The following is a 187,344-nucleotide window of genomic DNA, read 5'->3' on the forward strand; positions in this document are numbered from 1 at the left end:
CCCGCTGCTTGCCGGCACGCTCTATATCGCAGCGGTCGCGCTCGTTGTCGCGGTGCCGATCGGGCTGATGTCGGCGGTCTACATGGCCGAATATGCAACGCCCCGGCTGCGCTCTGTGGTCAAGCCGGCGCTGGAACTGCTCGCCGGCATACCGACCATCGTCTACGGCATCTTCGCGGTGGTCACGCTGGGGCCGTTCCTGCGCGATCTCTCCGCGGCGCTGACGGGCGGCTCGCCCTTCATCCAGGGCCAGAGCATTTTCACCGCCGGCCTGGTCATGGGCGTCATGCTGATCCCGGTCGTGTCTTCGCTGTCCGATGACATCATCACGGCGGTGCCGCGCGCCATGCGCGACGGCTCGCTCGGCCTCGGCGCGACCCGCTCCGAGACAATCAAGCGCGTCATCCTGCCGGCGGCACTTCCCGGCATTGTCGGCGCCATCCTGTTGACGGCTTCGCGCGCCATCGGCGAGACGATGATCGTCGTGCTGGCGGCAGGTGTCGCCGCCAATCTCACCATCAACCCGTTCGAGGCGATGACGACCATCACCGTCAAGATCGTCAACCAGCTGACGGGCGACCTCGAGTTCAATTCGCCGCAGACGCTGGTCGCCTTCGCGCTCGGCCTGACGCTGTTCGCGTTGACGCTGGTGATGAATATCGTCGCGCTCTACATCGTGCGCAAATACCGGGAGCAGTACGAATGACCGACATTCCCATGGACACGATGGTCCGGGCCGCCGCTCATCCGCGCCGCGACATCGGGCTGAAGGCCCGCTATGCCGCGGAGCGCCGCTTCCGCATCTATGGCATGCTGGCGATTTCCGTCGGCCTTGCCTTCCTGGCCATCATCCTCGTCACCATTGTCTCGAAGGGTTACACCGCCTTCTGGCAGACGACGGTGTCGCTGCCTGTCAACTTCGACGCGAAGGTGATCGATCCTTCCAACAAGCGGGCCACCGATCCCAGTGTGCTGATCAAGGCGAACTATCCCAAGCTTGCCGAAAACGCGCTGATCGCCAAGCTCGGCATTTCTCCCGACGACAAGCCGGCTATCAAACAGCTCAAGGGCTTCCTGTCCGAAGGCGCCCGCGTCCAGCTGCGCGACATCGTCGCCGCCGATCCGTCGGTCATCGGCACGACGCGTGACGTCAACATCCTGGCCGCCGCCAATCTCGACTCGGCCTTCAAGGGCCAGATCGACCTCGGCGTCGAGGAAGCGCGCCGCAAGGTTTCCGACCAGCAGATCGCCTGGATGAACAAGCTGAAGGCGGACGGCGTGATGGCCGAGCACTTCAACACCGGCCTGTTCACCTACGGAGCTTCCAGCCGTCCGGAAACATCCGGCATGGGCGTGGCGATCATCGGCTCGCTCTACATGATGGTGATCGTGCTTTTGCTGGCGCTGCCGATCGGCGTCGCCGCCTCCATCTATCTGGAGGAATTCGCCAAGAAGAACCGGTTCACCGACCTGATCGAGGTCAACATCAACAATCTGGCCGCGGTGCCGTCGATCGTCTTCGGCCTTCTCGGCCTTGCCGTCTTCATCAACTTCCTCGGCATGCCGCGCTCGGCCGCTTTCGTCGGCGGCCTGGTGCTGACGCTGATGACGCTGCCGACGATCATCATCGCGACGCGTGCGGCACTGGCCGCCGTGCCGCCGTCGATCCGCGCGGCAGCGCTTGGTCTTGGCGCTTCCAAGATGCAGATGGTGTTCCAGCATATCCTGCCGCTAGCCGCCCCCGGCATTCTCACCGGCACCATCATCGGCCTGGCGCGCGCGCTCGGCGAAACCGCGCCGCTGCTCTTGATCGGTATGGTCGCCTTCGTTGCCGACTATCCGAAGACACCTTTCGATCCGGCGACGGCGCTGCCGGTGCAGATCTACCTGTGGGCGAACGAGGCCGAACGCGCCTTCGTCGAACGCATGTCCGGCGCCATCATCATCCTGCTGGTCTTCCTCATGGCCATGAACATCACCGCGATCGTGCTTCGGCGCCGGTTCGAGCGGCGCTGGTAGAAAAAAGGCATTTTGGTATGAACATCATGACCGAACAGTCCCTTGAAAACGCTGTGGGCGATAAAATGAACGCCAAGTCGAACGAAGTGATCAAAATGCGCGGCGACAAGGTCGGCGTGTTCTACGGCGAGAAGCAGGCGTTGTTCGACGTCAATCTCGACGTGCGCCTCAACCAGGTGACGGCGCTGATCGGCCCGTCGGGCTGCGGCAAGTCGACCTTCCTGCGCTGCCTCAACCGCATGAACGACACCATCGATTCGGCGCGGGTGACCGGCAAGATCACGCTGGACGAAGAGGATATCTACGACAAGAGCATCGACGTCGTCGAACTGAGGGCGCGCGTCGGCATGGTGTTCCAGAAGCCCAATCCGTTCCCGAAGTCGATCTACGAGAACGTCGCCTACGGCCCGCGCATCCATGGACTGGCCAAGCGCAAGGCCGACATGGATCAGATCGTCGAGTCGAGCCTGAAGAAGGCGGCGATCTGGAACGAGGTCAAGGACCGCTTGCAGGAACCCGGCACCGGCCTTTCCGGCGGCCAGCAGCAGCGTCTGTGCATCGCGCGCGCCATTGCCGTGTCGCCCGAGGTGATCCTGATGGACGAGCCCTGCTCGGCGCTCGATCCGATCGCCACCGCCCGTGTCGAGGAACTGATCGACGAACTGCGCCAGAACTACACGATCGTCATCGTCACCCACTCGATGCAGCAGGCGGCGCGCGTGTCGCAGCGCACGGCGATGTTCCATCTCGGCTACCTCGTCGAGGAGGGCGCCACCGACAAGATGTTCACCAACCCCGACGACAAGCGCACCCAGGACTACATTACCGGCCGGTTCGGCTGAGCGGTTCCGGCAGCGAAGTTTCAGGCACGAGGACTAGGATCATGGGTGAACATACCGTCGCATCTTTCGATGAAGAGCTGGGGCAGATCAGCAAGCTGATCCGCGACATGGGCGATCTCGCCGGCTCGATGGTCAGCGGCTCGACCAAGGCGCTGCTCAATTCGGACAACGCCCTGGCGCAGCGCGTCGTCTCCGACGACGCCATCATGGATGCGCGCCAGCGCGAGCTGGACGACCGCGCCATCACGCTGATCGCCAAGCGCCAGCCGATGGCCAACGATTTGCGCGCAGTGGTCGGGTCGATCCGCATGGCCGGCGACCTCGAGCGTATCGGCGATCTCGCCAAGAACATCGCCAAGCGCGTCGGCACCGTCGGCCTCAGCGTCACGCCGCGCGACCTGTCGCATTCCATCGATGCGATGGCTCAACTTGTGCTCATCCAGGTGCAAGGGGTGGTCGAGGAATATGCCGCCGCCGATGCGGCAGCGCTCGCCAAGCTCAGAAACGACGACGAGCGCATCGACGTCAAATACACATCGGTGTTCCGCGAGCTTTTGACCTACATGATGGAAGATCCGCGCAACATCACCGCGTGCACGCACCTCCTGTTCTGCGCCAAGAACCTCGAGCGCATCGGCGACCATGTCACCAACATCGCCGAAAATGCGTATTATGTTTTGACCGGCACGCAGCTGCCCGCCAATCGTCCGAAGCAGGACGAGACGGCGATGTCCGCGCCGGCGGCATGACGACAAGGGTGACCAGCCGATGATCGCGCCACGCATCATGGTGGTGGAGGACGAGGAGCCGCTAGGCCTGCTCCTCCGCTACAATCTCGAATCCGAAGGCTACCAGGTCGAGGTGGTGACGCGCGGCGACGAAGCTGAGATCCGCCTGCAGGAAAACGTGCCCGACCTGCTGGTGCTGGACTGGATGGTTCCGGCGGTTTCCGGCATCGAGCTGTGCCGGCGTCTCAGGATGCGGCCCGAAACCGAGCGGCTGCCGATCATCATGCTGACCGCGCGTGGCGAAGAGAGCGACCGCGTGCGCGGCCTCTCGACCGGCGCCGACGACTATCTGGTCAAGCCGTTCTCGACGCCGGAGTTCATGGCCAGGGTCAAGGCGCTGCTGCGCCGCGCCAAGCCGGAAGTGCTGTCCAGCGTGCTGAAGGTCGGCGACATCGTGCTCGACCGCGAATCGCACAGGGTCTATCGCAAGAAAAGCGAGATCCGGCTCGGGCCGACCGAATTCCGCCTGCTCGAGTTCATGATGCGTCATCCTGGCCGGGTGTTCTCGCGCAGCCAGTTGCTCGACAATGTCTGGGGCGAGACGATCTATATCGACGAACGCACGGTGGACGTGCATGTCGGCCGGTTGCGCAAGGCGGTCAACAATGGCCGCATGCCAGATGTCATCCGAACCATTCGGGGCGCCGGTTATGCGATCCGCGAAGACTAGGTCCCTCGGCGCGGAAGCGTTTATTGGTTGAATGCGTCCACTCCCGGACCTCACGCGTCGATGATTGGCTCAGCCCGCTCATGGCTTCGTCATCCTTGGGCGAAGCAAGGAGCGTAGCGACGCGGCGCAGACCCAAGGATCCATGCCGCGACCTCAAGGCGTTGCTACTGTGCAGAATTCTGCCCCGTTGAATTCTTTGACCGATTTCACGGCATGGATCCCAGGGTCTCCGCGACGGAGCTTCGCTCCTGCTTCGCCCTGGGATGACGACGTTGGGACGGCTTCGGCCAATCTCTAAAGTCGGCGACAATCTGCGGCATCAATGATTGACGTCGTCCTCAGGCCACGTCTTTCCCGATAGCGCCAGCCCGTGCCTGCCCGCCCGGCGCGAAGATCTCCTGGTCGACGAAGCTCAGTGCCCGCATGGCGCAGCCTTCGCGGATCAGTGGCAATTCGTTCGGTTCGGTGTCGAAGGAGATCGATTTCGAGTGCTGGCCGCCGGCGGTCTGGGCGATGGCCTCGCGCAGCGCCGGTTCGATCAGGTCGAAGGCGGCGGCGCTGACGCCGACCATGGCGACCGGCGCCGGATCGATCAGCGCAAACAGGCTGCCGAGGCCGAAGCCAAGCGCTTCGCCGGCCTTGCGGTAGGCCTCGCGCTCCGGTCCGTCTTTCTCACGTGCCGCGACGGCGAGCGCCCGCATGTCGGCGTCGCTGACATCGGCGACCGGCTCGGCGTCCTCGCCCAATTGCCTGGCGTTGCGCCAGATGGCGTAGTTGCCGGCATAGGCCTCGACGCAGCCGCGCCGCCCGCAACGACACAGCGCCCCGCCCGGGCGATGGATCATGTGGCCGAACTCGCCGCCCGAGGAATGGGTGCCGGTGAACAGCTCGCCCTTCAGCACCAGTCCCATGCCGATGCCGTGCGACAAAAGGATGGCGATGAAATCGTCGTGGTAGCGGACCGGATCGCGCCACTGCAGCGCCACCGCCATCATGTTGCAGTCGTTTTCCATGGTGGCCGGAATGCCGAATTCGCCTTCCAGTATGTCGGCGAAGGCGATGTCGGTCTGCGGCGTGATCGGCGACCACAGCATGGCGCGGGCGTGCGAATCGGTGATGCCCTGGATGCCCATGGCGATGCGGGCGACGCTGTGGGTGTCGAGGTCGGGATCCTCGAGCCGACGCCTGACTATGGCGACACATTCGCCGATCAGTTCGTCGCGCGGCATGGTCAGCGTGTCCAGCCGGCGCTGCTCTTCGGCCACCACCTGGCCGGCGTAGTCGATGACAGCGACGGAAAGGAAATTCAGCGACAGCACCACTGTCATCACAGCGGCTGCTTCCGGATTGAGCCCGAGACCGACTTGCGGCCGGCCGCGTTTCAGCGAAACAGCTTCGCTGGCCTTGCTCTCGGCCAGGATGCCTTCCCCGATCAGGTCGGCGGAGATCGCCGATATGGTCGAGTGGCTGAGGCCGGTGGTCGCCGCGATCTCGGTCCGCGACGGCTGGCCGGCGCGGCGCACGGCCGAAAGCACCATCGCCCGGTTGCGGCGGCGCAAATCGTCGTGGCGGATTCCAACCGACATCTTTTTTGTTTTCCTCCCGGTCGTCCTCGCGGCCTCTGATGATATTGAAGGCAGTCGGTGACACCGGCCAAATATTGGCAGAAGCCGGCGGCACTGTCATTATTTATTGCGAGCCTCGAAAAAAAGTCAGCGACACATCAAAATCCATCAGAATCGATGTTGACAGCGCTCCGACGTTGGACCACTATTTTTTCGAGGCTCGAAAAAATAGAGCCTTTGTGCCGGCCTTCGGGCCAGTTTGTCGCGCTGCGCGCGATTTAGGGAGGATATCATGAAGAAATTTGCAGTCGCCATGCTGGCGGGTGTCGCCATGTCGTTGACGTTGGCGTCGGTCGCACAGGCGAAGGACAAGGTCATTGGCGTTTCGTGGTCGAATTTCCAGGAAGAGCGTTGGAAGACCGACGAAGCGGCGATGAAGACGGCGATCGAGGCCGCCGGCGACAAGTACATCTCCGCCGACGCGCAGTCCAATCCCGGCAAGCAGCTGACCGATGTCGAGAGCCTGATTTCGCAGGGCGCCAACGCGCTGATCATCCTTGCGCAGGATGCATCGGCCATCGGCCCGGCGGTGCAGAAGGCACTGGACGAAGGCATTCCGGTCGTCGGCTATGACCGCCTGATCGAGAACAAGGATGTCTTCTACCTGACCTTCGACAACAAGGAAGTCGGCCGCATGCAGGCCCGCGAAGTGTTCAAGGCCAAGCCGGAAGGCAACTACGTCTTCATCAAGGGCTCGGGTGCCGATCCGAATGCCGATTTCCTGTTCGCCGGTTCCATGGAAGTGCTGAAGGAAGCCATCGACGGCGGCAAGATCAAGAATGTCGGTGAGGCCTATACGGACGGCTGGCTGCCCGCCAATGCCCAGAAGAACATGGAACAGTTCCTGACCGCCAATGACAACAAGGTCGATGCGGTGGTTGCAGCCAATGACGGCACCGCCGGCGGCGTCGTCGCCGCGCTGACGGCTCAAGGGTTGGCCGGAACCGTGCCGGTGTCGGGCCAGGACGGCGACCACGCCGCGCTGAACCGCATCGCACTCGGCACGCAGACCGTGTCGGTGTGGAAGGACGCGCGCGAACTCGGCAAGAACGCCGCCGAGATCGCCTCGCAGCTGGCCGACGGCAAGAAGACCGGCGACATTGCCGGCGCCAAGGACTTCACGACGCCTGGCGGCAACACCGTCAAGTCGCTGTTCCTGACCCCGGTTGCCATCACCAAGGACAACCTCAACGTCGTCATCGATGCCGGCTGGATCAAGAAGGACGAAGTCTGCGCTGGCGTCACTGCTGGCAGCGTTGCGGCCTGCAACTAAAACCGGACCGCTATCGGTTCCAAATTTCGGCGCCGCGGCCCAAAAGCCGCGGCGTTTCTCAAGGGGCTTTCCGCTTCAAATGATCGCGGAAAGCAAATAGCATCCATGTTCCGGCATCCGCGCCAGACGGCAAACCGGTGGGAGGATAGCATGACCGATACGACCTCTAATCAGCCGGTCGCCAGCACTGCCGCAGACCGGGCGCGTGCATCCGAACTCAGCGCCGTCGGGCGGTTCCTCAGGGCTACCGAGCTCGATACGCGCATGCTCGGCATGGTTGGCGCGCTGCTGGTCATCTGGATCGGCATACACATCCTGTCGGGCGGGCTTTTCCTGACGCCGCGCAATCTGTGGAACCTGTCGGTGCAGACCTCCTCGGTCGCGATCATGGCGACCGGCATGGTGCTGGTCATCGTCATGCGCAACATCGACCTTTCGGTCGGTTCCGTCGAAGGCGTGATCGGCATGATCATGGGCGTGGCGCAGGCCGAATTCCTCATTCGCGTCATCGGCTTCCAACTTGGAAATCCCTGGCTCTGGATCATCGCGCTGGCCGTCGGCGTGGTGCTTGGTCTGCTGATCGGCGCGTTCCAGGGCTTCATCATCGCCTATATGGAGGTTCCGGCCTTCATCGTGACGCTGGGCGGCCTGCTGGTCTGGCGCGGCATGGCATGGCTGATCACCAGCGGCCGCACGGTCGCGCCGCTCGACGCCACCTTCCAGCTGATGGGTGGCGGACCACGCGGCTCGATCGGCGCCACGGCCAGCTGGATCGTCGGTGTCGTCGCCTGTGCGGCGGTTGCCTTCGCGCTGCTCAACGGCCGCTCGCAACGCAAGCGGTTCAGCTTTCCATTGCGCCCCGTCTGGGCTGAGACCTTGCTTGGCGTGGTCGCTTGCGTGGCCATCCTCGGCGCCGTCTGGATCGCCAATTCCTATCCATGGCCGATCGGCATCGTGCGCCAATACGCGCAGCAGAACGGCATCACCCTTCCCGAAGGCGGGCTGTTCATCGCGCATGGCATCGCCATACCGGTGCTGATGGCGGTGACTGTCGGCATCATCATGACCTTCATCACCAAGCGTACCCGTTTCGGCCGCTATGTTTTCGCCATCGGCGGCAATCCGGAGGCGGCGGAACTTGCCGGCATCAACACGCGCTGGGTGACCATGAAGGTGTTCATGATCATGGGCGTGCTGGCGACGATCAGCGCGGCGATCTCGTCGGCCCGCCTCAACGCGTCGACCAATGCACTGGGCACGCTGGACGAGCTGCTGGTCATCGCCGCCGCCGTCATCGGCGGCACGTCGCTGGCCGGCGGCGCCGGAACGGTGTTGGGCGCCATGCTCGGCGCGCTGCTGATGCAGTCGCTGCAATCCGGCATGGTGCTGCTCGGCATCGACTCGCCGCTGCAGAGCATCGTCGTCGGTGCCGTTCTGGTCATCGCCGTCTGGCTCGACACCGTTTATCGCAAGCGCGTCTAGGGGAGGAACGATCATGGAAAAAACTGCTCCCACGGGCACCGCGCTGATCGACATGCGCAACATCTCGATCGCCTTTGGCGGCATTCGCGCCGTCGACGATGCGTCCATCGATCTTTTCCCGGGCGAGGTCGTGGCGCTGCTCGGCCATAACGGCGCCGGCAAGTCGACCTTGATCAAGATCCTGTCCGGCGCCTACAAGCGCGACGCGGGCCAGATCTTCGTCAACGGTCAGGAGGCTGCGATCTCCAACCCGCGCGATGCCAAGAAATACGGCATCGAAACCATCTACCAGACGCTGGCGCTGGCCGACAATGTCGACGCTGCCGCCAATCTGTTCCTCGGCCGTGAGCTGATGACCGGCTGGGGCACGCTCGACGATGTCGCCATGGAAGCCGAGGCACGCAAGGTTATGGGCCGGCTCAATCCCCGCTTCCAGCGCTTCAAGGAGCCGGTGATCAAGCTGTCGGGCGGCCAGCGCCAGTCGGTGGCGATCGCGCGCGCCATCCTGTTCAACGCCCGCATCCTGATCATGGACGAACCGACGGCGGCACTTGGACCGCAGGAAACGGCGCAGGTCGGCGAACTGGTCAAGCAGCTCAAGGCCGACGGCATCGGCATCTTCCTGATCAGCCATGACATTCATGACGTATTCGAACTCGCCGACCGGGTCTGCGTGATGAAGAATGGCCAGGTCGTCGGCACGGCGCGCACCACCGATGTGACCCAGGACGAGGTGCTCGGCATGATCATCCTGGGCAAATGCCCACCCGGGGCCATTCCCGGGCCTGGCGCGCTGAAGATCGCCGCTTGAGTTCGTAAGGTAAGCCGGCTAATCGCATGCATATGATAGGCCAGCTGTCGCGATGGTTTGGCCCCGCCATTGTGTTGGCGGGATGACTTGCTCATAAAGGTCCCGAACCGTTCATGGGCCGCAGCATCCGTTGAAGAAGTTTTTCCCAATCGTTGCCTTTATCGCCGTCGCGCTGATCAGCCTGACGATGGCGGGATTTGCCTATTTCGCCACGCAGGAGGCGGCGCGGATCAAATTCGAGGCGGCCGCGGACGACGCGCTGAACCGGATCGAGAGCCGCATTGATCTGCATCTGTCGCTGCTGCGCTCAACCCAGGCGCTGTTTGACGCCCGGAATGGCGACATTTCGCAAGCAGAGTTCAAGGCGTTCTTCAGCGCGCTCGATGTCGACAACAATTTCGCCGGCCTGCGTGGCATCGGTTTTCTCAGGTTGGCGAAAACCGGCGACGAGGCGGCGATCGAGCGTGATATTCTGCACGATCATGGCGTCGCCCACCCGGTCTATCCTGAAACGACGCAGCCGTGGCGCACGCCCATCTTCATGTTCGAGCCGCTGGACCCGTCCAACCAGTCGAGCATCGGCTATGACATGTTCACCGAACCGGTGCGCCGGGCGGCGATCGAAAAGGCGATGGCCGACGACCAGCAGCATGCGAGCGGGCTTGTCCAGCTCGGCCAGGGCACGGGCGCTACGCAGACTTTTCCCGGCTTCCTGGTCTTCGTCCGGCTGAATGTCGAGACCGCGCCTGACGTCATCAATGCGTCGAGATCTTCGACGGCGGGTTTACTCTATGCCGCCTTTCGCGCCGGCGATCTGTTCCAGATCGCGCTCAGCCGGACGCCGCTGCTGCCGGTCAATACCGAAATCTACGATGGCAAGGTGGACGCGGGCGATCTGTTGTTCCGGTCCGAAACACCGCCGGCGGCAAGCTTCGGCGACAGGCTGCTGGTGACGCGCCAGATCACCGTGGCCGGCCGGCCATGGACCGTCCTGTTCAGGCCGACAAGCGCCTTCTCGCAGCCCTCCTCGCGCGCCATTCCGGTGATGCTGGGCCTGTTCGGCCTGCTGCTGGCAGGCGCCATTGCGCTGGTGGCGCGCTATCAGGAGCGAGCCTATGACGCCAAGTCGCTGCTGCACGAAACGACCGAGAAGAGCTTGCTCGAAAAGGATCTGATGCTGCAGGAGATGAAGCATCGTATCAAGAACTCGATCACGCGGGTGCTGGCGATCGCACGCCAGACGGCGTCGCGGGCCACCGACGTCAACGAATTCTCGGCGTCCTTTTCGGCCCGGCTTCAGGCGATGGCGGCATCGCAGGACATGCTGACGCGCTCGCGTTGGCAGAAAGCCGATCTCGGCGATCTCTTACGCATCGAACTTGGCCAGGTGTTCGGCAAGGAGCTTCCGGAAGGCGTCTTGTCGGGGCCACAGGTTCTGCTCGATGAGACGACGACGCAGGCGCTCGGCCTGACTTTTCACGAGCTGGCGACGAACGCGCTGAAATATGGCGAGGCTGGCAATTCGGTTGGCGCGCTCAAGGTCGACTGGTCGGTTAAAGGGCGCGGACGCGACCGGATGCTGGCGCTCAACTGGCGCGAGGCCGGGCAAAAGAAGCTGGAAGCACCCGTCGAGACCGGCTTCGGCACAAAACTGATCGACCTCAATGTCACGCGCGAATTGCGTGGCACGATCAGGCGCGATTTCCGTGCCGACGGATTGAAAGTGGAAATCAGGATTCCGCTGTCGGACTGAAACGCCGCCATGGGCGGTTCGAATACGCAAACAAACGGAGACCGGACCAGCCGGTCTCCGCCTTGATTGCTTGACGCGCTTTGAAGCGGATCAGCAGCGAGCCGTGTAGAGATGGCCGCGGTTGTCGCGATACTGGCAATAACCATTGCGCAGGTTGCGCACCAGCAGGCCGGAACCGGCACCGACGGCTGCGCCGATGAGCGCACCCTTGCCGCCGCCAATCAGGCCACCAGCCAAAGCGCCGACACCGGCGCCGACGCCGACGTCCTGCTCGGTCGTGCTGCAACCGCTGACCGCAACCACGGCAACCATGGCAATAATCAATTTCCGCATAGAGTCTCTCCTCACTTGTGTCCTCACTTTAGTAAGCTCCAGCCGCCATTTAGCACGAAATGACGGCCTTTGCCCGCTCGAATTTATTGTTGGCGAACAGAGTCTTTTTCGGGGCGCACGCCGCTCGATGCAACCATAAGGCTGGAAATCTCCAACGAAGCATCGAGCGTCCCGTCCGGATGCATGCTCCAGACGACCTGGTCATAATCGTCTTCCAGCGCCGGATCGACAGCAAGACATTTGGCGACGACGTGCTGGGCCTGACCCTGGACATCGCCCAAAGCGAAGGGCCGCTCGGCGGTGCATTCGTCAGCGGTCTCGAAGACGCTGACCGGCACGGGCAGTTCGCGGCACTCGGTCATGGTGTTCGAACAGCCGATAACCAGCAGCAAGGCGGCAATATGTTCCATGGCGACAATCCTCTCGCCATAGCAACGGGCCACATCGTTCAAAGTTCCTGCGCTTGCGGCCAAGTGCATGAATAATTGGAAGGATGCGGGCTTGGGGTCAGGTCAACTGGGGGGATCAGCTCAACTGGAGTGCCGCGATCAGCACGATGACCGCGACCAGCGCGACAATAGCGAGGCGAAGCGCCGTATCGGAAACATGGAGCGAGGGGGCGGCCGATGGGTCAAGATCCTGAAATCCGCTCATCGAGATGCGGGCGGCCTGCTCCAGTCTGTTCATATCGGCAACCGTCAACTTCATTCCTCCCATACTGCGCTGCAAGCCGTGGTCAAAACGTTCGAGGCATCGGCAAGTTCCAGCGGTACCTGGGAAGCACAGCATCGGACTTTATGGTGAACAGTCGGTTAAGGATCGGCGCTGCCGTCGGCCGCGGCCTTTCTGGCAAGCTGGCTGTTATGCGCTCACTCGGTCTCGAAATTGCCGTGCGGAACGACAAGCCGGTATTCCAGACGGCCGCCGCTGATTTCAAGGGTCGCGGTGCCGTTCAATGATGTCGGCACGACGCGCTCGAGCGCAACGCTGCCAAAGCGCTTTTCGTTGCGTTGATTGTCGTTAGCGCCGATGGCTTCGGTCCAGGTCAGCGACAAAGCCGGCCTGGCGGCGGAACCGGGCGTCAGGCTGGCCGTCACCTCGACGAAACCGTCCGGTCGCGACAGGGCGCCGTAACTCACCGAATTGACGGCGAGTTCATGCATCGCCAGGCCGATATGCAAAGCGGCATTGGGGTTGAGATAGGGGTTTTCACCCTGGAAACGCAGGCTGCGCGCCGGATCGGCGCCGTAGCGGCCAACCTGGCCGGAGACGAGTTCGCGAAGGGCGGCACCGCGCCAGTTGGACGACGTCACCAGATCCTGGGAAGAGGCCAACGACTGCAGCCGGCCGCGAAAACGCGTCAGGAAATCGCCAAGCGTCTCGGAATAACGGCCGGTCTGGGTGGCAATGCTCTGGATGATGGCCAACAGGTTTTTCGAGCGGTGGCTGACCTCGCGCAACAGCGTCTTCAGCGTCTGCTCGCGGCGTTTCTGCTCGGTTGTCTCAACCATGGTGGTGACGAGGCCTTGCACGTCACCGCCATCGCCATGGTCGGCATCGATCCACACTTGGAACCAGCGGACGCCGTCGTCGGCGGGAACACTGAGCTCAAGCCGTTCGGCATTGCCGGATGCGATGACATTGCGTTTGGCGGCGCCGATGCGCTCAGCCTGTGCCGGCGGCAATATGCCGTTGCTGTCGGTGGTATCGGCGGCCCATGGCGCGCGCATGTTGCGCGCCCATACCGTCTTCATTTCGCGGTCCTGGTAGAGAACCGAAATGCCGGCATTGTGCAGTGCATGGAGAAGAGCGCGACCAAGCTGCATGCCGCTTTCGGCGGGATGCAAAGCGATGACCTCGTCACTCTCGCCGCTGTTGGTCATGTCTCCGGCTCGGGAACGCATCAATCACCTGTCCACCCAACTCAGGGCTGAACGGTTCATTGCGCAATGGGTTCCCTCATACTGTTCTCCGGCCCCCTTAAAACGGTCCGCCGGGCGGTGTCCGTTGAAGGACCCCGCCCGGCGGTGGCTGGAAACCGTTTGAGGGGTGCGGCTTCCAGTGTCCGGTCGCGCCTTACGAGGCCCGTCTGAACAGGCCGGCGAGAAGCGAAATGACCAGGAAGGCGAGAAAGATGAAGAACAATATCTGCGCGATACCGGCCGAGGTGCCGGCGATGCCGCCGAAACCAAGCGCGCCGGCTATGATCGCGACGACGAGGAATACGAGCGCCCAGTAAAGCATGATCCATCTCCATCAAATGGTATGAGAAAAACGTGGTTGGTTGCCGTTTGTTCCACCATTTGCCGAAAAAGCCGACCGCTGGAAAGGGGCGTCTGCAGCGCGATGCGTTGGGTACGCCTGACGGCTCGCCCGGCGWTTGGGCCGGGCGAGCGTCTCTTGGCAGCCATCATTTCATTTTTGGAAGCGCAGCGCAGGCCGGAGTCTAGGCAGCGGCTTTCGCTTGCCGGTCGAAGAACAGGGCCTGGCTGATCAGCGCCTTGACCATATCCGGGTTGAACGGCTTGGTGACCAGGAAGGCCGGTTCCGGCCGCTCGCCGGTCAACAGGCGCTCGGGAAAAGCGGTGATGAAGATCACCGGCACCGATGTCGACGACAGGATCTCGTTGACGGCATCGATGCCCGAACTGCCGTCGGCAAGCTGGATGTCGGCCAGCACCATCCTTGGCCGCGTCTTGCCGAACATCATCACCGCCTCGGCGTGGGTGCGCGCCGTTCCAACGACGCGGTGGCCAAGACTCTCGACCATCTCCTCGATGTCCATGGCGATCAGCGGTTCATCCTCGATGATCAGCACGTCGGTTGCCACCTGGCGGGAAATCTCGTTGCTCGCCTGGGCGAGGAGTTCGGAGAATTCCTTGTCGCCGACATCGAGGATTTCCGCCGCCTCGTCTTCGCTGAAGCCTTCGACGGCGACGAGCAGGAAGGCCTGGCGGGGAAGCGGTGCGATCGCGTTCAGATTGGCCGCGGCGCGCTGTTCCCACGCCGACTGCGCCTGCTCCTGCGGAACGCGGATGGCGACCGAGGTGAAAAGCTTGGCGAAAATCTTGTAGAGAGCGATGCGGTCGTTCGATGCGTCGGGAAAGATATCGACATCGGCGATGATGGCCTCGAGCATCGCGGCGACCAGCGCATCGCCGCTCTCCTGCGATCCGGAAACGGCGCGCGAGAAGCGGCGCAGGAACGGCAGGTGCGGAGCGATGGTTGCAGATAGGCTCATGGTAGACGTCTCCCTCAGATGACGTGATTGCACAGGTCGCAGGTCAAGCTGATTGCAAGCCCCGAAGACACAAACGCCGGTTTTCGCAAAAAGTTCCGATCACTATGGAACTAATATACCGGGGCGGCGTTTCAGGGTCGGGATGGGCAACCAGACGAGGGTGCCGCTTGCCTTGCGTATGTAACTAGTAGAGCGGCTCGGGTGCTGGAAATAAAGGGCGACATGAAGGACATGACGAAAGATACAATGGCTGGCGCCGCAGACAGGCGCCGGGCTGCTTCCGGTGACCCGCTCGGGCCGAATTCGGAAATCGGCCGCAAACTCAAACAATATTATGACGAGCTCGTCTCCGACAATGTGCCGGATCGCTTCGCCCAGTTGCTCAGTCAGCTGGAACAGGCTGAACCCGCACAGAAGAAGGACTGAGACATGGCGGCTGTCTCTCAGGGCTTCAAGACCGATCTGCTCGGCTCGATCCCGAGCCTGCGCGCCTTTGCCGTGTCGCTGACACAAAATGCCGACAAGGCCGACGACCTGGTGCAGGAAACGCTGGTCAAGGCCTGGGACAAGCATGAAAGCTTCCAGCCGGGCACCAACCTCAAGGCATGGCTGTTCACCATCCTGCGCAATGAATTCTATTCGCAGATGCGCAAGCGTGGCCGCGAGGTGCAGGACAGCGACGGCATCATGACGGCCAGGCTTGCCGTTCATCCGGCCCAGCATGGCCAGCTTGACCTCAAGGATTTTCGGGGCGCGCTCGAGCAATTGCCCGAGGACCAGCGCGAAGCCATCATCCTCATCGGCGCGTCGGGCTTCTCCTATGAGGAAGCCGCCGAAATCTGCGGCTGCGCGGTCGGAACGATCAAGAGCCGCGTCAGCCGTGCCCGCACGCGGCTGCAGGAAATCCTGAAGATTTCAGGCGAAGACGAGTATGGGCCGGATGCAATTTCGGCGCAGGTGACGGGGTCAAACGCCGCTTAGGGCGTGACGGCTTGAACGGTCTGCGAGCAGTGTCACGCCGCAGACCGTCGTCCGCAGGCCGCCGCCACCGCCTCGACGAGATCGTCTCCCGAATAGGGTTTGGTGACCAGTCTGATGCCCGGAAAGGACGCCTTGATCTCGTCGGCGTCCGAATAGCCGGAGGCGAAGATGAAGGGCACGCCCGACTGGCGCAGCCGCGAGGCGAAATCGACCGTTGACGCCCCGGCCAGCATGAGGTCGACGATGGCCGCGTCGAATTGCGTTGCAACCTTCTGCTGATCGATTTCGGTCAGATCGCGGGCAATGACCACCTCGCCGGCGCCATAGTCGCGGCAAAGCTGCTCGACATCCATGGCGATCAGGAATTCGTCCTCCAGGACCAGTATCCGCAGTCCGTTGAGCAATGGGGGCACTTCGCAAAGTCTCCTTGGAACAGAGCGAGTCATGATCGTTATTTGGCAGCCTGTCATTTAAAAAAGACATGCCCGATGCTGGAACTCCGATCGCTGCGAGACGTTTGCCTTCAGCCTGTCTCAAGCAGGCTTTCGAAGAGGGGTCGAAATGTCTGGCCAGAACGGTCGTTCTTTCTCCAGCCGCCAGTATCCATGCGAGAAATGCCCGCTGCGACCGCTACCGGTGTTCCGGGAGTTCGAAAAGCCGGAACTCGCCTTCATCAGTACGTTCAAGAAAGGAGAACTCGCGGTCGACAAGGGCGCCACGGTGCTGGTCGAGGGCAGCCACAGCGCCCATCTCTACACGGTGCTGTCGGGCTGGGCTTTCCGCTACAAATTGCTGTCGGACGGCCGGCGCCAGATCCTCAATTATCTGATGCCCGGCGATCTCATCGGCCTGCAAGGCAGCGTGATGGGAGAGATGCAGCATTCGGTCGAGGCATTGTCGCCCATGCTGCTGTGCGTCTTCGAGCGCGAGTATCTGCACGAACTCTACCGCAACCATCCGGGCCTGGCCTACGACATCACCTGGATCGCCTCGCGGGAAGAGCGGATGCTGGACGAGAACCTGCTCAGCGTTGGCCGCCGCAGTGCGATCGAGCGCCTGGCCTATCTGATCGCCTTTATCGGCAGCCGGGCCAAGGTGGTCGGGCTCAACGGCAAGGCACCGGTTCAAATCCCGATCACCCAGCAGCATGTCGCCGATACGCTCGGCCTGTCGCTGGTTCACACCAACAAGACGATCCGCAAGCTGATGGACCGCAAGTTGATCCTCTGGCGCGACGGCGGCTGCGAGGTGGTCGACAATGAGGGGCTTCAGAACCTCGCGCGTTGGGAAGGACTGGGCGAAGGGCGCCGGCCGCTGATTTGAGCGAGCGGGGTTGGATGACGTTCGGCCGGGCTGGACTCATCCGTGGAAACATCTTTTGATGGAGCTTGTTCCGATTTCGGAACCTTGGCCTGTATCGAGCGTTTGAAACCAAGCAAACGCAAGGAGTTAAGCAATGGCAACTGCCACAGGAAAAACCGCTGGCGACAGCCGGACGAATACGGACCTTGAAGCCGACATCAAGCAATTGAAGGCCGATATCGAAAAACTCACCAAGCAGTTGGCCAAGACCGGCGAGCATGGCTACGGGACGGCGCGGCGCGCCGCCACCGAGGGTGTCGAACAATTGCGCGCCCAGGGCGAGGCAGCCTTCGACAATCTGCGCAGCAACGCCAAGGACATCGAAGCACAGATGATGGCCAGCGTGCGCGAGAAACCGGTGACGTCGCTGGCGATCGCTGCCGGCGTCGGCTTTCTCTTCGCGCTGCTGGCGCGGCGCTAGTTTCTGTCCAGATGGGAATGCTGGCATCGTTGATCTCGGCCTTCGCCTCGGGCGAAACAATTGCCGCCGTGCGCCGCGCGCGCACGGCGGCAATTGTCTATGGGTTCGCGGCGCTTATGGCGCTCTGCGGTCTCGGCTTCCTACATGGGGCCGCCTATATCTGGGCGGCCGACCGCTACGGCTCGCTGGCAGCCTGCCTCGGCTTCGGCGCCGGCTTCCTGGTGATTGCCGGGCTCATCCTGCTCATTCACCAGATATCGGCGGGTTCGCGCGCGCGGCGCCGTGCCAGACGGCGTAGTGCCGATATGAAGGCGATCGGCATCACAGCGGCTCTCGCCGTGCTGCCGGCGCTGCTCAAGGGTAAAGGTGGGTTGGGTGTCATACTCGGCCCGGCGGTGGCGCTCGCCGCCTACGCCATCTATCGCGAAAACGTGAAGCCCGGTCCTGACGATCCGGATGGCGGAGAAGATAGCTAGCGCGTCACTTCGACAGGTCTTCGAGCGGCATCGATATTTCGGCGAACACGCCCTCCGGGCGAAATTCGTGGATCACCTCGCTGGAGATGACCTTGGCCAGGCTGCGGCGGATCAGGATCGAGCCGAAGCCATGGCGCTCCGGAACGGAGACTGGCGGCCCGCCGCTTTCGCGCCAGGTCAATATCAGGCGCTGTGCGCCCTTCTTGCCCTGCGTCTTCCAGTCGAGCTGAACTTTTCCCGAAGCCACCGACAGCGACCCGTATTGCAGCGCGTTGCTGGCCAGCTCGTGCAGGATCAGGCCGAGCCCAACTGCCTGATCGGGCGAAAGCAGCAGGTCGGCGCCGGAGATCGCCATGCGCGGCTGCGAGGCGCTGTCGAACGGCTTCACTTCGATCTGTACCAGTTCGGCAATGCCGATGCCGCGCCATTCGCGATCCGACAACAGATTGTGGGCGGCACCCAGGGCCTGCAGCCTTGCGCCGAAAGCCGCGAGGAATTCGCTTGGCTGGCGGGCATGGCGCACGGTCTGCGTCGCCAGCGCCTGGACGGTCGCCAGCGTGTTCTTGACGCGGTGGTTCAGCTCACGCAGCAACAGCCTTTGCCGCTCGTCGCCGAGCTTGCGTTCGGTGATGTCGTAGTTGACGCCGAAGATCAGCGTCGGCTTGCCGTCCCCGTCGCGCTCGATGACACGGCCGCGTGTGGCGATCCAGCGCGGCGGATTGAAACCCTTGACACGGTACTCGCCGAAATAATCGTCGCTGCCGGTCAGGGCGTCGCGAAAGCGCGTCTCGGTCTGGTAGACGTCGCGGGGATCGATGGCGCCCAGAATGTCGCGTGCCTTCAGCCGGTTCGAACGCGGCAGGTTGAACAGCTCGGACAACAGCACATCGCAGTCGATCATGTCGGTGCGGATGTCCCATGCCCAGCTGGCAAGCGAGGCGGCATCGAGCGCGATGGCGCGGCGCTTTTCCTCGCGCACGAGTGCTGCCTCGGCCAGCGCTCCGTTGCGGGTGGCGTCCTTCAAGCTAAACAGGCTGGCGGCGAGTGCGGCCAGAGTCTTGAGCTGATCGAGCTTGGCGGCAGACGGATGTGCATGCGGCTTTCGGTCGAGCACGCAGAGCGTACCGATCCGCGCGCCGGCCACCACCATCGGCGCGCCGGCATAAAAGCGGACATGGTGCTCGCCAGTGACCAGCGGATTGTTTGAAAAACGCGAGTCGATTGTGGCATCGGTCACCACCATCGGCTCGTCGCCGGCGGCGATCGCATGGGCGCAGAACGAAATGTTGGTTGCCGTCTCCGTCTCGTCCAGGCCGTAGCAGGCCTTGAACCATTGTCGCTCGACATCGAGCAGCGTGACCAGTGCGATCGGCGTTTGCATCATCGCGGCGGCAAGCCGGCTGATGCGATCGAAGTCGGGATCGGCAGCGGTGTCGAGCGCGTCGAGGCTGTGCAGCACGGCAAGCCGGTCCTCTGCGTTTACCGCGCGGCTGACATTGGCCGGCAGACCCGGCGCCATCTGTACCTTGCTATCCACCAAGCCCCCAATGACTTGCCTGCGGTCTGTCTCTGCCGCGCCGACGGTTGGCCGCTGGCCTCAGTATCCGGAACTTTTGTAGTGGAGAATCGTTACCCGACCATGCTTTGCCAGACACGGCTGTCGGCGCCACGCGATAGGGAGGCCGGCCTTGGTCAAGATCATTCCTGAAAACAAAGCCCGTCAGGGAGGCTGGGGGCGACATGGCCTGCGCATCCTGATTGCCGCGATGCTGCTGGTGTTCATCGCCTGGGGCGTCGCCGAAATCTATGGCGAGATGATCGACACGCCCTCCGGCCAGGGGCAGACGCCCAACAGCCAGGGTTTGCGGCTTGATGGCTTTGGACATCAGGCGGCCTTGGCCTGAGTGGCGCGCCGCGGCACTAGCACGTTCAGCACGCCGGGATGAATTTCGATCGTCGTCTCGCGGTCGAGTCTGACCAGTTCGCCATCGATGACGGCGCGGAATTTCTTAGCTGGCGAATGGATTTTGAGGGTCGCCCGCTCGGCCTGGTGTATCTCGACGTGCTCGTTGTCGCGCCATTTGCCGCGCGCCACGTCGAACAAGAACTTGGCCAGTTCGCGGCGCTGCCTAGCCACCGTGACGTAGATACCGAGCACGCCGCCCGCCGGGTTGTCGGCATAGGGCAGGTGGCCCTCGCCAAACAGATTGTTGGTGACGCCGATGCCGGTGATGCGCGTCACGATCTCGGCTTTGCCGACGGTCAGGGTCACCTTCATCGCCGGTGGGTTGTTGATCGTCGACCAGGCGGCCTTTGCCGAGGCGCGGATCTTTCCCAGCCGGGAGCCGAATTCCATGTTCTGGCGCAGCTGCACCATCCTGGCATGCATGCCGATCGAGAATTGATGCACGAAAGGCCGTCCATTGGCGCTGGCGACGTCGACAGCGATCACCTCGCCGTCGGCGAATGATTTCAGCGCTGCGTCGAGGGTCTGTGGGATGCCAAGCCCGCGGGCAAACAGGTTCATGGTGCCGGCCGGCAATATTGCCAAGGCCTTCTTGCCGTTCATCAACCGGGCCGCCGCAGCCGAAATGGTGCCGTCACCGCCGCCGGCCAGCACGACATCGATGCCGCGCCGTGCGGCGATCTTTGCGAGCACTGCCTCAACGTCCGTGCCGGCAACGATGTCGATATCGATGGAGTGGCCAGCCGCTTCCAGCGCCTGACGCATCCGGTCGGAAAAGGCTGGAAGATCGGTCGTGCGCAAGGTGCCGCCGTCCCGGTTCAGCACCGCCGCAAATCGCATGCCCCACTCCGTATGCTCTGCAATCATTGAGCTGGGAAAGCCCAGCCAAAGGCTGAAACGGAGCGGCGGAAGAAAGGTTCCGCCTGACGAGGCGAAATCTGTGCGAGCTCTATCTCGCTCCTGAAAGCGGCAGGCCGGCGACATGGCCGGCAACGCCGGCTTCGGTCAGTTCGGCAAGGGCCAGCGACTGGTCGAGATGCTCGGCCCGCCAGGCGAGGAGCCGTTCGGCAAACTCCAGCCGCACAGCGAGATAGGCCGGATCCGTGGCGACATTGTTCAGTTCTCCCGGATCGTTCTTCAGGTCGAACAGCAGCGGCGGCAGGCCGCCACCGAAATGCACATATTTGAACTCCTTCGCGCGGATGACGGCGAGGTTGCACTGGCGCGGGCCGATGCCGAAATGCCGCTCCGCCTCACCCTCGGCAATCGAGCGAAAATCGAACTCCCAATGTGCGGCGTCGCGCCAGTCCTGGGGCGCTTCATTCTCCAGGAATGGTTTTAGCGAGCGGCCGTCGAGATGCGGCGGCGGCGCCTCGCCGAGCAGGTCGAGCAGCGTCGGCGCTATGTCCACCGCCTCGGTGAAGCGGTCGACGCTCGTCCCGGCCGCCTTGCCATGACGCGGGTCGCGAATGATCAGCGGAATATGGAAACTGCCGTCGAAGAAGCCGCCCTTGCCGAGCATATGATGGTCGCCCATCATCTCGGCGTGATCGGAGGTCAGTACGATGATGGTGTCGTCCCAGGCGCCCGCCGCCTTGAGCGTTTGCCAGATGCGGCCGAGCTGCGCGTCGACCTCCGAGATCATGCCGTAGTAGAGCGCGCGGATGCGGCGGAAATTATCGTCGCCCCAGTCGCGCACCAGGCCCTCGGCGCCGGGACGGAAATTCGCCCGCTGCTGCCGGCCCATACCGTAAGCGAGATAGGGGTGGCTCCCGGCTTCGGTCTGCCAGCTCCCGGCACGACGGAAGGCTGGACCGGCGGCCGGATCATATAGGGTGTTGTAGGGCTCCGGCACGATGAAGGGCGGATGCGGGCTGAGGAAAGAGACATGCGCGAACCAGGCAGTGTCGCGCTGCTGTTCGCCAAGCCAGCGGACGAATTCGCCGGTCAGGAAAGCCGATGGTGTCTCGTCATTCGAATAGATCGGCGCTGCATTGGTGACCGGCTCGTCGGTCTTGTTGCCCGAGGCCTCGCCGGCGGGGCGATGGATGTCGGGAAAGCCGGCGCCGGCATCGACACCGCGCAGTGCCAGCCAGGACAGCCAGGGCTTCTGGTGCTCGGGCAGAAGCTGGCGCACACTAAATCCCGGCAGCACGCCTTCATAGGTTGTCAGCCTCGGGTCGCCGGGCGCCAAGGTGCGCGGATCGAGCGAGACGTCGGTGTAGCCGAACAGCGTCGGATCGTAACCGAGGCTGCGCGCAGAAAGCGCGATGTTGCCGTGGCGGGCATCGAGCGGCGTGCCGTTGCGGCAGACGCGGTTGTTCATCTGGTAGAGGCCGGTGTAGAGGCAGGCACGCGCCGGCGAACAGGGGGCGGCCCCGCCAAAATGCTGCCGGAACAGCACGCCCTCGGCGGCCAGCGCGTCGGCGTTCGGCGTTTTCACCACCTCGTGGCCAGCAGCCGACAGACAGTCGCCGCGCCACTGGTCGCAAGAGATCAGGAGAACATTCGGGCGTCTGTTTTTGTCGGCCAATCGCGGTATCCTCATCCTCACCAGGCGCCCGGAAGAGCGCCGCTCATGGAACCGAAATTTCGCGACTGCGCAAGCCTGACCGATTTGCAAAATAGTGAACAAGGACCGCGCCACTGTTCACCATTAGCGCACAGTCCATTCTGTGTTTGCTGCCTTTGATCCGGACGGCCGGGCCCTCATATTGGCGTGGACAGCGGCATGGGTCGCACAGATACAAAGGGAAGGAGCAGGAAAATGCTCGACCAGATCAAAGGGCTGCATCACGTCACCTCAATGGCCAGGGATGCGCGCCAGAACAATGAATTCTTCACCAAAAAGCTCGGCCTGCGCCGGGTCAAGAAGACCGTCAATTTCGACGCGCCCGACGTCTACCACCTCTACTATGCCGACGAGGTCGGCACGCCAGGTTCGGTGATGACCTATTTTCCGTTCCCCAACATCGGCAAGGGCCGTCACGGCGTCGGTGAGGTCGGCGCCACGGTCTATTCGGTGCCTGAGGGCACGCTCGGCTATTGGGAAAAGCGGTTTGCCGACGAGGGCGTCAGCGGCCTCTCGCGCGAAGAAACGTTCGGCGAGAAGCGGCTTGCCTTCGCCGGTCCCGATGGCGACGGTTTCGCGCTGGTCGAGGACAAGGCCGACGCCAGAACACCGTGGGCGAAGGGCAGCGTTCCCGCCGACGAAGCCATCCGTGGCTTTCACTCTGTGTCGCTGAGGCTCAAGGATGGCGGCGCCACCGAAGAGCTGCTGAAATTCATGGGCTATGAGGAGATCGAGAAGTCCGGCGCCATCAGCCGGTTGGCGGTGAAGAACGGCAACGGCGCCGATATCGTCGACATCGAATCGTTGCCGGGCGCGGGCTTTGCCAATCTCGGTGCCGGCTCGGTCCACCATGTCGCTTTCGCCGTCGAGGACCGCGCCAAGCAGCTCGAAGTGCGCAAGGCGCTGATGGACACCGGCTACCAGGTGACGCCGGTGATCGACCGTGACTACTTCTGGGCAATCTATTTCCGCACGCCGGGCGGCGTGCTGTTCGAAGTCGCCACCAACGAGCCGGGCTTCGACCGCGACGAGGATACCGCTCATTTGGGCGAGGCGCTGAAGCTGCCGTCACAGCACCAGCATCTGCGGCCCTATCTCGAAGAACATCTGCAGAAGCTGGGAGGCTGAGATCATGAGCAAGGACGCTTACATCCACAAGGTGCTGCCCGGTTCGCCTGACGGCCCGTTGCTGTTCGTCTTCCACGGCACCGGGGCGGACGAGAACCAGCTGCTGTCGCTGGGGCGCGATCTCGTACCGCAAGCCACCATCATCTCGGCGCGCGGCGATGTGTCGGAGCAAGGTGCGGCGCGCTTCTTTCGCCGTACCGGCGAGGGCGTCTACGACATGGACGACCTGGCGCGGGCGACTGAGAAGATGGCGGGCTTCGTCAAGGCGCATATCGAAGCGGCAAAACCGTCCTCGGTGCTCGGCCTCGGCTATTCCAACGGCGCCAACATCCTGGCCTCGGTGGTGTTCGCGGCACCTTCGCTGTTCAATGCTGCGGTGCTGATGCATCCGCTGATCCCGTTTGAACCCGAGGTGAAGGGCAGTCTCGCCGGCCGCCGCATGCTGGTCACCGCCGGCAAGCGCGATCCGATCTGTCCACCGAACCTGACGTCGCGGCTCGAAGCCTATTTGCGCGCCGATGGCGCCGATGTCACAGTGGAGTGGCATGAAGGCGGCCACGAGGTGCGGCCGAACGAGATCGAAGCGGCGCGGCGGTTCTTCGCTGCCGTACCGGTTGAAGGAGCAAGCAATGCCTGACCAACTGCCTGAAATCGAACTGGAGGATCGCGGCTCCAAGGGCCGCTATTTCCTGCGCGGACCTGATGGCGCCGAGGCGGAGACGACCTTCACCAAGATCGGCGAGCACCAGATCATTATCGATCACACCGAGGTGCCGGATGCGTTCCGCGGCCAGGGTGCGGGGCTTCGCCTCGTCACCCGCGCCGTCGAGGATGCGCGGGCAGCGGGCAAGAAGATCATCCCGCTCTGCCCATTCGCCAACGCCCAGTTTCGGCGCCATCCGGAATGGGCTGACGTGCTCAAACAGTAAGGTCCATTCGCCTGCGTGGCGGGCGGCAAGATGGTGGAGAGCGGACAGCCACAAGGAGTTATTGTCTCTGGCATTTGCGCAGCCCGGCCATCTTGCCTAAGTAGACGGTTCGCCTGCAGACTGGCGCTCCGTCTCCCTTGAACCGAATGGCTCCTTGATGTCCGAACTCGATCTCGTCCCCGTCTTCGACGGCCACAACGACACGCTGCTCAGACTCTACCAGTCGAAAGACACCGATGTCGAAAAGCTGTTCATCGAGGGGACTCAGGGCGGCCATATCGACCTGCCGCGCGCCAAAAAAGGCGGCTTTGCCGGCGGCATGTTCGCGATCTTTCCGCCACCGGTCGAGAAATCCAAGCGTGCCGCGGTGCCGCCGGCACCCACCGACGATGAGCCGTTGCCGCCCGAGCTGCCGCGCACTGACGCGCTGACGTCCACCATCGCCATGGCCTCGATCCTGTTTCGGCTGGAGCGGGCCGGGGCGCTCTCCGTTTGCCGCAGCGCCGGCGACGTGCGCAATGCGATGGCCAAAGGCTCGATCGCCGCGGTGTTCCACATAGAAGGCGTCGAGGCGATCGATCCCGAACTCACCCTGCTCGACGTGCTGTATGAAGCCGGCCTGCGCTCGCTCGGCATCGTCTGGAGCCGTCCGAACGCTTTCGGCAATGGCGTGCCGTTCCGCTTTCCCTCGTCGCCCGACACCGGGCCAGGCCTGACCGACGCGGGCAAGGCGCTGGTCAAGGCCTGCAACCAGCTCAAGATCATGATCGACCTCTCGCATCTCAACGAGAAGGGCTTTCGCGATGTCGCCGCGCTCAGCGATGCGCCGCTGGTCGCCACCCACTCCAACGTGCATGCGCTCTGCACCCATTCGCGCAATCTCACCGACTGGCAGCTTGGCGCGATCCGTGAGTCCGGCGGCATGGTCGGGCTGAATTTCGCCACCGGCTTCCTGCGCGAGGATGGCAGGATGAATGCCGACACCAGCCTCGACATTATGGTGCGCCACGTCGATTCGCTGCTGCAGGCGCTGGGCGAAGACGGCGTCGGCCTCGGTTCGGATTTCGACGGCGCCATGATCCCGGCGCCGATCGGCGATGTCGCCGGCCTGCCGAAGCTGATCGATGCACTGGCCGCGCGTGGCTTCGGTCGTGCGCTGATCGAGAAGATCGCCTATCGCAACTGGATCAATATGCTGGAAAAAACCATAGGGTAGGCCTGTTGATATTCAGGTGAGGCCAGCCTGCAAACGGCGGCTTCCTGCGCTTCCGGTGCTCACGTACTTTAAGTACGCTCCGCTCCGGTTCTCGGAAGCCACCGTTTTCGACTCGGCCTGACCTGAATCTCAACAGACCTTCGGCGAAATACTAGGCACCCATGCGCTGCAGCCAGTCCTGGCCGACGCCACGATCGCGGACGATGGGCAGCGGATCGGTGGAATCCAGCCGGGCACAGATGCGGTAGACTTCGAGTGTCTCGGCGCTCAACTCGCCGCGTTTGTAGAAGAACATGGCGGCGGCATAGCGGGTGCGGCCCGACCATTTTTCGCCGAGCGGCGTGTTGACCAGCTCCCACTGCTCGGCGGCATCACCGTCATCATCCGGTGTGTCGGCCTCGTCGGTCATGCTCAGAAATCCGCCGGTGGATTGGCGGTGCGGCGGTCGAGCTTGATGAACGGCCGCGCCACCACCTTGGCCCGCTTCATCAGCTTCTGGTACTGCAGCTCGCGCATGGCATAGATCTCGACCCAGAGGTCTTCGGCCATCGTATCACCATAGGGACGCGCCAGCGAGGCGATGGCGATGTTGCGCTTGGCCATCGGCGACCACATGGCTGCGCTGACTAGCCCGACCTCCTGTGACTTCTTGTAGTAGACGATGGCGTGTTCGGCCGGGATGTTGCCTTCGATCTCCAGTCCGACCAGCACATGGCGCAGTCTGCGTTTGGCGCGGGCTTCGAGGATGGCGCGGCGGCCGTTGAAATGACCTTTTTCGAGGTCGATCATGAAGCCGAGACCGATCTCGTCCGGCATGCGCAAGCGGTCGGCGCGGATGGCATGCTCGGAGGTGGTGAAGTCCGCATTGGCGACGATCAGCCCGGCTTCCAGACGGGCGCGGTTCAAGGCCATGTAGCCAATGGCGCGAATGCCGCGTAACTCGCCCGCCATCATCAGCCGGTCCCAGAGGCTCAGCGCCTTGTCTGAGGGTACGAACAGCTCGTAGCCGAGATCGCCGGTGAAACCGGTGCGCGAGATGGTGACAGTGCCACCATCATGTGAGAAATCGGCGAGGTCGAACACCTTGAGTTTTTCGACGCCGGCAAAGCCGGCATCGCGCAGCACGGCGAAGGAGGTCGGTCCTTGCAAGGCCAGACCGGCGACGGCTTCGGTCTCTTCCTCGACCGTCACGTCGAAGCCTATGGCGCTGTCCAGCAGCCAAGGCAGATGCCGCTCCTGCGAACACAGCCGGAAGCGCGTCGGCGACAGGCGGAACAGCGTGCCGTCGTCGAGGACAAAACCCTCGTCGTCGCACCAGGCTGTGTAGTGGACGCGACCAGGCTTGAGCTTTGCCACATCGCGCAGCGTGACGCGATTGAGCAAGGCTTCGGCGTCTGGCCCCTCGATGCGGTATTTGGTCATCGGTGAGATGTCGAACAGCGCCGCCTGACTGCGGATGGCGAAATATTCGAGCTCCTCGTCCCACAGCGAATGCGGGGCGCGGTAGCCGGCCCAATTGTACCAGTCCTGGGTTCTGGCCAGCGCATCGATGCGCGGCTGGAACGGCGTGCCGAGACGAAGCGTGCGGAAATGCGATTGCGCCGCGATGCGGGCCGGGATGAGCGGGCTCGTCTTTGCCGCGTCTGGCTTCTTTTTGGTTGCTTGCGCCATGGCTTAGCCCTTCATCGCGATAATGCGCTTCGCCGCATTCAAGCCCGGTGCGCCGGAGACACCGCCACCCGGATGCGAGCCGGCGCCGGCAAGGAACAGCCCTTCGATCGGCGTGTCATAGCCTGACCAGCCGGACACCGGTCGCGACATCAGCATCTGGTCGGCCTGCAGTTCGCCATGGTGCCAGTGGCCGCCCGGCATCCGGTAGCGCGTCTCGATGTCGGCCGGCGTCAAAAGTTCGGTGTGGAGCACGGACTTGCCGATTCCCGGCGCGTAGGTCTCGAGCTGAGCCATGATCGCCTTCAGGAATTTCGGCTTGCCGGCGCTCCAGCCCTCTTTCAGCGCATAGGGCGCATACTGCACCACCGCCGACAGCACACAGGCGCCAGCCGGCGCGAGCGACGGATCGGCAAGGCTGAGCAGCGTGATCTCCATCACCGGTTCGGGCGAGAACTCGCCATATTTCGATGGATTGAAGGCGCGTTCGACATGGTCGGGCGAGGGCGCAATGACCAGCCGGCCCTTGTGGCCAGCGGCGTCGACACCGGTGAATTGCGGCGGCCGGTCGAGGGCCAGATGGAGCTTGGCCGCATCGCCCTTCATGCGGATGTTTTTCACCTTGCGCGCGAAGCCGGTATCGACTTCGCGCGGCCCAACCAGATCGAGGACAGTGGTCGCCGGATTGATGGCGGAAACGATTGTTTTCGCCCGAAGCACTTCGCCGTTCTCGAGGGCGACGCCGACGGCTCGGCCCTTCTCAACCACGATTTTCGCCACCGGCGACGCGGTGCGGATGGTGACGCCAGCCTGTTCCGCGGCTGCGCGAATGGCGGTGACGACCGCGCCCATCCCGCCCTTCGGTACGATCTGCGCGCCGGCCTTGCCGCCGGTCTCGCCCGCCAGCCGGTAGTAGAGGCCGAGCAACGAGGTCGGCGAGCGTGGGCCGAGATGGCTGCCGAGCGTCGCGTCGAAGGCGAGCAGGCCCTTCAACCTGGTATCGGCAAGCTGCTCGTCGAGCAGGTCGGCAACGTTCATCAACAGCACACGCAGGAAATCGCGCATGTCTTCCTTGCCGAGTTTCTTCAGCGCCAGCGCGGTCTGGCCAAGCGCTGCCGTCTCAAGCAGCGACATGGCGCCGAGGTCGGGTGGCCGGCGCGACAGGAACGGCTTCAGGATGGCGGCATAGCGCAGCAGCTGGGCGCGCAGTTCCTTCCATGCTGTCTGCTCGGAGGCACTGGAGCCGGTCAGCACCTCGCCATAGGCGCCATGCAGGACAAGCGGCGGGCCGTCCTTCGACAGTGCCAGCGACGGCACGAAGTCGCTGCGTTCGATCTGCAGTCCGTGCTTTTCCAGCTCCAGGGTCTTCACCACATCGGGATGCAAGCGGTTCAGCAGATGGGCGATGGAGGAGACGCGAAAGCCGGGCGCGAATTCTTCGGTGCGCGCGGCGCCGCCGACATCGGCGGCGGCCTCCAGCACCAGCACCTTGCGGCCGGCCTTGGCCAGCGTGGCGGCGGCGACAAGGCCGTTGTGGCCGCCGCCGATGATGATGGCATCAAATGACGTCATGGGCCGGGCTCATATGCGAGGTGGATTTGGCGAGGTCGCGCAGGATCTCTGCGGCGGCATTGCGGCCCGGCGCGCCCATGACACCACCACCGGGATGGGTCGAGGAGCCGCACATATAGAGGCCGCCGACCGGCGAACGGTATTGCGCGTAGCCCGGCACCGGGCGGTTGAACAAAAGCTGGTCGAAGGTCAGCTCGCCCTGGAAGATGTTGCCTTCGGTGAGGCCGACCTCGGCCTCGATCTCGCGCGGCGTGCGCACCTCCATATGGACGATGCGGTCGCGGAATCCAGGCGAATAATCGGCGATCTGCGCAACCACGCTTTCGGCAAAACCGTCGCGATCGGCATCGGTCCAGTCGCGACCGCCGATCTTCGGCGGCGCGTATTGCACGAAGCAGCTCATGAAATGCTTGCCGGGTGGCGCCATGGTCGGGTCGAGCGTTGTCGGAATGACCATGTCGAGGAAGGGATCGGCCGACCAGCGCCCGGCCTTCCAGTCGTCATAGGCGCGCTCCATGCGCTCCACCGAATCGGTGAAATGCATGTCGCCGCGACAGACCGGCGAATCCTTCGGCAGCGCCGGGAATTCGGGCAGCGAATCGAGCGCAATGTTGACCTTGCCCGACGAGCCGCGAATCTTGAAGTTCTTCACCCGGCGCAGGAAAATGTCGGGCAGTTCCTTCTCCTCGACCAGTTTCAGGAAGGTGCGTTTCACGTCGGCATTGGAGACGACGAGCTTGCCGTAGATCTCCTCGCCGCCGGCGAGCACGACACCCTTGGCCTTGCCGTGCCGGATCAGGACGTGATCGACCTCAGCGCCGGTGCGGATGGTGCCGCCCGAGGCCTGGAAGGACGCGGCGAGCGCCTTGGTGACCGCACCCATGCCGCCGCGCGCATAGCCCCAGGCGCCGACCGAGCCGTCGACCTCGCCCATATAGTGGTGCAACAGCACGTAAGCGGTGCCCGGTGACATCGGGCCGAGCGCGGTGCCGATGATGCCGGATAGCGCGAAGTTGGCCTTGATGACATCGGTCTCGAAATATTCGTCGAGGAACTCCGAGATCGACATGGTCCAGAAGCGCAACGTCAGCGCCATTTCCTCGGCTGAGAGGCCGGCAAACTTCTTGCCGAGATAGAGCAATTCGCCGATGTCGCGCGGCCGAAAACTGGTCGGGTCGGGCGCGGTGCGCATCAGCAGCGGCTGGATGAAGCGGCACTGCCGTGTCACGTCGCGGGCGTAGCGGTCATAGGCTTCGGCATCGCGCTTGGAGAAGCGGGCGAACTCGCGCCGATGGGCATCGTGGTCACGGTAGTTGGCGAGGTAGTCGCCATCCTTGGTGAATACCGCGCCGCCCTCATAGGAGATCACCTGCAGGCCGAAGCGCGGCAGTTCGAGGTCGCGCATGATCTCGGGGCGAAACAGCGAGCAGACATAGGAGCAGTTGGAATAGAGGAAGCCCGGTGTCAGCTCGCGGCTGGTGGCGGCGCCGCCGACCCAGCCGTTCTTCTCGACCACCAGCACATCGAGCCCGGCGCGCTGCAGATAGCAGGCATTGACCAACCCGTTGTGACCGCCGCCGACAATGATCGCATCCCAAGCCTTCATTCGCGCCAAGCCTTCATCGTGCTCGACCCTTCATTCTTGCGTGATCAATCCCCGAATGCGCGGAATTTGGCACGGCAGCAGCCGTTCTGTCCAGCCATTCTGAATGAATGTTCAACAAATGATATTGCGTTTTCCTTGATATACGCTACGCTTTGCCGGCATTCGAACCTGCGCAATTCGGCCGATGGGACTGAGGTCTGATGATCGAAACGGCAGAAGCCGAGCCGGAGTATAACGACACCGCGATCCGCTTCCTCGAGGCGCTGTGGGGCGACGGCTATCTGTCGCCGGGCGGGCCGGACGAGGTCGACCGCGTCGTCGACGGGCTTGCGCTCAAGGGCAAGACGATCCTCGACATAGGCTGCGGCTCCGGCGGCATCACACTGCATCTGATCGAGCGCCATGGCGCGGCGGACGCCACCGGCTTCGATGTCGAGCGGCCGGTGATCGACACCGCCAGGCGGCGGGCAGCGGCGCGCGGGCTCGGCAGCCGCGCCAGCTTTGTCCAGGCGCCGCCCGGGCCGCTGCCTTTTGCCGACGGCGCCTTCGACGTCGTGTTCTCCAAGGATGCGCTTTTGCATGTGCCGGACAAGGATGCGCTGTTTGCCGAGATCTTCCGCGTGCTGAGACCGGGCGGCGTCTTTGCGGCGTCGAACTGGATGATCTCGCATGACGGCGAACCGTCGCCTCAGATGAAAGCCTATGTCGCAGCGGAAGGCCTGTCCTTCGCCATGGCCTCGCCGGCGCGCTATGCGCAGGCGATGCGCCGTGCCGGCTTCACCGATGTCACCGTGCGCGACCGCAATCCCTGGTACCGCGATGTCGCGCGCGGCGAGCTCGAAAGGCTCAAAGGTCCGCTCTATCCGACGGTCGCGGCGGTGGTCGGGGCAGCCTATGTCGACAAGAACATACGAACCTGGGAGGCCATGCAGAAGGTGCTTGACAGCGGTGAGCACCGTCCCACTCATCTTCGCGGGTGGAAGCCGGCTATGGTGGGATAGCCGGCAATGTGGAGCATGACGGCACCGATGAAAACTGCAGCGCGCGAAGAGCGATCCTCAGACATTTCCGGAAAAAGCGAACCGGAAAAACGCGGCCGCAAGGCATCGAAGGAAGTCAGGCAGCAGCAGCTGATCGAGGCGACCATCGATTCGCTGGCCAAGCGCGGCTATGCCGAGACGACGATGGCCGATGTTGCCGACGGCGCCGGCCTGTCACGCGGCATCGTCAACTTCCATTTCGAGAGCAAGGAGAAGCTGCTCGTCGCCACGCTGCAGCATATGTATGACGAGTATTCGGCGCATTGGCGCGCTGCCCTGCAGAAAGCAGGTGAGGATCCAGCCCGCCAACTGCAGGTCCTGGTGTGGGCCGACTTCGACCGCTCGATCTGCAACAAGCGCAAGCTCGCCGCCTGGTGCGCGTTCTGGGGCGAGGCCAAGTCGCGGCCGACCTATCAGGCGCTGAGCAGTTCCCGGGACGCGTACTACCAGCAGGTCTTCATCGATCTCTGCGCGACGCTCAAGCAGAGCGGCGGCTATGCCTATGAGCCGCAGGTGATGGCGCTGGCGCTGTCGGCGATGCTGGAAGGGTTGTGGCTGCGGCTGATGATGGGAACCGAAGACACCACGCGCGAAACCGCCCTGCAAGCGGCGAACGCATTCCTCGCCGCGGCCTTTCCCAAGCACTACCGATAACCAGAAGCCAGCCAGTCGAGCCGGCAACGCAACGACAAAAGAGGATGGAACTGCAATGAGAAAATTGAGCCGACGCCTGACACTGACTCTAGCACTCGCCGGAACCCTCGCCGCTTCGGTGGCGGCGATTGCCGTCGCCGCCGACAAGGACCTGATCGTGTTCGACTGGTCCGGCTATGAGGACCCGAGCTTCCATCCGAAATATGTCGAGAAGAACGGCGATTCGCCGACCTTCGCCTTCTTCGGCGACGAGGATGAGGCTTTTGAAAAGGTCCGCTCCGGCTTCAAGGCCGATCTCGGTCATCCCTGTTCGCAGAGCGTGACGAAGTGGCGCGAGGCCGGATTGCTGCAGCCGCTCGATACCTCGAAAATATCAGGCTGGAAAGACCTCAATCCCGGCATCATGGCGATGAAGAACCTCGCCACCACCGACGACGGCAAGGCTTGGTTCATGCCGTGGGACTGGGGTAACACGCAGGTCACCTTCAACACCTCCAAGATCGACGAGAAGGACGTGCAGTCGCTGAAGGCCTTCGCCGATCCCAAGTTCAAGGGCCGGGTCTCGATCGGCGACAACGTCGACGATGCCTATGCGCTGGCCAGCCTCGCCATCGGCCTCAAGGACTGGACCAAGATGACGGACGACCAGTTCAAGCAGGCGTCGGACTTCCTGCGCCAGGTGCACAAGAATGTCCGATCCTACTGGACCGACACCACCGACGTCGTCCAGCTGCTGAGCGGCGGCGAGGTCGATCTGGCCTGGGCGTGGAACGACGCCACGGTGCAGTCGGTCGCCGCCGGCGTGCCGATCAAGTCCAAGAAGGACACCGACGAAGGCATTTCGACCTGGGTCTGCGGCTATGTGCTGTTCAAGGATGCGCCGGGCAATATCGACAAGGCCTATGACTTTCTGAACGCGGTCAACTATCCGGAAACCGCCAAGGTGCTGGTCAAGGACTGGGGTTATGGCCAGGCCAACGCCAAAGGCATGGCCGGCGTCGACCAGGCCGTGCTGAAGGAAAAAGGCTATGACGACGTCGGGAAATTCGTCGACAAGACGCTGTTCCAGTCGCCGGTGCCGTCGGAACTCAAGCTCAAGATGATCGCGGAGTTTGAGAAGATCAAAGCCGGCTATTGATCTCCGTTCTGCACCTCCGGTCTGCCTGCCAATATGGCGGGCAGACAGGCTCGCCAAAGCCGCGGAATTTTCCTAACCTCGCTTCGGTTCCCGCGATGAGGAGTTTCGCGCCATGGATTCCATGCTTCGCCGCCTTGTCCTTGCCGCCGTCTTCACCATCGGCGCTAGCGCGGCCTATGCGCTTGCCGAAGGCGGCGGCGACCTCGTCGTGTTCGACTGGTCGGGCTATGAGGATCCGCTGCTGCATCCCGCCTATGCTGCCAAATACGGTGCCGAGCCGACCTTCGCCTTCTTCGGCGACGAGGACGAAGCGTTCCAGAAGATGCGGGCCGGCTTCAAGGCCGATATCGCGCACCCCTGCTCGCAAAGCGTGGTGAAGTGGCGCGAGGCCGGCATGCTGCAGCCCCTAGACACCTCGAAGATATCTGGCTGGAAAGACCTCAATCCCGGCATCATGGCGATGAAGGATCTTGCCACCACCGCCGACGGCAAGGCCTGGTTCATGCCCTTCGACTGGGGCAACACCTCATTGCTCTATCGCACCGACAAGGTGACGGCGGACGAGGCGCAGTCGCTCAGGATCTTCGCCGATCCGAAGTTCAAAGGGCGCGTCACCATCGGCGACAATGTCGACGACGCCTATGCGCTGGCCAGCTTGGTCATCGGTCTGAAAGATTGGACCAAGATGACCGACGCGCAGTTCAAGGAGGCGTCGGCTTTCCTGCGCGACGTGCACAAGAACGTCCGCTTCTACTGGACCGACGACACCGACCTCAACCAGGCGTTCATCGGCAATGAGGTCGATCTCGTCTGGGGCTGGAATGAAACCTTCGTGACGCTGAAAGGACAAGGACTGCCGATCGCCATGAACCGCGGCACCAGGGAAGGCATATCCACCTGGGTGTGCGGCTATGTGCTGATGAAGGACGCGCCTGATAATCTCGACCAGGCCTATGAATTCCTGAACGCGGTCAACGCGCCTGGTGTCTCCGACTACTTGGTCAAGACCTTTGGTTATGGCCACGGTAACGGCGCCGGCATGGCGGCGATCGATGCCAAGGTCCTAAGCGAGCGCGGTTTCGACAATCTCGACAAGTTCCTCGACAAGACATTGTTCCAGCAACCGGTGCCGCCCGAGCTGAAGCAGGGGATGATCGACGAGTTCGAGAAGATCAAGGCCGGCTATTGAAGACCGGGATTGAAAGAACCGATGTCGTCATCGTTGGCGCAGGCTTCACCGGCCTGTCGGCGGCGCTTGAGCTGAAGAAGGCTGGCATCGATTTCATCCTGCTCGAAGCACGCGATCGCGTCGGCGGACGGGTGGAGTCCAGAGACAATGGGCTTGGCGAGCGCATCGACAGCGGCGGCCAGTTCTTCTGCGAGGACATGCCGGAATTGATGGCGCTGGTCAGGGCCTGCGCCAAGACATTGGTCGAGACCCATGTCGATGGCGACTTCATCGCCCAGCCGTCGATGTCGGCGCGGGAAGCGGAACGCGCCTATGCCGGGTCGATGGCGATTCGTGACCGCATGAATGCGATCGCGCCTGATGCCCCTGAGATCGCCGGGCTGACCGTCGCCGCCTGGCTCGAACGGCAGAATGATCCCGACCAAGCCAAGGCCGCCTTCCGGTCGATGATCGAGGGCCTATGGTGCCTGGCGCTGGAGAAGGTGCCGCTGTGGCACCTCATCGACAACGACCGCCGCATCACCAACGAGGTGCCGGAGCTACAATATTTTCTGCACGAAACCATGCAGTCGGTGGCCGAGGATCTGGCCAGCGATCTCGGCGGCCGGCTGCGCTTGAACACGCCCGTCACACTCATCGAACACGGACCGGAGGGGGTTCGTCTGGCTTCAGTGACCGGCCCCATCGAGGCACGAACGGCACTTATCGCCGTGCCACCGGTGATGGCCTCGAAACTGGCGTTCGCGCCACCGCTTCCGGCTGCGCTCGGACGAGCCCTCGGCGTCTGGGAAAGCGGAGCTGTGATCAAGGTGCTGGTGCGCTATGACAACGCCTTCTGGCGCGACAAGGGCTTGAGCGGCATGGTGATGTGGCGCGACCTGCCGGGCCTGTTTGCCTGTGACGTCAGCAAGGACGACGACCATGCGGCGCTGGTCGTCTTCATTGGTGGTCCGCTGGCCCTGCGCTGGCGCGAGTTCGGCGATGCGGCGTTGCGCGCCGAGGTGACGGCAAGATTGCAGGACGCGCTGGGCGACCATGCGAGCAAGATGCTCGATCTCAGCTATCGCGACTGGACGGACGACCGCTGGAGCGGCGGCGCCTACAGCGACCTGATCACGGATGTGACGGCAACCGACGCAGAGCGGACAATCCTGGCCGGCTCGCCGCCGCTGTATTTTGCGTCGTCGGAGCTGTCGCCGTCATTTCCCGGTTATGTCGAGGGCGCTATCATCGCTGGACGCATCGCCGCGCGAAAGATCATTTCCGAAATTCAGTCCGCCATCGCCACCAGCGCTTCCGGGTCGTAGGCGAGGCGGATCGAGGTGCCGACCGGGATGTCATCGGCGCCGAAATCATTGGTCTCGGTCACCGACAACGGCTTTTCCAGCCCCGGGATTTCGACGATCAGATGGGTGATCTCGCCGAAGTAATGGCGCTCGACCACCTTGCCTGCGACCTCGAATTTCGCCGTGGCATTGTCCCACAGCACACGCAGGCGTTCCGGCCGGATGCCCAGCGTGGCAGCGCCGCCATTGCGGACAAAGGCCTTCGGCTTGTTGGTCTTGACCCGGCCGAAGCCGAGCGTGTCGACAACCAGCGAGGCGCCGTTTTCCTCGACGATCTCAGCCTTGACGAAATTCATGCCGCCGAGGAAGTCGGCCACCTGGCGGTTGACCGGCCGCTGGTAGATTTCCTTGGGCGAGGCGACCTGGGCGATCTTGCCGCCGAACATCACGGCGATGCGGTCGGACATAGCGAGCGCCTCATACTGGTCGTGGGTGACCAGCACGAAGGTGATGCCAACGGCCTGCTGCAGGCGGCGCAGTTCGACTTGCATCTGTTCGCGCAGTTTCTTGTCCAGCGCCGACAGCGGCTCGTCGAGCAGCAGCACTTTGGGGCGCATCACCAGTGCACGCGCCAAGGCGACGCGCTGCCGCTGGCCGCCGGAGAGCTCGGTGGCGAGACGCTTGCCGAGGCCGGTCAACGAGACCTGCGCCAGCGCTTCCTCGACGCGGCGCTTTTCCTCCGAGCCTTCCAGCTTCAACCGCTTTAGCCCATAGGCGACATTCTGCTCGACATTGAGATGCGGGAAGATGGCATAGCTCTGGAACACCATGTTGGTGGGGCGGCGATTGGCCGGGATGCCTTCCATCGACTGGCCGTCGACCGAGATCGTACCGCTGGTCGGGTTGTCGAAGCCGGCGATCATGCGCAGCAGCGTGGTCTTGCCGCAGCCGGAGGGGCCGAGCAGCGAGAAGAATTCGCCCTCCTTGATGGTCAGCGAAGAGTCGTCGAGTGCCTTGAACGATCCATAGCTGCGGGTGACGTTCTTGATCTCGATCATCGGCCGTTCGGCTTGCGATCGTTCGGCTTGCGGCCGCTCAGGCATAGAGGCCTCCCTCGTTCTGGGTGCGTTTTGCCGCGCGGCGGCGCAGGATTTCGGCGACGGTCATCAAGAGGAAAGAGGCCATCAGCAACAGCGTGCCCAGCGCCAGCACGCCCGGCAGTTTGGCGGCAAAGCGCAGCTGGCCCCAGATGTAGATCGGCAGCGTCGCCTCGGTGCCGGTCAGGAAGAAGGCGATGATGAATTCATCGAGCGAAATGGTGAAGCAGACCAGGAGGCTGGAGATGATGGCCGGCGCCACCATCGGCAATGTCACCCGGCGAAACGTGCCGAAGGCGCTCTCGCCGAGATCGGCGGAGGCTTCCTCCAAGCTGCGGTCGAAACCCTCGAAGCCGGAGGTCAGCACCGTCATCGAATAGGGAATGCAGACCAGGACATGGCCGAGCACGACGGTGAACAGCGACAGGCTCAAACCCAGCTGCAGCATCACCAGCAGCATGGAGATGGCGACAATGACTTCCGGCAGCACCAGCGGCGCCATGATCAGGCCGTTGATGGTGCGGCGGCCGGGGTAGCGGTAGCGGGTGATCGAGCGTGCCGCGAGGATGCCGAGAACGGTCGAAAGGATGGAGGCTGAGACGCCGACGACCAGGCTGTTCCAGGCGGCGTCGAGCAGTGCCGGCGTGCGCGGCAGGTCCTCGTACCAATGCAAGGTAAAGCCGGTGAGCGGGAATTTCGGCGTCGCCGCGGTGTTCACCGAGAAGATCGGCAGGAAGATAACCGGCAGATAGAGGAAGACGACATAGAGAAACGCATAGGTCGACAGCCAGCCATTGGCCAGGAAGCGCCGCACGGCCGTCATCGCGCCAGCCTCTGGATGGCGCGGATGATCAGCACCGTGGCGCCCGCCATCAAGGTCACAATCAGCATTGTGGTTACCGAAAGGGCTGCACCCAGCGGCCAGTTGGACGCCTTGCCGAATTGCGCCTGGATGGCGTTGGCGATCATGACGCCATCCTTGCCACCGACAAGTTTTGGCGTGACGTAGTCGCCGACTGTCGGGATCATGACGATGAGCGCCGCCGAAATGACGCCGGGCGCCGACAGCGGCAGCGTCACGCGCAGGAACGAGCGCAACGGGCCGTCGCCAAGGTCCTTGGCCGCCTCGACCAAAGTGCGGTCGACCTTTTCCAGCGAGACGAAGATCGGCAGGATGGCAAAGGCCGCCCAGGCGTGGGTCAGCGTGATGATGACGGCGGTCGAATTGTAAAGCAGCGCGGTCGACGGCTCGTCGATGATGCCGAGGCCCATCAGCCCGGAATTCAAGACGCCGTTGTAGCCGAGGATGACCTTCCAGGACATCACGCGCAGCAGGTAGCTGGTCCAGAACGGGATGGTGATCAGGAACAGCCACAGGCTCTTGTGGCGGCCGCCATGGAACGAGATGAAATAGGCGATCGGATAGGCGAGCACGACCGTGAAGAAGCTCACCGTCAGCGAAATGTAGAGCGAGCGCCAGAGCAGATCGCGATAGATCGGCTCGGTCAGTGCGATGCGGTAGTTTTCCAGCGTGAAAGTGTGGTCGATGGTGAGGTAGTTCTGTGTCCAGAAAGAATGGGCGATGACCACCAGGATCGGCCCCACCAAAAGGATCAGCGCATAGAGAAGGGTCGGGCTGATCAGGGCAAAGCCCTGGACGGGTTCGGATTGCAGAAGGGCGTTTCGCCTGGCCCGCGTCATGCCGAATGGAGGCGACCCTTCAGCAGCCGCCGTCATTGCAGGGCTCCTGGCGCGATCGCGGTTTCTGGCTCGGACTGTCCCGCCATGCGGCTCCCATTGTCTAACAGATCCTGGCGCCGGCTGCCTGTTCCCCATGCTCGCCGGCTTTCTTCATCATGCGCGCATCCGTGGATTGAAATCAAGCGCTAATTCTGCAATATTGATTGAACGGACATTCAAAATGAAGTGAAGAAAGCCGACATTTCCAATGCTTGGTGCTTCGTTTCGTGTTCGACCATATCTGCGATCAAACAAGGCGAGGCGACAATGGCGGCTGCAAGAGATCTGAGGGCGACTGAAACGGCAGGGCCCGCCGACGATGCCGTCGAACTGGCCAAGCGCCATCTCGTCCAGCCCTGGCCGTTCGCCGGCTCGGTCGGGGCCGAGGCGCGTGCGCTGATCGGCGAGGGCGACGGCATCTACATCACCGACGCTGCCGGCAAAAGGCTGATCGACGGGCCGGCCGGCATGTGGTGCATCAATGTCGGCCATCGCCGCGAGGAACTGGCGAGGGTGATGTACGACCAGGCGATGAAGCTGTCCTACAACACGCCGTGGTACACGATGAACGCGCCGTCGGCGGAGCTTGCCATGCGCATCGCCGGCCATGCGCCGGGCGATCTCAGCCATGTCTTCTTCACCACCGGCGGTTCCTCCGCGGTCGAGACGGCGCTGCGCTTCATGCAATTCTACAACAATGTGCGCGGCCGGCCGGAAAAGAAGCTGATCCTCAGCCGCGGCGGCGCCTATCACGGCTCGACCTATCTGTCTGCCTCGCTCAATGGCCGCCCGCGCGACCGCGACTGGATGGACGGCGCCGACGAACTGGTCGTCAAACTGTCGTCGCCCGATCCGTTCCGGCGCCCGAAAGGCATGAGCCTTGCTGCCTTCACCGATTTCCTGGTCGATCAGTTCCGCGATACAGTCGCCCGTGTCGGCGCCGAGAAGATCGGGGCTTTCGTCGGCGAGCCGGTGCAGGCATCGGGCGGTGTCATCGTGCCGCCGGATGGCTATCTCAAGCGCATCCGCGAGATCTGCCGCGACAACGATATCCTCTATATCTCCGACGAGGTGGTGACCGCCTTCGGCCGGCTCGGCCATGTCTTTGCCTCGGGCGACGTGTTCGGCATCGATCCTGATATGATCACCTTTGCCAAGGGCGTCACCTCGGGCTATTTCCCGCTTGGTGGCGTCATCATCTCGGAGCGGCTGCTGCAGGAATTGCGCCGTTCGAATCATCCGGACGCCATGTTCGGCCATGGCCTGACCTACACCAGCCATCCCGTCGCCTGCGCCGTGGCGCTGAAGAACCTCGATATCCTGGAAGACAATGTGCTCGCCCATACACGCGAGGTTGCGCCCTATTTCCAGGCGCAACTGAAGACGCTGGAGGAACTGCCGCTGGTCGGCGAGGTCCGCGGCATGGGGCTGATGGGTTGCGTCGAATGCGTCGCCGACCGCGAAAGCAAGGACCCGCTGCAGCTCGACAAGGATGTCGGCAAGCGCATCGACGCGCATTGCCACGAGCTCGGCCTGCTGGTGCGGCCGCTGATCAATATGTGCGTGATGTCGCCGCCGCTGATCATTTCGCGCGAGCAGATCGACGACATGGTGGCGATCCTGCGCGAAGGCATTTCGCGCACGATGGATGATCTCAGGAAAGAGGGTGTCTGGCAGGGGTGAAGTTTCTCCCTTCTCCCCGTTCACGGGGAGAAGGTGCCCGGAGGGCGGATGAGGGGCGGCGCTGACGTCGGCGATTGGTCGTCGTCGACCCGAGTCACAGGCACGGCGCTGCCCCTCACCTGCCTGCCGGCATCCTCTCCCGTATAGAGACGGGGAGAGGGGCGCTCTCCTTGCTCCTACACCTGCGATCGCATGGCCTCGTTGAGGTTCCACATTTCCTTCTCGTCCGGCGCCGTCTCCAGCCCCAGAACGGGAATCTGCTTGCGCAGATGGTCGTGGTGGGTGCGCACACCATATTCGAGGTCGGAGAGGTAAAAGCCCTCGAAGGCTTCGGACAGCATCGATTCGTTCGACCACACCGAGAGCTGCACGTCCTCGTTCATGGTGTCGCGATCGATGCGGTAGGCGAGGTAGCGTGCCGCCGCCTGCTCCCGGGTTTCGTCGGGATAGCGGTAGATGGCGCCGCGCAGCAGCGTCTCACCGGTCGTCAACGGGAACTCCTGATAGAACTGCACCGATTCCGGCATGATCGACAGCGCGTTGTTGGGGAACATGCCGTAGTAGATCCACGCCTTGCGCAGGTGCTCCGGCAGGTGCTCCGCCGCCGGCGCGTGCCTGATGTATTCACGCACGCTCCAGCGCCGTCCGGCATGCGGATTGTAGGTGGCGAAGGAACGCGACACGCCGTTGATGAACGGCTCGTCGAAATAGGTCGCGCCGTAGAGGTCTTGCAGCGCCGGATGCGCCATGGCGACGTGATAGCCCTCATTGTCGACGTCGCGCACCGACTTCCAGTTGACCGGGGACTTCTGGGTCCAGATGCCCCAGGACGGCACCATGTCGGCGACGCCATAGTGAGCCATCTCGGCTTCGATAGGCTTCAGCAGCTCGGCCACCGAAAGCTGCGGGCCGCCCTTGCGGAAACGGATGAAGATAAAGCCCATCCAGATTTCGAGGTCGAGCGGCATCAGGCCGAATTCGGTCTTGTCGAGATCGGGGAAGGAGCGCGGGCGGGCCGCGCCGCGCAACGTGCCGTCGAGATTGTAGACCCAGCCATGGAACGGACAGACCAGGGCGTTCTTGCAGTTGCCCTGGCTGTCGGCGACGACGCGGCTGCCGCGATGACGGCACATATTGTTGAAGGCGCGCACGACGCCGTCCTTGCCACGCACGATCAGCGCCCGCTCGCCGACTACGTCCATGGTCATGTAGTCGCCGGCATTGGGCACGTCCGAGACATGGCCGGCGATCTGCCAATGGTTGCGGAAGACGTATTCTTTCTCGAGTTCGAGAAGGGCGTCGGAGTGATAACTCCAGCCCGGCAAGCCCCGCCGGTCCCAATCGTTGGGGATCGCCACGTCACGGAGGTGCGGGTTCATGGACAGCTCTTCTTTTTGTTGAATACTCATTCAATATAATCATATTTTTCATTGAAATGCAATGGCTTGTGGAAATCGCAAGATTTTCACCCGGCCAATTCGAGCAGGTTCGACGCCCGTGCTGCCGCGGAAAATCCGGGAATTTCCTAGCGTTAACCAGGGTTTGAGAAGCGGGCGCGTTGCATCGGGATTGGCACTCGCCGTGTCGGCAAAATCGCGCCGGGAAAGAGCTGCCGTTCGCAATTTATTTCGGGAGTGTGAGATTGGTCATAGTTCGATCGAGCCGATGCGAGCTTTGCTGCCTGACCGAATATGCCCGGTAATGCCCGAATTATCTGTTTCGTCGCTGTTACACGGGCAGACGAGATGCATCATTCGTCGGTTACACAGCGCGATTAGGTTCGCTTCATAGCAAAAGAAATAAGAAACGAAGGGGAATGACGATGTACACGAAGGTTGAGACTGCCGACAGCGACATCCGCCTCCAGGCTCCGGAGCGCAACGACCGGCGCCCAAAACTGGCGCTGCGCCAGCGCGCAAGTGACCATCCGATGGCGATGTTCATGATGCTGAGCGCTGTCGCCTTTGTCGGGATGATGTTCACGCCGACGATTGGTCCGGCCTTCGCGTCACTCAATCCGCCGGCCAACGTCGTCGACGGTGCGCCGACCACCATCAAGACCGCGCGCCTGCCGATGCCGGAGATCGATTTTGCCTGCAAGGGCCAGGCCTGGGGCGCCGAGAGCGCGGACTGCCTGCGCGTCATTGCCGCGCAGTCCGGCAAGCACAGGGACCGCGCGGTTCGCATGATCGCCAATGCCGCGCCGCTGACCAATACGCCCAACGTCTTTTGATCTTTGTTGAACGTGACCGCGAAACATTCCCTGCTTCGCGATCATGCTTTGACCTCCCCGAGCGCTCCTCTTGCGCTCAGTCAGGCTCCCGCCGCATTGTCGGTCGGGAGCCTCTTTTTTGGAATCTATTGAGATTCAGATGAGGCCGGCCTGACCTGAATCTCAACAGATCCCGGGAAGGCGCTGAATTTCAGCTCGCAACAGCCGCCTGCTCGGCAATGGCCGACAGCACGCCGCGGACGTCCAGCGTGCTGAAAGGCTTTTCCAGGATCTGCGGCCGCTGCGCTGCCGGCAGCGCCTCGATCTCGGCCTTCGCGCCGATCAGGTCGCCGGTGACCAGCACGAAGCGCCGTGCCAGATCGGGTTTTTCGGCGAGCAGTTCGCGATAGATTGATATGCCGCTAATGCCGGGCATGCGCAGGTCGGAAAAGACGATGTCGGGCGGCATGTGGCCGGTCAGGGTCGCAACGGCCGATGTCCAGGCCGGCACGATCCGCGACTTGATGCCCATCAGCTCCAGAATGTCGGAGAGCGAGCCGGCGACATCCGGCTCGTCGTCGATGATCAGGGCGTGGCGCAAGCCGCTCGAGCGGGCCGGGCTGTCGCCGGCGGCAGCGACGCCGGCGGTGATCGCTGGCAGTTGGACGACGAACCGCGCGCCCCTCGGCAACACCTCCTCGAACCAGACATTGCCATTGTGCCGCTCGATGATCGATTTCGAAATCGACAGGCCGATGCCGGTGCCGACGCCGACCGGCTTGGTGGTGAAATAGGATTCGAAGATGCGCGCGCGGATCGCCTCCGGCACGCCCGGTCCGTTGTCCTCGACCGAAAATCCGGGATTGCCGCGGTCGCTGCGAAATGTGCGCACCTTGATCAGCCGGTCGCCGGCGACGCCGGCCAGCGCATGCTGGCTGTTGATGAGGAAGTTGGCCGCGACCTGCGTCACATGGTCGGCATCGGCCATGGCCAGCAACGGGCCGCTGGCGAAATCGGTGTCGATGATGATGCCGCTCGATCTGGCGCCATAGGCGGTCACTTCGAGAGCGGCACGGATCACCTGGTTGAGATCGGTCTCGGCCCGCGCTGTCGGATGCAGGCGGACCATCGACAGGAAGCTCTTGACGATACGGCCGCAGCGTTCGGCGGCGGCGCGCACTTTTTCGGCGCGCACCTTGGTCTGCGGGTCGGAGGCGAATTCGTGCAGCAGCGTCGATTGCGCGACGACCACGGCCAGCGGATTGTTCAACTCGTGCGAAACGCCGGCGAGCAGCGAGCCCATCGCCGCCATCTTCTCGTTCTGGTGCAGCTTTTCGCGCTGGCGGCCGATCTCTTCCTCGGCGCGCAATTTGTCGCGCAGGTCGCGGATCGAGCCGAAGATGAGGCAGCGATCGGCAACCCGCATCTCAGTCGCCGTCAGCTCGATCGGAAATACTTCGCCGGCTGCATTCTGGGTCACGGTTTCGAGCCGCTGGCCGACCATCGGGGCGCCGCGGCCGGTCATGTATTCGGCCCCCGACGCATAGCCCTTGCGGTAATAGATCGGTACGATGGTGTCGAGCAGGTCCTTGCCGAGGATGTCGGAGCGCTGGAAGCCGAACATCTTCTCGGCAGCCGGGTTGAACTCGATGATCGAACCGGTCTCGTCGATGACAACGATGGCGTCGAGCGAAGCCTGCAGCATGGTGCGGCGGATAACTTCGCTGGCATGAGCCTCGGACGGCGAACGTTCGATGGCGTCGCCGATGGCGAGCGCAACGATGTGCAGTGTCGCCTCCTCCTCGTCGCTCCATTCGCGCTCGTTGACGCAGTCGTTGACGGCGAGCGTGCCCCACAGATGGCCGTGCGCAAACACCGAAACCGACAGGAACGACTTTATATTCTGCTTCTCGAAGTCGGTTCTGAGGAAGCCGTCGAGGTCGCGTGTGTGGCCGGCGAAGACCTTGCCTTGCCGCTCATCCTCCGCCAAGCGCTCCAGCAACGGGTCCGAGTTGACGATCGACTGCATGATGACGGTTGGCGACGCCAATTCGGTACCGAAGCGGGGGGCGATCCAGTAGGCTGCAACCGACTGGGCGAAACCCTGCCCGGGCAGTTCGCGCAACCTGAACAGGATGCCGCGCTGGCAATCCATGGCAACGCAGAGCGTCTCGAGGATGCCCACCATCTCGCGTTGCCAGTCGCCGGCCTCGCGAAGCCGGCGCACGACGCGGACAGCCGCCATCGCAGCACCCTGACGGGTGCCTTGCGTATCCGTGCGTGCCGGTTCAGCTGTCATGGTCAGTCGTTACCCAGGTCGCGCCGGTGTGGTTACTCTCCACGGCAGCCTATCGCGCCGCTCAGTGTCCGTCGGTCGGCAGCGAGAAGATATAGCCTTCGCCGCGCACCGTGCGCAGGAATTTCGGATTGGCCGGATCCGCCTCGATCTTCTTGCGCAGCCGCATGATGCGGATGTCGACCGCGCGGGACGATTCGGGATCCTCCACGAACCCGATCGCCTCGGAGATCGCCGCGCGCGTCAACAGCCGGTTGGCGCGGGTCAGGAAAACCTCGAGCACATCGAACTCGCTCTTGGCCATGTCGATGACCGCGCCATTGGCGCCGGTGACCAGCCTGCCGTCAAGATCGGCCTGGAAAGAGCCGAAGCTCATGAAGCGGCGGCCGGCGCCTGTCTCGACCTTGGCGGCTTGCGGCGCGGTCGGCTGCGGCACGCGACGCAGAACGCTGCGCACCCGCGCCAGCACTTCGCGCAGTTCGTAAGGCTTGACGATATAGTCGTCGGCGCCGAGTTCCAGCCCGACGATGCGGTCGAGCGCAGTGCCGGCGGCGGTGGCGTAGATGATGCCGATCGGCATTTTCGAGCGCAGCCAGCGGCCGAACGACAGGCCGTCCTCGCCTGGCATGGCGATGTCGAGGATGGCCAGATGAAACGACTGTGTTTCCAGCAAGGTGCGGGCTTCGGCGGCACTTTCGGCCGTGGTCATTTCATAGCCGTTGGCGCCGAGATACTCGGCGACCGCGTCCCTCAGATCGGGCTCGTCCTCGACGATGATAATTCGTGCCCGCACTATGATCTCGCTCCCGCTTTCAGCGGAAAGTAGATTGGGTATAAACATCATGTCCAGCACTCATCTCGGGTTGCGAAGGGAACGGTAAGAAAACATGGCCGCACGATCCGTCATCGCGCTTGTTTCCGTCGCCGAAGTGGTGGCGACCGATCTCGCCGACCATCTCGAGCGGCGTGGCCATGATGTGCGCGAGGCGCGCCAGCCCTGGGAGGCCGAATCGCTGCTTTCGGCAAAGGGCATCGACATCGTCATTGTCGGTGACAGCCTCAGCCAGGCGGAGGGGCGCGACCTGCTCAGGCGCCATGGCGGCGAGGGTGGGCCCGATTTCATCCTGATCTGCCGGCCGGCGGATCTGGTCGACAAGGTGCTGGCGCTCGAACTCGGCGCCGCCGACGTCATCGAAAGTCCGCTTAATGTCAGGGAGCTTGCCGCCCGCATTGGCGGCCTCTTGGCGCGGCGCGGCCGCAACACCGGGGAATTGCTCGTGCTGGAGAACGCGACCGTCGACCTCAGGTCTGCGATGGTCATGCATCGTTCTGGTACCGAGGAACAGCTGTCGGCCGGTCAGGTGGCGTTGCTGAAACTGTTTCTGGCCAGCCCGCGCAAGGTGCTGACGCGCGACGACATCATTGCCGCCGCACCAGCCGAAAATGCCGATGCGTTCGATCGCTCGATCGATTCGCGGATCGTGCGGCTGCGCCGCAAGCTCGACACCGAAACCATCACCACGATACGGGGCGCCGGCTACCGGTTCGATCCGCCGACACAGCGCGCCGATTGAGGGCAACGCGTCTTTTTGTTTAGCATCGGATTTTCCCAAAACCGGTTTCCCCTTTTGGGTCCGATGCGCCTGCACTCAGCGCACCACCAGCAGCGATGGTCCAGATGGCATTTCGCTGGCCACGACGACTTCACTGGCGTGAGCGCGGTCCTTCAGCAGCACGGTGGCGAGACCGGCAAAGCCGAGCAGGCCTTGTGTGTAGAGCAGTGCGGAAAGCACTGAAGCGGCAAATTTCGTGTTCATCTGTCTCTTCCCCAATTTCAGAATTGTCGGTGCTTCAGGAGACCCCCGAAGTGCCCGCGCCGCCCACGGAGCCCCCCGTCGCGGCGCGGGCCTTCGGTCCTCTCGGCAGCAAGTTGCCGGAGGGGCCGCGCATCCCCGTCAGTCCAAAGCCGACCCGCCAGAGGGCTTTGAAGCGGTTGATGCGCAGACTGGAAACAATCCAGACCAAGGCAATGAACAGCGCGGCATGCAGCGTCGAAACCTCGCCCGAGTTCATGGCCGCAAGCGTCGTCATCGGGCTGCCGGCGACTGTGCCGACGCCGCCGACGATGACCGCGGCAATGCTTATCCTGAGAAACCAGGACAGGGTGTTCGATTTGATGCTCATCTTCGTTTGCGCCGGCTGTTTTCGTTACGTCAACTGTGCCGTCGGCCCGTATCCAGATCATGCCGCCCGGGCCGCGCTTTGTTGCAGATTGGTTTCGAGCCAGACGGAATGTCTTTCACATAAGGGAAATTCGCACGTTCGTTTGACGGCAACCCTGGCATCTTGATCCTGCGAGGCAGAGTACGAGGCCGACGATAGCAGCCCTTGTTCCGCTGCTTTGCCCGTCATTCTGTTAACCCGAGGAAACAGATTCGAAACACAAACGAGCAGCAAGCGAAATCAGCTTGAAACATGACGTTGGGATAAGCCGGTCATCGAATTGGAACCGGCCCGACCGGCAAAACAGGGGAACATCATGTACGCTGCCATTTCCGCCAAGCTCATCAACATCACCGCCGCCGCCCTGACCGGTGCGGCTCTTCTCTTCAGTGCCGGCAATGGCGCTGCCCACGCCGCCGCAAGTCAGATCGTGGCGCGTGTCTCGCTGTCGCAGCAGACCATGGAAGTCCTGGTCGACGGCCGCCCGACCTTCGCCTGGAAGGTCTCGACCGGCGACCGGGCGCATATCACCCCGACCGGCTCGTTCAAGCCGACCCGCATGCATGAGATGTGGTATTCGAAGAAATACGACAACGCGCCGATGCCGCATTCGGTGTTCTTCAGCGGCGGCTACGCGGTGCATGCGACCTACGCCATCAAGCGTCTTGGCCAGCCGGCTTCGCATGGCTGCGTGCGGCTGCACCCGGACAATGCCGCCGACTTCTATCAGCTGGTCGAGACCTTCGGCCCGGCCAATACCAGCATCGTCATCGTCAAGTAGTCGGCTGTGGTTGGAGCGGTTGCGCAGCGCAGCTGCACAGCAAGCTCCCGCCTGAAGCTCCACTGAGCTTCGCGGTAATCAATCCAGTCAAAGAAAGAGGCCGGAATTGTCCGGCCTCTTTTTGTTTGTTCGTTGGTGTCTTCGCAGTTCAGTCGACGGGCACCGGCATCAGCTTCGGGTCCGGCTTTTCGGCATGATGCGGCAGGTCCTTGCTTGCGATGAAGGTGTAGAACATCGGCACCACGAACAGCGTGAACATGGTCCCGACCAGGATGCCAGTGAAGATCACCAGGCCCATCGAATAGCGCGCCGCGGCACCAGCACCACTGGAGATGATTAGCGGCACCACGCCGAGCGCCATCGCCGCCGTCGTCATCAGGATCGGCCGCAGCCGCACCTTGGCCGAGGCGATGATCGCTTCCCTGCGTGACATCCCATGCTTCTCGCGCTGCTGGTTGGCGAACTCGACCAGCAGGATGCCGTGCTTTGTGATCAGGCCGATCAGCGTGATCAGGCCGACCTGCGTGTAGATGTTGAGTGTTCCCAGCCCCAGATTGAGCGGCACGATGGCGCCGAAGATCGACAGCGGCACCGCCATCATGATGATCAGCGGATCGCGGAAGCTTTCGAACTGCGCCGCCAGCACCAGATAGATGACGAGGATTGCGGCTGCGAAGGCGATCAGGATGGTGCTGCCTTGCTCCTTCTCCTGCCGCGACTGGCCGGAATAATCAATGAAGAAGGTGTCGGGCAGGCTCTCCTTGGCGATGTCCTCGATGGCCTTGAGCCCGTCGCCGGTGGTGACGCCGGGCAGCGGCAGCGCGGAAATCGTTGCCGAGTTCAGCTGGTTGAATTGCTCGATCGCGGCCGGCGAGGCGTTGGTCGAGATCTTGACCACGGCCGAGAGCGGCACCATCTGGCCCGAAACGCTGCGCACGAAGTATTCTGCCAGCTTTTCAGGATTGTCGCGGAAATCTTGTGGCACCTGCGGGATGATATCGTAGCTGTTTGAATCGCGGTCGAACTGCGCCACTTCGGCGCCGCCGACCAGCAAGGTCAGCGTGCGGCCGATATCGGCGATGGGCAGGTTGAGGGCCGCGGCGCGGTCACGGTCTATCGTTACCGTCACCTGTGGCGCGTCGTAGGCCATCGAGTTCTGCACAACAATGAAGCGACCGGAAGCCTGCGCCTTGTTCTTGATCTGCTCGGCTGCCTCGAAAACATCGGAAGCATTGCCGGTCGAACGCACCACCATGGTGATCGGCAGACCGCCACCGGAGCCAGGCAGCGTTGGCGGCGCGAAGACGAAAGCCTCGACACCGGCGACCTTGGCGAGGCGTCCCTGGATGTCGGCCTGGATCTCCTTCGAGCTGCGCGTGCGTTCGGCCCAGTCCTTGAAGGCAAAGCCAACGAAGGCACCGCTGGTCTGGCCGCCAAACGCGACTGCCGAGAACTGCGCCCGCGTCTCCGGTATGTCCTTGACCAGGCCAAGCATCTGGTTGACGTAGAGTTCGGTATAGTCCGACGTCGCATAACGCGGCGCGTTGACGATCGACAACAGGAAGCCCTGATCTTCTTCCGGCGCCAGTTCGCTAGAGGTTTTGGTGAACGCAAACCCGGTGACGGCGACCAGCGCAATGACGATTATCAGCGTCAGTGGGCGATAGTTCAGAGATCCGGTGACCGCCTTTTCATAGACGCGTTCGACGCGTCCGAAAGTGCCGTCGACAATGCGCTGGAAGCGGCCGGGTGACCCGGCTTTCAGCAGGCGCGCCGACATCATCGGCGTGATGGTGACGGCGATGACACCCGAAAGCACCACCGAGCCGGCAAGCGTCACCGCAAATTCGCGGAACAGGGCGCCGGTCAGGCCGCCAGTGAAGGCCAGTGGTGCGAACACGGCGGCCAATGTCACCGTCATGGCGACGATGGCGGAAAAGATTTCCCGCATGCCGTTGAAGGCCGCCTGCATCGGCGACATGTGGTCTTCTTCCATGTGGCGATGGATGTTTTCCACCACCACGATGGCGTCGTCGACGACGAGACCGATCGCCAGCACCATGGCCAGCAACGACAACAGGTTGATCGAATAGCCCACCGAATACAGCAGGAAGCAAACGCCGATCAACGACAGCGGAATGGTGACGATCGGCATCATCACCGAGCGGAACGAACCAAGGAAGAGCAGGATGACGACGATGACGATGGCGACGGCCTCGGCAATGGTCTTGAACACCTCGTAGATCGAGGCGCTGATCTGCTCGGTTGAATCGTAGACGATCTCGATCGTCATGCCTTGCGGCAGCGTGTCCTGGATCAGCGGCACGATCTTGTGGATCGCCGCCGCCGTCGTCAGCGGGTTTGCCGCCGGTGTCGGGAAGATCGCAAGGAAGGTGCCGGGCTTGCCGTTGAAACTGACCCTGGTGTCGGTGCTTGCCGCGGCTAGTTCGACACGCGCCACGTCGCGCAACCGCACCACATTGCCATCCGTCGAGCGCAGCGGCAGTTCGGCGAAGGCCTCAGGCGTCTGCAGTGTCGAGCGCACCGTTATCGAGGAGACGACATATTCGTTCTGGGTGTTGCCGGGAGCCGAAAGGAAATTGGAATTGTTGATCGCGGCCAGCACTTCGGATGCGGTCACGCCGCGCGCGGCAAGCTTGACCGGGTCGATCCAGACACGCATCGAATATTCCTGGGCGCCGAAGATTTGCACGTCGGCGACGCCTTCCACAGTTGACATGCGCGGCCGGATGACGCGCTCGATATACTCGGTCAACTGCTCCTTCGTCATGTTCGGATTCTGCATCGAGATGTACATCATCGCGAACTGATCGCCGGTGCCCTTGACGATGACCGGGTCCTTCGATGCGTCGGGCAAGGTACCGCGCACGCCCTGCACCTTCGACAGCACTTCGGTCAGCGCTACATCAGGATTGGAGCCGAGCTTCATCTGCACGGTCACGGTGCTGGAAGAGGGCCGGCTCGACGAGGTGACGTAGTCGATGTTCTCGGTCGAGGCGACGGCACGGGCGATCGGCGCCGAAATAAAGCCCTGGATCAGGTCGGCGCTGGCACCCGGATAGGCCGTGGTGATCGTGATGGCCGTTTCGTCGACCTTCGGATATTGCCGGATCGACAGGTTGAAAATGCCCTGGAAGCCCAGGAGCAGGATCATGCAGGCCAGGACCGTCGACAGAACCGGGCGGCGGATGAAGATGTCGGAGACGTTCATTACTGGGCGGCCTGCTTGTTTGCCGATTGGGTCGGGTCGATGGTGTTGTCGACAGCAACGGACATGCCATTGAAGAGCCGGTTCTGACCGGCGGTGACAACCTCGTCGCCAGCCGTCAGACCTTCAAGGATCTCGACCATGCCGGCGTTGCGACGGCCAGGCTTGACGAACACCTGTGACAGGACGAGCTCGGGCTTTTGTTCTTCCGCCGCCGGTTTAGCCGGGTCGGCAGCCGCCTTGTCAGCGGGTTTTGCCGCGGCAGTGTCGGCAGGCTTGGCGGCATCAGCGGGCTTGGCCGCATCGGCAGGCTTGGCTGCATCAGCGGGCTTGGCCGCATCGGCAGGCTTGGCTGCATCGGCAGGTTGGCCTTCAGGTGCCTTGGCCGGACGCACCACGTAGATGAAGTCGCCATAGAGGCTGGATGTCAGCGCCGTTTGCGGCAGAGCCAGCACATTGTTTTCCTCGGGCAGTTCGACGCGTACCTGCACAAACTGGCCGGGGGTGAGCTTGCCTTCGGTGTTGGCGACCTCCGCCCGGATGGTGACCAGCCGGCTGGTGGGGTCGATCTTGGGATCGATACCGCGGATCTTGCCGGCGTAGGGCAAGTCGCCGCCACCGATGCCCAGCCGCACCTTTTGCTCGATCTTCAGCAGCGGGAGCTGCTGTTCGGGAACGGAGAAGTCGACCCGCATCGTGTCCAGGTCCTGCAAGGTCACCACTGCGGTGCCCGGCGTCAGATACTGGCCAAGGTCGATTTTCGGAATGCCCACCGTGCCGCTGAAGGGCGCGGTCAATTGTTTCTGGTCGAGCACTGCCTGCAGCTTGTTCACCTGCGAGGCGGAGACCGATGCAGCTGCCCGCGCCGCGTCGAGCGTGGCGTCGGTGCCGACGCCGCGCCGCTGCAGTTCAAGGGCGCGCTGCAGCGTCGTCTGGTCGGATGCGGCCTGCGCCTTGGTCGCCTCGAGATCAGCGCGCTCGACAGCGTCGTCGAGCTGCAGCAGGGTTGCGCCGTCGGCAATCTTCTGGTTGGCGTGAAACAGGATTTCCTTGACGATGCCGGCGGTTTCGACGGTGAGGTCGACGCCGCGCACCGCGCTGACCGTGCCGATTGCCTCGACGCCCGGGGTCCAATCCGACGGCTTGACGATGACCGTCGATACAGTTGCTGCAGGCGGCTTCATCGTCGCGAAATACTGTTTGATGCCGTTGTCGCGAAGAAAATTGAAGCCGACGATCCCGCCAACCACGACCGTGAGCACGAGCAAAACCAAGGCGATGACGATTATCTGGATTATGCGCTTGAACACAAACAGTCCCCTCGAACGGCGACCCACATAGCGGTCGGTCGCGGGACACTAGCAATGGCAGGTCCCGGTTTCAAATGACGGCGATCTTACTGTACCGTCTGGACGGTCTTGTCAATTCCGCATAAGCTAATGTATGGGGGACGGATCGATGAAAACACGCAGAGCAAATTCGCGCGACAGGATACTCGCCGCCGCCGCCGAAGTGGCGCGCGTTACCGGTCCCGGCAGCCTGTCGCTGGATGCGGTCGCCAGCCGAGCCGGCGTGTCGAAAGGCGGTCTGCTGTACAATTTCCCGACCAAGGCGAAGTTGCTGCAGGCGCTGGTGCAAGGCTATCTGGATGAGTTCGACGCTGCGCTGGAAACCACCGCCAAGGCGGGCGCCAGCGGCGAAAGCTTGCTTGCCGTCTATATCAGGCTGTCGGCCAACGAGTGGGAGAAACCCCAGCCATCGGCCTCGTGGATTTTTTCGGCGATTGCCGAGGATCCCGATTTCCTGACGCCGATCAAAACCTTCAAGCGACAGCTGTTCGAGCGGCTGAAGGGGGAGACGCCTGACATCAAGGCGCTGCTGATCTGCTATCTCGCCATCGAGGGGCTGCGCAGCATGAACCTGTTCGATTCGGATGTTCTCTCGGTCGATGAACGCCGGCTGCTGGTATCGTCCCTGCTGCAGATTGCGGGATAAACCCGCGAACCTGCTGCACCGGGTTCAGGAGAGAGGGGCCGGCGAGGGCAGCTCGAAACGGACCCAACCGTTAGACGTGGTTTGCCCGGCCGTCACATCAGCTTCATCGTCGAGTACCTGCACCGGCGTCAGCTTCGCGCATGGCTCCGATGACGGACAAAAAGGCATGGGCCTGATCATGCTGATCCTGATCGGCGTGGTGCCGACCGCCTTTGCGCTCAACCGCACTCCCGACATCAAAGCGGCATTGCATAGGCGCGCTTCACGACATCGGCGATATCCAAGCTTCTCCCACGGGTTCAGGAACGATCCATACGAGACGTGCGGGAAGATTATGTTGCACGGCAGCATGACAGTGCCATGTCACGCCGCGCCAATGCCAGCTTCAAGGCGCTCGCAAAGGATCACAACATTGTAATCGCAATGACATATGGTCATGCCATTGTTATGTTGCGATGCACAAACTATGTGCGCCAACAGCACCTCACCTGTCGCGAGATCTCCCATGGGTTCCCTGTCTTCGAAGAATGCGCTTGTCACCGGCTCGACCAGCGGTATTGGCCTGGCAATCGCCCGCGCCTTCGCCGCCGAGGGCGCCAACATCACCATCAATGGGCTCGGCGATGCCGCTGCTATCGAACAGGAGCGCGCCGGCATCGAGAAGGATTTCGGCGTCAAGTGCCGCTACTCGGACGCCAACATGATGGACGGCGCCGCGGTGACCACCATGGTGCGCGAGGCCGAGGAAGCCTTCGGCAGTCTTGACATCCTGGTCAACAATGCCGGCATCCAGCATGTCGCGCCGATCGAGGAGTTTCCCGACGATAAGTGGGAAGCCATCATCCGCATCAACCTGCTGGCGGCCTTCTATGCGATCAAGGCGGCGCTGCCCGGCATGAAGACGCGCAAATGGGGCCGCATCATCAACACCGCTTCCGCGCATGCGCTGGTCGCCTCGCCGTTCAAGTCCGCCTATGTGTCGGCCAAGCACGGCATTTCAGGCCTGACCAAGACGGTGGCGCTGGAGGCGGCGCAGGATGGCGTCACCGTCAATGCGATCGCGCCCGGCTATGTCTGGACGCCGCTGGTCGAAAAGCAGATCCCCGACACGATGAAAGCGCGCGGCATGACCGAAGAGCAGGTCAAGCACGATGTGCTGCTCGCGGCACAGCCGACCAAGGAGTTCGTCACCGTCGAGGAGCTGGCGGCGCTGGCGCTGTTCCTGTGCTCGGATGCGGCCAGGCAGATCACCGGCACGACCTTGCCGATGGATGGTGGCTGGACGGCGCAGTAAGCGGTCCCAGGGACGGGCTCGATGGCATTGCCCGGTGCAGCTCTTTCCTTGACAAGCGCGAAGGATCAATCCAGCATCATGGCAAGGGGTTCCTTCGCGACGACCCCGTGAGGCGTCAGCCCAACGATCGCGTCCAAACTCTCACTTTCAGGAGGTGGACGCCATGCCGTCAACAACCGCAATCACCGTATCGCAACTCTCTCGCCTCGTCGGCCTGCAGGATGCGCCGACACTTGTCGATGTGCGCATCGACGATGATTATAATGCCGACCCGCGCCTGCTGCCGGCTTCATGCCGGCGCGATTTCAAGACCGTGTCCAACTGGGCGGCCGAATTCACCGGTTCCCAAATCGTCGTCATCTGTCAAAAAGGGCAAAAGCTGTCGCAAGGCGTCGCCGCATGGCTGCGCCACGAAGGCATCGCGGCGGAATCGCTGGATGGCGGCTTCGAGGCCTGGCTGGCGGCCAAAGGGCTTCTGGTCAAGGCCGACAAGATACCGCGCTGCGACAACAAGGGCCGCACGGTCTGGGTGACGCGTGCCCGCCCCAAGGTCGACCGCATTGCCTGCCCCTGGCTGATCCGCCGTTTCATCGATCCTTCCGCGGTGTTCCTGTTCGTCGAGCCGGCCGAAGTGCTGGCCGCTGCCGATCGTTTCGCAGCCATCCCCTTCGACATCGACGATGTGTTCTGGAGCCATCGCGGCGAACGCTGCACCTTCGACACGATGATCGAGGAGTTCGGGCTTCGCTCAGAAGCGCTCGACCGTCTCGCGCTGATCGTGCGCGCGGCCGACACCGCGCGCCTCGACCTCGTGCCGCAGGCAGCGGGCTTCCTCGCCGCTTCACTCGGCCTGTCGCGCATGTTCCGCGACGACCTCGAACAGCTCGAGGCCGGCATGCTGCTCTACGATGCGTTTTTCCGCTGGTGCCGCGATGCCACTGACGAAACGCATAACTGGCCAAGCGGGGGCAAAGCACCATGAACGCCCTTGCCGCTGGCAACGACGCGCATGCCGTCGATATTCCTGAAGCGCCGACCTTCAGGCAAGCAGCAAGATTGTGGGCCAAGATCGGCCTGCTCTCCTTTGGCGGGCCGGCCGGACAGATCGCGCTGATGCATAAGGAACTGGTCGAGGAGCGCCGCTGGATCGGCGAGCAGCGCTTCCTGCATGCGCTCAACTATTGCATGCTGCTGCCCGGTCCGGAGGCGCAACAGCTCGCCATCTATATCGGTTGGCTGCTGCACCGGACCGCCGGCGGTCTCGTCGCCGGCATTCTGTTCGTGCTGCCGGGTGCCTTGGTCATGCTGGCCTTGAGCACATTCTACATGCTCTACAACGACGCGCCGGTCATCGAGGCGCTGTTCTTCGGCGTCAAGGCGGCGGTGCTCGCGGTCGTCGTCGAAGCGGTCATCCGCATCGGCCGGCGGGCACTCAAGAACCGGGTGATGATGGCGATCGCGGTGGTCGCCTTCCTCGCCATCTATGTCGTCAAGCTGCCGTTTCCGCTTATCATCCTGGCGGCAGGGCTGACCGGCTGGATCGGCAACCGTTTTGCGCCGGGGCCGTTTTCCGGCGCCGCGCACGGCAAGGGCAACGCGCCCGATGTTCGCGGCGCCGTCGACCTGATGTTCGAACGCGGCGAACTCGCCCACACCAGGCCGACGAAATGGCATGCGCCGCGCACCATTGCGACCTGGCTGCCGATCTGGCTCGGGCCGGTCGCGCTGATCTGGGCGCTGACCGGCTCTGCCAGCGTGTGGACGCAGCTTGGCGGCTTCTTCAGCCTCATGGCGGTGGTCACGTTCGGCGGCGCTTACGCCGCGCTCTCCTATGTCGCGCAGGCCGCCGTGACGTCGTTCGGTTGGCTGGCGCCTGGCGAAATGGCCGATGGCCTTGGCCTAGCCGAGACGACGCCAGGGCCGCTCATCCTGGTGCTGCAGTTCGTCGGCTTTGTCGCCGCCTACCGGCACGCCGGCACGATGAGCCCGTTCGCTGCCGGATCGCTCGGCGCGCTGCTGACGATCTGGGTGACATTTGTGCCGTGCTTCTTCTGGATTTTTCTCGGGGCGCCCTACATCGAAGCGCTGCGCGAGAACAAGGCGCTCTCGGCCGCCTTGAGCGCGATCACGGCGGCTGTCGTCGGCGTGGTGATGAACCTCGCTCTGTGGTTCGCACTGCATGTCATCTTCGGCAAGGTGCAGAGCATTGGCCTTGGCACCGAGGTCCCGGTGCTGTCCTCTATAGACTGGCGTGCCGCGCTGCTGTCGGCCGCTGCGATGATTGCCATGTTGAAACTGAAGATCGGCATGCTACCGACGCTGGCCGGCTCGGCATTGGCGGGAATGGTGTTGCTGGCCGTATTTTGACGTCAATCAAATCGGATTTGATAAGAGTATAGCCAGCGGACCAGACCGTCTTCAGCAGCACTATCGCGCTCGGCTATCCCAGGAGGCTGGACAATGATCGACAATCCACGGCGCAGGCTATTGCGGCTGGTGATTGTGTTGGCGATCTGCGGCCATGAGCGGTTCGCCTATGCTGCCGATACAGGCGACGGGGTGGACCAGCCTGCCGCCAAGGCGGCCTTGCTCAAGGCCTATCCGGGACTTTTCACCATATTGGGCAATACACTGACCTGGACCGACGGCACCACGATGGTGTGGGATGACGGCAAGACGCGCGACGCCGATGCGCTGTTGGACGCCCCCGACATCGAAGACATGTTTCACTACGCCTATCCGCCGGCCAGTGCGGGAGCCCTGATTCCGGCGGATGATTTCGATCCCGGCCGTATCCGCAACCAGGCCTTCTTCGAAAAACTCTACGGTGGCAGCGCCGCCGCGGTCGGCAAGCACATCGCCGATGTCAAATGGCTGCCGAAGCTCGGCAAGAAGGTCGTGCAGGTCAGCAGCCTTTTTGGCATCGATGACCGGCTCGGCAAGGCCTCCGACGCGCTTGAGGCCATGCCCGCAGAGCTAAGCCGCTACGGGCTCATGCCAGGCGGCGGTTTTGTATGGCGGCCGATCGCCGGCACCAATCGACTGAGCGTCCACTCTTTCGGGGCAGCTTTCGACATCAATGTCGGCTTCTCCGACTATTGGTACAACAACAGAAACAGGAAGGATCCGAAGGCGCACATTCCGTTCAAGAATCGTATCCCGCTGCCGATCGTAGAGCTGTTTGAGAAAAACGGCTTCATCTGGGGAGGCCGCTGGTATCACTACGATACGATGCACTTTGAGTACCGCCCGGAATTGCTGTTGTACAAGAAATCCGGTTGACCGGGATTGGGGCCGGCGGTTTCCGGGCGCGGATTTCTGCCTGCGTGAGGAAAGCCCGCCTCCCGGTTGAATTCGATCTTCCGAGCTGCTTCAAAGTCGATCCTGGATCGCGGAAGGGGATGTGACGTGGTGGATTCTGATCGGATCGACAAGCTGATCGCAGCGGTGCCCCCCGCCCTGGCGCTTCGCGCCGGGCTGGACCTTGGCATCTTCACCCGGCTCGGTGGCGATGCTGCGACTGCTGACAGCCTTGGGGCCGCACTCGAAGTCGAGCCCGCTCGTCTGTCGCGGCTCCTCTACGCGCTCGCCAGCATCGGTCTCCTCGAAGTCGAGGATGGTCAATTTCGCAACGGAGCCGAAGCGTCGGAGTTTCTCGACGCGTCCAGGCCGACCTATCGCGGTGGCGATCATGCGCTCCTGCGCGAGCTCTGGGGAGCCGACCTTTTGACCGCAGAGTCGCTGCGGCAGAACCGGCCGGCCGCGCTGCACGACTTTTCCGAAGCGGGGCCTGAGTCCGCGGCGGCCTTCAGCCGCATGCTGGCACCGGGCGGGGTGATTTTCGGCCGACATCTGGCCCAGGAGATGGACCTCTCGGCGATCGGTTCAGTGATCGACATTGGCGGGGGCGCCGGGACCATTCTCGTTGGACTTCGCGAGCGTTGGCCGCATATTGCGGCGACGCTGATGGAACTGCCGACGGTCGCAGCCGTCGCGCCGGCGATCCTGTCCGAATACGGTGCCGACGACGTGGTTGTCGAAGAGGGCGACATAACTGTCGCGCCATCGGTCGGTCGGCACGATCTGGCGATCCTCAAGGCCGTCGTCCAGGTCCTGCCGCCGGACCAGGCACGCAGTTCGATCCTGAACGCGGCGCGTTGCCTCACACAAGGAGGCGAGATCGCAATTGCCGGGTGGGGTGTCGTCGATGACGACCGCCTCGGCCCGCCTGAGGGTGTGTTTCTCAATCTCACCTTCTTGAACCTCTATCGCGCAGGTGAATCGTACACTGAAGGTCAGTATCGCGCGTGGATGACCGAGGCCGGATTCCGCGATATCTCCAGGTCGCGCCTGACGGACGGCTGCACGTTGTTTCGTGCGCGCCTCACGGGCTGATGACGGGAACGCGATAGGAACGGCACCCGTATCGCCCTTCACCAAGTCTTTGAATTGAATGGTGATCCCGACAGGAATCGAACCTGTGACCTACAGATTAGGAATCTGCCGCTCTATCCTACTGAGCTACGGGACCACGCGGCCCGACACATAGACGCTTCGGGCCGTTTCGCCAAGAGGCAGGTTGATGCTGGCTGCGCGGCTCTTTCACACCATGGCGCGGTCTTGAATTCCAGGCCTGTGCCGTTGCGGCTGGGCCTCGATCCGATCGCACTAAGGGCCAAACGCCGGTGCCGATATCCGGTCCGGCGTCAAAACTGTCAGGCGGCCAGCGCGGTTTCCGCCAGCTTCACCCAATAGCTCATGCCGTGCGGGATGACCTCGTCGTTGAAGTCGTAGGACGGGTGGTGGAGGCCGGCACTGTCGCCATTGCCGATGAAGATGAAAGCGCCGGGCCGTGCTTCCAGCATGTAGGAGAAATCCTCGCCGCCCATCACCGGCTGGATGGCGCGGTGGACCTGGGCGTCGCCGGCGACGTTGGCGGCGATATCGCCGGCAAAGACCGTCTCTTCCGCGTGGTTGAAGGTTACGGGGTAGTTGGCGTCGTAATCGACCTTGATCGTCACTCCAAAGGCCGTCGCCAGCCCGTCGCAGATGGCGCGGATGCGCTCCTCTGCCTTCCTGGCGATGTCCTTCTTCAGCGTGCGCACCGTGCCGGCGATCTCGGCGGTCTCGGGAATGACATTGTAGGCGTCGCCGGCGTGGAATTTGGTCACCGACACCACCACGGCCTCGACCGGATCGATGCTGCGCGAGGCAATGGTCTGCAAGGCGCCAACAAGCTGGCTGGTGATGACGATCGGATCGATCGTGCCGTGCGGCATCGCCGCATGGCCGCCGCGGCCTTTGACGGTGATGGTGAACTCGGCGGTCGCCGCCATGATCGGACCTGGTCGGATGGCGAACTCGCCGACCGCCAGGCCCGGCATGTTGTGCATGCCGAACACCCTGGAGATGCCGAAGCGCTCCATCATGCCGTCCTTGACCATTTCGTTGCCGCCGCCGCCACCTTCCTCGGCCGGCTGGAAGATCACCGCCACCGAGCCGGCGAAATTGCGCGTCTCCGCCAGATATTTGGCGGCCCCCAGCAGCATGGCCGTGTGACCGTCATGACCGCAGGCGTGCATCTTGCCGGGAACCGTAGAGGCGTAAGGCTTGCCGGTAATCTCGTTGATCGGCAGCGCGTCCATGTCGGCGCGCAGGCCGACGGTCGTGCCTTGCCCCTTGCGGCCGTGGATGATGCCGACGACACCGGTCTTGCCGAGCCCGGTCACCACGTCGTCGCAGCCGAAAGCCTGCAGTTTCTCGGTGACGAAGGCGGCGGTTTTGAAGACGTCGAAATTCAGTTCTGGCGTCTGGTGCAAATGGCGTCGCCAGCCGGCGACCTCATCCTGCATCTCGGCGGCGCGGTTCAGGATCGGCATACGGGTTCCATCTCGCTGTTGGAGCAGACGGCTTCGGCCTGCTGCATTGCAATTGTGATTGTCGGGCGCTTTGCCATGTTGACGTCACATAGGGTAAATAGCACCGCAAGCAATGTGGTTCGAGGATGAGGGTCGGACCGCATTGTGCTGGCCATCGCGTAATGAAACCTTACGGAGCCAGAGGCGACTACGGCAAGAGGCGATTTCGGATTCGATCATGCGGCAAAGGCATTTCCTCACATTATTGCTGGCGGGCGCCGTGGCGCTGCCCGCGCTCGCTGGATCGGCTCTGGCCAATCCGGCGATCCTGTTCGACCTGCAAAGCGGCAAGATCCTGCAGCATCAGGATGCTTTCAGGCGCTGGTATCCGGCTTCCCTGACCAAGCTGATGACCGCCTATGTAGCCTTCCGCGCCATCGCGGCCGGCGAGGTCCAGCTCGATTCGCCGATCAAGGTCACAAAACATTCCGCCGGCGAGCCACCGAGCAAGATGGGCTTCAAGCCGGGCTCGGTGATGCGGCTCGACAATGCGCTGAAGATGATGCTGGTCAAATCGGCCAATGACATCGCCATGGCTGTCGGCGAGAATATCGGCGGTTCGCAGGACGCGTTCGCCATACGCATGAATGCCGAGGCGCAGCGGCTCGGCATGACCGGGACGCATTTCGTCAATCCGAACGGGCTCTATTCGCCGGACCAGTATACGACGGCGCGCGACCTTGCCTTGCTGGTGATGGCGATCCGCAGCGAATTCCCGCAATACGCCCCCTGGTTCTCGATCGAGGGTCTTGCCGTCGGCAAGAAGACGCTGCCGAACTACAATCTCTTGATCGGCCGCTATCCGGGCGCCGATGGCATGAAGACGGGTTTCGTCTGCTCTTCGGGCTTCAACATGATCGGCTCGGCAACGCGCAACGGGCGCACGCTGGTTGCCGTGGTGCTTGGCGAAAAATCGGCGGTCAGCCGTGCGGAGACCGCCGCCAAACTGCTCGATCAGGGCTTTGCAACGCCGGCGCCGAATTGGGTCACGGTCGCAGCCCTGCCTTCCTATGGCGATGCCGTGTCGGCCAACGATCTGCATGACGAGATCTGCAAGAAGAAGGCTCCCCAAGAACAGTCCGAGGCCGCACCGCCGGTGGCCGAAAAAGACAAGGACGTGCCCAAATCGCCCTATCAGGAAAAGCTCGACCATGTGCCGACACTGGTTGCCGTCGGCCTTGGCGGCGCCACCGGGCCGGCTCCGAAGGCGATGCTCGACCAGGGCGGCCAGGACTTCGCCGATGTGCCGCTGCCGAGCTGGCGGCCTGATTTGCCGGCGCCGGTCGGCGCCGAGCCGACCGTGACAGGGTCCGCCCCCGCGGCGCAGGGCGATCTGCCGGTCAAGGTCGCGAACTAGGCCGATGGCTGGCTTTCCCATTCCCGTCTCGGTGCTCACCGGTTTCCTCGGCGCCGGCAAGACGACGCTGCTCAACCGGCTGCTCAAGGACCCCGCACTCGCCGACACCGCGGTCATCATCAACGAGTTCGGTGAGGTGGCGATCGACCATCTGCTGGTCGAGCAGGCCTCCGACGGCATCATCCAACTGTCAGATGGCTGCCTGTGTTGCACGGTGCGCGGCGAGCTGGTCGACACGCTGGCCGATCTTGTCGACCGACTGCAAACCGGCCGCATCGCCAGGCTTGCCCGCGTCGTCGTCGAAACCACCGGGCTTGCCGATCCGGCGCCGGTGCTGCAGTCGATCATGGCCCATCCAGCCCTTGTCCAGGCTTTCCGGCTCGACGGCGTCATCACGCTGGTCGACGCCGTCAACGGCAATGCGACGCTCGATGCCCATGTCGAGGCGATGAAGCAGGTGGCCGTTGCCGACCGCATCGTCTTGACCAAAGCCGATCTGGCCACGGACCCCGGCGATGTCGAGGCGTTGCGGACCCGGCTGCGGCAGATCAATCCGGGGGCAGCGGTGCTCGAGGTCGGCGACAGAACGACCGGCGTGGCGGCGCTGTTTGACTGCGGCCTCTACAATCCGGCCACCAAATCCGCCGATGTGCGGCGATGGCTGGGCGAGGAAGCCGGCCATGACCATGGCGACCACCATCACGGCGATCATGACCACGACCACCACCACCACCACCGGCATGATTCGCGGGTGCGCTCCTATTCGCTGGTCCATGATCGGCCGGTGCCGTTTTCGGCGATCGAGATGTTCCTCGACCTGTTGCGCTCGGCGCATGGCGAACGCCTGCTGCGCATGAAAGGCGTCATCGAGCTCGCAGAAGATCCGTTGCGGCCGCTGGTCATCCATGGCGTGCAGAAGATCCTGCATCCGCCGGTGCAGCTGGCATCCTGGCCCGACGGTCAGCGTGGCACGAGGCTGGTGCTGATCACGCTCGACATGCCGGAAGACTATGTCCGCCGGCTGTTTGCCGCCTTCACCAACCGGCCGTCGATCGACACGCCGGACCGTGCGGCGCTGGAAAACAACCCGCTGGCCATCGCTGGGCGTTGATCCTTAAATTCGCGGTTCGCCGCGCTCGACAAGAAAGCGATGCCCGCCGGACATCGCCGCCGTTTCAATCAGCTGGTGGCCGTCATCCGAGCAGAAAGCCGGGATGTCGATGACGGCGAGCGGGTCGGTGGTCTCCAGCCAGAGTCGGCTGCCCGGTTTCATGGCAGCCAACCGCTTCTTGGCCTTGAGTACGGGCAGGGGACAGTTCAGACCCTTGAGATCGTAAACGGCAGCGCGCTTGGGCAAGGCCGAAACCTCAGCCGCCGAACATGCCGAGCAGCTTCTTCTTCAATTTGCTCACCGTGCCTTCGTCGGCGCTCGCGGCCTGCGTTTCCGCCGGCTCGACGCCCGCGGTGGTGACCGGCTGCTGGGCAGCCTGCTTGGCGGCTTCCGCCTCGGCGAGCGCCTGGGCCTTGGCTGCGGCTTTTGCAGCCTTCGCTTCTTCTATGGCCGCAAGCCGTTGTTCCTCGGCCTTCTGCTTGGCGGCCTTTGCCGCGTCGAGCGCGGCCATCTTGCGGCCGGCCGGCGAATCGATGCGGCCCATGCGCGCCGTTTCCGTCACCGAACCGTCCGAGTTGAGCGACGGCGGGTCGATCGGCACGCGTTCGCCGCGCGCCCGGCGCTTCGACCAGTCGGAAACGATGCTGGCTTCCTTGACGCCGGCGATGGTCGGCTTGGGTGCCGGCACCGAGGCCTTGACCGCGCCGCTGAAGGCTGCGTCGTAGGTGCTCTGGTAGGCATTGTAGGCGCTCTTCAGCGAATCCGGCTGCGTGGTGGCAGGACAGGCGCCGGTCGGATCGAAGGTGGTGCCTTCGGGCGCAACCTGGTTGAAGACATAGCGTTTGTCGCAGACGTCGACCTTCGGCGGCACCTTGGTGATCTCGAAATTGTCGTAGCCGACCTTCAGCATCTTCCAGAAGTCGTAGTTCGGGTCGTTGCGATAGCGCGCCATGTTGGCGGCGGTCATGCGGAACGGAAAGGCCTGGATCTGGAACTCGGTCTGGCCGCCCTGGAAGGCGTCACGGCCGAAGGCGTAAATCTGCTCGATCTGCGGATCTGTCATCGAATAACAGCCGGACGACGAGCAGGCGCCGTGCACCATAAGATTGGCGCCGGTGCGGCCATTGGCACGGTCATAGGCATTGGGATAGCCGATGTTGAAGGACAGATGATAGTTCGAGCGCGGATTCATCTGCGACGGGCGAACCGTATAGAAGCCTTCCGGCGCCTGGCGATCGCCCTCAGTGTATTTCGGCCCGAGCTTGCCTGACCATTTGCAGATATCGTAGCTGGCGACCATCTCGTAACGGCCGTTGGTCTTGGCCTTCCAGATTTCGAGCTTGCCCTCTTCCTTGAAGATGCGGGCCATCACCGACGAGGTGCGGACCATACCCTTGGCCTTCATGTCGGCCAGGATCTTGTCCGGCAGCGGCTTGTTGGCCTCCGGAGCGAAATCCTTCATCGACGAATCGTTGCAGCCGGCGACGCCGAGGGCGGCGATCAGAAGTCCGGTGCGGGCAAGCTTGGCGAACATGGGTACGGCTATGTCTTTTTCTCTCGGGCCACGGGCTTCGGCACTGCCAGCCCGTACGCTGAACATTGACGGACACTAAGCCCGTTAACCTTGAAAATTCCTTACCGCAAGCTTTCGGCAGCTTCCCTCACGGCAATTTCATTGAGCCGAATGCAGCGGCATTTTTGTGGCGAAATTGCTCCCGGCCGCCACATTGCGGTGGGGGAACAGCCTGAAACTAGAGGCTGCGGCCCATCGATAGGTATTTTTCGCGCCGATGTTCGCGGAAATCCGTGTTGGCGCCTGCAAAGTCCTTCATCGTCCTGGCGATGAGGTCGCCGGTGGCGGCGATCACCGTTTCAGCACCTCGATGGGCACCGCCGAGCGGTTCGGGAATGATGGCGTCGATGATCTTCAGCTCCAGAAGATCCTGGGCGGTGATCTTCATGTTGGTCGCCGCATCTTTCGAGCGGGTGGTGTCGCGCCACAGGATCGAGGCCGCACCTTCTGGCGAGATCACCGAATAGATGGCGTGTTCGAGCATGTAGACGCGGTTGGCGGTGGCAATGGCGATGGCGCCGCCGGAGCCGCCTTCGCCGATGACCACCGAGATCGACGGCACTTTCAGGCCGAGACAGGCCGAGGTCGAGCGGGCGATGGCTTCGGCCTGGCCGCGTTCCTCGGCGCCGACGCCGGGATAGGCGCCGGCGGTGTCGACCAGCGTCAGCAGCGGAATCTTGAAGCGGTCGGCGAGTTCCATCAGCCGCACCGCCTTGCGGTAGCCCTCCGGCCGCACCGAACCGAAATTATGCTTCAGCCGGCTGGTGGTGTCGGAACCCTTTTCCTGACCGATGATAGCCACCGGCTCGCCGCGGAAACGGGCAAAGCCGCCGACGATCGCCTGGTCCTCGCCGAAATTGCGGTCGCCGGCGAGCGGCGTGAAATCGTTGAACAGGCCCTTGATGTAGTCGACGCAATGCGGCCTGTCGGGATGGCGGGCGACTTGTACCTTCTGCCAGGGCGTCAGCGCCTTGTAGGCCTCGCGCAGCGCGTCGCGCGAGCGCTTCTCGAGACGGCTGATCTCATCACCGACATCGACGGCCTCGCCGTTCTCGGCAAGCTTCTTCAGTTCGAGGATCTTGCCTTCGAGATCCTGCACCGGCTTTTCGAAATCGAGGTAATTGTACATTCTTGAGCGGACCGATACGTCGGAAGGCAATGACTGATGGAACCCTGAAATCCTAGGCTCCGCGCGGGGGAACGTTGTCCTCACATAGCGATATGAGGCCTAGTCGGCAAGCGGATGATGATCGTTGACTAGTCGCACCAGCCGCTCTTCCAGCACATGGGTGTAAATCTGCGTGGTCGAGATGTCGGCATGGCCGAGCAGTTGCTGCACGGCCCGAAGATCGGCGCCGTTTTGCAACAGATGGCTGGCAAAAGCGTGGCGCAGCACGTGCGGCGATATTTTCGCCGCTGATATGCCGGCCCGGGCGGCGAGGCCTTTGAGGTCGCGGGCAAAGACCTGCCTGGAGAGATAGCCGCTGTCGGACGCGGCCGGAAACAGAAACGGGCTGTCCGCAAAGGCCGGCACCTTTGCCCGCGCCGCCAGCCAAGCCCGCATCGCAGTGCGCGCCTTGGCCGAGAGCGGCACCATGCGTTCCTTGTCGCCCTTGCCGCGCACCATGAAGAAGCGATCGTCACGCTGGGCCACTGTCACCGGCAGGCCGACCAGTTCGGAAACGCGCAGGCCGGTGGCGTAGAGCACCTCGACCAGCGCGTGCAGGCGCAGCGCCGCCAGGCTGTCACCATTGCCCAGGGAGGCATCAAGCGCTTCCTGCGCCGCCCGGTCGATCAGCCGGCCGGTATCGGCCTCGCTCATCGTCTTGGGCAGCGGCCGGCCTTTTCTAGGGCTGTCCAGCGTTCCGGTCGGGTCGTCGCCGCGCAGGCCTTCGGCATAGAGGAATTTGAAGAACTGGCGGATCGCCGAGAGTTTGCGCGCCTGCGACGTGGCGGCAAAGCCGCGCGCGGCGACGTCGTCGAGATAGCCACGGATATCGGCGGCGGCGGCACCGGCAAGTCCGCCGCTGATTTCAGCCGAGGCGTCTTCAAGGTCGCGGCGATAGGAGGACAGCGTGTTTTCGGCCGCGCCCCGCTCGGCGCTCATCATTTCAAGAAAGGCTTCGATGCGGGCGGCGCTGTTCATTGGTTTAGTTTTTCTTGGGGTTCAGCTTTTCCAAGGGGATGCGCACGCTCATTTCCGCTTTCTTTGGCTCGACGAACATCACCAACGCGAACATCGTGCCATAGGCAATGCCAGCCAGAATCGTGAGCGTCACGACAAAGCGGAACAGTGTCGGCATCAATTTTCGCCCGTCTTCTTGTTCTGCGTTTCCAAACCCAGTGCCCTTATGGGACGCCAATCCGGCCAATTCAAGGACGAAGCTCGCTCGCTGCCTGCTTGACGCAAACAGGCTTTTGATGTCGATACGCCGGCAAAGAGGGCCTAGAAACATCATGGTCTCATGAACGCGCTACCCGCAAATCCTCCCGGCGAGAGCCATGCCGCGCTGCTCGGCCAGTTGGGCAACCGTTCGATTGTCTTTGTCGGCCTGATGGGCGCCGGCAAGACGGCGATCGGCCGCAAGGTGGCAGCGATGCTGGCGCTGCCCTTTGTCGACAGCGACCAGGAGATCGAAAGCGTCTCGCGCATGACGGTTCCGGAACTGTTCGAGCGCTATGGCGAAACCGAGTTCCGGGCGCTGGAGCAGCGCGTCATCCTGCGCGTGCTGGAGAATGGGCCGCAGGTGCTGTCGACCGGCGGCGGCGCCTTCATGAATGCACAGACGCGGGAAGCGATCGCCAGCCATGGCGTTTCGGTGTGGCTGAAGGCCGAGATCGAGCTGTTGATGGACCGGGTGTCCAAGAAGCAGAACCGCCCGCTTTTGAAAAGTGCCGATCCCCGCGCGGTGCTCGAGCGGCTGATGGCCGAGCGCTATCCGGTCTATGCCGAGGCGAACGTCACCGTACCGACCCGCGACGACCGCAAGGAGGTCATTGCGGCCGAGGTGGCGGACGCGCTTTGCCGGCATTTCGGCGTTGCCGAGATTGCCGCAACAGGCGAGGTGCGCTCGTGAGCGATGGCGAAACCGTCACCGTCGAGGTCGGGCTTGGCGACCGCGCCTACGACATATTGATCGGTCCCGGCCTGCTGTCGCGCGCTGGCGCCGAGATTGTGCGCCGCCTGCCCGGCACAAGGGCGGCCGTGGTTACCGACGACAATGTCGCTGCCGCGCATCTCGAGACACTGAAGGCCGGCCTCGAAAAAGGCGGCATCCAGCCTGCCGTGATCACGTTGCCGCCGGGTGAGAAGACCAAGAGCTTTGCCCATCTGGAAGAGGTGGTCGACGGTGTGCTCGCCGCACGGCTGGAGCGTGGCGATGTCGTCATCGCGCTCGGTGGCGGTGTCATCGGCGATCTCACCGGTTTTGCCGCCGGCGTCGCGCGCCGCGGCATGAATTTCGTGCAGATACCGACCTCGCTTTTGGCGCAGGTCGATTCCTCGGTCGGTGGCAAGACCGGCATCAACAGTTCGCGCGGCAAGAACCTGGTCGGCGTCTTCCATCAGCCGAAACTGGTGCTGGCTGACACCGAGGTGCTCGACACGCTGCCGATCCGCGAGTTTCGCGCCGGTTATGCCGAGTTGGCCAAATACGGGCTCATCGACCGACCGGACTTTTTCGCCTGGCTGGAACAGAACTGGAAACAGGTGTTTGCCGGCGGTCCGGAGCGGGCTGAAGCCATCGCCGAGGCCTGCCGCGCCAAGGCCGATGTCGTCGCGCGCGACGAGTTCGAGACCGGGGACCGTGCCTTGCTCAATCTCGGCCACACGTTCGGCCATGCGCTGGAGGCCGCGACCCGTTATGACGGCGCCCGGCTTGTCCATGGCGAAGGCGTGGCCATCGGCATGGCGCTGGCGCACCGCTTTTCCGCACGGCTCAACCTGGCAAGCCCCGACGACGCTGCGCGCGTCGAGACGCATCTGCGTGCCGTCGGCCTGCCCTGGCGGATGGCCGACATCCCGGGTGAACTGCCGGACGCCGAGGCGCTGCTTGACTTCATCACCCAGGACAAGAAAGTGTCGCGCGGCGCGCTGACCTTCATCCTGACGCGCGGCGTCGGCCAGGCCTTTATCGCCAAAGATGTGCCGGCGTCGGAAGTACTGTCCTTCCTCAGGGAAAATCATCCGGACAACAGGAAAGCCGGCTGAGATGGACATTGGCTGGATCGTTGTGGCCGTCCTCGCCATCCTCATCCTGTTTTTCATTTCCGTGCGCACGCGCCTGCTTGCCATGTTCGGCTACGAACTCTCGCGCATCGAGCCGCAGCGTTCGACCCAGGACGAATTGCGCGGCGCGGTCGACGATTTCCGCCGCGACGGCCAGATGGTGCGCGAGGACCGCGACCGTGTCGGCGGCCTGTTCGACCTTGACGAGCTCGAAGTCTCCGACATCATGGTCCACCGCACCAATATGCGCTCGGTCAATGCCGACAATGCGCCGGAAGCCGTGGTGCGCGAGATCCTGCAGAGCCCGCACACCCGCATGCCGCTGTGGAAGGGCTCGCTCGACAACATTGTCGGCGTGCTGCACGCCAAGGATCTGCTGCGGGCACTGAACGATGTCGGCAACGACTTTTCCCGGATCGACGTGATGAAGATCGCGTCAAAACCGTGGTTCGTGCCCGACACCACGACGCTGCAGGAACAGCTCAACGCCTTTCTGCGCCGCAAGGCGCATTTTGCCATCGTCGTCGACGAGTATGGCGAGGTCGAAGGACTGGTGACGCTGGAGGACATCATCGAGGAGATCGTCGGCGAGATCGCCGACGAGCACGATGTCGAAATCCAGGGCGTCAAGCAGGAGGCCGACGGCTCCATCGTCGTCGACGGCAATGTGCCGATCCGCGACCTCAACCGGGCGCTCGACTGGAACCTGCCGGACGAGGAAGCCACCACCATTGCCGGCCTCGTCATCCACGAGACGCAGTCGATCCCGGAGGAGAAGCAGGCCTTCACCTTTCACGGCAAGCGCTTCACCGTGATGAAGCGCGACAAGAACCGCATCGCAAGGCTGAGGATCAGGCCAGCCGGCGACGCCTAGGGCGTGTCGATACAGCCGCCATCATAGGCGCACTTGGGGTTGGCGCGGCCTCAACTTCGTCATCCACGGGCGGAGCAGCCGCGAAGCGGCGTCGCGAAGACCCGAGGATCCATGCCGTGACTTTTGTCGTAAAGTGCAGCGGAGCAGAATTCTGCACCGCTGCATCGCTTTGAAGTAGCGGCATGGATCCCGGGGTCTGCGCTGCGTCGCTTCGCTCCTTGCTACGCCCCAGGATGACGAAGCGATGGGCTTCAGCGCCAATCGCCTAGGCCTGCGCCCCCGTCAGACTTCTGTGCCGAGGACCTAAGTTACCAATCCTTCATTGGAACTTCGCGGCGCCAGGGTGCATTTTGCGCTCGGGTGGCCAGGAGGGAATGATGATCGATCGGAGAACCTTGCTTGTGGCCTCGTTCGCGGCGCTGTTGCCGGCTGGTGGCGCAGCGGCCTGGGATCGGCAAGCGCCATCCCAGACCTTCGACTACGGGCCGGCCAAGCTCGACATCTATGCGCCCGATGGCGCGCGCGGTCTGCCGGTCGTCCTTTTCGTGCATGGCGGCGCTTGGGCGTTTGGCAAACGCAGCCAGGTGGGCGCCAAGCCGGCCTTCCTGCTGGCCAATGGCTTCTGCTTCGTGTCCATCGATTATCGTATGTTGCCCGAGGCCGATGTCGCCACACAGGCCAACGATGTCGAAAAGGCCTATGCCTATGTGCGCGCGAATATCGCCCAACATGGCGGCGACCCCGATCGCATTGTCGGCATGGGCCATTCGGCCGGCTGCCATCTGGTTGCATTGACCGGCATGCGCGGTGGGCTGCCGGGTATTGCTGCCCTGCTTCTCGACGATACCAGAGGCTATGATCTTGCGGCGCTTGCCAAAAACGGCGGCATGGTCCGGGCCTACGCCCGCGCTTTTTCCGATCCCGCGCAGTGGCATGCGCTGTCGCCGGCCAGCTATGTCGACGGCCGCAAGCATCCGCCGACCTTCATAGCCTATTCGCGCGCCTCGGACCGCGGCGAGCTTTCGAAGGCCTTTGCCGAGCGCCTGCGCGCCACCGGCACGAAGGTCACGCTGTTCGATGGCAGTGCCTATACGCATCTGTCGATCAATCGCGATTTCGGCGAGGATGGCGACGCTTTGACCGCCGCTGCGCTGGCGTTCTTGAAATCGACCGTGGGCTGATCCAATGCTTTCCAACGAGGCACAGGCGTCAGCGACGCTGGATCAGACCAAAACTGCCGGCGGGATATTGTCGGGCGGGTGCTCGTAGGTGCATTGCTCTCTCTGTTTGTTTTGACGCAATTCCTAGGGAAAACCGCTTCACACTTTTCCTGGAATTTCTCCTAACCGTCAGACGGGAGAGAATTGCATGAATGGCGCCGATGTCCTGTGTGACGTGCTTCTGGCCAATGATGTGACGGTCTGCTTCGCCAATCCCGGCACATCCGAAATGCATTTCGTTGCGGCGCTTGACCGCAAACCCGAGATGCGGTGCGTGCTGGGTCTTTTTGAAGGCGTGGTGACCGGCGCTGCCGATGGCTATGCGCGCATGACCGATCGGCCGGCCGCAACGCTGCTGCATACCGGGCCGGGCTTGGCCAACGGCCTGGCCAACATGCACAATGCCCGGCGAGCGCTCAGCCCGATGATCAACATCGTCGGCGACCATGCCTCCTATCACCTCGCACTCGACGCGCCGCTGACCAGCGATATCGAGAGCCTTGCGGCGCCGATGTCGAACTGGGTCCGCCGTGTCGATGGCCCCGGCGATGTCGCGCCGGCCGCGGAGGCCGCCTTCCGTGCCTCGCTGACGCCGCCAGGCATCGCGACCCTGATCCTGCCAGCGGATGCGGCCTGGGGCGAAGTCGGCGCGGTTTCGCCGGCCAAGGTGAAGCTGGCGCCGTCGCCCGCCGTCGACATGGACGCGGTGCGCAAGGTCGCCGCAGCCATCCGCGCCGCACAGGGTCGTGCCGGCATCATCGTTCGTGGGCGGGCGGCGAGAGCCGATGCGCTTGCGATTGCCGGCCAGATCTCGGCAGCCAGGGACGTCCGTCTGTTCAGTGACGTCCTCGTGGCGCGAATGCAACGCGGCCGTGGGCGCGTCGCACCGACTCGCATCCCCTATCCGATCGACGCGGCAACGGCGCTGCTTGGCGACATCGACGTTCTGGTGCTGGTCGGAGGCAGGGAGCCGGTTGCCTTCTTCGCCTATCCGGGAAAACCGGGACGGTTGGTTCGGGAAGGCTGTCAGGTGCTTACGCTGGCCGCCCATGGCGACGATCTGCATGCGGCGCTGGAAGCGTTGCGCGACGAACTGGGCGTAAAGCCGTCGCAGCAACCGGCCCACACCGCCGCCTTCCTCGACGAGCCAACGCCGCGCGGCAGGCTGACCGACGATGCCATCGGGCTCTCGGTGGCACGAAAGCTGCCGGCCGATGCCATCGTCTGCGACGAGGCGGTCACCTCGGCACGGCGCTTCTTCGCTTTGTCCGCCTTTGCCGCGCCGCACGACTATATGATGGGCACAGGCGGATCGATCGGCGGCGGTATTCCGATGGCAACCGGGGCGGCGATCGCCTGTCCCGACCGCAAGGTGATCAATCTCGAGGCGGATGGCAGCGGCATGTACACGGTGCAGGGGCTGTGGACCCAGGCCCGGGAAAATCTCGACGTGGTGACGATCGTCTTTGCCAACAGGACCTATGCGATCCTGCATGGCGAGATGAAGAATGTCGGGGTCGAGGCGATCGGCGAGAATGCCAGGCGAATGCTGGATCTCGACCAGCCCGCGCTGGACTGGGTTTCGCTGGCGAAAGGTATGGGCGTCGAGGCGGGGCGCGCCGACACATGCGAGCGGTTCGATGCGCTGCTGGACAGCGCCTTGTCGCGGCGCGGGCCGTTCCTCATCGAAGCGGTGATCTGAGGTCGCCGCGAAAGGCGAGGGCTGATTTGACCTACCAGCGGGTCTTTTCGCCCGGTGCCGAAGGTTCGATCGCCAGCGCATGCACGCCGGCCTTCAGTTCGTCGGCAAGCAGTTCGTTGACGGCGCGGTGGCGGTCGATGCGGCTCATACCGGCAAAATTCGGCGAGACGATGCGGACGCGGAAATGTGTCTCGCCAGTGCCGTCATAGGTGCCGTGATGGTCGGAGCCGTGGTGATGATGGCCGGCATGGAGATGGCTTTCATTGACGATCACCAGCCGCTCCGGCGAAAACGCCTTGTTCAGCTTGTCTTCCATCGTTGTCTGTATGGACATCGCCGCTTCTCCTCACCACATCTATGGTCGCCGCCATAAAATTCGCCATTCGCCGGTTTTATGCCGCGATTCAGCGGTTAGGGCGATCATCGCGAAAATGTCAATTCTTGTTTCGCAGTAGCGAACAGCCCATAAATGGGTGAGATGAAACCGTATCCCAAATATTTCGAGAAGATTCGTGTCCGCCCCGACAAGGATGCGGAACTCAAGTCGCGCTCGCCGATCTGCCAGTGGGATGGCTGCAAGGAGGCTGGCACCCATCGCGCGCCTGTGGGACGCATGAAGGAAGGCGAGTATTTTCAGTTCTGCTTCGATCATGTGCGCGAGTACAATAAGGGCTTCAACTACTTTTCTGGCGTGCCGGACACCGAGATCGCGCGCTTCCAGAAGGAAGCGATGACCGGTCATCGGCCGACCTGGAAGATGGGCGTCAACGGCGCCTCGACGCGTTCGTCGCCTGACATGGCCCAGATGCGTTCAGGCCGCGCCGGCTACTACAACCGCATGCGCGACCCGTTCGACCTGTTCAAGGGGCCGAAGGATCCGCGCGAGGCGCGCGCGCGCAAAGCCAAGCCGCTTGAGGCCAAGGCGCTGGAAACGCTTGGCCTTGATACAAAGGCGACTGGCAAGGAAATTAAGGCGCGCTATAAGGAACTGGTGAAGCTCCACCATCCGGATGCGAATGGTGGCGATAGAGGTTCGGAAGACCGGTTCCGCGATGTGCTGCAGGCCTATCGCGTGCTCAAGCAGGCAGGTTTGTGCTGAGCGACCTTACGGTTCGTGTCGTTTTCCAACTTTCATAAGGTTGGAAAAGGCTCTAAGACCGCCCCCGAACAAAATAGATTGCCGGCGAAATCAGGCTTTTCGCCCGTGGAGACGTTGATAGAGATGAACAAGGTCGATCGCGACATCGCCAACCTACCCGACACAACGGTGTCGGTGAAGGAGAAATTCGGCTTCGAATCCAAGATGGTGGTGCCGGCCTATTCGGTGACATCAGAGCATGTGCCCGACATCGATCCGGACTATCTGTTCGACAAGAACACGACGATGGCGATCCTGGCCGGCTTTGCCTATAACCGCCGCGTCATGGTGTCGGGCTATCACGGCACCGGCAAGTCGACCCATATCGAACAGGTTGCCGCCCGCCTCAACTGGCCCTGCGTGCGCGTCAACCTCGACAGCCATGTCAGCCGTATCGACCTCGTCGGCAAGGACGCGATCGTGGTCAAGGACGGCTTGCAGATCACCGAATTCCGCGACGGCATCCTGCCCTGGGCCTACCAGCACAATGTCGCGCTGTGCTTCGACGAGTATGACGCCGGCCGTCCGGACGTGATGTTCGTCATCCAGCGCGTGCTGGAATCCTCGGGCCGGCTGACGTTGCTCGACCAGAGCCGGGTCATTCGTCCGCATCCAGCGTTCCGGCTGTTTTCGACCGCCAACACGGTTGGTCTCGGCGATACAACCGGCCTCTATCACGGCACCCAGCAGATCAACCAGGCGCAGATGGATCGCTGGTCAATCGTCACCACGCTGAACTACCTGCCGCATGACAATGAGGTCGCCATCGTGCTGGCCAAGGCCAAGCACTATCGCGACACCAAGGGCAAGGACATCGTCAACAAGATGGTGCGTGTCGCCGACATGACGCGCTCGGCCTTCATCAATGGCGATCTGTCGACCGTGATGAGCCCGCGTACCGTCATCACCTGGGCCGAGAATGCCGAGATCTTCGGCAATATCGGCATGGCATTCCGGCTGACCTTCCTCAACAAATGCGACGAGCTTGAACGCTCGGTGGTGGCCGAGTTCTACCAGCGCGCCTTCGGCGAGGATCTGCCTGAAAGCGCCGCCAATGTGGTGCTGGGCTAAGCAGAGTCTCGATGGCGGGTCCGGGCGACAACACGCGCAACAAGTCGAAGACGGGGTCTGAAGCCGACAGCTTCAAGCGCGCCGTCACCGTCTGCATGCGCGCCATCGCCGGCGACAAGGAACTCGAGGTCGGCTTCGCCAAGGACCGGCCGGCGCTGGCCGGCAATCGCGCCCGGCTGCCCGAATTGCCCAAGAAAGCGTCGAAGGCCGACATTGCGATTACCCGCGGCCTCGGCGATTCCATGGCGCTGAAGCGCGCTTGCCACGACACCCGCATCCACAACAAGCTGGCGCCGGAAGGCAAGGCCGCCCGCGCCATCTACGACGCGGTCGAGCAGGCTCGTGTCGAGGCGATCGGTAGCCGCGCCATGCAAGGCGTCGCCGACAATATCGGCTCGATGCTCGAGGACAAATACGCCAGGGCCAACCTCATCGACGTCAAGGACAAGGCCGACGCGCCGATCGAGGAAGCGCTGGCCCTGATGGTGCGCGAAAAGCTGACCGGCCGCGCCGTGCCGAAGAGCGGCGAGCGGCTGGTCGATCTCTGGCGTCCTTGGGTCGAGGAAAAGGCCAGCGCCGATCTCGACGGGCTCTCGGCCAAGCTCGACGACCAGCAGGCCTTCGCCCGCGTCGTGCGCGACATGCTGGCCTCCATGGAAATGGCCGAGGAACTCGGCGACGACCAGGAGACCGAAGACTCCGAAGACAATGACGACAACCAGCCGCAAGGCGAGGAGCAGAGCGAGGAGGGCGGTGAAGACGATTCCGGCTCCGAGCAGTCGCAGTCCGACGATACCGAGGCGTCCGCCGACGATGAGCAGTCGGCCGAGACCGAGGCGTCCGACGCCACCGCGGACGATTTGTCCGACGATGACGATGCCGATGCCGAGACCCCCGGCGAGGCGCGCCGCAACGACAATCCCTTCACCAATCTGCCGAAAGAGATCGACTACAGGGTTTTTACAAACGCCTTCGACGAGACGGTTGGTGCGGAGGAACTGTGCGAAGAGGAAGAGCTGGACCGGCTGCGCACCTTCCTCGACAAGCAGCTTGCCAATCTGTCCGGCGTCGTCGGCCGGCTGGCCAACCGGCTGCAGCGCCGGCTGATGGCGCAGCAGAACCGCTCCTGGGACTTTGACCTCGAAGAAGGCTATCTCGATCCGGCGCGGCTGGTGCGCATCGTCATTGATCCGATGCAGCCGCTGTCGTTCAAGCAGGAACGCGACACAAAATTCCGCGACACGGTGGTGACGCTGGTACTCGACAATTCAGGTTCGATGCGTGGCCGGCCGATCACGGTCGCCGCCACCTGCGCCGACATCCTGGCGCGCACGCTTGAGCGTTGCGGCGTCTCGGTCGAAATCCTCGGCTTCACCACCCGTGCCTGGAAGGGCGGGCAGGCGCGCGAGAAATGGCTGAAGGACGGCAAGCCGCCGAACCCCGGCCGGCTCAACGACCTGCGCCACATCATCTACAAATCCGCCGATCATCCGTGGCGCCGCGCACGGCGCAATCTCGGGCTGATGATGCGCGAGGGCCTGCTCAAGGAAAACATCGACGGCGAGGCGCTCTTATGGGCGCACAACCGGCTGATCGCCCGGCCGGAGCAGCGCAAGATTCTGATGATGATCTCGGACGGCGCGCCGGTCGACGATTCGACGCTGTCGGTCAATCCGGGCAATTATCTCGAGCGGCATCTGCGCGCCGTCATCGAGTTGATCGAGACGCGCTCGCCGGTCGAACTGCTCGCCATCGGCATCGGCCATGACGTCACCCGCTACTATCGCCGCGCCGTCACCATCGTCGACGCCGAGGAACTGGCCGGTGCCATGACCGAGCAATTGGCCTCGCTGTTTGGCGAGGAAAGCGCGCGCGACACGCGGCGCGGCGGCCTGCGGCGCGCCGGATGATCTTTTCGCGCGGCGGCTTTCGGCAAGTGTTTTTCGCCGCCACTGCCTTGTTCGGCATGGCTCTGTCACCGACCATCGCCGCCGGCCCGACATCGGTCGAGCCGATCGAGATTTCGGCGCGGCCGATCAGCGAATTCCAGATCGGCCACGCCGAGAAACAGTTCGGACCGCTCGAATTCGTCGGCGGGCTGGAAATGACCTCGCCATCGCGCGATTTCGGCGCGCTGTCAGCCTTCCGCTTCCTCAAACCGGGCAGCGACTTCGTCGGTGTCGCCGATACCGGTTTCTGGTTCTTCGGCACCGTGGCTCACGATGCCGACAAGCGCCCCTCGGGCATCCAGAATTTCAAGATGCAGCAGATGGTCGATGCATCAGGCCGGCCGATCGACAGGAAATGGGAGGTCGACGCCGAAGGCCTCGCGGTCAAGGACGGCATCGCGACCGTCGGTTTCGAGCGCAATCAGCGCATCGCCCAGTTCAGAATAGACCCTGACAATATGAAGGCGCCGTTCAAGCAACTGGATTTTCTGGTTCCGGCCCGGGAGATCCGGCAGAACCGCGGCTTCGAGACGGTCACCTACGCCAATCCTTATGGCCAGCATGAGGGGGGACTGGTGGTGGTGTCGGAAAAGAGCCTGGACAAGGCCGGCAACATCTTTGCGGCAATCATCGAAGGGCCGCACAAGGGCGTCTTCACCGTCAAGCGCAATGGCGAGTTCGACATCACCGACGGCGCCTTCCTGCCGGATGGCGATCTTTTGCTGCTGGAGCGCAGTTTTTCGATGGCGAGAGGCGTCAAGATGCGGCTGCGCCGCATCTATGGCGAAAGCGTCGAGAAAGGCGCCGTCGCCGACGGCCCCGTGCTGATGGAAGCCGACATGGGCTACCAGATCGACAATATGGAAGGGCTCGACGTCTGGACCCGTGACGACGGCGCGCTGATGGTGTCGCTGGTCTCCGACGACAACCATTCGATCCTGCAGCGCAATCTCTATCTGGAATTTATTCTCCACCAGGATTGAGCGGCGCTCCAAGTGCACACCTGAAGTTGAGGTTTTCAACGGCGGGTTCGATTTGGTCGGGCGCCTTCCCCGATTTTCGCTCGCCAGAATACTTTAGTCTGGACTTGACAATTGGTGCGCCTCGCTCAATACTCAAGCCCATGCTTAACTATTCCGAGATCGACAGCATCTTGCGGGCCCTTGTCGAGCCCACGCGCCGCCAGATCCTGGAAAGGCTGAGCCGCGGACCGGCGACCGTCAGCCAGCTGGCGGAGCCGTTCGGCATGACATTCGCTGCCGTGCTGCAGCATCTACAGGCGCTGGAAGCCTGCGGGCTGATCCGCAGTGAAAAGATCGGGCGGGTGCGCACCTGCCGGATCGAACCGGGCGGACTCGCTCCGCTCGCCGACTGGATCGCGGAACGCCGCTTACCGGCGGAACGCCACCTCGATCGTCTTGGCCAGATCCTGGCCGAGACGGACCCCAAATACCAATCCCCCAAGAAAAATCAGGACAAGGACCAAGAGACATGAACCAGATTGCATCCGTGAAAGACGAGCACTCCGTCATCCACTCCACCTTCACCATCGAGCGGACCTATCCGCAATCGCCCGAACGCGTATTCCACGCCTTTGCCGACAAGGCGACGGTGCAACGTTGGCGGATCCAGGGTGATGGCTTTGCGATCGCCGAATTCACGTTCGATTTCCGTGTCGGTGGCGGCGAGGTGTCGCGCTTCAGTTACCAGGGCGGCCCGGAGGTCCGGCTCGACGCGCAATTTCAGGACATCGTTGCCGACCAGCGCATCGTGTTTTCGTACCGCATGGCGATCGGGCCGCAGCCGCTGTCGGCGTCGCTGACCACCATCGAACTGACGCCCTCAGGCGATGGCACCCGCCTGACCTATCCCGAACAAGGGGTCTTCTTCGACGGCGTCGACTCGGCGCAGGGACGCGAAGAAGGCACACGCGGATTGCTGGAGGCTCTCGCAGCAGAGCTTCAGAAAGCGAAGTAGGGCTTCTTGGTCATCGCTGGCACCTGACCAACCTCGGAACTGTTGGCCATCCTGCACCAGCGATGCAGGGTGGCTATCGCACTGCACCAGCCGCTGCGATCCAGATGACATGGCGCGCGCCACGCTTGCCGTTGGCCCGCACCTTGACCTCCTCGACCGCGAAACCCGCCTGCTTCAGCCGTCGCGTGAAGCCTGCATCTGGTCCTTGCGACCAGACTGCCAGCACGCCTTGCGGTTTGAGCGCGGCGCGTGCGGCGCTCAGACCGGCCACGCCGTAGAGAGCATCGTTGGCCTTGAAAACAATGCCCTCCGGGCCATTGTCGACATCAAGCAGGATGGCGTCATAGGTCAACGCCTTCGAGCGGATGATTTGTCCGACATCGGTCTCGCGGGTGCTGACGCGGGGGTCGTCGAGGCAGCCGGCAAAGACCTCGGCCATCGAACCGCGCGCCCAGGCGACGACCGCTGGTACCAGTTCCGCAACAACGATGCTGGCATCGTCGCCAAGCGCGGCGAGGGCGGCACGTAGCGTAAAGCCCATGCCGAGGCCACCGATCAGGATTTTTGGTTGTCTGCGGCCGGCAATCCTGTCGCAGGACAGTTTTGCCAGTGCTTCCTCGGAGCCGCTGAGGCGGCTGTTCATCAGCTCGTTGGTGCCAAGCATGATCGAGAATTCGTTGCCGCGCCGCTTCAGGCGCAGTTCCTGGCTGCCATCCGGGGTTTTCGCGCTATCGAGCTGGACCCAGGGGATCACGGGCGGTTTCTTTGTGTGGCCATGATCTTTTCCGAAAACCGGAAACCACTTTTCGGGATCATGGCCTAGACCGCGACCGCCGGCTGGCTCCAGCGGGCGGCGAGCAGCCGGTAGGGGATCAGCGCCACCACGGCGATGATCAGCTTCACCGAGAGGTCGCCGAGCGCCCAGGATACCCATCGCATGGTCTCTACCGGCAGCACGCCCATCAGCGGCGCCGTCTCCAGCGCAAAACTGTCGTTCGGCCCGGCGAAGGCGAAGGCCGCGGAAAAGGCGATGGTGAAGAACACGACGGTGTCGAACACCGAACCGACCAGCGTGCCGACGATCGGCGCGCGCCACCAGCTCTGCCGGCGCAGCCGGTTGAACACTGTGACGTCGAGCAATTGCGCGGTCAGGAACGCTGCACCGGACGCCGCCGCGATGCGCACCAGCCGGTCGGCTGCGGTCTCGAACTCGATCAGGCCGTGGCGAAACAGGAAGGGCGGGACGAGGATCGAGCAGACCACCGCGGTCATGAAGCCGACAAAGACGATCCGGCGAGCCACGGCGGGGCCATAGCGGCGGTTGGCAAGGTCGGTGACTAGGAAGGAGAAGGGATAGGTGAACGCACCCCAGGTGAGAAGGTCGGCCAGCGACAGGCCGCCGATCTGACCCTGCATGGGGAACTGCACAAGGATGTTCGACGCCACGACGACAAGCGCCATGGCGGCCACGAAGGGCAGATATCGCGAGAAGAAGTTCATTTTTTTATCCTGGGTAATGGAACCAGCGAAGCGCATCCGAACTCCGGACTGCGCTCCTTGGAAGGCGGTTGTCCCCCGCCTGAAAGATATTAAGCGGCGGGCTGCTCGGCCAGCTTCTTGGCGATCTGCTTCTTCAGCAGGCGGGCGCGCTGCGACAGCTCCTTGGCGTCTGCCTTGACCAGGAACGCGTCGAGGCCGCCGCGATGCTCGACCGAACGCAGAGCGTTGGCGGAAATGCGCAGGCGCACATTCTGGTTCAGCGTCTCCGAGATCAGCGTCACATTGACGAGATTCGGCAGGAAGCGACGCTTGGTCTTGTTGTTGGCGTGGCTCACATTGTTGCCGGACATGACTGCCTTGGCAGTGAGTTCGCAGGTGCGGGACATGATTCTAACCTTCAGTTCTCGGTCTGGCCAAACCTTTGTACCCGCGCCGGGTGGCGCGCGGTTTCGGTCAGGCGGCCTTTTGGAAAAGTTGGCGTTCCATAGTTGCATTTCGCCCATGCGTCAAGCTCCGGCTTGCCGGCGAGGCGATGGCTTAGTCCATATAAAGGCCGAAATTCAGCCTATAAGCGGTCGCACAGGGACATGCCAGGCCTGAGCTGCCCATCTCCGGCCGAAAAATCGAGGATCGATCCCCGCCATGCTTCGTTCGTCACGTGCTCTTGTTGCCTTGCTTGCCGTTGCCTTGCCGACAGCAACGTCCGCCGCCACGGCCAATTCCGCCGCCTCGCCGCAGTCCTTCAAGGGCGAATACACCGTATCTTTCCTTGGCCTTTCGATCGCCAGGTCGACGTTTTCCAGCCGCTATCAGGACGGCACCTATTCGATCGACGGCACCGTTTCCGCCGCAGGCCTCGCCAAGCTGTTCGATGATACGCGCGGCACGATCTCGTCCAAAGGCACGATTTCGGGCAAGAAGATGGTGCCGCAGGTGTTTCGCGCCGACTATACGTCCGGCAAGAAAGCATCGGTGGTCGATATCCGCTTTGCCAACGGCAGCGTCACCTCGACGCAAGTCGTCCCCGCTCCGGGCAAGCGCGACCCCAAGAGCTGGGTGCCGCTTGGCGCCAGCGACCTGGCATCGGTGCTCGATCCAATGGCGGCCACTGTCATCCACGCCGACAGCCTCGATCAGGTCTGCGGGCGCACGGTGAAGTTCTACGATGGCGAAATGCGCGCCAACCTGACGCTGACCTATGATTCGAAAGGGTCGATCTCGGTGCCCGGCTACAAGGGCGATACGGTCACCTGCAGGATGGGTTTTGAGCCGGTGGCCGGCTACCGCAAAGGCCGCAAGGCGTTGAACTATCTGAAGAACCGCAGCCGCATGATGGTGACGTTTGCACCGCTCGGCCAAACCGGCGTATATGCGCCGATCCACGCCACGGTCGGCACGCAGATCGGCACCCTGACCGTCAGCGCTGGGCGTTTCGAAGCAATCAACTAGGCGCCGTAGCGCGCCGCCGGAGACGGGCATGGGGCGCGCAACACTGATCGGCTTCTCGGCGGTCGCCATGTGGGCGCTGCTGGCCCTGCTGACGGACGCGTCCGGCGCGGTGCCGCCGTTCCTGCTGTCGGCGATCACCTTCACCATCGGCACCGCGGTCGGGCTGGTCGCCCGGCTGTTCATGCCAGCGGCCGACAAAGGCCAGAAGATCCCTCGTCAGGTCTGGGTGATCGGCATTGCCGGCCTGTTCGGCTACCACTTTTTCTATTTCACCGCTTTGCGGAACGCGCCGGCGGTGGAAGCGAGCCTGATCGCCTATTTGTGGCCGCTGCTGATCGTGCTCGGCTCGGCGCTGATGCCGGGCGAAAAGCTGGCCTGGAACCATGTCGTGGGTGCGCTGCTCGGCCTCGCCGGAACGGTGCTGATCGTCACCAAGGGCGGCGGGCTCGCCTTCGACGCGCGCTATACCTTTGGCTATGCGATGGCCGGCGTCTGCGCGGTGCTGTGGTCGTCCTATTCGCTATTGTCGCGGCGCTTCCCCTCGGTGCCGACCAGCATCGTTACCTGGTTCTGCGCGGCGACGGCGGCACTTTCGTTCGTCTGCCACCTCCTGCTGGAACAGACGGTGCTGCCTGACGGCGCCGGCCAGTGGCTGGCCGTGCTCGGCCTTGGGCTGATGCCGGTGGGCGCGGCCTTCTACGCCTGGGATATCGGCGTCAAGCGTGGCAACATCCAGGTTCTGGGGGCGGCGAGCTATGCGGCGCCGCTTTTGTCGACACTGGTACTGATCGCCGCCGGCGTCGCCGAGCCGTCCTTGCGTATCCTTGCTGCTTGCGTGCTGATCACCGGTGGGGCGGCACTGGCGGCGAAGTCGCTGTTCCTGCGCAAGCCGGCAACGAGCGGGGCACAGGCATGATGCCGTTTCCCGGCGGCATCGACGCCAACGCCAATGCGACGCTGGTGTTTTCGCTGGTGGCAGCGGTGATCTACGCCTTCACGCTTGGCATGCAGCCAACGCTTGCCCGCTCCGCAGTCAAGACGCTGGCCGTGGCAATGCTTGCCGTGCTGGTGTTGCTGCAGGGCGGCCCGTGGCTGCTGGTTGCAGCACTGGCGCTCAGCGCCATCGGTGACGCCTTCCTGTCGCGTGACGGCGAAAAAGCGTTTCTTGGCGGGTTGGCCAGCTTTCTCGCCGCCCATGTCGCCTATGTCGCGCTGTTCCTGCGCTCTGGCGGCGGGACAGGATTGCTTGGTGAACCGTGGCGGGGAACGATTGTGCTGGCGATGGCGGTGTTCGCGCTTGCCATGCTGGCCGCACTTTGGCGTCGCGTCGGCCCCGGCCTGCGCCTTCCGGTCAGCGTCTATGTCGTCGCCATTCTTGCCATGGGCATGTCGGCACTGACCACGAGCAGTATCTGGGTCATCGCCGGCGCCGTGCTGTTCATGGCGTCCGACGGGCTGTTGGCGGCGGAAAAGTTCCTCGTATCCGCCATCTCGCCGCAGCGCTTGTGGATGCGCTATGCGGTCTGGGCGCTGTACTACGCCGCCCAATTGGGGATCACCCTGGGTTTCCTGTTGGGCTAAGATCCTTTTGGATGCCAGCCAGGCTTAGCCATCTCAAATGCGGCGAAGTCAAAGCCAGGCGCCACGGTGCAGCCGACCAGCGTCCATTCGCCCAGGCTGCGCGCCGATTGCCACCAGCCGGCCGGCACGACGATCTGCGGCCGTTCGCCCGCGGCAAGTGCCGGGCCTAGCACCTGTTCAATGACCTGCTCGACGACGGCGCCGTCGTCCAGATGCATCGACAGCGCCAATGGCGCGCCGGCATAGAAGTGCCAGACCTCTGCCGCGTCCTTGACCCGGTGCCAGGCCGAAATCTGGTCCTGTTCCAGGAGAAAATAAATCGCCGTCGAATGGCCGCGCGCGCCGCCTGCGCCGTCGCGAAAGGTCTCGGCATACCAGCCGCCTTCCGGATGCGGTTTCAGGCCGAGGATGGCGACGATTTCGGCGGAACTGGTCATGGTTTGGAGACTAGCACCGGGGTCAGAAATTGTCCTTGCGCTTGCGGATCTCGGCGAAGACGTCGGCGTCGGAGGCGGTCTCCATGCCGAGATGCTTGCGGATTGCCGGATCGTGCCAGCGCAGGAATGGATTGGTCGACAGCTCCTCGCCGATCGTGGTCGGCAGCGTCGGCTTGTTGTCGGCGCGCAAGGTTTCGATTTTCGCAGCGCGTTCCTTCAGCGCCGAATTGGTCGGGTCGACGGTCAGCGCGAAGCGGGCGTTGGACAGCGTGTATTCATGGCCGCAATAGATGACCGTCTCGGCCGGAAGGGCGGCGAGCTTTTGCAACGAATCATACATCACCGGCGGCTTGCACTCGAACAGCCGGCCGCAGCCGAGCGCGAACAGCGTGTCGGCGGTGAACGCCACTTTCGACGCCGGCAGATGGTAGGAAACATGGCCTGCCGTGTGACCGGGCGTGGCAATGACGTCGATCCTTTCCTCGCCGAGGTAGACGACCGAGCCTTGCTCGACGGTCTCGTCGATGCCGGGGATCTTTGCCTGTTCCGCCTCCGGTCCGACGATGCGCAGCTTGAAGCGCTCTTTCAGCGCCAGATTGGCCTCGACATGGTCGATATGGTGGTGGGTGGTCAGGATCATCGTCGGCGTCCAGCCGGTGCGCTTGATCGCAGCCAGGATCGGCGCCTCCTCGGGTGCGTCGATGATCGCGGTCTGACCGCTTTTGGGGTCATGCACCAGCACGCCGAAATTGTCGCTGCGGCACATGAACTGTTCGATTTCGACCGGCATCGTCTCTCTCCATTGTCGCCGCAGACATAGGGCGCTTGCCCGCCGATGTCATCCGGCTTTGTCGAACTTGGCGCCTTTGTTGAACTTCGGCGGCATCGAAGCTACCGTCCCGCGCATGCATTCCGATATTGTCGATCTCCGCTCCTTCTATTCCACCACGCTCGGCCGCCTGGCCGAACGCTCGATCGCCATGGCGCTGTCCTCTATTTGGGCTGCCGTGCCCAACGAGCGGCTGGTCGGCCTCGGCTACACCTTGCCGTGGCTGGAGCGCTTCGGCACCGACGCCGAGCGGGTCTTTGCCTTCATGCCGGCGACGCAAGGCGCGGTGGTCTGGCCGGCGACGGGGCCGACCGCCACCGCCCTGGTTTTCGACGAGGAACTGCCGCTGGTCGATTCCTGCATCGACCGCATGCTGCTCGTCCATTCGCTCGAGCACGTCGAGAACCCGCGCGAGACGCTGAACGAGATCTGGCGGGTGCTGTCGCCCGCGGGGCGCGTCGTGATCGTCGTGCCCAACCGGCGCGGCGTCTGGGCCCGTTTCGAGCATACGCCGTTCGGCAATGGCCGGCCGTTCTCGCGCGGCCAGCTCACCGAGTTGCTGCGCGAAGCGAATTTCACGCCGGCAGCCTGGTCCGAAGCCCTGTTGTTCCCGCCATCGCGGCGGCGCTTCATGATGCGCTTCCACAATGTGCTGGAACGCGTCGGCCGGCGTTTCTGGCCGATCTTTTCCGGCGTCATCGTGGTCGAGGCGCAGAAGCGGCTCTATCAGGGCGTGCCGGTTGCCCAGCGCGCTTCCCGCCGCGTCTTCGTGCCGGTTCTGTCGCCGCAAGGCGCCACCAGGCTCGGCCGGCTGTCGCAGGCCGGAGATGGACCGTCTTTGGCTGGGCGAGTGACGCGTTCGTGATCGGCGTTGCACTGTCTCGGACCCTATCTGTCGGGGGCGAATTCGCCGCCCGATCTAAGGGCATACGCCAGCAACGTCGTGATCGGTTTCAGCACCGCCTTTGAACGCAAGGACTTCACCCATGGCTGATCACCCGGACGACAAGGCCAGCGCCGTGCCTGTTGCCGCGCCGGTCGAGACCAGCCTTGGCGAGCAGATCGCGACAATCAGGCTGGCGCTGACGGCCTCGCCGGTGCGCAAACAACTGCTGTGGGCCTGCCTCGGCATCGTTGCCGTCATTGTCGCAACCGCGGTCGGGCAAGTTCTGCTCAACCGCTGGAACCAGCCCTTCTATGACGCGCTGGCGCGGCGCGATATGCAGGACTTCCTGCATCAGCTCATGGTGTTTGCGGCAATAGCCGGCGGGCTTCTGGTGCTCAATGTCGGCCAGACCTGGCTCAACCAGATGATCCGGCTGAAACTGCGCGAGGCGCTGACGCTCGACCTGATCGATGAATGGCTGCGGCCGGCGCGTGCCTTCCGGCTGGCGCATGCCGGCGCCATCGGCGTCAATCCCGACCAGCGCATGCAGCAGGACGCCGGTCACCTTGCCGACCTTTCGACCGATCTGGGCGTCGGCCTGCTGCAGTCGTTCATCCTGCTAGCCTCGTTCATCGGCGTGCTGTGGTCGCTGTCTTCGGGCTTCGTCTTCCACTTCGGCGCTCATGCGGTAGCGATACCCGGCTACATGGTGTGGGCAGCGATCCTTTATGCCGGCATCGCCTCCTGGCTGAGCTGGCTGGTCGGCCGGCCGCTCATCCGACTGAACAGCGATCGCTATACGCGTGAGGCGGAGCTGCGCTCGTCGATGGTCCGCGTCAACGAGAATGTCGACGCCATTGCGCTTGCCCATGGCGAAACCGATGCCAAACGCCAGCTGCAGCTCGACCTTGGCACGGTGCTGGGCGCCATGCGGCGCATCTACGGCGCCCAGATCAACCTTGCCTGGGTGACCGATACCTATGGCTGGATCACCGTCGTGGCGCCGATCCTCGTCGCTTCGCCGGTCTATTTCGCTGGCGATATCAGCTTCGGCGGGCTGATGATGGCGGTCGGTGCCTTCAACCAGGTGCATTCGTCGCTGCGCTGGTTCGTCAACAATATCGGCGGCATCGCCGACTGGCGCGCGACGCTGATGCGCGTTGCCGACTTCCGCATCGCCCTGGCTGAAACGGATGTGCTGCACGACACGGAAAAGCGGATCGCCTTCGGCGAAAACCCGGACGGCACTTTGACATTCGAGGCGCTGCAGGTGTCGTCACCCGAGGGATGCTCGAAACTCGCTGAGCCGCATGTCGAAATCCGCGTCGGCGAGCGCGTCATGATCACCGGAGAACAGGGCGCCGGCAAGACGCTGTTCTTTCGCGCCATTGCCGGTCTGTGGCCCTGGGGAAGCGGGCGCATCGGCATGCCGGCTGCAGAAGTGCCGGCGTTCGTTCCGCGCACGCCCTATTTCCCGCTTGGCACGCCGCGCGAAGTGCTCAACCATGCCGGTGGCGTCATCACGGCGGATGCCGACATCTCAGCGGTGCTGGCCGAGGTCGGTCTTGCGCGGCTGTCGTCCTCGCTCGACCGCTCGGCGCGTTGGGAACATGAGCTCAGCGATGACGAGCAGCGCCTGCTGGCCTTTGCCAGGCTCGCGCTGCTGCGGCCGAAATGGGTGATCATCGACGAAGCGCTGGACACGTTTGACGGGGCGACGCTGCGGCAGGTGCTGGCGATGCTGGAGAAGCGTCTCACTGGTGCTGCGATCCTCAACATCGGCCGTGGCCAGCACAACAGCCAGTTTTTCCCGCGTTCGCTGATGATCGTGAAGGATACCGCCGGATCGGCTCTCAAACCTGCGCGTGTCCGGGCCGGCGCGATCGAGCCACCACCGCAGACCGCTGCACGCGGCAAGAGGAAATAGGTTCGCGACGGAAGAGGCTGGGCAAGCTTTATTTCGCCGTGATCGCAGGAAAAACTGCCGGCATCGTTCGGAAAGCCTGTGGCCATGCTTGACGCACTCAGCCTGCTTGCTTGCCTTGCCTGCGCTCCTGCCTCAGCGCAGGCCGCGCCTACCAGTGCCGTGGATGTCGAGCTGGTGCTGGCGGTCGACATCTCGCAGTCGATGGACGAAAGGGAGTTCGCCCTGCAGCGCGCCGGCTATGTCGAGGCGCTGCGCCACCCCGATTTCATCAAGGCTGTGCGTTCGGGCAGCACGGGCCGTGTCGCGCTGGCCTATTTCGAATGGGCAAGCGTCGTCCGCGACGATGGTGTCATCGCCTGGCAGGTCATCGACAGCGCCGAGAGCGCCAACGCTTTCGCCGACAAGATCGCAGCCCGTCCCTTCCGAAGCTTTCGCGGCACCTCGATTTCCGGCGCGCTGGCCTTCGGCGCCGGGCTGTTCGAGGGAACCGCATTCGACGCGACGCGCAGCGTTATCGACATTTCCGGCGATGGCCCCAACAATACCGGGGTGCCCGTAACGTCGACACGCGACGCGGCGGTGGCAAAGGGCATTGTCATCAACGGCCTGCCGATCCTGATCAGCCCGTCGCCGACCTTCAGCCATCTCGACCAGTATTATGCCGAGTGCGTCACCGGCGGCCCCGGCTCCTTCGTGCTGCCGATCTACGCGGCGTCCGAGTTCGCGACCGCCATACGCCGCAAGCTGATTCTCGAGGTGAGCGGCGTTTCCGATCCCAAGACGATCCGGATCGACGCGGCAGCTCCGATCGATTGTCTGCAGGGCGAGCGCGACCGGCGGTTCTATTCCGACCCGTTTTTTCCGGAACTTGATCGCTGAAGCTGCAATGCTATTCGGGTGACAATTCAGGCCGGCCGCGCGCCATACTTGTCGCGGAATTCATCGTAGACATCGCGGCGCCAGCGCCGGCCGCCGACGTAGCCGCGCACCAGCTGCGGTAGCGAATAACCAAGCGTTTTGGCCGACCGGTTGGCCAGATAACCGGCAAATGCCTGCGAAACCCTGCCCTTTATGGCGTCAGCGATGATCTGCCGCGCGATCATGTAGGGGGGAATGTCGGGATAGCGGTCGACGATACAAGGGTGCTTGCCCATCAGGTTTGCGTAGGCTTCGACATAGCCGTCACGCCGGCCGGAAATCGAATTCTCCGAATTGTACTTTTTCCAGTCGATATCCTCGGACAGCAGCGCGCCGCCGCGCCGGGCAAAGCGCAGCAGCAACTCGCGATCCTGCATGCGCACAATGTCGCTGTCGTAGCCGCCGATTGCCAGCAGCGATTCGCGCGTGGCCGTTATCGCGGTGCCGGCGATGAATATGGTCTGCGCGACCAAAGCTCTTTCGAACGCGTTTCGGGCCAGGAAGGCTTCGCGGTTGACGCATCTGGTGCTGCGGCCACCCTTCACCGACACGAAGGAACTGATCAGCACTTCGAGCGATGGGTTTTCCTCGAAACGCTCCAGCGTTCGCTGCAGCCGGTCCGGCAAGTAGACATCATCGGAATCGAGGAAGGTGACGATGGGCGCTTGCGCGCGCTCGATGCCGGCATTTCGGGCGGCATTGGCGCCCCGCCATTTGGCGCCGATATAGATCAGGCGCGGATCGTGAATCCGGGCCAGTGCCGCTCCCGTTCCATCGGTCGAGCCGTCGTCGACGACGATGTGCTCGAACCGGGTCTCGTTCTGCGCCAGCACGCTTTCCACGGCGCGTACAACCTGATCGCGCCGATTGTGGGTCGGCGTGATCACCGTGATGAGAGGCGCTCGATCGGTCTTTCTGGGCATGTCGCTTCCGCTATGCCCCGGGTCCTGCGAGGATCGAATTGCTCGGATGGTCGCCTTCTAATGCCCGCCCCGGAATCGCATTCGCTTCGAACGCTACAAAGAAGAAGCGATGGTGTCATCACAAAGTGTTGATGCGGGGCCTGTCCGGGACGGCGAATTCCACGAGCCAGCGTCTCAATTGCAACACCGCGTTCAGACCGGGGAAGCTTCAGACCCCCACGATCGAGGTCGATCGCGCCTGCTATTTCTACTTCTTCAGCAAACTACGGATGCGATTTCTGCGGTGCCGGAAGCTTGAAGGGTCGGCGTATTCGGACAGAAAACGCTCTCTCCATTCGTCATTGATTGTGTCGCGCTGGATTTCGAGGCCTGACTCGAGGTTCGTTTCCCAGAGAGGCTCCACATCCACCAAGCGTGCAATTTGCTCGAGGCTTGCCCGCGGATCTTGCTGAATTTGCTCGTAGGTCAGCGAAAGGAAGGGCAATCCGTTTTTCGCAAGCCAGACATCCCATGACAGATTTTCCATCGAGATATTGTCAAGCGATTCGGCAATCGCGGCGCCATCGTAGCGTGGTGTCCTCTGAGCGACTTCGGTGGAGCGGAATCGACCGGTTTGACGGGCGCGTGTCCAGGAGATTGCTTGGCCAATGAGATCTCGGCGCGTCAAGCGGACGTATCGCAAGTTTGGGAGGCTGGCCGGCAGGTCCAGTCTCTTGGCGACTTGGGAGAATTGGCTTGCGAACAGTTTGACTGCGTAAATTCCCGAAGAAGACCGCCCGTCCGTCAATACACGCAAAAGCTGGGCGCGGGGGTCCCGAGGATAGCCCGGCAATTCCAGCACTCTGCGGCCACCAAACCATTCCAGAGGATGGCCAAGCCCGGCCGATGCCATCAATCCAGCAAGATGATTGCTGCCGCTGCGCGGTGAAGTACAGACCAGAATTCCCGCCTTTATGCCGGACAGGATGTCCTGCGGGATTTCAACGGGCGTTGGATGTCGAAAGAAGTCCATTGCGATCATGCTATCGCTTCAACAAAAACACCGCTTGCTGGCCGAAGAAATTCCAGAACCACCATGGCATCGACAGGCCGATCTTCTGGCCGTTGCCGTCGAGCGCCGTCGCTTTTTCGACCGTCGCGCCGAGTTCGTCGCACAGATTGACGAAGTCGCGGATGGTGCAGAAATGGATGTTGGGCGTGTCGTACCAGGAGTAGGGCAGGTCCTTGGTCACCGGCATGCGGCCATTGAGGAACAGCGACAGCCGCACCCGCCAATGGCCGAAATTGGGGAAGGAGACGATGGCGCGGTTGCCGATCCTGAGCAGCTCGTCGAGAACCAGCTTCGGGTTGCGGGTCGCCTGCAAGGTCTGCGACAGGACGACGAAATCAAAGCCCTTGTCGGGATAGAATTCGAGGTCCTTATCGGCGTCGCCCTGGATGACCGAGAGGCCGCGCGCCACGCATTCGTTGACGCCACGCTGCGACAGCTCCAGCCCGCGACCGTCGACCTGCTTGCTGTCCTGCAGCAATTCCAGCAGCAGCCCGTCGCCGGAGCCGACATCGAGCACCCGCGAGAGCGGCGGGATGAGATCGGCGACGACTTCGAGGTCGACGCGCTGGGCGCGGTTGACGCTCATGGCTTCGCCTTTTGCCTGGCGCATGATCCTGATCCGGAAAGTCTGCAACTTTCCGGGGTCATGCGCTGAGCCCCCTGGCGCGGGCGGCAGAACCGATGAAGCCGTTGATGGCAGCGAACAGTTCCGGTTCGTCGAGCAGGAAAGCGTCGTGGCCGCGGTCGGTGTCGATCTCGACGAAGGATACGGACGCGCCGGCGGCGTTCAGGGCGTGCACGATCGATCGGCTCTCCTCGGTCGGGAACAGCCAGTCGCTGGTGAAGGACACCAGGCAGAAGCGGGTTTTGGTGCCGGCAAAGGCATCGGCCAGCCGTCCGCCATGGTCGGCGGCGAGATCGAAATAGTCCATCGAACGGGTCATGTAGAGATAGGAATTGGCGTCGAAGCGGTCGACGAAGGTCATGCCCTGGTGGCGCAGATAGCTCTCGATCTGGAAGTCGGCATCGAAACCGAAGGTCAGTGCTTCACGGTCCTGCAGATTGCGGCCGAACTTCCGGTGAAGTGCTGCCTCCGACAGATAGGTGATGTGGGCGGCCATGCGCGCCACCGCCAGCCCCTTTTCCGGGCGCGCGCCAAAGTCGAAATATTTGCCGCCATGCCAGTCCGGATCGGCCATCACCGCTTGCCGGCCGACCTCGTGGAAGGCGATGTTCTGCGAGGAATGGCGGGCGCCGGTGGCGATCGGAAGCGCCGAGAAAACGCGTTCCGGATAGCTCGATGCCCATTCCAGCACCTGCATGCCGCCCATCGAGCCGCCGAGCACCGAAAACAGCTTTTCGATGCCGAAATGGTCGACCAGCATCAATTGCGCGCGCACCATGTCGCGAATGGTGATGATCGGCAGGTCGAGCCCATAGGGCTTGCCGGTGGCGGGATTGGTCGAGGCGGGGCCGGTGGAACCGAGGCAGCCGCCGATGACGTTGGAGCAGATGACGAAGAAGCGGTTGGTGTCGATGATCTTGCCCGGGCCGATCAGCACTTCCCACCAGCCGGGCTTGCCGGTCACCGGATTGGTGTTGGCGACATGCTGGTCGCCTGTCAGCGCGTGGCAGACAAGGATGGCGTTGGAGCGCGCGTCGTTGAGCGTGCCGTAGGTCTGGTAGGCGATCTGGAACGGCGACAGCAGCGTGCCAGCGTCGAGCTTGAGCGGCTTGTCGGCGCCGAAACGCAACACCGGGCTCGACGGTGCGTCGGCCTCGTTGTTGGTTTTTCCAGCGCGCAGAGCGGCCATCACATCTCTCTTACATCGGTCGTCCGGCCGGTCGCGGACAACAAAAAACCGGCATTGCCGTCGCAAAGCCGGTTACAGGATGCAAACGGCCCTTTAGCAAGTTGTTTAACGTGGCTGCAAGCCGACCGGCCAAATCACCACGGAACTGTTGCGCCCTTCTAGAACTCGCGCGGCCCGCCGTCAACGGCCAGCCGTCCGCGCCACTGCCACCTCTCGACATTCCGGGCCACGGCTTGTATTTCCGCTGCGGCTTGCCGGCGGAAGTGTTCTCGCCAGCCGAAATATTCTCGACGGATATTGCGAAGATGAACCAGAGACCGGATCAGGCACGTCCAACCCCGCGCGCGGGCATCATGGACATCGAAGCCTATGTACCGGGCAAAAGCACGGCGCCCGCCGGTGTCGCCAAGGTCCACAAGCTGTCGTCGAACGAGAACCCGCTCGGGCCGTCGCCAAAGGCGATAGAGGCGGCGCGGGAGATTGCCGGAAAGCTCGATATCTATCCCGACGGCACCGCCAGGCGCCTGCGCGAGGCGATCGCCGAAGTGCATGGCCTCAACCCGGCCAACATCATCTGTTCCAACGGTTCCGACGAGATCCTCGGCCTGCTGGCGCAGACCTATCTGGCGCCCGGCGATGAAGCCGTGATCACCGAACACGCCTTCATGGTCTACAAGATCTACATCCAGTCAGCCGGCGCCGTCCCGGTTGTGGTCAAGGAAACCGATGACCGCGCTGACATCGACGCGATTCTTGCCGCGGTGACGGCGCGCACAAAGATCGTTTTCCTCGCCAATCCCAACAACCCGACCGGCACCTATGTGCCGTTCCAGGAAGTGCGCCGCCTGCATGCCGGCCTGCCCAAGCATGTGCTGCTGGTGCTGGACGCGGCTTATGCGGAGTATGTCCGCCGCAACGATTATGAAGCCGGCATCGAATTGGTGGGCAGCGCCGAGAACGTGGTGATGACCCGAACCTTCTCCAAGATCGGCCTTGGCGGTGCCAGGATCGGCTGGATGTACGCGCCGATGCACATTGTCGACGCGATCAACCGCATACGCGGTCCCTTCAACGTCAACGCCACGGCGATCGAGGCCGGCATTGCCGCGATCCGCGACCGCGACCACGTCCAACGCAGCGTGGTGCACAACGAGACCTGGTTGGCCTGGCTGACCGGGGAATTGACCCGGCTTGGGCTGCGGGTGACGCCGAGCGTCGGCAATTTCGTCCTCATCCATTTTCCCGAGGACAAGGCCCATTCGGCGGCGGCCGCGGACGACTATCTGACCGCGAGCGGCTATATTCTGCGGCGCGTTTCCGGCTATGGCTTTCCCAACGCGCTGCGCATGTCCGTCGGCACCGAAGAGGCCAATCGCGGCGTCATTGCCGCCCTTTCGACGTTTCTGAAAAGTTAGAAAAAATGACCTCACCGATGTTCGAAAAGATCGCGCTGGTCGGCATCGGGCTGATCGGCTCGTCGCTGGCCCGTGTCATTCGCCGCGAAGGCCTGGCCCGTCACGTTTCCATCTCGACCCGCAGCGCCGCGACGCTGGCGCGGGCGCAGGAGCTTGGTCTTGGCGATTCCTACAGCACGGAGACGGCCGAAACGGTCCGCGATGCCGACCTGGTCATCGTCTCCGTGCCTGTCGGCTCTTCCGGCGCGGTGGCGGAAGAAATTGCGCCGGCGCTGAAGCCCGGCGCCATCCTCACCGATGTCGGTTCGACCAAGGCATCCGTCATCGCGCAGATGCAGCCGCATGTGCCTGCCGGCGTGCATTTCATTCCCGGCCATCCGCTGGCCGGTACCGAAAAGTCGGGACCGGATGCCGGCTTCGCCGATCTGTTCGAGAACCGCTGGTGCATTTTCACGCCGCTGCCCGACACCGATCCGGTGGCTCTGGAAAAGCTATCGGAATTCTGGCGGCGCTGCGGCTCCAACATCGACACGATGGACCCGCAGCATCACGACATGACGCTGGCCATCGTCTCGCACCTGCCGCACATCATCGCCTATAATATCGTTGGCACCGCGGATGATCTGCAGTCGGTGACCAAGTCCGAAGTCATCAAATATTCAGCCTCGGGCTTTCGCGATTTCACCCGTCTCGCCGCCTCCGACCCGACCATGTGGCGCGACGTCTGCCTGCACAACAAGGACGCCATCCTTGAAATGCTGGCGCGGTTCTCGGAGGATCTCGCTTCGCTGCAGCGGGCGATCCGCTGGGGCGACGGCGACAAACTGTTCGACCTGTTTACCCGCACCCGCGCCGTGCGCCGCTCGATCATCGAGGCCGGCCAGGACATCGATGTGCCGGACTTTGGTCGCCAGGCGGTCGAGCACCCCAAAGGGAGCTGATATTCAGGTGAGGCCGGCCTGCAAATGGCTGATACCTGCGCTTCCGGTGCTCACGTACCCAAAAGTACGCTCCGCTCCGCTTCTCGGCATCAACCATTTTCGACTCGGCCTGACCTGAATCTCAGCTCCCTTTGCCTTGTCCGGATGTCGGTCACGTCGCCGCCATCATCGCCAGCGTCTCGGCCCTGTCGGGCGCGCCGAGCCTGCCGCCGAAGCGCAGGCATTTGAGCGCGGCGGCGGCGCTGGCAAAGCGTAGGGCCTGTTCGATCGGCATGGCTTCCGCCAGCCCGACGGCAAAGGCGCCGTGAAACACGTCACCCGCGGCCAGCGTATCCACCGCTTTGATGCTCGGCGCCGCGATATGGCACACAGTGCCGGCCGCGCGGTCGAACCACCAGGTTCCCGTAGCGCCGCCGGTCACCGCGACAAAGGCATCGCTGCGCCGCGCCAGCTCGGCGCAGGCGGTTTCCGGGTCCAGCGCCTTGCCGCACAGAGTGCGCGCCGCCGGCTCCGAGGCAACGATGTGCGATGCCAGCGGCAACAGGAGTTCCAGCACGTCGAGCGGCGCTGTGTCGGCGTCCAGTATGGCCGGACGGTCGATGGCGCGCGCTGCCGCCAGCGCAAGGGCTGCCGCCCCCGGCCAGCGCACATCGACCAGCACGGCGTCGAATGCGGCGAGGTCGGCGACGGGCAGCGCCTCAGGATCGGCCTGCGCTTTTCGGTCGTAGAAAGGCACGATGATGCGTTCGCCCTGCGCGTCGACCAGGATGGCCGACAACGCCGACCGCGCGCCGGCAACGCGCCGGACAAAACGGCAATCGACGCTCTCGGCTTCGATCCCGGCGATCAGCTGATCACCGACGCTATCGTCGCCGGCGCTGGCCCACAGCGATACCTCGGCACCGAGGCGGCGTGCGGCGCAGGCCGCGCTCGACGCCATGCCTGCGGCGATCTGGACACCGTCGGAGGCGATGAACTTGCCCTGATGCACGGGCAGCGTATCGACGCGAAGGATGGTGTCGAGCGTCAGCGCGCCAACGCTCAGGAGCTTCACAGGTCTTTTCATAGGACTTTGCTATTCGACCGGCTTGATCTTGCCCAGCGGGATAAAGCCGAACGAAGCCTTGCCCTTGACCACCTTGAGCGGCATCGACGGTTCGTTGCCGAGCAAAGCGAGTGCGGCAAAACCCTGTTCGATCTGGCTCTTCTGCTCGGGAATGGCGGTGGCGAGGATTGCCGCCACGGCTTTCGGGTCCTTCAGCCTGATCGTCAGGTCGGCGTTGACAAGGCCTTCGGCATCGACCGACACCGGTCCGGAAACCGTGATGCGCGCCGTGCCCGACGACAGATCGAGCTTGCGGATGTCGACCGCCTGGCCGCGCAGGCTTTTTGCCTCGGTCTTCATCAGCGCCACGCCGTTCTTCAGCGTCGCGTCGCCGCTGCCGTCGAGCGCCGGCAGCACACGCCCGCCGATCGCGCCGGCATCGATCTCAAGGTCGGTGAAGCTTCCGACATAACCAATGTCCTGGCCATCGGACTGCAGCTCTCCCGCCGCGGTCCCCGCGCTGAACAACGAAACCGGGTCGGTATCGTCGGCCGGGTCGGTCTGGCCGGACAGGCCCTCGGCCTGCAGCGATACGCGCTGCGGCAGCGGATACCATAGTTTGACGTTGGCCTGCAGGTTGTCCCAGTCGATCCACAGCGGCATCATGCCCGGTACGGAGGTTCTGAGCGGACCGCGCAGATTGGCAAACGGTGACAAGGGTTGGACGATCTGGGCAATGGCATTGAAACTGCCGGCCGACGCCGCGATGTTCTTGGCATCATCCTCGTAGGCAAGGTTGTCGCAGGAAATGACAAAGCTCAACGGGTAGCCACTGACCTGGAGATTGGCGCAATCAGCTTCGACGCCATTCTTGTTGAGTGTGGCAACGGCCTTGTCGGCCTCGGTTCTTACCTGGTCAGCCAGATAGAACCAGCCGCCGCTATAGATGGCAAACAACACAACGATGAACGCCACAAGCCAGAACAGGCCGCGGCGGGACTTTGGTTGGCGTTCGTCACTTGACGTCATGCTTTGGCTCTCATTAACGCATGGGTATTGTGGACGGACTTTCGATTCCGACACCAACAGGTAGACAGAGACGAATAGGTAGACGGGGACGGGCGGAAAAACACCGATTCCCTGCGGTGTTGGCATTCTTTTGCAATCAGGCGCGGCGATATGGGCGATTTTTGGGTGTTTGGCTACGGTTCGCTGATCTGGCGGCCGGGGTTCGCGCATGTCGAGACACGGCGCGCGCGCCTGCACGGCTACCGCCGCTCGCTCTGCGTCTATTCCTTCGTGCATCGTGGAACGCGCGAGCGGCCGGGGCTGGTGCTCGGCCTCGACCATGGCGGCTCCTGCATCGGCCTGGCGTTTCGCGTGCCCGGCAATCTGCGTGACGAGGTCATCACCTATCTGCGCGAGCGCGAGCTGGTCACCGATGTCTATCTCGAGCGCACGCTCAAGATTCGCCTCGACGGTGGCGGCACTGTCGAGGCGGTCGCCTACATCGTCGACCGCCAGCATGAGCAATATGCCGGCGCGCTCGACGCGGCGCATGCGGCGGCCGTGGTGCGCGGCGCCGTCGGCCAGTCCGGCAACAATGAGGATTATGTGCTGAGCACGCTCGAACACCTCGAGGCGCTGGGCATTCGCGACCATTGGCTGGAAGAGGTGGCGCGGCGGGTCGCGCCTTTGTGAAGCGCTGGCCCGTTGGAAAAGGCGAGCAGGCCTTTGACCTCGGCGCGGCAAGACCTAGGTAAGGTCTCCGGGCTTTCCCCCGATCCTTCCCAGCGCCATGGAGATCAGTCTTGCAGAAACGCCGTCTTGGTCAAACCGACCTTTCCATCGCGCCTCTGGTTCTGGGCGGCAACGTCTTCGGCTGGACCGCCGACGAGAAAACCTCGTTCGACCTGCTCGACCGGTTTTTCGACAACGGCCTCAACGCCATCGACACGGCAGACGCCTATTCACGCTGGGTTTCAGGCAACAAGGGCGGCGAGTCCGAAACCATCATCGGCAAGTGGATGAAGAGCCGCGGCAACCGTGATCAGGTCATCGTCATCACCAAGGTCGGCTCGGATATGGGCCAAGGCAAGAAGGACCTCTCCGCGGCCTATATCGAAAAGGCCATCGATGCGTCGTTGCAGCGGCTGCAGACCGATGTCGTCGATCTCTATCTGTCGCACTGGCCGGACCCGACCACGCCCTACGAGGAAACGCTCGGCGCCTATGAGAAGCTGCTGGCCAAGGGCAAGGTCCGCCACATCGGCGCCTCCAACCTCGACGCCGGCCAGTTGCGCGCAGCACTCGATGTCGCAAGCCTGCGCAGCCTGCCACGCTACGAAGTGCTGCAGCCTGCCTACAATCTTTACGACCGCTCATCCTTCGATGGTTCGCTGCGCGACATCTGCCTCGCGGAGGACATTGGCGTCATCAGCTATTACGGTCTCGCCAAGGGGTTTTTGAGCGGCAAATACCGCAGCGATGCCGATCTCGGCAAAAGCCCGCGCGGCGGTGGTGTAAAGGACTATCTCAATGCGCGCGGCATGCGCATCCTCGCCGCGCTCGACACCGTGTCGGCGCGGCATTCGGCGAGCCAGGCGGAAGTGGCGCTCGCCTGGGTGATGGCGCGGCCCGGCGTCACCGCGCCGATCGCCAGCGCCACGACGCTCGACCAGATCGACAGCCTCGTCCGTGCCGCGTCGCTGAAGCTGAGTGCGGAAGACATGACCGAGCTGGACAGAGCCAGCGCGTAGCCGGACTGCACAATCGTTCAAGACGTCCGGCGCTGCCTGGTCCTATCGTCGCCCGCATCCAGACAGGATGCGGGCAAATCAGATGGCCGGACAGGTTCTTTCCCACACGTGGCAGCAATTGCTTGCCCTGATGCTTGCCGCTGCTGTCGTCATGGGCAGTCCCGGGCCGGCGACGATCAGCGTCACCGCCATCGGCGCTGCTTTCGGCCTGCGCCAATCGCTCCGCTATACCTCGGGGGTCATTGTCGGCACGATCGGAGTGCTGCTGATCGTGGCGGCGGGCGTCATGGCCGTTCTCGCCTCAATACCGAAGCTGGCGCCGCTGCTGGCCATCGCTTCGGCAGCCTACATCCTCTATCTCGCGTTCAAGATAGCGACGGCGCCGCGGCTGGCGGAACGCACGGGCGGGGCCAAGCTCCCGACTTTCCTCGGCGGGTTTCTTCTCGCCGTCGCCAACCCGAAAGCCTATGTGGCGATCGCCGCCGTGTTAGGCACGTCTTCGGGGGCCAACGGCGGGGATCTCGGTATTCCCGCCAGGCTGGCGGTGCTCGCCTTGATGATCGTCGCCATCCATGTGCTGTGGCTTCTCGCCGGGGCAGCGTTTGCGCGCTTCCTGCGCCAGCCGCTGGCCTCACGGATCATCAATCTGGTGTTTGCGGCGACACTGGTTTTGACTACCGCGCTGGCGGTGTGGCGATGAGCGCGCGGTTCAGGCTTTCGCCTTTGCGGCCGCGCCAAGTTCCGCCAGCCGCTTCACCGCCGTTGGCGGCATTGGCGGCGCGTTCGGTGCCTGAGATGCCTCGATGAGCAGTTGGTCGCAGGCGGCTTCGGTGTCGCCGATCAGCCGTTCCATGAACTCGTCTTTGGCCAAGCCAGGCGGGATCGGCGGCAGGAAGCGCGCCTTGATGGTGCCGGGGAAGCGCAGGAATTTCCGGCGTGGCCAATAGAGGCCAGCGACATGGGCGACCGGCACCACCGGAATGCCAAGCTGCGCATAGATTTCGACGATGCCGTATTTGTAGGACGGTTCGTCGCCCGGCGCCCGGCGCGTGCCTTCGGGATAGATGATCAACTGGCGGGGATTGCGCGCCAACTCCTCCTTGGTCGCGGCGACCACGGCCTTCAACGCCTTGGAACGGCTGCCGCGATGCACCGGGATCATCCGCATCTTCAAGATGTACCAGCCGAAGAACGGGATCCAGGTCAATTCCCGCTTCAAGATGTAGAGCGGGTCCTGCAGGAAGGGGAAGAAGGCGATCGCGTCCCAGAAGGACTGGTGCTTGGGCGCCAGGATGAACGAGCCTTCGGGCAGGTTTTCCTGGCCGGTGATCTCGCTCCTGGTGCCGGCGATCTTGGCGTAGAGCCACAGGCTAGTGCGCGACCAGAATTTCGGCACAAACCAGGCGCGCTGGCGCGGCGAGAGGAAATAGTAGGGCGTCCACAGGATCATCTGGACGATCAGACTGACATAGAAGACGAAGTTGAACGCCAGCGAGCGGATATAGAGCATGCAGGAAGGCCCGGTGAGGAGGTGTGCGTTGGTTACACCAAGCGCGGGCAAAAAGGAAACGTCGCAATGGCCGGGATCAATCCGTCCTGCAATGAACCGCTGTCAGCCCTGCCATGCCGCCCGGGCCAGCCGTTGCTTCAGGCGCGGGGCGGCGAAATCGAGGAAGGCACGCAGCTTCACCGGCAACAGGCCCTGGCCGGCATGGACCAGGCTCGCCGGCCACGGCTCGGGCTCGAACGCCTCCAGCACGGGATGGAGCGCGCCCGACCGCACCGCGGCTGATATCTGGTAGGAAAGCACACGCGTCATGCCGACGCCGGCAATCGCGGCATCGATCGCCGCTTCGGCGGTGTTGACCTGAAGCCGGGAACGGATCGGAACCGTGAGTTCCGTCTTGTCGGCGAGGAAGGTCCAGGTGGCGAGAGAGGCAAGCCCCTCGAAGGTGATGCAGCTGTGTGCCGCAAGCTCGTTCGGCGTCTTCGGCGTGCCGTGCTCGGCCAGATAGGCCGGGCTTGCGCAAACAACATGCCGGATCGAACCGACACGGATGGCGACCATGCTCGAATCGGCAAGCGGGCCGATGCGGATGGCGAGATCGATATGCTCTTCGATCAACTGGGTTATCCGGTCGCCAAGCGTCAGTCGCACATTCACATCGGGATAGGCCGCGAGGAATTCGGTGACCACCGGCAGCACATGCAAGCGGCCGAAGACAATCGGTGCGGTGATGATCAGCTCGCCCGTCGGGGCACTATATTCGCCGGCGGCAATGCGCTCGGCCTCGCCGACCTCGCCCAGAATGCGACGGCAGGCGACAAGATAGGCGTGACCGGCGTCGGTCAGTGTCAGCTGCCGCGTCGAGCGGTTGAGCAGACGTGTTTTCAGATGCCGCTCCAAATCGGAGACCTTGCGGCTGACCGTCGCCAGCGGAACGCCGAAACGGCGTCCGGCGGCGGAAAGGCTGCCAGCCTCCATCGCGGCGACGAAAAGCGACATGGCCTCGAGACGATCCATAACTCTCCCGAAAAATGGAAGGACAGATTGCAGATATGCCATCTACATCCGAAAGATGGAAGGCACTATTTGCGGTGAGTACTGGCCGGCAGTTCGGCCTTGAAGGAGGCTTCCATGAACGCTCATGCTTTCACCAGCGACGTCGCCTTTACGCCGACCATCAAGGCGATCCAGACCCGCAAGGGCTCGCGCCAGGCCTATGCCCGCGTCGAGGAACGCGGCGGCTGGCAGGCTGATATCACACCGGACCTCGCAGCCTTCATCGAGGCGCAGACCAGTATTTTCCTGTCGACCGCCAATGCCGACGGCCAGCCCTACATCCAGCATCGCGGCGGACCGATCGGCTTCCTCAAAGTGCTCGACGCGCACACGATCGGCTTTGCGGATTTTTCCGGCAACAAGCAATTCATCACCCAGGGCAATCTGAACGACAATCCGCAGGCCTTCCTGTTCCTGATCGACTACGCCCATCGGCAGCGCATCAAGATCTGGGGCACGGCGCGTGTCGTCGAGGATGACGCCGATCTCCTGGCGAAGCTGATGCCGCAGGATTACAAGGCCCGTCCCGAGCAGGTCATCCTGTTTACGGTTGCGGCCTGGGATTCCAATTGCCCGCAGCATATTCCGCAGCGTTTTGAGGCCGCCGACGTCGCGGCAGCACTTGCCGAACGCGACAAGCGGATTGAACGTCTCGAGCAGGAAATCGCGCGCCTGCGTGGCGCATCGGGCGCGATGGGGTGATGCTCAGTCCTTGGCCGTTGAAACCTCGGCCAGCGCGATGCCGTCGGCGGTCTGGCGAAGCGGTACGATGCCGCGCGCCAGCGCCAGCAAATATTTGCTGTATTCGGTCAAAAGCACGCGCAGCGCCTCGGGCTTGGTCAGCCAGCCGCCATTGTCGAGGTTGCTGTTGACCACCGGATAGGGTTCGAGCTTGGCGCCGTGCAGCAGCCGGCCCATTTCCAGCAGGCTGCGCGGCATGTGGTAGTTGTTGGTGACCAGGATGACGGTGCCATAGGCGTGGCTCTCCACCCACTTGGCGCTTTCCTCGGCGTTGCCGATGGTGTCGAGGGCGGCGCGGTCGATGTCGACACAGCAGGAAAACAGCGCCTTGTCGCCACCGGTCGCGGCCTGCAGCTGACGGCGGCTGGCGGAGGGATGAACGCCGCTGATCAGCAGCCGCGCGCCCTTGCCTGAAGCGAGCAACTCCATTGCCGCGTCGAGGCGCGACTGGCCGCCGGTGAGCACGATGATGGCGTCGGCCTTTGCCGGATTGGCCGGGGTCGTCAGATGGCTGACCGTGTTGGCAAACCAGCCGAAGCCGCCGGCAAACAGGGCTACCAGCAGAAGCAGACAGAGAAGTGAGATACGCAACGCGGCCATCAAACGGCTCAGCCTGCCGCGTTCATGCGAACGGGCAACCACCACTGGCATCTGTCCAACCGTTCCGGTCGAATCCGCGTCCATCATCCTATGGTTAATCCTGAAATGCGGCCTTTGGTAGGTAAAAAAAGCGCACATTGCGTTACGGCAGTCTTCATCCGTGATCTTTTCCTGGATGCATGTCGTTGCGCCAAGCCCGGTTCCCACCGTCGGGCGACACGCACTAGCCTCCATCCGGTTGGCGAACATCGATGTCGCTGAGATAAGCGACGACGGTGGCGTGGGACGTTGCCGCGGTTAGCGCGCCGATCACCAGCACCATGAGGCCGACGCCGAGATAGCCCGCCGAGCCGATGGCGAAATTGCCGAACAAAGCGGTCGCCTGGTCGGCCTGCGGCGTTGCCATGTTGCGAGACGACCACCAGGAAAAGACGATGAAGACGAGGATCGCCGCGGCGCCGCCGGCGGCTGCGCCCTTCATGCCGGTGACGAGAAAGTGCCGGCGAAACTCGCGCGCGATGAAGCGCGCCTCGGCGCCGACGAAATGCAGCACTTCGATGATGTGGCCGTTGCCGGCCATGGCGCCGCGCGTCGCGAACACCACCGTCAGCACGGTTGCCGACAGCATCAGCGCCAGCACGGCGATGCCGATGGTCACCGTGGTGCGGGCCATGGCGACCAACCGGTCGACCCAGGTGCGGTGATCGTCGAGCGAGGCGCTCGGCAGTTTGGGGGTGATCGCCGCGCGCATGGCAGCGAAATCGGGCGGGCTGTTCTCATCGATGGTGACGATGATCAGACGCGGCACCGGCAGTTCGTCGATGTTCAGGCCCGAGCCCAGCCATGGCTCCAGCAGGCGGGCCGTTGCCTCGCGGTCGATGATCTGGGTGGCCTTCACGCCGGGGAATTCGCCGGCGATCTGCGAGGCCTGGGCAAGGGCTGCCTCCATGTCGAGGCCGTCGACCGGTTTGATCTGGATCGTCGCCTCGCGCGAGATCTGGTTCTCCCAGACGGAAGCCGTGTCGCGCACCAGCGTCACCGCGCCGAAGGTCAGGCACGACAGGAAGGTCATGATGGCGATGACCAGCACCAGCGCCCGGCCGGCAATGTTCTGCGCCGGCACGATCGGCGCCATCTTGCGTTGGGCACGCTGCGGTGCCTCGGCCTGCTCGATGTCCTGGTCGTGGAGATGGTCGGCGGACAGGTCAGTCATAGATATCCAGCCTTCCGCCGGCCAGGATCATGCGCCGCGCGTCGACCTGTTCCATCAGGCCGAGGTCGTGGGTTGCGATCACCACAGCGGTGCCCAGCCGGTTCAGCTCGATGAACAGCCGCAAAAGCCTGCGCGCCAGCGGCGGGTCGACATTGCCTGTGGGTTCGTCGGCAAGCAGGATCTCGGGCTGTTCGATGAGCGCGCGGGCAATGGCGGCGCGCTGTTTTTCGCCGCCGGACAGCACCGGCGGCAGCACATGCATGCGTTCGCCAAGGCCGACCCATTTCAACAGCTCGGTGACGTCGGTGCGGTAGCTTGCCTCTTCGCGCCCGCGCACGCGCAGCGGCAGCGCCACATTCTCATAGGTGGTCATGTGGTCGAGCAGGCGAAAATCCTGGAACACCACGCCGATGCGGCGCCTCAGATGCGGCAGTTCGTTGCGCGAAATGCGCGAACGGTCCTTGCCGAAGATGGTGATCAGCCCGCGTGTCGGCTTCAGCGACATGAACAACAGGCGCAGCAGCGTCGTCTTGCCGGCGCCCGAAGGGCCGCTCAGGAACTGAAAGGAGCGCTCCGGAATGTGCAGGGAGATGTCACGGAGGATTTCCGGACCCATGCCATAGCGGAGGCCGACATTTTCGAAGCGGATCACGTTCGACGACCTGAAACTCTCGGCGGCAACGAGCCAGCCATTGCTGTGAAAAGACCATCGGCCGGCATGGTTAACCCTTGGTTAATTTTGGGGCTTTTTCGGGTCGGCACTGAGGTTCCGGTGGGGAAGCGTTAACCATTTCCGTTTACGCAAAAGAAACGAAGAGCGAACGTGTTGCAATACTGGGGCCGTGATGGCTGACGATCGAACGGCGCGCCCGGTTTCCGGCGAAATCATGACCGGGTCAGCGCCCGCACCGGAACACATCATGCGTGGACCGGCGGCCGACATCATCGATGCCGACTATGAGGTGCTGCCGCGCTTTGCCGCGACGGCGGAAGCCGTGCCGTCGCCGCTGCCGCGCAGCATTGCCGCGCCATCGATCGAAGGCATGGATATGCTGCGCAAGCCGGAAGCCACACCAGGCCGGCTGCCGGCCGCACGCGGCGGGCCGATCTTCTGGATCGCCGGCGTCAGTGCCGCTTTGGCTGCCTTCTGGGTCTCGGGCGGCCACGCTCTGGTACGCCAGACGCCGTTCTGGGCTGCCGCACAGCCGGCCGGTGCCGCACTCCGCCTTTCAGGCGTCACCTCGCACGTCGACGCGTCCGGGCCGACGCCGATCCTGTTCGTCGATGGCGAAGCCGCCAATGACGGGGCCAAGCCCGCGCAATTGCCAGCGCTGGAAATCCGCGTCACAGGCAATGACAGCCACATCACCCGCTATAGGTTGGGGACATCCGACCGTTCGCTGGGGCCGGGCGAAAGATTTGGCTTTGCCAGCCGCCTCGACCTGCCTAGAAGCGGGGTAAGGACCGTGTCGGTCGCCTTCGCCGACTAGGGTGTATTGATATTCAGATGATGCCGGCCTGACCTGAATTTCAACACACCCTGGCGCGAGGGGCGTAGTAGACAAGCATCTTGGAGAGGCGAAAAATGCCAGTCGTGCGCGGCAAGGACATCGAAGTGCTGTTCTCGGCGTCCGCCATTGCGCGGCGCAATCTCGAGCTCGCCAAGGAGATCGCCGAACACGATTACCATGACCTGCTGGTGATCTCGGTGCTGAAAGGCTCGTTCATCTTCGCCGCCGATCTCATTCGCGCCATGCACGATGTCGGCCTGTCGCCCGAGGTCGAGTTCATCTTCATTTCCAGCTACGGCGCCGGCACCACCAGCGGCGAGGTGAGGGTGCTGCGCGATATCGACAACGAGGTCGCCGGCCGCGATGTGCTTTTGATCGACGATATCCTCGAATCCGGTAAGACGCTGAGCTTCACCCGTGAGCTGATGCTGTCGCGCGGCGCCAAAAGCTGTGCCATTGCCGTGCTGCTCGACAAGCGCATGCGCCGCCAAACGGCGCTCAACGCCGACTATGTCGGCTTCGACTGCCCCGATTACTTCGTCGTCGGCTACGGCATGGACGTGGCGCATGCCTTTCGCGAATTGCCGTTCGTCGGCATCGTCAAAGGCGACGCCTGACTTTTGTTTTTTGATGCTTTTGCGGTTCAGGAAAAGTCAACTTTTCCCCGTCAAGTATCCTGCCCATGGCAAAGCTTCTGATCGTCGAGGACGATGAGTCCGTCCGCACCCTCGCCGCCCGCGCGCTCGAACGTGACGGGCATTCGGTCACCGTTGCCGCCGATGGCGCGCAAGGGCTTGCCCTGATTCGCGCGGCACTTGGCGGCTACGACCTCGTTGTCTCCGACATCCGCATGCCGGAGATGGACGGCATCGAGATGGCCATGGCGGCCGCCGCACTTTTCCCGACGATGAAGATCCTGCTGATGACCGGCTATGCCGACCAGCGCGAACGCGCCGAGGAACTGAACGGCATCATCCTCGACGTCGTGCAGAAGCCGTTCACGCTGGCCGAAATCCGCGCCCGCGTCGAAAAGGCGCTCGCCTGCTTCGCTTGATGGTCATGCCGCGTCGCCGGTTGCAACAAGCGCAGATGTTGTGCCCTTGCGTCGCTCGGTGTTGAGGGCGAGCAGGCCGGCGCCGACGATAACCGCCGCGCCGATCGCGGTCGTCGATCGCGGCACTTCGGCAAAGAACAGGAAACCCCACAGCGGCGACCAGATGATGCCGGTGTATTCGAAGGTGGCGACGCGGTTGGCAGGCGCCAGCCGATAGGCCTGCGAGAGCAGGATCATCCCGGCTGAGGCGACGAAACCGCAGGCTGCCATCTTCAGGAAATCCGGCGTCGCCGGCCAAATCCATGGCCGCACCAGGAATTCGAGGCTGGGATGGACGGCGTGGGTGATGCCGGCCAGCCGGAACATGCCGGCGACCACCGCGGCCCCGACCAGATAGGCGCCGTTTTGATAGAACGCCATGACGGTGGAGGATTCAGTATCGCCGATCTTGCGCGCCATCAGCTGCGAAAGGCCGTAGAGCAGCGCCGAACCGAGCGACAGCAGCGCCGCCCAGTCGAACAGGCCGGCGCCGGGCCGCAACATCACCAGAACGCCGAGCATGCCGATCACGACCGTGGTGAGCGTCTTCCAGGAGACGCGTTCGCCAAGATAGGGGCCGGCCAGCGCCATGATGAACAACGGCGCCATGAAATACAGCGCCACCGCATCGGCCAGCGGCAAAGCGGCGATGGCCAGATAGTAGATCGTGTAGGATGAGAATTGGGTGAAGGCGCGCGTCGTCAGCATGCCAAACCGCTGCGACAGGATCGCCGGCAAGCCGACATCGAAATGGACGAGAAGGATCAGGATCGGCAGAGCAACGATCGAGCGGATCGCCATCACTTCAGTCACCGGATAGGTGCTCGATACGGCCTTGACCAGCGGATCCTGGAACGAGAACACCAGCACGCCAAGGCAGAGGCTTATGATGCCAAGGACGATCCGGTTCTGCATGTCGTTCCAACCGTTCACGTGCCGCCGAAAGCCTAGTCTGCTTTAAGGTAAAAAGAACCCGCCACCGTTTCGGGCAGCGGGTATGAGTGAGGACTCTACAAATTGGTCCGCGGCCGATTTCGCAGTCGCATATCCAATGGGAAGCTGACTATCCTCCGCCGTTTGACATGTTGCAAACGAATTGGAATGATGCCAGCAATCAGATTTTCTTATGGCGGATACCATGAAGCCGACGCTCGACAGCGATCTCCTGCGCACCTTCGTCGCGGTGGCGGAAACCGGCAATTTTACCAAGGCGGCGGAGCAGGCCGGCCGTACCCAGTCGGCGGTTTCGATGCAGATGAAGAAGCTCGAAGGCATGGTCGGCGACAGCCTGTTCGAACGCGGATCGCGCGGCGTGGCGCTGACGCGGCGTGGCGGTGAGCTCATCGCCAACGCCCGGCGTATCGTCTCGCTGCTCGACGAGACTGCGGCGTCGATGGCGGCAGCGCCGCTTGGCGGTCCTGTGCGCATAGGCATTCCCGAGGAATATGGCCACGCCATTCTTTCGCGCGCGCTCGGCGCATTTTCGAAACGTCACACCAAGGTCGAGGTGACGGTGCGCTACGCCCATTCGGGGGCGCAGACGGCGGCGCTCGCCGCCGGCGAACTCGATCTCTGCGTGGTGTTCGAATGGCAGGACCCCTCCGGCGGCGAAGTGCTGATGCACGACCCGACCGTGTGGGTGACGTCGAACCTGCATCACATGCATGAGGAACAGCCGGTGCCGATCGCCCTCTACAACCGGGCAGGTTGGTGCAAGGACTTCGCCATCAAGTCACTTGAGCAACGGGGGCTTGCCTATCGTGTCGCTTACACCAGCGACACCACCGGCGGTCTGAAACTCGCTGTCACCTCAGGGCTGGCAATCGCGCCGATTTCGCGCAGCAACATTCCCGATGGTTGTCGCGAACTCACATTGGCCGATGGCTTTGGTGCCATCGATGCCTCCAATGTCGTGATGCACCGCAATCCGAATGCGTCGGGCGAGGCGATCGACGGCATGGAGGAGGCAATCCGCGAGGCGTTCGTCAACAGGCAGGGTCAGCCAGCCGCTTCCTCGTAGAAATGCAGCCGGTTGCCGAACGGATCGGTGACCGATATCTCGCGGCTCTTCCACGGCGTGTCTTCGAGACCCGGCCGCGCGAAGCGGTATTTCTTGCCGATCAATTCGCGATGCAGTGCCGCGATGTCCTCGACCTGAATGCGCAAGGCCGCGCCCGGCGCACCGTCACCGTGATGTTCACTGAGATGCAGGATGCAGCCGTCGCGGCGGACCGCCATGTAGAGCGGCGCGTTGTCGTCGAAGCGGTGCTCCCATTGAATTTCGAAGCCGAGAAAACCGACATAGAATTCCTGCGCCTTGGCGATGTCGAAGATGCGCAGGATGGGGGTGATCGCGCCGAGTTTCGGCATGGCGTTGCAACCGTTCGATAGGTTCAGGGGCAGGGTGGTTATTTGAGCTCCAACAGCCGCTCGAGATAGCTGCGCTCGATATCGGGGCTCAGCGCATTGCCGAGCCGCTTGCGGATCGCTTCGAGGATCTGGCGGGCGCGCTGCACGTCGATCTCGTCCGGTACCTTCACCGAGTTGCCGTCGTCAGGGCCGTTGGTAGCGCGCGGCCGGCCGAGCGGATCACGGTCGGCGTCCTGCTGGCGGCCGCCTTGCTCGCTGCCGCCCTGGTCGCCCTGCATGGCCTGCAACTGTTTCATCATGTCCTTGGCGCCCTTGCGCAGCGCCTCCAGCGCTCGGCCCTGGTGGCCAACGGCCTGGTCGCCTTCGCCCTCGCCGAGCGCCTGTTCGGCATTGCCCATGGATTTGCCGGCCTCGCCAAATCCTTCATTGGGCTCCATGCCCAGGCCTTCGAGACCCTTCTTCAGCTGCTCAAGGTCGCTTTGCAGCTTGCCCTGGCCTTCCTGCAACTGCTTCAGCGCTTCAGCGAACTCCTGCGGCGTCATCGGCTTCTGCCGGGCGAGCGGGTCGCGGTCGTCACCCGGGCCGGGCTTGTCCTGATCCTGTCCGCCGCCATTTTCGCCAAGCTGCTCGTCGCGGTTCTGGCCGCGCTGACGCTGGCCGCGCTGCATCTGGTCCATGCGGAAGGTGTCGTTCATCATCTCCTGCTGGCGCCGCATGATCTCGCCGAGCTTGTCCATCTGCTGGCGCATCTCGCTGTCCTGCTGGTCGCCCTGTTGCTGGCGTCCGGCCTGCAGATTGTTCATCATGTCCTGCAGTTGCGACAGCAGCTCCTGCGCCTTGTCGCGATCGCCTGATTTCGCCAGATTCTCGATCTGGTCCATCATGCGGTCGATGTCGCTCTGGCGCAATTCCTGGCCGTTCTGCTGCATCTGCGGCGCGTTCGGATTCTGCTGCGCGCGCTGGGCGAATTCCTGCAGGAACTCGTTCATCGCCTCGCGCAGTTCCTTCATCGCCTTTTCGATTTCAGCATCGCTGGCGCCGTTCTTGATCGCGTCCTGCAGCGCCTGCTGCGCCTGGCGCAGCCGCTTCTCGGCGGCCGACAGATTGCCTTCCTCGATGCCGAGCGCGATTTCCCAGAGATAGGACACCTCGTTGCGCAGCTGATCGTCGCTGTCGGCCATCTTCAGCCGGCTGCGGGCGCTCATGATGGCGAGGTAGTGCGCCATGTTGTCGAACGTGTCTTCGGGGCGGATGGTGATCGCGTCCATCAAGTCGAGCACGTGGTTCTTGGCGTTGGCGTCGAGCGCCAGCAGGCGGCGCTGCTCGATCACCGCCCTTGCCAGCGGATTGGAGAATGGCCGCTCCGGCATCACCAGCGTCTTGGTCTCGCTGGTTGCGGTATGTCCGGCATCGTCGGTGGCGACCAGCGTCAGCTTGATGCTGTCGCCCGCCCAGACGTGCTCGGTCAGGTCCTTGGTGGTCTTGGCGACGTTGGTCTTGCCGCCGCGGCGCGGCAGCGCCAGCGGCAGTTCGGGCGGGCCGTAGAGCGGGTGGGCGGTGGGCGCCTGCGGGTCGGCCAGCGCGAAAACCGCCTTGCCGGTGGCCGCGCCATAATCGTCGTCTATCTGGTAGCTGAGTTCGAAGGCGCCGTTGGCGGCACGCTTTGGTTCGCCGACGAAATGGATCTGCGGCGGCTTGTCCGGGATCACTGTGAAAGCCCAGTGGCCAAGGTCGGCTTCGCCCGATTTCAGCGTCAGCGTGCCGTCAGCAGTCAGCTTGCCGGTGAACTGGCGCAGCTTGGGCGTGGCGGCCGCCGGCTTGGCCGTGGTGGCTTTCGGTCCGGCCGGGTCGATAATGCGGGCGTTGCCGCTGGCGTCGGCGTAGCTCAGCGTTTCCTCGCCCGAACCGCCGGTGACGCGCAGCGAGACGTCGCTGCCTTGCGGAACGTTAAAGGTCAAGGCGGCCTGATTGGCGTCAGCGGTGAGGAAGACCGGCGGCTTGCCGGTATAGGCAGGCGGCGTCACCCAGGCATCGATGCGCGGCGGAACCGTGTCGCGTGCCGCATGGGCATTGAAGCCGTCGCCTATCCGGCCGCCCGACGGTCCGAAGGAAAAGGCAAAGGCGGTGACCAACAAAAGGGCAGCCACGGCGCGCAGCCCCCATGGGTCGCGCTCCGGCACGCGCGTGCGCGGCAGGTCGGCGCCGAGGTTGCCGAGCTGGTCGGCCATGCGCTTCTGGTGCTCGCGCCACAGCGCCTGCGAAAAGCCGCTTTCCTTGCCGCTCGGCCGATCGGTCTGCACCAGCACGGGGCTGTGCAGCAAATTGTTGGCCGCTTCGATGCGGCGGTCGATCTCGGCAGCGGACGGCAGTTTGAAGAAACGCAGCGGATAGAGTGCCGCAAGGCCGGCGATGGCGAATGCGGCGACGAGGCCGATGCGCACCATGTCGGGCAAGCGGGGGAAGAGGCCAAGCCAGGAGATGCTGAGGAACAGGCTGGCGACGATGACCAGCGGCAGCAGCAACGGCCAGCCGCGCTCGACCGTCATCGAGACCCGCGTCGCCAGCCGGCTCAAGGCAAGGCGCCCGGCCAGGCCGCGATCGCTGCTGGAAGTGGGTCGTTGCGTCATCGGCCCTTCCTGTCCGGGCGGGATAGCCCGGACTCACGAACGGAAGTTTACCAGCAAACACGGCAAAGGCGAGGCGGCAGTTAAAACGTGAACAGGTCTTGTCGCGGTTGCGGCTAGAAATTCGCCGGATTTGCGTTGGCTCCGCAGACCAGCACGGCGACACGCTCGCCTGGCGATGGTTCGTAGCGGCCGGACAGGATCGCCGCGAAGGCGGCCGCACCACCCGGCTCGGAGATGATCCGCACCCGGTCCCACAGCGCTTTCTGCGCGGCGATGATGTCGTCGTCGCTGACCAGGAGGGAGCGTTCGACGAAGGCCTCGGCGATCGGGAACATCATTTCGCCGACGCGCTTGGGGGCCAGCGAATCGGCGGCGATGCCTTCCGCCGGTGCGTCGACCGGCTGGCCCGCCTCCAAAGCGCGGAAGAGTGTCGGAGCCCCTTCGGGCTCGACGGCGATGATGCGGATCCGGCCGGCAAACCAGGCGGCGATGCCGCCGATCAGGCCGCCGCCACCGACAGCGACCAGCAGCGTGTCGAGTTCGGGCAGGTCTGCCTCGATCTCGAGCCCGAGCGTGCCTTGGCCGACCAGCGTTTCCGCCTGGTTGAAGGCGTGGATCTGCAGCGCACCGGTCTTTTCCGCGAAGCTTTCACTGGCAGCCAGGGCCTCGGCATAGCGGGCGCCGCCGACAACCAGATCGGCGCCGTAGCCGCGGATGCGGTCCAGCTTTGCCTGCGGGCTGACTTCGGGAACGAAGATCGTTGCCTTGTGACCGAGCCGCATGGCGGCATAGGCGACCGCGGCGCCATGGTTGCCGCCCGAGGCGGCGACGACGCCGGCCTTGGGCACCGGACGTTCAAGCAGGTTGGTGAAGGCGCCGCGCGCCTTGAACGAGCCGGAATGCTGCAGGCTTTCGAGCTTCAGGTCGACGGCATGGGCGGGGCGGCCGAAATCGGCCATGTCGACCCGCAGTGTCGGCGTGTGGCGCACGAAGGGCCGGATGCGCGGCTCCATCGCGGCGATGCGCTCGCGGGTGATTGTGTTGCCGTCCGGCATGGTGCGCTCCTGACAAGATTGACATTGCTTAGTAACTTAGCAAAATGGCTAAATGCAAGAGGTTGATGTCTTCAAGGCGATCGCCAACGAGCGCAGGCTGCAGATCCTCGATTGGCTGAAGGATCCGCGCGCCCATTTCCCACGCCAGGTGGATGGCGATCTGGTCGAGGATGGCGTTTGCGCGCTGCTGATCGCCGAAAAGCTCGGCATCACCCAGGCGACGCTCAGCGAACATATGCGCGTACTCACCCAGGCCGGTCTTCTGCGCGCCAAGCGCATCAAGCAGTGGACATTCTACCGCCGTGACGAGGACAGGATTTCCGAAACCCGGTTGCTCGTTCAGCGCAGGCTGTAGCGCCGTAGGCTCTCTATTCCAGCCAGTCGGGAACTGAATCCAGTCCGATCAGCTCTTCATAGGTCTGGCGCGGGCGCACGACGTGGAAGCGGTCGCCGTCGACCAGCACTTCCGGTACCAGCAGGCGGGTGTTGTAGGTGCCGGCCTGCACGGCGCCATAGGCGCCGGCAGTAGAAATGGCGATGAGGTCGCCCGACTTCAGCCGGGGCAGGTCACGGTCGAGGCCGATATAATCGCCGGTCTCGCAGACCGGGCCGACCACGTCGACCATCATGCGCGGCGCCGCGGCCGGCTGCTGCTCCACCGGCCTGATCTCATGGAAGGCGTCATAGAGCGTCGGTCGGATCAGATCGTTCATTGCGGCGTCGACGACGAGGAAATTCTTGGCGTCGCCCTCCTTCACGAAGATCACTTCGGAGACGAGGATGCCGGCATTGCCAACGATCAGCCGGCCGGGTTCGAACATCACCTTGAGCCCGAGCCTGGTGACATGCTTCCTGACGATCTGCGCGTAGGCATCGGGCAAGGGCGGCGGGCTGTTGTCGACGCGGTAGGGAATGCCGAGGCCGCCGCCGAGATCGACATGCTCGATGGCATGGCCATCGGCGCGCAGCGCGCCGACCAATTCGACCAGCAGGGCGAAGGCATCGTCGAAAGGCTGCAGCTCGGTGATCTGGCTGCCAATATGGGTGTCGATGCCGGTGATCCTGATGCCGGGCAGCTGCGCTGCGCGGGCATAGATCTGCCGCGCCTTCTGCCAGGGAACACCGAACTTGTTCTCGGCCTTGCCGGTGGAGATCTTCTTGTGGGTCTTGGCGTCGACATCGGGATTGATGCGCAGCGAGATCGGCGCCACCTTGCCAAGGGCTGCGGCGCGGGCCGACAGCAAATCGAGCTCGGGTTCGGATTCGACGTTGAAGCAGAGGATGCCGGCCTCAAGCGCAAAGTCCATTTCGCGCGCGGTCTTTCCGACGCCCGAAAACAGGATCTTGTTTGCCGGAATGCCGGCGGCCAATGCGCGGCGCAATTCGCCTTCCGAGACGACGTCGGCGCCGGCGCCGAGTTTTGCCAGCGTGCGCAGCACCGCCTGGTTGGAATTAGCCTTCATGGCGTAGCAGACCAGCGTGTCCAGCCCGGCGAAGGCTTGCGCGAAGACGCGGAAATGCCTGGTCAGCGTTGCTGTCGAATAGCAGTAGAACGGCGTGCCGACGTTGGCCGCGATGTCTGGTATCGCCACGTCCTCGGCATGCAGCACGCCGTCGCGGTAGTCGAAATGGTTCACGAGAGTGGTTCCGGAAAGATCAGAGAAGCGGGTCGAGAATGAACTTCTTGTCCTCGATCGGTTTTTCCGGCTCGGGCGGCACGGGCTGCTTGGCCCGCTCGGCATCCTTGCGTGCCTGCACGGCCGCTTCGTAAGGCGTGTCGAGACCGGCCTTCCTGCCGCAGGCCGTAACGGCGGTAAGCGCCGCAAGCAGCGTCAGCGTCACCAAAATCCTGCTTCCGGTCATCGATCCATCCGTCCGAAACTCTTTGTCCGCCGCTGCTTTTAGCCGAGTTTTCGGCGCATTGCACCCCGGCCTATGCTTTCGCCAGCCGCTTTTTCCAGGCGCGGATCTGCTTCCTCACTTCCGAGGGCGCGGTGCCGCCGAAGCTGACGCGGCTTTTCACCGAATTCTGCACGGCAAGCACCGAGAAGATGTCGGCGGTGATGCCGGGGTTTATCTCCTGCAAGTCCTCCAGCGACAGCCTGTCCAGGCCGATTTTTTTCTCTTCGGCCAGCGCCACGGCGCGGCCGGTGATGTGATGCGCCTCGCGGAACGGCAGGCCGAGCGTGCGCACCAGCCAGTCGGCAAGGTCGGTGGCGGTGGAATAGCCGGCGCCGGCGGCCTTTTTCATGGCGGCGGCGTTTACCGTCATGTCGCGCACCATGCCGGTCATCGCCGCCAGCATCAGGTCGAGCGTCTCGGCGGCGTCGAAGACGGATTCCTTGTCTTCCTGCATGTCCTTGCCATAGGTCAACGGCATGCCCTTCATCACCGTCAAAAGGCCGACCAGATGGCCGGTGACGCGGCCGGTCTTGCCGCGCACCAGCTCGGCGGCGTCGGGGTTCTTCTTCTGCGGCATGATCGAGGAGCCGGTGGAAAAGCTATCCGACAGCCTGACGAAGCCGAATTGCGGCGTCGACCAGATGATGATCTCTTCGGCCAGCCGCGACAGATGCGTCGCGCAGATCGCCGCCATGGCGAGGAACTCCAGCGCGAAATCGCGGTCCGAAACACTGTCCAGCGAATTGCGCATAGGCTCGCGGAAACCGAGGTTTTTTGCCGTCTGGTGGCGGTCGATCGGAAAGCTGGTGCCGGCAAGGGCGGCCGCACCGAGCGGGCTTTCGTCCATCCGCTCGATGGCGTCGCGGACGCGTGACAGGTCGCGCGCAAACATCTCGACATAGGCCATGCAATGATGGCCGAAGGTCACCGGCTGCGCCGCCTGCATGTGGGTGAAGCCCGGCATCACCGTTGCCGCATGCTCCTCGGCCCGTTCCAGGAAGGCCGCGATCAGGCCCTTCAACGCCTCGGCGACGCGAAAGCATTCGTCCTTGACCCACAGCCTGAGGTCGACCGCCACCTGGTCGTTGCGCGAGCGGGCGGTGTGCAGGCGGCCGGCGGCCGGGCCGATCAGATCGGCAAGCCGGGCCTCGACATTCATGTGGATGTCTTCCAGCCGGGTCGAGAATTCGAATGTGCCGGCCTCGATCTCTTTCAGAATCGTGTTTAGCCCGTGAGCGATTTTTTCTTGATCGGCCGCCGAAATAATGCCCGTTTGCGCCAGCATCTGGCTGTGGGCGATCGAGCCGCGAATGTCTTGAGCATAGAGTTTGCGGTCGAACGAGATCGACGCGTTGATCGCTTCCATGATCGCGGCCGGACCCGAGGCAAAACGTCCGCCCCACATCTGGTTGCTGGCCTTCTTGTCGCTCATCGCTATAACCCGTGCTCCGGAGCAGTTTTTAGAAAATGGCAGACGGCAATAGATTCTTCCCGGCCCCGCGCCTGATCCTTGCAGCCTTGGTGGCGGGCGTGTTGGCTGGCGCGGTCGCGGTATATGTCAGCGAGAGCGGTTCTGGCAACAACGCTCCGGCACAGATCGCTGCCGGCGACAGCAAGGACGACGTCGCGTGCGCCGCCAAGAGCGAGCGCGCGAAGAAGGTCGCGGCCGCGGCCACCGGCCAGGTTGCCGCGCTTTTGCCGGCCGATCCGCCGCAATCGCTGAAAAGCCTCGCCTTCAATGGTCCTGACGGCAAGCCGATGACGATCGCCGATCATGCCGGCAAGACGGTGCTGCTCAATCTGTGGGCGACGTGGTGCGCGCCTTGCCGCGCCGAGATGCCGGCGCTGGATGCACTGCAGAAGGAAAAGGGCAGTGACGCCTTCCAGGTCATCGCGGTCAATGTCGATGCCGGCGACGACGTCAAGCCGAAGAAGTTCCTCAAGGAGACTGGCGTCGAAGCGCTCGGCTACTATCGCGATGCGACGATGGGACTGTTCAACGAGGTCAAGACGCGCGGCCTGGCACTCGGCCTGCCGGTCACCATGCTGATCGACGGGCAAGGCTGCCTGATCGCCCATATGAACGGCCCGGCCGAATGGTCGGGGCCGGATGCGAGGAGACTGGTCGAAGCGGCACTTGGCAGCTAAGGCCGGAGACGCCGCCGGCCATTCGGCTGACATGCGACCGCTGCGATACCCTGCATTTCATTCATCCAATAGAGCTCGATTTGAGCAGCGCCTCTCCCCGGCCTTTACGCCGCTGCGCAGTGCCCTAGCTAGTCAATGGCGCCGATATAACGGGCTCATTTTCGTCGCGGCGCAAGTCGTCCCGGGAGGAGAAAAATGCCTGTCCGCAGGTCGAAAAGGGCACAACAGAACTGTCACATACATTCTCTAAGAGACGGTCAGGGACCCGCGCGACGATCCTTGAAACGAACCACTCAACAGGGAATGAGATTCATGTCGATGATCAAAAAGAGCCTGGCGGCTGTGGCCGCCGGCGCAATCAGCGTTTCCATGGCGCTGCCCGCTGCCGCGGAGCCGACCAAGTTCGATTTCTGGTTCGGCCTGTCGGGCGATCTGGCGCGCGTCGTCGATACGATGTGCAAGAACTTCAATGCATCGCAATCCGACTATGAAGTCGTTTGCACCAGCCAGGGCAACTACGATGCCACGCTGCAGAACACCATCGCCGCCTTCCGCGCCGGCAAGCAGCCTGCCATCGTCCAGGTCTATGATGTCGGCACCGCCACCATGATGCTTTCGGGCGCCTACAAGCCGGCCGACAAGCTGATGGAAGAGAACGGCTACAAGATCGACTATGCCGACTATTTCCCCGGCATCGCGCGCTACTACGCCACGTCGAAGGGCGAGATGCTGTCGTTCCCGTTCAATTCCTCGACCCCGCTGATGTACTGGAACAAGGACGCCTTCGCCAAGATCGGCAAGACCGAAGCGCCGAAGACCTGGGAAGATGTCGGCGCCGACCTGCAGGCGCTCAAGGACGCCGGCTATGAGTGCCCGATGGCGATCAACATCTCAGCCAACGAAAGCTGGCAGCTGATGGAGCAGTTCTCTGCCATCCACAACCAGCCGATCGCCACCAAGAACAACGGCTATGACGGTCTCGACGCCCGCCTCGAAGTCAACAAGACCAAGTTCGTGCAGTACGTCACCGATCTGAAGAAGTGGTATGATGCCGGCCTCATCAAGATCAAGTCCAAGGACCTTGGCCAGGATATGGTCCAGGCCTTCGCGTCCGGCACCTGCCAGGTGATCATGACCTCGGTCGGCGACCACGGCACGGTCGGCAAGACGCAGAAGGCAGGCATGAACTGGGATGTCGCCGAACTGCCGGTCTATGCCGGCACCGAGCGCAAGAACTCGCTGGTCGGCGGCGCCTCGCTGTGGGTTCTCTCCGGCAAGTCGGATGCGGAATACAAGGGCGCGGCTGCGTTCCTCAACTTCATCCATGATCCCAAGACCGCTTTGTTCTGGTCGACCAACACCGGCTATATCCCGGTGACCAAGTCGGGCTTCGAGTATCTGAAGTCCCAAGGTTTCTACGACAAGGCGCCCTACAAGGGCCGTGAAACCGCGATCGCCAGTCTGACCGCCTCGGAGCCGACCGAAATCACCCGCGGCATCCGGCTTGGCAATTTCACCCAGATCCGCGCCGAGTTCGGCACGCAGATGCAGGCAATCTTCGCCAACAAGGTCAGCGTCCAGGAGGGCCTCGACACGCTGGTCAAGAATGGCGACGCCATCCTCGAGCGCTTCCAGCAGACCTATCCGGGCAAGATGCTGCCCTGATTTCACGCGCTGCCAAGGCCGCCCGCCGAAAAATCGACGGGCGGCCGTTTCACATCTAGTCTCTTCACTTGAAGGCGGGCTGGCGGTTCAACGTCGGCGGATCGATGGAAAAACGCGTTACGTTCAGCAGATGGACCATAGGCATCCTGTTTGCGGTGCCGCAGCTGCTTTTGATCTTTACCTTCTTCTACTGGCCGGCCGGCCAGGCGGTCTATTGGTCGCTGACGCTGCAGCAGCCATGGGGCGGCGGCAACATCTGGGTCGGGCTGGACAATTTCCGCGCGATCCTGTCCAGCGCCGATTACTGGAATTCGATCAGCGCCAGCCTGGTCTTTGCCGGCATCAGCACCGGGCTTGCCATGTTCATCGCGCTGGTTCTGGCCGCGCTGACCGACCGGCAGCTTGCCGGCTCACGGTTTTATCGCGTCGTGCTGATCTGGCCCTACGGCATCGCAGCGCCGGCGCTGGCGCTCGCCTTCCGCTTCATCCTGGCGCCGGAAGCCGGCTTCATGGCCGTCGTCAACAAGATGTGGCCCGGATTCTGGGATCCCGGCCTCGACGGCACCGACGCGATGGCCTCGATCATCGCCGCCTTCTCGTGGAAATATGTCGGCTACAACTTCATCTTCTTCCTGGCCGCGTTCCAGGCCATTCCGCGCTCCTTGATCGAGGCGTCGGCCATGGACGGCGCCGGTGTCGTCAGGCGGTTCTGGGATATCCAGTTTCCGCTGATCACGCCGACGATCTTCTTCCTGCTGGTCATCAACATCACCGAGAGCTTTCAGGATTCCTTCGGCATCGTCGACATCATGACATCGGGCGGGCCGGCGAACGCCACCAACCTGATGGTCTACAAGATCTATTCCGACGGCTTCAAAGGCCTCGATTATTCAGGCGCCGCCGCACAAAGCATCATCCTTATGCTGCTCATCGTCGTGCTCACCATCTTCCAGTTCCGCTTCATCGAGCGGCGCGTGCACTACAGGTGATGTCGAGATGGTAGAGCGCACACCGTTCCTGAATTTCTTCACGCATGTGATCCTGTTCGTCGGCTTCGTGTTTTGCGTGGCGCCGTTCGCGATCGTGGCCATTGCGGCGTCGCACAACCTCAAGGACGTCAATGATGTGCCGATGTCGCTGCTGCCGGGCAGCGATTTCTGGGTCAACATCAAGACGGCATGGATAACGGCCGATCTCGGGCCGAAGCTGCTCAACAGCTTCATCATGGCGGCCGGCGTCGCCGCCGGCAAAGTGATCATCTCGGCGCTTACCGCCTTCTCGATCGTCTATTTCCGGTTTCCCGGCCGCACCCTCATTTTCTGGCTGATTTTCGTAACGCTGATGCTGCCGCTGGAGGTGCGCATCGTGCCGACCTACGCGGTCGTCGCCAACGTGCTCGAGCCCTACCAGACGATCATGGATCTGACCGGTCTATCGTGGCTGATCGAGAAGGTCTCGGGCGTGCATGTCGCGCTCAACCTGGGGATGCTCAATTCCTATCCCGGCCTGATCCTGCCGCTGATCGCCACCGCCACCGGTACCTTCCTCTATCGGCAGTTCTTTCTGACCGTGCCGGACGAATTGACCGAGGCCGCGCGCATGGATGGCGCCGGCCCGTTGCGCTTCTTCATCGACATCCTGCTGCCGCTGTCGCGCAACAACATGGCGGCGCTCGGGACGATCATGTTCCTGTGGGCGTGGAACCAGTATCTGTGGCCGCTGCTCATCACCACCGACCAGTCGCACGCGACGGCGGTCACCGAGCTCAAGCAGCTCATTCCGAACGTCGGCGGCATTCCGGAATGGAACATCGCCATGGCCGGCACGCTGATCGTCATGCTGCCGCCGCTGATCGTCGTCGTCGCCATGCAGCGCTGGTTCGTGCGTGGCCTGATCGCCACCGAAAAGTGACTTCAAAAGGAGATAGCTGATGGCCTCCATCACCATTCGCGGCGTCACGAAAAGCTATGCCAAGTCGCAGGTCGTGCATGGCGTCGATCTCGACATCGCGTCGGGCGAATTCGTCGTCATCCTCGGACCTTCCGGCTGCGGCAAGTCCACGCTGCTCAGGATGATCGCCGGCCTGGAAGAGATTTCCGGCGGCGAGATCGCCATCGACGGTACCGTCGTCAACAAGCTCGAGCCGCGCGAGCGCGGCTGCGCCATGGTGTTCCAGAACTACGCGCTCTATCCGCATATGAGCGTGGCGCAGAACATCGGCTATTCGCTCAAGGTGGCCGGTGTTCCCGCCGCCGAAAGGACACAGCGCATCCAGGCGGTGGCGCGCACGCTCGAGCTCGAACAGTTGCTCGATCGCAAGCCGATGGCGCTTTCCGGCGGTCAAAGGCAGCGTGTCGCGATGGGGCGCGCCATGATCCGCGAACCGAAGGTGTTCCTGTTCGACGAACCGCTGTCCAACCTCGACGCCAAGCTGCGCGTCCAGATGCGCTCGGAGATCCGCAAGCTGCACCGCCGGCTGAACGCGACCTCGGTGTTCGTCACCCATGACCAGGTCGAAGCGATGACGCTCGCCGACCGGCTGGTGGTGATGAACGGCGGCCGCGTCGAACAGGTCGGCACGCCGGGCGAAATCTACAAACGTCCGGCGAGCCGTTTCGTGGCCACCTTTGTCGGCGCGCCGGCGATGAACATCCTCGAGGGCGTGGTCACGCTGGACGGGCTGTCGCTGCTTGGCGGCAGCCGCAAGCTCAACGTTTCCCGCGCGGGCCTGCAGGTCGGCACCGAGATCGCGGTCGGCATCCGTCCGGAAGCCGTTCGGCTGGTCGCGCCCGGCTCGCCGGGCGCGCTCGATGCAACCGTCGACCTCGTCGAGGAACTGGGCGCCGGCCGGGTCATTTATGTCGATCTCGACGGTGCGCCGTTTTCCGTGGTCACCTCCGAGGCCGTCCATCCGCAGCCAGGCACCGCCGTCGGCGTGCTGTTTTCACAGGCCGACATGCATCTCTTCTCGTCGCAGACGGGCAAACGTCTCGATGACATCAGAGCGCCGACACCGGTCCCGGCACTTTGAACGGACAGCGCAATCATCTTCTGAAGCCATGAACGGGTTGTCGAATGAAAATCATCCAGGTCTCGGATCTTCATCTTGGCCGACGCGGCGAGCTCCACTTTGGCGTCGATCTGCACCAGCGGCTTGAGCGGTGCATTGCGCACATCAATGCGCGTCATGCCGATGCCGCGCTTTGCGTCTTCACCGGCGATCTGACCGACGCCGGAGAGCCCGGCGCCTACGCCGATCTCAAGGCGGCCCTGCAGGCGCTTTCAGTGCCGTACCGGCTGCTGCCGGGCAACCATGACAAGCGGGCCAACCTCGTCGCCGCCTTTCCCGAACATCCGCTCGACGATAACGGTTTCGTGCAGTCAGTCTACGATAGCGCGGAAGCACCATTGCTGTTCCTCGACAGCCTCGCTGAAGGACGCGTCACCGGCGAACTCTGCGACATCAGGCTTGCCTGGCTCGACGCCCGGCTCGGCGAGGCGGCGGGGCGGCAGGCCTATATCTTCCTGCATCATCCGCCGGTCGAGCTCGGCATGCCGCTGCTCGACCCACTCGGACTTGAACAGAAGCAGCGCTTCCTCGACCTTTTGACGCGCCACGGCAATGTCGGCCATATCTTCTTCGGCCACGTCCATCGCGACATTGCCGGCACGGTCGCCGGCATCCCGTTCACCGCGCAGCGCGGCCTGCATGCCCGCTTCATGCTCGACCTGGTCGGCGAGGAGGTCGTCGAGCAGGCGCCGCCGACCTACGGGATCATTCTCATCGATGCTGCCGCCCGACGGCTCGTCGTGCACAACAACGACTTCCTCGAAAATTGGCCGCTCTGGTCACCGGCGACTGGCGAAAGGGTTTCCTAAGCGCCAAACACGTGCGCCTTGCCGGTCACGGTCAGGCGGACGATCTCGCCGACTGTCGGCGCGTCCATGCCGGGCTTGCGCAGGATCAATGGCGTGTTGCCGATCGCGGCCGCGTCCGGCGGATCGGGACTGTTCAGCAGCCGAACGGCGATGGTGCACATCGAGCCGGCAAATTCCGAGTCCGTCACCTCGCCGAACAGCATGTCCGGCGTGCCCGACATGCCTTCGCGTGATGTCCTTTTCACCGATATCTGCTCCGGCCGCAGCATGATGCGGGCGAGATCGCGCCGCTCGGTGGTGTCGACGGCGACGCGGCCAAGCGGCGAGTTGGCGAAGCCATCGGCAATCTTGGCCGGCAGAATGATGGCCTCGCCGAGGAACTCGGCGATCATCCGGTCTTTCGGCTTGAGATAGAGTTCGCGCGGCGTGCCGACCTGCGAAAACTTGCCGTCGCGCATCACCGCCACCTGGCTGGCAAAGGACAGCGCCTCGGCCTGGTCGTGCGTCACCAGGATGGTGGTGATGCCGGCGGCTTCCAGCAGCTCGGCCACCGCCTTGCGCATCGAGGCGCGCAACGCGGTATCCAATGCCGAGAACGGCTCGTCGAGCAGCATCAGACGCGGCTTCATGGCCATGGCGCGTGCCAGGGCGACACGCTGCTGCTGGCCGCCGGAGAGCTCGTGCGGCCGGCGCTTCAGGATCGCCTTGTCGAGCCCGACGATGTAGGCGAGCTCGACGATGCGCTCGCTGCGCCTGTCCGCATGGCGGTCCATGCCGAAGCCGATATTGTCGGCGATGGTCAGATGCGGGAACAGGGCGCCGTCCTGCGCCACCACACCGATGCCGCGGCGATGCGCCGGCACGGCCGTGCCGCCATTGGCCAACAGCTGGCCATCGAGCACGATGCGGCCCCGGTCCGGCGCTTCAAAGCCGGCGATCAGTCGCAACAGGGTGGTCTTGCCGCAGCCCGAGGGGCCGACGATCGCCGTGCGGCTGCCACTGACCACGCTGAGGTCGACGCCGGCGAGAGCGGCCACCGGGCCATAGTGCTTGTGCACGCCTTCGAGTTCGAGAAAGCTCATCGCCCGGCCATCCGTTTCGACTGGACGTAGAGCAGCCAGGTCAGCGGCAGCGACATCGCCACCATGATGAAGGCATAGGGCGCAGCCGAGGCATAGTCGATCTCGCCGCTGTAGGACCAGAACGCCATTGCCAGCGTGCGGGTGCCGTTGGGCGCCAACATCTGGGTTGCGGTCAACTCGTTCATGATGCCGAGCGCGACCAGCGCCATGCCGGCCGCCGCCCCCGGCGCCGACAGCCGGATCGTCGTCGACCACAGCGCCTTGAGTGGCGAGCGGCCGAGGCTGGAGGCGGCGCGTTCGAGCTCGATCGGCGCCTGCGCGATCGACGCCCGCAGGCTGACCAGGGCACGCGGCAGGAACATCAGGGCATAGGCGACAAGGATGGTGAACAGGGACTGATAGAGCGGCATGGCGATGCGCACGGTGATGGTGACCAGCGCCAGCGCCACGACGACGCCAGGCAGCGAGCCGACGATGTAGTTACAGCCTTCCAGAAGGCGCTGCAGCCGTCCCGGCGCGCGGATCGAGATCCACGCCATCGGCATGGCGGCTATCGTTGCGAGCAGCGCCCCGGCGAGCGCCAGGAACAGCGTCTGGCCGAGCGCCAGGCCGATCTCGTCGAATCGCCAGACCTCGGCGCCACCCGCCGCAAGCCAGCGGCCGATGGTGACGAACGGCACGCCGATCGCCAGCAGCGAGGTGATGGCCGGCAGCGCCAGGCAAGGGACGGTGTAGCTGCCCAGGTTGGTGCGTTGCTGGTGGCGCGCGGCGCCCGAGCCGACGCGGGCGTAGCGTTCCTCGCCGCGCACCAGTACCTCCAGGCCGAGCAGCACGAAGCAGCATGTCACCAGAACGCCGGCCAGCATGTTGGCGGCCGGGCCGTTGAAGGTCGACTGGAACTGGTCGACGATCGCCGTGGTGAAGGTGTCGAAGCGGATGAAGACGTAGAGGCCGTATTCGGCCAGCAGATGCAGGCCGACCAGGAGCGAACCGCCACAGAGCGCAAGCCTGAGCTGCGGCAGCACGACCCGGGCGAACACGCGCCACGGGCCGAGACCGAGCGCTGCCGCGGCGTCCTCGAGAGCGGGATCGAGACGGCGCAGCGCCGCCGCCACCGGCAGATAGAGGAACGGGAAATAAGCGATGACGGAAACCAGAACGCCGGCCCACAGGCCGTGCAATCCCGGCACCAGGGTGATCCAGGCATAGGAGTGGACGAAAGCAGGGATGGCGAGCGGCGCCACCGCCAGCCAGGCCCACAGGCGAGCACCCGGCAGATCGCTGCGCTCGGTCAGCCAGGCCAGCGCCACCGACAGCACGATGGCGATCGGCACGGCCAATGCCACCAGCAGCACGGTGTTGACCAGAAGTTCGCCGACGCGCGGCCGGAAGACCAGCGCGGCTACCGTTTCCCAGCCGGTCTGCACCGCGATCCAGATGATGAAGGCAAGTGGCAGCAGGGAGAACAGCGAGATAAGAATGGCCACGAGCACTATCCAGGACATCGGCTGTCGCCGCCCCGCGACCCTGTGGGCCGGCAAGCCTGAACGTGCAAGATCGACCGCAGGCATCAGCTCAGACGCCGCGCTGCCGCTGCCCGCTGGCGGGAGCGACTGAGGGACCGCAGGCGCGGCCGGATACGCAGCGTGTCGTCATGGACCAATGCCATCTCGAAAACAGAGCGCTCCTGCGGATTGCCGCAGGAGCGCAGTCGTTGCCCTTTTAGGACGAAAGCGGACTAAAGCAAGCCGGCTGCCGTCATCAGATCGGTCACCTTCTTCGAGTTCAGCGTCGTCGGATCGACCTTCGGCGCCTGCAGGTCGGCCAGCGGCACCAGCTTAGGATTGGACTCCGCACCCTTGCCGACGGCGTATTCGAAGGAATTGCCGGTCTTCAGCACCTCCTGGCCACCCTTGCCGGTCACCCATTTCAGGAAGGCCTGGGCTTCCTTCTGATGCTTGCTCGAGGCCAGCACGCCGCCGCCGGAAATCGAGACGAAAGCGCCCGGATCCTGGTTCTTGAAATAGTGCAGCGCGACGTTCTTGCTGTTCTCGCCAGTCTTGGCCTGATCGCCGAAATAGTAATAGTGATAGATCACGCCGCCTTCGATCTCGCCGGCATTGACCGCCTTCATCACAGTGCTGTTGCCCTTGTAGGCGGTGAAGTTCTCCTTCATCGCCTTCAGCCAGTCGGCCGTGGCGGCCTCGCCCTTAAGCTGAAGCAAAGCGCTGACGATCGCCTGGAAATCGGCGCCAGAGGGCGAAGCGGCCCAGCGGCCCTTCCAGGTGGGATCGGCGAGATCGAGCATCGATTTGGGCAATTGGTCGGTGGTCAGTTTGGTCTTGTTGTAGGCAAAGACGGTGCTGCGCGCGGCGACACCGACCCATTTGCCGCTGGCCGGCTGGAAATCCTGGGGAACCTGCGCCAGCGTGTCGGCGTCGACCGGCGCGAACAGGCCTGACGTTTCGACCAGCACCATGGCTGGCGAGTTTTCGGTCAGGAACACGTCTGCCGGCGAAGAGGCGCCTTCGGCGACGATCTGGTTGGAGAAATCGCTGTCGCCGCCATTGCGGACGGTGACCTTGATGCCGGTTTCCTTGGTGAAGCCTTCCGCCCAGGCCTTGGTCAGATTCTCGTGCTGGGCGTTGTAGACGACAATGCCGTCTTCCTGCGCCACCGCCGGACCGGCGATCAGGCTGATTGCCAGCGCGGTGGCGCCGGCAAGGGTGGAAAGAGCATATTTCATGGGCATCGTCCTCGATCTCGATGGTCTTTGGCTTGGCACGGCTGCACCTATCAATACATGATTATCATAGTCAACATTGATGGGCTGCTTCAATCGGTCGCCAGGGCGCAAACTTTCGTGATTTCCCAGCACTTTGGCTTGGACATTATTTCGCCGGCCACGTAACAAATCTGCGCCGAGGCGCGAACATCGGGGAGTGAACTCTTGTGACCGGCAAGGACGAAGCCGAACTCTCCCGGCTGCTGCGGGCCGCGATTGCGGGAGACGAAAGGGCTTACGCCGACTTTCTGCACCGCATCGCTGCTGTCGTTCGCGGCTTTGCCCGGCGCAAGATCGTACAGGGCGGAGTGGACCCCGAGGATGTCGTGCAGGAAACCTTGCTAGCCATTCATGTGAAACGGCATACTTGGCGTGATGATGCGCCGGTCCTGCCGTGGGTCTATGCCATAGCGCGTTTCAAGCTGATCGATGCTTTTCGGCGGCGCGGGCGGCGCATCGAGATCGAGATCGACGACATCGCCGAGACCTTTGCCGAGCCGGAAGCCGAGACCGTCAGCGAGCGCGATATCAACCGGGCGCTCGACGGCCTGCCGCCGGCGCAACGCTCGGTGGTCTCGGCTGTATCGGTCGAAGGCCGTTCCATCGGCGAGACGGCGGCGAAATTCGGCATCACCGAGACGGCGGTGCGTGTGTCGCTGCATCGCGGGCTTGCCGCGATAGCGAGACGGTTCGGGCGGGAATGACATGAGGACGGACGATCTCATCAAGGCGCTCGACGCCGATGCAAGCAGCAAGGCAATGCCGTTGCGCTCGGCCTGGTGGGTGGCTGCCGGTGCGGCGGTGGTGATCGCGGCAGTGGTTTTCTGGCTGACCATCGGCCCGCGTCACGATATCGCGACGGCCATGCATTCGATGCGCTTCCTCGCCAAATTCGTCTTCACCATCACGCTTGCCATCAGCGCCTTTGTCTTCATCCGCAGACTCTCGATGCCCGGTGCCTCGACTGGTCGGGCGGCTGCCTGGATGATCGCCGCGCCGCTGCTTGTGGTCGTGGCCGTCGTTCTCGAGCTTTTCGCGGTGCCGCAGGCCGAATGGGGCACGCGGCTGGTCGGCTCCAACATGATGATCTGCATGGCGCTCATCCCGCTGATCGGCATCGGCCCGCTTGCCATTTTCCTCTGGATGCTGCGCTACGGCGCGCCAACGCAACCGGTGCTCGCCGGCACGGTGGCCGGCCTGCTTGCCGGCGGGCTGTCGGCGACCTTCTATGCCGCGCATTGTTTCGACGATTCGCCGCTTTTCGTCGCCACCTGGTACACGATCGCGATCGTCATCCTTGCCGCGCTCGGCGGGCTCGGCGGGCGGCTCTTCGTGCGCTGGTAAGAGGCCGCGAGCGGAGCCGATAGACACCGATCCTTAATCATGCCGGCAATTGTTTGCGGGCAAACCATATCGGCGGTACCGCCGGCGCAACCTTTCCTTAAAATCGATCATTCAGGGTTTTTGCGGGGACATGCGATTATGCATGGGGATCGCACACATCGTGACTTGGCAGGAATCGAAGGGTTTGAGACCTGATAGACGCGCAGTTTTGGCGCTGCTGGCGGTCGGCATTTTCTGTTTCGCGGCGACCGTGTCGATCCTGTTGTCGCGGCTGGATGTCAGCGCCGAGGCGCTAAAGCTCTATCTCAGGATATCGATCGCCATTGCCGGGGGCGCGGTTTTCCTGCTGGTCCTGTTCATCCGTCGGGTCATGGACGATCGCCGGCAGATCGGTGAGAGCGAGCAGCGCTTCCGTCGCGCCATGGAAGATTCAGCGATCGGCGTTGCCATCGTCAGCCTCGACGGGCGCATTGTGCAGACCAATCCCGCCTTTGCCGCCATGCTCGGCTATACGCGCGAGGAGATCGAGGCGCTGACCTTCTTCCAGATCACACATCCTGACGATCTGCAGATAGGCAAGGAAACGATGGAGAAAATGAGAGAGGGCAAGGTCGATTCCTATCACTTCGAAAAGCGCTACCTCAGGAAGGACGGAACGCCGGTGTGGGCCCACCTCGCCGGCTCCGTCATCCGCGACGAGCGCACTGGCCGGCCGCTCTATCTCGTCTCCCAGATCGAGGACATCGACGCCCGCAAGCAGTCGGAGGCGCGCATAGCCGAGGCCGAGACGCGCTGGAATTTCGCATTGGCCAGCGCCGGCCAAGGCGTCTGGGACCTCGACATGCGCAAAGGTGGCACGACCTATTCCTCCACCTGGGTGAACATGCTGGGTTACGCGGACGGTGAGCTGGATGGCGACCCCGATCTCTGGCTGACAATGATCCATCCGGACGACCGCGAAACCGTCGCCGAGGCCGATCGCGCTCATCTGGACGGCAAGACGCAGTATTTCGAAGCCGAATTCAGGATGCGCCACAAGGATGGCCACTGGATCTGGATCCTCGATCGCGGCAAGGCGCTGGAGCGCGACAGCGAAGGGCGCCTGATCCGGGCCATCGGCAGCCTGACCGACATCACCCAGCGCAAGCAGGCCGAAGAGCGCCTCATCGTCTCGGCGGCGATGCTGGCCGATGAAAAGGAGCGGCTTCGGGTAACGCTGCAATCGATCGGCGACGCCGTTATCTGCACCGATGCCGCAAACCGCGTCACCTTCATGAATCCGGTTGCCGAGAAGCTGACCGGCGTTGCCGGCGCAGAGGCGCTCGGCAAGACGCTTGGCCATGTCTACTGGGCGGTCGACGAGGAAACCGGGCAAAGGATCGGCGTGGCGCGGCCCGCGATCAACAGCCCCGGCCCTGCGGACCAGAACAGCCGCGCCGTGCTCATCCGTCGCGACGACACGCGCTGCAGCATCCGTCAGGTCGTGTCGCCGATCATGAATGAGCGCAACGAGTTCTGCGGGCTGGTGATTGTCTTTCAGGACTTTACCGATGCGCGCGCCCTGCAGCGGCAGCTCGCCTACGCCGCCGCCCATGATGCGCTCACCGGTCTTGCCAACCGTTCGAGTTTCATCCGCACCATGGAGGAGCTGGTCGATCAAAGCCGCAAAGCCGACACGGCCGACACGACAGGGTCGGTCGGAGGGGGCAGCGAGCACCAGTTCATGTTCATCGACCTCGACCATTTCAAGCTGGTCAACGACACCGGCGGTCACGCCGCGGGCGATGCCTTGCTGAAGCGGGTTGCCGACGCCATCCGCGGTGCTCTTGGTCCCGAAGACATTGTTGCCCGCCTGGGTGGCGATGAATTCGCGGTGATCCTGAAATCGGGTTCGGCGATCAGCGCCAAGATTGCCGCGCGATCCATCATCGATGCGATCCGCGGCCTGAGTTTCGCCTGGGACGGCCGGCACCATTCGATCGGCGCCAGCATCGGGCTGGCCCCGATCCGCGCCGGCTATGGCGAAGTCGACGAGATCATCGCCCGGGCCGATGCCGCCTGCTATGCAGCCAAGGCTGCCGGCCGTGGATGTGTTTCGATGGCGCCGGAGGAGAACGGCACGAGTGACAAGTCAGAGACACCGACGCCGCTCGCCGTGGCGTCGTAGGCGACGCGCAGCCAATCTTCCTGTTTTTGGTGTTTCAGCGCGTCGGGACGGGATGCTCGCCGCGATAGTCGTAGAAGCCGCGCCCGGTCTTGCGGCCGAGCCAGCCGGCCTCGACATATTTCACCAGCAGCGGGCAGGGGCGGTATTTCGAATCCGACAGGCCGTCATGCAGCACCTGCATGATCGACAGGCAGGTATCGAGGCCGATGAAATCGGCAAGCTGCAGCGGTCCCATCGGATGGTTGGCGCCGAGCCGCATGGCGGTGTCGATGGCGTCGACCGAGCCGACACCCTCGTAGAGCGTGTAGATAGCCTCGTTGATCATCGGCAACAGGATGCGGTTGACGATGAAGGCCGGGAAATCCTCCGAGACCGTGATCGTCTTGTCGAGCTGCTTCACATAGGTCTTGGCCGCCTCGAAGGTCTGGTCCTCGGTGGCAATACCGCGCACCAGTTCGACCAGCTTCATCAGCGGCACCGGGTTCATGAAATGTATGCCGATGAAGCGCTCGGGACGGTCGGTCTGGGCGGCGAGGCGCGTGATTGAGATCGACGAGGTGTTTGTCGCCAGGATGGCTTCCGGGTTGAGCTGCGGGCAGAGCTGCGCGTAGATCTTGCGCTTGACCGTCTCATCCTCGGTCGCCGCCTCGATCACCAGATCGGCACCGGCAAGGTCGGCCATGGCCGGCGCTGCCGAAATGCGCGCCATCGCGTCGTTGCGGACCTTTTCCTCAAGCTTGCCCGAGCCAACCTGGCGCGCCATGTTGCCGCTGATGGTGGCGATGCCCTTTTCGATGCGGTCGGGCGAGATGTCGTAGATCAGCACCTTGAAGCCCGACAGCGCGGAGACGTGGGCGATGCCACCGCCCATCTGGCCCGCGCCGATGATGCCGATCGTCTCGATCTTGCCCATTACACCGATCCCGTCATATGGCCTTTGCGGCCTGCTTTTGTGCGGTGCAAACTAAGAGGGCGGGGCGACTTCGTCTACCCCGCCCCTCACAATTTAATACGCTTTGCCAGAAAGCGTCAAAGAGCCTTTTGCAGTTCCGGCAGAATGACGAAAAGGTCGCCGACGAGGCCGTAGTCGGCAACCTGGAAGATCGGCGCCTCCTCGTCCTTGTTTATGGCGACGATGACCTTGGAATCCTTCATGCCGGCGAGGTGCTGGATGGCGCCGGAGATGCCGACGGCGATGTAGAGATCGGGGGCGACCACCTTGCCGGTCTGGCCGACCTGCCAGTCGTTGGGCGCATAGCCGGCATCGACGGCGGCGCGCGAGGCGCCGACGGCGGCACCGAGCTTGTCGGCGACCGGCAGGATGACCTCCTGGAACTTTTCCGCCGAACCCAGCGCGCGGCCGCCCGAGATGATGATCTTGGCCGAGGTCAGCTCCGGACGGTCGGTGTCGGAAAGCTTGTTTTCGACGAAGGAGGACAGGCCGGGATTGGCGGCGGCATTGACGGTCTCGACCGAAGCCGAGCCGCCCTCGGGGGCTGCCTGGAAGGAGGCGGTGCGCACCGTGATCACCTTCTTGGCGTCGGTCGACTGCACCGTCTGGATGGCGTTGCCGGCATAGATCGGCCGCTTGAAGGTGTCGGGCGACACGATCTCGATGATTTCGGATACCTGCGCCACATCGAGCAGGGCTGCCACGCGCGGCGCGACATTCTTGCCCGATGAGGTCGCCGGGGCGATGATGGTGTCATAGGACCCGGCCAGCGAGACGATCAGCGCCGCCAGCGGTTCGGCGAGACGCTCGGTCAGTTCGTCGGCATCGGCCAGCAGCACCTTGGTGACGCCCTTGAGTTTGGCGGCGGCGTCCGCCGCCGGCTTGGCGCCCTTGCCAGCAACCAACACATGCACGTCCGAACCGATCTGCAGGGCTGCAGAGAGCGCCTTGGCGGTCTGGTCGGAAAGGGTTGCGTTGTCGTGTTCGGCAATCAGAAGAATAGCCATGTTCTTGTCTCCTTTTCCGATCGCTTACAGCACGCCGGCTTCGTTCTTCAGCTTGTCGACCAGTTCGGCGACGCTCTTGACCTTGACGCCTGCCTTGCGGCCGCTCGGCTCCTCGGTCTTGATCACTTTCAGGCGCGGCTTGACGTCGGCGCCGTAGTCGGCCGGGGTCTTCTCGTCGAGCTGCTTCTTCTTGGCCTTCATGATGTTGGGCAAGGAGGCATAGCGCGGCTGGTTGAGGCGAAGGTCGGCGGTCACGATCGCCGGCATCTTCAATTCCACCGTCTGCAGGCCGCCGTCGACTTCGCGCGTCACCTTGGCCTTGTCGCCGTCGATGACGACTTTGGAAGCGAAGGTGCCCTGCGCCCAACCCAGAAGGGCTGCGAGCATCTGGCCGGTCTGGTTGGAATCGTCGTCGATCGCCTGTTTGCCGAGGATGACGAGGCCGGGCTGTTCGGCGTCGACGACGCCCTTCAGCACCTTGGCGACGCCGAGCGGCTCGGTCTGCTCATCGGTTTTGACCAGGATGGCGCGGTCGGCGCCCATGGCGAGCGCGGTGCGCAAGGTTTCCTGCGCCTGCTGTGGTCCGATCGAGACGACGATGATCTCGTCCGCCTTGCCGGCCTCCTTCAGCCGGATCGCCTCTTCGACCGCGATTTCGTCGAACGGGTTCATCGCCATTTTCACATTGGCAAGCTCAACCGCCGAACCGTCCGCCTTGACGCGCACCTTGACGTTCGCATCCACAACCCGCTTCACGGGCACAAGGATCTTCATTTCCTGTCACCTCTTTCAAGAATAGTTGGGCGCGCTATAGCAGCGCGTGCCTTTTCTGAGTTGTCGAAAGCCGACATTCCAGACGGAATTCTGCTCTTCAAACGCCTAGCAGTGGCGCTTCCGTAGTTGCGACTACCCGGCGCGTCAATATCCGTGACGCACTCAAATCGGTTCAGTCCTGACTTGGAGTGGCTCCGCGACCCCATTGCGGCGCGGGCTGCGCCGGAAGTGGAGCGGTTGGCTCGGCTGGGGTGGGCGCCTGTCCGACGGTCGGCGTGGCTTCGGGCTCCCCATCGGCGCCGGCAAGCAGCGGCACGCCGCGGCTGCGCAGGATCAGCACCAACACCGCGCCGGCGATGATGCCGCCGATGTGGCAGGCCCAGGAAACCTGGTTTTCGCCGCCGGAGGCGAACATCACCACCTGGAAGCCGATCCACAGGATGAGCGGGATGAAGGCCGGGATGCGCAGCGGAATGCGGGCGAAGGCCAGCACCCATACTTTCACCCTGGGATAGAGGATCAGATAGGCGGCGACCACGCCGGCAATGGCGCCTGAGGCACCGATCAGCGGCACTTGCGAGTCCCACGCCACCAGACCCTGGAAAGCGGCTCCCGCGATGGCGCACAGGAGGTAGAAGATGAGGTAGCGGATATGGCCGAGCGCGTCCTCGACATTGTCGCCGAACACCCACAGGAACAGCATGTTGCCGCCAAGGTGGAAAATATCGGCGTGCAGGAAGGCATAGGTGAGGTAGCTCAGGCTCTCGGGAATGACGACGAATTGCGGCGCCAGTTCCGCCTTGTCGTGGACGACGGACGGAATGAAACCGAGGCCGAGCACGGCGGCGTTGTTGAAATCCTCGCCACCGATCGCTGTGACCAGGTAGATGAGTGTGTTGAGCGCGATCAGGCCGATCGTCACATATTGCAGCCTGATATGCCGCAGCCTGTTGGTGTCGTAGAGCGGGATGAACATTCAGGGACCCCTCCCGCTTCGGCCAAATTCAGCGGTTCTTGCCGGGAATCCATAACACGTCGGCATTTCCGTTGTCATTGACCGCCCGTGCGGCGACAAACAGAAAGTCCGATACGCGGTTGATGTACTTGATGCCCTCGCGGTTGACATGCTCGCGCGGGTCCTGCGCCAGCGCCACCATGATGCGTTCGGCCCGTCGCGCCACCGTGCGAGCGAGGTGGAGGGCGGCGGCCGCCGGCGTGCCGCCGTTCAGCACGAAGGATTTGAGCGGCTCCAGGTCCTTGTTGAGGAGGTCGATGTCTTTTTCGATGCGGTCGGTCTGAGAGGCGACGATGCGCAGCGGCTCGTAGCCGAGCGGCTTGCCGTCGTCGGGTACGGCGAGATCGGCGCCGAGGTCGAAAAGGTCGTTCTGGATGCGGCCAAGCATCGCGTCGATCGACGGATGGGTTGTCGCGGTGTGGACACGGGCCATGCCGATGCAGGCATTGGTTTCGTCGACCGTGCCATAGGCATCGATGCGCAAATCGGATTTCAGCCGCCGTTCACCGCTGCCGAGACCGGTGGTGCCGTCGTCGCCGGTGCGGGTGTAGATCTTGTTGAGCTTGACCATGCTCTGCCTCCCGAATCGGCTGGCGCCGTCATTTGCGGGTGAAATACACCGCCAGCAGGATCAGCGCCAAGGCCACGGCCTGCAGCAGCACGCGCGCCTGCATCAGCTTGTTCGAGGTCATGCCGGAGCCGCCGCGCATCATGTTGATAAGACCGCGTATAAGCACAATCACCACGGCGACCATGACGAGGACGGCGAGGACATTGAAGACGGTTGCCATAGTCTGTTCCCAGTTCTGTTGCGTTCAGGCGCGTTTGGCCAGAACGCGATAGAGCATCGATGCCGGCAGAAGGCGTTTGAGGATCACGCCAATCCTGGCCGGCACTGTTACCACATAGTGCGGGCGCGGGCGCCGCGACAGAAGCGCATGGCGCAAGGCCGCATGAACCACCTCCGGCCCTGGCTTCAGGCTGGAGATACTGCCGCCGGCCCGCAGCCGTGCCAGCTGTGCCTCGTAGTCGAGGCGGTGGGCGGAGTTCTCGTGGTCGATATTCCTGAGGAACCAGAACAGCGCATTGCTGGCGATCTTCGATGTCACCGGCCCTGGCTCGATCAGCGAGACATGGATGCCGCTGCCCTGGAGTTCCTGATGCATGCACAGCATCAACCCCTCGAGTGCGTGCTTGGATGCGGAATAGGCGCCGCGAAAGCGAACCGGCGTCAGCCCGAGGATCGAGGAACAGTGGACAAGGCGGCCATGGCCCTGGCGCCGCATGACCGGCACGATACGGCGGGTGAGATCGTGCCAGCCAAAAAAATTGGCCTCGAATTGTTCTCTCAGTGCTGCAACCGGCAGATCCTCGACAGCGCCGGGTTGCGCATAGGCGCCATTGTTGAACAGCCCATCGAGCCGTCCGCCCGTCCGCTCCAGTACCGAGGCCACCAGCGCCTCGATGGAATTGGGCTCGCGGTAGTCGAGATAAAACGCCTCGATGCCGTCGGTTTCGAGGGCAGCAATGTCTTCAGGTTTTCGTGCGGTTGCGAACACCCGCCAGCCTTCCGCCTTGAGCGCGCGGGCGCAATACGCCCCTATCCCGGAAGAGGCGCCGGTGACGATGATGGTGCGCAACTCCTGCGCCGGAGAAATCGTGGTTTGACCTAGGGTTGCCATTTGCCACAATCACTTCCCATATTCGCGGCGTCGAGACAATCGAAGGGAACGCGGCTCTTGATGCGGAAGATCGTCGTGCTGCGCCGCGTGCTCTATGACGCGCTAGGCCATTTCAACACCGACGACGGCTGGGCCATGGCCAGCCATCTGGCGATCACCTCGCTGATGGCGCTGTTCCCGTTCCTGATCTTTGCCACGACGCTGGCGAGCTTCCTCGGCGCGCAGGCGTTCTCGGACACGGCCGTGCATCTTGTCTTCGACACCTGGCCCGAACAGATCGCCAAGCCGATCGCACGCGAAGTGCTCAACGTGCTGACCGTCAGGCGCACCGACCTTCTAACCTATGGCGTGCTGCTTGCCGCCTACTTTGCCTCGAACGGCATCGAGGCGCTGCGCACCTCGCTCAACCGTGCCTATCGCGTCTCGGAAACGCGCGGCATCATCTACCGCCGGGTGCAGAGCATCATCTTCGTGCTGATCGCCACCGCCGGCTTCCTGGCAATCAGCGTGCTTTTGGTGTTCGCGCCGCTGCTGGCGAGGCTCGCCGAAGCTCATATCGAAGGGATCAAGCCCTATATGGGCACAATCACGCTGTGGCGTTACGTCATCGCCTCGACGGTCATTGTCGGCGGGCTGTTTGCCGTGCATTTCTGGCTGCCTGCCGGCAAGCGCCGTCTCGTCTCGATCGTCCCCGGCATCACCTTCACGCTGGCGGCATGGCTGATCGGCTCGACCGTCTTCGCCAGCTATCTCGATCATTTCTCGTCCTATGTGACGACCTATGCCGGCCTCGCCTCGATCATGATCGCGGTGGTCTTCCTCTATATGGTCTCGGCGATCTTCATCCTCGGCGGCGAGCTCAATGCCGCGATCAGCCGCTATCTCGAGGCGCGAGCGCGGGTCGGATGAGTTGAGGAATTGGAGAATTGAGGAACTGAGGAACTGAGGAACTGAGGAAAAAAGAGGCCTTATCTGGGGCTGTGTGATTCTTCCCCAATTCCCCAATTCCCCAATTCCCCAATTCCCCAATTCCCCAATTCTCCAATTCTCCAATTCCTCAGTTCCCCAGTTCCTCAATTCTCCCCTTGGCCGGCCGAGCCGTCGCCAGGCCGACGCCGAGCGTGGCGATCGCCATGCCGACAAGCTGCACAAGGTTGAGCTGTTCGCCGAACAGTGCCCAGGCGATGACCGCGGTGACGGACGGGACCAGATAGAACAGCGACGCGACCTTCGACATTTCGCCGTCGCGGATCATCACCATCAACAGGAAGATGGCGCCGATCGACAACACGAGCACCAGCCAGGCCATGGCAAAGATCAGTTCGCCGTTGATGATGACCGTGCGTGTCTCGAACGCCAGCGAGGCGAGCGTCATCAGCGCGGCGCCGCCGACATATTGCCACATGGTCGCCGCCACCAGGTCGCCGCCGGAGGCGAAGCGCTTCTGCCAGACGGTGCCGGCACTCATGCCCAGCACCGAAACGATCGAGGCGATCAGCGTTTCGGCGGTCACGCCGCCGCCAAGAGCGCCAAGCTTCGGCCAAAGCACGATGATCACCCCGAGCAGGCCGACAGCGAGGCCGACCCAATGGCGCGGCAGGATGGCTTCGCCGAGAAACCGGCCGGCGAGCACCGCCGTGATCAGCGGCTGCAAGCCGACGATCAGCGCCGAAAGCCCGGCCGGCATGCCCCGGTGGATCGCCCAGAACACGGCGCCGAGATAGATGCCATGCATCAGGATTCCGGCAACGGTGGCGTGGAGCGCTTCCGTGCGGGTCGCTCTCTTCGAGCCAAGCACCACCATCAGTCCAGCCAGCAGGATTGCTGCCAGGACGAAACGCACCGCCAGGAAGGTGAAGGGTTCGGCCCATGGCATGGCATAGCGCGCACCGATGAAGCCGGTTGCCCACAGGACGACAAAGGACGCGGGGATGAACCGCTTGAGACTGTGCATTTTAAGGGGGCGCCCGGTTTCGGTAAAGATGTTCGGTAAAGAGTCGACTACCGCGATTGCTCTAATGCGGTTCGATCCGGCAAGCAAAACGAAACAATTGATTTATAAGCTCATTCGAATTTAACCGGTGGTGTCAGGACTATCGACTGATCCCCGGGAGACATGGCGTTTCGGCTTCGACAAGGAGCGAGCAGGCATGCTGTTGCATCTCGACACAAGCTGGTTGCTGATGACGGTCGCGTCCGTCGCCGTGTTCGGTTTCTTCTTCGGCGCGGCGCTCGACGCCATCATGAAGGAAGACGGGTTCGGCTCCAGCGGCAACACGCTGTTGTTCACCTTCGGCTTCTTCTTTGCGATCATGGTCGCGAATGAACATGGCATCAGCCTGAGAGATCTCAAGCTCGCGGTCGCCTGGGGCCTGGGCGGCGCCTTCACCTTCATCAGCGTGCTGGCGCTGGTCAAGGCGGGGCTGGCCCGTTGGTGATCGGTCTCGGTTCGGCCTGACCTGAATCTCAACACACCCTGGAGCGAACCTGTCTAGAGTCCAACCAGCCGCCTGACATCGTCGGGCGATGCACCTGTCTGGCGTTGCGAGGCAAGTCCGGTATCGCCAAGGCTTTTCGACAGCTTTCGTCCGTCCGGTCCCACGATGAGGCGATGGTGAAAATATTTTGGCTGTGGCAGGCCCAAAATGTCCTGCAGCAGGCGCTGCACGCCGGTGGCGGAAAACAGGTCCTGGCCGCGCACGACGTGGCCGACGCCTTGCAGCGCGTCGTCGACGATGACGGCGAGATGGTAGCTGGTCGGGATCTCGCGGCGCGCCACGATCACATCGCCCCAGTCCCGTGGCTTGGCTTCTATCGTTCGGGTGGAAGAAAGCGTTTCGTCGGTAAACTCGCTCCAGAACAGGTCCTTGCCGAGGCGCGCCAGCGCCGCCTCAACGTCCAGCCGCCAGGCGAAGGGCGTATTTTCGGCGATCCGTCGTTTGCGCTCCCTGATCGGCAACGCCTTGTCCGCGGCGGGATAGAGCAGCACGCCGTCGGGGTCGCGCGGCCAGTCGCGACCGCGGCTTTCGCTGTCGGTGATGAAGGCTCTGATCTCGCCACGGCTCATGAAGGCGGGGTAGACGAGCTCTTCCGCAATCAGCCGGTCGAGCATCGCCCCATACTCCGCGAAATGATCGGACTGACGGCGCACCGGCTCTTCCCAACCGAGCCCGAGCCATTTGAGGTCGCGAAAGATGCCGGCTTCGAATTCCGGTGTGCAGCGCGTCGTGTCGATGTCCTCGATGCGCAGCAACAGGCGCCCGCCGGCCGCCGCTGCCAATTTTTGATTGAGCAGCGCCGAATAGGCGTGGCCGAGATGCAGTTCGCCATTCGGGCTTGGCGCGAAGCGGAATGTCAGGAGTGTCATCTCTCAGGCAGCAATCGGATTGTGCAGCAGTTTCGCCAATTGCTACGCTGGGCTCAGTGCAGGAACAAGCAAACATGCAACGCATCGCCAACCTCGACGACGTCGCGCGAGGCCTGGACGCGCTTTGCCGCATCGATCCGCGCCTGGAAAAGGTGCGCGGCATGGCCGGCGAGGTGCCGCTGCGGCTCTCGGAGCCGGGGTTCAGAAGCCTCGCCTCGATCATCGTCTCGCAGCAGGTCTCCCGCGCCAGCGCCGATGCCATTTTCGGCCGGCTGACGAAACTGGTCGATCCGCTGACGCCGCAAGCCATCCTCGCCGCCGATGAGGCGATGTTTCGCGAGGCTGGCCTGTCGCGGCCGAAGCAGCGCGGCCTGATCGCCATCGCCCGGGCCGTCGCCGACGGCCTCGACCTCAATCACCTCTGCCGGCTCGACGCCGGCGAGGCGATCGCGGCGATGACGGCAGTGCCGGGCATCGGTCCGTGGACGGCGGAAGTCTATCTTCTGTTTGCCGCCGGACACCCCGATGTTTTCCCGGCGCGGGATGTCGCGCTGCAAACGGCGGTCGGTCACGCGCTCGGCATCGAACCGCGTCCGCCGGAGAAAACGCTGATCGCATTGGCCGAATCATGGAGCCCGTGGCGCGGTGTCGCATCACGACTTTTCTGGGCCTATTATCGTGAGCTGAAGGGCAGGGACGCCGCGCCTCCCGCCTGAATCCGCAAAAAAGCATTAAAATCATGCGCTTTTGGCATGTCATGTGGCCGACATGCCGCTTCACATCCCTGTCATGTCGGGCTTACAGTATCCGCGCCGATCGGTTCTTGAACTAGGAGGTCAACAAGGTGACGGTTGCCGTATCTCCGGATGGGCTTCCAGCGCTGGTGCTGAATGCGGATTACCGTCCGCTCAGCTATTACCCCCTGTCGCTCTGGTCGTGGCAGGACGCCATCAAGGCGGTGTTTCTCGACCGGGTCAACATCGTCGCCGAATACGAGCATGCCGTGTCGTCGCCGACCTTCTCGATGAAGCTGCCGAGCGTCGTCAGCCTGAAGGCCTATGTGAAGCCGTCCAGGCATCCGGCCTTCACCCGCTTCAACGTCTTCCTGCGCGACCGTTTCCAGTGCCAGTATTGCGGCACGCCGGAGGATCTGACTTTCGACCATGTCATTCCCCGCCACCGCGGCGGTGCGACGACGTGGGAGAATGTCGTTGCCGCCTGCTCGCCCTGCAATCTGAGGAAAGGCGGCATGATGCCGGCGCACGCCAAGATGTGGCCGCTGCAAAAACCCTATCAGCCGACGGTGCACGACCTGCACAACAATGGCCGCCTGTTCCCGCCCAACCACCTGCATGAAAGCTGGATGGATTATCTGTACTGGGATGTCGAACTGGAACCCTGAGATCGTTCGAGAATTCGGGAGGCTGGCCGTCTGGAGCGATCGTCTGCGCTTCCGATGCTCACGTACTTGAGTACGCTCCGCTTCGGTTCTCGACAATCACTCCATACGACTCAGCCTGCCGAATTCTTTGAACGATCTCGCGTCGGGGTCTGGCGCTTGATTAATCGCGGGCCATTGCGCCGCGGAAGGCGACGGCGGCGAGGATGAAGCTGGCGATGGCGTTCCAGCCGGCCAGCGACAGGCCGAGGATGCGAAGTGCCGCCTTGTCGCAGGAGGGCGGCACGAATTTGTCGAGCGCGTCGAGCACGCCCTTGCCGCCGGTGTCGACCGGGCCGGCGCCGGCGGTGCAGTCAGCCGGACCCTGCCACCAGGCCCATTCGACGCCCGAGTGATAGACGCCGAGATAGAGGCCGTAGAGCATCAGCAGGCCGCCGATGGCGAGCAGGCCGCGCGTCAGCCAGGCCGGCGCGCTGAGCATCGAGGCGATCACCGCCAAAAGCATCAGTGGCGCGCCGATGTAATAGGGCGTGCGCTGCTCCAGGCAGAGGTGGCAGGGGATGTAGCCGCCTATGTGCTGGAAGGCGAGCGCGGAGCCGACCGTGGCGGCCATGGCGACGGCGAGAAACAAAGCCGTGCGCGTCCGCTGGCGTCCGGTATCGGCATTCATGGTCGCTGTCATGGGTCTTCGTCCGTTGAATTCGCCGTCCGCCGGCATAGTTCTGAACCACCGCCCGCCTTGGGCGGTCAGAAGGCGTATTTGACCACGATATAGAGCGAAATCAGGGCAGCGGCCGCCGCGCCGGCGATCAGCCCGAGACGCTTTTCAATGAACTCGCGGATCGGCTCGCCATAGCGACGCAACAGCCAGGCCAGGAGCAGGAAGCGGGCGCCGCGGGTGACGATCGCGAGCACGATGAACAGCAGCAGATTGACGCCGATGACGCCCGACAGGATGGTCACGACCTTGATCGGCGGCAGATGCGCGGCGCCCGAAGTGATCAGCATCAGGATGATGAAGCCGACGCCCGACGAGGTGCGCAGATGCTCGAACTCATCATATTTGCCGTAGAATTCGAGGATCGGTCTTGCCACCGCGTCATAGGCATAGTGGCCGATGAACCAGCCGGCGATGCCGCCCAGAACCGAGGCAACGGTGGCGATCAGCGCGTAGCGATAGGCGCGGTCGGGTCGGGACAGCGCCATCGGCAGATAAAGCACGTCGGCCGGCACCAGGAACACCGAGCTTTCGACGAAGGCGATGAAGGCCAGCCACCATTCGGCGGATTTGCGTGCCGCCAGCGACAAGGTCCAGTCGTAAAGTCCGCGAAGCATCGGCTCTCCTGATGCAGGTCGCCCAAACTGCGCAGCGGCTTCGGGACAACGGCATGCACAAACAATGATCGAAGCGCGCCACGTCGATCTCTCAGGCCGGGCGCGCTTTCACTCGCGGCCTGTCTAGAAAGATTTTCTGCGCCGCACAATGGCAGGAGCTACACGAAACCGAAAGGCGGGCTTTTGCCGCAAGCAGGGCAGGGCGGCGCATTTGGCCAGTTGACGAACAGGCCTCCAACCGTATAGTCCGCGCCCATCCAGGCCCTCCGGCCTGAGCCCCTATGGCGGAATTGGTAGACGCGCTCGACTCAAAATCGAGTTCCGCAAGGAGTGCTGGTTCGATTCCGGCTAGGGGCACCACTTCCCACCCGTTGAATTGCAGTTCTTCGACAATCGCATTCTCGTTGCAAGGACCGTTCCGGGATGGCGCGTTTCGCGGAAACGGAACGGCTGCGGTCCGTTGGCGAGCTACGCGACAGCCAGCTCGATCACTGGGCATCCAGACCGCTTTGAGGCTTGTCGGGTCGAGGCCCTCTCCGTTGCCCGGCGACATCGGCATCGAGCCACGATAGCCGATGTGAGGAACAGAGATCACCTGCGACTATGGTATTAGCCTGTCAGCAGCCGAATGGCTGAATTGCGCGAGTTCGCGGATACGGCGATTGTCGGGCGGAACCTGCCTTGCCGCGCCAGGGAGACAACGACTCGCCGAGGAATCTGGTGGCTACCGCTGACGATCGAAACGAAGCAATCGCGGTCAACGCCAACGTACAGGCGTTGACCGCGATCGCCGCGTATGGCGTCGTCATCCATCACATAGCAGCACAATGAGTGTCGTCGGTACGACATATCCTTTATTGGACGATACCAAACCATATGCAATCGCGCATCGCGCGGAGATCGACGGCTTCCGGGCGATGGCAGTCCTTCCGGTCCTGATCATTCACGCGGGCTTTGGCTGGCTTCCCGGTGGCTTTCTTGGCGTCGACATCTTCTTCGTAATCAGCGGGTACCTGATTGCGGGTATCCTGCGGCGAGAGATCACGGCCGGCAATTTCTCGTTAATCCAGTTTTATGAACGACGTTGCCGTCGCATTCTGCCTGCTCTCTTCGTTGTTCTTTTCGCAACGACGATCTCCGCTACCTTTATAATGCTTTCCGATAAATTCAAGAATTTCGGTCAGAGTCTTTTTGCAACAACCGTATTCTCTTCGAATATGCTCTTCGCCAGACAGAATGGATATTTCGAATCTGTAAGCGAATACAAACCTTTAATTCATACGTGGTCTCTAGGTGTTGAAGAGCAGTTCTACATACTATTTCCAATATTGCTTTTTATATTACTGCGCCAGCATAAGATACGCCCCATATCGGCTCTGCTTGTTATCGCTTTATCCAGCCTGGCTTTTGCCGAATACGGACTCCGAAATTTTCCCGCGGCCAATTTTTTTCTGCTGCCTAGCCGCGAATGGGAACTCCTCGCGGGAGCGATGCTCGCCCTCATCCACATTGATCGAGCGAATGCTTACAAACGGCAACCGCGAATCTTTCAAGCCTTGAGCGCCCTGGGCGTGGTGGCCATTCTCGCAGCCTATCTTGGAGCGGGCCAGAGCTTTCCCAGTCCCGGCATCGGCGCCTCCCTTGTCGTGGTGGGCGCGGCGCTGGTGCTGACTTACGCCACTCCCGCAACATGGGCGCATTCGCTCCTGACGACCCCATTGCTCCGCGGGATCGGCCTCATCAGCTACAGTGCCTATCTCTTGCATCAGCCTCTTTTTGTATTCGCGCGGTTGTACCTGGTGGAAATATCGGCATGGCAATGGTGGATTTTGATCGCTGTCACCATACTCCTGGCTTGGTTGGTGTGGCGTTATGTAGAAAATCCTTTCCGTGACCCCAAACGCGTCAGCCGGCGTATGATTTTTACTTTCACGGGGGCAGGCATGCTTTTCTTTGGCACTGTTGGCCTGTCCATTCACCTGCTTCACGGCATCCCGCAGCGTTTCACGAGTCAGGCAAAACTGATCGACGATGGCGCGAAGGAGATTAGCCCGCTACGTGACGAGTGCGGCAACACTATACCTGCCAGCTTCGATGATTTCTGCGTTTTTGGCAGGGCGGGAACCCCCATCGTAGCTGTATTGGGTGACAGCCACGGCAAGGAATTGTTCTGGCGAGCCACGACGCAGTTGGGCGATCGCCCCTACGCGCTACAGGCGTTCCTGTGGAATGCTTGTCTTCCGTTTTCCTCGATACAACCGGGCCGTTCTGACGAATGCGAGGCTTTTCATCGTGCGTTTCATCAATACATCCTTGATAATGATCGTATCAAGGCGGTGGTCATTGCTGCCGACTGGCCAGGATATTTCGATTGCCTCGAGAATTGCTCTACCGCGACTCACAACGTACGGCGAGGAGAACACGTTACGACTGATCGAATTCAAGACATGACTTCGGCCATGGCGACAGAGATCGACCAGTACCGAGCAGCCGGCAAGGCGGTGATGCTGATATATCCCGTACCCAAAATGCCTTGGGACGTCCCGCGCTATATGTATTCTCACTGGTTACGCGGCTTTCCGGTTCAACATATTGGTGAGAGCCGATCTATACATGACAGTCGAACCGCCTCTGCGACAGCATTCCTCGATTCACAGGTAAACAAGCCAGGTGTAAGCATGGTTGACCCCGCCGAATTGCTTTGCACCGGAGACGACGGAAGCTTCTGCCGGGCAGAGCTGAATGGCCTGCCGCTCTATTTTGACAATGGCCACCTCAATGGCTTTGGCGCGGACGGCGTGGCAGCGGCCGTTCTCGCTCGCCTTGATACGATGACCGCTTTTCAGAACTGACCATGGCCCTGCGCGTTCGCAAGCATCCCGAATTATAGCGATGATTTTCGCCGGACGCGAAGCAGGGATACCGTCGTAGCAGCACGGCTTCCACCGGCGAGACGGGCGGGCTCTCCGGCAAGCCGTTGTTCGAGCGCTCGACCGCGGTGCTTGCCCGAATGCGCAGGCTGCTCGGCCGGGACATGGCGATCATCGGCGTCGGCGACGTCGATAGCGCGGATGCCGCGCTGTAGAAAATCCGCGCCGGCGCCGATCTTGTCCAGCTCTACACTGGCATGATCTATGCCGGACCGGCGCTGCCCGGCCGCATTCTTTAGTCTCTCTCTCACGAGAAAACTCGAGGGTGATGGAACTTTAAAACAGCCTGAAGCAAGAATTTCCATGCTAGTTGGCCGGAGGCACAACACTGCTGCACCGAGATTAAATGTCCGCTTCCATTGAATGTAGGGCGTCGCCGCTCAACGGAAACGCGGCCCGCCACCATAGGTGCCCCGAAACCCCGGTGTGGGATCTCGGATGGGCCTTGTTGCAGGCAGCCAAGTCTTGACGAGGGTACACCAAGAGGCTACCAACGAGGTACACTTAGCTGTCAGTGCCTCGGAGGCGATCCTCTCGCAACTCTTTGCATTTAAAGGGAAAAGATCGGTCGGAAGAGCTAGTTAGAAATCCCCCGCCATGCCGGCTAGGGGCACCACTTCATTTTTTCGATCTTTGATATCGCGGAACCTTTTAGCGGAAGCTTGTGGCTTCCGCGATGTTCAGAGCAGATTCCGCATAGACCAAAAGCCTAGCAAGGCAGGGATATCGCTACTTGGTTGCTTCCGCATGCGGGATATTAGTTCTATGAGTGAGGACAAATCTTGGGGTTTGTCATCGCAGCAATTACCAGGCACGGCCGACCAGCGCGGAACTTCCATTCCGAGTCCTAACGCACAAAAGCGATTAAGCTGCCTCTCGACGAATGACGTGCTACTCGATCGAAATCGCAGCGCGATGCCCGGATCGAAACGGCAATCTTCTCTGTTTTGAAGCCATTCCGGACAGCCCCGACCATAGTTCCTCGACATTGCCTGGGAACTCGGGAGCCCCCAGCTGGTCGATACATTCAGTGTCCAGCTTGCGTCGAGGGTTTGCCAAGAAATCGTCCGCCACCTTCGAACCACAAGGATCGGAATCAATCACATCATGTCCGATTCCTCGAAAAACGACCACTTGCCCGAACGGAAGCGTTTTGGCTGCCCGGTTCGCCCAGACAGTCGGCGTGGCCGGATCATATTCTCCTGACAACAGCAGGGTAGGTATATCAAGGCGACGTGGCTTCTTTAACGATGCGGGCCTATCATCAGCGAGCCAGAGTGGGCATGCCCAGGTGTAGTCACTCCGTTCGGCCCAGTTTGCCCAGTATTGGTCATGTTTGCCGCTCAGGTCAGGTGGGTCGGTGTCGGAACAAGTTACCGAAAAGTCCATACCTTGGGAGATTTCGAGGTCATCGGGTTCAAACATGATATCCGTCAGCGGCCGGTAGTCCTGTTTGTATGTCCTCACGATCAGCTCCGGCAGGCTTGGTATAGTCTCCCTGTCGTATAGCATGCCGAATATAAGATCGAGGAAGTTTGCACCGGAAACATATGTGTATCGCGGATGCTTCTCCGCGCTACGCAAGAGCGCTGGCTGACGATCGAGTTGCCTAGCGATGGAGTGGACGGCTTCGGCTAATCCTTGCTTACAGCCATTCGCTTTCAGGCAGTCCTTCTGCAAAATGGCGAGTGATCGATCAAGGTTTGGGCCGTCTTCATCCAGGTAGTTGATGTCCATCGGAACAACTGAGTCCAATATGCTCGCGGACACCCCTTCGGGATGCTGGTTCATCACTTCCAAGGCCAGAAGCGTGCCGTATGAGACCCCATAAAGTACCCATTTTTCTATCCCGAGGGCCTTTCGAAGATCGTTGATATCCTCGGCATTTTGTTCGGAGGTGTAGGCGTTGAGATCGATTCCCTTGGCGATCAAGGCGCTCCTGCACGCAAGAAGCTCCTTCTTCTGGACATCGACTAGTCTGCTTTCCGCGTCGAGACTGGGCAAAATGGAATTCCAGTGATCAACTACGAAAAAAGGAGAGCAGTCTAGAGACGGATCGGACTTCCCGATTCCGCGTTGATCGACGACAACCACTCGGCGTCCAATCATCCAGCTTTGGGCACCAATAAAGTCCCACCATCCATCGATGTCTTCTCTGCTACCGATTTCGACGGGCTGACCCGGCCCACCCGTGAGAAATACGATTGGCTCGTGCCGTTCGAGATCCGGTTCAAAGACGACTGCGGATAAAACGATTTCAGCATCAGTTTTCGTCTGACGGTTCTCGGGCACACGCAGGGTTCCGCATGTCATTGTGCGATCCCGCGGAACTTCAAACCAGCAGTCCGCCTTCTTGAACTCGCCCGCGAACAGCTCTCCACCACCTGCGCAAACAAGAAACGCAGCCAGCATGATTGGGAGAACGGACGCCCGATAAATAGCGAATAAAGTGAATCTGAAAACGGTCGGCATTTGCCCCCCCCTTTAAAATAAAGGTTGGAATAACCTTGGCTTGCACAAAAATCGGACGCGCTGTCTGACGTGCCCGACGAATGAGTAACGGTCGCGCCTATTATCGATGCGAAGCTAACGGTGTTTCTCTACGAATGTTTTTCAGGTCGGCGACAATTTATCGATCGTGCTTTGAAGGTCGCTTTTCCCGATCTTTGCCCTGAAAGTTCTTGAAGGCCTTTGCCTCCACATCATCGGGTTCGATAAGATACAACAGTAGCCCCGTGCGAACATCCACGCACCCCTCACTCCCCCCATTTAGATATGCCATACAAGCATATTCTAATGTTCGGTTATCGGCAAGCGGGCGTAGTGGAAGTTGGCAACTCATTTTGGATTGATCGTGCAGCCCCGTTCCCGCAAGTGAATCGATTGCCCGGATACTGCCAAGCTATTGGCTGTGGTGTTGGTGTTGCCAGTGGTGTCGATGATCGAGCCGCTGGCGAAGACGTCGCCTTCGACGTTGAGGTTGCCCTTCAGGGTGGGCAAGCCGCACGAAAAGCATAATGACTTTTGGAGGCACAGGATTTGTCCCATCCATTCGCCAAGTGCCTGAATTATTTCACTTCTTGTTCCCGGTTAGGGGAATCAGTCTTTCCCGCAAACGCAACCTACCGCATATTCCCCGTATGCCCTTGCGAGTACCGCCCCGGCTGCGGCCAGACCGTCAGGCCATGCGGCTCGACCCCGACGCGGATCTTGGTCACGGCGCCGTTCGTCGTGTCGATCATGTAGGCGTCGCTGTCGAAGCGGCCGGACAGCCATAGCTGTTTGCCGTCGGCGCTGACATTGCCCATGTCGGGGCTGCCGCCGCCGGGGATCGGCCATTGCGCAACGACCGAGCGGGTGGCGAAGTCGATCACCGTCACGCTGCCCGGTCCCTTTGCCTTGCCCTGCTCCATCCTGTGCGAGCCGCGGTTCGAGACGTAGAGCCGCTTGCCGTCACGGCTGACGACGAAGCCATGGGCACCGATACCCGTCGGAATGAAGCCGATTTCCCTGAAGCTGTCGCCGTCGACCAGGAACACGCCGTCATTCATCATGTCGGCGACGTAGAAGATCTTGCCGTCAGGCGAGAGGCGGATGTCCTGCGGCATGCCCATTTTCGAGAAGTCGAGATGGCCAAGCACCTTCTGGTTCTTCAGGTCGATCTTGGCCAGCCCGCCATTGCCGTATTCGCAGGTGAAGATCGCGTAGGCGTCGTCAACCGAGAAATCGGCGTGGTTGATGCCGGGGCAGGTCGGCGTCGGCAGGCTCGATTTCAGCGCCATGGTGTGGGGATCGCGGAAATCGAGCTGCTCCAGGGCTTCGTCGACGATGATGGCCGCGCTGCCGTCCGGCATGAAGTACATGTTGTAGGGATCGTCCACTGCGATTTGTGAGCCAGGCTTGCCGGTCATCGGATCGATCGGCGTCAGGCTGCCGTTCTTGCCGGTGCCGTTGTTGGCCACCCAGAGTGTTTTCAGGTCCCAGGAAGGGACGACGTGCTGCGGTTTGCTGCCGACCGAGAACCTGTCGACTTCCTTGAGCGTCATGGTGTCGATCACCGTGACGCTGTTGGAGGAGCGGTTCGGCACATAGACGCGGGGCAGCGCGCCCAGCGTGGCCGGGCTGAGATGGCCGGCGGCTGTGTGGCTGTAGATGTTGACGGGCGGCGCGGGCTCGCTGCAATCCTCGGGACAAGTATCGGCCCAAGCACGAGCGGGCAGGAGTGCAAGCGATAGGATGGCCGCACCGGCACTGGCGTGACGCGAAAAATTTGTGATCATCTGGATGGTGTGTCGTAAAAGCCGGCTGAAATTGCCGCCGGGACCAATAGCGTGTGTTTCGTGGTTGATCCAGCGCCTTTTCAGGCCTCGGTATACGGTTGAGCAGCCGAAGTGCCTGCGTTGGAAGACCATCTCTGGACTAGCGCCGCCCGAGCAGGCTCTTCATGCGGTTGCGCAGGATGCGTGCCATGTTGCGGGTCTCGCGGTAGAGATGCAGCTGCGAGGCCGCCTGACGGGCGAGGCGGTCGGCGTCCGGCGTCAGCCCGATGACCAGCGAGCCGACCGGCTTGCGCTCGCTCCACAGCCGGCTCATCACCGGGTGGTCGGGCACTGCGCAGGAATCGGTCATCATGATGTTGGGGTCGTCGAGATGTTGCCTGGTCACTTCGATCATCAGCAGCGTGCCCGGCGAATAGGCGGCGAGCTTTTCGTCATAGGCGGTCTTCCAGGTGTAGGCGACGCCGGCTTCGACGAAAACGATCAGGCAAGCGACGGTGCGGCCGTCCAGCGTCAGCGAATGGATGCGGCACAAATCGTGTTCGGCCAGCCGGTGCACGGCCTCGCGGGCGAAGGCGGCGCGGTAGCGGTCGATGGCCATGGCGGTGCGCTCGCGGCCCTTCCAGCCGGCGGCCTCCAGCGTCAGGAAGCTTTCGATGGCGTGGCGGATCTCATCGGGTCCGCGCGCCACCACATGCTCCAACCTGCCAAGATCGGCGAGGCGCCGCTTCAGCCGGCGGAACTCGCGGTAATGATGCGAGCGCAATGACGCCTTGAGGTACGCGTCGCCATCGAGCTCGCTTTCAAGGAACGGCCGCTCGGCCTTGCCGGTGGTGACCATCGTCAGGCCGCGCGTCTCGGCGACGCTGGCGAGCAGGCTTGCCACCGCGCCGTCGAGCCGCATGTCGGGAAGGACGAAGACCTTTGGCAATTTGAGATGCGGCCGCGACAGCATCGCAAAGAAATCCTCGATGACGCCGACCGGATCGTCGCGGTCGACCAGCGGCGTGCCGATCGGACCGAACGGGCTCGACCAGGTGCGCATGACCGGGACGCCGAGCGGCACCGCCGGCTTTTCCACCGAGAACGGCACCAGCAGCCGCAGCCGGTTGCGGTATTCGTCGCCGTCGCGGATGACGGCCAGCCGCACTTCACGGTCTTCCAGCCTCGGCATTGCCGGCGCCAGGAAGCGCGGGTTGAAGAAGATGTTCGGCTCGACCGTGCGTGTGCACAGATAATCCAGTTCCTCGACCAAGTCGAAGCCGGCGGAGGCCGGGTAGATCGCCAGCTTCCGCAGCGGCCGGTTGTTGGCCAGGATCTCGAGATGGGCGGGATCGGCGTCGCGCTGCAGCCCGGCAAGTCCGGACACCATGGCGCCGGCCGGGCCGCCGCTGGTTTCCTCGAGCAACGGGGTCGCGGCCATCAGGCATCTCCCCTGGCGGCCGGCACGGCGGGCACGAAGATCAGCATGACGATGCCGAGCTTGCGCCAGACGGTGAAGGACAGCGCGCTGGCCTCGAAGATCATGGCGAAGCTGGTGGCGATCGCCGCGCCCCACAGGCCAAACAGCGGGATCAGCAAGACATTGAGGCCGATATTGAAGGCCAGCGTCATGGCGTAGACGGCGGCGCAGATGTTCTGGTTGCCGCTCATCGTCAGCAGGCTTTCGCACGGGCCGACGGCCGCCCGCGCCACAACGCCGAAGACCAGCAGGAACAGCAGCGGATAGCCGGCGGTGAATTCAGGTCCGAACAGCACCAGCATCGGCCAGCCCAGCGCCAGCACCAGCAGCGCCATCACCAGCGATGGCCAGAAGGTCCACGACACCGTTTCGCGGGCGAAGGCGGCGAGCTTGTCGGGGTCGCCATGGGTGAATTGCGCGTAGCGCTGGGCGACGCCGGCCTTGACCGCGAAGTAGACGAAATGCACCAGCGCCAGCGTCTTGACGGTGGCAAAATAGACGGCGACATCGTTGGGGTCGAGATAGGCGCCGACCATCAGCACGTCGGCATTGGTGAGCAGGAAGAAGAAGCTCTCGACCAGGAAGATCGGCAGCGACACGATGAACCATTGCGCGAAATGCACCTTCATCGGCCCGGCCGGGATCTTCTTGTCCATGCGCGTGGTGACGCCGATCAGCTGCGCCAGCGTGGTGGCGTAGGTGGCCGCGATCGAGGCGAAGATCGCGGTTTTGGCGTCGGGCGCGTAGCCGACCAGCAGCATCAGCGCCATCAGCGCCAGGATGAGCACCGGCCGCACCAGATAGGTCGGCGACAGCGCAAACAGCGCCCATGAATTGGCCCGCGACAGCCCCTGCAAAAGGTCGCCCATCGCGATCATCGGCAGGCAGATGACGCCGAGGATGAACGGCACGACATAGTAGTTTTCGATAAAGGACGAAAACAGCCAGACGCCAAGCGCGCCGAGCCCGGCGAACAGCGTCGAGGCGATCAACACGAACAGGCGGCTGGCCACAACGATGCCGCGCAATTCGTCCATCATGCCGCGCTCGCGGTATTCGGGGATGAAGCGGATGACCGAGGTGTGGAAGCCGAGGCAGGCGAGGTTGCCGACGATGACCATCGTCACCCAGACGAGGACGAAGATGCCGTACTCGAACGAGCCCATCCAGCGCGCCATCAGCACCTGGCTGACGAAGGCGATGACGGCGCTGATGATGCGGATGGAGAAGGCGATGATCGACATGCGGCCGGCTTCGCCGCGCTCGTCGGCGGTGAACAGCACGGCATCGATGCGGCCAAGCAACGGCCTTATGCGCAGCGCCAAGCGCTGCGGCAAGAACCGCCCGGCTGTCGTGGCCGCGGAAAAGCGCACCCCGATTTCACTCCGTTTTCCGCCTCTTTTCTGGGTTCGGTGTAGCCAAAACACATTAAGAAAACGTGGGCGGAGGGAGGCCTTCTCCCCGTCTCTATACGGGCAGAAGGTGCCGGCAGGCGGATGAGGGGCAACGCAAGCTTTGGGGGATTTTCTGCGATATGTGCAAGGCGATGAATTTGTTCGTAGAAGCGGCGTTTGTGGGGGCTCCCGCAGTAAAGGCATCCCCCTGAAGTGGACAGATCGGCCAATCGCCAACCCCGGAGCTGCCCCTCATCCGGCCCTTCGGGCCACCTTCTCCCCGTGAACGGGGAGAAGGAAGAGACCCGCGTTACATCCCCTTCATCGCCTCACACGACACGTTCGGGTTCATGTCGGCGAAGGTGCCGGTCGGATTCTGTTTCCAGGCCCAGACATGCAGCTCGTAGAACGGGCCGAGGCCGTAGCGGTTGGGGGCGCTGTTGAAGTTGAACAGCTGCCCGCCAAGCGACGCCGGGCCTTTCGAGGTGATGTATTCCACCGCCACCAGCTTCAGCGTTCCGTCGGCCATCGGCTCGTACATCACCGCCTCGGGCTTGGCGACATCGACCGCGTCGTCCTTGAGATAGGCGCCATTGACGTAGTGGATGCCCATGGCGCCACCGGTGATGCCGCTGGCGCAGGGGATCGGCGCGTAGCCTTCGGCGGTCGCCGCCGCCACGTTCTCGAAGCGGTCGTTGGCCGTTCGCACCATGTCGGCCAGCATGTTGGCGTCGTGGGCGTGGGCGGCCGTGGCCGCGATCGACAGGAGGGCGGCGAAGCACCCGGTCCAAAGCGTTTTGGTCATGATCGTTCCATTCGTTGTTGATGACGCGACAGGACGGCCGGCCGTGAGGCCGGGCCGTTGCAACGCTGCGGCGTCTGGTTTGCAATCCGGAACGGACTGACCGTCCGGTTTATTCAGGCCAGGTGGCCTTTGCGGTTTTCGAAATGTCCTTGCCGTTCAAAACGGTTTTGCGAAATCAGTGGTCCCACCAGTAATATTGCCAGTATTCCCGCTGGATACGCTCGGACAGGCCGATGTCGCGCCTCAGATAATCGTCTTCCGGGGGCAATCGCCGCCTGCCATACAGATGCGAAGGCAGGTTCGCCGCGAACCGCCATAGACGGCCGAGCAGGGAGGTTGCTTGACCTCCCACGACAGGCGCGGCTTCACCGACCGGCAGGCCAGCAAGCAGGTCGCCATCGCCGCGAAGGGCAGCTTGATGCTCATCGATCGGCTCGAGATCAACGGTAAAAGTAAGGGTCAAGAACCCGCACCTCCATGATCTTGTCGACCGGCAGCGAATTCTTGTGGGCCGCGCTGCGGATCGCCTCGGGCGAGGGGCCGTCATAGATGCAGAAGCTGTGCTTCTTGTCGGGCGTCACGAAGGACTGCACCCAGGTGACGCCTTTTTCGGCGTTGCGCATGACGACGCCGCCGAGCGCATCGGCGCCGATTTCGGTCATCGGCACGTTGAGCCCGTCTGGAAATGTCCGTTCCACCACATAACGAGGCATGGGAAGTTCCTCTTCTCATTGAGTCACGCTCGGTCCGAGCGCGGCTGGACAATGATCACGTCCGGCAAGAGCGCACATCGGAGCCATTCCCTATTTTTGGCGGGACGATTCCCTATGTTGGCGACGTTATTTGTGGAGAGAGTCACCGCAATGTGTGGAAAGTCACATTGCAAGGCTCGCGCCTGGGGCTATCGTTGCGGCAGCCACCAGGTGGCAAACCCCCGATCTCGCGAGAGAATGACGATGCTTCTGGAACGGCAGACACAGCTGGAGCAACTGGACGGCCTGCTCATGGAGGCGGCACGCGGCCGTGGCCGGGTGGCGGCGCTGGGAGGAGAGGCGGGCGCCGGCAAGACGTCGCTCGTCGAGGCCTTCATCGAGCGCGCGGCGGAAGGCACGCGGATCTTGCGCAGCGCCTGCGAGGATCTGTCGATACCCGATCCGCTCGGGCCGCTCTATGATCTCGCCCGGGAGGCGCAATGGGCGCTGCCGCAAGCGATCGACCACCGGCAAGGGCAAAGGCTGCCGCTGTTTTCCGATGCGCTCGAGATCTTCGAGACCAAGGCGCAGCCAAGCCTGCTGGTGATCGAGGACCTGCACTGGGCAGACGACGCGACGCTGGATTTCGTTCGCTTTCTCGGCCGGCGCATCGCCAACACCCACATCCTGCTTCTGGTAACGGCGCGCAACGACCGCAGCGAAGCGCAGATGCGGGTGCGCCGGGCGCTGGGTGAAATCCCGGCAGGCAATGTCGCGCGCATCGACGTGCCGCTGCTCAGCGAGGCGGCCGTGCTGTCGCTCGCCGATGCGGCGGGCCGCGATGGCGACGCCATCTACAGGGCGACCGCCGGCAACGCCTTCTTCGTCACCGAACTGCTGTGCGCCGAAAATGCAACGACGCCGCCGGCCAGCGTGCGCGACGCGGTGCTGGCGCGGGCCGAGCGGCTGTCGGCCGGCGCCCGCTCGATGCTCGACGCGGTGTCGGTATTTCCCAGGCGCGCCGATGCGTGGGCACTGCAGGGCCTGTGCGGCGTCGCCAGCGCCGGGCAGCTGGCGGAATGCGTCTCCGCCGGCCTGCTGGACGATATGGGCGACGGCTATGCCTTCCGCCACGAGATCGCCCGCCGCGCCGTCGAAATGATGCTGACGACGAGCCACAGGCGGCAATTCAACCAGCGCGCTTTGGCTGCCCTGCTCGAAAACAGCGACGTCTCCGCCGGTCGCCTGGTGCATCACGCGGTGGAGGCGCACAATCTGGAAGCCGTGCGCGAACTGGCGCCGATTGCCGCGCGCGAGGCCTCCCGCGTCGGCGCGCATCGCGATGCCGCTGGCTATTATGAGGTCGCCCTGCGCCATGCCGACAGCCTGCCGGCGATGGAGCGCGCGGTGCTCTATGAGAAATATGCCTTCGAGTGCCACCTCATCGGCGAGATCGAAGAGGCCATCGAGGCGCAAGACCAGGCGCGCCTCCTGCATCAGGCTCAAGGCAACAGAGCGAAGGAAGGCGACTGCCTGAGATGGCTGTCGCGCTTTGCCTATCTGATGGGCGATCGCAAGGCCGCCGACGTCTTCGGCGAGCAGGCGGTGACGCTGCTGGAAACCGTGCCGGCCGGCGCAGAACTCGCCATGGCCTACTCCAACCTATCGCAACTGGCGATGCTGGCCGAGCGGCTGGACGAGGCGTTGCTGCTTGGCGAAAAGGCGGTCTCGCTTGCCGAGCGCATGAACCGGCCCGACATCGTCTGCCACGCGCTCAACAATCTCGGCAGCGCCGGGCAGTGGCTGGATCTGGCAGCGGGACGGCTGCACCTTGCCCGCAGCCTGGAGATCGCGCTCGAGCAGAATTTTCAGGAGCATGCGGCGCGCGCCTTCACCAACAGCGCCTGCAGCGAGATGAACCAGCTTGGCTTCGACGTCGCGCAGTCCTTCCTCGATCGCGGCATCAACTATTGCGTCGAAAACGATCTCGTCACCTGGCGCGATTATATGCGCGGCGTGCTGGCGCAGCTGCTGCTGCGCCAGGGGCAATGGGAAGAGGCCGCCACCGAGGCGCTCGATGTGCTGTCCAACGATCATGCGACCATGCTGGTCCGCTATCCCGCGTTGATTGCGCTGGCGAAGCTCAGGATACGGCGCGGCGATCCTTCGGCCGAACCGCTGTTGCAGGAAATGAAACAGTTCCTGGAAAAGGGCACGGAGCTGCAGCGGCTGGCGCCCTATGGTTGTGTCATGGCCGAGCGGGCATGGCTCGGGCAAGGCGACAGAGATGAGGCGCTGCGGCTGATCGATCTGGCCGAGAGCCTGTCACCGACACGGGCGGTCTTCAGCGACCTGGCGACATGGCGCCAGAAGCTGGCTCCGCATAGTCACCCCGGCGATACGTCAGGCATGGCCGCGCCCTACCAACTGCTTCTTGACGGCGACTGGCAGGGGGCGGCGGCGCTTTGGGCCGAGCTGAACGCGCCCTATGAACGCGGACTTGCCCTCGCCCAGGGCGACGAGGAGGCGCAGCGTTTGGCGCTGGAGATTTTCGAGAACCTCGGCGCCAGACCGGTGGCGCAGCATGTGCGTGAAACGATGCGGCGCAACGGCGTCAACAATATCGCCCGGGGGCCACGCCGCACGACGCGCGAAAATCAGGCCGGCCTGACCCAGCGCCAGATGGAAGTGCTGCAGCTGATCGAACGCGGTTTTTCCAACAAGCGGATTGCCGAGCAGCTGACCATCTCACCGAAGACGGTGGATCATCATGTGTCGGCGGTGCTGGGCAAGCTGGAGGCTGTTTCGCGCGGGGAGGCGACTGCTGCGGCGCGCGATTCGGGGTTGCTGTAGGAAGTCGTTCGGGAGGGACGGTATCGAAGGTCGGCGATCCTTCGCGCCCCCCTCTGCCCTGCCGGGCATCTCCCCCACGAGGGGGGAGATTGGATGTCGCGTCGGCTTTCGCCAATCCCCAAGGTTGAAGAAAAGGCGCTGTCAGCGCAGCTGCCGATCTCCCCCCGTGTGGGGGAGATGTCCGGCAGGACAGAGGGGGGCGCTGCCCCGCCAACCTATCAGTGATCAGGCGAACGCGCCGTGGCAGTGCTTGTACTTCTTGCCGGAGCCGCAAGGGCAGGCCTCGTTGCGGCCGACCTTGCCCCAGGTTGCCTGGTTGTTGGGGTCGCGATCTTCGGGAGCGACGATGGCGTTCTGTTCCTGACGGACCAGAAGCGCGGTCTCACCGCCTTCGAAGTCGTTCTCGCCGGTGGTGCCGTCGATATGGAGGCCGAACATCTCCGGCGCTTCCGGCGGCGGCGCTTCGGCCGCCTGGCGGACCAGTTCGACGCGCATCAATTGCGCCGTGACGGCCTGGCGCAGATTGCCCAGCATCGCCTGGAACAGTTCGAACGCCTCGCCCTTGTACTCCTGCAGCGGATCGCGCTGGGCGTAGCCGCGGAAGCCGACAACCGAACGCAGATGGTCGAGATTGACGATGTGCTCGCGCCAGAGGTGGTCAAGCGTCTGCAGCACCACCGAGCGCTCGACATAGGTCATCACGTCGGGGCCGAAACGCTCGGCGCGTTCCTTGGCGGCGGTGTCGGCCGCCTCAGTGATACGTTCGCGGATGTCGTCCTCGGCAATGCCTTCTTCCTTGACCCAATCCTCGATCGGCAGGTCGAGATTGAGGAATTCGGCGACCTCGGCCTTGAGGCCGGCGGCATTCCACTGCTCGGCATATGCGTTTTCGGGGATGGCCTTGGCGACGATCTCGTCGATGACGCCTTCGCGCATCTCGGCGATGATTTCGGTCAGGCCCTCGCCGTCCATCAGCTCGATGCGCTGCTCGAACACCACCTTGCGCTGGTCGTTGGAGACGTCGTCGTACTTCAGGAGGTTCTTGCGGATGTCGAAGTTGCGCGCTTCGACCTTCTTCTGCGCCTTTTCCAGCGCCTTGTTAATCCACGGATGGATGATCGCCTCGTCTTCCTTGAGGCCGAGCTTCTGCAGCATGCCGTCCATGCGCTCGGAGCCGAAGATGCGCATCAGGTCGTCCTGCAGCGACAGGAAGAATTTCGAGCGGCCTGGATCGCCCTGGCGGCCGGAGCGGCCGCGCAGCTGGTTGTCGATGCGGCGCGATTCGTGACGTTCGGTGGCCAGCACGTAGAGGCCGCCGGCGGCGAGCGCCTTTTCCTTGAGACGCGCGACATCCTCGCGGATTGCCTTTTCCATGGCTTCGCGCTCGGGTCCCTCGGGCATGTCGCCAAGTTCGTCGGCGATGCGCATCTCGGCATTGCCGCCGAGCTGGATGTCGGTGCCGCGGCCAGCCATGTTGGTGGCGATGGTGATGACGCCGGGCTTGCCGGCCTGGGCGACGATGGCCGCCTCGCGCTCGTGATGGCGGGCGTTCAGCACTTCGAAGTCCTTGAAGCCTTCCTTGCGCAGGCGCTCGGCCAGCTGCTCGGATTTCTCGATGGACGTCGTGCCGACCAGCGTCGGCTGGCCCTTGGCGCTGGCTTCGCGGATCTCCTTGACGATCGCCTTGTATTTTTCCTCTACCGTCCGGTAGACCTCGTCATCCTCGTCCTTGCGGATAACCGGCAAGTTGGTCGGGATCTCGGTGACGTCGAGATTGTAGATGTTGCCGAATTCCTCGGCCTCGGTCAGTGCCGTGCCGGTCATGCCGGCGAGCTTCTTGTAGAGGCGGAAATAGTTCTGGAAGGTGACGGAGGCCAGCGTCTGGTTCTCCGGCTGGATCGCCACATGCTCCTTGGCTTCCAGCGCCTGGTGCAAGCCTTCCGAATAGCGGCGGCCCGGCATCATGCGGCCGGTGAACTCGTCGATGATGACGATCTCGCCGTTGCGGACGATGTAGTCCTTGTCCCTTTGGAACAGCCGGTGCGCCTTCAGCGCATTGTTGACGTGGTGGACGATGGCGACGTTCTCGACGTCATAGAGCGACTCGCCCTTGAGCAGGTCGGCGTCGCGCAGCAGGTTCTCCAGCTTCTCGGTGCCTTCCTCGGTGAAGATCGAGGTCTTCTGCTTCTCGTCGATCTCATAATCCTGCGGCTGCAGCTGGATGATGAAGGTGTCGATGGTGTTGTACATTTCCGAACGGTCCTCGAGCGGACCGGAAATGATCAACGGCGTGCGCGCCTCGTCGACCAGGATGGAATCGACTTCGTCGACGATCGCGTAATTGTGGCCGCGCTGCACCATCTGGGCGCGCTCGTACTTCATGTTGTCGCGCAGATAGTCGAAGCCGAGCTCGTTGTTGGTGGCGTAGGTGACGTCGGCGGCGTAGGCGACGCGGCGCTCCTCGTCGGAGAGGCCGTGGACGATGACGCCGACCGAGAGGCCGAGGAACTTGTAGACGCGACCCATCCATTCGGAGTCGCGGGTGGCGAGATAGTCGTTGACGGTAACGACGTGGACGCCGTTGCCGGCCAGCGCATTGAGGTAGACGGGCAGCGTGGCGACCAGGGTCTTGCCCTCGCCGGTGCGCATCTCGGCGATGCCGCCATTGTGCAGCACCATGCCGCCGATCAGCTGCACGTCGAACGGGCGCATGCCGAGCACACGGCGTGCCGCCTCGCGCGCGGTGGCGAAGGCCGGCACCAAAAGATCGTCGAGGCTGGCCCCGTTGGCGATGTCCTGGCGGAATTTGTCGGTGCGTCCGACGAGCTCGGCGTCGGAGAGCGCCCGCATCTCGTTTTCCATGGCGTTGATCGCCTCGACACGGGGCCGGGTCGCCTTGACGCGGCGATCGTTTGAGGAGCCGAAAACCTTACGGGCGAGACCGCCGAGACTGACCATCCAATGGTCCTTTCGATAGAATTCTCAATCTTGAGACGGGTGCCGGCCGGCCCCATCACATCCGCGTGATACGCGGACGAACACAAAAAGCGCCCGGAAAACGGTTCTGGACGCAAAGTCGTTGGACAGATAAGAGGGGGCTCAACTGATGTCAACGCCGCGCTCGCCCTCGGGGTCGCGCCAAATTCCGCCACAATCAGGCTGATCTGCAAGCCCTTCCCGCTCTCGCAATCCCCCATTGGAGTTATCTTGATGTCCTTATTGTTCCGCCGTGCGTCGCTCGCCAGCCTTGGTCTGGCTTTCGGCCTGTCGGCTCTCTCCGTGTCGCCGCTGATGGCGGAAGATGCCGCCCCGGCGCAGCCGGCGGCCGCAGCACCCGCAGCCGCACCGGTCGATCCGAATGCCGTTGTAGCCACGATCGACGGTCAGACGCTGACCGAGGCAGACCTTGTGCTTGCCGAAGGCGAGCTGTCGCAGCAATTCGCCCAGCTTCCTCCCGAACAGCGCCGCGCCGCTGCCCTTTCGGCGGCCATCGAGATCCGCGTCATGGCCGCCCAGGCGGTCACCACCGGCCTCGACAAGGATCCTGATTTCCAGCGCCGCATGGCGTTCCTGCAGCAGCGTGCCTTGCATGGCGAGCTGGTCGAGAAGGGCGTCGTCAACAAGGTCACCGACGCCGAAATTCGCGCCCGCTACGACCAGGAAATCGCCAACACCCCGCCGGTCAATGAGGTGCATGCCCGTCACATCCTCGTGAAGACGAAGGAAGAGGCCGACGCGATCATCAAGCAGCTCGACGGCGGCGCCGATTTCCAGAAGCTTGCCAACGAGCACACCAGCGATCCCTCAGGCAAGACCAGCGGCGGCGATCTCGGTTGGTTCGGACCTGGCCAGATGGTGCCGGAATTCGACAAGGCCGCCTTCGCGCTCGAGGTCGGCAAATACACCAAGGAGCCGGTGCAGTCGCAGTTCGGCTGGCACGTCATCAAGGTCGAGGACAAGCGCGTCAAGCAGCCGCCGGCGTTCGACGACGTCAAGGACCAGGCCAAGCAGGCCGTCATCCGCGACAAGTATTTTGCGCTGGTCAAGTCGCTGCGCGCCGCCGCCAAGGTCGAGATTCCCGACGCGAACCTGAAAAAGGCGGTCGATACGCTGGAAAGCGCCAAGTAAGGCCTGAAAGACTTTGTAGTGGGGCGCGGCAGCCAAGGGTTGCCGCGCCCTTTTGCTTTTTAGCGCACGGCTATGCCGTGCATCACGTAGCGGACCGCGGCGCGTAGTGTTGCCTCGTCTTCGTCGAGGCGGTCGGTCAAAAGATGCGTCCAGGCAAAGGAGGCGATCAGGTCGGCGACAAGCTCGGCGTTGACATCGGCCGCAACCTCGCCGCGCGCCTTGGCGCGTTCGATCATCTGGCCGGTATGGGCGCGGCGGCCCCTGGCATAGTCGGCAAGGGCCGCGGCAGCGGCTGAATCCGACTGGGCTTCGGCGACCAGCGATCTGAACACGCTGCCCGACGACGTCTGGCGCCAGTGCGAGAACAGGTTTTTCAGGAAACCGACGAGGTCTTCCTCCAAATTGCCGGTGTCGGGAGTGTCGACGCGCTTGCCCCGCTGGTAAACTTCGAGCAGCAAGGCGGCCTTGCTCGGCCACCAGCGGTAGATCGTCGGTTTTCCCGCACGCGCTCGCCGCGCCACGGCCTCTATCGAAAAGCCCGCATAGCCAGCCTCGACCAGCACCGCTTCGGCGGCATCGAGAATGGCGCCGGCGCTGTCGGGGTTGCGCCGCGCACCGATCGATCTGCGCCCGGGATCGGCATCATCGCCCATCTGTCTGTTCCCTGCGGACCATTTCTCCAGGGATCATATAGGGTCTCTTGATGAAACGAAACGATCCGTTTTATGCCCTGAGGCTGCGCTTATTTCATCGCTTCGGATGTTTCCGATGCGATGCGCCATTGCCCATCGGCCTTGACCAGACCCAGCGTCACCCGCGCCTTGCCTGTCAGCCGCGCTGCCGCTTTGTCTTTCGGCACATAATCGTAAGCCATGGCGAAAACCGCGTCGGCGCTGTCTTCGCCATGCGGCGTCACCTCAAGGCTGCCGGGCTCGAGATCGAACGACCATGAGGCAAATTGCGCGAACCAGTCGGTCTTGACCTTGATGAGGGCGTCCGTGTCGTAGCGGGTGCCGAAGATGGTGGCGGACGGGCTGTAAAGCCGCTTGACAGTTTCACGCATCGCTTTCGTGTCCGGCGCCAGATAGTCCTGGCGCAGGAAAGCCTCGATCGCGCCCTTGTCGCCGACGGAACGCTCCAGCGCCGCAACCTTTGTTTCGGGCGCGGGGCCGACAGCCGGCTTTATGTCCGCGACGGGTTCTCCGCCGGGCACGAATTCGAAGCGTTCGAGCAGCGAGCCTTGCTCCCAGGGGCGCTGCCCCTCGCGTGTTTCGGAGACCACGTCGCGGCGCACCGCGATCATCATGTCGTTGATGCTTTGGCCGGGTTCGGCGATGTGCCGCAGAAGCGCCGCGGCAAAGGGCGAATTGCGCCCGGTACCGTCCATGGCGACGGCGCCGGGCGCGGTCGAGAAGGCGATGAATGAGCCGCGCGTCGAATCGAACTGCGCCAGGCCGGCAAGAGCCGTTGCCGATCGCGTGGTGGCGGTCCGGCTCAGGCTGCGCGCAAACGGATTGTTGCGGCAGGCATCGAGAAATACCAGGCTGACTTTGGTCTGCTGTTCCATGATGTCGAGAACTTCGTCGATCGGCACGGCTTCGAGCTGCAGCTTGACCGGCATGTCGAGCCTGGCATCGACCGGGACGATGTAGTTGCGCCCTTCGACCTGCAGGCCATGGCCGGCATAGTAGAAAAGCCCGGCACCGGCGCCTTCCAGCGCGTCGGAAAACTCGCCGATCTTGCGTTCAAGCTCGCGCTTGCCGAGATCGTTGCCTTCGATGACCTCGAAACCGATGCTGCGCAGCTTGCCGGCAATGTCGAGCGCGTCGTTGACCGGATTGGTCAAGGTGCCGGCCTCGGCATAGGTGCCGTTGCCGATGACCAGCGCCACGCGCTTTTCCGGCTGCGCATCGGCGCTTAGGAGCAGAAGCCCCAGAAACGCCATCGCCAAGATCACCAGCCTGCCCATGGCCGGGATCATAACGCGAGAGGCCTCGCCGATGCCAACGGATTTGAAATGCAAGCTTAATCCAAGGTGGCTTGGCCCACGCCGAAAAGGCGAGAAAACGCCCTTGCGCCAGGCCGTGGTATCGGGCAAACCGGCCTTCCCCAGCGTTTTTCCGCCGCCCGAGGTCTCCATGTCCGCAACGATTTCGCCGCTCGCGCCGAAGAAATATCCCAAAATGCCTGCCATCGAGGGCGTGCGCATCGCCACCGCCGAGGCGGGGATAAAGTACAAGAACCGCACCGACCTGCTGGCCATGGTCTTCGATGCCGGCACCACGGTTGCCGGCGTGTTCACCAAGTCGAAATGTCCGTCGGCGCCGGTCGATTTCTGCCGGCAGAACCTTGCCGCCGGCAAGGCGCGCGTGCTGGTCGTCAATTCCGGCAACGCCAATGCCTTCACCGGCAAGAAGGGCCGCGCCTCCACGGCATTGACCGGCGAAGCGGCGGGCAAGGCCGCGGGCTGCACACCGGGCGAGGTGTTTTTGGCTTCCACCGGTGTCATCGGCGAGCCGCTCGACACGGCGAAGTTCAGCCATCTGCTGGCCGGGCTGGTCAAGGACGGCAAGCCGGACCAGTGGACCGAGGCGGCAAAAGCCATCATGACCACTGATACCTATCCGAAAGTGGCGACCGCGACGATCAAGCTTGGCGACACCGACGTCACCATCAACGGCATCGCCAAGGGCGCCGGCATGATCGCGCCCGACATGGCGACGATGCTCTCCTTCATCGCCACCGATGCGCCGATCGCCGCACCCGTGCTGCAGGATCTTTTGTCGCGCGGCACGGCCAAGACCTTCAACGCGGTCACCGTCGACAGCGACACCTCGACCAGCGACACCCTGCTGATCTTCGCCACCGGCGCTGCCGGCAAGCGTGGCGCGCCGGCGATCAGCGATCCCAGGGATGCCCGCCTCGGCGCGTTCCGCCGGGCGCTGGGCAAGGTGCTGAAATCGCTGGCGCTGCAGGTGGTGCGCGACGGCGAGGGCGCCCGCAAGCAGGTCGAAGTCACCGTCACCGGCGCGAAATCGGCCCGCTCGGCCAAGCGTATCGCGCTGTCCATCGCCAACTCGCCGCTGGTCAAGACGGCGGTCGCCGGCGAGGACGCCAATTGGGGTCGCGTCGTCATGGCCGTCGGCAAGGCCGGCGAACCCGCCGACCGCGACCTTCTGTCGATCTGGTTCGGCGACAACCGGCTGGCGCATGAGGGCGAGCGCGACGCCGGCTATTCCGAAGCGGCGACATCGGCCTACATGAAGCGCGACGAGATCCGCATCCGCGCCGATGTCGGCATCGGCCGCGGCAAGGCGACGGTGTGGACCTGCGATCTCACCAAGGAGTATGTCGCCATCAATGGCGACTATCGGAGCTGATGGTGGTGGTCCCCAGACATCCGGCAAGCGTGCTCGCGACCGTGCGCCGCTACGAGGCGGCCGGCTTTCGCGCCTGGCCGGCAGCGGCTGTCCACTATGACGGCACCTGGGTGGTGCGGCTGACGGCCGGCCATCCGGCCAAGCGGCTGAACTCGGTCAATCCGCTCGATCCCGGCGATATCCAGCACATTGCCGAGCGTATCGGTCGCGCCAGTCGTCGTTTCGAGGCCTATGGCAGGCCGTTGACCTTCCGCATCTCGCCGCTGTCGGGACCTGATCTTTCCAACCATCTCGACAGCGAAGGCTGGAGCACCTTTGACGAATCGCTGGTGATGCGGTTGCCGCTGGCGGACGCGCAGCTCGACGCCGCCATGGACCAGATCCCGTTGAAGGACATCAGCCGCTTCATCGGCGCGTCGCTCAAGGTCAGCGGTTCGGATGTGTCGCTGCGGCCAGGCCTGTCGGAGATCATCGGCGCCATCCAGCCGGAGGCCGGGCTGTTCGCGCTCGAAGAGGGGACCGAGCCGTTGGCGACGCTGATCTGCGTCCATGACGGCGATCTCGCCGGATTGTTCGAGATCGCCACCGACAGGTCGGTGCGCAACCGCGGCCATGGCCGCCACCTCATCCTGTCGGCGCTGAAATGGGCGCGGCTGCGTGGCGCCCGCGAAGCCTGGCTGCAGGTCGAGGCGGTCAATGTGCCGGCGCTGGGGCTTTATCATTCGCTCGGCTTCAATGAAGTCTATCGCTATCACTATCGCCGGCCGCCCGGGGCATGAGCGGCGCGAACCCTGCCGGCAAGCGCCTGCTGCTGGTCGCCGCCTGTGCGCTTGTCGATACCGATGGCCGCGTGCTGCTGGCGCAGCGCCCCGAAGGCAAGCAACTTGCCGGCCTTTGGGAGTTCCCGGGCGGCAAGGTCGAACCCGGCGAGACGCCGGAGCAATGCCTTGTGCGCGAATTGCATGAGGAAATCGGCATCGAAACCGAGATCCCGTGCCTGGCACCGCTGACCTTCGCCAGCCATTCCTATGATGATTTTCATCTGCTGATGCCATTGTTCGTCTGCCGCCGTTTCCGAGGCATTGCGCAGCCAAGGGAAGGGCAGGTGCTGAAATGGGTGCGGCCAAAGCAGATGCGCGACTATCCGATGCCGCCGGCCGACGCGCCGCTTATCCCGTTCCTCATCGATCTGCTGTGATCCGCGGCCACTGCCTTGGTTTAGGCAGCGTTAATGGAAGTTTTATCTTGCCGTGAAAGATTGAGGGAAGGGCCAAGTCTGGCCGCGCGTTGATTCGCTGGGGAGCGATTGCATGAGCCTCGACAAGGACTGGGACTCGATCCGGCCCGATCGCAGCCGCGCCGCTGATGCCGGCATGGGCATCTTGCGCGTCACGCTGCTGTTCGGCTCAGCCGCTGTAGCGCTGGCCTTGATCGCGACCCCCTTCCTCGACGGCCTGCGGTCGCAATCCGACCGTGACGGTTTTGCTGGTGGCCTCGACATGACGAGCACCGGCTCGATCGGCCATCGCGACACCTATACGCTGCGCAGAAGCGTGCTGCAGCCGCTGCCCAGTTCGATCTGCGTGATCCGCGCAAACGGCAAGCGCAGCGGTGATTGCTGAAGAACATAGTCAAAAAAGTCTTGGGGCCATCCCTGGTGAAGGCCCTGTTTCACCGCCTGTTAAGCTTGTGCCGTTAACCTTTCTTAACAGGTCGGCGTTAGGGTTCCTGACAAGAGGGATCGACGATCATGAAACCACTACTGCAACGATTTCTGGAAGATGAAACTGGCGCCACGGCCATAGAATATGGCCTGATCGTCGCTGTATTGTCGCTCGTCATCGTCGGCGGCGTCGGTAGGGTCGGCAATGCGATCCAGTTCCTGTTCAGCGACACCAACAGCAAGCTTGCCAACGCCTTCGCTGGGAACTGAACTCCGTCAGCGTCGGTCTGGATTTTCCAGTATCGTCTTCAACGACAGCTTCGCCGAGCCCGGCTTCAGCGGCTTTTGTTGCGAGGCATCGGGCGCCCAGCCGGACATCCACACGATCGAGAAACTCGCCCTGACGCGGCCATCGGCGTCCGAAAACCGCTCGGCGTAGATTTCGGCGGCGCGCGCAAACAGTTTTCGTGTGCCCGGCCGTCGGCTGCGGTCGACGAGCGAGCTGGTTTCGCCCATGGCTCTGAGATCGGCGAGCAATCCAAACAGGCTGTCGTACCGCACCGCCACCGTCTCGACATCGGTAACCGGCAGCGCCAAGCCGGCGCGTTGCAAAAGCGCGCCGGCGTCACGGACATCGGTGAACGGAATGACGCGCGGACTGGCGCCGCCGTAAAGCTCGGTCTCCGCGGCGAGCAGGCTTTCACGCAATTCGAACAGCGTGCCGGCGCCGGCAAAGGCGCCGAGGAAAAGCCCGTCCGGACGCAATGCGCGGCGGATCTGCACCAGCATGCCGGGAATGTCGTTCATCGCCTGCAGCGACAAGAGCGAGACGACGAGGTCGAGGCTTTCCGCCGGGAAAGGCACTGTTTCCAGCGGCGCCAGCAGGCCTGGCCCGCCATCCAGGAAAGCCGGGTCCGCCTCGACGCGCACGATATCCGTCACCTTGCCGCTCTCGGCGACCACGCCGGTCGCTGTCTGCGTCTGGCAAAACAGTATTGCCGCCTTGGCGAATTGGCGCTCGACCGCCCCCAGCCGATCGGCAAGGTCTTCTGCCACCCGGCGCATCAGAAAATCGGCGCCGCCCGCCGGGCGCGCCAAAGCCCGGCGCTTGCGCGCCAGCCAGAGCGGGGTGTCGATTATCGGCTGCAACGGATGGGTTCCTGTTTTTCCGCACCGATCATGTGGTGCTATAGTGGTACGGAGACCAACCACGTGGCCGATCCCATGCCAGAGATCAAGAGTATTGCTCGAAAGGCATTGGACTGGCCGGCGCGCATCCTGTTTCCGCCGGTCTGTGCCGGCTGCCGCCGCCATGTCTCGCAACCCGGCGTGCTGTGCGGCGCCTGCTGGCCGAAGCTCAGGCTTCTGGAGCGGCCATGGTGCGCGGTGATGGGCACGCCGTTCACCCACGATATGGGCGAAGGGTTCCTGTCGGCCGAAGCGATCGCCGATCCGCCGCCCTTCGACCGGGCGCGGGCCGCCGTCGCCTATTCAGGTGTCGCCCGCCAGATGGTGCAAGGGCTGAAGTACCAGGATCGCACCGATCTGGCGCCGTGGATGGCGCGCTGGATGCTGCGCGCCGGGTCCGAACTGATCGCCGACGCCGATATGGTCGTGCCGGTGCCGCTGCACTGGCGGCGCTTTTTCAGGCGCCAGTTCAACCAGTCGGCCGAACTGGCCAGGGCGGTATCGCAGCTCAGCAGATTGCCGTTTTCACCCTCGGCAATCCGCCGCGTCAAACTCACCCGCCAGCAGGTCGGGCTGGAGCGGCACGAGCGCGAGGATAATGTGCGCGCCGCCTTCCGCGTGCCTGGCGAGGCGGAAATCCAGATCGCCGGGCGCCGGGTGCTTTTGATCGACGACGTCTACACCACCGGCGCCACCGTGCGTGCGGTCGCCAAGGCGCTGAAGAAGGGCGGCGCCGGCGCGGTCGACGTGCTGACCTTTGCGCGTGTGCTGCCGGGGGACTTTCGGCCCGACGAGTCCGCGACTATATAGTGGAAAGTGCCAAGACAAGGCAGGACTGCTGACCGATGATCGATGTGACGATCTACACCAGGATGATGTGCGGCTATTGCGTAGCGGCCAAGCGGCTGCTCGAGCGCAAGGGCGTCGCTTACACCGAGCACGACGCTTCCTTCTCGCCGGAACTGCGCCAGGAAATGATTTCCCGCGCGCAAGGCCGCTCGACCTTCCCGCAGATTTTCATCGGCGACACGCATGTCGGCGGCTCCGACGAGCTCCACGCATTGGAGGCGCAGGGGCGGCTGGACAAGCTGCTCGCCAACGGTTCGACCAGGTAGGGACATGACGATGGGTGCTTTCAAGGCGGCGGCGATCCAGATGCGTTCGGGCGAGAACCCGGAGCGCAACGCGGTCGATCTGGAGCGAATGGTGCGCGACGCGGCAGGCCAGGGCGCGACCTACATCCAGACACCGGAAATGACCGGTGCGCTGATCCGCGACAAGGAGGCGCGTGCCGCTTCCTTCACCTCCGAGGACAAGGACATCATCGTCTCGACGTCGCGGAAGCTGGCCAAGGAGCTCGGCATCTTCCTGCATATCGGCTCGACCGCCATCCTGCGTGCCGACGGCAAGCTGGCAAACCGCGCGCTTTTGTTCGGGCCGGACGGCGCGACGCTTGCGGTCTACGACAAGATCCACATGTTCGACGTCGATCTCGACAATGGCGAGAGCTGGCGCGAGTCCGCCGCCTATGAGCCGGGCACCGAGGCCGTCGTCACCGAGATCGACGGCGCCAGGCTTGGCTTTGCCGTCTGCTACGATCTGCGCTTTCCGCAATTGTTCCGCGCCGAGGCGCTTGCCGGCGCCGATGTGCTTTCGGTGCCCGCCGCCTTCACCCGCCAGACCGGCGAAGCGCACTGGCATGTCCTTCTGCGGGCACGGGCCATCGAGAACGGCGCCTATGTCGTCGCTGCCGCGCAAGGCGGCGTGCATGAAGACGGTCGCGAGACCTACGGCCATTCGCTGATCGTCGACCCGTGGGGCCGCATCATCGCCGAGGCCGCGCATGATGAGCCGGTGGTGATCGTCGCCGAGATCGATCCGGCGCAGTCGCTGGCCGCGCGCAAGAAGATCCCCAATCTCAAGAACGCCCGCGACTTTGCCGTCAATGCCGGCTCGGTGGAAGCGCCGCGCCTGAGAGGGGCGGCCTCGTGATCCGCTTTTCCCTGATCTGCGAGCACGAGCACGAATTCGAAGGCTGGTTTCGCAGCAATGACGATTTCGACCGCCAAAAGAAGCGCGGTTTCGTCGATTGCCCGGCCTGCGGTTCGCACAAGGTCGACAAGGCACTGATGGCGCCGGCCGTTTCCACCGGGCGCAAGCAGGAAAAGATCGCTCTGGCCATGGGCGAGGCGCAGAAGCAGGCATTGGCGCAATTGAAGGCGATGGCCGAGAAGGTGCGCGAGAACGCTGACTATGTCGGTGACAAGTTTGCCGAGGAAGCGCGCAAGATCCATTTCGGCGAAAGCGATGCGCGCGGCATCTATGGCGAGGCGACACTGGATGAAGCCAAGAGCCTGGCCGAGGACGGCGTCGAATTCATGCCGATCCCGAGTTTTCCCGACGACCGGAACTGATCGGTCAGCTCACGCTGCCTATCAATTTCTCAAGCAGCTGAGCCAGCGTCTCCCGCTCGGTTTGCGTCAGGCCGGCGAGGATTTCGTGCTCGTTGGCGACGTGGGCGGCGATGGCCTCATTGATCAAGGCAAGACCCTTTTCGGTCAGCCGCACGACAATGCCGCGCCGGTCGCTGGGATGCGGGCCTCGCAAGGTCAACCCGACCTTTTCCAGCCGGTCGAGCCGGTTGGTCATGGCGCCCGAGGTTACCATCGTCGCCTCATAGAGCGCGGTCGGCGTCAGCGCGTAGGGCGATCCGGAGCGCCGCAGCGTCGCGAGCACGTCGAATTCGCCGGCTTGCAGCCCGAAGCGGGCAAACAGCGGGGCGAGGCGCTCGCGCGCGATCTGTGAAGACGCCTCGTTCAATCGGCCAAGCACCGCCATCGGCGAGACGTCCAGATCTGGCCGCTCCCGTTTCCACTGCTCGATCGCCTTTGCCGCGCGATCCATCTGTCTCACCGTTAAATATCTTGACGTTAAGAATCTCTGCGCTATCTTATCTCAAGATACAACACCGGCCAAGTGCCGCAAGTGAGTAACGGGGCCATCCGATGAAATTTCTCTGGGATTCGGCGTTCGGCCTGCTGGTCGTCACCGGCGGGCTGCTCGGCCTGACATTGCCATTCGGCAAGCTGGCCACAGTGGCCGGCGTTCCCGCCATGGTCTGGGCCTTCGTCATTTCGCTTGGCGCCGGCGGCGTTCTGTTGTGCTCGTTGCTGTTGCGCGGTCAGCGCATCCGGCTGACCCCACATAAATTGCGCTACTTCTTCATCACCGCGACAGTGTCCTACGCCTTCCCCAATCTGTTGATGTTTTCGGCCATCCCACATCTTGGCGCCGGCTACACCGGCATCATGTTCACGCTGTCGCCGGTGATTACGCTGGTGTTCTCGATCCTGCTGCGTGTCCGGCGCCCCAATATGCTGGGTGTCGTCGGCATTGCCGTCGGCTTCGTCGGCGCCGTCATGGTGGCGGTGACACGCGGCGAAGCCGGCCAGCCGGCCGAATTTTTCTGGGTGGCGATGGGGCTGCTGATCCCGGTCAGCCTGGCCGCCGGCAACATCTACCGCACGGTCGATTGGCCCGAGGGGACCGGCCCGATCGAGCTTGCCGTCGGCAGCCATCTGGCGTCGGCCGCGATTCTGCTCACGGGGATTCTGGTTTTGCTGGGTGGCAGTGCGTTCGGCCCGCTCGGTGGCGTGCCGCTGGTGGTCGCAGCCCAAGTCGCATCGGCGTCAGCTATGTTCGTCTTCTTCTTCCGGTTGCAGGCGGTCGGCGGTCCGGTCTATCTCAGCCAGATCGGCTATGTGGCGGCGGCGGTCGGGCTGTTTGCCGGGACGATCTTTCTCGGCGAGCACTATCAACTGCTGACCTGGGCCGGCGCCGTCATCATCACCGCCGGCGTGTTCCTCACCACAAAGGCGCAAAGCCAGAAGGGCTGAACTTCTGGGGCGCTATCAACGCGGGCTTGCGTCGAAGATTTTCCTGAGAGCTGGCGACGCAACATTTCGCCAGGACATACGCACTGCGCTGCGGAACGTCAGCTCGTCGCAGGCATCGAGCATGATCGACGTCCAGCCTTTTTGTCCCCAGCCGCCCGGCACAGGCTTGAAAATCAGCGGTTCGGCTGCAGTCATCATGTCTTGCTGGTCGCGGTCGAGCTTGATCACGGCGCGATCGTTTTCGGGCAGCGACATGAAGATGCGATTGCGTACCCGGAAGTCGGCCTTGCCGAAATGCGATTTCTCGACGGCTTCGGGAAGTTCAAGCGTCAGCTGTCGGGCTCTGCCAGTGTCCACGGCCTGACAATCTCCAGATCAACCCTCAGACCGAGCCTTTTTCGGCCAGCACCATGTAGTTGACGTCCATGTCCTTCGAACGCTGCCAGCGATCGGCGAGCGGATGGTAGACGACGCCGGTGCGGTCGATGATGGTCAGGCCGGCGCCGCCAAGCGCCTTTTCGAGCTCTTCCGGGCGCACCAGCTTGCCGAACTGGTGGGTGCCGCGCGGCAGCCAGCGCAGCACATATTCGGCGCCGATGATGGCCAGGCCCAGCGCCTTCAGCGTGCGGTTGATGGTGGCCACGAACATGATGCCGCCGGGTCTGACCATCTCGCCGCACTTGCCGACGAACAGGTCGATGTCGGCGACGTGCTCGACCACTTCCATATTGAGGATGACGTCGAATTTTTCCCCGGCGTCGGCCAGATCCTCGGCGGTGGTGGCGCGATAGTCGACGCTGACGCCGGCCTCTGCCGCATGCAGTTTGGCCACTTCGATGTTGGTGACCGAGGCGTCGGCGCCGACCACWTCGGCGCCGAGCCGCGCCATCGGCTCGCACAACAGCCCGCCGCCGCAGCCGATGTCGAGGAAGCGCAGGCCCTCGAACGGTCGCGCCGCGCGCGGGTCGCGGCCGAAGCGTGCCGCCACCTGGTCGCGGATATAGGATAGCCGGACCGGATTGAACTTGTGCAGCGGGCGGAACTTGCCGTTGGGGTTCCACCATTCGGCGGCTAAAGCGGAGAAGCGTTCCACTTCTCCGGCATCGATCGTCGATCGTCGGGGCTCTGGCATCGCTTGGTCTCCCGCGGACTCACAAATAAGGCGCGATCGGACGCAAACCGGCTCGCGCTCTGGTCGCTAGGAAGTCGGGCGTAGGGGAGGGAAAGTCAAGGCAACAATTTTTTCGCCGCCAGCCACTGCTGACGGAAGGTGTCATTGCCGCGATGGATCAAAATGTCGTTATCATGGCCGATCGTGAAGCATTGTGAACCCATCTCCAGGGACGGGCGATTCTCCCGGGTTTCCCACAGTCCTTGCGGATGGTCCCTGTTTTGGCTAAGGAGGCCGCGCATCCAGCGGCTCGGCCTGACTGGGCGCGTTCTTTCCGCTTTCGGCCTTCGGTCCGGCATTCAGTCAAAGGCATTTCGCTTCCATGGCGCGCATCGTGATGAAATTCGGCGGAACCTCCGTCGCCGACATCGCCCGCATCCGCAATGTGGCGCGCCATGTCAAACGCGAGGTCGACGCCGGCCATGAGGTGGCGGTGGTGGTCTCGGCGATGGCCGGCAAGACCAACGAGCTGGTCGGCTGGACGCGTGAAGCCTCGCCGATGCACGATGCGCGCGAATATGACGCCGTCGTCGCCTCCGGCGAGCAGGTGACCGCCGGTCTGCTGGCGATCACGCTGCAGAACATGGGCGTGCATGCCCGTTCCTGGCAGGGTTGGCAAATCCCGATCAAGACCGACAACGCGCATGGCGCGGCGCGCATTCTCGACATTGACGGAGCGTTTTTGATCAAGCGTTTCGGCGAGGGCCAGGTGGCCGTGGTCGCCGGGTTCCAGGGCATTGGACCCGACAACCGCATCGCGACGCTCGGCCGCGGTGGCTCCGACACCAGTGCGGTGGCGATTGCGGCGGCGGTCAAGGCCGACCGCTGCGACATCTACACCGATGTCGACGGGGTCTATACGACCGATCCGCGCATCGAGCCGAAGGCCCGGCGGCTGGCCAAGATTTCGTTCGAGGAAATGCTCGAAATGGCCTCGCTCGGCGCCAAGGTGCTGCAGGTGCGCTCGGTCGAGCTTGCCATGGTGCACAGGGTGCGTACTTTCGTGCGGTCGTCCTTCGACGATCCCGATGCGCCCGGAATGGGGGATTTGCTCAATCCGCCGGGAACGCTCATTTGCGACGAGGAAGAGATCGTGGAACAGCAGGTCGTCACCGGAATTGCCTACGCCAAGGACGAGGCGCAGATCTCACTGCGCCGTGTCGGTGATCGCCCGGGCGTTGCCGCCGGCATCTTCGGGCCGCTGGCCGAGGCCAACATCAATGTCGACATGATCGTCCAGAACATATCCGAGGATGGCAAATTTACCGACATGACCTTCACCGTGCCGTCCGGCGATGTCGACAAGGCGCTTGCCGTGCTCGAACGCCTGAAGGCCACGATCGGCTACGATGTCGTGCAGTCGGAAGCTGGCATGTCGAAGGTCTCGGTCATCGGCATCGGCATGCGCAGCCATGCCGGCGTCGCTGCCACCGCCTTCAAGGCGTTGGCCGACAAGTCGATCAACATCCGCGCCATCACCACCTCCGAAATCAAGATTTCGATCCTGATTGACGGTCCCTATACCGAACTTGCGGTTCGCACTTTGCATTCCGTCTACGGTCTGGATAAGCAGTAACGAGACAGAGTCGGTTGTTGCGTTTGTGCCAGTGCGCGAGGAAGCTGCGCTGGCCAAGAAGCCATTGGAGAACAAGCCGCGATGCGTGATACGGCCAGTGGCCCGCGCGTTTTGCTGAAACGGCTCCGCGAGCTCATGCAGGAGCCGCTGGAGCCGCAGGAGCGGCTCGACCGGATCGTGCGCGACATCGCCTCCAACATGGTCGCCGAAGTCTGCTCGCTCTATGTGCTGCGCTCCGATTCGGTGCTGGAACTCTATGCCACCGAAGGTCTGAACCCGAACGCCGTCCATTTGGCGCAGTTGCGGCTCGGGCAAGGTCTGGTGGGTACGATTGCGGCCAGTGCGCGGCCTCTCAACCTTTCCAACGCGCAGGAACATCCGGCCTTCGCCTACCTGCCCGAGACCGGGGAAGAGATCTACAATTCCTTCCTCGGCGTGCCGGTGCTGAGGGCAGGGCGGACCTTGGGCGTGCTGGTGGTGCAGAACAAGACCATGCGCCACTACCGCGACGACGAGGTCGAGGCGCTGGAAACGACGGCGATGGTGATCGCCGAGATGATCGCCACCGGCGACCTCGCCCGGCTGACCCGGCCCGGGCTGGAACTCGATCTGCGCCGTCCGGTGAGTTTCACCGGCCTGTCCTTCAATGACGGCGTCGGGCTTGGCCATGTCGTGCTGCACGAGCCGCGTATCGTCGTCACCAATCTGTTCAACGAGGACAGCGAGGAAGAGGTCCGCCGGCTCGAGACGTCGCTTGGTTCGCTCAGGCTTTCCATCGATGACATGCTGGAGCGCCGCGACGTCGCCTTCGAGGGTGAGCATCGCGAGGTGCTCGAAGCCTATCGCATGTTCGCCAACGACCGTGGCTGGGTGCGCCGGCTGGAAGAGGCGATCCGCAACGGCCTGACGGCGGAAGCCGCCGTCGAAAAAGTGCAAAGCGACATGCGCGCCCGCATGCTGCACATGACCGATCCCTATCTGCGCGAGCGCATGAGCGACTTCGACGATCTCGCCAACCGGCTGCTGCGCCAGTTGATGGGCCGCGGACCGGACGATGTCGCGGCCTCGCTGCCGAAGGACGCCATCATCGTCGCCCGCTCGATGGGCGCCGCCGAACTGCTCGACTATCCCAGGGACAAGCTGCGCGGCGTGGTGCTTGAGGATGGCGCTGCGACCAGCCACGTCGTCATCGTGGCGCGCGCCATGGGCATCCCCGTCGCCGGCCAGATGAAGGGCGCCGTTTCCATGGCGGAAAACGGCGATGCCATCATCGTCGACGGCGAGGAAGGCACCATCCATCTGCGCCCGCAGCCCGACCTCGAAGCCGCCTATGCCGAAAAGGTCCGCTTCCGGGCGCGGCGGCAGGAGGTCTACCGCGAACTGCGCAAGAAGCCGTCGGTGACCAAGGACGGCGTGCAGGTCGACCTGTTGATGAATGCGGGTCTCGCCGTTGACCTGCCGCAGCTGGCCGAAGCAGGTGCCGCCGGCATTGGCCTGTTCCGCACCGAACTGCAATTCATGGTCGCCTCGACCTTTCCGCGCGCCGAAGCCCAGGAGCGACTCTACCGCGATGTGCTCGAAGCGGCGCGCGGCAAGCCGGTTACCTTTCGCACCATCGATATCGGCGGCGACAAGGTGCTGCCTTACTTCAAGGGCGCGATCCAGGAAGAAAACCCGGCGCTTGGCTGGCGCGCCATCAGGCTGACGCTCGACCGGCCGGGCCTGCTCAGAACCCAGATCCGTGCTTTGCTGAAGGCGTGCGGCGGCCGCGAATTGAAGCTGATGCTGCCGATGGTGACCGAACTTGGCGAGATCGCGCAAGCGCGCGAGATCATCGACCGCGAGGTGCGGCATCTCTCCCGCTTTGCCCACCATCTGCCGACCAGCCTCAAGCTCGGCGCCATGCTGGAAGTGCCGTCGCTGCTGTTCCAGCTCGACGAATTGATGAAGGCGGTCGATTTCGTCTCGGTCGGCTCGAACGATCTGTTCCAGTTTGTCATGGCGGTCGATCGCGGCAACACGCAGCTCTCCGACCGCTTCGATACGCTGTCGACGCCGTTTCTGCGGGTTTTGAAGCAGATCGCCGATGCCGGGGTTCGCAACAACACGCCGGTGACCTTGTGCGGCGAGCTCGCCGGAAAACCCATATCCGCTATGGCGCTGATCGGCCTCGGCTATCGCTCGATTTCGATGTCGCCGGCCTCGATCGGTCCGGTCAAGGCGATGCTGACCGAACTGCCGCTGGACGAATTGCAAGCCTTCTTCGACGACAATCTGATGGCCCCGCCGCAAGGATTGCCGATGCGGGCGCTGCTGCAGGCCTTTGCCGACGACCGCTCGATTCCGCTATAGCATCTCGCCATGATCAACCTGCCCCGCGACCGTATGGATCAAGTCGTCAAGCGTTTCGAGATGCTCGAAGCGCAGATGTCGGCCGGGCCGGCTGCCGACGCCTATGTGAAAATGGCGTCGGAATACGCAGAGATCCAGGACATGGTGGCCAAGGTCCGGTCGCTGCGCTCGGCCGAGCATGAGCAGGCCGATCTGGAGGCGATGCTCGCCGACAAGGGCACCGACGCCGAGATGCGAGCACTGGCCGAGGCCGATCTGCCAGCGGTCAAGGAGCGCATCGAGGCGCTGCAGCAGGACATCCAGATCCTGCTTCTGCCCAGGGATGCCGCCGACGACAAGAACGCCATTTTGGAAATCCGCGCCGGTACCGGCGGCGACGAGGCGGCACTGTTCGCCGGCGACCTGTTTCGCATGTATGAGCGCTATGCGGCGGCACGCGGCTGGCGTTTCGAGGCGGCATCGGCCAGCGACGGCGATGCCGGCGGCTTCAAGGAAATCATCGCCACTGTGTCGGGCAAGGGCGTCTTTGCCCATCTGAAGTTCGAATCCGGCGTGCACCGCGTGCAGCGCGTGCCGGCGACCGAGGCCAGCGGGCGCATCCACACTTCGGCGGCGACGGTCGCGGTGCTACCCGAGGCCGAAGAGGTCGACATTGACATCAAGGCCGAAGACATCCGAATCGATACGATGCGCGCTTCGGGTTCCGGCGGCCAGCACGTCAACACCACCGATTCGGCGGTGCGCATCACCCATCTGCCAACCGGCATCATGGTGGTGCAGGCGGAAAAGTCGCAGCACCAGAACCGGGCGAAAGCCATGCAGATCCTGCGTGCGCGGCTCTATGACCTCGAACGCGGCAAGGCCGATGAGGAGCGCTCGGAATCGCGCAAGTCGCAGGTCGGTTCGGGCGACCGCTCGGAGCGCATCCGCACCTACAATTTCCCGCAAGGCCGCGTCACCGACCATCGCATCAATCTGACGCTCTACAAGCTGGAGCGGGTGATGATGGGCGAACTCGACGAGATCATCGACGCGCTGCTTGCCGATCATCAGTCGAAGCTGCTCGCCGATATGGGCGTCGATGGCTGATATCTTGCCCGGCAAGCTCGGGCTGCTGCTCAAGGCGGCGCGGGAACGACTTGCGCTGGCCGGTGTCGCCGATCCGGCGCTCGATGCCAGGCTGATCGTCGAGCATTTTTCCGGCACGAGCCGCACGCAGGCTATCGCAAATCCAGAGCAGGCGGTCGATGCCGGCATGGTCGCCGCGATTGATGCCGCCTTGCGCCGGCGTATCCTGGGCGAGCCGGTGCACCGCATCCTCGGGTTTCGCGAGTTCTACGGCTTGCGGCTGTCACTGTCGCCGGACACGCTGGAGCCGCGGCCGGATACCGAAACGCTGGTCGAGGCGATCCTGCCCTTGGTCAAGACGACAGCGGAGCAGCAAGGCGGATGCCGCATCCTCGATCTTGGCACCGGCACCGGCGCCATTGCTCTGGCACTACTCAGCGCCGTACCGGCCGCCATCGCCACCGGCGTCGATGTTTCAGAGGGCGCGCTGGAAACCGCCATGCGCAATGCGTGGGATCTGGGTCTTGGCGGCCGGTTCGAGGCGCTCCACTCCAACTGGTTCGAAAAAGTTTGCGGCCGATACCATGTAATTGCCGCAAACCCTCCCTATATACCGTCTCAAGACATTGGAAATCTGCAGGATGCAGTCCGCGATTTCGACCCGCACAAGGCCCTTGATGGCGGCGCGGACGGTCTTGGCCCCTACAGGATCATCGCTGCCGAGGCGGCAAGGTTTCTGGAAGCTGAAGGCAGGATAGCGGTCGAGATCGGCCATACGCAGCGCCAAGAGGTTACAGATATATTCGCATCGGCCGGCTATGTGCTGGCCGGGGCGTTCCGCGATCTTGGTGGTAACGACAGGGTTTTGATCTTTGAACTGTGAATGCCTTGATGCAGTGCGAAAAAAGCGCTTGGCAATGCCGGGGAATGCGGCTAGGGTCGCCATAACCGGATGAGACGAAGCAGGCAGTGCTCTTAGCGATTCGGTTTTCCTTGGAAATAGCTGCCTTCTTGCGCAAACGACGCCCAAGCTTCGTGCGGGAATCGTCCGGCAAGTGATGTAACCGGAACAGGATGACACGTGGCGCCAACGCAATTGATGCGGGCGAACGCCGGTGAAGAAACGAAACGGCTGGCTGCATGAGCGCCTCCGTTCGTGAAGAGTTTTTCGAAAATTTCAAAATGAAGAGAGTCGAATGAGGCCACAACAGCAGAACAGGCGCATGCGCGGTCGCAACAACAATGGCGGCGGCGGTGGCAACAACAATAACAACAACAACAACCGCAAGGGGCCAAATCCCCTGACGCGCAACTACGAGAGCAACGGCCCGGACGTGAAGATCCGTGGATCGGCTCAGCAGATCGCCGAAAAATACGCCACCCTTGCCCGTGACGCGCAGAGCTCCGGCGATCGGGTCATGGCGGAAAACTATCTCCAGCATGCCGAGCACTACAACCGCATCATCGCCGCCGCACAGGCGCAGTTGCCGATCCAGAACGCGCAGCAGAACCGCGACGATTTTGACGATGACGGCGACGACGATCGCGACGATTTCGACAATTCCGGCAACAACAACGGCAATGAGACACAGGCTCCGGTGGTCAATCACGGTGCCGGTCCGCAGCCGGTCATCGAGGGCCCGCCGGCCGAGCTGGCGTTCAACCAGGAAAACAGCCGCGACAATCGCAACAATCGCGACAACAATGGCCGCGACAATAGTGGCCGAGACAACAATGGCGGGCGCCATCGCGACCGCCGTCCCGGTGGTGGCTATGGCCAGAACGGCCAACGTGGCGACAATCCGCGCAATGAGCAGGGTGGTCAACGCTTCGACCAGAGCCGACCCAATGAAACGCCTGTGCAGGCGGAAACCGTTTCGCAGGCCGACACCGGCTTCGTGCCTCAGACCGAAACGGGTTTCGTGCCCCGGACCGAAGCGAGTTTCGTGTCCCAGGCCGAACCTGTTTTCGTGGCCGAGCCCGTACCAATGTTTGATAGTTTTTCGCCGGCGGCTCTTGCCGCTCAGGCTGAACTCAACGAAGCCGCCGCTGAAAGCGGCGCTGCACGCCGGCCGAAGCGTCCGCGCCGTCCGCGCCTAAACGCCGACCAGGTGGATGGCGGCAATGACACTGCAGCAGCAGACGCGGATACGGCGCCGGCTGAAGACAATGGTGGCGAACCGGCCGCTGTCGTCGTCGACAACTGATCAATCAAGGCTTTCGGATAGCGCTAGACGGCGGGGAGAAATCTCCGCCGTTTTTGTTTTGCCGGCCTGTGGAATATTGTGCGTTGACCGATATCAAGGCGTCTTGAGAGACCGTAGCCTATACACCATATCTCGCGTGAACAGGACCCGGCTCGAACGAGCGGGTCCGTCACCGCAATCTGATCCGGTGCCGCAAAGCGGGCCGGTGATGGAAGGAGACAGATATGAACCTTGAAAAATACTCCGAGCGCGTTCGCGGCTTCATCCAGTCCGCGCAGACCATGGCGCTTTCGCGCAATCACCAGCAATTCACCCCAGAGCATATGCTCAAAGTCCTCGTCGACGACGATGAGGGGCTGGCGGCATCGCTCATCGAGCGCGCCGGCGGCAACGTCCGCGACGTCAAGCTCGGCGTCGAGACGGCACTCGAGGCGATGCCCAAGGTGGAAGGCGGCAATGGCCAGCTCTATCTGGCGCAGCCGCTGGCCAAAGTGTTTTCGACCGCCGAGGAACTGGCCAAGAAGGCTGGCGACAGCTTCGTTACCGTCGAACGGCTGTTGCAGGCGCTTGCCATGGAGAAGTCGGCCAAGACCGCCGACATACTGGCCAAGGCCGGCGTCACCGCGCAGACGCTCAACCAGGTGATCAACGATGTCCGCAAGGGCCGCACCGCCGATTCGGCGAGCGCGGAGCAGGGCTATGACGCGCTGAAGAAGTATGCGCGCGACCTCACCGCGGATGCCCGCGCTGGCAAGCTCGACCCGGTCATCGGCCGTGACGACGAGATCCGCCGCACCATCCAGGTGCTGTCGCGCCGCACCAAGAACAATCCGGTGCTGATCGGCGAACCCGGCGTCGGCAAGACGGCGATTGCCGAAGGGCTGGCGCTGCGCATCGTCAATGGCGACGTGCCGGAATCGCTCAAGGACAAGCAGTTGATGTCGCTTGATCTTGGCGCGCTGATCGCCGGCGCCAAATATCGCGGCGAGTTCGAAGAGCGGCTTAAGGCTGTGCTGTCCGAAGTCACTTCCGCCAACGGCAACATCATTCTGTTCATCGATGAGATGCATACGCTGGTCGGTGCCGGCAAGGCGGATGGCGCCATGGACGCGTCGAACCTTTTGAAGCCGGCGTTGGCGCGCGGCGAACTGCATTGCGTCGGTGCGACCACGCTCGACGAATACAGGAAGCATGTCGAGAAGGACGCAGCGCTTGCTCGCCGCTTCCAGCCGGTGTTCGTAGACGAACCGACGGTGGAAGACACGGTGTCGATCCTGCGCGGCCTGAAGGAAAAGTACGAGCAGCACCACAAGGTGCGCATCTCGGATTCGGCACTGGTTGCGGCGGCAACACTGTCCAACCGCTACATCGCCGACCGTTTCCTGCCGGACAAGGCGATCGACCTTGTCGACGAAGCCGCGTCGCGGCTGCGGATGCAAGTCGATTCGAAGCCCGAGGCGCTGGACGAGATCGATCGCCGCATCATGCAGCTCAAGATCGAGCGTGAGGCGCTCAAGGTCGAGAAGGACGACGCGTCGAAGGACCGGCTCGCCCGCCTCGAAAAGGAACTCTCCGGCCTCGAGGAAGAATCGACCGAGATCACCACSAAGTGGCAGGCCGARAAGCAGAAGCTCGGGCTYGCCGCCGAYYTSAAGAAGSAGCTCGACGAGGCCCGCAACGASCTYGCCATTGCCCAGCGCAAGGGTGAATTCCAGCGCGCCGGCGAGCTTGCCTATGGCCGCATTCCGGAACTGGAAAAGCAGCTGAAGCAGGCCGAAGCCCAGGACGGCAAGGTCGGCATGGTCGAGGAAGTGGTCACGCCCGACCACGTCGCCCATATCGTGTCGCGCTGGACCGGCATTCCGGTCGACAAGATGCTGCAAGGCGAGCGCGACAAGCTGTTGCGCATGGAAGACGAGATCGGCAAGCGCGTCATTGGCCAGGGCGAAGCGGTGCAGGCGGTGTCCAAGGCGGTGCGGCGTGCGCGTGCGGGCCTGCAGGATCCGAACCGGCCGATCGGCTCGTTCATGTTCCTCGGGCCGACAGGCGTCGGCAAGACCGAACTGACCAAGGCGCTGGCCAATTTCCTGTTCGACGACGAAGGCGCCATGGTGCGCATCGACATGTCGGAGTTCATGGAAAAGCACTCGGTGTCCCGGCTGATCGGCGCTCCTCCCGGCTATGTCGGCTATGAGGAAGGCGGCGCGCTGACCGAAGCGGTGCGGCGCAGGCCCTATCAGGTCGTGCTGTTCGACGAGATCGAGAAGGCGCATCCGGATGTGTTCAACGTGCTGCTGCAGGTGCTCGATGACGGCCGCCTGACCGACGGACAGGGCCGCACCGTCGACTTCCGCAACGTGCTGATCATCATGACGTCGAATCTCGGTGCCGAATACCTGGTCAATCTGAATGAAGACCAGGATGTCGACGTCGTGCGCGACGAGGTGATGAATGTCGTCAAGGCGTCGTTCAGGCCGGAGTTCCTCAACCGCGTCGACGAGGTGATCCTGTTCCACCGGCTGCGCCGGCAGGATATGGGCCGCATCGTCGAGATCCAGCTCAAGCGGCTGGAAAGCCTGCTCGTCGAGCGCAAGATTACGCTGTCGCTCGATCAGGAGGCGATCGACTGGCTGGCGGCCAAGGGCTACGACCCGGCCTATGGCGCGCGGCCGCTGAAGCGGGTGATGCAGAAGGAACTGCAGGACCCGCTGGCGGAGAAGATCCTCCTCGGCGAGATCCTCGACGGTTCGACCGTCAAGGTCACCGCCGGCTCCGATCGGCTGAATTTTCGGTCGAAGCCAACGGTGGTGGCGACCGAGGCGGCAGCCTGAACCCAGGCTGCCTTTCATAAAATGGCGGGGCGCGGATGACGCTGGACGACTACAACGGCTTCTGCGCCTCGCTGCCTTCGACACACCATGTCGTGCAGTGGGGCGGCGCTCATGTCTGGAAGGTCGGAGCCAAGGTTTTTGCCATTGGCGGCTGGGACGAGGGGAGAGAACCCTTCGTCACCTTCAAATGTTCCGAGATTGCCTATGACATACTGAAGGAGCAGCCGGGCTTGCGGCCGGCGCCCTATCTTGCGTCGCGCGGCATGAAATGGATCCAGCGTCAGACAAGCCAGAGCATGGATGATGATGCGCTGAAAGACTATCTGCGCGAAAGCCATCGCCTTGTCGTGTTGAAGTTGACGAAGCAGGCGCGCGTGGAATTAGGCCTGTAACCGCCGGAAATCCGCCATCTTCATGCCCGGTTCATGTTGGAACCTTATGGTGGGGTAACTGGTTTGCTGGCGAAGGGGTTCGCCTAGCATGACACTGCCGGGCGGCGGCAACTACGGATCGGAGAGTTTGGCAACGATGTTCCGCACGATCTTCACCCTTTCGGTGTTCGCCGCTGGGCTCGTTTCTTCCGCCGCGCTCGCCGCGCCGACGCAGGACACCGCGCCGCGGGTTGCTCACGCTGGCGACGCTGGCGGCGTGCTTGTCGCCCAGAACGGCGATTTCGATGTCTACTACGATGCCAGAGGAAACCGCGTCATCGTCGATGCGGAGTCCGGCAAGGTGATCGCCATCCAGCCGCCGCAGACCAGGCTCGACCGCCGTGCGTTGCGCCGCCAACTGCGGGCACGCGAACTCGGACGTGCACCCGTCGAAGATGACGACCGCTACTATCTCGACAATCCCGAGGACATGGCGCGCTACCGCCGCAAGCGGCTGGACGAGGATGGCAACATCATCATCGAGCCGCAGGTCGAAGAATCCGGTCCTTATGGCGACAATTCGGAGCAAGCCTTTCCTGATCCGCCGCAGGGTGGTGGTATCAATCCGGAGATTTCGCAGCCCGAGGAGCCGGGCACTGTCAAGCGCCAGCCGCTGGACGAGGCTTCGATAGAACCCGTCGAGCCGACCGAGCAAGGTGCACTGCCGTCAAAGACGGACGGCAAGGCATCGGTCGATCCGTCACTTTCGCTCGGCGCACGCCAGGACGTGGCGAACCTGCAGGTGCTGCTCGACCGAGCCGGCGCCTCGCCCGGTGTCATCGACGCACGCTTCGGCTCCAATGTCGACAAAGCGCTCGCCGCCTACAACGAGATCACCGGCAGCAATCTCAAGTCGACCGATGCGGTCGGCATCCAGGCAGCCCTTGCGCAATCCGGCGGTGATGCGTTCGCCTCCTATACCATCACACCGGAGGACGCCGCCGGCCCCTATGTCGCCTCGATACCGGAAGATTACAGCAAGAAGGCGCAGCTCGATCGCATGGGCTACACCTCCGTCACCGAAGCGCTGGCCGAGCGCTTCCATATGGATGAGGCCTACCTGAAGTCGCTGAACCCGGAGGCCGCTTTCAACCGCCCCGGAACGATCATCAAGGTCGCCAATTTCGGCAAGCTGGTGGCGACGCCGGTTGCCCGCATTGTCGCCGACAAGGGCAAGAAGGAAGTCTTCGCCTATGACGCGGCGGACAAGCTGATCGCAGCCTACCCTGCAACCATCGGCTCTGCGGACACGCCGTCACCCACCGGCATCCATGCGGTGTCGCGGATCGCGCTCGATCCGAACTACACCTACAACCCCAACATCAATTTCAAGCAAGGCGAAAACGACAAGGTGCTGACCATTCCGCCCGGCCCGAACGGCCCGGTCGGCTCGGTGTGGATCGCGCTGGACAAGCCGACCTATGGCATTCACGGCACGCCGGAACCCTCCAAGATCGGCAAGACCGAAAGCCATGGCTGCGTGCGCCTGACCAACTGGGACGCGCGCGAACTGGCCAAGATCGTCTCGCCGGGCGTCACAGTCGAGTTCGTCGGCGGATCGTCAGCCGATGACCTTGCGCAGCAATGAGCCACGCAACGCGGTGGCATAGATCAGCTGCACAACCAGGATGAAGCCGACACTGAGCAAGGGGCTGATGAGAGAGAGCGCCGCGCCGACCGCCCACAGGATCTGCGCCTTGACGATGCGCATATAGACGGTGCGCCTGGTTTCCGCGTCGACGTCCTCGGCGACCAAGCCGTTTTTCTCCGCATACCGCCAGCTGGCGAACAGCGTCACGCCCAGCATCAGCAGATTGAGCCAGTAGACCAGCACCGCTGTCCTGAATTCGAGAAAGTCGGCCAGAAGGTCGGTCGAGAACGGCAGCAAAGCGATGAAGGCGAGAAAACACAGGTTCAGCGTTGCAAGGCGCCGGTCTGACCTGGCGATCAACCCATGCTGCGCCTGCTGGCCGAACCAGAAGATGGTCAGCGTCAGGAAGCTGAGCGCATAGGTCAGAAAGCGCGGCGCCAGGGCTGCGATCGCCGAAAGCAATTCGCCTTCCGAGTGGACCATTTCGTGCGCCGGCACCCTGATTTCGAGAACGATCAAGGTGAGCGCGATGGCGAAGACGCCATCGGTGATGCCGACGACGCGCCCGCGCGCCTCCGCAGACGGTTCGAGCGGTCGCTTCATGTGTTTTTCCCTCTTTGGGTTGCTCCGAAAAACTTAGCATGAGATTCGCGGTTTGCACCGGGATCGGCGACATCCTGCCCACGCGGTCAGGCCGTTGCCGAATCTGGTTTCAATGTGGGTCGCTCGCTGGCCGGTTGTTGCCGGCGCATTGCAGGTCTAAGCAAGCTTCCATGAAATCTCCAAGCGAAGCTGCCGCCATCCCCCTGACCGGTTCCCTTCCAAGCGATTCGTTTTGTCCGCAAGCGCAGCGCCGTTTTGTGCTGATCGCGGCGATCCTGGCCTCGGCGCTCGGCTTCATCGACGGTTCGATCCTGGCCATCGCCATGCCGGCGATCCGCGTCAATCTCGGCGCCAGCCTTGCCGAGGCGCAGTGGATTTCCAACGCTTACGCACTGACGCTGTCGGCCCTCATCCTCGCCGGAGGTGCGGCCGGGGACCGATTCGGCCTGCGGCGTGCCTTCGTCGCCGGCATTGCGCTGTTCATCGTGTCTTCGCTGGCCTGCGCGGTGGCGCCGAACGCGGGTGTGCTTATTGCTTTTCGCGCGATACAGGGCATCGGCGCCGCCATCATGGTGCCGGGCAGCCTCGCCATCATCGCCAAGGCCTATCCGAAGAAGGAGCGCGGCAGGGCGATCGGCATCTGGGCGGCGGCCTCGGCGCTGACCACCGCACTTGGCCCGGTGCTGGGTGGCCTCGTCCTGTCGGCTTTCGGCGATGGCATCTGGCGGGCGATTTTCGCCGTCAACTTGCCGCTCGGCCTGTTCGCGATCTATCTGCTGCTGGCCAAGATCCCGGCCGATGCGCCAACGGAAAAGCGCAGCCTCGATCTCGGCGGTGCGGCGCTGGCCACGCTGGCGTTCGGGGCGCTGGCCTACGGCCTGACCTCGATGAGCGGCAAGGGCGAGGGACTTATGTCGGGCCCGAGCATCGCCGCCGGCGCGGTGCTGCTCGTCCTCTTCATTGTCTTCGAGCGCCGGCAGCGTGAGCCGATGATCGACCTGTCGCTGTTTCGCATACGCGCTTTCGCCGGCGCCAATGTGGCAACCTTCTTCCTCTATTTCGCGCTGTCGGCCAATCTGTTCTACCTGCCGATGCTATTGATCGCCGGATGGGGGCTCAGCACGGCCGAGGTCGGCTTCATCTTCCTGCCGCTGTCGGCGTCGATCGCGCTGTTGTCGGGTCCGGTCGGACAATGGTCCGATCGCATCGGGCCGCGCTTTCCGATCGCCACAGGCAGTCTGGTCGTTGCCTGCGCCTTTGCCGGGCTTGCCTGGCTCAGCCGTGCCGGCATCCACAGTTTCTGGACCGGGGTTTTTCCGCTGATGGCGGTGATGGGGCTTGGCATGGCGCTGGTCGTGTCGCCGCTGTCGACCGCGATCATGACAGCGGTCGAGGACAAGGATACCGGTGCTGCCTCGGGCATCAACAATGCGGTGTCGCGCATTGGCGGCCTGATCGCGGTGGCGGCGATGGGGTCGCTCGCCGCCTTAGTCTATTCGACGGTGCTGGATATTAGCGTCAGGCCTGGCATCCCGGGCTTTGGTGAACCGGCAATGGCCGGCATTCCGCCCGAACTCGATGCAACGCGGCTCGCCGCCAGCGATGCGGCCTTCTCGGCCATCGCCTGGGTCACCGCACTGCTTTGCCTGCTTTCGGCAGTTATTGCCTGGACGACCGTTTCCGGCGAGCGGATGCCATGGTCGCCCCGCCCAGAAAAACGGCAGAGCTGATTCGTCTGTATTGACTCGAGAGCACTGATTCGAAGGCACAGATTCGGGGGCGCGAAGGGTTAACCTTCGATCTTGGCGCTCGCGACCTTAAGCGAGTTGCTGTCCTGCTGCTTGAGCAGGTCGTCGATGCGCTCGCGCTCGCGCTTGAAGGCAACCAGGTCGTCGCCCTTCAGCACCTTGCCGACCGGCAGGCGGACTCGCATCGAATCGACCTTGGTGCCGTTGACGATCAACTCGTAATGGAGATGTGGACCGGTGGAGAGGCCGGTCTGGCCGAGAAAGCCGATGACCTGGCCCTGGCGGACATGAACGCCCGGCTCGATGCCTTTGGCAAAAGCGCTCTGGTGATTGTAGGACGTCTCGTAACCATTGGCATGGCGCAAGATGATCTGCTTGCCGTAGCCGCCAGCCCAGCCGGCCTTCTCGACGACGCCGTTGCCGGCGGCGATGATCGGCGATCCAATCGGAGCGGCCCAATCGGTGCCTGTATGCATACGGACATAGCCGAGGATCGGGTGCTTGCGCGCACCAAACCCGGAGGTAAATCTGCCGTTGGGCAGCGGATTGCGCAGCAGGAACTGCTCGGCGCTCGAGCCATTCTCGTCGAAATAGTCGGTGCTGCCGTCCTGCAGTTGGAAGCGGTAGAAGTTGCGCGTCTGGCCGCCGAAGGTCGACGACACATAGAGCAGTTCAGAGTCGTCGGACGCCTGGTCGTCGCCGTCCGGCTGCGAGAACAGCACTTCGAGGCGATCCGCCGGATTGAGCCGCGACTGGAAGTCGACGCCTGATGCCAGCAGCTTGACCAGCCGCTGGGTCATCTTCTTCGACATGCCGTAGGAATAGGCGGCGCGATAGATGCCGTCATAGATGTTCGGCAGATTGCCGCGCACCACCACCGGCGGTGAGTCGTCGAACGCCGTCAGCAATTCGGGATTGGGTTCCGGCTCCTGCGCCGGCACATACTGGCCGTGATCGTCGAGCGCGATGGTCACGATATGCGTGGTCTTGTCGTAGACGCTGGTGCGGACCACCTTGGCGGCGTCGCCATGCACCTCAAGACCGACGCGCAGCACGGTTCCTGCCTTGAGCGCCGGTGCGTTGAGCAATTTGGCGATCGCCTCGGCCATGCCGGTGGCGTCATCACCCGTATAGCCCGAATCAGCAAAGGCTTCTGTTATGTCGCGGTCCTTGGTGAAGGGAATGATTTCCTCGGCGAAAGCCGGCGTCTGGTCGTCGGCGATGGCGCGGGGCGACACCGAGACGTTCTCCGGCACGATCTTGACGTCGTAGGAGCCGGCCATGCTTTCGGCAAAAGCATCGCCGAATCTCTGCGGATCGACATAATGCAGCGATGCGACCTGCACGGCGCCGTCGCTTAGGTCCGAGCCGGCCTCGCGCACCACTTTCTCCACCTCGTCGGCGGACAGGTCGCTCTTTTCGTCGAAGGCCGCCGTCTCCATCGGGAAGTCGACCGTCTTCAGGCTCATCTCGCTTTCGACCTTGGCGCCATAGATCTGGCCGGCGGCAGCCGCGGCGGTTGCCGGCTGGCCGGCATTGTCGTCGCCGTCGTCGCCAAATACCTGCATCGGGTCGAAGGGCGGATAGGGGCGATTGGTCGTATGCCCGGCGGCAAGCGCCATCTTGATCTGCACGAAGGGCATGGTGTGGATGACGTCGCGGTCGCCGACCTTGGTCACCATCGACACCTCCATACGCCGACGGTCCTTGGCCTTGGCGATCTGGCGCGGCGGCACCAGCCTGGTGGTCTTGGCGACTTCACCGGAATCATCGCCATTGGCAATGCTGATCAGCTCGGCGATCTCGGGCGGCGTCGCCAGTTGCTGGCGGCCGTCAAGGGCGGCGAACAGCGCCACGCCCATCAGCACGCTCGAGGTGACGCCGGTAAGGAAGGTGCCCGACAGCCAACGCGCCGAGACCTCGCGCCGGTCGGGCGGGCCGCTGCGACCGTCCGCGATCAGCGGCGGCTCGTTGCCGAGTACGGCTATGACATCTTCCGTGTCTGGCATCCAGAAAGGCTGCTTCTTCCCCGGGCGGAACGGCTTGTCGCTTTTGTTGGGCCATGACATTTGCCTGTCACGGCGAGTGAAGTCAACGAAGTGGCGAAATCCCCACTCACACGCTCTGTCCTACGGCCCCTTATAGAGAGGCGTCTTTGCTCTCTTATAGGAGGTGCCAACCGATGGTACGCAGACCCCGCTTTGGTCTCTTGTAAGAAGGCGCCGCGCGGGTCGCGCGGAGGCCTTCTTTGTTGGTCTTGGTGTCGAACGGCAATGCGGCGGCAATAGGGCTCCTTCTTGGCACCCCAATGTTTCCCTGGGGCAGTCCGCTGGCTCCAAAACTTCTGTCGCAAAAAGTTCAAAAACATGGTTGAGTGGTGTTGACAGTTTGGATGGGTGGCGACTATATACGCCTCACGAACGAGGGCGGTGCGCCGCTGGCGGCGAAGCAGTTTGCTTCTGAGAAAGCCCTTGTGAGAATTCAAGAGAGCCGCGTAAGCGACACTCGGACGGCCCCGAAGCCACAAGCGTAACGGGCCACGACATCGCGTCTGCGGCGTCTGTTCTTTGAAAATTGAATATTGAAGAAAGAGAAACGTGGGCGGCAGAGTCCTGCTGAACCTCTTATCCCGCCAGGG

At 63.1% G+C, this 187,344-nt stretch carries 186 protein-coding genes, 2 tRNA genes, 1 pseudogene and 1 riboswitch (1 of these 190 only partly in view); of the genes and pseudogenes, 101 read left to right on the forward strand and 88 right to left on the reverse strand.

The genetic code is table 11. From position 1 onward, the window contains the following. The 5 genes in view from pstC to phoB are tightly spaced (at most 41 nt apart) and all read left to right on the forward strand, a layout consistent with a single transcriptional unit that may run on beyond the window. Positions 1-706, forward strand: partial view of a phosphate ABC transporter permease subunit PstC gene (gene pstC, locus AC1DVW_RS19255; protein WP_477325117.1) — the 3' end only. It extends 755 nt beyond the left edge of the window; the window shows 706 of its 1,461 coding nt (coding positions 756-1,461); the start codon falls outside the window, past its left edge; its stop codon occupies positions 704-706. Next, entirely contained in the window at positions 703-2,019 is a 1,317-nt protein-coding gene (gene pstA, locus AC1DVW_RS19260) for a phosphate ABC transporter permease PstA (protein WP_477325119.1), read from the forward strand. Before pstC ends, pstA begins: the two co-directional genes overlap by 4 nt. A gap of 17 nt (positions 2,020-2,036) precedes the next feature. Beyond that, positions 2,037-2,861, forward strand: coding sequence for a phosphate ABC transporter ATP-binding protein PstB (gene pstB / locus AC1DVW_RS19265; protein WP_202299037.1), 825 nt, complete (start codon positions 2,037-2,039; stop codon positions 2,859-2,861). A 41-nt stretch (positions 2,862-2,902) separates the two neighbouring features. Then, the gene (gene phoU, locus AC1DVW_RS19270) at positions 2,903-3,610 is read left to right on the forward strand and encodes a phosphate signaling complex protein PhoU (RefSeq protein ID WP_477270833.1); all 708 of its coding nucleotides are present in this window, start codon (positions 2,903-2,905) and stop codon (positions 3,608-3,610) included. Between the two features lie 19 nt (positions 3,611-3,629). Continuing rightward, complete coding sequence (gene phoB / locus AC1DVW_RS19275) at positions 3,630-4,319, forward strand: phosphate regulon transcriptional regulator PhoB (protein WP_477270835.1); 690 nt, start codon at positions 3,630-3,632, stop codon at positions 4,317-4,319. A 338-nt stretch (positions 4,320-4,657) separates the two neighbouring features. Here the strand turns inward: phoB and AC1DVW_RS19280 are convergent, their stop codons facing one another. Then, positions 4,658-5,905 (reverse strand): ROK family protein, encoded by a 1,248-nt coding sequence (locus AC1DVW_RS19280; RefSeq protein WP_477325121.1) that lies wholly within the window; start codon positions 5,903-5,905, stop codon positions 4,658-4,660. A 271-nt stretch (positions 5,906-6,176) separates the two neighbouring features. On the opposite strand from AC1DVW_RS19280, the gene xylF reads away from it, so the two are divergent. The 4 genes from xylF (at position 6,177) to AC1DVW_RS19300 (ending at position 11,263) form a co-directional block, all read left to right on the forward strand. Then, positions 6,177-7,217, forward strand: coding sequence for a D-xylose ABC transporter substrate-binding protein (xylF, locus tag AC1DVW_RS19285; protein ID WP_477317968.1), 1,041 nt, complete (start codon positions 6,177-6,179; stop codon positions 7,215-7,217). A gap of 150 nt (positions 7,218-7,367) precedes the next feature. Continuing rightward, positions 7,368-8,699, forward strand: coding sequence for a sugar ABC transporter permease (locus AC1DVW_RS19290; protein WP_477325123.1), 1,332 nt, complete (start codon positions 7,368-7,370; stop codon positions 8,697-8,699). 13 nt (positions 8,700-8,712) lie between these two features. Then, the gene (locus AC1DVW_RS19295) at positions 8,713-9,510 is read left to right on the forward strand and encodes an ATP-binding cassette domain-containing protein (RefSeq protein ID WP_192259350.1); all 798 of its coding nucleotides are present in this window, start codon (positions 8,713-8,715) and stop codon (positions 9,508-9,510) included. 130 nt (positions 9,511-9,640) lie between these two features. Continuing rightward, the gene (locus tag AC1DVW_RS19300) at positions 9,641-11,263 is read left to right on the forward strand and encodes a CHASE domain-containing protein (RefSeq protein ID WP_477325125.1); all 1,623 of its coding nucleotides are present in this window, start codon (positions 9,641-9,643) and stop codon (positions 11,261-11,263) included. 90 nt (positions 11,264-11,353) lie between these two features. Here AC1DVW_RS19300 and AC1DVW_RS19305 read toward each other — a convergent pair whose 3' ends face one another. The 6 genes from AC1DVW_RS19305 to AC1DVW_RS19330 form a co-directional block, all read right to left on the reverse strand. Next, complete coding sequence (locus AC1DVW_RS19305; protein ID WP_477270843.1) at positions 11,354-11,596, reverse strand: YMGG-like glycine zipper-containing protein; 243 nt, start codon at positions 11,594-11,596, stop codon at positions 11,354-11,356. 83 nt (positions 11,597-11,679) lie between these two features. Beyond that, positions 11,680-12,006: a hypothetical protein gene (locus AC1DVW_RS19310; protein WP_477325127.1), complete on the reverse strand. Its 327-nt coding sequence runs from the start codon at positions 12,004-12,006 to the stop codon at positions 11,680-11,682. A 115-nt stretch (positions 12,007-12,121) separates the two neighbouring features. After that, the gene (locus AC1DVW_RS19315) at positions 12,122-12,304 is read right to left on the reverse strand and encodes a hypothetical protein (RefSeq protein ID WP_477325129.1); all 183 of its coding nucleotides are present in this window, start codon (positions 12,302-12,304) and stop codon (positions 12,122-12,124) included. A gap of 161 nt (positions 12,305-12,465) precedes the next feature. Next, entirely contained in the window at positions 12,466-13,500 is a 1,035-nt protein-coding gene (locus AC1DVW_RS19320; protein WP_477325341.1) for a sensor histidine kinase, read from the reverse strand. A 172-nt stretch (positions 13,501-13,672) separates the two neighbouring features. After that, positions 13,673-13,840 carry a DUF1328 domain-containing protein gene (locus AC1DVW_RS19325; protein ID WP_023670098.1) on the reverse strand — a complete coding sequence of 56 codons (168 nt, stop codon included), beginning with the start codon at positions 13,838-13,840 and terminating at the stop codon, positions 13,673-13,675. Positions 13,841-14,042: 202 nt separating this feature from the next. Then, a complete protein-coding gene (locus AC1DVW_RS19330) occupies positions 14,043-14,837 on the reverse strand; it encodes a response regulator (protein ID WP_477246376.1) in 795 nt (264 codons plus the stop codon). A 222-nt stretch (positions 14,838-15,059) separates the two neighbouring features. On the opposite strand from AC1DVW_RS19330, the gene AC1DVW_RS19335 reads away from it, so the two are divergent. Both AC1DVW_RS19335 and AC1DVW_RS19340 read left to right on the forward strand, forming a co-directional pair. Next, complete coding sequence (locus AC1DVW_RS19335) at positions 15,060-15,263, forward strand: NepR family anti-sigma factor (RefSeq protein WP_477271483.1); 204 nt, start codon at positions 15,060-15,062, stop codon at positions 15,261-15,263. 3 nt (positions 15,264-15,266) lie between these two features. Next, positions 15,267-15,818 carry a sigma-70 family RNA polymerase sigma factor gene (locus AC1DVW_RS19340; RefSeq protein WP_258607097.1) on the forward strand — a complete coding sequence of 184 codons (552 nt, stop codon included), beginning with the start codon at positions 15,267-15,269 and terminating at the stop codon, positions 15,816-15,818. A gap of 32 nt (positions 15,819-15,850) precedes the next feature. Here the strand turns inward: AC1DVW_RS19340 and AC1DVW_RS19345 are convergent, their stop codons facing one another. Continuing rightward, positions 15,851-16,171, reverse strand: coding sequence for a response regulator (locus tag AC1DVW_RS19345; RefSeq protein ID WP_477325343.1), 321 nt, complete (start codon positions 16,169-16,171; stop codon positions 15,851-15,853). 208 nt (positions 16,172-16,379) lie between these two features. Here AC1DVW_RS19345 and AC1DVW_RS19350 point away from each other — a divergent pair, with 208 nt between their 5' ends. The 3 genes from AC1DVW_RS19350 (at position 16,380) to AC1DVW_RS19360 (ending at position 18,077) form a co-directional block, all read left to right on the forward strand. Then, positions 16,380-17,141 (forward strand): Crp/Fnr family transcriptional regulator, encoded by a 762-nt coding sequence (locus tag AC1DVW_RS19350; protein ID WP_477325131.1) that lies wholly within the window; start codon positions 16,380-16,382, stop codon positions 17,139-17,141. Positions 17,142-17,274: 133 nt separating this feature from the next. Further along, positions 17,275-17,601 (forward strand): ElaB/YgaM/YqjD family protein, encoded by a 327-nt coding sequence (locus AC1DVW_RS19355; protein ID WP_477246380.1) that lies wholly within the window; start codon positions 17,275-17,277, stop codon positions 17,599-17,601. Positions 17,602-17,612: 11 nt separating this feature from the next. Next, the gene (locus AC1DVW_RS19360) at positions 17,613-18,077 is read left to right on the forward strand and encodes a hypothetical protein (protein ID WP_477325133.1); all 465 of its coding nucleotides are present in this window, start codon (positions 17,613-17,615) and stop codon (positions 18,075-18,077) included. Positions 18,078-18,081: 4 nt separating this feature from the next. Here the strand turns inward: AC1DVW_RS19360 and AC1DVW_RS19365 are convergent, their stop codons facing one another. Next, positions 18,082-19,596 carry a sensor histidine kinase gene (locus AC1DVW_RS19365; protein ID WP_477325345.1) on the reverse strand — a complete coding sequence of 505 codons (1,515 nt, stop codon included), beginning with the start codon at positions 19,594-19,596 and terminating at the stop codon, positions 18,082-18,084. A gap of 169 nt (positions 19,597-19,765) precedes the next feature. Between AC1DVW_RS19365 and AC1DVW_RS19370 the strand changes: the two genes are divergently transcribed. Beyond that, positions 19,766-19,981 carry a hypothetical protein gene (locus tag AC1DVW_RS19370; protein WP_477325135.1) on the forward strand — a complete coding sequence of 72 codons (216 nt, stop codon included), beginning with the start codon at positions 19,766-19,768 and terminating at the stop codon, positions 19,979-19,981. Here the strand turns inward: AC1DVW_RS19370 and AC1DVW_RS19375 are convergent. Both AC1DVW_RS19375 and AC1DVW_RS19380 read right to left on the reverse strand, forming a co-directional pair. Next, positions 19,963-20,883: a diacylglycerol/lipid kinase family protein gene (locus AC1DVW_RS19375; RefSeq protein WP_477325137.1), complete on the reverse strand. Its 921-nt coding sequence runs from the start codon at positions 20,881-20,883 to the stop codon at positions 19,963-19,965. The two genes, AC1DVW_RS19370 and AC1DVW_RS19375, sit on opposite strands and share 19 nt — an antisense overlap. A 109-nt stretch (positions 20,884-20,992) precedes the next feature. Then, a complete protein-coding gene (locus AC1DVW_RS19380) occupies positions 20,993-22,576 on the reverse strand; it encodes an alkaline phosphatase family protein (protein WP_477325139.1) in 1,584 nt (527 codons plus the stop codon). A 234-nt stretch (positions 22,577-22,810) separates the two neighbouring features. Between AC1DVW_RS19380 and AC1DVW_RS19385 the strand changes: the two genes are divergently transcribed. From AC1DVW_RS19385 to AC1DVW_RS19400, 4 genes are all read left to right on the forward strand, one after another. Beyond that, positions 22,811-23,743 carry a VOC family protein gene (locus AC1DVW_RS19385; RefSeq protein WP_477325141.1) on the forward strand — a complete coding sequence of 311 codons (933 nt, stop codon included), beginning with the start codon at positions 22,811-22,813 and terminating at the stop codon, positions 23,741-23,743. 4 nt (positions 23,744-23,747) lie between these two features. Beyond that, positions 23,748-24,380: an alpha/beta hydrolase gene (locus tag AC1DVW_RS19390; protein ID WP_477325143.1), complete on the forward strand. Its 633-nt coding sequence runs from the start codon at positions 23,748-23,750 to the stop codon at positions 24,378-24,380. Continuing rightward, complete coding sequence (locus AC1DVW_RS19395; RefSeq protein WP_477246395.1) at positions 24,373-24,672, forward strand: GNAT family N-acetyltransferase; 300 nt, start codon at positions 24,373-24,375, stop codon at positions 24,670-24,672. Before AC1DVW_RS19390 ends, AC1DVW_RS19395 begins: the two co-directional genes overlap by 8 nt. Before the next feature lie 157 nt (positions 24,673-24,829). Continuing rightward, positions 24,830-25,888: a dipeptidase gene (locus AC1DVW_RS19400; protein ID WP_477325145.1), complete on the forward strand. Its 1,059-nt coding sequence runs from the start codon at positions 24,830-24,832 to the stop codon at positions 25,886-25,888. 151 nt (positions 25,889-26,039) lie between these two features. Here the strand turns inward: AC1DVW_RS19400 and AC1DVW_RS19405 are convergent, their stop codons facing one another. Genes AC1DVW_RS19405 through AC1DVW_RS19420 form a run of 4 tightly spaced genes read right to left on the reverse strand, consistent with a single transcriptional unit; the run spans position 26,040 to position 30,734 of the window. Beyond that, on the reverse strand, positions 26,040-26,297 hold the full coding sequence (locus AC1DVW_RS19405; RefSeq protein ID WP_477246398.1) for a hypothetical protein: 258 nt from the start codon (positions 26,295-26,297) through the stop codon (positions 26,040-26,042). Between the two features lie 2 nt (positions 26,298-26,299). Continuing rightward, positions 26,300-27,559 (reverse strand): aminomethyl transferase family protein, encoded by a 1,260-nt coding sequence (locus AC1DVW_RS19410; RefSeq protein ID WP_477246400.1) that lies wholly within the window; start codon positions 27,557-27,559, stop codon positions 26,300-26,302. A gap of 3 nt (positions 27,560-27,562) precedes the next feature. Then, positions 27,563-29,128: a phytoene desaturase family protein gene (locus tag AC1DVW_RS19415; RefSeq protein ID WP_477325147.1), complete on the reverse strand. Its 1,566-nt coding sequence runs from the start codon at positions 29,126-29,128 to the stop codon at positions 27,563-27,565. Beyond that, the gene (locus AC1DVW_RS19420; protein ID WP_477246404.1) at positions 29,115-30,734 is read right to left on the reverse strand and encodes a phytoene desaturase family protein; all 1,620 of its coding nucleotides are present in this window, start codon (positions 30,732-30,734) and stop codon (positions 29,115-29,117) included. The genes AC1DVW_RS19415 and AC1DVW_RS19420 overlap by 14 nt, the downstream gene beginning before the upstream one ends. Positions 30,735-30,934: 200 nt before the next feature. Here AC1DVW_RS19420 and AC1DVW_RS19425 point away from each other — a divergent pair, with 200 nt between their 5' ends. The 5 genes from AC1DVW_RS19425 to AC1DVW_RS19445 all read left to right on the forward strand — a co-directional run bounded on the left by AC1DVW_RS19425 (position 30,935) and on the right by AC1DVW_RS19445 (position 36,062). Then, positions 30,935-31,735, forward strand: a complete 801-nt coding sequence (locus AC1DVW_RS19425) for a class I SAM-dependent methyltransferase (RefSeq protein ID WP_477325149.1) — start codon at positions 30,935-30,937, stop codon at positions 31,733-31,735. A 27-nt stretch (positions 31,736-31,762) separates the two neighbouring features. Further along, positions 31,763-32,428: a transcriptional regulator BetI gene (gene betI, locus AC1DVW_RS19430; protein WP_477325151.1), complete on the forward strand. Its 666-nt coding sequence runs from the start codon at positions 31,763-31,765 to the stop codon at positions 32,426-32,428. A 55-nt stretch (positions 32,429-32,483) separates the two neighbouring features. Further along, entirely contained in the window at positions 32,484-33,566 is a 1,083-nt protein-coding gene (locus tag AC1DVW_RS19435; RefSeq protein ID WP_477325153.1) for an ABC transporter substrate-binding protein, read from the forward strand. A 112-nt stretch (positions 33,567-33,678) separates the two neighbouring features. Beyond that, a complete protein-coding gene (locus tag AC1DVW_RS19440) occupies positions 33,679-34,755 on the forward strand; it encodes an extracellular solute-binding protein (protein WP_477325155.1) in 1,077 nt (358 codons plus the stop codon). Next, entirely contained in the window at positions 34,752-36,062 is a 1,311-nt protein-coding gene (locus AC1DVW_RS19445) for a flavin monoamine oxidase family protein (RefSeq protein ID WP_477325157.1), read from the forward strand. Before AC1DVW_RS19440 ends, AC1DVW_RS19445 begins: the two co-directional genes overlap by 4 nt. Here AC1DVW_RS19445 and AC1DVW_RS19450 read toward each other — a convergent pair. From AC1DVW_RS19450 to AC1DVW_RS19460, 3 genes are read right to left on the reverse strand one after another with little or no spacing between them, the layout of a single operon-like run. After that, entirely contained in the window at positions 36,026-37,099 is a 1,074-nt protein-coding gene (locus AC1DVW_RS19450; RefSeq protein WP_477325346.1) for an ABC transporter ATP-binding protein, read from the reverse strand. The genes AC1DVW_RS19445 and AC1DVW_RS19450 overlap by 37 nt on opposite strands. Before the next feature lie 37 nt (positions 37,100-37,136). Further along, a complete protein-coding gene (locus AC1DVW_RS19455; protein WP_477325159.1) occupies positions 37,137-37,961 on the reverse strand; it encodes an ABC transporter permease in 825 nt (274 codons plus the stop codon). After that, positions 37,958-38,875, reverse strand: a complete 918-nt coding sequence (locus tag AC1DVW_RS19460) for an ABC transporter permease (RefSeq protein ID WP_477246418.1) — start codon at positions 38,873-38,875, stop codon at positions 37,958-37,960. Before AC1DVW_RS19460 ends, AC1DVW_RS19455 begins: the two co-directional genes overlap by 4 nt. 270 nt (positions 38,876-39,145) lie before the next feature. On the opposite strand from AC1DVW_RS19460, the gene AC1DVW_RS19465 reads away from it, so the two are divergent. Next, positions 39,146-40,561: an aminotransferase gene (locus tag AC1DVW_RS19465; RefSeq protein WP_477325161.1), complete on the forward strand. Its 1,416-nt coding sequence runs from the start codon at positions 39,146-39,148 to the stop codon at positions 40,559-40,561. A gap of 176 nt (positions 40,562-40,737) precedes the next feature. Here the strand turns inward: AC1DVW_RS19465 and AC1DVW_RS19470 are convergent, their stop codons facing one another. Further along, positions 40,738-41,940, reverse strand: a complete 1,203-nt coding sequence (locus AC1DVW_RS19470) for an aromatic ring-hydroxylating oxygenase subunit alpha (RefSeq protein WP_477325162.1) — start codon at positions 41,938-41,940, stop codon at positions 40,738-40,740. A gap of 443 nt (positions 41,941-42,383) precedes the next feature. Between AC1DVW_RS19470 and AC1DVW_RS19475 the strand changes: the two genes are divergently transcribed. After that, complete coding sequence (locus AC1DVW_RS19475; protein ID WP_477246423.1) at positions 42,384-42,794, forward strand: hypothetical protein; 411 nt, start codon at positions 42,384-42,386, stop codon at positions 42,792-42,794. A gap of 190 nt (positions 42,795-42,984) precedes the next feature. Here AC1DVW_RS19475 and AC1DVW_RS19480 read toward each other — a convergent pair whose 3' ends face one another. Beyond that, positions 42,985-45,072, reverse strand: coding sequence for a GAF domain-containing sensor histidine kinase (locus AC1DVW_RS19480; protein ID WP_477325164.1), 2,088 nt, complete (start codon positions 45,070-45,072; stop codon positions 42,985-42,987). A gap of 61 nt (positions 45,073-45,133) precedes the next feature. Next, positions 45,134-45,862, reverse strand: a complete 729-nt coding sequence (locus AC1DVW_RS19485; protein WP_477325166.1) for a response regulator — start codon at positions 45,860-45,862, stop codon at positions 45,134-45,136. Between the two features lie 94 nt (positions 45,863-45,956). On the opposite strand from AC1DVW_RS19485, the gene AC1DVW_RS19490 reads away from it, so the two are divergent. Then, positions 45,957-46,643: a winged helix-turn-helix domain-containing protein gene (locus AC1DVW_RS19490; RefSeq protein ID WP_477325168.1), complete on the forward strand. Its 687-nt coding sequence runs from the start codon at positions 45,957-45,959 to the stop codon at positions 46,641-46,643. Positions 46,644-46,718: 75 nt separating this feature from the next. On the opposite strand, the gene AC1DVW_RS19495 is transcribed toward AC1DVW_RS19490, so the two are convergent. Then, positions 46,719-46,886, reverse strand: coding sequence for a hypothetical protein (locus AC1DVW_RS19495; protein WP_477325170.1), 168 nt, complete (start codon positions 46,884-46,886; stop codon positions 46,719-46,721). Positions 46,887-46,920: 34 nt separating this feature from the next. After that, positions 46,921-47,253, reverse strand: coding sequence for a hypothetical protein (locus AC1DVW_RS19500; RefSeq protein ID WP_477325172.1), 333 nt, complete (start codon positions 47,251-47,253; stop codon positions 46,921-46,923). Between the two features lie 355 nt (positions 47,254-47,608). Here AC1DVW_RS19500 and AC1DVW_RS19505 point away from each other — a divergent pair, with 355 nt between their 5' ends. Then, a complete protein-coding gene (locus AC1DVW_RS19505) occupies positions 47,609-48,073 on the forward strand; it encodes a L,D-transpeptidase (RefSeq protein WP_477246434.1) in 465 nt (154 codons plus the stop codon). 148 nt (positions 48,074-48,221) lie between these two features. Here AC1DVW_RS19505 and AC1DVW_RS19510 read toward each other — a convergent pair whose 3' ends face one another. Both AC1DVW_RS19510 and AC1DVW_RS19515 read right to left on the reverse strand, forming a co-directional pair. Beyond that, positions 48,222-51,305, reverse strand: a complete 3,084-nt coding sequence (locus AC1DVW_RS19510; RefSeq protein ID WP_477246436.1) for an efflux RND transporter permease subunit — start codon at positions 51,303-51,305, stop codon at positions 48,222-48,224. Continuing rightward, positions 51,305-52,612 (reverse strand): efflux RND transporter periplasmic adaptor subunit, encoded by a 1,308-nt coding sequence (locus AC1DVW_RS19515; RefSeq protein ID WP_477325174.1) that lies wholly within the window; start codon positions 52,610-52,612, stop codon positions 51,305-51,307. Before AC1DVW_RS19515 ends, AC1DVW_RS19510 begins: the two co-directional genes overlap by 1 nt. Before the next feature lie 148 nt (positions 52,613-52,760). On the opposite strand from AC1DVW_RS19515, the gene AC1DVW_RS19520 reads away from it, so the two are divergent. From AC1DVW_RS19520 to AC1DVW_RS19545, 6 genes are all read left to right on the forward strand, one after another. Next, a complete protein-coding gene (locus tag AC1DVW_RS19520; RefSeq protein WP_477325176.1) occupies positions 52,761-53,297 on the forward strand; it encodes a TetR/AcrR family transcriptional regulator in 537 nt (178 codons plus the stop codon). Positions 53,298-53,802: 505 nt separating this feature from the next. Beyond that, positions 53,803-54,591 carry a 3-hydroxybutyrate dehydrogenase gene (locus AC1DVW_RS19525; RefSeq protein ID WP_477325178.1) on the forward strand — a complete coding sequence of 263 codons (789 nt, stop codon included), beginning with the start codon at positions 53,803-53,805 and terminating at the stop codon, positions 54,589-54,591. A 163-nt stretch (positions 54,592-54,754) separates the two neighbouring features. Further along, the gene (locus tag AC1DVW_RS19530) at positions 54,755-55,573 is read left to right on the forward strand and encodes a chromate resistance protein ChrB domain-containing protein (protein ID WP_477325180.1); all 819 of its coding nucleotides are present in this window, start codon (positions 54,755-54,757) and stop codon (positions 55,571-55,573) included. Beyond that, positions 55,570-56,958, forward strand: a complete 1,389-nt coding sequence (chrA, locus tag AC1DVW_RS19535) for a chromate efflux transporter (protein ID WP_477325182.1) — start codon at positions 55,570-55,572, stop codon at positions 56,956-56,958. Before AC1DVW_RS19530 ends, chrA begins: the two co-directional genes overlap by 4 nt. 93 nt (positions 56,959-57,051) lie before the next feature. Beyond that, positions 57,052-57,873: a M15 family metallopeptidase gene (locus AC1DVW_RS19540; RefSeq protein WP_477325184.1), complete on the forward strand. Its 822-nt coding sequence runs from the start codon at positions 57,052-57,054 to the stop codon at positions 57,871-57,873. 66 nt (positions 57,874-57,939) lie between these two features. Beyond that, on the forward strand, positions 57,940-58,986 hold the full coding sequence (locus tag AC1DVW_RS19545) for a methyltransferase (RefSeq protein ID WP_477325186.1): 1,047 nt from the start codon (positions 57,940-57,942) through the stop codon (positions 58,984-58,986). Positions 58,987-59,045: 59 nt separating this feature from the next. Here the strand turns inward: AC1DVW_RS19545 and AC1DVW_RS19550 are convergent. Together AC1DVW_RS19550 and AC1DVW_RS19555 are read right to left on the reverse strand one after the other, a co-directional pair. Next, positions 59,046-59,122: transfer RNA gene (locus AC1DVW_RS19550), tRNA-Arg, on the reverse strand. A 184-nt stretch (positions 59,123-59,306) separates the two neighbouring features. After that, positions 59,307-60,470 carry a M20 aminoacylase family protein gene (locus tag AC1DVW_RS19555; RefSeq protein WP_477325188.1) on the reverse strand — a complete coding sequence of 388 codons (1,164 nt, stop codon included), beginning with the start codon at positions 60,468-60,470 and terminating at the stop codon, positions 59,307-59,309. 217 nt (positions 60,471-60,687) lie between these two features. On the opposite strand from AC1DVW_RS19555, the gene AC1DVW_RS19560 reads away from it, so the two are divergent. Both AC1DVW_RS19560 and AC1DVW_RS19565 read left to right on the forward strand, forming a co-directional pair. Then, positions 60,688-61,866, forward strand: coding sequence for a D-alanyl-D-alanine carboxypeptidase family protein (locus AC1DVW_RS19560; RefSeq protein WP_477325190.1), 1,179 nt, complete (start codon positions 60,688-60,690; stop codon positions 61,864-61,866). A gap of 4 nt (positions 61,867-61,870) precedes the next feature. Next, complete coding sequence (locus AC1DVW_RS19565) at positions 61,871-62,977, forward strand: CobW family GTP-binding protein (RefSeq protein WP_477325192.1); 1,107 nt, start codon at positions 61,871-61,873, stop codon at positions 62,975-62,977. A 3-nt stretch (positions 62,978-62,980) separates the two neighbouring features. Here the strand turns inward: AC1DVW_RS19565 and AC1DVW_RS19570 are convergent, their stop codons facing one another. From AC1DVW_RS19570 to AC1DVW_RS19590, 5 genes are all read right to left on the reverse strand, one after another. Next, the gene (locus tag AC1DVW_RS19570) at positions 62,981-63,223 is read right to left on the reverse strand and encodes a sulfurtransferase TusA family protein (RefSeq protein WP_477270921.1); all 243 of its coding nucleotides are present in this window, start codon (positions 63,221-63,223) and stop codon (positions 62,981-62,983) included. A 10-nt stretch (positions 63,224-63,233) separates the two neighbouring features. Further along, positions 63,234-64,511, reverse strand: coding sequence for a L,D-transpeptidase family protein (locus AC1DVW_RS19575; protein ID WP_477325194.1), 1,278 nt, complete (start codon positions 64,509-64,511; stop codon positions 63,234-63,236). Positions 64,512-64,728: 217 nt separating this feature from the next. Then, positions 64,729-65,679 (reverse strand): acetyl-CoA carboxylase carboxyltransferase subunit alpha, encoded by a 951-nt coding sequence (locus AC1DVW_RS19580; protein WP_477246467.1) that lies wholly within the window; start codon positions 65,677-65,679, stop codon positions 64,729-64,731. 99 nt (positions 65,680-65,778) lie between these two features. Beyond that, positions 65,779-66,696: a site-specific tyrosine recombinase XerD gene (locus AC1DVW_RS19585; protein ID WP_477325196.1), complete on the reverse strand. Its 918-nt coding sequence runs from the start codon at positions 66,694-66,696 to the stop codon at positions 65,779-65,781. 4 nt (positions 66,697-66,700) lie between these two features. After that, positions 66,701-66,853, reverse strand: coding sequence for a histidine kinase (locus AC1DVW_RS19590; RefSeq protein ID WP_477246470.1), 153 nt, complete (start codon positions 66,851-66,853; stop codon positions 66,701-66,703). A 162-nt stretch (positions 66,854-67,015) separates the two neighbouring features. Here AC1DVW_RS19590 and AC1DVW_RS19595 point away from each other — a divergent pair, with 162 nt between their 5' ends. The 5 genes from AC1DVW_RS19595 (at position 67,016) to AC1DVW_RS19615 (ending at position 72,574) form a co-directional block, all read left to right on the forward strand. Next, positions 67,016-67,627 carry a shikimate kinase gene (locus tag AC1DVW_RS19595; RefSeq protein WP_477270927.1) on the forward strand — a complete coding sequence of 204 codons (612 nt, stop codon included), beginning with the start codon at positions 67,016-67,018 and terminating at the stop codon, positions 67,625-67,627. After that, positions 67,624-68,760, forward strand: a complete 1,137-nt coding sequence (gene aroB, locus AC1DVW_RS19600; protein ID WP_477325198.1) for a 3-dehydroquinate synthase — start codon at positions 67,624-67,626, stop codon at positions 68,758-68,760. Before AC1DVW_RS19595 ends, aroB begins: the two co-directional genes overlap by 4 nt. Position 68,761: 1 nt before the next feature. Beyond that, complete coding sequence (locus AC1DVW_RS19605; protein WP_477270930.1) at positions 68,762-69,652, forward strand: HlyC/CorC family transporter; 891 nt, start codon at positions 68,762-68,764, stop codon at positions 69,650-69,652. Between the two features lie 377 nt (positions 69,653-70,029). Further along, a complete protein-coding gene (locus tag AC1DVW_RS19610; protein WP_477270932.1) occupies positions 70,030-70,833 on the forward strand; it encodes an alpha/beta hydrolase in 804 nt (267 codons plus the stop codon). A gap of 187 nt (positions 70,834-71,020) precedes the next feature. Continuing rightward, on the forward strand, positions 71,021-72,574 hold the full coding sequence (locus AC1DVW_RS19615; protein WP_477325200.1) for an acetolactate synthase large subunit: 1,554 nt from the start codon (positions 71,021-71,023) through the stop codon (positions 72,572-72,574). A 31-nt stretch (positions 72,575-72,605) separates the two neighbouring features. On the opposite strand, the gene AC1DVW_RS19620 is transcribed toward AC1DVW_RS19615, so the two are convergent. Continuing rightward, on the reverse strand, positions 72,606-72,908 hold the full coding sequence (locus AC1DVW_RS19620; RefSeq protein WP_477325202.1) for a BolA family protein: 303 nt from the start codon (positions 72,906-72,908) through the stop codon (positions 72,606-72,608). Between the two features lie 135 nt (positions 72,909-73,043). Here AC1DVW_RS19620 and AC1DVW_RS19625 point away from each other — a divergent pair, with 135 nt between their 5' ends. From AC1DVW_RS19625 to AC1DVW_RS19650, 6 genes are all read left to right on the forward strand, one after another. Continuing rightward, complete coding sequence (locus AC1DVW_RS19625; RefSeq protein ID WP_477246483.1) at positions 73,044-73,673, forward strand: J domain-containing protein; 630 nt, start codon at positions 73,044-73,046, stop codon at positions 73,671-73,673. A 123-nt stretch (positions 73,674-73,796) separates the two neighbouring features. After that, complete coding sequence (gene cobS / locus AC1DVW_RS19630) at positions 73,797-74,783, forward strand: cobaltochelatase subunit CobS (RefSeq protein WP_258590079.1); 987 nt, start codon at positions 73,797-73,799, stop codon at positions 74,781-74,783. 11 nt (positions 74,784-74,794) lie between these two features. Next, positions 74,795-76,693 (forward strand): cobaltochelatase subunit CobT, encoded by a 1,899-nt coding sequence (gene cobT / locus AC1DVW_RS19635; RefSeq protein WP_477325204.1) that lies wholly within the window; start codon positions 74,795-74,797, stop codon positions 76,691-76,693. Beyond that, entirely contained in the window at positions 76,690-77,715 is a 1,026-nt protein-coding gene (locus AC1DVW_RS19640) for an esterase-like activity of phytase family protein (RefSeq protein WP_477325206.1), read from the forward strand. Before cobT ends, AC1DVW_RS19640 begins: the two co-directional genes overlap by 4 nt. 140 nt (positions 77,716-77,855) lie before the next feature. After that, the gene (locus tag AC1DVW_RS19645; RefSeq protein WP_477325348.1) at positions 77,856-78,227 is read left to right on the forward strand and encodes an ArsR/SmtB family transcription factor; all 372 of its coding nucleotides are present in this window, start codon (positions 77,856-77,858) and stop codon (positions 78,225-78,227) included. Next, entirely contained in the window at positions 78,224-78,709 is a 486-nt protein-coding gene (locus AC1DVW_RS19650; RefSeq protein ID WP_477325207.1) for an SRPBCC family protein, read from the forward strand. Before AC1DVW_RS19645 ends, AC1DVW_RS19650 begins: the two co-directional genes overlap by 4 nt. Before the next feature lie 73 nt (positions 78,710-78,782). On the opposite strand, the gene AC1DVW_RS19655 is transcribed toward AC1DVW_RS19650, so the two are convergent. The 3 genes from AC1DVW_RS19655 to rpmB form a co-directional block, all read right to left on the reverse strand. After that, entirely contained in the window at positions 78,783-79,463 is a 681-nt protein-coding gene (locus tag AC1DVW_RS19655; protein WP_477325209.1) for a polyamine aminopropyltransferase, read from the reverse strand. A 65-nt stretch (positions 79,464-79,528) separates the two neighbouring features. Next, positions 79,529-80,209, reverse strand: coding sequence for a queuosine precursor transporter (locus AC1DVW_RS19660; protein WP_477246493.1), 681 nt, complete (start codon positions 80,207-80,209; stop codon positions 79,529-79,531). Between the two features lie 89 nt (positions 80,210-80,298). Further along, positions 80,299-80,595: a 50S ribosomal protein L28 gene (gene rpmB, locus AC1DVW_RS19665; protein ID WP_477246495.1), complete on the reverse strand. Its 297-nt coding sequence runs from the start codon at positions 80,593-80,595 to the stop codon at positions 80,299-80,301. A gap of 256 nt (positions 80,596-80,851) precedes the next feature. On the opposite strand from rpmB, the gene AC1DVW_RS19670 reads away from it, so the two are divergent. The 3 genes from AC1DVW_RS19670 to AC1DVW_RS19680 are packed head-to-tail and all read left to right on the forward strand — an operon-like array spanning position 80,852 to position 83,239. Next, entirely contained in the window at positions 80,852-81,658 is an 807-nt protein-coding gene (locus AC1DVW_RS19670; protein WP_477325211.1) for a DUF3108 domain-containing protein, read from the forward strand. A gap of 28 nt (positions 81,659-81,686) precedes the next feature. After that, positions 81,687-82,574 carry an aromatic amino acid exporter YddG gene (gene yddG, locus AC1DVW_RS19675; protein WP_477325213.1) on the forward strand — a complete coding sequence of 296 codons (888 nt, stop codon included), beginning with the start codon at positions 81,687-81,689 and terminating at the stop codon, positions 82,572-82,574. Beyond that, positions 82,571-83,239, forward strand: coding sequence for a lysoplasmalogenase (locus AC1DVW_RS19680; protein ID WP_477325215.1), 669 nt, complete (start codon positions 82,571-82,573; stop codon positions 83,237-83,239). The genes yddG and AC1DVW_RS19680 overlap by 4 nt, the downstream gene beginning before the upstream one ends. Here AC1DVW_RS19680 and AC1DVW_RS19685 read toward each other — a convergent pair. After that, a complete protein-coding gene (locus AC1DVW_RS19685; protein ID WP_477325217.1) occupies positions 83,236-83,676 on the reverse strand; it encodes a cupin domain-containing protein in 441 nt (146 codons plus the stop codon). The genes AC1DVW_RS19680 and AC1DVW_RS19685 overlap by 4 nt on opposite strands. Before the next feature lie 22 nt (positions 83,677-83,698). Then, entirely contained in the window at positions 83,699-84,466 is a 768-nt protein-coding gene (gene gloB, locus AC1DVW_RS19690; RefSeq protein ID WP_477325219.1) for a hydroxyacylglutathione hydrolase, read from the reverse strand. 115 nt (positions 84,467-84,581) lie between these two features. Here gloB and AC1DVW_RS19695 point away from each other — a divergent pair, with 115 nt between their 5' ends. From AC1DVW_RS19695 to AC1DVW_RS19705, 3 genes are all read left to right on the forward strand, one after another. Next, positions 84,582-85,370 carry a class I SAM-dependent methyltransferase gene (locus tag AC1DVW_RS19695; RefSeq protein ID WP_477246631.1) on the forward strand — a complete coding sequence of 263 codons (789 nt, stop codon included), beginning with the start codon at positions 84,582-84,584 and terminating at the stop codon, positions 85,368-85,370. A 121-nt stretch (positions 85,371-85,491) separates the two neighbouring features. Further along, on the forward strand, positions 85,492-87,318 hold the full coding sequence (locus tag AC1DVW_RS19700; RefSeq protein ID WP_477325221.1) for an ABC transporter ATP-binding protein/permease: 1,827 nt from the start codon (positions 85,492-85,494) through the stop codon (positions 87,316-87,318). 84 nt (positions 87,319-87,402) lie between these two features. After that, complete coding sequence (locus tag AC1DVW_RS19705) at positions 87,403-88,197, forward strand: DUF1194 domain-containing protein (protein ID WP_477325223.1); 795 nt, start codon at positions 87,403-87,405, stop codon at positions 88,195-88,197. Positions 88,198-88,223: 26 nt separating this feature from the next. Here the strand turns inward: AC1DVW_RS19705 and AC1DVW_RS19710 are convergent, their stop codons facing one another. The 4 genes from AC1DVW_RS19710 to metX form a co-directional block, all read right to left on the reverse strand. Continuing rightward, positions 88,224-89,159: a glycosyltransferase family 2 protein gene (locus AC1DVW_RS19710; protein ID WP_477325225.1), complete on the reverse strand. Its 936-nt coding sequence runs from the start codon at positions 89,157-89,159 to the stop codon at positions 88,224-88,226. A gap of 247 nt (positions 89,160-89,406) precedes the next feature. After that, positions 89,407-90,180 carry a Stf0 family sulfotransferase gene (locus tag AC1DVW_RS19715; RefSeq protein ID WP_477325227.1) on the reverse strand — a complete coding sequence of 258 codons (774 nt, stop codon included), beginning with the start codon at positions 90,178-90,180 and terminating at the stop codon, positions 89,407-89,409. A 1-nt stretch (position 90,181) separates the two neighbouring features. Further along, entirely contained in the window at positions 90,182-90,796 is a 615-nt protein-coding gene (gene metW / locus AC1DVW_RS19720) for a methionine biosynthesis protein MetW (protein ID WP_477325350.1), read from the reverse strand. A gap of 58 nt (positions 90,797-90,854) precedes the next feature. Further along, positions 90,855-92,024 carry a homoserine O-acetyltransferase MetX gene (gene metX / locus AC1DVW_RS19725; RefSeq protein WP_477325229.1) on the reverse strand — a complete coding sequence of 390 codons (1,170 nt, stop codon included), beginning with the start codon at positions 92,022-92,024 and terminating at the stop codon, positions 90,855-90,857. Between the two features lie 73 nt (positions 92,025-92,097). Continuing rightward, positions 92,098-92,175: riboswitch (SAM riboswitch) on the reverse strand. A 154-nt stretch (positions 92,176-92,329) separates the two neighbouring features. On the opposite strand from metX, the gene hisC reads away from it, so the two are divergent. Both hisC and AC1DVW_RS19735 read left to right on the forward strand, forming a co-directional pair. Continuing rightward, entirely contained in the window at positions 92,330-93,439 is a 1,110-nt protein-coding gene (hisC, locus tag AC1DVW_RS19730; RefSeq protein WP_477325231.1) for a histidinol-phosphate transaminase, read from the forward strand. A 5-nt stretch (positions 93,440-93,444) separates the two neighbouring features. Next, entirely contained in the window at positions 93,445-94,380 is a 936-nt protein-coding gene (locus tag AC1DVW_RS19735; RefSeq protein WP_477325233.1) for a prephenate/arogenate dehydrogenase family protein, read from the forward strand. Positions 94,381-94,531: 151 nt separating this feature from the next. On the opposite strand, the gene AC1DVW_RS19740 is transcribed toward AC1DVW_RS19735, so the two are convergent. Continuing rightward, complete coding sequence (locus tag AC1DVW_RS19740) at positions 94,532-95,446, reverse strand: PfkB family carbohydrate kinase (protein ID WP_477325235.1); 915 nt, start codon at positions 95,444-95,446, stop codon at positions 94,532-94,534. A 9-nt stretch (positions 95,447-95,455) separates the two neighbouring features. Then, positions 95,456-96,454: a DUF2125 domain-containing protein gene (locus AC1DVW_RS19745; RefSeq protein ID WP_477325237.1), complete on the reverse strand. Its 999-nt coding sequence runs from the start codon at positions 96,452-96,454 to the stop codon at positions 95,456-95,458. A 150-nt stretch (positions 96,455-96,604) separates the two neighbouring features. Here AC1DVW_RS19745 and AC1DVW_RS19750 point away from each other — a divergent pair, with 150 nt between their 5' ends. The 3 genes from AC1DVW_RS19750 to AC1DVW_RS19760 all read left to right on the forward strand — a co-directional run bounded on the left by AC1DVW_RS19750 (position 96,605) and on the right by AC1DVW_RS19760 (position 98,884). Further along, positions 96,605-97,126: a gamma-glutamylcyclotransferase gene (locus AC1DVW_RS19750; protein ID WP_477325239.1), complete on the forward strand. Its 522-nt coding sequence runs from the start codon at positions 96,605-96,607 to the stop codon at positions 97,124-97,126. A gap of 110 nt (positions 97,127-97,236) precedes the next feature. Further along, a complete protein-coding gene (locus AC1DVW_RS19755) occupies positions 97,237-98,184 on the forward strand; it encodes an aldo/keto reductase (RefSeq protein WP_477325241.1) in 948 nt (315 codons plus the stop codon). Positions 98,185-98,266: 82 nt separating this feature from the next. Then, positions 98,267-98,884, forward strand: coding sequence for a LysE family translocator (locus tag AC1DVW_RS19760; protein ID WP_477325243.1), 618 nt, complete (start codon positions 98,267-98,269; stop codon positions 98,882-98,884). Positions 98,885-98,893: 9 nt separating this feature from the next. Here the strand turns inward: AC1DVW_RS19760 and AC1DVW_RS19765 are convergent, their stop codons facing one another. Both AC1DVW_RS19765 and AC1DVW_RS19770 read right to left on the reverse strand, forming a co-directional pair. Further along, the gene (locus tag AC1DVW_RS19765) at positions 98,894-99,694 is read right to left on the reverse strand and encodes a lysophospholipid acyltransferase family protein (protein ID WP_477325245.1); all 801 of its coding nucleotides are present in this window, start codon (positions 99,692-99,694) and stop codon (positions 98,894-98,896) included. Between the two features lie 102 nt (positions 99,695-99,796). Then, positions 99,797-100,708 (reverse strand): LysR family transcriptional regulator, encoded by a 912-nt coding sequence (locus AC1DVW_RS19770; RefSeq protein WP_477325247.1) that lies wholly within the window; start codon positions 100,706-100,708, stop codon positions 99,797-99,799. Between the two features lie 114 nt (positions 100,709-100,822). On the opposite strand from AC1DVW_RS19770, the gene AC1DVW_RS19775 reads away from it, so the two are divergent. Beyond that, positions 100,823-101,449: a pyridoxamine 5'-phosphate oxidase family protein gene (locus tag AC1DVW_RS19775; protein WP_477325249.1), complete on the forward strand. Its 627-nt coding sequence runs from the start codon at positions 100,823-100,825 to the stop codon at positions 101,447-101,449. Between the two features lie 3 nt (positions 101,450-101,452). Here AC1DVW_RS19775 and AC1DVW_RS19780 read toward each other — a convergent pair whose 3' ends face one another. From AC1DVW_RS19780 to ftsE, 3 genes are all read right to left on the reverse strand, one after another. Further along, positions 101,453-102,175 (reverse strand): YdcF family protein, encoded by a 723-nt coding sequence (locus AC1DVW_RS19780; RefSeq protein ID WP_477246535.1) that lies wholly within the window; start codon positions 102,173-102,175, stop codon positions 101,453-101,455. A gap of 136 nt (positions 102,176-102,311) precedes the next feature. After that, positions 102,312-103,301 carry a cell division protein FtsX gene (locus AC1DVW_RS19785; protein WP_477325251.1) on the reverse strand — a complete coding sequence of 330 codons (990 nt, stop codon included), beginning with the start codon at positions 103,299-103,301 and terminating at the stop codon, positions 102,312-102,314. Further along, positions 103,294-103,953 carry a cell division ATP-binding protein FtsE gene (ftsE, locus tag AC1DVW_RS19790; protein WP_258607522.1) on the reverse strand — a complete coding sequence of 220 codons (660 nt, stop codon included), beginning with the start codon at positions 103,951-103,953 and terminating at the stop codon, positions 103,294-103,296. Before ftsE ends, AC1DVW_RS19785 begins: the two co-directional genes overlap by 8 nt. A 190-nt stretch (positions 103,954-104,143) precedes the next feature. On the opposite strand from ftsE, the gene AC1DVW_RS19795 reads away from it, so the two are divergent. The 3 genes from AC1DVW_RS19795 to AC1DVW_RS19805 all read left to right on the forward strand — a co-directional run bounded on the left by AC1DVW_RS19795 (position 104,144) and on the right by AC1DVW_RS19805 (position 105,866). After that, positions 104,144-104,791 (forward strand): hypothetical protein, encoded by a 648-nt coding sequence (locus AC1DVW_RS19795; protein WP_477325253.1) that lies wholly within the window; start codon positions 104,144-104,146, stop codon positions 104,789-104,791. 95 nt (positions 104,792-104,886) lie between these two features. Next, positions 104,887-105,429: a hypoxanthine phosphoribosyltransferase gene (hpt, locus tag AC1DVW_RS19800; protein ID WP_477246541.1), complete on the forward strand. Its 543-nt coding sequence runs from the start codon at positions 104,887-104,889 to the stop codon at positions 105,427-105,429. 65 nt (positions 105,430-105,494) lie between these two features. After that, the gene (locus AC1DVW_RS19805; RefSeq protein ID WP_477246543.1) at positions 105,495-105,866 is read left to right on the forward strand and encodes a response regulator; all 372 of its coding nucleotides are present in this window, start codon (positions 105,495-105,497) and stop codon (positions 105,864-105,866) included. Between the two features lie 3 nt (positions 105,867-105,869). On the opposite strand, the gene AC1DVW_RS19810 is transcribed toward AC1DVW_RS19805, so the two are convergent. Beyond that, a complete protein-coding gene (locus AC1DVW_RS19810; protein WP_477325255.1) occupies positions 105,870-106,820 on the reverse strand; it encodes a DMT family transporter in 951 nt (316 codons plus the stop codon). A gap of 211 nt (positions 106,821-107,031) precedes the next feature. Here AC1DVW_RS19810 and AC1DVW_RS19815 point away from each other — a divergent pair, with 211 nt between their 5' ends. Continuing rightward, the gene (locus AC1DVW_RS19815; RefSeq protein ID WP_477325257.1) at positions 107,032-107,925 is read left to right on the forward strand and encodes a LysR family transcriptional regulator; all 894 of its coding nucleotides are present in this window, start codon (positions 107,032-107,034) and stop codon (positions 107,923-107,925) included. Here AC1DVW_RS19815 and AC1DVW_RS19820 read toward each other — a convergent pair. The 3 genes from AC1DVW_RS19820 to AC1DVW_RS19830 form a co-directional block, all read right to left on the reverse strand. Then, the gene (locus AC1DVW_RS19820; RefSeq protein WP_477246549.1) at positions 107,904-108,275 is read right to left on the reverse strand and encodes a glyoxalase superfamily protein; all 372 of its coding nucleotides are present in this window, start codon (positions 108,273-108,275) and stop codon (positions 107,904-107,906) included. The genes AC1DVW_RS19815 and AC1DVW_RS19820 overlap by 22 nt on opposite strands. 38 nt (positions 108,276-108,313) lie before the next feature. Next, positions 108,314-110,902, reverse strand: coding sequence for a TIGR02302 family protein (locus AC1DVW_RS19825; protein WP_477270997.1), 2,589 nt, complete (start codon positions 110,900-110,902; stop codon positions 108,314-108,316). Between the two features lie 113 nt (positions 110,903-111,015). After that, a complete protein-coding gene (locus AC1DVW_RS19830) occupies positions 111,016-111,957 on the reverse strand; it encodes a threonine/serine dehydratase (RefSeq protein WP_477246552.1) in 942 nt (313 codons plus the stop codon). Positions 111,958-112,009: 52 nt separating this feature from the next. On the opposite strand from AC1DVW_RS19830, the gene AC1DVW_RS19835 reads away from it, so the two are divergent. Next, entirely contained in the window at positions 112,010-112,312 is a 303-nt protein-coding gene (locus AC1DVW_RS19835) for an ArsR/SmtB family transcription factor (protein ID WP_477325259.1), read from the forward strand. Positions 112,313-112,325: 13 nt separating this feature from the next. Here the strand turns inward: AC1DVW_RS19835 and lysA are convergent, their stop codons facing one another. The 3 genes from lysA to argH form a co-directional block, all read right to left on the reverse strand. Further along, positions 112,326-113,594 carry a diaminopimelate decarboxylase gene (gene lysA, locus AC1DVW_RS19840; protein ID WP_477325261.1) on the reverse strand — a complete coding sequence of 423 codons (1,269 nt, stop codon included), beginning with the start codon at positions 113,592-113,594 and terminating at the stop codon, positions 112,326-112,328. A gap of 19 nt (positions 113,595-113,613) precedes the next feature. Continuing rightward, positions 113,614-113,820, reverse strand: a complete 207-nt coding sequence (locus tag AC1DVW_RS19845) for a hypothetical protein (protein WP_477325262.1) — start codon at positions 113,818-113,820, stop codon at positions 113,614-113,616. A 70-nt stretch (positions 113,821-113,890) separates the two neighbouring features. Beyond that, a complete protein-coding gene (argH, locus tag AC1DVW_RS19850; protein ID WP_477325264.1) occupies positions 113,891-115,291 on the reverse strand; it encodes an argininosuccinate lyase in 1,401 nt (466 codons plus the stop codon). 35 nt (positions 115,292-115,326) lie between these two features. On the opposite strand from argH, the gene tlpA reads away from it, so the two are divergent. The 6 genes from tlpA to AC1DVW_RS19880 all read left to right on the forward strand — a co-directional run bounded on the left by tlpA (position 115,327) and on the right by AC1DVW_RS19880 (position 121,551). After that, positions 115,327-116,007, forward strand: a complete 681-nt coding sequence (gene tlpA / locus AC1DVW_RS19855; protein WP_477325265.1) for a thiol:disulfide interchange protein TlpA — start codon at positions 115,327-115,329, stop codon at positions 116,005-116,007. Positions 116,008-116,325: 318 nt separating this feature from the next. After that, complete coding sequence (locus AC1DVW_RS19860) at positions 116,326-117,672, forward strand: extracellular solute-binding protein (RefSeq protein WP_477325352.1); 1,347 nt, start codon at positions 116,326-116,328, stop codon at positions 117,670-117,672. 104 nt (positions 117,673-117,776) lie between these two features. Further along, positions 117,777-118,661, forward strand: a complete 885-nt coding sequence (locus tag AC1DVW_RS19865; protein WP_477246565.1) for a carbohydrate ABC transporter permease — start codon at positions 117,777-117,779, stop codon at positions 118,659-118,661. 7 nt (positions 118,662-118,668) lie between these two features. Further along, a complete protein-coding gene (locus AC1DVW_RS19870; RefSeq protein WP_477325267.1) occupies positions 118,669-119,583 on the forward strand; it encodes an ABC transporter permease subunit in 915 nt (304 codons plus the stop codon). Positions 119,584-119,602: 19 nt separating this feature from the next. After that, positions 119,603-120,703 (forward strand): sn-glycerol-3-phosphate ABC transporter ATP-binding protein UgpC, encoded by a 1,101-nt coding sequence (gene ugpC, locus AC1DVW_RS19875; protein ID WP_477325269.1) that lies wholly within the window; start codon positions 119,603-119,605, stop codon positions 120,701-120,703. Positions 120,704-120,747: 44 nt separating this feature from the next. Further along, a complete protein-coding gene (locus AC1DVW_RS19880) occupies positions 120,748-121,551 on the forward strand; it encodes a phosphodiesterase (protein ID WP_477325271.1) in 804 nt (267 codons plus the stop codon). Here AC1DVW_RS19880 and AC1DVW_RS19885 read toward each other — a convergent pair. The 3 genes from AC1DVW_RS19885 to AC1DVW_RS19895 all read right to left on the reverse strand — a co-directional run bounded on the left by AC1DVW_RS19885 (position 121,548) and on the right by AC1DVW_RS19895 (position 125,379). Beyond that, entirely contained in the window at positions 121,548-122,633 is a 1,086-nt protein-coding gene (locus AC1DVW_RS19885; protein ID WP_477325273.1) for an ABC transporter ATP-binding protein, read from the reverse strand. The two genes, AC1DVW_RS19880 and AC1DVW_RS19885, sit on opposite strands and share 4 nt — an antisense overlap. Continuing rightward, positions 122,630-124,138 carry an ABC transporter permease gene (locus AC1DVW_RS19890; protein ID WP_477325275.1) on the reverse strand — a complete coding sequence of 503 codons (1,509 nt, stop codon included), beginning with the start codon at positions 124,136-124,138 and terminating at the stop codon, positions 122,630-122,632. Before AC1DVW_RS19890 ends, AC1DVW_RS19885 begins: the two co-directional genes overlap by 4 nt. A gap of 233 nt (positions 124,139-124,371) precedes the next feature. Beyond that, positions 124,372-125,379, reverse strand: coding sequence for an iron ABC transporter substrate-binding protein (locus AC1DVW_RS19895; RefSeq protein WP_477325277.1), 1,008 nt, complete (start codon positions 125,377-125,379; stop codon positions 124,372-124,374). Between the two features lie 206 nt (positions 125,380-125,585). On the opposite strand from AC1DVW_RS19895, the gene AC1DVW_RS19900 reads away from it, so the two are divergent. From AC1DVW_RS19900 to AC1DVW_RS19910, 3 genes are all read left to right on the forward strand, one after another. After that, positions 125,586-126,122 carry a sigma-70 family RNA polymerase sigma factor gene (locus tag AC1DVW_RS19900; protein ID WP_477246578.1) on the forward strand — a complete coding sequence of 179 codons (537 nt, stop codon included), beginning with the start codon at positions 125,586-125,588 and terminating at the stop codon, positions 126,120-126,122. 1 nt (position 126,123) lies between these two features. After that, positions 126,124-126,762 (forward strand): NrsF family protein, encoded by a 639-nt coding sequence (locus AC1DVW_RS19905; protein WP_477271021.1) that lies wholly within the window; start codon positions 126,124-126,126, stop codon positions 126,760-126,762. 184 nt (positions 126,763-126,946) lie between these two features. Then, positions 126,947-128,929 (forward strand): PAS domain S-box protein, encoded by a 1,983-nt coding sequence (locus AC1DVW_RS19910; protein ID WP_477325279.1) that lies wholly within the window; start codon positions 126,947-126,949, stop codon positions 128,927-128,929. Positions 128,930-128,963: 34 nt separating this feature from the next. Here AC1DVW_RS19910 and AC1DVW_RS19915 read toward each other — a convergent pair whose 3' ends face one another. The 7 genes from AC1DVW_RS19915 to AC1DVW_RS19945 form a co-directional block, all read right to left on the reverse strand. Further along, the gene (locus AC1DVW_RS19915) at positions 128,964-129,842 is read right to left on the reverse strand and encodes a 3-hydroxybutyryl-CoA dehydrogenase (protein WP_477325281.1); all 879 of its coding nucleotides are present in this window, start codon (positions 129,840-129,842) and stop codon (positions 128,964-128,966) included. A gap of 116 nt (positions 129,843-129,958) precedes the next feature. Further along, on the reverse strand, positions 129,959-130,888 hold the full coding sequence (locus tag AC1DVW_RS19920; RefSeq protein WP_477325283.1) for an electron transfer flavoprotein subunit alpha/FixB family protein: 930 nt from the start codon (positions 130,886-130,888) through the stop codon (positions 129,959-129,961). Positions 130,889-130,912: 24 nt separating this feature from the next. Then, a complete protein-coding gene (locus AC1DVW_RS19925) occupies positions 130,913-131,662 on the reverse strand; it encodes an electron transfer flavoprotein subunit beta/FixA family protein (protein ID WP_477246590.1) in 750 nt (249 codons plus the stop codon). Positions 131,663-131,834: 172 nt separating this feature from the next. Further along, on the reverse strand, positions 131,835-132,638 hold the full coding sequence (locus AC1DVW_RS19930; RefSeq protein WP_477271029.1) for a rhomboid family intramembrane serine protease: 804 nt from the start codon (positions 132,636-132,638) through the stop codon (positions 131,835-131,837). Positions 132,639-132,666: 28 nt separating this feature from the next. Continuing rightward, positions 132,667-133,248, reverse strand: a complete 582-nt coding sequence (locus tag AC1DVW_RS19935) for a cob(I)yrinic acid a,c-diamide adenosyltransferase (RefSeq protein ID WP_477325285.1) — start codon at positions 133,246-133,248, stop codon at positions 132,667-132,669. A gap of 28 nt (positions 133,249-133,276) precedes the next feature. Next, positions 133,277-133,468 (reverse strand): twin transmembrane helix small protein, encoded by a 192-nt coding sequence (locus AC1DVW_RS19940; RefSeq protein ID WP_477246596.1) that lies wholly within the window; start codon positions 133,466-133,468, stop codon positions 133,277-133,279. 24 nt (positions 133,469-133,492) lie between these two features. Further along, a complete protein-coding gene (locus tag AC1DVW_RS19945) occupies positions 133,493-134,359 on the reverse strand; it encodes an SDR family oxidoreductase (protein ID WP_477271033.1) in 867 nt (288 codons plus the stop codon). Between the two features lie 60 nt (positions 134,360-134,419). Between AC1DVW_RS19945 and AC1DVW_RS19950 the strand changes: the two genes are divergently transcribed. Beyond that, positions 134,420-135,268: a YihY/virulence factor BrkB family protein gene (locus AC1DVW_RS19950; protein ID WP_477246599.1), complete on the forward strand. Its 849-nt coding sequence runs from the start codon at positions 134,420-134,422 to the stop codon at positions 135,266-135,268. Between the two features lie 148 nt (positions 135,269-135,416). On the opposite strand, the gene AC1DVW_RS19955 is transcribed toward AC1DVW_RS19950, so the two are convergent. Further along, positions 135,417-136,313 (reverse strand): DMT family transporter, encoded by an 897-nt coding sequence (locus AC1DVW_RS19955; protein WP_477325287.1) that lies wholly within the window; start codon positions 136,311-136,313, stop codon positions 135,417-135,419. Between the two features lie 196 nt (positions 136,314-136,509). Between AC1DVW_RS19955 and AC1DVW_RS19960 the strand changes: the two genes are divergently transcribed. Beyond that, positions 136,510-136,797, forward strand: coding sequence for a hypothetical protein (locus AC1DVW_RS19960; RefSeq protein ID WP_477246603.1), 288 nt, complete (start codon positions 136,510-136,512; stop codon positions 136,795-136,797). Positions 136,798-136,850: 53 nt separating this feature from the next. Here the strand turns inward: AC1DVW_RS19960 and gluQRS are convergent, their stop codons facing one another. Next, positions 136,851-137,726 carry a tRNA glutamyl-Q(34) synthetase GluQRS gene (gene gluQRS, locus AC1DVW_RS19965; protein ID WP_477325289.1) on the reverse strand — a complete coding sequence of 292 codons (876 nt, stop codon included), beginning with the start codon at positions 137,724-137,726 and terminating at the stop codon, positions 136,851-136,853. 74 nt (positions 137,727-137,800) lie between these two features. Between gluQRS and AC1DVW_RS19970 the strand changes: the two genes are divergently transcribed. After that, a complete protein-coding gene (locus AC1DVW_RS19970; RefSeq protein ID WP_477325291.1) occupies positions 137,801-138,442 on the forward strand; it encodes a DNA-3-methyladenine glycosylase family protein in 642 nt (213 codons plus the stop codon). A gap of 128 nt (positions 138,443-138,570) precedes the next feature. Continuing rightward, the gene (locus AC1DVW_RS19975; RefSeq protein WP_008874122.1) at positions 138,571-139,128 is read left to right on the forward strand and encodes an HNH endonuclease; all 558 of its coding nucleotides are present in this window, start codon (positions 138,571-138,573) and stop codon (positions 139,126-139,128) included. A gap of 160 nt (positions 139,129-139,288) precedes the next feature. Here AC1DVW_RS19975 and AC1DVW_RS19980 read toward each other — a convergent pair whose 3' ends face one another. Continuing rightward, positions 139,289-139,807, reverse strand: coding sequence for a disulfide bond formation protein B (locus AC1DVW_RS19980; protein ID WP_436261508.1), 519 nt, complete (start codon positions 139,805-139,807; stop codon positions 139,289-139,291). Positions 139,808-139,872: 65 nt separating this feature from the next. Continuing rightward, positions 139,873-140,460, reverse strand: coding sequence for a YqaA family protein (locus tag AC1DVW_RS19985; RefSeq protein ID WP_112562267.1), 588 nt, complete (start codon positions 140,458-140,460; stop codon positions 139,873-139,875). A 275-nt stretch (positions 140,461-140,735) separates the two neighbouring features. On the opposite strand from AC1DVW_RS19985, the gene AC1DVW_RS19990 reads away from it, so the two are divergent. From AC1DVW_RS19990 to AC1DVW_RS20000, 3 genes and pseudogenes are all read left to right on the forward strand, one after another. Beyond that, a tRNA-Leu gene (locus AC1DVW_RS19990) sits at positions 140,736-140,820 on the forward strand. Positions 140,821-141,287: 467 nt separating this feature from the next. Further along, positions 141,288-143,312 (forward strand): acyltransferase family protein, encoded by a 2,025-nt coding sequence (locus AC1DVW_RS19995; RefSeq protein ID WP_477325293.1) that lies wholly within the window; start codon positions 141,288-141,290, stop codon positions 143,310-143,312. 98 nt (positions 143,313-143,410) lie between these two features. Continuing rightward, positions 143,411-143,626, forward strand: a pseudogene (locus tag AC1DVW_RS20000) (quinone-dependent dihydroorotate dehydrogenase); the annotation flags it as partial. Positions 143,627-144,281: 655 nt separating this feature from the next. On the opposite strand, the gene AC1DVW_RS20005 reads toward AC1DVW_RS20000, so the two are convergent. From AC1DVW_RS20005 to AC1DVW_RS20040, 8 genes are all read right to left on the reverse strand, one after another. After that, positions 144,282-145,862, reverse strand: a complete 1,581-nt coding sequence (locus AC1DVW_RS20005; protein WP_477325295.1) for an alpha/beta hydrolase — start codon at positions 145,860-145,862, stop codon at positions 144,282-144,284. 366 nt (positions 145,863-146,228) lie between these two features. Then, entirely contained in the window at positions 146,229-146,438 is a 210-nt protein-coding gene (locus tag AC1DVW_RS20010; protein WP_477271042.1) for a hypothetical protein, read from the reverse strand. Positions 146,439-146,512: 74 nt separating this feature from the next. Next, positions 146,513-147,670, reverse strand: a complete 1,158-nt coding sequence (locus AC1DVW_RS20015; protein WP_477325297.1) for a YncE family protein — start codon at positions 147,668-147,670, stop codon at positions 146,513-146,515. A gap of 139 nt (positions 147,671-147,809) precedes the next feature. Then, positions 147,810-149,090, reverse strand: coding sequence for a GNAT family N-acetyltransferase (locus AC1DVW_RS20020; RefSeq protein WP_477325299.1), 1,281 nt, complete (start codon positions 149,088-149,090; stop codon positions 147,810-147,812). Next, positions 149,090-150,502: a lipopolysaccharide biosynthesis protein gene (locus tag AC1DVW_RS20025; RefSeq protein WP_477325301.1), complete on the reverse strand. Its 1,413-nt coding sequence runs from the start codon at positions 150,500-150,502 to the stop codon at positions 149,090-149,092. Before AC1DVW_RS20025 ends, AC1DVW_RS20020 begins: the two co-directional genes overlap by 1 nt. A gap of 331 nt (positions 150,503-150,833) precedes the next feature. After that, positions 150,834-151,328, reverse strand: coding sequence for a hypothetical protein (locus AC1DVW_RS20030; protein WP_477271050.1), 495 nt, complete (start codon positions 151,326-151,328; stop codon positions 150,834-150,836). 175 nt (positions 151,329-151,503) lie between these two features. Next, the gene (locus AC1DVW_RS20035) at positions 151,504-151,791 is read right to left on the reverse strand and encodes a hypothetical protein (protein WP_477271051.1); all 288 of its coding nucleotides are present in this window, start codon (positions 151,789-151,791) and stop codon (positions 151,504-151,506) included. Then, positions 151,769-152,041, reverse strand: coding sequence for a DUF4242 domain-containing protein (locus AC1DVW_RS20040; RefSeq protein ID WP_477271053.1), 273 nt, complete (start codon positions 152,039-152,041; stop codon positions 151,769-151,771). The genes AC1DVW_RS20035 and AC1DVW_RS20040 overlap by 23 nt, the downstream gene beginning before the upstream one ends. A 243-nt stretch (positions 152,042-152,284) precedes the next feature. Between AC1DVW_RS20040 and AC1DVW_RS20045 the strand changes: the two genes are divergently transcribed. Next, on the forward strand, positions 152,285-154,873 hold the full coding sequence (locus tag AC1DVW_RS20045) for an ATP-binding protein (protein ID WP_477325354.1): 2,589 nt from the start codon (positions 152,285-152,287) through the stop codon (positions 154,871-154,873). A gap of 225 nt (positions 154,874-155,098) precedes the next feature. Here AC1DVW_RS20045 and secA read toward each other — a convergent pair whose 3' ends face one another. After that, positions 155,099-157,831, reverse strand: coding sequence for a preprotein translocase subunit SecA (gene secA, locus AC1DVW_RS20050; RefSeq protein ID WP_477271055.1), 2,733 nt, complete (start codon positions 157,829-157,831; stop codon positions 155,099-155,101). A gap of 252 nt (positions 157,832-158,083) precedes the next feature. Here secA and AC1DVW_RS20055 point away from each other — a divergent pair, with 252 nt between their 5' ends. Beyond that, positions 158,084-159,001, forward strand: a complete 918-nt coding sequence (locus tag AC1DVW_RS20055) for a peptidylprolyl isomerase (protein ID WP_477325303.1) — start codon at positions 158,084-158,086, stop codon at positions 158,999-159,001. Between the two features lie 59 nt (positions 159,002-159,060). On the opposite strand, the gene AC1DVW_RS20060 is transcribed toward AC1DVW_RS20055, so the two are convergent. Beyond that, entirely contained in the window at positions 159,061-159,654 is a 594-nt protein-coding gene (locus AC1DVW_RS20060) for a TetR/AcrR family transcriptional regulator (protein WP_477325305.1), read from the reverse strand. 89 nt (positions 159,655-159,743) lie between these two features. Next, complete coding sequence (locus AC1DVW_RS20065; protein ID WP_477325306.1) at positions 159,744-161,024, reverse strand: caspase family protein; 1,281 nt, start codon at positions 161,022-161,024, stop codon at positions 159,744-159,746. Between the two features lie 115 nt (positions 161,025-161,139). Here AC1DVW_RS20065 and argJ point away from each other — a divergent pair, with 115 nt between their 5' ends. From argJ to AC1DVW_RS20090, 5 genes are all read left to right on the forward strand, one after another. Beyond that, positions 161,140-162,381 (forward strand): bifunctional glutamate N-acetyltransferase/amino-acid acetyltransferase ArgJ, encoded by a 1,242-nt coding sequence (argJ, locus tag AC1DVW_RS20070; protein WP_477325308.1) that lies wholly within the window; start codon positions 161,140-161,142, stop codon positions 162,379-162,381. Continuing rightward, positions 162,381-163,160, forward strand: a complete 780-nt coding sequence (locus AC1DVW_RS20075; RefSeq protein WP_477318243.1) for a GNAT family N-acetyltransferase — start codon at positions 162,381-162,383, stop codon at positions 163,158-163,160. Before argJ ends, AC1DVW_RS20075 begins: the two co-directional genes overlap by 1 nt. Beyond that, a complete protein-coding gene (locus AC1DVW_RS20080) occupies positions 163,157-163,579 on the forward strand; it encodes a (deoxy)nucleoside triphosphate pyrophosphohydrolase (protein WP_477325309.1) in 423 nt (140 codons plus the stop codon). The genes AC1DVW_RS20075 and AC1DVW_RS20080 overlap by 4 nt, the downstream gene beginning before the upstream one ends. A gap of 112 nt (positions 163,580-163,691) precedes the next feature. After that, entirely contained in the window at positions 163,692-164,003 is a 312-nt protein-coding gene (locus tag AC1DVW_RS20085) for a hypothetical protein (RefSeq protein WP_477271066.1), read from the forward strand. A 128-nt stretch (positions 164,004-164,131) separates the two neighbouring features. After that, positions 164,132-164,314, forward strand: a complete 183-nt coding sequence (locus AC1DVW_RS20090) for a Flp family type IVb pilin (RefSeq protein ID WP_477271068.1) — start codon at positions 164,132-164,134, stop codon at positions 164,312-164,314. Positions 164,315-164,320: 6 nt separating this feature from the next. Here AC1DVW_RS20090 and AC1DVW_RS20095 read toward each other — a convergent pair whose 3' ends face one another. After that, positions 164,321-165,193 carry a methyltransferase domain-containing protein gene (locus AC1DVW_RS20095; RefSeq protein ID WP_477325311.1) on the reverse strand — a complete coding sequence of 291 codons (873 nt, stop codon included), beginning with the start codon at positions 165,191-165,193 and terminating at the stop codon, positions 164,321-164,323. A 63-nt stretch (positions 165,194-165,256) separates the two neighbouring features. Here AC1DVW_RS20095 and AC1DVW_RS20100 point away from each other — a divergent pair, with 63 nt between their 5' ends. From AC1DVW_RS20100 to AC1DVW_RS20115, 4 genes are read left to right on the forward strand one after another with little or no spacing between them, the layout of a single operon-like run. After that, positions 165,257-166,042, forward strand: a complete 786-nt coding sequence (locus tag AC1DVW_RS20100) for a ComF family protein (protein ID WP_477325313.1) — start codon at positions 165,257-165,259, stop codon at positions 166,040-166,042. A gap of 35 nt (positions 166,043-166,077) precedes the next feature. Then, complete coding sequence (gene grxC, locus AC1DVW_RS20105) at positions 166,078-166,347, forward strand: glutaredoxin 3 (protein ID WP_477271074.1); 270 nt, start codon at positions 166,078-166,080, stop codon at positions 166,345-166,347. Between the two features lie 10 nt (positions 166,348-166,357). Further along, entirely contained in the window at positions 166,358-167,224 is an 867-nt protein-coding gene (locus AC1DVW_RS20110) for a carbon-nitrogen hydrolase family protein (RefSeq protein WP_477325315.1), read from the forward strand. After that, positions 167,221-167,646, forward strand: a complete 426-nt coding sequence (locus AC1DVW_RS20115; protein WP_477250046.1) for a DUF1178 family protein — start codon at positions 167,221-167,223, stop codon at positions 167,644-167,646. The genes AC1DVW_RS20110 and AC1DVW_RS20115 overlap by 4 nt, the downstream gene beginning before the upstream one ends. A 4-nt stretch (positions 167,647-167,650) precedes the next feature. Here AC1DVW_RS20115 and AC1DVW_RS20120 read toward each other — a convergent pair whose 3' ends face one another. Then, positions 167,651-168,136 carry a MarR family winged helix-turn-helix transcriptional regulator gene (locus AC1DVW_RS20120; protein WP_477325317.1) on the reverse strand — a complete coding sequence of 162 codons (486 nt, stop codon included), beginning with the start codon at positions 168,134-168,136 and terminating at the stop codon, positions 167,651-167,653. A gap of 101 nt (positions 168,137-168,237) precedes the next feature. Between AC1DVW_RS20120 and AC1DVW_RS20125 the strand changes: the two genes are divergently transcribed. Beyond that, positions 168,238-169,128 carry a DMT family transporter gene (locus AC1DVW_RS20125; protein ID WP_477325319.1) on the forward strand — a complete coding sequence of 297 codons (891 nt, stop codon included), beginning with the start codon at positions 168,238-168,240 and terminating at the stop codon, positions 169,126-169,128. A gap of 15 nt (positions 169,129-169,143) precedes the next feature. Here AC1DVW_RS20125 and AC1DVW_RS20130 read toward each other — a convergent pair whose 3' ends face one another. The 3 genes from AC1DVW_RS20130 to AC1DVW_RS20140 all read right to left on the reverse strand — a co-directional run bounded on the left by AC1DVW_RS20130 (position 169,144) and on the right by AC1DVW_RS20140 (position 170,541). After that, positions 169,144-169,485, reverse strand: coding sequence for an MmcQ/YjbR family DNA-binding protein (locus AC1DVW_RS20130; RefSeq protein WP_477271083.1), 342 nt, complete (start codon positions 169,483-169,485; stop codon positions 169,144-169,146). Between the two features lie 25 nt (positions 169,486-169,510). Beyond that, positions 169,511-170,260: a bifunctional 2-polyprenyl-6-hydroxyphenol methylase/3-demethylubiquinol 3-O-methyltransferase UbiG gene (gene ubiG, locus AC1DVW_RS20135; protein ID WP_477325321.1), complete on the reverse strand. Its 750-nt coding sequence runs from the start codon at positions 170,258-170,260 to the stop codon at positions 169,511-169,513. Between the two features lie 95 nt (positions 170,261-170,355). Then, positions 170,356-170,541, reverse strand: coding sequence for a hypothetical protein (locus AC1DVW_RS20140; RefSeq protein WP_477325323.1), 186 nt, complete (start codon positions 170,539-170,541; stop codon positions 170,356-170,358). A gap of 80 nt (positions 170,542-170,621) precedes the next feature. Between AC1DVW_RS20140 and AC1DVW_RS20145 the strand changes: the two genes are divergently transcribed. The 8 genes from AC1DVW_RS20145 (at position 170,622) to AC1DVW_RS20180 (ending at position 182,352) form a co-directional block, all read left to right on the forward strand. Continuing rightward, complete coding sequence (locus AC1DVW_RS20145) at positions 170,622-171,875, forward strand: aspartate kinase (protein WP_477250053.1); 1,254 nt, start codon at positions 170,622-170,624, stop codon at positions 171,873-171,875. A gap of 81 nt (positions 171,876-171,956) precedes the next feature. Next, positions 171,957-174,227 carry a phosphoenolpyruvate--protein phosphotransferase gene (ptsP, locus tag AC1DVW_RS20150; protein ID WP_477250054.1) on the forward strand — a complete coding sequence of 757 codons (2,271 nt, stop codon included), beginning with the start codon at positions 171,957-171,959 and terminating at the stop codon, positions 174,225-174,227. A 9-nt stretch (positions 174,228-174,236) separates the two neighbouring features. Further along, positions 174,237-175,316 (forward strand): peptide chain release factor 1, encoded by a 1,080-nt coding sequence (gene prfA, locus AC1DVW_RS20155; RefSeq protein WP_477250056.1) that lies wholly within the window; start codon positions 174,237-174,239, stop codon positions 175,314-175,316. Next, positions 175,309-176,178 (forward strand): peptide chain release factor N(5)-glutamine methyltransferase, encoded by an 870-nt coding sequence (prmC, locus tag AC1DVW_RS20160; RefSeq protein WP_477325325.1) that lies wholly within the window; start codon positions 175,309-175,311, stop codon positions 176,176-176,178. Before prfA ends, prmC begins: the two co-directional genes overlap by 8 nt. A gap of 313 nt (positions 176,179-176,491) precedes the next feature. Then, complete coding sequence (locus tag AC1DVW_RS20165) at positions 176,492-177,502, forward strand: DUF4167 domain-containing protein (RefSeq protein ID WP_477325327.1); 1,011 nt, start codon at positions 176,492-176,494, stop codon at positions 177,500-177,502. A gap of 224 nt (positions 177,503-177,726) precedes the next feature. Then, positions 177,727-180,333 carry an ATP-dependent chaperone ClpB gene (gene clpB, locus AC1DVW_RS20170; protein WP_477325329.1) on the forward strand — a complete coding sequence of 869 codons (2,607 nt, stop codon included), beginning with the start codon at positions 177,727-177,729 and terminating at the stop codon, positions 180,331-180,333. Positions 180,334-180,368: 35 nt separating this feature from the next. Continuing rightward, positions 180,369-180,725 carry an MmcQ/YjbR family DNA-binding protein gene (locus AC1DVW_RS20175; RefSeq protein WP_477325331.1) on the forward strand — a complete coding sequence of 119 codons (357 nt, stop codon included), beginning with the start codon at positions 180,369-180,371 and terminating at the stop codon, positions 180,723-180,725. 136 nt (positions 180,726-180,861) lie between these two features. Then, entirely contained in the window at positions 180,862-182,352 is a 1,491-nt protein-coding gene (locus AC1DVW_RS20180; RefSeq protein ID WP_477325356.1) for a L,D-transpeptidase, read from the forward strand. Here AC1DVW_RS20180 and AC1DVW_RS20185 read toward each other — a convergent pair. Continuing rightward, positions 182,326-182,958 carry a TMEM175 family protein gene (locus tag AC1DVW_RS20185; protein ID WP_477325333.1) on the reverse strand — a complete coding sequence of 211 codons (633 nt, stop codon included), beginning with the start codon at positions 182,956-182,958 and terminating at the stop codon, positions 182,326-182,328. The two genes, AC1DVW_RS20180 and AC1DVW_RS20185, sit on opposite strands and share 27 nt — an antisense overlap. Before the next feature lie 170 nt (positions 182,959-183,128). Between AC1DVW_RS20185 and AC1DVW_RS20190 the strand changes: the two genes are divergently transcribed. After that, entirely contained in the window at positions 183,129-184,688 is a 1,560-nt protein-coding gene (locus tag AC1DVW_RS20190) for an MFS transporter (RefSeq protein WP_477325335.1), read from the forward strand. Between the two features lie 59 nt (positions 184,689-184,747). Here the strand turns inward: AC1DVW_RS20190 and AC1DVW_RS20195 are convergent, their stop codons facing one another. Beyond that, a complete protein-coding gene (locus AC1DVW_RS20195; protein ID WP_477325337.1) occupies positions 184,748-186,715 on the reverse strand; it encodes a M23 family metallopeptidase in 1,968 nt (655 codons plus the stop codon). Positions 186,716-187,344 lie beyond the last annotated feature (629 nt).

The organism is Mesorhizobium sp. P3_B5 (genome assembly GCF_056402815.1).

Coding starts and splice junctions, on each gene's coding strand:
- argH (WP_477325264.1), bottom strand. CDS start 115,291: ATGAGCGACAAGAAGGCCAGCAACCAGATGTGGGGCGGACGTTTTGCC.
- AC1DVW_RS19505 (WP_477246434.1), top strand. CDS start 47,609: ATGTACGCTGCCATTTCCGCCAAGCTCATCAACATCACCGCCGCCGCC.
- AC1DVW_RS19775 (WP_477325249.1), top strand. CDS start 100,823: ATGAACGCTCATGCTTTCACCAGCGACGTCGCCTTTACGCCGACCATC.
- AC1DVW_RS19865 (WP_477246565.1), top strand. CDS start 117,777: ATGGAAAAACGCGTTACGTTCAGCAGATGGACCATAGGCATCCTGTTT.
- AC1DVW_RS19870 (WP_477325267.1), top strand. CDS start 118,669: ATGGTAGAGCGCACACCGTTCCTGAATTTCTTCACGCATGTGATCCTG.
- AC1DVW_RS19525 (WP_477325178.1), top strand. CDS start 53,803: ATGGGTTCCCTGTCTTCGAAGAATGCGCTTGTCACCGGCTCGACCAGC.
- AC1DVW_RS19465 (WP_477325161.1), top strand. CDS start 39,146: ATGGCGGCTGCAAGAGATCTGAGGGCGACTGAAACGGCAGGGCCCGCC.
- AC1DVW_RS20030 (WP_477271050.1), bottom strand. CDS start 151,328: ATGACCAAAACGCTTTGGACCGGGTGCTTCGCCGCCCTCCTGTCGATC.
- AC1DVW_RS19890 (WP_477325275.1), bottom strand. CDS start 124,138: ATGTCCTGGATAGTGCTCGTGGCCATTCTTATCTCGCTGTTCTCCCTG.
- metX (WP_477325229.1), bottom strand. CDS start 92,024: ATGGCCGCTCTGCGCGCTGGAAAAACCAACAACGAGGCCGACGCACCG.
- AC1DVW_RS19440 (WP_477325155.1), top strand. CDS start 33,679: ATGGATTCCATGCTTCGCCGCCTTGTCCTTGCCGCCGTCTTCACCATC.
- AC1DVW_RS19715 (WP_477325227.1), bottom strand. CDS start 90,180: ATGATCGCAATGGACTTCTTTCGACATCCAACGCCCGTTGAAATCCCG.
- AC1DVW_RS19785 (WP_477325251.1), bottom strand. CDS start 103,301: ATGACTGACCTGTCCGCCGACCATCTCCACGACCAGGACATCGAGCAG.
- rpmB (WP_477246495.1), bottom strand. CDS start 80,595: ATGTCCCGCACCTGCGAACTCACTGCCAAGGCAGTCATGTCCGGCAAC.
- AC1DVW_RS19500 (WP_477325172.1), bottom strand. CDS start 47,253: ATGAGCATCAAATCGAACACCCTGTCCTGGTTTCTCAGGATAAGCATT.
- AC1DVW_RS19590 (WP_477246470.1), bottom strand. CDS start 66,853: ATGCCGACACTGTTCCGCTTTGTCGTGACGCTCACGATTCTGGCTGGC.
- AC1DVW_RS20060 (WP_477325305.1), bottom strand. CDS start 159,654: ATGGGCGATGATGCCGATCCCGGGCGCAGATCGATCGGTGCGCGGCGC.
- AC1DVW_RS19610 (WP_477270932.1), top strand. CDS start 70,030: ATGATCGATCGGAGAACCTTGCTTGTGGCCTCGTTCGCGGCGCTGTTG.
- AC1DVW_RS19470 (WP_477325162.1), bottom strand. CDS start 41,940: ATGAACCCGCACCTCCGTGACGTGGCGATCCCCAACGATTGGGACCGG.
- AC1DVW_RS19805 (WP_477246543.1), top strand. CDS start 105,495: ATGGCAAAGCTTCTGATCGTCGAGGACGATGAGTCCGTCCGCACCCTC.
- AC1DVW_RS19575 (WP_477325194.1), bottom strand. CDS start 64,511: ATGTTCGCCAAGCTTGCCCGCACCGGACTTCTGATCGCCGCCCTCGGC.
- AC1DVW_RS19330 (WP_477246376.1), bottom strand. CDS start 14,837: ATGAGCCTATCTGCAACCATCGCTCCGCACCTGCCGTTCCTGCGCCGC.
- hpt (WP_477246541.1), top strand. CDS start 104,887: ATGCCAGTCGTGCGCGGCAAGGACATCGAAGTGCTGTTCTCGGCGTCC.
- AC1DVW_RS19970 (WP_477325291.1), top strand. CDS start 137,801: ATGCAACGCATCGCCAACCTCGACGACGTCGCGCGAGGCCTGGACGCG.
- AC1DVW_RS20190 (WP_477325335.1), top strand. CDS start 183,129: ATGAAATCTCCAAGCGAAGCTGCCGCCATCCCCCTGACCGGTTCCCTT.
- AC1DVW_RS20180 (WP_477325356.1), top strand. CDS start 180,862: ATGTTCCGCACGATCTTCACCCTTTCGGTGTTCGCCGCTGGGCTCGTT.
- AC1DVW_RS20195 (WP_477325337.1), bottom strand. CDS start 186,715: ATGCCAGACACGGAAGATGTCATAGCCGTACTCGGCAACGAGCCGCCG.
- tlpA (WP_477325265.1), top strand. CDS start 115,327: ATGGCAGACGGCAATAGATTCTTCCCGGCCCCGCGCCTGATCCTTGCA.
- AC1DVW_RS19670 (WP_477325211.1), top strand. CDS start 80,852: ATGCTTCGTTCGTCACGTGCTCTTGTTGCCTTGCTTGCCGTTGCCTTG.
- AC1DVW_RS19915 (WP_477325281.1), bottom strand. CDS start 129,842: ATGGGCAAGATCGAGACGATCGGCATCATCGGCGCGGGCCAGATGGGC.
- AC1DVW_RS19815 (WP_477325257.1), top strand. CDS start 107,032: ATGGCGGATACCATGAAGCCGACGCTCGACAGCGATCTCCTGCGCACC.
- AC1DVW_RS19310 (WP_477325127.1), bottom strand. CDS start 12,006: ATGGAACATATTGCCGCCTTGCTGCTGGTTATCGGCTGTTCGAACACC.
- AC1DVW_RS19745 (WP_477325237.1), bottom strand. CDS start 96,454: ATGACGTCAAGTGACGAACGCCAACCAAAGTCCCGCCGCGGCCTGTTC.
- AC1DVW_RS19895 (WP_477325277.1), bottom strand. CDS start 125,379: ATGAAATATGCTCTTTCCACCCTTGCCGGCGCCACCGCGCTGGCAATC.
- AC1DVW_RS19985 (WP_112562267.1), bottom strand. CDS start 140,460: ATGCTTCGCGGACTTTACGACTGGACCTTGTCGCTGGCGGCACGCAAA.
- AC1DVW_RS19585 (WP_477325196.1), bottom strand. CDS start 66,696: ATGAACAGCGCCGCCCGCATCGAAGCCTTTCTTGAAATGATGAGCGCC.
- AC1DVW_RS19495 (WP_477325170.1), bottom strand. CDS start 46,886: ATGAACACGAAATTTGCCGCTTCAGTGCTTTCCGCACTGCTCTACACA.
- AC1DVW_RS19950 (WP_477246599.1), top strand. CDS start 134,420: ATGCGGAAGATCGTCGTGCTGCGCCGCGTGCTCTATGACGCGCTAGGC.
- phoB (WP_477270835.1), top strand. CDS start 3,630: ATGATCGCGCCACGCATCATGGTGGTGGAGGACGAGGAGCCGCTAGGC.
- AC1DVW_RS19680 (WP_477325215.1), top strand. CDS start 82,571: ATGATGCCGTTTCCCGGCGGCATCGACGCCAACGCCAATGCGACGCTG.
- AC1DVW_RS19350 (WP_477325131.1), top strand. CDS start 16,380: ATGTCTGGCCAGAACGGTCGTTCTTTCTCCAGCCGCCAGTATCCATGC.
- AC1DVW_RS19555 (WP_477325188.1), bottom strand. CDS start 60,470: ATGCCGATCCTGAACCGCGCCGCCGAGATGCAGGATGAGGTCGCCGGC.
- AC1DVW_RS19885 (WP_477325273.1), bottom strand. CDS start 122,633: ATGAGCTTTCTCGAACTCGAAGGCGTGCACAAGCACTATGGCCCGGTG.
- AC1DVW_RS20110 (WP_477325315.1), top strand. CDS start 166,358: ATGGGTGCTTTCAAGGCGGCGGCGATCCAGATGCGTTCGGGCGAGAAC.
- AC1DVW_RS19395 (WP_477246395.1), top strand. CDS start 24,373: ATGCCTGACCAACTGCCTGAAATCGAACTGGAGGATCGCGGCTCCAAG.
- AC1DVW_RS19340 (WP_258607097.1), top strand. CDS start 15,267: ATGGCGGCTGTCTCTCAGGGCTTCAAGACCGATCTGCTCGGCTCGATC.
- AC1DVW_RS19955 (WP_477325287.1), bottom strand. CDS start 136,313: ATGCACAGTCTCAAGCGGTTCATCCCCGCGTCCTTTGTCGTCCTGTGG.
- AC1DVW_RS20140 (WP_477325323.1), bottom strand. CDS start 170,541: ATGCGCGGCCTCCTTAGCCAAAACAGGGACCATCCGCAAGGACTGTGG.
- prmC (WP_477325325.1), top strand. CDS start 175,309: ATGGCTGATATCTTGCCCGGCAAGCTCGGGCTGCTGCTCAAGGCGGCG.
- AC1DVW_RS20080 (WP_477325309.1), top strand. CDS start 163,157: ATGAGCGGCGCGAACCCTGCCGGCAAGCGCCTGCTGCTGGTCGCCGCC.
- AC1DVW_RS20040 (WP_477271053.1), bottom strand. CDS start 152,041: ATGCCTCGTTATGTGGTGGAACGGACATTTCCAGACGGGCTCAACGTG.
- AC1DVW_RS20090 (WP_477271068.1), top strand. CDS start 164,132: ATGAAACCACTACTGCAACGATTTCTGGAAGATGAAACTGGCGCCACG.
- gloB (WP_477325219.1), bottom strand. CDS start 84,466: ATGCCGGTCGAAATCGAACAGTTCATGTGCCGCAGCGACAATTTCGGC.
- secA (WP_477271055.1), bottom strand. CDS start 157,831: ATGGTCAGTCTCGGCGGTCTCGCCCGTAAGGTTTTCGGCTCCTCAAAC.
- yddG (WP_477325213.1), top strand. CDS start 81,687: ATGGGGCGCGCAACACTGATCGGCTTCTCGGCGGTCGCCATGTGGGCG.
- pstA (WP_477325119.1), top strand. CDS start 703: ATGACCGACATTCCCATGGACACGATGGTCCGGGCCGCCGCTCATCCG.
- AC1DVW_RS20185 (WP_477325333.1), bottom strand. CDS start 182,958: ATGAAGCGACCGCTCGAACCGTCTGCGGAGGCGCGCGGGCGCGTCGTC.
- chrA (WP_477325182.1), top strand. CDS start 55,570: ATGAACGCCCTTGCCGCTGGCAACGACGCGCATGCCGTCGATATTCCT.
- AC1DVW_RS19425 (WP_477325149.1), top strand. CDS start 30,935: ATGATCGAAACGGCAGAAGCCGAGCCGGAGTATAACGACACCGCGATC.
- AC1DVW_RS19415 (WP_477325147.1), bottom strand. CDS start 29,128: ATGACGTCATTTGATGCCATCATCATCGGCGGCGGCCACAACGGCCTT.
- AC1DVW_RS19835 (WP_477325259.1), top strand. CDS start 112,010: ATGCAAGAGGTTGATGTCTTCAAGGCGATCGCCAACGAGCGCAGGCTG.
- AC1DVW_RS19945 (WP_477271033.1), bottom strand. CDS start 134,359: ATGGCAACCCTAGGTCAAACCACGATTTCTCCGGCGCAGGAGTTGCGC.
- AC1DVW_RS19820 (WP_477246549.1), bottom strand. CDS start 108,275: ATGCCGAAACTCGGCGCGATCACCCCCATCCTGCGCATCTTCGACATC.
- AC1DVW_RS19320 (WP_477325341.1), bottom strand. CDS start 13,500: ATGCGTTCCCGAGCCGGAGACATGACCAACAGCGGCGAGAGTGACGAG.
- AC1DVW_RS19385 (WP_477325141.1), top strand. CDS start 22,811: ATGCTCGACCAGATCAAAGGGCTGCATCACGTCACCTCAATGGCCAGG.
- AC1DVW_RS19700 (WP_477325221.1), top strand. CDS start 85,492: ATGGCTGATCACCCGGACGACAAGGCCAGCGCCGTGCCTGTTGCCGCG.
- AC1DVW_RS19390 (WP_477325143.1), top strand. CDS start 23,748: ATGAGCAAGGACGCTTACATCCACAAGGTGCTGCCCGGTTCGCCTGAC.
- AC1DVW_RS19510 (WP_477246436.1), bottom strand. CDS start 51,305: ATGAACGTCTCCGACATCTTCATCCGCCGCCCGGTTCTGTCGACGGTC.
- AC1DVW_RS19560 (WP_477325190.1), top strand. CDS start 60,688: ATGCGGCAAAGGCATTTCCTCACATTATTGCTGGCGGGCGCCGTGGCG.
- AC1DVW_RS19620 (WP_477325202.1), bottom strand. CDS start 72,908: ATGTCCATACAGACAACGATGGAAGACAAGCTGAACAAGGCGTTTTCG.
- AC1DVW_RS19595 (WP_477270927.1), top strand. CDS start 67,016: ATGAACGCGCTACCCGCAAATCCTCCCGGCGAGAGCCATGCCGCGCTG.
- AC1DVW_RS19695 (WP_477246631.1), top strand. CDS start 84,582: ATGCATTCCGATATTGTCGATCTCCGCTCCTTCTATTCCACCACGCTC.
- AC1DVW_RS19565 (WP_477325192.1), top strand. CDS start 61,871: ATGGCTGGCTTTCCCATTCCCGTCTCGGTGCTCACCGGTTTCCTCGGC.
- AC1DVW_RS19325 (WP_023670098.1), bottom strand. CDS start 13,840: ATGCTTTACTGGGCGCTCGTATTCCTCGTCGTCGCGATCATAGCCGGC.
- AC1DVW_RS19540 (WP_477325184.1), top strand. CDS start 57,052: ATGATCGACAATCCACGGCGCAGGCTATTGCGGCTGGTGATTGTGTTG.
- AC1DVW_RS19980 (WP_436261508.1), bottom strand. CDS start 139,807: ATGACAGCGACCATGAATGCCGATACCGGACGCCAGCGGACGCGCACG.
- AC1DVW_RS19825 (WP_477270997.1), bottom strand. CDS start 110,902: ATGACGCAACGACCCACTTCCAGCAGCGATCGCGGCCTGGCCGGGCGC.
- AC1DVW_RS20175 (WP_477325331.1), top strand. CDS start 180,369: ATGACGCTGGACGACTACAACGGCTTCTGCGCCTCGCTGCCTTCGACA.
- AC1DVW_RS19810 (WP_477325255.1), bottom strand. CDS start 106,820: ATGCAGAACCGGATCGTCCTTGGCATCATAAGCCTCTGCCTTGGCGTG.
- argJ (WP_477325308.1), top strand. CDS start 161,140: ATGTCCGCAACGATTTCGCCGCTCGCGCCGAAGAAATATCCCAAAATG.
- AC1DVW_RS19845 (WP_477325262.1), bottom strand. CDS start 113,820: ATGACCGGAAGCAGGATTTTGGTGACGCTGACGCTGCTTGCGGCGCTT.
- prfA (WP_477250056.1), top strand. CDS start 174,237: ATGATCAACCTGCCCCGCGACCGTATGGATCAAGTCGTCAAGCGTTTC.
- AC1DVW_RS19315 (WP_477325129.1), bottom strand. CDS start 12,304: ATGAAGTTGACGGTTGCCGATATGAACAGACTGGAGCAGGCCGCCCGC.
- cobT (WP_477325204.1), top strand. CDS start 74,795: ATGGCGGGTCCGGGCGACAACACGCGCAACAAGTCGAAGACGGGGTCT.
- gluQRS (WP_477325289.1), bottom strand. CDS start 137,726: ATGACACTCCTGACATTCCGCTTCGCGCCAAGCCCGAATGGCGAACTG.
- AC1DVW_RS19305 (WP_477270843.1), bottom strand. CDS start 11,596: ATGCGGAAATTGATTATTGCCATGGTTGCCGTGGTTGCGGTCAGCGGT.
- AC1DVW_RS19420 (WP_477246404.1), bottom strand. CDS start 30,734: ATGAAGGCTTGGGATGCGATCATTGTCGGCGGCGGTCACAACGGGTTG.
- AC1DVW_RS19455 (WP_477325159.1), bottom strand. CDS start 37,961: ATGACGGCCGTGCGGCGCTTCCTGGCCAATGGCTGGCTGTCGACCTAT.
- AC1DVW_RS19830 (WP_477246552.1), bottom strand. CDS start 111,957: ATGCCGGACGGCAACACAATCACCCGCGAGCGCATCGCCGCGATGGAG.
- AC1DVW_RS19295 (WP_192259350.1), top strand. CDS start 8,713: ATGGAAAAAACTGCTCCCACGGGCACCGCGCTGATCGACATGCGCAAC.
- AC1DVW_RS20015 (WP_477325297.1), bottom strand. CDS start 147,670: ATGATCACAAATTTTTCGCGTCACGCCAGTGCCGGTGCGGCCATCCTA.
- AC1DVW_RS19400 (WP_477325145.1), top strand. CDS start 24,830: ATGTCCGAACTCGATCTCGTCCCCGTCTTCGACGGCCACAACGACACG.
- AC1DVW_RS19660 (WP_477246493.1), bottom strand. CDS start 80,209: ATGAACTTCTTCTCGCGATATCTGCCCTTCGTGGCCGCCATGGCGCTT.
- AC1DVW_RS19710 (WP_477325225.1), bottom strand. CDS start 89,159: ATGCCCAGAAAGACCGATCGAGCGCCTCTCATCACGGTGATCACGCCG.
- AC1DVW_RS20165 (WP_477325327.1), top strand. CDS start 176,492: ATGAGGCCACAACAGCAGAACAGGCGCATGCGCGGTCGCAACAACAAT.
- AC1DVW_RS19435 (WP_477325153.1), top strand. CDS start 32,484: ATGAGAAAATTGAGCCGACGCCTGACACTGACTCTAGCACTCGCCGGA.
- AC1DVW_RS19880 (WP_477325271.1), top strand. CDS start 120,748: ATGAAAATCATCCAGGTCTCGGATCTTCATCTTGGCCGACGCGGCGAG.
- AC1DVW_RS20075 (WP_477318243.1), top strand. CDS start 162,381: ATGGTGGTGGTCCCCAGACATCCGGCAAGCGTGCTCGCGACCGTGCGC.
- AC1DVW_RS19920 (WP_477325283.1), bottom strand. CDS start 130,888: ATGGCTATTCTTCTGATTGCCGAACACGACAACGCAACCCTTTCCGAC.
- metW (WP_477325350.1), bottom strand. CDS start 90,796: ATGAGCGTCAACCGCGCCCAGCGCGTCGACCTCGAAGTCGTCGCCGAT.
- AC1DVW_RS20120 (WP_477325317.1), bottom strand. CDS start 168,136: ATGGATCGCGCGGCAAAGGCGATCGAGCAGTGGAAACGGGAGCGGCCA.
- AC1DVW_RS19760 (WP_477325243.1), top strand. CDS start 98,267: ATGGCCGGACAGGTTCTTTCCCACACGTGGCAGCAATTGCTTGCCCTG.
- AC1DVW_RS19685 (WP_477325217.1), bottom strand. CDS start 83,676: ATGACCAGTTCCGCCGAAATCGTCGCCATCCTCGGCCTGAAACCGCAT.
- AC1DVW_RS19930 (WP_477271029.1), bottom strand. CDS start 132,638: ATGTTCATCCCGCTCTACGACACCAACAGGCTGCGGCATATCAGGCTG.
- AC1DVW_RS19605 (WP_477270930.1), top strand. CDS start 68,762: ATGGACATTGGCTGGATCGTTGTGGCCGTCCTCGCCATCCTCATCCTG.
- AC1DVW_RS19925 (WP_477246590.1), bottom strand. CDS start 131,662: ATGAAGATCCTTGTGCCCGTGAAGCGGGTTGTGGATGCGAACGTCAAG.
- AC1DVW_RS19290 (WP_477325123.1), top strand. CDS start 7,368: ATGACCGATACGACCTCTAATCAGCCGGTCGCCAGCACTGCCGCAGAC.
- AC1DVW_RS19460 (WP_477246418.1), bottom strand. CDS start 38,875: ATGACGGCGGCTGCTGAAGGGTCGCCTCCATTCGGCATGACGCGGGCC.
- AC1DVW_RS19740 (WP_477325235.1), bottom strand. CDS start 95,446: ATGAAAAGACCTGTGAAGCTCCTGAGCGTTGGCGCGCTGACGCTCGAC.
- AC1DVW_RS19765 (WP_477325245.1), bottom strand. CDS start 99,694: ATGCTCTATATCCGCTCGCTGGCGTTCAACTTCGTCTTCTATGTCAGT.
- cobS (WP_258590079.1), top strand. CDS start 73,797: ATGAACAAGGTCGATCGCGACATCGCCAACCTACCCGACACAACGGTG.
- AC1DVW_RS20055 (WP_477325303.1), top strand. CDS start 158,084: ATGTCCTTATTGTTCCGCCGTGCGTCGCTCGCCAGCCTTGGTCTGGCT.
- AC1DVW_RS19375 (WP_477325137.1), bottom strand. CDS start 20,883: ATGCGATTTGCGGCGGTGCTGAACCGGGACGGCGGCACCTTGCGCACG.
- AC1DVW_RS20010 (WP_477271042.1), bottom strand. CDS start 146,438: ATGGGACAAATCCTGTGCCTCCAAAAGTCATTATGCTTTTCGTGCGGC.
- AC1DVW_RS19615 (WP_477325200.1), top strand. CDS start 71,021: ATGAATGGCGCCGATGTCCTGTGTGACGTGCTTCTGGCCAATGATGTG.
- AC1DVW_RS19580 (WP_477246467.1), bottom strand. CDS start 65,679: ATGTACAATTACCTCGATTTCGAAAAGCCGGTGCAGGATCTCGAAGGC.
- AC1DVW_RS19355 (WP_477246380.1), top strand. CDS start 17,275: ATGGCAACTGCCACAGGAAAAACCGCTGGCGACAGCCGGACGAATACG.
- AC1DVW_RS19625 (WP_477246483.1), top strand. CDS start 73,044: ATGGGTGAGATGAAACCGTATCCCAAATATTTCGAGAAGATTCGTGTC.
- AC1DVW_RS19735 (WP_477325233.1), top strand. CDS start 93,445: ATGACCTCACCGATGTTCGAAAAGATCGCGCTGGTCGGCATCGGGCTG.
- AC1DVW_RS19345 (WP_477325343.1), bottom strand. CDS start 16,171: ATGGATGTCGAGCAGCTTTGCCGCGACTATGGCGCCGGCGAGGTGGTC.
- AC1DVW_RS19705 (WP_477325223.1), top strand. CDS start 87,403: ATGCTTGACGCACTCAGCCTGCTTGCTTGCCTTGCCTGCGCTCCTGCC.
- AC1DVW_RS19935 (WP_477325285.1), bottom strand. CDS start 133,248: ATGGTCAAGCTCAACAAGATCTACACCCGCACCGGCGACGACGGCACC.
- AC1DVW_RS19530 (WP_477325180.1), top strand. CDS start 54,755: ATGCCGTCAACAACCGCAATCACCGTATCGCAACTCTCTCGCCTCGTC.
- AC1DVW_RS19640 (WP_477325206.1), top strand. CDS start 76,690: ATGATCTTTTCGCGCGGCGGCTTTCGGCAAGTGTTTTTCGCCGCCACT.
- AC1DVW_RS19450 (WP_477325346.1), bottom strand. CDS start 37,099: ATGATCGAGATCAAGAACGTCACCCGCAGCTATGGATCGTTCAAGGCA.
- phoU (WP_477270833.1), top strand. CDS start 2,903: ATGGGTGAACATACCGTCGCATCTTTCGATGAAGAGCTGGGGCAGATC.
- AC1DVW_RS19860 (WP_477325352.1), top strand. CDS start 116,326: ATGATCAAAAAGAGCCTGGCGGCTGTGGCCGCCGGCGCAATCAGCGTT.
- AC1DVW_RS19770 (WP_477325247.1), bottom strand. CDS start 100,708: ATGGATCGTCTCGAGGCCATGTCGCTTTTCGTCGCCGCGATGGAGGCT.
- pstB (WP_202299037.1), top strand. CDS start 2,037: ATGAACATCATGACCGAACAGTCCCTTGAAAACGCTGTGGGCGATAAA.
- AC1DVW_RS19520 (WP_477325176.1), top strand. CDS start 52,761: ATGAAAACACGCAGAGCAAATTCGCGCGACAGGATACTCGCCGCCGCC.
- betI (WP_477325151.1), top strand. CDS start 31,763: ATGAAAACTGCAGCGCGCGAAGAGCGATCCTCAGACATTTCCGGAAAA.
- AC1DVW_RS19480 (WP_477325164.1), bottom strand. CDS start 45,072: ATGACAGCTGAACCGGCACGCACGGATACGCAAGGCACCCGTCAGGGT.
- ugpC (WP_477325269.1), top strand. CDS start 119,603: ATGGCCTCCATCACCATTCGCGGCGTCACGAAAAGCTATGCCAAGTCG.
- AC1DVW_RS19360 (WP_477325133.1), top strand. CDS start 17,613: ATGGGAATGCTGGCATCGTTGATCTCGGCCTTCGCCTCGGGCGAAACA.
- AC1DVW_RS20020 (WP_477325299.1), bottom strand. CDS start 149,090: ATGGCCGCGACCCCGTTGCTCGAGGAAACCAGCGGCGGCCCGGCCGGC.
- AC1DVW_RS19780 (WP_477246535.1), bottom strand. CDS start 102,175: ATGATGGACGCGGATTCGACCGGAACGGTTGGACAGATGCCAGTGGTG.
- AC1DVW_RS19490 (WP_477325168.1), top strand. CDS start 45,957: ATGGCCGCACGATCCGTCATCGCGCTTGTTTCCGTCGCCGAAGTGGTG.
- AC1DVW_RS20145 (WP_477250053.1), top strand. CDS start 170,622: ATGGCGCGCATCGTGATGAAATTCGGCGGAACCTCCGTCGCCGACATC.
- AC1DVW_RS19995 (WP_477325293.1), top strand. CDS start 141,288: ATGAGTGTCGTCGGTACGACATATCCTTTATTGGACGATACCAAACCA.
- grxC (WP_477271074.1), top strand. CDS start 166,078: ATGATCGATGTGACGATCTACACCAGGATGATGTGCGGCTATTGCGTA.
- xylF (WP_477317968.1), top strand. CDS start 6,177: ATGAAGAAATTTGCAGTCGCCATGCTGGCGGGTGTCGCCATGTCGTTG.
- AC1DVW_RS20125 (WP_477325319.1), top strand. CDS start 168,238: ATGAAATTTCTCTGGGATTCGGCGTTCGGCCTGCTGGTCGTCACCGGC.
- AC1DVW_RS19475 (WP_477246423.1), top strand. CDS start 42,384: ATGTACACGAAGGTTGAGACTGCCGACAGCGACATCCGCCTCCAGGCT.
- AC1DVW_RS19905 (WP_477271021.1), top strand. CDS start 126,124: ATGAGGACGGACGATCTCATCAAGGCGCTCGACGCCGATGCAAGCAGC.
- AC1DVW_RS19940 (WP_477246596.1), bottom strand. CDS start 133,468: ATGGCAACCGTCTTCAATGTCCTCGCCGTCCTCGTCATGGTCGCCGTG.
- AC1DVW_RS20085 (WP_477271066.1), top strand. CDS start 163,692: ATGAGCCTCGACAAGGACTGGGACTCGATCCGGCCCGATCGCAGCCGC.
- AC1DVW_RS19750 (WP_477325239.1), top strand. CDS start 96,605: ATGGGCGATTTTTGGGTGTTTGGCTACGGTTCGCTGATCTGGCGGCCG.
- ptsP (WP_477250054.1), top strand. CDS start 171,957: ATGCGTGATACGGCCAGTGGCCCGCGCGTTTTGCTGAAACGGCTCCGC.
- AC1DVW_RS20045 (WP_477325354.1), top strand. CDS start 152,285: ATGCTTCTGGAACGGCAGACACAGCTGGAGCAACTGGACGGCCTGCTC.
- hisC (WP_477325231.1), top strand. CDS start 92,330: ATGAACCAGAGACCGGATCAGGCACGTCCAACCCCGCGCGCGGGCATC.
- AC1DVW_RS19335 (WP_477271483.1), top strand. CDS start 15,060: ATGAAGGACATGACGAAAGATACAATGGCTGGCGCCGCAGACAGGCGC.
- AC1DVW_RS19280 (WP_477325121.1), bottom strand. CDS start 5,905: ATGTCGGTTGGAATCCGCCACGACGATTTGCGCCGCCGCAACCGGGCG.
- AC1DVW_RS19650 (WP_477325207.1), top strand. CDS start 78,224: ATGAACCAGATTGCATCCGTGAAAGACGAGCACTCCGTCATCCACTCC.
- AC1DVW_RS19365 (WP_477325345.1), bottom strand. CDS start 19,596: ATGGCGCCGGGTCTGCCGGCCAATGTCAGCCGCGCGGTAAACGCAGAG.
- AC1DVW_RS19645 (WP_477325348.1), top strand. CDS start 77,856: ATGCTTAACTATTCCGAGATCGACAGCATCTTGCGGGCCCTTGTCGAG.
- AC1DVW_RS20005 (WP_477325295.1), bottom strand. CDS start 145,862: ATGCCGACCGTTTTCAGATTCACTTTATTCGCTATTTATCGGGCGTCC.
- AC1DVW_RS19960 (WP_477246603.1), top strand. CDS start 136,510: ATGCTGTTGCATCTCGACACAAGCTGGTTGCTGATGACGGTCGCGTCC.
- AC1DVW_RS19405 (WP_477246398.1), bottom strand. CDS start 26,297: ATGACCGACGAGGCCGACACACCGGATGATGACGGTGATGCCGCCGAG.
- AC1DVW_RS19410 (WP_477246400.1), bottom strand. CDS start 27,559: ATGGCGCAAGCAACCAAAAAGAAGCCAGACGCGGCAAAGACGAGCCCG.